This is a genomic window from Salinicoccus roseus (genome assembly GCF_003814515.1).
Classification (GTDB): Bacteria; Bacillota; Bacilli; order Staphylococcales; family Salinicoccaceae; genus Salinicoccus; species Salinicoccus roseus.
In genome coordinates, this window is the sequence record NZ_RKQJ01000001.1 from 516974 (window position 1) to 747659 (window position 230686).

The window sequence follows — 230686 nt, forward strand, 5'->3', positions numbered from 1 at the left end:
TACCTCGCCCGGCTCGTTGAAGCAGGCGACCTCGTCACCATCGCAAGGCGCCTGCTCGTCATCAGCTATGAGGATATCGGCCTCGCCAATCCTCAGCTTGCTTCACGCACACTCGATGCCATCGTTTCAGCTGAACGCCTCGGATTTCCGGAAGCACGCATTCCCCTCTCGCAGGCCGTCATCGAGCTTTCCCTTTCACCGAAATCGAACAGTGCCATCAAGAGTATCGACGGGGCCTTATCGGATATAAGGAAAAAGAAGACGGGCGCCATTCCGAAGCATCTGAAGGACAGCCACTACAAAAGTGCCGAGAAGCTTGGAAATGGCATCGGCTATAAATATCCACATAATTATCCGAACCATGTGGTCAGTCAGCAATATTTGCCAGATCCCCTCAAAAATGCCGCCTACTACCAGACATCGGATGTCTCAAAGTATGAAAAACAGCTTGCCGACATATACGATAAGCTTAAAAAATTATAAAAAAATAAGCACCGAATTGTAATAATTCGGTACTTATTCGGAATATCCAAGCTAAAGCCGTGTGTCATTGTTGATTATTTTGGCCTGCTAAGTGCAGGTGGGTGCCCTGTTCCCTACTCCAAACGTCCTGTCAAGCAGGCATGTTTTTCATAGGAAAACCTATCGGGCTCCCGTTTATAAAGGTGTTAGGTCAAAATATAATTCAACACATCACGAACTTCTCAGATATTCCTATTACCAATATAATAGCACAGGATATCCAAAAAAGATAGTAATAAGTATCTTTTTATTCTGTGAATTTGAATCATATACTGTATCTGCCTGGCTGCCATCATTGCAGCTTTTGCATCGCGCATCCCTCAGTCTGCTCTCCACTCCATATGGAGAAATCCGGCCTCCCGCCTTCCACAAAGTCTCCTGTGGAACGGCGGGAGGTTCTTCTATTCCTCGATGTCCACTTCGATATGCAGTTCCTTGAGCTGTTCACCCGATACCCTGGACGGCGCATTCATCATCAGATCGCTTGCACTGGCCGTTTTCGGGAAGGCAATGACGTCACGGATGTTGTCCGTACCGGCCAGCAGCATGACGAAGCGGTCGAAACCATAGGCGATGCCGCCGTGCGGTGGCGCGCCATACTTGAACGCCTCAAGCAGGAACCCGAACTGTTCGTCGCGCTCTGCGTCTGTGAAGCCAAGTGCACGGAACATCTTCTCCTGCGTTTCTGCGTCATGGATACGGACGGAACCGCCACCCAGCTCATAGCCATTGAGCACAATGTCATATGCATTCGCGATGACTTCCTCCGGCGCTGTTTCCAGCTTCCCGAGATCTTCCACCCTCGGGGAAGTGAACGGATGGTGGGCGGCAAAGTAGCGTCCGGCCTCCTCATCGTATTCGAACAGCGGCCAGTCCGTCACCCACAGGAAGTTGAACTGACCTTCCGGAATGAGGTCGAGATCCTTTGCCAGTTTGTTCCTCAAGTTGCCGAGTGATGCATGGACGACCTTTTCCGTATCCGCAACGAAAAGGATGAGGTCCCCATTCTCAAGCGAGAGGGTCTCAAATAGATCCCGTCGGTTGTCTTCGCTGAAGAATTTTGCAATCGGCCCATTCAGGTCATCTTCCTTCACTTTGAGCCATGCCAGCCCTTTCGCCCCATAAGTCTTCACGTAGGTCTCAAGCTTGTCGATATCTTTTCTGGAGAAACGGCCCTCTTCACCTTTAAGGACGATCGCCTTGACCATGCCTCCGTTCTCAACAGCGGAACGGAAGACTTTGAAGTCGACGGATCTGCTGAAATCGCTCAGGTCATTGAGTTTGAGTTCGAACCGTGTATCCGGCTTGTCCACACCGTACTCAGCCATCGCCTGGACATATGTCATCCGTGGCAGAGGCGTTTTTATGTCGACTCCTTTGACATCCTTCATTACCTGTTTGATCATTCGTTCATTCAGCTCGATCATCTGCTCCTGGTCTGTAAACGACATTTCGATATCCACCTGCGTGAACTCGGGCTGCCTGTCCGCGCGCAGGTCCTCATCACGGAAACATTTTACAATCTGATAATACCGTTCCATGCCTGAGAGCATCAGAAGCTGCTTGTATATCTGGGGCGACTGCGGCAGGGCATAGAACTCCCCTTCATGTACACGGGAAGGGACAAGGTAGTCCCGGGCCCCTTCCGGTGTCGACTTGGATAGGACGGGAGTCTCGATGTCGATGAACGTTTCATTGTCCAGGAAGTTCCTGATGCTGCGGTTGAGCTGATGCCTCAGCTTCAGGATGTTCTGCAGCTTCGGCTTCCTAAGGTCGAGGTATCGGTATTTGAGGCGGATGTCTTCAGCAATCGACTCATCCATGATCTGGAACGGTGGTGTATCGGCTTTTGACAGCACCTCCACTTCGTCGACCAGCACCTCGATCTTTCCCGTTTCAATATTGTCGTTGTATTGGGAAGGGTCCCTCTGCAGCACTTTGCCCGTCACCGCAATGACATACTCGGAACGGATGCGTTCTGCAGTCTCGAGTGCCGCTTCCGATACTTCTGGGTTGAAGACGACCTGCATAACACCGGAACGGTCCCTGAGGTCGATGAATATCAGGCCGCCGAGGTCACGTCTCTTCTGGACCCACCCTTTCAGGTGGACCCTTTCTCCTGTCAGTTCTTCTGTGATTTCTGTTGCATATCTTCTCATGATCCATTCTCCTCAATTAGCGTACTTAATTGTTTCAGTTCATCCATGCTGACCTTCTTCGTCTCACCGGACTCCATATCCTTCAGTTCCACTTCTCCTGTTTCAAGCTCGGATTCCCCGAGCACGATCGTGAAGGCCGCGCCTTTTCTGTCCGCATCCTTCATCTGGGCTTTCAGCTTCCTGTGCTTGTAGTCCATATCACAGCTGATGCCTTCTGCACGCAATTTGTGGAGCAGCTGGCCTGCTGTAGCTTCAGCTGCCGCATCCAGTGTGCAGATGTAGAGGTCGATGCCTTCAGGTTCGGGTATTTCGATGCCTTCGGCTTCCAGCGCGAGCAGCAGGCGCTCTATGCTCAGTGCAAAGCCGATGCCCGTCTCCTGCGGCCCATCAAGCAGTTCGAGCAGACCGTTGTATCGGCCGCCGCCGCACAGGGTGGTGATGGCTCCGAAACCTTCCGCATCGCTCATCAGTTCGAATGCAGTATGTGTATAGTAGTCGAGTCCGCGCACAAGGTTATAGTCGATTTCATAGGAAATGCCGAGTGCATCGAGGTTTTCCGTCACCTTTTCGAAGTAGATTTTGGACTCCTCATTCAAATAGTCGTATATCCTTGGTGCATTCTGGACAAGTGCATGGTCCCTGTCCTTCTTGCAGTCGAGTATGCGCATCGGATTCGTATCGATGCGGGTCTGGCAATCCGAACAGAACTCATCGATGGACGGCCTGAAATGATCCACGAGCGCCTGGTTGTAGGCTGCCCGGCTGTCCTGGTCACCGATGGAATTGATGTAGAGTTTCAGGTTCTTCAGCCCGAATGACTGGTATATGTGCATCAGCATGCTGATGACCTCCACATCGATCAATGGATCCTCCACACCGATCGCTTCGATGCCGAACTGGACAAATTGGCGGTATCTGCCCTTCTGGCGGCGTTCATATCTGAACATCGGCGCCAGATAGTATACTTTGACCGGCTGGTTGACGTCGTGCTGCATCTTGTTTTCGATATAGCTTCTGACCACCGGTGCCGTGCCTTCCGGTTTCAGCGTCATGCTGCGGTCGCCCTTGTCCATGAACGTATACATCTCCTTGTTGACGATGTCCGTCGAACCGCCTACACCCCGTACGAACAGTTCGGTCGATTCGAACACCGGCGTACGGATTTCCTTATAGTTGTAGTTCTGTGCGATTTCATGCAGCCTGTCTTCAATGAACTGCCATTTGTATGTGTCCTTCGGCAATATGTCCTGCGTACCTCTTGGAATCTGTATCATATGTTCCACTCCATTCCTAAAATATAAAAAAGCCCCTTATATCCAGACGGATATAAGGGGCGATTAGATCGCGTTGCCACCCTGCTTCAGCCCTTACCGGGCCCTCTTGCATAATAACGGCTGCCACCGCCTGTATTGAAGGATTCTACCGAAGTGTCGGTTGAAGGATACTGGCGGACAACCTGCTTTCAGCCTCGGCAGGTCTCTCTGTCGTCCACCCTATCCACCTCTTCGGATCGATGAATTCACATCATTCAATTATTTAATATGATATTGTTTAAAGCGTTACAAGTCAAGCACTCAATTCAAATAATCATTGATCCCTTCAACAATCCCCTTGACCATCATATCCTGGTAGCGGCTCTCATTCAGCACCATGTCATCCACGGCATTGCTCAGATAGCCCAACTCAACCAGTACGGCGGGATAATCGAGCTGCCACGTCACCTGATAGTTCATGGAGTGCACACCGCGGTTGTGGAAATAGGAGCGCCGCTCGAGTGCCTTGTTGATCGCCTCGGCAAATGCCTTCTGTTCCGGATATGTATAATAGGTAGTGAATCCGGAGACATCCGGATCATCCATGGCATCGCTGTGGAGGCTGATGAACAGGTCGCCCTCAACCTTCCGCTGGTCAAGGGAGGCGAATTCATCCCTGCCGCGTGTTAGGATGACCTCGGCGCCGCCCGCTTCAAGCTGCGACTTGAGGCTCTGTGCCATGCTGAAGACGATCTCATCCTCCGTCACTCCAGAAATGCTTGTGGCCCCGGGGTCCTTGCCGCCATGGCCTGGATCGATGACGATCACCTTTCCACTGAAATCATATGATTGCTGATCAATATCAATCTGTACGGCTTCTCCCGAAAGCGAAAAGAAACGGCTATAGACCAGCACAGCAACCAGAATGATGACTCCGGCCGCCGAAAGGAAGAACAGGGGTGCTGCATACATATGCTTCTTGTATTTCAGGAAATGCTTGAACTCCTGAAATATGCTGTTGAAAATTCCGGCTGGCCGCTTCATTACTGTATTTTACCACCTATGGATTCATAAAGTATGGTGATGGGACCGTCGTTGTTGATCTGGACATTCATCATTTCACCAAAGAATCCTTCCTTGACGGTCAGGTCCATCTTCTGCAGATGGGCGTTGAAGAGCCGGTACAGCCTGTCGGCATGCTCTTTCCCAGCCGCCTCCGTAAAGCTCGGCCTGTTCCCTTTTCTGACATCTGCATAGAGTGTGAACTGCGAAATGCTCAATATTTCTCCGCCCACATCCTTGATCGACAAGTTGATCTTGCCCGATTCATCCTCGAAATTCCTGCTGGCAGCTATCTTTTCCGCGAGTTTCAGCGCATCCTCCTCGGTGGAATCCTTGGATACACCCACGAGCAGACAATAGCCCTGGCGGATTTCATTAAAGAATTCGTTGCTGATGACTGTTGCACTGGATACTCTCTGTAATACGACTCTCATTTCTACACCTCATTTAAAAACGCGTTCTACGCTGTATATGTCCGGAAGCTGTTTGATCTTGTCCACGACCCGATGGAGGTCGGCGACATTCTGCACCATTACGGACAGGCTGATCTTTGCATGCTTATCGATATCCGTCCGTCCATTCACACGGGTGATCGGGAATTTTGTGCTGGCGACGACGTTGAGCACCTCATTGACGAGACCCTGGCGGTCGTAGCCCGAAACTTCCAGGTCCGCCTGGTATTTGCGGTCCTTATTCTTGTTCTTGACCCATTCCACATCGATCAGCCGCTCGTTTTCGTTCCTGATGTTCGGGCATGTGGCGACGTGTACCTTCACTCCATGACCCTTCGTGATGAAGCCGACGATGTCATCCCCGGGGATCGGATTGCAGCATTTCGACAGGTTGATCAGCAGATTGTCCATGCCCTGGACATATACGCCCGACTCCGTCGAAATCTCCTTGTAGTGATGCGTCCGGTCGATCTCCTCGACGACGTTCGTCTTCTCTTCACTGACCTTGAATTTCTCCATCAGCCGGTTCGTCACCTGCTGTGCGGTGACGCCGCCGAACCCGACCATGGCGTACAGATCATCCTCATTGCTGATGTTGTAGCGGTCCAGCACGGGATTGATGAACTGCGGCTTCAGCACCTCATCCGGTTTATGGTCGCGGTTTTTGATCTCATGCTCCACTGCAAACCGGCCTTTTTCGATGTTGCTTGCACGGTCCTGCTTTTTGAAGAAGGCACGGATCTTGTTCTTTGCACTCGATGATCGTACCATCTTCAGCCAGTCCAGGCTCGGACCATAGGACTGCTTGCTTGTCCTGATCTCCACAATCTCCCCGGTGGAGAGTTCGTAGTCGATCGGCACGATCTTGCCGTTGACTTTGGCACCGATCATCCGGTTCCCCACTTCCGTATGCACCTGATAGGCGAAATCTATCGGAATGGCACCCTTCGGCAGCTCCACCACATCGCCGTTCGGGGTGAATACATAGACCTTGTCACTGAGGAGGTCCGTCTTCAGCGCCTCCATGAATTCCTCTGCATCCGGGGAGGAGGTCTCCTGATCGATCAGGTCCTGGAACCAGTTGATCCGCTTGTCCATGGAAGGCTCGCCCTTGAGCTCCTTGCCTTCCTTGTAGGCCCAGTGCGCGGCAACCCCGTGTTCGGCAATCTCGTGCATCTCATATGTACGGATCTGTATTTCAAGGGGGTCCCCATTCGGCCCGACCACAGTGGTGTGGAGGGACTGGTACATATTCGGCTTCGGCATGGCAATATAGTCCTTGAACCGTCCGGGCATCGGCTTCCAGATGGTATGGATGACGCCGAGCACCGCGTAGCAGTCCTTGATGCTCGTCACAAGCACCCGGATGGCGAGCAGGTCGAAGATCTGGTCGAACTGCTTATGCTGCTTCTTCATTTTGCGGTACACACTGTATATGTGCTTCGGCCGGCCGGACAGCTGGCCTTTTATGCCAGTATGATCCATTTCCTCCTGGATGCGGTCGATGGCTTCATTGATGACGATCTCCCGTTCACTCCGCTTTTTCTTCATCAGGCTGACGATTTTGAAATACTGCTGGGGTTCGATATACCTGAGCGCAGTATCCTCAAGCTCCCATTTGATGCTGGAAATACCGAGGCGGTGTGCCAGGGGCGCATAGATTTCAAGCGTCTCCTGGGCTGTCCGGACCTGCTTGTGCTCCGGCATCGCCTTGAGTGCGCGCATGTTGTGGAGACGGTCCGCAAGCTTGACCAGGATCACCCGGATATCCTTGGCGATGGCGATGAAGAGCTTGCGGTGGTTCTCCGCCTGCTCCTCCTGCTTGGAGCGGTATTTGACCTTCTCAAGCTTGGTGACGCCGTCGACGATTACGGCGACCTCCTCATTGAACATCTCCTTGAGGTCATCGAATGTATACGGCGTGTCTTCAACCACATCATGAAGGAACCCGGCAATGATCGTCGGTCCGTCAAGTTTGAGTTCCGCAAGTATCCCGGCCACCTGCACAGGATGCAGTATATAAGGCTCCCCACTCTTCCGATACTGGCCCTTATGTGCTTCATTGGCCAATTCGTATGCTTTACGGATCATAAGCATATCCTCTTCACGCATGTATGAACCACACATGCGTATGACATCGTCTTTGCTATATGGATATTCCTTATTCATGACCTCACCGCTTCCCATTTACACTAGTTAGACTCATCATACTATAAAACCTCTTTCAAATAAATGAATGACAAAAAAAGCCTGTTTGCACAGACTTTAAAACAGGCTACTCATCATACGTGATCAATGAGATTGTATCATATCCTTCGAGGAGTTTCCTGCCTCCCAAATATTCAAGCTCGATCAGGAAGGCGATGCCGACCACAATGCCGCCGAGGGATTCCACAAGGTGGATCGTCGCTTCTATCGTGCCGCCTGTAGCGAGGAGGTCATCCGTAATCAGCACGCGCTGGCCCGGAGAGATCGCATCCTTGTGCATCGTCAGGACATTGGTCCCGTACTCCAGTTCATATTCATATTTGATGACTTCCCTTGGAAGCTTCCCTTCCTTCCGTACAGGAGCAAATCCGATTCCCATGCTGTATGCCACAGGACAGCCGATGATGAAGCCGCGGGCTTCAGGGCCGACGACGATGTCGACTTCCTTCTCCCGTGCATACTCCACCATCTGATCTGTCGCATACTTGTATGCAGGACCATTGTCCATGATTGTTGTAATGTCCTTGAAACTGACGCCTTCCTTCGGCCAGTCTGATACTTCTGATACATATTTTTTTAAATCCATTTCTAATCCACCACTCAATTTGAAATTAATGATCTGAGATACTCTTTCAGTTCAGATGAAGAAGACATCTTGAGAAGCCTTTCGGCTTCCAGCTGACTTTTAAGCTTCTGGTAGTGCCTGGAGTCCGCGAGCTTCCAATTCTCCTCTTCCTGACCCTTATATACTATACCATCTTTTAGTGTGATAATCTCCAAATCCGTCATAATATCGATGGCCATCTTGAGAAATTTCATCTTCATGCCCAGTCGGTCAGCCAGGGCCGGGGCATGTTTCGCAAGATCTATCGTACCTTCTTCAGCCTTCCCCATCAGCTGCAGCACATTTGATATATCCTCTGCTTTCGGTATGCCTGTGAAGAACAGTTCCTCCTTCTGATGGAAAAGCGCGATGATTTTGGATGCGTGGATGTCCCTCAGAGAATACGAGAGGTTCTCCACGCTTTCAGGCAGATCCCTCAGCACCACCGTCTTCGAAGTGAAAGGGAGTGCTTCACCGTAGTGGTAGTAGTTCTCCCCTTTCTTTTCCCTGCCTTCGGCTATGACGAAAACATCTTCCTGCGTGATCATATCGAAGCGCTGGTCGGTACGGCTCCTCATGTCGATCAGCTGTACACTGTCGACGCTCGCATCCTGCAGCATCATCTGAAGTGTCCGTTTCTGGTTGAACTCATTCACATTCACCGTCCCGACCAGGCTGATCGGATCCTGGGTGGAAACTTCATTGATCAGATGTCCGAAGCCGAAACCGATGACATCCATGCCGACCTTCGGCATGGACAGCTTGATGTGCGACCGGTCCTTGCCGACCTGCTTGATTGTGCCGATATTCTCATTGGAGAGGAGGAAGACGGGAGACTGGAAGGATTGGCCGAAAGGCTTGAGACGGCCGAACCGCTCGAATGCCTTCATGCTCATATTCCCCTGCTTGATCTGGTAGTCTATATGCTTCAGCGGCCTCAAGTTCAGTTCCAGCCCGTTCATATGCTGCTCCAGCTCATCCTTGAATGCCTCGATATCCGCTGCGCCCACTTCAACACCGAGCGCGAGTGCGTGCCCGCCGAAGCGGTGGTGGTGATTCGAATGTTCCGCAAGGATCCTGTGCAGATCCACACCCTCGATTGAACGGGCGGACCCCCGATATATATCTCCGTCCAAGGTCAGCACAATTGCCGGTTTCCCGTATTTCTCGACGATTTTTGAAGCGACGATGCCGAGTACACCCGGATGCCACCCTTCACGGTAGACGATATTGATCTGATTGCCGGCGTCTATATCCGCATCGGCTTCGCCGAAGATCGTCTCCACCAGCTGCTTCCTTTCCATATTCATATCCTCGACGACTACAGCCTGCTCGTAGGCCAGGTTCATATCCTCTTCAAGAAGCAGTTCGACTGCGATTTCCGCTTCCCCGAGCCGGCCGGTCGCATTGAGGCGCGGCGCGAGCCCGAACGCGATGGTCTCTTCATCGATGTAGCCATCGCTCCCTGCACTTCTCAGAAGCGTATGGACTCCTGCCGGGGGCGTGTCATTCAGAACTTTCAGCCCCTCGGTGACGAGCTTCTTGTTTTCATCTATCATGGGCACAAGGTCGGCTACGGTGCCGATCGCCACCCAGCCGAGGTCTTCCTTCCTATCAAGCCCGAGTGCCTGCACAAGCTTGTAGGTGATGCCGACACCGGCCAGTGATTTGAAGGGGTATTCCCCATCCGGATGATCCGGGTGCAGTATGGTGACTTCAGGCACATCCTCCCCGAATGCATGGTGATCGACCACGATCACATCCACACCCCGGGACGTGAGGAATCCGATTTCCCGGGCGCCTGAAACTCCATTGTCGACAGTGATGACGAGATCATACTGGCCGACGACGATTTCCTCGAAGATGGTCTGGTTCGGACCATACCCATCCTCGATCCGGTTTGGGATGAAGAAGTCCACATTGTCTTCATCCGTTTTCCTTCGGAGTGCGGACAGAAGGAGCACAGTGCTTGTGATGCCATCTGCATCAAAGTCGCCATAGACGAGTATGCGCTCGTCACCTTCCAGTGCAGCCTCTATGCGAGCCACTGCCTTATCCATCATGTGGACGCGTCCGGCATCATATGTCTTCGGGTGGTAGATCTTCTCGAGATCGGCCTCCGTGGTGAATCCCCTGTTCTCCAATATGGTCTGCTCCAGCGGATCAAGCTTGAACTTTTCGCGGAGCGCCTCCGGTATGTCGGAAGTTTTTCGTCTTACTTTCCACTCGTACTTCGACTGGTACATATTTTTCATCCTTTGCAAAACGCCCAAGGAATCTTGGGCGTTTCAGGTATTATACTAATATTTTATCATCATCTTTGCTTTTTTCCTCATAAACCGTCAGGGCACCGTCTGCATTGCGCAGCTGGCGCTTCTTCAGGATGCCCCACAGCTGCAGCGCGATGAAGAGTGAAGAATAGATGCCGCTGATCAGGCCGACCAGGAGGGCGATCGAGAAATTCAGTATGGCGGTGCTTCCGAAGAGTACAAGGAAGACCACCACGATGATGACGGTAAGGACCGTATTCACGGAACGCGTGAGCGTCTGCTTGAGGGACCGGTTGATGATGGTGTCAATCTCCTCTTCCTTCCGTATGACTTTGTACTTCCTCAAGTTCTCCCTCACCCTGTCGAATGTGACGATCGTATCATTGATCGAGTACCCGATGATCGTCAGCACCGCCGCAATGAAGGTGATGTCGACTTCCAGACGGAAGATCGAGAAGACCGCAATCATGATGAAGGCATCATGGATGAGAGCGAGCACACTCGGCAGTGCCATCCGCCATTCGAACCTTATGGTCGCATAGAGGATGATGCCGATGGATGCGATTGCGAGAGCGATGACCGCATTTTTGGCCAGTTCCTGTCCGATGACCGGACTTACCGTACTGATTGCCGGCTCACTGCCATAGAGGTCATCGAACGTGCTCTGCATCTCAGTGACGGAATCCTGCGGAAGATTCTCCGCATACCGCACAACCACCATGTCCTCTCCGGACGTCGTGATGCTGTCCGGGGACAGGTCCATCGCTTCGAGTTCCTCTTCAACCTGCTCCACTGTCGCTTCACCGTCAGTCTGTATGTCCGCCCTGGTACCACTTGTGAAGTCGATGCCGAGGTTCAGCCTGAATATCGACAGGATGAGCAGTCCGACCAGGATCGTGCCCAGACTGAATGCAAAGAATTTTCTGGAGTGGCCCACGAAATCGAAACGGTCCCATGGTGTCGTAAGGTCTTCTATGTCCTTGCCTTCATTGATGCTGTATCTGCTCTCCTCCTTCACGCCGAACCATCCGAGACGGTTGTTGAAGAAGCCGGATTTGATCAGCATCGACAGCAGCAGGCGTGTCAGGAATACCGCTGTGATGAAGCTCATCAGTATGGAGAGCAGCAGCATGGTCGCAAAGCCTTTTACACTGCTTGTACCGAAGGCGAAGAGCACGACGCCTGCGACCAGTGTAGTGATGTTCGCATCGATGATGGTCCACAACGAGGCAGCAGATGCCTTCTTATAGGCCTGCTTCAGGTTGCGGCCGATGCGGAGTTCATCCTTTATCCGTTCATACATGATGATATTGGCATCCACAGCCATCCCTACACCGAGGATGAGGGCTGCGATCCCCGGCAGTGTGAGCACCCCGCTGATCATGTTGAATCCGAATATCGTCAGGTAGATGTAGACGGTGAGCGTCACCGCAGCAACCACACCTGGCAGCCTGTAGAATGCGATCATGTATATGAATACGAGTGCCACGCCGATCAGACCGGCAGTGACGGTCTCATCCAGTGCCTGTTCACCGAACTGGGCGCCGACGGAGGTCGAATAGATCTCAGTCAGTTTGACAGGCAGTGCACCGGAATTGAGGAGTGCAGCGATGTTCTGTGCACGCTCAATGCCTTCCTGGCCTTCAAAGCCGCCGGAGATCATGACATCAGAAGAATTGATCGGTTGGGATACGCTCGGAGCAGAGATGAATTTCGGGTCGGCCTTCTGGGCCTCCTCTTCAAAACTGTCCTCACCCTCCTCAAAGTCCATCCAGATGACCATCAGGTTCTCGCCTGCCGGACGCTGGGAAATCTCTTCGGTGATATCCCTGAATTCCCCCGGATCCTTCAGTTCGAGTGAAACCATCGGCTGGTTCATTTCATCAAAATTCTGGCTCGCCCCGCCCTGAACCAGATCGGAACCATCCATCAGGACATTGTCATCCACATCCCGGATGGTCAGTTCAGCCTGGGTACTGAGCAGTTCCCGTGCCTCCGTCTGATCATCGACACCTGCCAGCTGTACGCGTATGCGGTTGCCTTCCTCGATCTGTATGTTCGGTTCCGAGACACCGAGCACGTTGACCCGTGAATCCAGCGTCTGGGCCGTACTCTGAACTGCAGTATCATCAATTTCGTCGCCTTCATTCAAAGGTTCCACCTGATACAGCACTTCAAAACCGCCCTGGAGGTCCAGCCCGAGATTGACATCCTTTACGAGGTCCTTGACGGTCAGGCCGATGACTGTCAGCAGCATGACGGCCACCAGGACAGCAGCTATGATTCTATTCGTTTTCACTTTCAAAAAAACACACCTCGATTATATTGTAAGTCCTCAACGTTTCAATTATAACCGTTACCACCAAAAATTAAAATGAAAAAAGCTGACTCGATGAGCCAGCCGATGGTCTTTCTATTTTACTATTTCTTTAAGCGCAACACGCTCAAATTTGAGTACTGCGCCATTCACATCATCCGTACGGATGTACATGTGCTTCTGGTCGAACGACTCCACCGTTCCGTGGATGCCGCCGATCGTGATGATCTCATCACCTTTTTGCAGGCTTGACTGCATGTTCTGAACTTCCTTCTGCTTCTTCTGCGCAGGACGGATCATCAGGAAGTACATTACCAGGATGAGTACCAGAAACGGCAGGATGGCCATGAAAAATTCCATCTATACATCTTCTCCTCTGTTAGAAATTTTTCGGATTTTCAACATTCAATCCGTATGATTCGAAAAATGCTTCTTTAAAATCCATCAATTGATCATTTAAAATTGCAGTTCGAATATCCTCCATCAATTTTAGCAGAAAATACAGGTTATGATAAGTGGTAAGCCTTAATCCCAGAATTTCATCCGTTTTGAACAGATGGCGCAAGTATGCCTTCGTGTAATTACGGCAAGTGTAGCAGTCGCAACCGGGATCGAGTGGTGTGAAATCACGCTCGAATTTCTTGTTCTTGACGACGACCCGGCCTTTTGATGTCATCGTCGTGCCATTCCGTGCAATACGGGTCGGGAGGACACAGTCGAACATGTCTATGCCTCTGATGACGCCTTCAATCAGAGCATCGGGCGAGCCGACACCCATCAGATACCTCGGTTTGTCCTCCGGAAGGAATGGTACCGTCTCCTCCAGCATGCGGTACATGATCGGCTTCGGCTCTCCGACGGAAAGGCCGCCGATCGAATAGCCGGGGAAGTCCATCGCCACAAGATCCTTCGCACTCTGGGCGCGGAGGTCGCTGTATTCCCCGCCCTGTACGATGCCGAACAGTGCCTGGTTCCTGTCATGCCCTTCCTTGACATGATGGGTAAGGCAGCGTTCTGCCCATCTGGTGGTCCGTTCGATCGAATCCTTGACATACTTCTTCTCTGCAGGGAATGGCGGACACTCGTCGAATGCCATCATGATGTCGGAACCTAGGTCGTGCTGGATATCCATCGCCTTCTCGGGGCTCAAAAAGAGTTTGGAGCCGTCGAGGTGGCTTCTGAAATGGACGCCTTCCTCTTCGATCTTTCGCCTGTCACTCAGGCTGAACACCTGGAAACCGCCGGAATCCGTCAGGATCGGCTTATCCCAGTTCATGAACTTATGGAGGCCTCCGGCTTCCCTGATGATGTCACTGCCGGGTCTCAGCCACAGGTGGTAGGTGTTGCTCAGAATGATCTGACTGCCGATATCTGCGAGCTCCTCGGGTGTCATCGTTTTCACTGTCGCCAGCGTCCCTACAGGCATGAATATCGGTGTATCGATCGTGCCGTGCGGCGTGTGCAGTTTGCCGATGCGGGCACCGGTCTGCTTGCATGTCTTAATATGTTCATATCTTATTGCCATCTATTCTTCATCCTCATATATTATCATCGCGTCTCCAAAGCTGAAGAACCGGTACTTCTCATCAATCGCGTGCTGGTATGCCTTCATTATCGCATCCTTGTCGCTGAAGGCGCTCACCAGCATCATCAGGGAGGATTTCGGAAGGTGGAAGTTCGTGATCAGCGCATCAACGGCCCTGTACTGGAAGCCCGGATAGATGAAAATGTCCGTAAAGCCGCTCGCCTCTTCGAACCTGCCATGATCCCTCATGATCGTCTCCAATGTCCGCGTACTCGTCGTACCGACACTGACCACTTTTCCTCCATTTTCCCGGACTTCATTGAGTACATCCGCCGTCTCCCGGTTCATGATATAGAATTCGGAGTGCATCTTATGGTCCTCGATGTTCTCAGCACTGACGGGCCTGAATGTGCCGAGGCCCACATGCAGGGTGATATAGGCGATATGTACACCCTGCGCCCTGATGCGCTCGAGCAGCGCTTCAGTAAAATGAAGCCCAGCCGTCGGCGCGGCAGCGGACCCCGTATTTTTTGCATAGACCGTCTGGTACCGGTCCTTATCCTCCAATGTTTCCTTGATGTATGGCGGCAGCGGCATCTCACCGAGCTCATCCAGGACATTCTCGAGCAGCCCTTCGTGGTGGAGGCTGACATGTCTGATGCCCTCATCGAATGTGCCGGTGCATACTGCCTTCAGGAGACCATCGCCGAAGTCGATCTCCGTCCCCTTCTTGACCTTTCTGGCCGGACGGATGAGCACTTCATACCCGCCTTCGATCGGTTTGAGCAGCAGCATCTCCACTTTGGCACCCGTCTCACGCTTCACACCAAAGAGCCTCGCCGGCAGTACTTTCGTATCATTGAGCACCAGTGCATCACCCGGGTTGAGATACTTCACAATATCCTCGAACTTCCCGTCCGATACAGTACCATCCGCCTTATTCAGGCCGAGCAGCCTGCTCTGTGCCCGGTCTTTCAGAGGTGTCTGGGCAATGAGTGATTCAGGCAGCTCAAAATCAAATTCCTCGAGTTTCAAAACCTATTCCTCATTTCTGAATATATCCATCTGTGATTTTCCATTAAAGTAGTCGTAGCTTTTTGCTGTGGCCTTCCGGCCTCTCGGTGTCCGTTCGAGGAACCCCTGCTGGATCAGGTACGGTTCATACACATCCAGCAGTGTGATGACTTCCTCACCAATCGACACAGCCACGGTTTCAAGGCCCACCGGCCCGCCGCCGTAGGTATCGAGAATCGTATTCATGATCTTGTGGTCGATCGGGTCCAGCCCGCTCGGGTCGACTTCCAGCACCTTCAGCGCATGGTTCGTCGTCTCGAGGGTGATGGACGGCTCCTTCTTCACGATCGAAAAGTCCCGGACACGCCTGAGCAGCCGGTTGGCGATCCGCGGCGTGCCGCGTGAACGTCTGGCAAGTTCCATTGCACTGTCATCGTCGATGGCGACTTCAAATATGTCCGCTGTACGGTTGACGATGGTGACCAGGCTGTCGACATCATAGTATTCGAGCCTCAGCTGGACGCCGAAACGGTCACGGAGCGGTGCGGAGAGGCTGCCGAAGCGTGTCGTCGCCCCCACCAGTGTGAATGGCGGCAGGTCGATCCGGATGCTCCTCGCTTCCTCCCCCTTGCCGATGACGACATCAAGGAAGAAGTCCTCCATTGCAGAATAGAGGATCTCCTCCACAGCCCGGGGAAGCCGGTGGATCTCGTCGATGAACAGGACGTCCCCCATCTCAAGGCTCGATAGAATCGCCGCAAGATCCCCGGCACGTTCGATTGCCGGCCCGGAAGTCGTCCGTATGTTCACACCGAGCTCATTGGCGATGATGTTCGACAGCGTCGTCTTGCCGAGTCCCGGAGGACCGTGCAGAATGACGTGGTCCAGCGCCTCTTCCCTGATCCGCGCAGCTTCTATGAATACGTTCAGGTTATTCTTCAATGTCTGCTGGCCGATATACTGGTGCAGATATTCCGGCCGGAGCGACATTTCCAAATGCTCTTCATTCTGCTGCTTTCCTTCATCTAAAATGCGATCATCCATAATAGCACCCCATTACTGAACTAGGTATTTAAGCCCTCTTTTTACTGCTTCGTCCACAGAACCGAAAGATTCATTGCCCAGATGCTTCTCAATGCGCTTGAGCTCACGTCTGCTGTAGCCGAGCGCCTCCAGGGCGAGCAGGGCTTCGCTGATGAAGTGGTCATTGCCATCCACATCAGGCGACTCGGGTGAAGCATCCACATGTCCGAGCTTGCCTTTCAAATCAAGGATGATCTGGCTGGCCGTCTTCTTGCCGACACCCGGGAACTTCTGCATATACTTCTCATCTTCGGTTTCGATCGCCCGGATGATTTCATCCGGGGTGGAGGCTGCCAGAATTGCCATTGCACTCTTCGGGCCGATGCCCGTGACCTGCAGCAGCGACCTGAAGAGGATCTTTTCATCCCTCGAGTTGAAGCCATAGAGCGTATGGCTATCCTCCCTTACGATCAGTTCCGTGTGGATCTTCACTTCGTTCTCCTTATTATGCTCAAAGCGAAAAGGATTCGGAACCATGATCAGGTATCCGATCCCATTCGTCTCCACAGTGATATACTGCGGCTCCACTTCCTTCAAAACACCAACAATATACTGATACATCAAATCACCATCATTCTACGAATTCAAATTCTCCGCCGAGTATCCTTACAGTATCACCGGTCTGGATGCCGCGCTCCCTGAGCGCATCATCAATGCCCATGGAACGCATCTGTCTGGCGAATCTCCTGACAGCAGCATCACGGTTGAAGTCCGTCATCTTGAACATGCGCTCTATGGCATCCCCGGAGACGACATATGCACCATCATCATCACGGCTGATCTCGAATGTATCCGGATCCTTCTCGTGACGATAGACCACACGGTGGTCCGTCTCCTCTATGACTTCCTCCACTTCAGATGTCTCTTCGAGCAGATCTGCAACCCTGTATAGTACCGTATCCAGGTTCTCTCTCGTCGCTGCAGATATTCTGAAGATCTCCTTATCTCCGCCTACCGCTTCAGTGAAACGGTCGAAGACCGCTTCATCCTCCACCAGGTCGACCTTGTTCAGCACTATGATTTCAGGACGCTTCAGGAGGTTTTCATTATATAGGCCCATCTCATTGCGGATGATCCTGTAGTCTTCGACTGCATCCCTTCCTTCAAGCCCGCCGATGTCGATGACATGGACGATGACCTTCGTCCTCTCGACGTGGCGCAGGAACTGATGTCCAAGACCCGTACCTTCGGAAGCCCCTTCGATCAGCCCAGGCAGGTCTGCCATCACAAACGAACGCCCGTCTCCGGTTTCAACCACACCGAGGTTCGGCTTGATGGTTGTGAATGGGTAGTCGCCCGTCTTCGGCTTCGCTTTCGACACTGCGCTGAGTATCGTGGACTTCCCTACACTCGGGAAGCCGACAAGCCCTACATCCGCGAGGAGTTTGAGCTCCATGACCACATCGAGCTCTTCACCCGGTTCACCATTTTCGGCAAAATCCGGCGCAGGATTCCGGGAGGAGGCAAATCTTGAATTGCCGCGTCCCCCGCGTCCGCCTTTTGCCACGACTGCGCGCGCGCCATGCTGTACAAGGTCCGCAAGCGTTTCGCCGGTATCCTTCCTTTTGACAATGGTGCCTGGCGGCACTTTCAGCACCATCGGCTCACTATTTTTACCGTGTGCATTTGAATTCATCCCATTCTCGCCGCGCTTCGCCTTGAAATGGCGCTGGTAACGGAAATCCATCAGTGTCCTGAGTCCCTCATCGACTTCGAATATGATGTCCGCACCATTGCCGCCATCACCGCCGGAAGGTCCGCCCAGCGGCACATACTTCTCACGTCTGTATGCGACAAGGCCATTCCCGCCATCGCCGGCTTTTAAGTATATATCTACCTGATCTATAAACATTGTCTCACCTCTATCCTTAAATATTATAGCATATCAATTTCAGCACATTTAAATAAAAAGGACACCAGCTTTGCTGATGTCCATTCGTTTCATTATTTTGCTTCCTTGTATACGGAAACGCGTTTCTTATCGCGACCCAGACGCTCGTATTTTACAACGCCGTCGATTTTGGCGAAGAGTGTATCATCGCCGCCGCGACCTACGTTTTCACCCGGGTGGATTTTAGTCCCACGCTGACGGAAAAGAATGGATCCGCCTGTAACGTACTGGCCATCCTGCCTTTTCGCACCGAGGCGTTTGGATATGGAATCACGACCGTTTTTCGTTGAGCCTACACCTTTTTTGGATGCAAAGAATTGAAGATTCAGTTTAAGCATTGCTTTCACCTCACTTGAATAATAATCTGATATGTTCACCGTATTCTTCTTCTATCGTTTTTAAAGAAATGATCATGCTTTCAAGCAGCAGCTGTAATTTTGCGTCGTCCGGTTCTTCGAGTTTGAATTCGAAATAGCCGGTCTCTTCCTCCATATTGATGGAAGGGTTGGCTTCCGTCATATTGAGGATTGCATTTACAGAACCGAAAACGACTGCTGAAGCACCGGCACAGACAATGTCCTTGCCGTGTTCATCGAACTGGGCATGCCCTTCCATCTTGAAGGATGTAACCTGTCCATCATCGTTTATGTTGAATTCTACATTGATCATTACGCGTCGATCTTATCAACAGTCAGCTTCGTATAAGGCTGACGGTGCCCTTGCTTACGCTTGTAGTTCTTTCTGCGCTTGAATTTCACCACGTCGATCTTCTTGCCGCGGCCGTGCTTTTCAACTTTCGCAGATACAGTTGCACCTTCAACTGTAGGCGCACCGACCTTGACGGAATCTCCACCTACGAAGAGCACTTTGTCGAATGTGAAGGTCGCACCTTCCTCTGCATCAATTTTCTCTACATAGATCGTTTGACCAGATTCGACTTTAATCTGTTTACCACCTGTTTCGATAATTGCAAACATACTTACACCTCCTGATTTAAAATAAGACACGCCATCTACAGGTGGATTTGCATCACTTGAACCTGTAATTGAGCGGTTGATGTCTACATTATCACCAACTACTGCATTATACCAACGGTGTTCCCTGCTGTCAATGCTTTGGCAGTACCTCTTTTCTAACCTTGGAAGTCTTCAGTGCGATGATGAAAACAAGGATGAAGATCAGCGCGTTCAGGAGCAGGCTCGGCGCCGCCCTGAGCGCCAGATAATCGAATGCCGGCAGATGCACCATGTCGAGCACACTGTAGACGAAGTAGATGTAGAGGTCATAGAAGAAGGTCAGGAGCAGCACGACGAATGCCAGGGCGACGAAGTCCTTATGGAAGACCCTGAATGCGGTGTGCATGAACAGGACGAAAGCCACCATGCCAAACGTATGGATGCCGTAGAGCGATCCTATGTACAGGTCCAGCATGGCACCGAAGACGACGCCGAGCAGAACACTCATCCTGGGACTGGCATATACCGAGACGAGCAGTATGAACATCAGCAGTGCCCGGGGGACGAAATAAACCTCCACACCGCCGATCTCCATCGGGCTGAAATCGGCAAACAGGAAATCCACATACATCAGCAGGAATGAAAACAGAAATATTATGATCGCCCTCATGCTATTCCTCCATGGATTCCGGATTTCTCTCGATTACGAAGACGACATCGACATCATCGACATTGCTCTTCATCTGGACGTAGGCATTCTGACTCAATCCATATTCGTCATTCTGGACCTCCACGACCGTCCCGATGAGGAGGCCTTCAGGATAGTCGCCGACGAGTCCGCTCGTAAGCACTTCATCCCCGCGGGCAAGTCCGCTGCGGTTCTTTATGTTTTCGATGACCAGAAGGTTCCGTTCCGTATCGTATTCGCGAATGTTGCCGTAGATCGGATTGCCATCATGAATGACCTCCACAGACATGTTGTTCTGGGATACGTCAGTCGTCAGCAGTTCGACATAGCTGGAGCCGCCGTTCGCACGTGCGACTGTGCCGATCAGGCCCTCCGGCGTCATGACCGCCATCCCTTCATCGATGCCGTCCGCCTCCCCCTTGTCGATGGTGAAATTGTTCAGCCACTGGTCCGGGGAGCGGGAGATCACCCTTGCATTGATGCTTTCATAGGACTGCTTGGAACTGATGTCCAAAGCTTCCCTCAGTTCTTCATTCTCGGCCTTGAGACGTTCCAGGTCCGACTGCATCTGGGGCAGCATCTCCAACTGTGCCCTGAGCTGTTCATTCTCCTCAACCGCATTGAAGCTCTGCCTGATGCTCGAGAATATGCTGCCGGCAAAGTTGAGCGGTGCCTCGATGATCATCTGCGAGCCGGCAGCCGCATCGGCGGTGAACTGTTCAGCTTTGGTCGTGGTACTGCGGTCGGTGATCGAGAAACCAATCAGGATGATGAGTATGATGATGCCGAATAGGATCATCAGCATGCGGTTACGGTTGAAAAGCCTGTTCACTGTAGAGCGCCTCCATTAATACGTTGATATATGATAAAAGAATACCATACACGGCCGGTTCTGATAAGCATATGTAAAATAAAAAAATAGAGAGGCGGCAGCCTCTCTACAACAGATAAGATAATAATATATATGATATCTAGAACAAGAATGGATCTGTTCTATCAAAAGCCACGATTCATGATGGACATCATTACTTCATGACTTGTTATGTCGTTTTCATTACATCTATTATGTTACATGTATTCGGGGATGCTTTCAAGGGGTGATTCGAAATTAAATGTTGTACTTTTCCACGTCACTGCCATAGGTGACGGATATTCCCAAAGCGGTAAATGACATCTTCCAGCATCTGATCACTGACGGCAAGGGATATTCTGATGTAGCCGCTCCCCCTCGATCCGAAGGGAATGCCCGGGGTCACGAGGATGGACTGCTCCTTCATCAGAAACTCCCTGAAGGACTCCCCATCATGGCCTTCCGGCACACGGATCCATCCGAATATTCCACCCCTTATGGGATTGATCGGGATGCCCATCTCTTTGAATGCTCCGGTCACCAGGTCACTCCGCCGCCTGAACTTCTCCTCCTGGTGCGGCAGTATCTCTCCTGCATTTTCCAATGCTGCAATGGATGCATCCTGCAGGACGCCCCACATCCCTGTCTGGGTATGATCCTGATACGTATTGATCGCTTCGATCATTTCATGGTTGCCTACCGCAAAGCCCACCCGGAAACCGGACATGTTGAAGCCCTTCGAAAGTGAGTATATCTCGATGGCACACTCCAGATCCGGGTCGCTTTCGAGCATACTCGGATGCCGACCTTCGAAGGAGAACGGCGCATAGGCGAAATCATGGACAATCCGCGTCTTCGTACCTTTGAACCACGCCACCGTGCGGTCGAAGAATTCCTTGTCTGCAACGGCGCCGAGCGGGTTGGATGGATAGTTCAAGTAGAGGAGCCTGGCATTATCAAGCTCATCGTCCGGCAACCTATCGTAATCCGGCAGGTACCCGTTTTCGGGAAGAAGCGGAAGATCATAGACCTCCCCGCGTGCAAGCCTCACGCCGGCCGCGTAGTCCGGATAGCCCGGGTTCGGCAGATAGACGCCCTCGCCCGGTTCGATGAACAGCATCGGAAACTGGACCAGGGCACTCTTCGTACCATAAAGTATCGCTATATTATGCTCTGCAAGTTCCACACCATACTGGTCAGAGTAGAACCTGATGATCGCATCCTTGAAGGACTGCTTCCCCCTGAAAAGACCGTACCGCTGGTTCTCTTCATTATATAGTGCATCTGAAGCCGCATCCAGAATCGGCTCAGGTGTCTCCCCATCCGGGATGCCGACCGCCAGGTTGATCAGCGGCAGTGGACCCTGTTCCACATTGCTCGCCATCGCTGTTTTGAAATAGCTGGGTGGTATGCTCTCAATCAGTCTGTTTGCCATTAGAATCCCTCCGGTTTATCGAAGCCCTGGAACTGATTGTCTATCGTCTGTTTAAAATGCTCAGACTCGACGGCTTCGATCAGAGCACGGGAAAGTTCCGTATCCTCATCCTCTGCATTGATGACAATCTGGTTCCGGAAATTCTCATTCATATTTTCAAGCTGCAGAGCATCCGCCAGATCCATGCCGCTTGCCAGGGCGAAGTTGCCTGGCACGAGCGACAGTCCAATCTGATCTACACTCCTCGGCAGCTGGCCCGAATCCTGGTAGACGAACTCGAGGTTCTTATTGTTCTGAAGGATGTCTTCTTCTTCGATGGCCAGCATATTGGCATCTTCAGCTATTTCTATCAATCCTGCGTCCATCAGTGTCTGGAACCCTCTGGAGGAATTGACCGGATCGAGCGGCAATGCGACTTCGCTGCCATTCTCAATCTCTGCGATGGAATCAAACTCGCTGGAATAGAGCCCCATCGGTGCAGTCGGCACCTGGATCAGGTTGATGAAGTCGGTGCCATTTTCGTTGTTGAAGTCCTGCATGAACGACTTGTTCTGATAGAGGTTGGCATCGAGGTCGCCATTATGCAGCGCATTGTTCGGCTGGATGTAATCCGTATATTCGACGATTTCCACCACATAACCCTGCTCTTCAAGTGCCGGCTTCAGTGCAAAGTTCACCATATCACTGTACGGCCCCGTTGATGCACCGATTGTAATGACCTCGCCCTCCCCTTCATAGAGCAGGGCGCTCGATCCGATGATCACTGCCAGTGTCGAAGCAAGAAATATCAATATTCCGCGCATATCAGTTCCCCTCCTGTCTTTGGCTCAAGTAGTCCCCAATGAGCTGTATCAGCTGGACGATGATGATCAGCACCACGACTGTCGCAACCATCGTCACCGTATCATAGCGATAGTAGCCATACCTGATGGCAAGGTCGCCGATGCCGCCCCCGCCAACGACACCCGCCGTTGCACTGAATGCGACGATGGAGATGATCGTCAGCGTAATCGCCTGGGTGATCCCGCGTTTCGATTCCGGGATCAGGACGTCCGTCACGATCAGCCATAGGGAGGCACCACCGGCGATGCTCGCCTCAATGACACCCGTATTGACACCGTTGAAGCTTGTCTCAACAAGCCGTGCAAACAGTGGGATGGCCGCGAGCGACAATGCCACACTTGCAAATACGGGACCATGCGAACTGTTCGTCAGCCATGTCGCAATCGGCATGATTGCGACAATCAGTATGATGAATGGGAATGAGCGGATGACGTTGGTCACTGCGCCCAGAAACTGATTCAAAGGCTTTATCCGAAACAGCAGCGGATTCGCCGTGATATAGAGCAGTATGCCGAGCGGCAGCCCGAGCAGCACCGCAAAGAAGATGGAGATGGAAACCATCAGTGTCGTCTCAAGCAGTGCACGGTAAAGGAGCGGTGCAATCTCAGTCAATCTCTGCATAGATTTCAGCCCTTTCTATTCCTTTGGATTCATCGATGAAGCTTTTCAGACGCCCTATCTCATCCGGTTCGCCCTTGATGTGGAGCATCAGGAAGCCGAGAGGCATATCATGTATGTATTCGATGCGTCCGTTCAGAATGCTGATGTCACATTCAAAATGGCGGTAGAGCTGGTTCACATAGTTCGCCTCAGCATGCTCGTTGAGGAATTTGATCGTAATCACTTCGGAACGATCGTTCACGTCGATATGGGACGGGATGACAAAATCATATATATCCTGTACGAAGCCCCTCGTCACATCATGCTTCGGATGGCTGAATATGCTGTAGACGTCATCGATCTCTACAACTTCGCCTTCCGTCATGACGCCGACACGGTCTGCAACTTCCTTTATGACTTCCATTTCATGGGTGATCAAGACGATTGTGATGCCAAGCTCCCTATTGATCCGCTTCAGAAGTTTCAGGATGGTCTTCGTCGTATCAGGGTCGAGTGCACTGGTCGCTTCATCGCACAGCAGGACATCCGGATGGTTCGCAAGGGCCCGTGCGATGCCGACACGCTGCTTCTGGCCGCCGCTCAGATTTTTCGGATAGCTGTCCGCCTTGTCGCCGAGTCCGACAAGGTCGAGAAGTTCCTCGATCCGTCCCCGCGTTTTCTTTTTGTCATACTTGCTTGCCTTAAGAACGAATTCAATATTCTGATAGACCGTCTTCGATTCGATCAGATTGAACTGCTGAAAGATCATGCCGATTTTCTGCCGGCGGATTCTGAGGTCCTCCCCCGCCAGACTTCCAAGCTCAGTCCCGTTCACGTTCACTTTGCCGGAACTCGGTGCCTCAAGCAGATTGATCAGTCTGAGCAGCGTACTCTTCCCTGCCCCGCTAAAGCCGATCAGTCCAAATATCTCCCCTTCCTCTATCGTCAGGGAAAGTTTTTTCAAAGCCTCGATCCTCTTCCCCTTGACTTCATATGTCTTCGACACATCTTCAAGCACAATTGCCATTCCACCACTTCCTTCCTGAAATTAAAAAGCCACCTGCCCAAAGGCAAATGGCTTCAATCGTTTATCTGCCAAGCCTGAGGCTTGCGGGATTTAGCACAGTACCTACCGGCCTGCTGCTGAAGCTTCACAGGGCCCAATCCCTCCACTTCTCTGGATAAAAGTATTCAATTGAATGCTCATCACTCTACATTAATGTGGGAGAAAAGTCAAATTTCAAAATATTGGCTGCCACAATTATTCCACTCCGGATACATGGGCCACCTGCATGGTGTACATCTTGGCGTATTCCCTGCCCGATTTGAGGAGTGCCTCGTGACTCCCCCGCTCGACAATACGGCCGCCATCAAGCAGCAGAATCTGGTCTGCATGCTGGATCGTCGAGAGTCTGTGTGCAATGATGAATGTCGTCCTGTTCCGGCTTACCACCTTCATGGCATGCTGGATCATCTGTTCCGTCTCCGAATCGATGTTGCTTGTCGCCTCATCCAGTACGAGCACCTTCGGATCGAACACCAGGGCACGTGCGAATGAAATCAGCTGCCGTTCCCCAAGGGACAGTGTCGAACCGCGTTCTGCAAGTTCTGTATGCACGCCATCCGGCAGTCTGGAGAGCATCTCAGTCCCACCTACATTCTTGAGTGCTGCCTCTGCCTCCACTTCCGTAATATCGGCATTGTTCAATCTGAGGTTGAACAGCAGCGTTCCGCTGTAGATGAAGGGATCCTGGAGTACAATAGAGATGTGCTGCCTCAAAGACTGCTTGCCGATGGTTTGGACATCCTTTCCATCGAAGCGTACGGTGCCCTCAGTCGGGTCATAGAACCGCATCAACAGGTTGATGATCGAACTTTTGCCGGACCCTGTATGGCCGACAAGCGCCACCGTCTCTCCTGGTGATACTTCCATATTGATGTCCTTGAGTACTTTGTGTGTGCCATCATATGAAAACCCAACCCGTTCGAAGGCAATATGTCCATCGAATTCCCCGAGCACACCGGTGTCATCATCTTCTGCCTGCGCATCAAGCAGTTCGAACACTTTGAGCGCCGCCACCCGCGCCTGCTCGTATACATCCAATTGGCGGATGATTTCGAACAGCGGGTTGAAATAGCGTGTAATGTAATCGACCAGGATGTACATCGTACCGACCGACATGGCCGCCGACCCGTCGAGGAAGGCGGATGCGAAAATGTAGACCATCACAGCGAACAGCAAGGAACGGATGGTCCCCATAAGGTTCTCTCCGGTGGCACTTTCAAGTCTGATCAGGCTGTTCGAACTTCTGACATAGCCATCGTTCAGATTTTTGAACTCCTCCGTCACCTCGGATTCCCTGTTGAAGGCCTGGATGATCGGCATGCCGCTGATCGATTCATTCAGCATGGCGTTGATGTCGCTGTTCCGCTCCCGCCGCATATGATTGTAGCCTTCCGAATACTTCCTGTAGAGTACCATCCATATGAGGACGAAAGGGATGACCACAAGCATGGCAAGTCCCGCCCAGAAGTTGATGACGAATGTCACTGCCGTAATGCCGCCGATGGTCAGAGTGCTCACCAGAAACATCGGCAGCACCTCTGAGAACATATGCAGGATGGATTCCGTATCATTCGTGATCCGGGAGACCACCTTGCCGGCCGGAAGATCGTCGAAGTAGCGGATCGGCAGCTTCTGCACATGCCGGAAGACATCGTTGCGGATGTCCTGCACTACAAGGGCGCCCGATTTCTGCAGCACGATCCCCTGAAGGTAGCTGAAGATGGCATGCATCATCTTGATGGTGAGGAATACGCCAAGGAGCTGGTAGATCGGCAATAGTTCTATCTCCCCTGTACCGTTCTGTATATGACGGTCGAGGATCTGCATGGCAATAAAGGGACCGAGCAGTTCGAACCCGACCATCAGCACCATGAGCGATATCCCCAGAATGAAATGTCCTCGGAACTTAAAGGCATAGCCCATCAGTCTTTTCATTTCCTTCATGTCGATGCACCCCCCTTCAGATAATAGTCGTTCTGCCGGCTGTACCAGCCATCTGAAGCGGACAACTCATCATGTGTCCCCATCTCTATGATCCGGCCGTCATCCAGGACGACGATCAGATCCGCATGCTGGATGGCAGACAGCCTGTGCGTCACGATGATGGTCGTCTTATCCGTACGATTCGTACGGATGCCGTCGATGATCCGCTTTTCCGTTTTTGCATCCACGGCACTGAGGGCGTCATCCAGGATCAGTATATCCGGATCCCGGATCAGGCTCCGTGCAATGGAAATCCGCTGCTTCTGGCCGCCGCTCAGGGCGATGCCCTTTTCACCGACCATCGTCTCGAGCCCCTCGGGCATCCGCTTCAAGTCCTGATCGAGCGCACTGAGATGGATTGCATCCTCAAGCTGTGCCTCCATCGCCCCGGGATTACCGAACAGGATGTTCTCCCGCACCGTCCTTGAGAAGAGGATGTTCTCCTGGGAGACATATCCCATCTTTTCCCGCAGTGTTCTCCGGTCAATCTCCGATATCGGCCGTCCATCGATGACCAGACTCCCATGCCCTGCCGGGTAGAACTTCAGAAGCTGTTTAATGAGCGTCGATTTGCCGCTGCCCGTCTTGCCCACGATGCCGAGCGTCTGGCCGCTTCTGAGTGTGAGCGATACATCATCCAGATTCGTTCTGCCACTCAATGGATATTGGAAAGATACATGGTCGAAATCCATATCTGATTCCTGTATGCCGTGCATTCCTTCATCATCCACATCATCTTCCGTATCCAGGATACTGTTGATGCGCATCAGCGAGGCATTTCCACGCTGCATGACATTGAACAGCATGCCTACTGCGAACATCGGCCATATCAGCATGTTCAGATAGACGTTGAAGGCCACAATGTCCCCGACAGATATGAGTCCGCGGTTGGCAAGCACCGCGCCATAGCCGAAGGCGACCACGAAGCTGAATGTCGTGACGATGATTGTCAGCGGCTGGAATAAAGCATCCAGGCGCTCCACTTTCATGAACTTCTCCAGATAGTCGTCCGTCATCCCCCTGAACCGCCTGTTCTCGGCCGCCTCCTGCACATAGCTCCGTGTGAGTTTCACCCCTTCCACAATTTCGAGCACCGAATCGTTCATGGATCCGAACGCCTCCTGGCTCTCCGTATGTGCCGCATTGATCCTTTTGCCGAGCCGCTGCTCGACAATCGCCAATATCGGCAGCGGCAACAGTGCAAAGAAAGTCAGCTGCCAGGAAATCGTGAATCCCATGACCAGTATGATCGTCAACATGAATGTCGTTGCATCGACCAGAGTCAAAAGGCCCATTCCTGCGGCCTGATTCACGCTCTTCAGGTCGTTCGTCGCCTTCGCCATCAAGTCCCCCGTCCGATTGCGTTCATAGAAGCTCGGCGACATGAGCAGGAACTTCCGCATCAGCTTCATCCTGATGATGCTTTCGATCTTCACCGCCCCGTCGAAGAGCAGATAGGACCATAGATATGTCGCAGTGTAGGTCAATATCGTCACTATGATGAATACACCGATCAGCTGCCACATCAGGCGCTCTGACATTTCCCCGCCGGCTATGAAGTCGATCGTCCAGCCAATCAGCTGCGGAGGTATGATTTCGAGTATGTTCGCCACAAGCAGTACAATTACGATTGTCGTATACTTCCATTTACGTTCTCCAAAATACCATTTCAATTTCTTTAGGAAATTAAACATGATATCACCACCCTGTCCGAAACCAGGGATTCAATCCACAATTACAGTCGATGGTCCCCTCTGGTTTTCCTTGTTGTGTTCTTCGTTGGTGTCATAGCGTCAAACTGTCTTATGCAAACTACAGATACCACATCATCACTCCCTTTGTTTACAGAATTTTCTCAAAAATGACATCAAAAAAAGTGTGCACTCCATTTGTGCACACTCATTACGAGCATAAAAATAGAGAGGCGGCAGCCTCCCTACAACAGATAAGAAATAATATATATGATATCTAGATTCAACCGGAATGATTAGAATCCATCAAAGGAGGCAACACTATAAAATTGGTTTACGGATGAAAGAATTACATTAATCATCGGTTTGACCTCCTTGTTATGTCATTTTTAAGTCACATTTATCGTATCTTAAACTATTTCGGTTTTCAACAGAATTTACAAATATTACAGAGTTGTAATGGATTTGTAATATTTAAAATCGCACTCTACCAGTCAGAAGTGAAGAAAAGATCGTATTTTTCATAATCTATGAACTTGGCGTGATAGAAGTCACAGGCTGCCTGATTTATATAGTTATGGTATATACGGTCATATTCATATGAACCAAAGAAAGGACCAGGGAATGCAGGCATAAGCAAATTTGCTTTTTCAGGAGAATGGCGGATTTCATTAAGTAAAAGATACAGTTCATTCACCATTTCCAATGACACCTTTATTTTTCCACAGTTTTCAAGACTGAAATGCTTCACAAAGTAACCCTGTAGAGCGTTGAACTTCCTATAGTAGCTATATTCAATGACTTCATTGGTTTCACGTTCCTGAAGATAAAGATACATATCCAATCCCATCTACCCACTCCTCATTTAATGAAATTCATTTCCTTTAAACTGATATACTTTCCCGAACCAATAATGATGTGGTCTAGAAAATCAACTCCTATCATCTCCCCACATTCATGAAGTCTTCTTGTAACTTCTATGTCCTCTCTGGAAGGCGAGGGGTCTCCACTTGGATGATTGTGGACACAAATGATTGCTGCTGCACTTCTTTTAACTGCTTCCTTATACACTTCCCTTGGGTGAACAATGGAGGTGTTCAAGGAACCTTTGAACATCGTCTCCTGATGAATCACCATATTTTTCGTTGATAAATACAGAACCACGAAATGCTCCTGTTGATAATATCTCATCTTCTCCATCAGAAGATCACTTACGTCATCCGGACTCTTTATATAAATATCTTCCTCAAGTGAATGCGTATGCATTCTGATTGCAAGCTCAATTACAGCAAGAATTGTTACGGCCTTCGCCTCCCCAATCCCCTTTACACTTATCAGTTCCTGGTAGGTCAGGCCTCTGAGCTCACGTATAGTTTTCATATCTTTTATGATCCTATTTGCTACTGTTATGCTCGATTCTTCTCTGTTGCCTGTGTTAATGATGATGCCCAACAGTTCCTGGTTGGTAAGTTTGTCGGGGCCGTAATTCATTAGTCTCTCACGGGGTTTGTCAGAATCATGCATTTCTTTGATTAATAGTGTCATAGGAACCCTCCGAAATAGATTGTATTTATCTCTTCATAAAGAATGAATGATAGGATAAGCGCATTTGTGATGAAAGGAACAAGAGGTATTTTGCGTGGCATATCACTTTTATAAAAGTGAAGAATGATTATAAACAATCCTCCTATTATATAGGTCAGAAGAATTGTATAGACGAAGAAATTGACCGGTGTAATCAGCGTGATAACTGTAAAAAGCTTGATGTCACCATAACCTACAGAATCCGAAAATAGCATGTAGAACAAATGAAGTATGAGAATAATGAATATATCTTTAAAAGGTTCGATATATTGTAGATCAGTCAAAAAAAGCCCGGTAAAAAGAAACAATAGACTCATATGATTTGGAATCGTAAAAGTTTTGAAATCATTGAGAGCAACCGGTATAAGTATAGTAATCATAAGATAATACAATGTGAGATCCTTTAGGGACAGGTCGTAAAATATGGGAAGGAGGTAAAAGAAAATCAGTAATAGTTCACAAATAAAAGAACTAATATCAATATTACTTTTACAGTGCGAGCATTTTCCTTTTAATAACATGAAGCTGGCAACCGGAATCAACTCCAGCCATTTCAGAGTATGATTACATGAATCACATCTGCTTCTTCTATAAAGAATGTTTAAATGCTTTGCTTCTGTAACTGCAACCATGAATGAAGCGCATATGCCACCGAATAATATAATCCATACCATAGTCTCCCTCCTCTGCTACAAACATATTATCTCTGATTTATTTTGTTGTAAAAATGCAGAAATGAAGAAACATGAGACCTTTATCTGGATTATTCTTTTAATGTATTTATAAATGCACAGTTTTCTTATTTCTGTATAAATTGGTTTGAAAATCATACATTTATCATCGAGCCAAGAGTGTTTAATATTTATTAATGAGATAAAGTTATATAAACCGGTAGCTCTGAAAATACAGGAGAAGACAAAAAAGACCCAGTGACTCCAAAAATTAGTCGAACTTTTTTGGGATACTGGGTCTTAGTTAAGTCCATGATATATAAAATTGATAATTAATCGTTTGAATCTTTCCGGATACGTTATGGCACCCATAGTTGGCAGGTGTTAATGCATATGATTAGAACCCTTTTATATGCCATTACTTATCCATCAACTCCTCTCAACAACACCTGCATAACTAAATCTCCCTCGACAACTCCGGCATATATACCGCTTCTCATACCCTTTCATATTCCTGCTGAACTGGTACCCACACTTTCTGCATTCGTACAAGTGGCTTTCTCCTCTATACATATGAGTACGTGTCCTGGAAATACCCAGACGATCGAGAATCCTGATGAATGTGGCATCAGAATCTCTGTAGGGCTGATTTTTAGCGAAGAGTGCATAGTGGACACATTCGTGGTACAGCACATCAAGGATGGTTTCATTGGGATTATTACTGATGAAAGTATGTGACATCACGATCTCCATTTCCTTATCCTGCGGTTTGCCCCGTATGTATTTGATGCGGAAGGCACCGAGTCTTGATTTCATGCGCTTTGAAATGCGGATCGGTATATCAAGTGGCATGCCGAATTCCCTTTTAAGGAAAGCATCTGCATGCTGCTCCAGTTGTATCTGTTCCATTTCCATCGACCTCTATCATTCTGAATTATCGTTGCCTTCATCTTCTCATACTTCGCTTGCTAACTGCTATATATTTTCAGTAATCAAAAAAAGACCAAGATATCATTACATATCTTGGTCAGTATTCATTAATGAGAACATTTTTTGAGAGCAGACGAGATAGTCTCTCTTCGATGTATGTTAACGTTTTATCTAGCAAATAATTTGCTGACTCTAACGATCTGTTCGACAGTCTTTTCAATATTAAAGGCAGCAACTTCTTTATCCAGTGCCTTCTCCATTGAAATCGGAGCAGTTTGGATGGAGAATACTCCTTGAATTCCTGAGTGGTTGAGTTGGTAGGCATCTGTGGTTAGATTGCCTGCTATTCCAATTACGGGAACCTCATGTTTAGAGGATAGGAGAGCTAGACCTGCAGGCACCTTGCCCATGGAAGTCTGTCCATCCATTTTACCTTCTCCCGTTATAACAAGATCTGCCTCTTTTATTTGTTCTTCTATACCTAAAGTATCTAAAACCAGATTAATTCCAGATTCCAATCGCCCATTCAAATAACCATAGAATGCTGCGCCCAATCCTCCAGCTGCGCCACCTCCTTCAATATTTTTCAGTTCTATACCAAGTTCTTGGAAAGTTGTCTGAGCGAAATTTTCCAGACATTTGTCCAACCTAATAACCATTTCTGGATTCGCACCTTTTTGAGGGCCAAAAATATAAGAAGCTCCGTGGTTGCCGCATAATAAGTTAGTGACATCACATGCAACACGAAAGTCACAGTCTCTATACTTGTCTGACTCATCAGTGGCTTCTATTTTATGGATTCTACTTAATTCTTCACCACCATAATTTATTTCGGCTCTTTCATAATCCAAAAACTTAAAACCCAATGCTTGGAGCATGCCAACACCGCCATCATTTGTGGCACTTCCACCTAATCCAATAACAAATTTACGACATCCCTCTTGATACGCATGTGCTATCAATTCCCCCACACCATAAGAAGTCGTAAGAGACGGGTTCAATTCTTTGGCATCGAGCAAGGGCAGACCACAGGCTTCGGCTATTTCTATAACTGCCATTGATTCTTCACGGACAATTCCATAAGATGCTTGAACTTTTTTATATAGCGGACCCGTTACACTGACTGCTACTTTTTCTCCACGCATTTTCTCTATCAATGCATCTACTGTCCCTTCTCCTCCATCTGCCATGGGGAAAATACTCAATTCTGCATTTGGAACAGCGTTTTTAATTCCAGCACAAGCACTTTGATTCGCTTCATAGGATGAGAGACTCCCTTTAAAAGAGTCTATAGCAACTACCACTCTCATTAGATTCGCTCCCCATGGAAATACAGTCTTTTCACACTCTATGCCTTATCTTTTACTACAGACAAATTATCAATAATTGCATTTGTAATATCTTCTGTGTCGTAATTACCACCCAGATCACGAGTCAAAATACCTTTTTCTGTTGTACTTCGGATTGCCTCATGTAAGGCGTTTGCCTCTTCCTTAAGCCCAAAATGATCAAGCATCAACGAAGCACTGTCAATAGTTCCGATAGGATTGGCGATTCCTTTGCCTGCGATATCTGGTGCCGATCCATGTACGGATTCAAACATGCTTGGCGTACGTTTTTCAGGATTGAGGTTGGCGCTGGCAGCTACACCAAGGCTGCCCGAGAGTGCACTTCCGAGGTCGGAGAGTATATCAGCGAACAGGTTTGATGCAACTACCACTTCCAGTTTTTCAGGGTGCATGACAAATTGAGCTGCCATTGCATCTACGAGCCACTGATCCGTTTCAACATCAGGGTATTCCTTGCTTACACGTTCAAATACTTCATCCCATAAGACCATTCCATACTGTTGAGCATTACTTTTGGTGACACTTGTCACTTTCTTTCTTTTTCGTGTCCTTGCCGTCTCAAATGCGAATCTGATAATACGTTCGCATCCCTTTTCTGTAAATAGGGAAGTCTGTACAGCAACTTCCTGCCCTTCCCCTCTTCCATCAAAATTACGGCCACCAATACCTGAGTACTCGCCCTCAGAATTTTCACGTATTAAGAGCCAGTTCAGCTTATCTGCTTCAGGATGAGTTATCCTTCGGGGTACTCCTGGTAGAAATTCAACAGGTCTGATATTTGCCCATTGATCCAGTCCTTGACAAATTGCCAAACGCAGTCCCCATAGACTTACATGGTCAGGCACACCTGGAAAACCAACTGCTCCAAAGTAAATAGCATCATAGTTCCTCATTTTTTCTACACCATCATCATCGATCATTTTTCCATTTTCAAGGTAGTATTCACATCCCCAAGGAAAGTGATCGTATTCAAATTCGAATTTACCCTCGGACTGTTTAGCCATATAATCAAGAACACGAATCCCTTCCGCCACTACTTCCTTCCCTACACCATCACCTGGAATTACTGCAATTTTAAATTTTCTAGTCATAATAAATTTCCCTCCTTTGTTTTCTTAATATTCACAATACACTAACGTATTAATTACTGTCAATTATAAAGTTAAAAAACTAATTTTATTTATTATATTGACTTTAATGTATTAATTAATTATCATTTTAAATATAGATTCAGAAATATTTTAATAATCTAAATTTTGTAAGCGTTATCAAAGGGGGAAACAAGTATGACGTTGTTGCGTACTATCTGGTCCTGGTTATGGAGATGGGATGCACAAGCACGAAATCTATTTCGTTTCGCATTCAGTGTTGTCACACCTACAAGAAAAAAAGCGGATGAAGGGGAAATTGAAAAAGCTTTTAAAGAAGCTACAAAACACAGTAGTAACAAAGAACCAAATCAAAACAAACCACCAGCATATTCGAAAGTACAAAGAATAGGCCTAATCTTGGGGCCGCTTCTATTCATGACTGTAAAGTTGTTGCCTACACCAATGGATATGACCGGTGAAGCCAATACAGTACTAGGTGTACTACTATGGGTCGCAGTATGGTGGGTCACTGAAGCGCTTCCTATTCCAGTCACTTCTTTATTGCCATTGATTCTCTTTCCTCTTGGAGGAGTCATGGAAACCGGTGAAGTTTCAGCCTCCTACGGTGATTCATTGATTTTCTTGTTTGCAGGCAGTTTTCTAATTGCTTTATCCATGGAAAAATGGAATCTTCATAGGAGAGTCGCTCTTTCTATTATTTCAATGGTAGGTACAAATCCGAACAGTATAATTTTAGGGTTTATGCTGGCGACTGCATTTCTGTCAATGTGGATTTCAAATACTGCAACAACTATGATGATGGTCCCTATCGCTCTTGCAGTTACCAAACAGTTTGCAGATTCACTTAAATCCAATACTTCCATAATTTATCCTCCTGATACAACGCCTGGCAACTTCAGATTTGGAACTGCATTGATGCTCGGAGTAGCCTACTCAGCAACGATAGGGGGATTTGGAACTCTGATCGGTGCGCCCGCTAACATAATTCTAGCCGGTACTGTGAGCAATTTATATAATATCGAGGTTACTTTTGCCAATTGGATTATTTTCGGTCTGCCATTGGTAACCGTCCTTATACCACTATTATGGTTGTACCTGACCAAATTCTCATTTCCAATGAAATCCCAAGGGTTACCAGGAGGTAAGCAGGTGATTCAGAATGAACTTAAAAGCCTTGGCAGGATTACTTATGAAGAAAAAGTCGTTTTAACGATTTTCTCACTTACAGGATTGGCATGGATATCTAGAAGCTTTTTCCTGAATAATTTCATACCTGGTCTTGATGATGCCTTGATAGCACTCCTTGGTGCCATTGCCCTATTTATTATACCTGCCAAAAATAAAGGTGAATCCATTATGGATTGGAATACTGCTTTAAAGCTCCCATGGGGAATACTGTGGCTGTTTGGTGGTGGATTAGCGCTTGCTGCTGGAATTACCAATTCCGGTCTTAATGAGTGGATCGGTGGATTATTGGGTAGTATCGAAGCAGTGCCATTAATTGTTACAATTGCTCTTATTGTGGCTTCAATGACTCTATTATCTGAATTTACTTCTAATACTGCTACAGCAACAATGGCCTATCCAATAGTGGCAGTTGTAGCTACGACTCTTGGGGTTAATCCTATAATACTCATGGTGGCAGCCAATATGGGAGCGACATTCGCCTATATGTTCCCGGTGGCTGCTCCGCCAAATGCCATTGTATTCGGAACAGGCTATGTAAAGATGAGTAGTATGGCCATGACAGGTATTTGGCTGAATCTAATTTCAATTATAATATCAATCTTGGTAGTATATTTCTATGTACCATTGGTATTCTCTAATCTAATAGATGCTATATAAATTTATGTTCAGTCCTGATTTCAGGGCTGAACTTATTATTGTATACTTTATATATATAAAAAATGAATAAGGATGAGAAGATGAAAGAGCGAAATGAAAATACCAGTCTCCATTCATTGACCAATGAACAGATACTTCACAACCTGAGTGTTTTCATCTCTAAAATGGATGATCTGGATGAAATGAGATTTCCACAGAAGGCATATACAATCATCAAAAAAGCAGTCAGAAATCTGATACTTCCGCCTGGCAAGACCTTCCTGGAGAGAGAGGTAGCTGAAACTCTTGAAATGAGCCGTACTCCAGTCAGAGAAGCACTTGTTAGACTGGAAATGGAAGATGCGCTTCAAATCATTCCACGGAGAGGATTCTTCATCGAACCTATCGAAAAGAATGACCTTAGTGATATTTATCAGATGGTAGCTGCTTTGGATGGTCTAGCAATTGAATTATCCACTGATTACATGAATGATGAAGAAGTGTCTAAATTGGATGCATTAATCAATAGCCAGGAAGAGGCATTGGAAAAAGAAGACTTTGAAGAATGGGCAATATTGGATGATGAATTTCATAATACAATCATAAAATTTTCAAAAAACGACAATCTTAATAAAGTGATTGAAAACTATACAGACAAACTATATAAAGCTAGGTTGTATACTATCAATTATCGTCCATCCCCTGCCATGTCCATTGTAGAACATAAAGCTATGGTGGCTTGCATACGTGCAAAAGATAAAAAAGCAGCGAAAATGGTTATGGAATCCCACAGAAAGCGTGCCCAACAGGAAATACTAAACGCACTGGATGAAATCAATAACTGAATTATTATATTTATAAAAATCCCTTTTAGCCATAATAGCTAAAAGGGATTTTTGCTTTCTTATAAAGAATCTCTAACTGTTTTAAGAGTCTATACTCTAATCCAACAATTCCTTCGCAAGCAGCTTGTAGACATCAAGGCGTGTCTCCTGCGCATGCGGGATGCTGACGATCATTGCTTCGTCGAAGCCGTACATCTCCTGCTCGGCCTGCAGCTTTTCGGCGACTTCCTTAGCCGATCCGACGATATGGAGCGGACGGCGCTGCTGGATCTTCATCTTGTCCATCTCGGTGAGTGGATAGTCTTTGGCTTCCTCAGGGGTCAGGGATTTCTCGATCCTGCCCTGTGAGAGCCATAGACCTGCAATGTCCTGTGGCTTTGCCTGGTATTCCGCTTCTTCCCGCGTCTCCGCTGCCGTCACCATATAGCATACGTTGATTTCCGGCTTCTCCATGAACGCTGAAGGCTGGAAGTTCCTTCTGTAGGCATCGAGTATTTCACGGCTGAGTTCACCATTGAAGAACTGGGCGAATGAATATCCGACACCCATTTTTGCAGTCTCGATGGCACTGTTGCCGCTTGACCCAAGCATCCATGCCTCCGGCAGTGTCACATTGTCCGGTACTGCAGGGGTCGAGCCGAACAGCCTGCCTTCCGGTGTCTCGTCATTGATCAGTTGAAGCGCAATCTGATACTTCTCATACATATTATCCATCTCGGGACGCTTGCCTTCAGACAGTGCATAGACCGCCCTGCCGTCTCCACCGGGGGCACGGCCCACGCCGAAATCAATCCGTCCGGGTGAGAATGCACTGAGTGTCTTGAACACTTCAGCCATCTTGAGCGGTGAATAGTGCATCATCATGACACCGCCTGTGCCGATGCGGATATTCTCAGTCTTTGCCGCAAGCCGCGCTGCCGTAATTTCCGGAGCGGAGCTGACGACGGAGCCGATGCCGTGGTGTTCGGCCATCCACATGCGGTAATAGCCGAGTTCGTCAGCAAGAACAGCGAGTTCCTCCGATTTTCTCAGCGCATCCACGCCGGTGTTGCCTTTTGTCACAGGTGCCTGGTCCAGTACACTTAATCTCATCATTAACATCCTTTTCTTTATCTGTCGTTTTATCTGATGCCGCTATTGTTCGAAGAGTCTATTGAGTTCCTGTTCACGCTTCAACTTTGCAGGGGTCACGTCATTGCCGAGCGGATCGATGACCGTCAGGCCGGCGAGGTTGTCGAGCACCTGTCCGCGGAACTGGCGCATATAGTCTTCCCTCAGCTGTCGCTGCTCCGCACGCTCTTCATCCGTCAGGCCGATACGCTTCTGCTTTCTTGCCAGTTCATTGATTCTATCCAGTCCTATAATCATATTTACCATCTACCTTTTAATATTAATACTCACTCTCTATTGCGACATTATTCTCTCTGAATTCAAATGTCCTAGACGACCATCTTTTCATCCAGCCACTTTCTGAGAACGGCCATCTGACTGCTGTATTGCTCCGCCTGAAGCTTATCCGTCAGGGAAGCGATGGTCTCCCGTTTGAGCACGGATTTCCATGAATCCTCCGCTTCATCCATCAGGCTGCCGAGGATGCAGTGTTCTTCCTCACTTCCCAATTCGAGCATGCCATCGAAGATGCCGCTAGGTGTATAGAGGGACTGCTGCCCTTCTATCGCCACATATATATCATATACACGGATATCCTCCGGCCGCTTCTTCAGCTTGAATCCGCCTTTTGTGCCGGGGACGGAAGTGATCAGATCCGCACTGCCCATCTTCCTGAGCAGCTTCTGAAAATACGTGGGAGACGCACCGATCTGCCTGCTGATCTCTTCGCTGTGCAGCACTGCCCCATCCGGGAGCATGTTGAGCAGCAGAGCCGCATAGACCGACTGTTCAACCCCTGTCTTCATTTTCATGTCCTGATCACTTCCTTTCCGTCTAAACTGGATAATTGTTGTCCAGATTGAAATAAATTATAACAGATGCATTCCTATCGTTCAAATGAGATGACTTGAACGTAAAAAAACAGTACAGAATCCATCTGTACTGTTAAATGTTCACTCTTTCATCTTCAGCAGTCTGCGTGCATTCCCCTCCATGATCTTGGCCATGATGTCAGGGGGCAGATCACCGCTTCTGTAATGCTTCATTGCGTAGTCATAGGGCACATTAGGATAGCAGCTTGCATACAGCACCTGGTCTTCAAGCCCTTTATCCGCCGCTTCCAGATACTGCTCTGCCCCCGGGAACCCCATGTAGAAATCCGGGCAGAGATACAGGTTTGGATAATGGACAGCCACCGCTATGGACTCCTGGACAAAGGGCCAGGCGGCATGTGAAATGATAAGGTCCAAATCCGGATACTTCTCCAGTACGCGGATCAGCTGGCGCGGGTGGATATAGTCATAATCCGCCCCATCAGCCAAAAGTGTAATCAGCATGCTGAGTGTCATGCAGAATGGCAGATCATGCTCCATGCACGCCTCGAATATCGGATCCAGACTTGGGTCACCAATGGGTGTGAACGGTCTGATCTTGGCAGGATTTGCTGCCACACCGTGGAACCTTCCGGTGGCAGCATACTTGTGGATCGTCTCTACCGCTTCTTCCACCGTCATATCCTCGATGCCTATGAATCCGAAGAACCGCTCCCCTTCATTGCTGGAAAGGAAATCAAGAAGTTCTGCGTTCGAACTGCCCGCCTGATTGTTTCTCCCTAGAATCACGGCGTGGGTGACCCCCTGGTTGTCCATCTCGGCAAGCACATCCGTCATAGTCTGGGCTTCAGTAGGTGTGACATCCTTCAGCACACTGAACCTCTCCACCACCGAAGTCCTCCCCTGTTCAAAAAGCGGTTCCCATTCGGGGATCGGTGCCTTCATCTTGAAATCGATTGCCATATCATGTACGCCTCCTCATCTTGCTGCCGTTCTATTCCTCAGCACTTACAGTCACATCTTCACCAAACCATTCATTGGAGATTTCAGACAAAGCGCCATCCTCCCGCATTTCCTGGAGGGCCCCATTGATCTCTTCAATGAGCTGGTCATTCTTCTCGGTTTTGGCAAACGGCAGAGCCACCAGCTTTTCTCCAAATGCCTCTTCCGTCACTCTGAGCGGAATCCCCTTGTCCTGTATTTGCGCAAGCAGTGTCTCCCTGCCTGTGACAAAGGCATCCATATTTCCACTGGCCACGTCGCTGATGATGACATCCATGGTGTCGTAGTTCACCAGTTCGATTTCATCCCCTTCGTCCTCGGCCTTCAGGACATCACCATAATTCGAGCCGGTGACATTGGCTACCCTTTTACCCTGAACATCCTCCAGAGAATTGATGTCTTCGTTATCCTGTGCAACCCCCAATCCTGCTCTTGAATAGTAATAGGGATTGGTATAGTTATACTTTTCCTGCCTTTCAGGTGTCACTGCAAAATTGGCTAGTGTATCCACCTTCCCAGTCTCGAGCGAAGCCAAAGCACCGGTCCAGTCCGTCAGCGACCATTCGATTTCATAGCCAAGACGATCGAAGACTTCCTGATAGACATCGGCACTGAAACCTTTGACTTCACCATCTTCTGAATACACCTGCGGATATCCATCCGGCGTCGAACCGATTTTTATGACATCATCCGACTCCGCTTCATTTGCACTGGATTGGCCACATCCACTTATCACTGATACAAATATCAACACTAAAAGCACATTAAATTTCTTCATAAATCGACCTCCATTTATAATGATTAATCCATACCTATAAACTATGTATTTCATTCCCAACACTATATCATTATATGAGCAGAGCCACAATCGCGCTTCTTATAGATGATTTCATATTTACTTATAACTTTTTTCGATAAGCAATGGAGAAACCGTCAATTTTGCAGACTTGATATTTTTACCGCTGCATTTTTAATTTATAATCAAAATGGTGAAAGGAGATGCATATCATGCAGATCAAGGAGATTACAAACATTGAAGAAGATAGGATGGAGTTATCCCGCCTCTTCCAGGAAGTCGTTGCCCATGGTGCCTCGATGAACTTCCTGCACCCGATGAGCGATGAAACGGCACTCCACTATTGGGATGGCGTCCTGTCGGAGCATGTGCAGCTGTACGCAGCGATACTCGACGACAAGATTGCAGGAACAGTCCAGCTCCACCTCAGTGATAAGGAAAATGGACAGCACCGGGCGGAAATCGCCAAACTGATGACACACCCGGATGCCCGTAGGAAAGGGGTCGCAAAGTCATTGCTTCAGCATGCCGAACAGGCGGCCATGCGGGCGGACCGATGGCTGCTGCTACTGGATACCGAGAAGGATGGGCCGACGAATTTCCTCTATCTGGCCGAAGGCTACAAGAGTATTGGTGAAATCCCTGCCTATTCACAAGATCCTTTTGGAGAATATAAGGATGTTACTGTCTACTACAAACATTTGAAATGATTGCGGGAAGTGACTTTGTAATCAGACAGAAGGAGCAGATATGCCGTTTCTGTCCATAAAAAGAGACGATGTGGGACTAATCAGCCCACATCGTCTCTTCAGTTATTTGTATCATTTACCCTGTACAGTTCTTCCTGTCCAGGCACTCATGCCGCCACGGACGTTTACTACATCGGCATCATTCTTCTTGAGAATCTTGGCTGCCCGCTTGCTTCTCATGCCGGACTGGCAGATGACATAGACTTTCTTATCTTTCGGGTCATAGTTCCCCACTTCACTGAGCGGTACGTTTTTGGCCCCTCTGATGTGTCCGCTGCGGAATTCGCGGGGTGTCCTTACATCCAGCAGCACCGCATTCTTATTGATTTTTTCCTCGAGCTCTGAAGTTGTGACTGACGGTACACTATTAAAAAATGAAAACATTCGATCACTCCTATTTTTTATTTTGCGAACCTGAAAACATTCATCTCATATATATTCTTACCCAATAAAATACCCTTAAGGGTATAATAGAATAATCTCTGCAAATTGTCAAATACCCCGTATGGTATTAAAGCTTGGATTGATTGTTAAAGTCCACTTAAAAATTCAAGTCTGTTTTCTTTAGTGAATAAAGATTATGGGTAGATATTCTATATGTCCAACCAAATGGCATGAATCAGCACTGCCATCGAAGGCTCATTGATGCCGAGACAGTATAAACTAATGAACAGGAGAGATGAAGAAATGAGAAATGTTGAATTCCATAATGGAAACACGATGCCACAGATAGGCCTGGGTGTATTCAGGGTCGAAGATGGCGAGGAATGTAAAAATGCAGTCAAACATGCGATTGTGAGCGGCTACCGCAGCATCGATACGGCAATGATCTACAAGAATGAAAAGAGTGTCGGCGAAGGTATAAAGGAAGGCATGAAAGAAGCAGGAATCGACCGTTCTGACCTTTTCATAACTTCCAAGCTTTGGTTTGACGACTTCGGCCATGGAAATGTCGAGAAGGCCTACGATACGTCACTCGAAAACCTGGACCTCGACTACCTCGACCTGTATCTCGTACATTGGCCGGGCACTGATGAAGAGCTCATGATCCAGACGTGGCAGGAGATGGAACACCTGTACAATAACGACCGGGTCGAGAACATCGGCGTCAGCAACTTCATGATTCCGCACCTGGACAAGCTCCTGCAGCGGACGGACGTCAAGCCTGTCATCAATCAAGTGGAGTACCACCCCTACCTTGTGCAGAATGACCTGAAGCTGTATCTGGAATCCCGGAAGATCATCATGGAATCCTGGTCTCCGTTGATGAACGCCAAAGTGCTCAATGATGAAACCATCAACGAAATTGCTTCAGAAACCGGCAAATCCCCCGCACAGGTCATCATCCGCTGGAATATCGAAAACGGACTCGTCACCATTCCGAAGTCCGTGACACCTGAGAGAATCGAGGAGAATATAGATGTATTCGACTTCTCCCTCAGTAATGAGCAGATCAACCGGATCAATCTGCTGAACAGGGATGAACGCAATGGATCGGACCCTGCCACATTCAATGGCAAAAAGTAATCAGACATGCTCTCGCAATGACCATGTGAATAAAAAGAAAAACCACTCCCATAACCGGACAGCTTCCGGCATATGGGAGTTTTTTATTGTCCTGTCCTCCTCTTCCCTCATTCGGATGGATAGATAAAGTAAAATCCTCTGCTTTCCGGTATCTGTCTACCCGTTCTGCAGAGGACTTTCTAAATCATATGGAAGAGTGCACAATCCCTCCAAGTGTGAAAATCAATCGACAGCCGGCCGCTGCCTCACAAAGCCGAGGAATATGATCAGTGCACCAATGCTGCAGAGGATGATGACGAGCCCCATGGGCCATGCCGCCTCATCTCCTGCCATGCCGACCAGCGGTGATACAAGTGCACCGCCGATGAATGGCAGCAGCCCGAGAAATGCTGAGGCGCTGCCGGCGGACTTCTTCTGGTTCTGCATGCCGAGCGAGAAGGCGGTCGTCGACACCATGCCGACACTGGATACGACGAGCAGCAGAGCGATGAGCATCGGCAGGAGAGGAAGCTCCAGCATGACCACTACTATGAGCAGGAGGCTGCCGACAACGGACATCGACACGCCCATCAGCAGTATCCTCACCTCATCCACTGTCGAGGAGAGTCTGCCGGCCGCCTGGGCGGCTACGATGATACCGAGGCCGTTCATCGCGAATATGAGCGAGAACTGCTGGGGTGAGACTTCATAGATGTTCTGCAGAACAAAGGGCGAACCGGCGATGTAGGCGAACATGGCGGACATGATCAGCGCCTGGGTAAAGGCGATGCCCATGAAGACTTTATCCTTAAAAAGGTCGTCGAACGTTTTGACGACGGCAAACATGCTGCCCTCTGAACGGTTCGATGCCTCCAGCGTCTCCTTGAACATGAAGGAAACCGACAGGAGCAGAAGCACGCCGATGGCCGCGATGACCAGGAAGACGACCGGCCATGAACCGAAATTGAGGATCATGCCGCCTGAAATCGGAGCAAGTATTGGTGCCGCCCCATTGACCAGCGCCAATAGTGCAAATGCCTTCGTCAGCTCTTTCCCTATATACATGTCCCGTGCCGCCGCCCGCGCGATGACGATGCCCGCTGCACCTGTAAAGCCTTGAATGAAGCGGAGCAGCACGAACACCCATATGTTAGCGGTGAAGGCACATAGTGCAGAAACCAACGCGTATATGGCAAGTGTATATAGAAGTGGCCGCTTCCGTCCCATGATGTCACTGAGCGGACCGAATATGAGCTGTCCGGCAGCAAGACCGATCAGACAGGCCGTCAGACTCAGCTGGGCGAGCGATGCAGTGGTATTGAGGTCCGTGGCCACAATCGGCAGTGCCGGTAGATACATATCCATCGACAATGGACCGATCGCAGTCAGCAGACCAAGCAGTACGACAATCCAGACCTTCCGGGATTTTTCTTCATGATTCACGTTCATGGGACACCTCTTCTTATATCATATTTCTGATGATTAAACGCCCGCTTATCATTGGCCAAGAAACAGGCCGCAATTGAACATTCAAAAAGGTATTGAAACATTAGATATCATTCTTCAAATTCTATGTCGTCGTATGCATGAGTCCAATGATAAGGTTGAAGTGCTTCCAAAGTTTTGAATTCAATGTTGTCATGATAGTTGCTTGTCACCGCAACCTTAACCCCTCTGCCCCAATAAAGTAGACGTTCCTGACATGTACCGCATGCTGTCAGTATTTTAAATGCGCTACTTTCATCATACCTGACCAGACATAAGGAGTGTGTGATAACTTCTTCCTCTTTATGTGCCTCCAGTATCGAACCTGTTTCAATGCAAAGTTCTGTAGAAGCATTAATGACTTCTGGTGCTACGGAAGTATAAATTTTCCCTGATTTTGTGTGCATAGCCGCGGCTCCGCCCCAACCTTTTGGATATCTATTTTCTATCAACTCTTTTGCTTCTTCAAATAAAAGCTGCTCTATACTCATTTCATTCACCCTCTCAATTATTTAATATGAGGATTGCGCTTATAGCATGGGTTGGACATCTTTTCCTCCCATACCATTCGTCTCCCCATCGGCACAAATCGTTGTTCTTTCAACTATACAAATGTTCTCCTGCTATACTAATCTTCAAACATCACACCCGGACATCTCTTTTTGATTTCGCCAAGGAAATTCTTTTTATATTGAGGTGAAATTTTGATGCTTCCAAAAAATGTATACTGATTGAAAATCTCAAGCGCATCCCTCGATGACAATATTCTATGTCCTGATAAAACTTTATCTGTAGAGGTTATTCTTGTGATACTTTTATATGGAATCCGGCTCCTGAATGGACCCCCTTTTATCAATAAGTAGTCATCCAAGAAGACATACTCGACTGAAAAAGTCATCCATAGGATGAGACTTGCCACCAAAAGGAATATAGACGCACATATGAGGATCGCCAGGAATGGTGCGTCCTCCAGTAATAGTGGTAAAAACGAGACCAGTCCAATAATCAGTATTACAATCAATATAAAGCCAATATAAAATGCATCAACTTTTGACCGAAAAACCACAACTCTTCCTCCTTTTATATGTCTTCAATCACATATACAACTTAAAGTGCTACATTTCATCCACTACCTCCATGCCCAGAACAGACATAGCATCTTTTATTATTTTTGAAATTTGCTCCAGGAGGATCAGTTTCGAATGCTCGTTCCCGCTCCCTATGATTCGCTCTTTACCATAGTACGCATTGAACAGCCTGCATAACTGCAAAGTATATCTGCAGATGACGGAAGGAGCATAGCGGTCTGCCGCCTCGACCAATACGTCTTCATATCTTGCCATATGTTTGAGCAAAGGCCACATGGCATCATCAAAAGTCATTGCAGCCTCAGAATCGAGTTCGCTTTTTCTTAAGATTGAATGGATCCGGGAATTGGTATACATGACATAGACGGCAGTTTCACCATCGAATTTGAGCATATCTTCAATATTAAAATCATAGCTGTTCATCCTGTCATTCTTAAGGTCATGAAACTTGATCGCACTGACTGCGATTTTTTCCGCCACAACTTCCTTATCCTGCAGTTCCGGATTTTTTTCATCTATGACAAACATAGCTTCTTTCTTTACATCCTCTATGATTTCTTCAAGTAATATGACTTCGCCCTTTCTTGTGGACATTTTCTTGCCATCTTTCAAAATGAGTCCAAACGGAATATGTCTGATCTCCGGTTTCAAGTCGAGCAACTCGCCCAGTTGGGACAGCTGCTCGAAATGTACAGACTGCTCCTGACCTACAACGTATAGAATCTTATCTGGATAGAATATATCAGTTCTATAGAGCATCGCTGCAATATCTCTTGTGATATAAAGGGAAGCTCCGTCCTTCTTTTTGATTAATGCCGGCGGCACATGTTCCAAGCGTACAATGTATGCCTCGTCATCATATTCCAACAGATTTTGCTTCTCCAAAAGGATGCTGGCTGCTTCAAGCTTATCATTGTAGAAAGATTCCCCCTGTATGTAGTCGAAAGAAATATCCAGTTGATCATAAAGCTTCTGGAAAGCCTCCAATGAAACTGTTCTGAACCATTCCCATAAATCGAGGTATTCCCTATCCCCTCTCTCAAGTTTGCTGAATGCATCTCTTGCTTCCTGATTCAACGATGGATTTTTATCCGCTTCTTTATGGAAACGTGTATACAGTGCGAAGAGTTCTTGTATGGGATTGGCTTCAACCTTTTGAGCATCCCCCCACTTACTGTAGGCGACAATGAGTTTTCCGAATTGAGTCCCCCAGTCGCCCATATGGTTAATCCCAATAACTGCAGCACCATTTTTCTTGAGCAGCCTTGAAAGGGAGTCACCGAGTATCGTCGCTCTCAGGTGCCCCATGGAAAAAGGTTTGGCGATGTTCGGGCTGGAAAAATCCATGACATAGGATTGACCCTCCAGATAGGATGTATCTCCAAATTTCTCTCCAAGGACGGTATCCATAATAAAGGTACTGCCCATATTCTTGTCGATGTAGAAGTTGATATAGCCATTGATGACCTCTACTGATGAAACCAGCTCACTTTGGAATTTCATGGAGATATCTTCAGCAATCAGTTTGGGCGACTTTCTGAATAACGGTGCCAATGTGAATGTCGGAAATGACAAATCCCCATATTCTTCGTTTGAAGGGATTTCTAGAATTTTAATAACCTCTTCCATACTCAAATGACCTTCCAACACTTTATGCAAATCTTCAGCAATTCTATTCTTCAGCATATGATTCCCCCTAAAAATAAAAATAACCCACCTCCATATAGAGGTGAGTTGCTCACGGTACCACTCCAAATATACTCTCATTGATAACGGTGTTGCCACCAGATGAACGTAATGCGTTTCGTCCACTTCCCCCATCCGGCTTCCACCACCCCGGATTCGCTGAAGAATTCCATGAACTACTTTTTTACTGAATTATTCAATTATGTATATTATAGCTAACATCTAAATTTTTTCAATAGTTAATTAATATAACAGTGGAGTAGAGTCTTCTCTCCTCCACAGCAAATATCTACTCGTCCCCGTCCCGCAAATTTTGCATGATGGATTCATAAACCCCTCTCCTTGAATCATTGTCGATTTCTCTGTGGTTTTTTCGACAGCAGTGCACTGATGATACCGATGACCGGGAAGACGACCATCAGCGTGAGGATGAATGTATAACTGCCGAACATATCGTATCCAAGGCCGAACGGCAATGGGCCGAGTGAAGAGCCGATGACGACCATTGTAGAACCGACACCATTGATGCTTCCCACGTAGCGTCTGCCGAAATAGTTGGACCAGACGACATTCGTCCCGATCCGTTCGAGTCCGTTCGACATTCCCCATATGACACCGAAGAGTATCGCGAGCGCATAGGTGGTCACGTTATTGAGGAAAAGCAGGAGAATGATTTCAATGAGGAATATCATGACCAGGATGTAGTTGGTCCTGATCCGGTCGGTAATGAGGCCTGAAACGAAGGACATCGGAATTCCGACCATGGCCATCAGGCTGAGCACCATAGCGGAAGCCCCCATTTCAAGCCCGTTCTCCTTGAAGATGGAGACGATGTGGAAGGTGATGCCCGTATTGACCATCGATGGTATGCCGACGCATATGAGCAGTGTCCAGAATGACAGGGTACGGCTCGCTTCCTTCAGAGTCCAGCTGTCCTCAAGGACGTGGATGTCGCCGCCCTCATTTTCTTCATCGCTGCTTATATTTAGACGCAGTCCATCCGGTGACAGCCCCATTTCCTCCGGTGTATTCCGGATGAAAATCCAGGCGATCGGCACGAAGATCAGGAGCAGCGCAAAGCCCCAGAACTGCCATGCGAACCGCCATCCCCATTCCGATATGAGCCAGACATTGATGATCGGGAACAGCATCGCACTGGAGAAGCTCCCGAGCATCATCAGACTGAACGCCAGTCCCCGCTTCCGGATGAACCATTGGGGGACGAGCGTATTCGGAATCAGTGTCATGCTGCCCTGTCCGAAAAGGCGGATGAAGAAGAAGCCGATGGCCAGCATGAACATATTCTGCACGAAGCTGTTGAAGAAGGTCGCAAGAGCAAGCACGATGGCTGCGATGATCATCATCTTCTTCTGGCCGAACCGGTCGATGAAGTTGCCCACCCCGATCATGACGAATCCGGCGACCAGTGTCGCAAAGGAATAGAGGCTCGACACTTCCGTGCGGCTCCATCCAAACTCTTTTATGTATTCATCGATGAAGGCGGCATTCGAATAGGTCTGTCCCGGTCCCGAGAAGAAGACGGCCAGTCCGCATACCGCCACGATCACCCAACCATAATAGAAATTGTTTTTATTTTTCATTTCGGCGTCACATCCATTTAGAGTCAAAGATTATGATGCAACCGGAAATAGGCAGTTATATACTGCAGCCGGTTTTCCCTAGAATAAATGATTCATCTCCATAAAAGAAGCCCCAAAGCTGATTTGGTTCAACTTTGGGGGATGCGGCGCCTTCAGGCGGCCGTTCACTACTCCATCTCTTCCCGCTTCGGCATGCCGCTCTGGGCACCGAGCTTCTGCACGGAGAGGGAGGCGGCTCTGTTGGCAAATGCAACCGCTTCTTCAAGCGGCCTACCCTCCGCCAACGCCACGGCGAGTGCGCCATTGAATGTATCTCCGGCGCCTGTAGTGTCCGTAACTTCAACCTTCTCGGTCGGCACGGTGATCATCCTGTCACCCTTGAAGAAGGAAGCGCCTTTGGCACCATTTGTGATGACCAGCCTGTCATGGAACTTCGGCAGGCCGTCGGTATCATACGCAAACAGCTTCTCCGCTTCATTGTCATTCGGTGTAATGTATGCGGCCTTCTCCCAATATGCATCATCCAGCTGCATCGCAGGTGCAGGATTGATGATGACGGGTACGCCGAGGGTACCGCAGAGATCGAGGATGTGTTCGATGGTCTTTTTCGGAATTTCGAACTGGATGAGGACATAGTCGCTTTCTTCAATCTGTCCTTTGAACCCGTCCACATAATCCGGGGTGACTTCGCCATTGGCGCCGGCGATGATGATGATCCGGTTGTCATGGTCGGAGACGATGATGTTGGCGAGTCCGGAGGAGACGCCTGACTCCGTATCTACGGCCCCCGTCTCCACACCCTGGGCTTCGAAATTATTAAGGAGTGAGTCACCGAACGGATCATCCCCGACCTTGCCGATCATATGTACTTCTGCCCCGAGTCTGGCAGCGGCGACGGCCTGGTTTGCCCCCTTGCCGCCGGGCAGAGTCTTGAAGCTGTCGCCTGAGATTGTTTCACCCTGCTCGGGCATGTTTTCGGCAACAGTCACGAGGTCCATATTGATGCTGCCGATGACTGTGATCCTAGGTGTTTTCATGTGATTCCACCCCACCATACGATTCAAGGATCTCTTCAAACAGGTTCCAGAATGCTTCCTGGTCCACTTCATGGGCAAATCGTGTATTCGGAATACGGCCAGTGACACCGAGCAGATCGACTGCAGTCGCACCGTATGTGAATTCACCTTTCGTCTCGATCGCCACATGCACATGCTTGAAGCCGAACAGCTCCGGCTTCAGCAGATACATCGTCGTGCATGCATCATGAATCGGTCCGCCGGCCATGCCGAAGTGCTCCTGATACATATCGCCGAAGAATACGAGCAGCTCGGAGACGAAGTCCGCCACTTTGTTGTCGACCTTTGCGATCTGCTTCTGGACGTCGTCCGTCGCAATGACCTCATGGGTGGCATCCAGACCGAACATCACAATCGGCACACCGCTCTCATAGACCACTTTGGCAGCTTCCGCATCCACATATATATTGAACTCCGCTGCTGGTGTCCAGTTGCCGAAGGTGCCCCCGCCCATCAGTACGATCTCTTCTATGTTGCGTTTTATCTCGGGCGCTTTTACGAGGGCCATGGCGATGTTCGTGAGCGGTCCAGTCGGCACCAGGGTCACCTTTTCTTCAGACTGCTTCACCTGGTCGATGATGAAATCCACCGCATGGCCATCGGTCTTCCTGCTCACCGGTTCCGGCAGCACAGGGCCGTCCATACCGGACTCCCCGTGAATTTCCGTCGCAATCTCGCTATCCTTCACAAGCGGGCGGGAGGCACCCTGCACCACGGGTACATCAAGGCCAAGCAGATCCTTGACCTTCAGTGCATTGACCGTATTCTTCTCCACTTCCACATTTCCGGCGACCGTGGTGATGCCGAGGATTTCGAGGCTGCTCCTTTTCGAAGCGGCGATGATGATGGATATCGCATCATCATGTCCCGGATCACAGTCCAGTATTACTTTTCTCGCTGTCATATTCTACATCTCCTGTTCTTCAATATGGATTGACGTGAACATTCACATCCATCACTTCTTCATGGTTTTTCAGCAATGTCTGCTTGACGACCCTTGCGACACGATGTCCTTCTTCCACGGTGATGTCCGCATCGACGCTGATCTTGATGTCGATGATGACGTAGGAGCCATGCGAGCGCGCAATCAGGCGGTCGATCTGCCTGACCTTATCGATGTTCACCACCGTCTCCCGCATTTCCTCGGTCTCATCCTCATTCAATACGACTTCAAGCGTCATGCTGACGGCTTCTTTCGCGAGTTGGAATCCCATATACATGATGATCAGTGCAATGATGGCACTGGCAATGGGATCAAGGTATCCGAGATACGGTATGCCATAGGCGGTGCCGATGATCGACAGCCCGATGCCGATGAGGGCGACGACGGAGGATATCGCATCCGACCGGTGATGCCAGGCATCGGCAATGAGCGCCGGGCTTTTTATCCTTGTTCCGAGCCTGTATTTATATTGGAAAAGCACTTCCTTGACCACGATGGAAAATATGATGACATACAGCGCAATCATCGTGGTGTAGTTCTCTGCAGTGCCTGTCATCAATGAGACGATTGCATTGTAGATGATTTCAAACCCCACCACCACAAGCAGGATGGCCACAATCAGGGTGGCCACGTTTTCGGATTTGCCGTGTCCGTATGGATGCTCGCTGTCAGGCGGCTTCTGTGCCGCCCGGATGCCGACGAGCACGGCGATGGAACTCACCACATCCGAAGCCGAATGGGCGGCATCGGCAACGAGTGCCCTGCTGTTCCCGAGTATGCCACCCACCGCCTTCAATACTGCAAGGAGCAGGTTCACTGCAATGCCGATCATTGTCGCAATCTGCGCTTTCCTATATCTGTTACTCATGTTTCAGCCCTCTTTTACATGCATTGTCACTTCATACTACCATATTCCCCTGTCCATGGAACAAAAAAACAGAACCTTGCGGTTCTGCATCTATTTCGGGCCTTCCTCTGCAAGCGTCTCCACATCGGAGACGACCTCCTCAAGCGGAAATTCCGTATCCCCGGTATCTACACCCGGGTAGTCCTTGATGATCTTACCCTGCTGGTCGATCAGGTAGAAGCTGATGCCATGTGTCACCTGGTTGCTGCCTTCAGGGGGCGGAGCCACGATGGTCTTGAAGTTGTTCTCTGCGAATCCCCTGATGAAATCATAATCATAGCCTGTCACCAGCTGCCAATCTACACCTTCAGGAACATTGTAGTATTCGATGTAGTCGGTCAGCACTTCAGGCGAATCCGTTTCGGGATCGACGGAGAAGCTGAGGACCCCATAATCCTCGACGCCCCGCGCTTCAAGCTCTGTGACCACTTCCGTCATATTCGCCGTCATCGGCGGGCAGACCGTGGCACAGTTGGTGAAGATGAAGTCGAGCAGCCACACTTTGCCTTCCATGTCTTCCCTCGTGAATGTCTCCCTATCCTGATTGGTCACTTCGAAGTCATCGACCGTATTGCCGTAGCGTGACATCGTCTCGACACCGGAGGCGCTGCAGGCTGACAGGATCAGCGTTAAAATAAATACAATAAAAATAGACTTCCGCATCAATAACCCTCCGATTTATGGTTAATTACAACTATATCAAATAAAGCAGTCACAACAACCTGTAAAAAAGGGCAATTTGTGAAAATAGTATGGCATATTCCCTACAGACAGTATAAAAGGCAGACTCCGTACCGGAGACTTCCTTCAACACTCCTCTACTCGCTCCGCAACTGTTCCTTGAGGAAGAATGTCATCAGAAGACCTGCGGCGGCCATGACGGCCGAGAAGATGAATGATACATTCACCCCGGCGACTTCATCCGCCAGTGATGGCGTTCCAGCTGACAGGTTCAATGCGACCCCGGTCATCACCGTGACCATCACAGCGGTAAAGAGTGAGCCGCCGATCTGCCGCATCGTATTGTTCATGGCGGTGCCATGCGGGATCTTCGAATCATGCAGGGCATTCATTGCGAAAGTCGTCAAAGGCATCATGGTGAGTCCCGTGCCGAGCAGACGGAATGTATAGACAATCGCAAGGTAGGTGAATGTCGTCTCCACGGTCAGGAAGGACAGCATTATGGATGTTGCGAGTATCAGGCCTAGCCCAATGAAGGTCAAAATCCGGATGCCGAACTTGTCGAAAAGGATTCCCGCAACGGGCATCGTCGCCCCCATGAGGAGCGCGCCGGGCAGCAGGGCCAGTCCCGATTCGAACGGGGTGTAGCCGAGCATGTCCTGCATGAGTACGGGCAGTATGTTGTTTGCACTGACCATGGATGTGAAGACGATGACGCCGATCAGTGAGCTCATCAGGAAATAGCGGTTCTTGAAGACGGTCATTTCCAATATCGGCTGCGGCAGCTTGAGCTGGCGTTTCGTGAACACCATTACAAGCGCCAGTCCGCCGATGACCGAGAGTAATACGAGCGGATCCATCCATCCCCTGACCCCTGCGACGGAGAAGCCGTACAGCAGCCCGCCGAATCCGAGCGTGGACAGTATGATGGAAGGGATGTCGACCTTGGGGTTGGTCTGGTGGGTGACATTCTTCATCGACAGGTACGCGAGCAGCAGATTGGTGAGCACGAGCGGCAGCACGATGAAGAACAGCGACCGCCATGGCCAGATGCCGACGATGTATCCGGCAAGCGGCGGACCGATTGCCGGTGCCAGCCCGATGACGAGCCCGAAGTACCCCATCGCCTTGCCCCGCTGTTCAAGCGGGAACTGCGTCAGCAGGATGACCTGCGTAAGCGGCATCATGATGCCGGCTGCTATCCCCTGCAGTATCCTGCCGGCGAGCAGCACCGAATATACGGGGGCGAACGCTGCAAGGATGGTTCCTGTAATGAATATCATCATGCCCGTCAAGTACAGGGATCTTGATGTGAACTTATTGATCAGGAATGCCGATACCGGAATCATGATCCCGTTGACGAGGAAGAAGCCGGTCGTCAGCCACTGTGCCGTACTGAACGGAATGTCGAAGGCCGCCATGATCGGCGGCACCGCCGTGACCAGCAGCATCTGGTTGAGGAGCACAAGGAATGAACCCATCATCAATGTCGCAATCAGCACCGTCTTCTGGCTTGGCCGGGTAAAGCTTTTGATCTGCATATTCTCACTACTTCCTTCTGGTGACCCACCTGTTTTTATTTAAACTTCGTAGTGCTCCGTTCATTTACTGCAGTGACTTCGAGTATATTGTCCATGCGCTCCTTCAATTCCTCGACATGAGAGATGATGCCGACCATCTTGCCGTGCGTCTGCAGCTCCATCAGTGTATTCACTGCCATATCGAGCGTTTCGGGGTCTAGTGTGCCGAACCCCTCGTCGATCAGCATCGTATCAAGGCTGATGCCGCCGGATTCCTGCTGCAGCGCTTCGTTCAGCGCAAGGGCCAGGGTGAGCGCCGCCTGGAAGGACTCTCCTCCGGAAAGCGAAGTGATGTGGCGCGGGCGGTTGTTGTAGAAGTCGAACACTTCAATATCAAGGCCCGTCTTGCGGCTGCTTTTCGAAGTGCTGCGCCTGAGCTCATACCGGTGATTCGTCATTTCGAGCAGCCGGACATTCGCAATGAGGAGGATGCGGTCGAGATAATATGTGAGGACATAGCGTTCGAGCGATACCTTCTGCTCGTTCCTCCCTGAGACCGCGTCGACGAGTGCGACAAGCGCATGGAGTGATTCCAGCTCTTCGTTGTGCTGTTCAATCAGGGCTTCCATTTTATCCGAAGTCTCCTTGTTATGCTCGATGTTCGCGAATATCCGGGCTCGAGCATTGGTCAATGATTCACCCTTTTCTTCAAGCTGATAGATTTCGTCCTCGACTGCCCCGGTGTCCTGGAATTCACGGTTTTCCACCGTCTCGAGCAGCGCTGTCCTGCGGCTTGCCAATACTTCCTTCCTGCTGTGGAATGATTTGATCGTTGCCTCCACCGAGGCGGCATCCGTCCTTTCCAGCACAGAGAGCATATACGCCCTGTCCCTTCCGGTCTTTTCCGTGAAGCTGTCGATCTGTGGCGCCACTTTTTCAATCTCGTCAGTCAGCGTCCTGACCTGCTCCTTCTGGTAGGCCAGCTTCTCCTCCAGCCGGGACTTCTGTTCCCTGCAGTTTTGCTGGTGCTTTTCATTTTCCATGACGCGGCGCTGATAGTCCTCCAGTGCCTGCCTGCATTTCTTGAAGGAAGCGGTGAAATCTTCGTACTTATCATACCCGGACTGGGCCCTGAATTCTTCTGCGCGGTTTTCTGCGCGGGAGAGGGAATGCCGGATATTGTTCTCTTCCAGCCTATTGTCGGCGAGTATCCGGTTCAGTTCATTCTGCCGCTGGTCGAGCTGCTGCTTACGTTCAAACTTCTTCCTGTCGGCCTCGATCTCTTCGGCCAGCCGGGTACGGCGCTCCCGCTTCTCCTGCAGGGAGGCTTCAAGTGCGGCAACCTCCCTGCGCGCCTTTCCTGAGAGCAGTTCCTCTATCACCGTGATGCGCCTTTCCTTGGTGTCCTTCTCCTCGAACAGCGCTTCGAGATCCGCTTCGAACTTTTTGAGTTCCGTCTCTTCCGCCTCGGACAGATATTCATTTTCAGCAGGCAGCGTCTCGACGTTCTGCTTGCAGACCGGGCATGGGCGGCCCACTTCAAGATGCCGGACCAGATGTTCGATATGTACACCGTCGGTTGCAGAGAACCTATTTTTTACACGCTTCTTCCTTTCTTCCCGTGCAGACTCGATGGCTTCACGTTTCCCGTCAATCGCCTTGATCTCGCCGGACAATCTGGCCTTCTCTTCATCATACCGCCTGTTGCCCTGCTCTTCTTCAATCTCCTGTCCGAGGGCGCTGATCTCGTTGTCCAGCTGGAACTTCTCCTCGTTCAGCTGGTCCGAACGCCTGCGGTCCCAGGATTCTGAAGCCAGCGTCTCTTCAACTGATTCCAGCTCCTTTGAAAGCCTGCCGTTTTCCCGTTCGATCTCCTGCTTCCTCTTGTTGAGGGAGGCGAGTGCTTCATCCAGATGCGCGATGTCCTCATCACCCATGAAACGCTCCGTCGAGTTGAGCCAGCGCTCCGCCTTCCTGTACAGCGCATCCTTCTCCCCGAGTGCCGTCTGGTCCGAAAGGACCTGTTCCAGTTCCCGGTCGATCTGTTCAGACTGTGCTCCGAGTTCCGAGAGGGCCGTTTCAGCCTCCGCCTTCCTTCGCAGCGCCTGGTCTTCCATCTTCAATGCATACTCCATCTCCTTGACCGCCCGGTATTCTTCAAGGGAGGCTTCGAGTGATGCGATTTCGGAATGTTCGGTTTCAAGTGCCGTGAGCTGTGTACCTATCTCCTCAAGTTCCTGAAGCTTCCTGTTGTGCTCCTGCTTCTGCTGGAGCTGTCCACGTTTCGTGTCGAGAGTCTGCCGGTTCTCTTTCAGACCCTCTTCCATCCTCTTCTGCTCTGCTTCCAGGAGGGATTGGATGTCCCGGATCGCCGCCACCCTCTTGTTGAATGTCGGATAGTCCGCCTCGAGAAGTGCCTGTGCCCGAGGGAGCCCGCCCCCGCTTACCGTATTGAAGAGTCCCTCAATCTTCGCTTCGACGGTTTCACTTTCGGCCTGTTTCTCCTTCTTCAGTACATTCAGCCGCTTCTCGAACTGGACGAACCTTTCCGTCCGAAACAGGGTCCTCAGAATCTCCTGCTTCTGCTCACTTGATGATGTCAGCAGCCTTTTGAACTCCCCCTGGGGCAGTATGAGGATCTGCCGGAACTGCTCGGCATTCAGCTGAATGATGTCGAGCACCTTCTGCTTCACCCCATTGATGCTGCCCTCCAGCACTTCACCGGATGCGTCATACAGTACGGCTTTCGGCGGCACCGGTGTCTTGCGACCCGCCTTGCTGTAGGAGAGGGTACGTTCAATCGTGTAGCGTTTCCCCCTGATTTCGAATTCCAGGCGGATGCTGCTGATGTCATCATCCGTCGCGAACTGGCTCCTGACCGAACCTTCGGCCCGATCACTCGTCGACAGTGTGCCGTAGAGGGCATAGGTGATCGCGTCGAATATCATCGTCTTCCCGGATCCCGTGCGGCCGCCGATCAGGAACATGCTGTCCCTGACACGGTCGAAATCTATCGTTTCATTCTCAAAAGGGCCGAAGTACTGCATGTTAATCCGAATCGGTTTCATCTGCATCACCTTTGAAATAAGTATTGAATATCTGTTTCTGATAGTCCGTCGGCGCCTCTCCATGGACGGTTTCGATGAATGACTCGAATATTTCCGCATCACTCGAACGATGGGCATCCACCGTCGATTGGACCGCTTCGTGTTCCTTCTTCACCGGTCTGAGCTCAAGTGTATTCGGGTACAGCATCTTCAGTTTCGCCATCGGGTCGTTGACGGTCTCCATGCCCGCAAGTTCGAACTTGAAGTAGGCCCGGCTGTCCTCGAATGTCACCGCCTCATTGATGACTTCATCGAAAGTGCCCTGGTAGTGCACAAGATCGCGCCTGCACTCGAGCGGCTCGAAACGGCATTTCGTCACTTCCCCCGTCTCGACGACACGGAATCCCTTCGGCTGCTTCACTTCCGAAAATGAATATTTGAGCAGGGAGCCGCTGTAGAATATCTTCTCATGCTTGATTGCGAACGGATGATGGAGGTGTCCGAGGAGCACGAGGTCGAATGCATCAAAAAGCTCCGCCCCCACCTCTTCCGACAGTCCGACGGACAAGGGGCGCTCGGAGTCCGATGCCTTCCCTTCCGAAATGAACATGTGCCCGACGAGGACATTGTAGGCCCCGGGGTCCATGACATCCGCTATCTCTTCCGTAATCCGCCGGTAGACGTCATGGTGCGTCCGGATCGATTCATCATCGAAGAACACCTTCGCCTCGAGCACATCCAGATGCGGCACCATATAGAAATGATGTCCATCCACAACTACCGGTGTGGTGATGTCGGACAGCGATGTGCGCATGTGATAGGCACTCTTCTCGAACCAGTAGCTGCCGTAGTCGAGCCTTGAACGGCTGTCATGGTTGCCGCTGATGGCAAGCACCGGAATGCCCTTTTCTATATTGATCCTGTATAGGTATTCATTGACGAGCTTGAGCGCCGCCTGGGAAGGGTTGCTCCGGTCGAATACATCACCGGCCACAACCACCAGGTCGATGGGATTGCCCTCTATATATTCAATCAACTGGTCCAGTATGAATTGCTGGTCCTCTATCAGGTCCACGCCGTTCAGGCGTTTTCCGATATGCCAGTCTCCAGTATGTAATATCTTCATTCTACCACCTCATGTGATTACGATTATACAAGAAAAACCGCCCCCAAGTAAATTTGGGGGCGGCATTTCAGCTCAGCTGTCTGATGGATATGATGAGATCGTCCAGTTTCCGCTCCATGCGATGGAGCAGGAAGAACGTGATCACGGCCGGAAATCCAACATCGCTGACCAGTGGGACCCATTCCATGCTAGATGATCTCGGTGACGTTCTGCTCGACGATCTTGGCGGAATGCACGGATACCGGTTTCCCCTGCATCGGCGCAAGAACGCCCGTCTCTATGAGGCGCTCCGCCTCAAGCAGGAGTGACGCTTCGGTCAGGTCCTCCTTCGGATTGCTGATGTTCAGCGTGAATCGGCGGTTCAGTTCTGTGTTGAAAACAATCACAAGTTTCTTGGTCATTGCCCTTCCTCCCCTTCATTAGTTGATGACGTAGGTCTGTTCCTTCTCGACGATTGTATATTCATCGTTCGCCAGGTTGCTGTAGATGTCTGCCAATGTGTTGATGGCCTCATCCGTGGACGTGATGTCCAAGTTCCTCACGGATCTGAAACGGAGCTTTTCATCGCCCGTCTCGTCCGCTTCAAAGAAATAGAATTTTGCACTCATGTTCTTCAGCATATCCCTCACCTCCTTCACCCTATATATCGTCACAAATGATTCAATGGACAATTCTGTTTTAATTTCCTATAATGACTGGGAGGTGAGGGAATGAACGATATATTTATGTGGGGCATCGCTCTATGGACATTCATCATGCTGGGGGCAATGACCATCGGCGGATATTTCATGTTCCGGAAGTTCCTGAAGCGGATGCCGAAGGAAGATGGATACAGTGAACTCGACTGGCAGGAGCATTATATAGATAAGGCACTTCCCCTATGGAATAACGAAGCGCGTCACCTTCTGAACGAGCTGGTCTCCCCCGTCCCCGAGCTGTTCAGGGATGTGGCGAAGGAGCGGATCGCCGGGCGGATCTCAAAGATTGCACTGGATGAGAAGGCGGACAACATCACACTCGACCATATCATGAAGGGATATATCATCGCGACACCGAAACGGGACCATAAGTTCATGAAGAAGAAACTGGATGATATGGAGATCGACTACTCCCCATATGAAGACCTCTTCCAGTATGCCGATGATGAAAAGCAGAAGTTCTCCATATTCGAACAGACGGAAAAAATAAGCAGCAGATCATAATGAGCCGCGCCTCCAAGATATTCAACTTCTTGGACGCGCTTCATTGATCTGCTGCTTTTTGAATGCCTGGAGATGGATGAACATCGACAGCCTCCAGAAGACGATCATTACAAATGCAAGGAGGAAGAACATTCCTCCAATCTCCCCGGGCGAGATGCTCATGGATAATATCGTCTTCATTATTATCCTGAGTGCCAGGAGGACGACAAGGATGACGGGGAACATCCTGGACTGCTTTACATACAGTTCCCCGCCCTTCTCCTCATATCGGGTCGTGAGGATAAGTACGATGGAGAACAGCAGTCCCATGACGGTCGCTTCCATGATTTCAAAAGGTGTCAGCCTGAAGTACGGGAATATGTACATCAGCGCACCTGTAGACATCATGACCGGCGGAATGATGATCTTTGCCATGGTGAGGGGCCGCTTCGCCGCCTTCTGCCTGACGAAGACTGCAGCGATGCCCATGAATACCGCCATGATGGATGCAGCAGCAAACAGCATGCTTTCGATGGTCATGATCAGAACCCCTGGAAGTCGCCGAAGAACGGCTGCAGCCATATGATGATCTGTGTCAGGCCATCAAAATACAGGAGTATACCCATCAGCACCATGATGACCCCGCCGGTCTTCATGATGGTACTGGAATACTTGAGCATCCAGCGCGTCCTGGACACGAAGAAGCTCAATGTGAAGAATGGTACTGCAAACCCGAGGCAGTAGACCACCATCAGCATCAGTGCGTTGTTCGGCTCGGTTGCGCTCATGGCGAAGATCGCACCGATGATCGGACCGTTGCACGGTGTCCATCCGGCACCGAAAGCCATGCCGATCAGAATCGAACCGATGAAGCCGGAAGGCCTGTTCTTGAATTGGATCTTCCTGTCCTTCATCAGGAAACTGAAGTTCAGCACCCCTGTGACGATGAGTCCGAATACGACGATGAGGATCGCGCCGAGCTGGCGGATCAGATCGGCGTACTCTATCAGCAGGCCGCTGAAGAATGCTGTGCCGAAGCCCAGCGCAATATATATAAGACTGAAACCGATAAGAAAGAACACGGTATGAAGGATCGCCCGGAAATTGAATTTCTGACTCTCGACTTCATTATAGCTCATCCCCGTTATGTAGGAGATGAATGCAGGGAATACCGGAAGTACGCACGGTGAGACGAAACTCAGTACGCCGGCTCCGAATGCGAGAAGAAAAGTCACTTCGCTACCCATAAAAATACCTCCATTCAGATGTCATTTTAACAGACATGATGGAGGCATAAGTAGCTTTCAGCTCTGCAATTTAGAATTTTCTATGACAATTGATGCTGTCCATTCTGCAGCTGGTACATCTTATGGTAGATGCCGCCATGCCGGATGAGCGCATCATGGCTGCCACGCTCCACGATTTCACCCCTGTTGAGGACGAGGATCTGGTCCGCATCCTGGATGGTGGACAGGCGGTGTGCGATGGCCAATGTTGTCCTGCCCTGCCGCATCCGTTCGAGCGACTGCTGGATCTGCTCCTCGGTCTCGGAGTCGATGTTAGCAGTCGCCTCATCAAGGATCAGTATTTTGGGATCCATGGCCATCGTGCGTGCAAATGCCAGCAGCTGACGTTCGCCGCTCGAGAAGGCGCCGCCCTTTTCAATCACCCGATGCTGGTATCCATCCGGAAGCCTGTTGATGAACTTGTCCGCATAGACGAACTCGGCAGCGGCCTTGACCTGCTGAAAAGTCATTTCCGGGTGGTACAGCCGGATGTTCGATTCCACCGTGCCATAGAAGATGAACGGATCCTGCAACACAAGCCCGACCCTCTTCTTGAGCGCCTGTCTTGAAATATCCTTGATGGAGTGGCCGTCGACGAGTATTTCCCCTTCGGAAAACTCGTAGAACCGCATGAACAGGTTGATGATGGAGCTTTTGCCGGAGCCTGTATGCCCGACGAGGGCCACCGTTTCACCCGGACGCGCCGTGAATGAAATATCCTTCAGCACATCCGTCCTGCCGTCATAGCTGAAGGTGACATTCCTGAATTCGATATGACCGTCAGTGATGCTGTAATCGGATGTCTCAGGCTGGTGGGGCTCTATCCTTTCATCATCGATCAGTATAAATACCCGGCTCGCTGCAACGAGCGCCTGCTGGAATATGTTCAGGTTCTGGCTGACCTGGTTGATCGGTTCAAAAAACCGCTCCATATATTGGATGAAGGCGAAGATGACACCTGCGGTGACCGTCGAACTGAAGCTGAGCAGTCCGAAATAGCCGAGGATGACGGCGATCGCCAATACATATATCATGCTGATGGCCGGCCGGAGCAGCAGTCCATCGAGCCGCACGTTCTTCATGTTGTACTTGTAATGCGACTCGTTTATTTCATTGAACTCCCTGCCAAGGCGTCCTTCCTGGTTGAACACCTGGATGATCTTCATGCCCTCTATCGACTCGGCGAGCTTGGCGTTCAGATCGCTGAGCAGCTGGCGTGCATGGGAAAAGAAGTTGGCGGAGTACTTCCTGTAGATTCCGAGTATCAGCACGATCACCGGCATGAAGAGCAGCGCCAGCAGGGCCAGCCTGACATCAAGGATGAACATCATGACGAAGCTCGATATAACCATGAAGAAGGCCATGAGGAAAGTTGCCAGCACCCCGATGAACATCTCGACGATCGCTTCGGTGTCATTGGTGATCCGGGACACCACACTGCCGCCCGGCACCTTGTCGAAATACCGCATGCCGAGCCTGCCTATCTTGTCGAATGCATCAATGCGCAGCTGCTGGATGACTTTGAATGCCAGATACTGGAACAGATAGATCTGCATATAGGTCGCCGCCGCGCCGACTAGCTGCACAAGCACAAATATCGTGATGAGCCAAGTCATATCCGCTTCCGGGAAAGTGCCCGGTGTAAGATAGTCATCGATGAAGACCATCACCAGGTACGGGGTCGCCACCCCGGTGATGGTTGAAATGATCAGCATGATGAAGCCGAATGTCAACGTCCCCTTGAAGGGCAGCGTATATCTCATCAGCCTGAAAAGTACGTTCTTCTGATCATTGAAGGAGAGGTTGAACTGATTGTCTTCCATCTAGTCGTCCTCCTTTTGCACCAGGTCATCGAGCGAGATCTCAAGAGCTTCCCGCAGTGCCTGGGAGTTATACGTATCGTGATACCAGCCCTTCTGTTCCATCAGTGCCTGATGCGTACCATGTTCGATGATCGTGCCGCTATCCATGACGATGATCAGGTCCGCATGACTGACTGCACTCATACGGTGGGCAGTGATGATGTTCGTCTTGCCGGCCCGGTTCGACTGGATGTTGGAAAGGATCCGCTCTTCCGTCTCAGCGTCAACCGCCGACAGTGAGTCATCCAGTATCAGCACTTCCGGATCCTTGATGAGGGCACGGGCAATGGAGATCCGCTGCTTCTGACCGCCCGAGAGCGAGACGCCCCGCTCGCCCACGACAGTTCCGTAGCCATCAGGGAAACCGCTGATGTCCTCATGGATATGGCTGAGGCTTGCTGCATGGAAGATATCTTCATCCGGCAGGTCAGGATTGCTGAAGGCGATGTTGTTGCGTATCGTCGTCGAGAACAGGAAGTGGTCCTGCGGCACATACCCGAACTGGCTTCTGAGGTTGCGGATGCTGTAGTCGCGGAGTGCATGGCTGCCATACCGGATATCATCCGGATTGACCGTGTCGAATTCCCGGAGCAGCAGGCGGATCAGGGCGCTTTTACCTGAACCGGTGCGTCCGACGATGCCGACCGTCGACCCTTTCCGTATTGTGAACCGGACATCCCTCAGACCATCCGACTCGTCACCCGGGAAGTTGAACGCACCGATGTTGAATTCGATGTCCCCATCCGGCTGATCTTGAATGCGGTAATCTGCACCGATCTGGTTCGGCGTATCCATGATGTCCTGTATGCGGTCATATGACGCGCTCCCCCGCTGGACGAGGTTGAAGAACCATCCGAGTGCGAGAAGCGGCCACACCATCATGCCAAGATAGGTGGTGAATGTCACAAGCGCACCGATGGTGATGGTATCATCCAGCACCATGCGCGCACCGAAGAAGATGGACAGGAAGTAGCTTATACCGATGACCATCATGATCGTCGGGTCGAACAGGGCGTCGACTTTCGAAACCTTCAAGTTCTTTTCGACCACATCATCACTCAACTTCCGGAAATCCGCCTGGTCGCTTTTCTCGTAGCCGAATGTCTTCGTCACCTTGATGCCCGATATGCTTTCCTGCGTCTTGTCGTTCAGCATGCTGAAGGCCGCCTGGGCCTTCTTGAACCCCCGGTTCATCAGCGTACCGTAATAGCTGGTCAGAATGACCATGAGCGGCAGCGGAATCATTGCGATGAGCGTCAGCTTTGGACTGATGGTGATTGCCATTGTAATCAGTACTGCGCCCCCGGTGATGAGAGAATCCGCAATGGTCAGTATCCCCGCCCCGGCCGTAGCCTGGACCGCCTGGATATCATTCGTCGCATGCGCCATAAGGTCACCTGTACGGCGCTTCTGATAGAATGCCGGACTCATTTCTGAATACTTACGGTAGAGGCGGGACCTCAGGATCCTGCCGAGCCGGTAGCTCGCCCCAAAAATCATGATGCGCCAGAAATACCTGACTATGTATGTCAACACGGCAACAGCGACCAGCAGCAGTATGAACTGCAGCAGCAGATTCCCCGTCAGCGTATCCTGCGCGATGCCGTCGATCACCCAGCCGATCACCTGTGGTGGAACGAGTTCCATGAGTGCCACCAGAATCAGCATGATGATTCCCACAGTATAGCTGCGCCACTCGCGGGCGAAGAACCACCCCAATTTCCTGAATACTTTCATACCGATCCCCCTTGCTGTCATATACATCTAAATTCTACCATATGTTTCGGGATATGAAATAATCAACATAAGAAGATCGTCGATTTTCTGTCCCTATAATTCATCCAATGTTTAAATGGAATGACATCGGGAAAAATTTAGTGTAATAAGATATTTAGGAGGATGGTTATGTCGAAGTCAGGTATGAATACTCTAAAGCCTGGAGAAAACTATAAAGCACATGAAATCGACAGTTTCGTCACTACGACCGATGCAGTCGTATTGTCCACAAACGACAACGAACTCTTCTCGGATCCTGAACGCGAGTTCAAAGTGACTCATGAATTCGAAGGTTTCTTCGAACATTCTTCGGAAGATGGAGAAAAACACTTCAGGGAAAAGAAAGCCTATATAGTTGAAAAAGTCTAATACCGCAAAAAAATCCCGTCTGATGAATAATCAGACGGGATTTTCATTTGGAGATATGAATCAGTTATTCAAATGTCACATTCTCAATCCTGATGTTGCCGACCGGATCGAGATCCACCCCACTCACCTGGGATGAGTTCACACCGATTGCGAAGTTGGTGTGGAAGAGGTATGCCGCCGGCGCTTCCTCGATCAGGATTTCCTGAGCCTGGCTGTATGCTTCAAATCGAGTATCTTCATCAGGTTCAGTACGCCCTTCATCAAGCAGGCTGTCGACTTCTTCATTCGTATAGAATGAACGGTTGCCCGTTGCACCGTGACTGTTTGAGTGGAACAGTGCATACAGGCCGTAGTCTGCATCTGCTGTTACCGTCGTCCAGCCAAGGATGAACATCTCATGGTCGCCCTGCGCTGTCCTGTCGAGGTAAGTACCCCACTCGAACTGCTCCACCTGGACATCGATGTTCAATTCTGAAAGCTTCTCCTGGATGTATACGGCAGTATCGATGATCTGTGGATCTTCATCCACCCAGATCGTCGTTTCGAATCCATCTGCAACATCCGTTTCTGCAAGAAGCTCCTTCGCACGATCCATATCATATTCTACACCTTCAAGATTCTCGTCATGACCCCATACATCAGGCGCCAACGGACCTTCGGCCTTGATTCCCATGTCATCATATACACCGGAGATGATTTCATCTCTGTCGATCGCATAGGAGATCGCCTGTCTGACCTTTACATCATCGAACGGTTCCTTCTCGGTATTGAAGCCAAGATAGGACATCCTTACAGATTCCTGTTCGACAAGTTCAGTCTCTTCCCCTTCCTCAACACGTACGGCGCTTGAAGAATCCACATCACCGGCAACCTGGATGCCGCCAGTTTCGAGTTCAGCCATGCGGGCGCCATTTTCAGGAATGACACGGAATGTTACCGTCTCAAAGTTGCGGTCGCCGCCCTGGAAGTCATCGAACTTCTCAAGCACGGTTTCTTCACCAGCTGAACGGGACTGGAACATCAGGTGGTTCGTGCCATCCGCTTCCGAGCCGATGACTGAGCCGATATGCTCTGAAATCTGTTCGGCCACATCGTCATACTCGGAGCCGCCTTCCGCGCGGAGCTCATAGTATTCGTCTGCAGTCATGTCTACACCCGCTTCATCAAGTGCCGCCTGATAGTCACGGTCGATGAGGTCTTTGCTCATGATCCCGGCGGTGTTATGTGCGAGGTGGCTTGGCAGCGGTGCAAAAGGATATTCAGTATGTAGGTTCACTTCATAATCCCCTACAACTTCCACTTCGGAAATCATTTCAAACAGGAAGGCAACTTGGGATGCAACCGCAGTGTCCCTTACGCGGTCCATCGTCGCCTTTACATCTTCAGCAGTGAACTCGGAGCCTTCATGGAACGTCGTCCCCTCCCTCAATGTGAAGGTCCATACATCATCTTCAGTCGCTTCCCATTCTTCGGCAAGTCCTGGGGCAAGCGCCATGTCAGTCTCCTGGAAGACAAGCGTTTCATAGATGTTCCGTCTTACCTGCGCAGAAGCGGAGTCGTTGCTCCCATGCGGGTCGAGTGTGACCGCATCATCCATCATCGCAATGGTCAGGTCACCCGAACCGGAGCCACCCGACGCTTCAGAATCTTCGGAAGTATTTTCTCCGTCCGCACTTCCATCCGCACCCTCTTCCACATTGGAATCATCCGTACATGCAGCCAGAGCCAATGTCAGTAAAAATACCATAAGTAACATAAAATACCGTTTGTTCATTCATTTTCCTCCTTTGTTTGAATAATTCAAGTATATATGAATACTTATGCCTGTTCAATGAATATTCAAAAAAGTGGAAAATTTTTAAAATGCAGGAGACAGCTGAAAACAAAAAAATAAACCCTCCCGCTCAGACGGAAGGGTTCATCTTTATTTTTTTGAAGCTTTCATACGATCTTTAGCTGATTTTGAATCCGTATTGCGATTCATCATCGTCATCATCTGATTGATTTTCTTCTGGGAAGGTTTCTGTCCCATCTGCATCATCATCATTCTGAGCATGTCTTCATTGATCGGCGGGTTCTTCTCAAGATAGTCCATCATGTACTTTCTTGCGAGGAAGAATCCAAGCGCAACGCCACCGATGAGTGCAACTATAACAATCAGTATCCATATCCAAGTAGCCAAACTGCTCACCTCTTTCTTCGTAGACCATAATAAAGTTTACATCAAAAGCAGGTGTTTTTCAACAGATTATTTATCCATTACAGTCTGCAGGATGCGTTCGACGGTGAAGCCGTACTTCTCAACGACGACATCCCCTGGAGCACTTGCCCCGTAGGTGTCGATCGTATGCAGTTTGCCGTTCATGCCGATGAAACGGTGCCAGCCGAGGCTTGCAGCCATTTCGATTGCCGTCCTGTTCTCGATGTGTGTATTGAGTACACTGTCGATATATGCACTGTCCTGCTTGAGGAACTGCTGCATGTTCGGAATGGAGGCGACCTTCACCCTGACGCCCTGCTTATCCAGCTGCTCCGCTGCCTTGACTGCCAATGGCACTTCGCTGCCGGAAGCGAACAGGATTGCATCATCGCCCTTATCGACGGCGATATAGCCGCCTTTTCTGACGCCAGCTTCCACAGTTTCGTATGGGACATCGATTGCTTCGACATTCTGGCGCGTCAGTACGAGGGCCGTTGGTGCATCTTCGGCTTCCATCGCCACTTTCCATGCGGCACGGACTTCATTGCCATCTGCCGGACGGATTGTATTCAGGTTCGGGATCGCCCTGAGGCCTGCGAGCTGTTCTACCGGTTCGTGTGTCGGACCATCTTCCCCGACGGCGATGGAGTCATGCGTCAATACATATGTCACCGGCAGCTTCATCAGTGCGCTGAGTCGGATGGCAGGCTTCATATAGTCGCTGAATACGAAGAATGTGCCGCCATAAGGATAGACGCCGCCATGGGCCGCCATGCCGTTCAGTGCAGCAGCCATGCCGAATTCCCTGACACCGAACCAGATGTTGCGGCCATCATAGTTTCCGGCGCCGAAGTCCTCTTCGCCTTTGACGTTCGTCTTATTGCTGCTTGCGAGGTCGGCAGCGCCGCCGAAGAGCGTCGGTACAGTTGCCGAGAGCGCCTGGATCATTTCACTTGAAGTCGCCCTTGTCGCCTTGGAATCACCCGCTTCATAGATCGGGAGATCCTTGTCGTAGCCTTCCTGCAGACGATGGTTGATCGCATCATCAAGTTCGCTGTAGAGTTCAGGATGTTCATTCCTGTAGTCCTCAAGCATCTTGAGCCATTCCGCTTCCCTTCCATTGCTCCGTTCCTTCATCGTTTTGCTGAAACGGTCATAGACGGATGGATCGACTTTGAATGTTTCATCCGGGTCGAAGCCATAGTATTCGAAGGCTGCCCTGCGCTCCTCTTCACCGAGCGGCGCGCCATGGGAATCACTTTTGCCCTGCTTGTTCGGGGCACCGTAGCCGATAATCGTCTTCACTTCGATCATCGTCGGCTTATCTGAAGACTTCGCCTCTTCTATCGCCTTGTCCACCGCTTCCACGTCATTGCCATCCGCCACTTTTATATAGTGCCAGTTGTATCCTTCAAAACGCTTCTTGATATCTTCCGAGAAACTCTTGTCCAGATCCCCGTCGAGTGAAATGTCATTGGAGTCGTACAGGACGATGAGCTTGTCGAGCGCGAGGTGGCCGGCGAGGGATGCCGCTTCATGGGAGATGCCTTCCATCAGGTCGCCATCGCTTGCCACGACATATGTGTAGTGGTCCACAACGTTGTAGTTGTTGCGGTTGAAGCGCGCGGCCAGATGCTTTTCAGCCATGGCCATGCCGACGCTCATCGCAAAGCCTTGTCCTAGAGGGCCGGTAGTGATCTCCACACCTTCAGTGTGCTTGAATTCAGGGTGTCCAGGCGTTTTGGATTCATACTGTCTGAAATTCTTCAGTTCCTCCAGCTCCAGCGCACCGCTCAGGTGGAGCAGGCTGTAGACGAGCATGGAACCGTGGCCGGCACTGAGTACGAAGCGGTCCCGGTTGAACCAGTCCATGGAATTCGGGTTGAAGTTCAGATGACGGCTCCACAGCGTGTACGCCATCGGCGCGGCCCCCATCGGGAGTCCCGGGTGCCCGGAATTCGCTTTTTCAACCGCATCGATTGAAAGTGTTCTGATTGTGTTGATCGCAAGCTGATCGGTTTTATCGAATGTCATAGTCATGCTCCTTTATTCTCTGGTATTTTTTTCCTGTTGAATGCGTTTAAGTTTTTCAGGTGTTACATCATTGCCTTCTGGATCGACCACCTTGGTGTTTTCCACCTGTTTTCTGAAGGAGGATCGGAAATTCTCAAGATACTCTTCCCTGAGCCCCTTCAGCTCTTCAAGTTCTTCCTTATTGATGCTGCCCGCCTTCTTTTTGGCGGCCAGTGCATTGATACGTTGCAGTTTTTCCTTTTCAAGCATTGCGAAACCTCCTGTCCACTCACATATAATTTAACACAAAAAAAAGTATGAGACCATTCCCATACTTGATAATCATTTTATGAAGCCGATCATTTCCATCAGCTGGTCCATATGTGTCCGTTCGGCGTACTGTTCGTCCGGAACAGGCGTTTCATCATCAGGCTCCATGATATCCATCTCCGTCACTACTTCATACTCATCTATATATACGATATCGGAATGTGCGTTCTCTGTATTATGGGAATCGAACATGAATATAAGACCGGCAACCAGGGCAAATGCAAAAATGGCACTCAACAGCTTGAATTCCTTCACTTTCATAGCGTCCCCCTCCAGAACATGTGTTTGTATCCACATGGTAACAGAACATCTGTTCCGGGTCAACAAGATTACGAACAAACGTTTGTAACACCACCATATATATGGTAAAATTGAATCAATAATGAGCCGGAGGTATATATATGAAGCCGCTAACAGATAGACAGAAGCAGATATATCAGTTTATAAAGACTACCGTACATGAGAAGGGCTATCCGCCAAGTGTCAGGGAAATAGGCAATGCGGTCGGCCTGCAGTCAAGCTCCACCGTCCATGGACACCTCGCCAAACTGCAGGAGAAGGGATATATAAAGCGGGATCCGACGAAGCCGCGGGCCATCGAAGTCATTACGGAGGAAAACGAACAGTATGGTCCCGTCATACATGTTCCTGTACTCGGCAAGGTCACTGCCGGTCTGCCGATCACTGCAGTCGAGAACATCGACGAATACTTCCCGCTGCCGGAACACTTCACGGCAAACCATAACAGTGAAATCTTCCTGCTGAATGTCGTCGGCGACAGCATGGTCGAAGCCGGCATACACGACGGTGACCGTGTCATCGTACGCAAGCAGAATATTGCGCATAACGGTGACATCATCGTTGCGATGACTGAAGAGGATGAAGCGACTGTCAAGCGCTTCTATAAGGAGAACGGCTACTACAGGCTCCAGCCTGAGAACTCCGCCATGGAACCGATCATACTGGACAGCGTGACCGTACTCGGCAAGGTCGTAGGACTCTTCCGGTCCTTCTGATGATTCCAGACAATAAAGGGCGCCTACCAAAATGGTAGGCGCCCTTTCTATTATCGCTTTTCCCATGCCACCCTGTCTATTCCAATCTCTTTCGATCGGCTATCTGCCAAGTATTATTCTTACCTGCTCCAAAATATCTTTCGCATCTTTCGTATCATTCTCATGTGTTTTACTGATCAACTGCATCCCCTCGTTCTACTTTTTCTATCAGGATGGGCCTTCAGGAAAAGATATAATCTTTAAAAATGCATTTTAACGCTCTTTTTCCACTTCCCCTTGGAAACGTTTTCAAACACTTTTATTTGTATAATATTATACCATAAGAAAAATATTCCATCTACTTCTGGATATAATTTTCTGTGTAATATGGAATATCTTCATCATTGTATGCTGTACCTGTCCCAAGATGCGTGAATGCCGGCTTCAGCGTGTTCACCCGGTGTTCCATCGAGTTCATCAGGCTGTGGTGGGAAAAGATCGGTGATGTATGTCCCATGGCGATGTTCTCGCCGGCCATGCGGTACTGCACTCCGGCTTCCTCAACACGGTCCTTCAATGTCTCCCCATCAGGCGAATCATGGTTGAAGTAGTTGTTTTCAGCCATGTCCTCGCTGTGCCCCTGTGCCGCCATGCCTGCTTCTTCATAGGCCTCGAGCGGCTTCACACCGTATTCGTACCGGGTCGCATTCACAAGCACATGATTCATCCTTGAATTGTCCGCCGCCTCGGGATGGTTGTACAGTTCCTTGCCTGCCTCGACCTCCTCCTTCATCACTACAAGTGTGCCATTGACCTTATCCTCTTCATGGAGGTCATAGAAGAAGTAGACATACCTGTCCTTCAGGTCATATACTGCATATTCGTTGCTGTCGACCCTGAGCCGCTTCCATCCCTTTTTGATCGATTCTTCAGGTTCACCGTAGGCCTCCCTGACACTTTCGCGGTCCATGCCCTCGATGTTTATGTTGTCGATCGACACATCATCACTGTTTGTATAGGCCCCCGTGACCAATCCATCATTGACGAGCACCATCCTGAATCTGCCGTAGTCTTCCTCGACGACGAATTCCCCTGCATACTCACTTCCGAGCACTTCCTGGCCACTGATATCATATTCACTCTCCATGGCCACTTCAATATCTTGGGTCTGTGCACTATTGATCTCGTGTATGGTGCTCATATCGTAGGTGGGATATACATACGTCTCCAGCCATTCCACCGCATATTCCCTGTTCAGGCCATCCTTGAAATTATAGGAATGGACTGCCGGGGCGAGAATCGTGGATACGCTATAGATGAAGATGATGAAGAAGAGTTTCCCTGACATGGCTGCACCTCCTTTTGTAAAGTTTAAAAAGAGTAATTAAACGGATGTCTAATTACTCATTGATGTGTATATTCGGTTTGTCTTTTTTCGATGTACTCCGGGTCGACGATATTGTTGTCCTGATCGACGATCACCACATTCGGCTCATAACCATCCAATTCACGCTCATCCAGCTGGACGTAGCTGATGATGATGACGACGTCGCCAACCTGCACCTTTCTTGCGGCGGCACCGTTCAGGCATACTTCGCCAGAGCCGCGCTCCCCTTCGATGACATAGGTCTCCAAACGTTCGCCGTTATTGTTGTTGACGATCTGCACCAATTCATTCGGCAGGATGTTCGCCGCTTCAAGCAGTACCGGGTCGATTGTGATGCTCCCCACATAGTTGAGGTTGGCCTCTGTGACGACAGCCCTGTGTATTTTACCGTTCATCATTGTCCTGATCATTTTTTATCACCATCATATTATCTATTAACCGTGTTCTTTCGAACTTAACAGCAATGAATATTATAACATCACCGTCAATGTTTTGAACAGGATTTAGATCGGGATGGGTGAATATCTGAAGGTCGTCCATCATGCCGGAAGTGTGATCTTCGACATGGGCTTCGATGCGTTCCTTGACTTCCCCGGCATCAGATACACCCTCCTGTATCATATCACGGCCCATTTCAAGCGCCCGGTTGATCTCCGGCGCCTCGGCACGTTCCGTGTCGGACAGGTTGACGTTTCTGCTGCTTTTGGCAAGCCCATCCGCTTCCCTTTCGGTCGGCACCCCAACGATTTCGATGTCGTGGTTGAAGTCCTCCACCATCCTCCTGATGATCATCAGCTGCTGGCGGTCCTTTTCACCGAACACTGCGAAATCGGGCCGGATGATGTTGAACAGCTTGTTCACGACCGTCACGACACCTTCGAAATGCCCCGGGCGCCTCACGCCGTCAAGGATGGAGGCCATCGTCCGGAGGTGCAGTTCAAGCTCCGGGGCTTTCGGATACATCTCTGTCTCTGAAGGATGGAAGACGACATCCACTCCGTGCGCCCTGCAGACTTCAAGGTCGCGTTCAAGGTTCCTCGGGTAGCTGTCCAGATCCTCATCCGGTCCGAACTGGAGCGGGTTGACGAATATGCTCACAGCCACGATGTCCCCCTTTTTCCTGGCTGCCTCCACCAGTGCCATATGCCCCTCGTGCAGGGCGCCCATCGTCGGTACCAGTGCAACGCTTTTCCCGCGATGCCCATCCAGTATATTTCGTACTTCCTCAATTGTATCCGTTGTCTTCATCATTCCTCAAAAACCTTTCTCTTGTAGGTTGTATCCTCATCCGGGAACCGGGCGGCCTTGACCGCTTCGGCGTATGCCCTGAGCCCCTCCACGCCGGCAGTATTGAAATCTGCATACGGCTTGACGAATTTCGGCAGCCGGTCGGTCCCGTACTGCAGCATATCATGGTAGACGAGCACCTGGCCGTCCACATCCACACCCGCACCGATTCCGATGGTCGGAATGGAGAGGGTGCTCGTGATTTTGCCGGCGAGGTCGGAAGGGATGGCTTCAAGCACCACCATGCATGCGCCGGCCGCCTCCACTGCCTTGGCGTCCTCGATCAGCTGCATCGCGGCATCATGTGTGCCGGCCTGCATCCTGAAGCCCGTGACACCGACAGACTGCGGGGTGAGTCCAAGATGGCCGACGATCGGTACACCGGCAGCCACGGAGCGGCGGATGATATCGAGGCAGCCTACGCCCTCCAGTTTGATGGCGTTTGCCCCTGTCTGCTGATAGAGCTTCAGTACATTGCCGACGCTGTCGTCATCATTTCCATGATAGGATCCGAATGGCATATCCACAACGACGTATGTATCCGGTGCTCCGCGTCTGACCGCCTTCGCATGATGGATCATATCATCCATCGTCACCTGCACCGTACTGTCGTAGCCGAGGACTGTCATCCCGAGCGAGTCGCCGACGAGCAGGGTGTCCAGTCCGGCCGCTTCACTCTGCTTCGCACTCGGATAGTCGTAGGCTGTGACCATCGTGATCCGCTCTCCCTCCATTTTCATCCGTTTCCAATCACTTGTAGCTTTCATGATGCTGCCCCTTTCCATTCGAAAGTAATATATTATAATTAGTTTACCATATTATTTAAAAGTGCTACATCCAACCAGGAGGAAAATAAATGAAAATTGCAGTCATCGGCATCGGCGCCGTCGGCAGTGTCATCGCACGTGAAATGAAAATGCTGCCACATGATATTACACTCTTCGGCAGGTCACGAAAGGAAGGATTCACCATACAGGAAGACGGTGAACGCCGGCATTACCCCTACACCATCGAGGATATCTCAGCATATGAAGGGGACGCCTTCGACATCATCTTCATCGCCACGAAAGCTACAGCACTCAAGTCCATAAGCCGCCTCATACCCCGAATGGCCCACGATGATACTGAGGTCATCCTTTGTGAAAATGGCATGGGATTCGACGAATACTTTGATGCACCGGTGCCCGCAGTCGTCTATATCAGCGGCCAGAAGCGTGAGGACCGGATCGAGCACTTCCAGGATGCACGCCTGCTCATCGGGGACAGACCCCTTCCATACACCGACCGCATCATAGATGATCTTGAAAACACGACCGGTGTGGAACTTGAAATCAAGAAGACTGAGGATTTCCGCCGCATCCGCTATGAGAAGCTGCTGATCAATCTCGGCATCAATTCCCTGACCGCCCTGTCGAGCAACACCGCTAAAATATTCGACCTCGAAAACGTTACCGACCTTACCCGGCGCCTGCTCAGGGAAGGCCTCGACATCATCAACCGGAAGGGGGAGATCATCGATCCATCCTTCATCGACAAGGCGCTGTCGATCTACCAAAGCTACAACCGTGAGATGGGCACAAGCATGTACTATGACGTCATGGCCGAAGCCCGCACCGAATACATGTACATCCAGAAGTACTTCCAGCAGCATAAGGGCGACCTTGATACACCGGTCCTGGACATCATTGTGACCCTGCTCGATGCCTACCAGTATGAGAGGTAGGAATTTGAACGTATTGTGACACTTCTGAATCATCCGTACATCCGGACATGCCGGGTGTTACAATAAAAGAAAAACTAGGAGGTACTCATGAAGAGACTGCTGCTGCCCTTCATCCTTATAAGCATCATCCTTGCCGGTTGCGGTTCAGACGATGCGACCGGTGACATCAAAGCACTCGTCGACGACTACAGCGCCAACAAGGAAGCGGAAGCCGCTTCGATCACAGGGACCGAACTCATCATCGGCGAAGACCAGAGCGAGAGGCATTCGCTGCCGGAAGATGAATTCTTCGTCTCCATCGCCCCCTTCATCAACTACACACACCCTTGCGAGTTCCACAGCCTGACCGGCTGTCAGGGTGAACTCTCCTCAACGGAGATGGATGTCCGCATCACTGATGAAACAGGAAAAGTCCATGTCGACGAAACAATGACGACGCTTGAAAACGGCTTCCTTGATTTCTGGCTGCCGCGGGACAGGGAATATACCATCACCATCACCCATGATGGCCTTTCAACCGAAGGGACATTCACCACCTTTGAAGACGACTCCACATGCCTGACCGATTTCCAATTGAAATAGCACACTAAAGAGAGCATACCGCCTGGTATGCTCTCTTATTCATTCCTGCGTATCCGTCAGTGCCCGATCCTCTTTTTGAGGCGTTCGTACTCCTCCTCAGAGATCTCCCCTTTGGCCAGGCGCTCATCCAGTATCTCGAGGGAGCGGCGTTCGGATCTCCGCCCCTCATCCCGGGCGCTCCCATTATTCCCTCTGAACATCCATATCAGTATAAGGATAATAATGATGAGAATCAGGAATCCAAAAAGTCCGAATCCAAAGAATCCTCCCATGTCATAACCACGCATCATGGATCATCCCTCCTTCTGCTGAATGGGAAAGCTGTCCTCCACTTCCCCTTCTCCCCTCCATTATACATGGGAAATTTGCAGATGATGTGCAGGTGAACTTCTATAGAGGGAAGCTCCAACCCCCTATTCGAACCAAAAACGAACATCAAATGATTTTAAAGTTCTTTTCGAACTAAAATATGAACTTTAATTAAAAATGGTGTTGAATAGTTCGTTTATTATGTTATTATTATATCCATCTTAAATATTGAAGCACTCATATAATCGCAGGGATATGGCCTGCAAGTTTCTACCGGGATACCGTAAATGTCCCGACTATGAGTGAGTAACTTTCGTGGATTGCCGCGAAGCTGCTCATCTCATTGATGTGTGCTTCGGGCTTTTTTGTTTCAAAATAATATTTTGGGGTGTTATTCATGAAGTTGCTCAAAGAAAAGATTCTGGAGGAAGGTGTGGCGCTTTCCGATACGGTGCTCAAGGTCGACCACTTCCTGAACCATCAGATCGATCCGGTACTGATGGTCGAAATCGGCAAGGCATTCAAAGAAAGGTTTGCATCGGAAAAGATAACGAAGATACTGACGCTGGAGTCCTCAGGCATCGCTCCATCCGTCATGGCAGGCCTGGAATTCGGTGTACCGGTCGTCTTCGCAAGAAAGAGGAAGTCCCTCACCCTGAGCGAAGGGCTGCTCACTTCAAACGTCTACTCCTATACGAAACAGGAAACGAATACCATCGCAGTCGCCGACAAGTTCCTATCCGATGAGGATTCCGTGCTCATCATCGATGATTTCCTCGCCAACGGGGAAGCTGCAAATGCACTTGTCGACATCGTGCAGCAGGCAGGGGCGGACATTGCCGGCATCGGCATCGTCATTGAGAAGTCCTTCCAGCCGGGGGGCGGGAAACTGCGCAATGCCGGGCATCGGGTGGAATCGCTGGCACGCATCGCCTCCCTCGAAGATGGAAAAATAGAATTCCTGTCCGAGGTGCATGCGTGATGCAGATGTCCAAGCCAAAACAGCTGTCACTCGGTTTCCAGCATGTACTTGCAATGTATGCGGGGGCCGTCGTCGTACCACTCATCGTCGGTGGTGCCATCGGCCTTACACCCGCGCAGCTCACCTATCTGATCGCCATCGACATCATGATGTGCGGCATCGCGACCATCCTCCAGGTCTGGAAAAACAAATTCACCGGCATCGGGCTTCCTGTAGTGCTCGGCTGCACGTTTACAGCCGTCGGCCCGATGATCGCCATCGGCAATACATATGGTATCCCGTCGATCTATGGCGCCATTCTTGTGACCGGATTGTTCGTACTCCTCATCGGCAAGTACTTCAGCAAGATGATCCGCTTCTTCCCACCTGTTGTTACAGGTACTGTGGTCACCACGATAGGCATCACACTCGTTCCCGTGGCCATGCATGACATTTCCGGCGGACAGGGCAGCGCGGATTATGGTTCCGGCCTCAATCTGGCACTCGGATTCGGTACGCTGGCTGTAATCCTGATCCTGTTCAGGTTCGGCAGGGGGTTCCTCAAATCCATCGCCATCCTGAGCGGCATCGTCATAGTCACACTGGTCAGTTCATTCTTCGGCATGGTCGACCTCACACCGGTAAGGGACGCTTCATGGTTCCACCTGCCGCGGTTCTTCTTCTTCGGCATGCCGGAATTCAACATCATTCCGATACTGACGATGATGCTCGTGGCCGTCGTCAGCCTCGTCGAAGCCACCGGCGTCTACTTCGCACTCGGTGATATATGCGAAGAGGACCTCGATGACACGGACTTGAAGCGCGGCTACCGTGCCGAAGGCCTCGCCATCATACTGGGCGGCCTGTTCAACGCCTTCCCCTACACGACCTATTCACAGAATGTCGGCCTCGTCCAGCTGTCCGGCGTTAAGAGCAGGCAGATCATCTACATCGCCGGCGTCATGTTGATCCTGCTCGGCCTCGTTCCAAAGATCGGCGCCGTCACGATGGCCATCCCGACACCTGTCCTTGGGGGCGCCATGCTTGCCATGTTCGGCATGGTCATATCGTATGGCATCAAGATGCTGTCACGCGTCGATTTCGAAAATCAGAACAACCTGATGATCGTCGCCATCTCCATCGGCATGGGGCTCGGTGTCACAGCCGTCCCGGATCTTTTCGCCATCGTACCCGGAAGCCTCGCCGTCATTGCGGAAAGCGGCATCGTCCTCGGCAGCCTGACGGCGATTGTCCTGAACTTGATATTGAACACCAGAATGGACAGGAGTAAACAGCACGTTCTAAAGGAAGGTCATGCTGCGAACTGATAGTCCAAAAATATCTTTTTATGATCATCCCCCCACCAGAACACTTTGCTGATGGGGGGCATTTCTTGCATTTTTTTATATTTTTGCATGACAACGCTCCACAGAGATCACATTGATGACCTTATCAAAATGAACGTGATTTTTTCCCTTCCAACAGGGTAATGTACTGTAAAAGTACTTAGGGGGGCTGCATGTGAGTGATGATAAAGATAACAGGATTGACAGGAATGAAATGAAGGAGCGGAAGGATGGGTATCAGCGGGACCCTGAAGAAATGCCGGATCCCGCTGAAAGGAATGCCGTTGAGAGCCAGAAGGGGCCTGAGGAACAGCATGGTGAGGAAGTCGAAAACGCGGCTCCCGGCAAGGAGCGCGCAGAAGCGCTTCGGGAGGAACGCAGAAGCGAGGGCGCAGAACAGCAGTATGAAACGAATAAGAAAATCGGTATCAGCGGGTGTCTGGTATTGACAGTCACCTTCCTTGCACTGCTGATCATACTCGGTTCATGTACCGGCCTCTTCTTTGGGGATGAGCAGGATGAGGAGATTACAGAAGATGAAGCACCCGGAAATCCGGAAGAGGATGATGTCGGTGACGATTCATCAAGTATCACGCCGGAAATGGAACTTGAAAAGGAATTCGGAATCGTATTCCATAAAGAAAGCCACCCTTCGGGTGGCTTTTATAGTATACATATGTCTATCCTTCCCGACTGACGCCCACCCCTGGGTCCATTTGAACTACAAACTTATATCCCCCGGCAGACGAGTCTGCCGGGAGAGTTTTTATATGCTGGATCGCGAGAGCGAAGCCATCCGCTTTGCAGGATGGTTCTCTGGAATCCTTGGACTTCCCTTTCCGAACAGGTTCTCCCTCAGTGTGGATGCCTCATACTCTTTTCTGAAGCTCCCTCTTTCCTGAAGCACAGGGACGACGAGTTCTATGAAATCCTCGAATGTCCCTGGGGAATGGGCCTGGATGATATTGAAGCCGTCTGCATCCCCTTCATTCGCCATCGACTCGAGTGCGTCAGCGATCTGTTCCGGGGTGCCGACCACTTTCGTCGCTCCGATACCGAGACCGTGATGCAGAACTGCTTCCCTGACCGTCCATCTCCTGCTCGTACTCTCCACCGTGTACTTCTGCAGAAATCCATGGGAAGCATCGGTTCTGATGTTTTCCACATACTGGTCGGGATCATAGCCGGAAAAATCGATGCCTGTATGGCCGCTCAGCATGGACAGTGTGCCTTCATAACTGACATGGGAAAGGAGCGTTTCGTATTTCTCCTTTGCCTCCGATTCCGTCCTGCCGACAACCGGTACGATGCCCGGGAATATTTTGATGTCTTCAGGGTTTCTTCCGGCCTCAGCCGCCCGTCTGCGGATATCCGCCGTGAATGATTTCAGCTCCTCCAGATTGCTCGCTATGGTGGTGAAAAGCGCCTCGGCGTGCTTGGCGGCGAATGCTCTGCCCTTTTCGGAAGCGCCTGCCTGGAAGAGGACCGGCGTCCGCTGGGGAGATGGCTCGACCACATGCATCCCCGGAACACTGAAGAACTCCCCTTCATGACTGACCGGGTGGACCTTCTTTGGATCGGCATAGACACCGGTTTCGACATCCGCCTTTACGGCATCCTCCTCCCAGCTGTGCTCCCACAGTTTATAGACGACATCCATGTATTCATCCGCCCGTGCATACCTCCTGTCATGCTCGATCTGATTCGCCAGACCGAGATTCACCGCTTCGCTCTTCAGATACGACGTCACGATATTCCAGGCTACACGGCCCTTCGTCAGATGATCCAGCGTAGAGAAGTCGCGTGCCAGTTTATATGGTTCAGCATAAGTAGCCGAATATGTCGCGGCAAAGCCCAGATGTTTTGTTGCTGCCGCCATCGCTGAAATCTGGAGCAGGGGATTATGCAAGGGGACCTGGACGGCATGTTCAATTGAAGTTTCGGGGCCATCCTTATAGACATCATATATGCCGAGCACATCGGCAAGAAACATTCCGTCAAACTTGCCGGCTTCAAGCAGCTTTGCAAGGTCCAGCCAATAGTCCAGGTCGCCATGACGCACTCCCTGGTCCGCTTCATGTCTCCATAATCCCGGGGAATGCGGGGCAACGGTGTTCATTGTAAAACCATTCAGTCGAATCTGCTTCTTCATAGATCATCTCTCCCTTTAAGTATTCATCGAAAAAAACCCATCAAAAGGGTAGGTAATGAAAAATACCCCATCCGATGAGGAAGAGGTATGAGACACTAGACGCTCCTCCTCATCTTCCAAGCATGACGCTTGTTGGAATTGGCACCGTTCAACTTTTTTAAAGTGGGGTTGCCGCAGGATCTCAGGACCAATTTCCTCCCCTGGCTCTTGATAAGGAATATATTCAATTTATAGTTGAATGCTATGATATCAGCTATGCAATTTTCTGTCAAATTTGAATTTTTAAATATTAACATTCCGCGTCCGTAGCTTTGGTGAAAACAAACGGCCGGAACCCCCAGTCACTTCCCTTTCGGGCTCGGCCCGCGCTTCACTTCCCTCGGCAATTCGAAGAACGGCTGGATATCCTGCACATATTCAAGAATTCCCATGAACTCCCCCGCCTCGTCGAAGACAGCCTTGTATGTGACATGGATATACTTGTCCTTCTTTCTGAACCACATCGTTTCCGATTCCTTCTTCCTTTTTTTCAGGTCATGTATGATGTGCATCACTTTCTTTGTGCTTTTTGGCGGGTGGCAGTTGGCGACATTCCTTCCGATGGACAGTGGTGTACGTATGAACATCATCTCTTCGGCTTCCCCGATTTCATTGAAGTACTTGAACAGCCCATTACGATCGACGAATGTGATTTCCCCAGGCAGGTGGTTCAGGATCAGATTCGCTTCCTTAGCGGTCAGATAGCCTCCGCCAAACTGCATATGTACTGTATCATCGAGCGGGGCGGGCTGCTTACCGGAACAGCTGTTTCCTTTACGGTACTTGCCGACGGACTCTATCGCATAGCCGAATGCCTTGCTTTCCGCTGCAATCGCCATCCAATCCTCTTCTTTGAAGAGAGACTGGGTCAACGGTATGAAGAGATAGGACTCCTCAAGCATCATTTCCTCGCACGCATCCTTCATATCATCAAACGATCTTCTTACATGCCGGAATTCAATCTCCTCAATCTTTTCCGTCCGCTTTCTCAGAGCCCGCAGCAGAAGACGGATGGTATCATGCTGCGCCCACATCTTCCGCGGAAGCGTGTAGATGCCGCGACGCTCGAGAAGCGGGAAATAGAGCTTCTCCTTCCTGCTGAAGTGGCAGTTGATTTCCTCAAAACGCACAACTTCTGCGATGAGTGTGTCCACCATCGTCCGCTCCCCTGCCTCGTAGCATTCGAGGAGATGCCCGATGATCTCGAGGGAACCGGAAAGCAGCCTGTTTTCCTTCTCCAGTATGCGAAGTGGATGACAGTCATCTTTTGATATGTGGATTTCAGTAAGCGATTTATGGAAGAGGTGCTCATGGATATCCAGAAACTCCTTGATGTCATATATGGTGACATCCTTCTCTACATATTTCACCTCTATAATCGCACCAAGCATTTCTCCCGGTTCCATTTCCTTGAGTTCCGTATTGAAACCATCCATTAAACTCTCCACCGGCTCCCCCTGATTGATTTTGAGCAGCAGCGGCCTTACTTTGCTGACGTCCGTTGTTGCGATGGACATGCAATCACCCCTTAGAAATATTCTCTTCCAATTAAACATGTATCAATAATACATCTATTATATGCCATATTACCCTTCCGGTACCGCCTGTTTCCAATCGTTAACAATTTTTTCGCTATTGTGAGATATTTTCGACACAAAAAACGCCCTCCAAAGCAGGCACATCTACTGTGTCCACCTTGGAGGGCGTTCATCTATATTGCATCATACCTTCTACTACAGGGATGAAAGTACTGTCTTCGCTTGATTCTGGGTCTCAGCATACGCTCCAAATGAGGTGTCGACGAAGACGACCACGTCCCGTTATTTCCCCTCAAAGTATATTCCTGTCCGCATCGAATTCTTCTGTTTCCTTTTTCAAGCGCGCGTACATTCCCTTAAATACATCCACCTTTTTGAGGGTTATATGGTGCAGGATACCGACGACCAGATATTGGACGGCCAACATCAACTTCATGGTGCTTCTTTCGACTATCTGCATCTTTCATCCCTCCTTTAAATGCATAGTAGAACGCCATGTCCATCCAGGTGCGCCTAAAGCATAATCATGCCCTTCTCCCGCATCTCGAGAAGTGCCATTTCGAGCGCATGGACGACATGCTCGAATACGAGGCCGCCCTGGACGAATACGGTATAGGGCGCCCTGACCGGTCCGTCTGCACTGAGTTCGAGGGATGCCCCCTGCACAAAAGTGCCGGCGGCCATGATGACCGGATCCTCGTATCCCGGTATATCGCTCGGCACGGGAAGGAACTGGGAATTGACGGGTGATGCCTTCTGTATCATCTGGGTGAAGGTGATCATCTCCGCCTCCGTATTGAACGACACACTCTGGATCAGATCTGTCCGTTCTGCATCAGGCGCCGGATCTGTTGCCAGTCCCGCCTTCGACAGCAGGTGGCTCGTCAGTACGGCTCCGTTCAGGCTCTCCACTACCGCATGGGGGGCCATGAAAAAGCCCTGGTACATGTCAGTGTTCGCATTCAGGCTTGCTCCCATCTCCTTGCCGATGCCGGGCACAGTGAGCCGGTAGCTGATCCGTGTGATCAGATCTGCATTTCCCGCAATATAGCCGCCCATTTTGGCAAGCCCGCCGCCTGGGTTCTTGATCAGGCTGCCGGCGATGACATCCGCACCGGCCTCAATCGGTTCATGGGTCTCCACAAACTCCCCGTAGCAGTTGTCTACGAAGACGATGATGTCCGGATACTCCGCTTTTATCCTGCTGATCATCTCCTCCATCTCCCTGATGGTCAGCGACTTGCGCATGCTGTAGCCACGGGAGCGCTGGATGGCGATCATCTTCGTCCGGTCTGTTATGGACTCCATGACCGCCGCTTCATCGAACCGGTCATCCACTAGGTCGATGGACCGATAGTGGACGCCCTTCTCACGTAGGCTGCCGATATCCTTGTCGGAACTTCCGATGACCTTGGCGAGCGTATCATAGGGTTCCCCGCTGATATAGATGAGTTCATCCCCCGCCTCGAGCAGTGCGAGCAGCACCAGGCTGATCGCGTGGGTACCTGAGATGATCTGGCTTCGGACGAGGGCATCTTCACTCCTGAAGACCATGCGGTAGATCTCTTCAAGCTTGTCACGCCCGACATCATCATATCCATAGCCTGTGGTGCCCGAGAAGTCGCTTTCGGCCACCCCATTTTCATGGAATGCCTGCATGACCTTCCTGAAATTTCTCCTTGCAATCTTTTTGTTCTCCCTGATGATCGGGTCGATCTCCTCGATCGCCTCCTCGACCAGCTGGTTGATATCTGTTTCTGTATACTCCACGCAGTTATGCCTCGTTTCTTTCTGAAATTCTCCGGCTCCATGAGCCGGGTGGTTCGTAGCCTTTGAGCCTGTATGTCCCCGCCTCTTCATCGATTTCCTGCTCATCGACGATGGTATACCGCTTGAGGTCATAGATCTTCTGCGGTTCTGACATCGGCAGCTCGGCCTCATACTCTTCCATGTACGTCTTCATGAAGTCTTCCAGCACTTCGAGTATATCCTGGGGCAGCATATCCTTGTTGACGTACGCATGCGCCTCACCCGGTGTGTAGTAGCGCCCGTCATCGATATCCGTCTTGTTGAAGAAGACGATTGAAGGGATATGCTCCATATTGAGCTGTGAGATGAGCTGCTTCACAGTGTCATAATGGGTTTCCAGGTTGTCTGAACTATTGTCGATGACATGGATCAGGAAGTCGCTGTCGGCCGCTTCCTCAAGGGTGGACTTGAAGCTTTCGACGAGCGTCGTCGGCAGATTCTGGATGAAGCCGACGGTGTCGGACAGGATGCATTCGAAACCGGACGGGAGTGTGATCTGCCTTGTCTTCGGATCGAGCGTGGCGAAGAGCGCATTCTCCTCATACGTATCACTTTTCGCCATCGTATTGAACAGCGAGGATTTCCCTGCATTCGTATAGCCGATCAGCGAAACCTTCACGACCTGGTTGCGGTTCCTCTTTTCCCGGTACCTCTCACGATGGGCCTCCACGACTTTAAGCTGCTTCTTTATCTCCTTTATCCGCTGGTTGATGTGCCTGCGGTCGGTTTCGAGCTTCGTCTCCCCGGGTCCACGCGTCCCGATGCCGGCACCGAGGCGGGAGAGGTTGATGCCCTGGCCCTTCAGCCGCGGAACTAGATACTGCAGCTGGGCCAGCTCGACCTGCAGCTGACCGGCCTTCGACTGTGCCCGCATGCTGAATATATCCAGTATGACCTGTGTGCGGTCGATGACCTTCGTGTCCATGACAGCCTCTATTGCACGGTTCTGGCTGGCTGTGATCTCATCATTGACGATCGTATAGTCTATCTCCTCATCTGCATCATAGCTCTCGGATGTCTCTTGGAGGAAGCCTGTACCGACGTAGGATTTCGGATCCTTGGTCGTCCTGTTCTGGATGTGGACGCCGATGATTTCTATGCCGACCGATTCGGCCAGGCTCCGGAGTTCCTCCACTTCTGTATGAATGTCTTTTCTTTTCGGCGTATTCACTGCAATGATGACGCCGCTGTATGTGTTTGACACTTGAGCACCTCCTGCGTTACTTTAATATACCATACCCTTTCTGCTGAACAGATAGAGATGTTTTTGTTTAGCATGGGTCCATTTTGTCTAAATAAGTTATATATTTGTGTTTTTCGCTTTTAGAAAGGGGTCCAGAATCATGAAGACGCATCTATATGATATAGAAGTTCATGATGACACCGGTACAAGGCTGCGTATGGAGGATTTTGCAGGCAAAGTCGTACTCATCGTCAATACGGCCAGCGAATGCAGCTTCCGCAACCAGCTTTCCGAACTTGAATTCCTCTATCAGAAATATAGGGACGAAGGGCTCGAGATACTCGTATTCCCTTCAGATGATTTCATTAATTCCGAACCGCTTGATGCCCAAGCCGCCAAGACCCACTACCGCAATGAATACGGCGTGACGTTCCGGGTCATGGAAAAGGTGCAGGTCAAAGGGGACGGCATCCATCCCCTTTTCAAATATTTGACTGAGGGCAGAAGCGGTCTGTTCACCAATACAGTAAAATGGAATTTCACGAAGTTCCTCATTTCAAGGGAAGGCCGGATCGTAAACCGGTTTCCACCGCAGAAGTCACCCATGTCATTGGAAGAGGATGTAAAGAATGTCCTCAGAGGTTAAAAAAGCATCCCACGGTGGGATGCTTTTTGCTATTTTGTGAATGTGCTGATGGCATGCTTATAGATCAGGTGGTTCTTGCCGCCGGAGTGGAGCTGGATGACGAATTTATCAAAATCGATGACGGTACCCCTCATCTGAAAACCGTTCACCAGAAATACGGTAACCTCGACTTCGGACTCCTTGAATTCGCTGAGAAACTTATCCTGTAGATCGCCATTAGTCATTTTTCTTTCTCTCCTTCGCCTGTAGGAATTGATATATATCCTCAAATATTATATCTGTGTTCACTGAATCAAGGTCATACCATTTGACGGGAAGCTGGTTTCTGAAGAAGGTCAGCTGCCGCTTTGCGTACTGCCTGGTATGCTGCTTGATGGATTCCTTCACATCATTGAGGGATGCCTCCCCTTCGAAGTAAGGGAGGAATTCCTTGTAGCCGATTGCTGCACCCGCTGTTTTCGACAATGAACGGTGTTGGAATAGATTCCTCACTTCATCCTCGAGGCCCATCTCGAACATTTTATCGACACGTGCATCGATGTTGCTGTGTATCAGCTTCCTGTCACGCGTCAATCCTACTATAAATGTATCATATTTCATTTCATCTGTGTAGCCGGGCCCGATCCTGTTGCTGATCCTGTCACTCAGTTCATGCTTGACCAAGGCACGGATGACACGCTTGCGGTTATTCGCATGGATCTCCTCGGCAAGCTTCGGATCGATGGATTTGAGGCGGCTGTGGAGGATCGGCGTGCCCATCCTTTCAAACCGCTCCGTCAAAGCCCGCTTCTCCTCGTCGTCCTCATCATCAAACTCATAGCCATAGATCAGCGCCCGGATATAGTGGCCGGTGCCGCCCACGATGAACGGCACGCGGCCGTCCTCGTGGAATTCATCTATGATTTCGTCCACATGCTTCTGGAACTGATGCACTGAAAATGTGGTATCCGGAGGCATGACGTCTATCATGTAGTGCTGCACACCATCCATTTCTTCATCCGTTATCTTTCCTGTACCGATATCCATCCCCTGGTACACCTGCATCGAATCACCACTGATGACCTCCAGGTTGAACCGCTTTGCGATTTCAACACCGAGCTGTGATTTTCCTATGGCGGTCGGACCTACGAGTATAAGCAGCTTCTTCTTTTCAGACATGTCTCATCACCCATTCCAGTAATCTGTTATAGACCTGTTCACGATTCTTTTCAAACAGCACTTCATGGCGGCTCGTATCATAGAGCTGCACGGTCACTGAATCTGCATACCGGCGGTAGCGCCGCGCGAGCTTCCCTATATCTTTCCCCCTGTTGGAGAACGGATCCTCCCTGCCGCCGATCAGGAGTATGGGGCCCCCGGGGTCCAGCCGCTTCATGTTTCCATGCTTCGTGCTGATTCTGATGTGGCGGACGATCTCGGACAGCGCCCGGTTGCTCATCAGGAATCCACAGTATGGATCCCCATTATATTGTTTGACGTTCGTGTCATCCGCGGACAGCCATCTGTTCTTCCGGCCCCCTTCGAAAGCTGCATCATAGCCCAGGAAGGCCAGCCTGTTGACGGTTTTGGACCGCATTTCTGGTGCGGCGCCCGCCACCATCCTCAGCAGTTTCGATGCGATACCGTCAAGGAGGCCATCCTTATTCCCTGTGCCGACGATGACGCCGCCATCATATACACCATATTCAAGGAGCCTCCTGGCTGCGATGGAACCCATGGAATGCCCGAGGATGAACTTCGGCAGGCCGCTGGGGATTACTGCCGACACCGCCAGGGCATCATCGATCAGCAGGTTGAAGTCGTCGAAGTGGCCTTTGTCTCCGGCACTCCTGCCATGACCGCGGTGGTCATGCATGACCACCATGCAGTCGTTCATCGCAAGCCATGTCATCATCTCGGTATAGCGCTCCTTATGCTCCGCCATGCCGTGAAGAAGCTGGATCGCACAGAGGGGTTTTTCAGGCGAGAAGACGGTCGCCTCTATCTCCCTGCCTCCATTGTATATCATCTGTTCGCTGATCTTCATCTTTTGCCTCCCTATTTCATGATGCGGTTGAACATGCGCTCGATTTCATAAGTGCTCATATGGATGATGACCGGCCGGCCGTGCGGACAGGTGTAGGGTGATCTGCAGGCTCTGAGGGATTCGAGCAGGGCTTCGATCTGCGGCCTGTCGAGATAATGATTGGCCTTGATCGACCGCTTGCAGCTCATCATGATCGCCATCTCCTCCTTGTACTGGTTGACGGAGAAGTCCTCCTTTGATGAAACGAAGTGGATCAGTTCCTCTATGTCGGCTTCCGGATTCCTTTCATCGATCCAATTCGGATAGCGTGTCACTGCGTACTGCCTGATTCCCGTCTTTTCAATTTCAAAGCCGAGGGAACGGAGCCGCTTCAACCTGTCATCTATTGCTATTATATCATTCATCGGGAATTCGAATGTGTATGGGATGAGGAGCGGGATGCCATCTGTTTCCCCCTGGACGATGTTTTCCGAATAGTATTCGTACTTGATCCGCTCCTGGGCGGCGTGCTGGTCCATCATATACATGCCGGTATCGTTCTGCAGGATGATGTAGGTGCCATGCAGCTGTCCGACGATTTCGAGATAGGGCAGCTTTTCCCGCTCTTTCTCTCCCGGATGCGTATGCGGAACGCTCGACGGCGTATCCCGCCGTTTTGGCGGCGCGGACGATTCCGGCTTGCGGGCCTGCGTCTCCTTAAGTACTGTGCGCTCGGGTGCTACCCTGTAGTCAGATTTTGTGCTCTGGTCTTCCCGGGTTCTCGGCGCCTCCTGTACTGATGGTTCCGCTTGAGGCGGTGCCGCCCGCTCTGCAGTGAAGTCCAGCGCTTCCTGGGTGGGCCTCTCCTGCCGCCGCGGCTTCTCCTTTGAGACATCCGGAATCAGCATCTCGTCCTTAATGTGACTGCTGACCGCCGACTCGAGCAGTTTGTTCAGCTCACGCTCCTTTGAGAAGCGCACTTCTATCTTCGAAGGATGGACATTCACATCGACAAGTTTCGGATCCATTTTGATGTCGATGACGACGATGGGATACTTGTCCTTCGGCAGCAGTGTATGGTAGGCATTCACGATGGACTGTGACAGCATGAAATTCTTTATGAACCTGCGGTTGACGGAAATGTTGAGATAGTTCCTGTTGCTGCGGTTGATCTCCGGCCGGATGGCATAGCCGCGGATGTCAAAGTCGGCATCATGTGCCTCGATTTCTACCGCATGGCGGGCGACATTCAGGCCGTAAATGTCACTGATGACCTCCTTGAGGTTGCCATTGCCCTTCGTCATGATCTTCTCCTGGCCGTCCAGGACGAGCCGGAAGCTGATGCCGGGGTTCGCCAGTGCCATGCGCTGGATGATGTCGATGATCTTGCCGCTTTCCGTACGCATGGAACGCATGTACTTCAGCCGGGCCGGTGTGTTGAAGAAGAGGTCCGTTATGGTGATGTCCGTCCCCTGCCGCTCCTTGCCTGGAATCTGCTCGACCAGATTTCCGCCTTCGAAGCGGATGAATACCGGATTCCCAGCAGTGTGCTTCGTCTCAACCGTGACTTTCGCCACGGCGCCGATGCTGGCGAGCGCTTCCCCGCGAAAGCCGAGGGAGCGGATCTGGAAGAGGTCATAGTCGGTATCGATCTTGCTAGTCGCATGCCGCTGGAACAGGAGCGGTCCATCCGTATGATGGATGCCGTCCCCGTTGTCGACGATGCGGATCTGCTTCATCCCCGATTCCTCTATGAACACTTCCACCTGTGTCGCATGGGCATCGATGGAGTTTTCGGCCAACTCCTTGACGACGGAGCTTGGACGCTCTACCACTTCGCCTGCGGCTATCTTGTTCTGTATCGCACTGTCCAGTACTTTGATCGGACTCATATCATCACTCGCCTTCAAGCTCGTTTTTTAGTTCCTGCAGCTTCATCATCGCATCAAGCGGCGTCATCTGGTTGATGTCGAGCGACTTCAGCTGGTCGATGACCGGATGGGCTTCAAATGCCTCTGTATCATCAAGGGGAAGTGAAAGCTGTTCGCTGCCGGTCACCCGTCCGTCCTGTTCGAATGTCTTCAGGAGGTCATTCGCCCGGGTGGTGACTTCATCCGGCAGTTCGGCAAGCTTCGCCACATGGATGCCGTAGCTCCGCTCCACAGGGCCCGGCTTCACTTTGTGCAGGAAAATCAATTTGCCGTCGTACTCCGTCGCCTTCACATGCACATTCTTCAGATGGTCGAGCTCGGTGCTGAGCCGGGTCATTTCATGGTAGTGGGTGGAGAACAGCGTCTTCGCCCCGATATGATGGTGAATGTATTCAAGCATCGCCTGGGCCAGGGACATGCCGTCATAGGTCGAGGTGCCCCGTCCAATTTCATCGAAGATGAGGAGGCTGTTCTCCGTCGCATTCTGGAGGGCATCATTCGCCTCCATCATTTCAATCATGAAGGTCGATTTCCCGCTGGCCAGGTCATCACTCGCCCCGATGCGGGTGAATATCTGGTCGAATATCGGCAGCACTGCCGCTTCCGCCGGGACATACATGCCCATCTGGGCCATGATGCTGATGATGGCAACCTGACGCATATAGGTACTCTTGCCGGACATGTTCGGTCCTGTGATCAGATAGATGAATGTATCCTGGTCCATGTCGAGGGAGTTCGGTACATATGTGTTCTCCCCGATCACCTTCTCCACCACAGGATGGCGTCCTTCAGTGATCGACAGTTCATCTTCGCTGAACTCGGGGCGTACAAGACGATATTCATTTGCCACCGTCGCAAACGATACGAGGCAGTCCAATGTGCTGATGATGTCCGCTGTCGTCTGCAGCCGCGGGATGAACTGCTCCATATGTTCACGGAGCGCGACGAACAGCTCGTACTCGAGTATGACACTCTCATCCTGCGCACTGAGCAGCTTCGACTCCATCTCCTTGAGTTCCGGTGTGATGAAGCGTTCTGCGTTCGTCAGCGTCTGCTTGCGCTGGTAGTCGAACTTTTCGGCATCGAAATTCACCGCGTTGCCTTTGGAAATTTCGATGTAGTAGCCGAACACCTTGTTGAATCCGACCTTCAGGTTCTTGATGCCGGTACGCTCCCTTTCGCGTTCGATGTAGTCATTGAGCCACACCCTGCCGTTGTTTGAGATGTACCGGTATTCATCGAGCCTGCTGCTGTAGCCCTCCCTGAAGATGCCGCCCTCGCGGATGGTCTTCGGCGGAGAATCATCGAGGCTGTCCGCAAGCAGCCCGTGGACATCATCAAGAATGTCGAAGGCCCGGAACAACGGCGTACCGAGCAGCCCGATCCGTTCGAGCATTTCCGCGATGGCCGGAAGTCCCCTTAGGGAATCCCTCAGCTGTACAAAGTCCTTTGCATCGATGTTGCCGAAACTCAGCCGGCCGACGAGCCGCTCGATGTCAAATACATTGTTGAGCAGGCTGCGCATGTCCTCACGCTCGATGAAGTGGTCGAGGAGGACAGCCACGGCCTCATGGCGCTCTTCTATCGCCGTCCGGCGGAGCAGCGGGCGCTCGATCCATTTCCTCAGCTTACGCTTGCCCATCGGGGTCTCCGTACGGTTGAGGTACCAGAACAGGGAACCCTTCGTCTTTTTCGTCTGCAGGCTCTCTAGCAGCTCCAGATTGGAGAGTGCCGCATAGTTCAGTTGCATCGTCTCCTTGATGCGGTGCTTCTCCACGGTCCTGAAATGCTTCAGGTCCTTCATGTTGTGGGCGCGGATATATCCCACGAGCAGATCGAGCGTCTTCTGCTCTCCTTCCGTGATCCCCTCCCCGTATTCGAGCGGGAAATGCGTCTCATTCGAAAAGGGGGTGGTCACCGGCGGATCGGAATAGAGCTCTGACATCAGGCCTTCGATGTCCGCTTCGACCACGACTTCCCTTGGACGGATCCGGTCGATTTCGCTCTTCAGCACATCGCGGTCACCGGTCGAAAATGCAAATATCTCCCCGGTCGAAATATCCGAATAGGCGGCGGTGAAGAGCTCTGATTCTTCATCCAGCGCAAGGATATAGTTGCTCCTGCCGTCATCCATGCCGAAGTCGTCGATCAGCGTACCCGGCGTGATGATGCGCACCACTTCCCGCTTCACCATGCCCTTCGTCTTTTTCGGATCTTCCATCTGCTCGCAGATGGCAACCTTGTATCCCTGGTCGATCAGCCGCTCGATATAGCCTTTCGCAGAATGGTACGGCACGCCGCACATCGGTATGGGATCCTTCTTCTTGTCCCGTGATGTCAAGGTGATTTCAAGCACCTTGCTCGCTGTAATCGCATCATCGTAGAACAGCTCGTAGAAATCACCCAGTCTATAGAAGAGCAGCACACCAGGGTGCTCCTCCTTGATATTCAGATATTGTTGCATCATCGGTGTTACTGTAGCCATCTAAACACTTCCATTACTAAAATATATCTGCATTATATCATGCACCCCTTCAAATGTTGAACTGCTTTAGGATCCCTTTTTCCTCCAGCTGCCTGAGCAGGAACCATGAGACCGCCGAACCGATCATCGTACTGACGAGAAATGCCGGCGCCAGCACCCAGAAGAAATCCCTGTCCAGGCCGAGCACCATGATCAGCGGAAACGTTGTGAGCGAACCGATTATGCCCGTCCCTATCACTTCCCCGACGGCGGAGAGTCCAATCTTTCTGAATCTCCTGTACAGTATGAATGCAAGGAGCGCCCCGATCATGCTGCCGGGATAGGCGAATGGGGAGCCCGTTCCCATCATGATCCGTATCGTGGATGACAGGAATGCCTGAACGATGGCCCAGGGACCTGTAAATACCACCGAAAGGACATTGATGAGATGCTGTACGGGTGCTGCCCTGATGGGCCCTATGGGGATGATGATGAACATGCTGAGCACGACGTTGAGCGCAACAAGCACACTAGTGATGGTCATTTTCCTGGTCATTCCAATACCCCTCCTTCAAAAAAAGGGCCACGCATCCCTATACGGATGCGCAGCCCTTATATTTGATATTTATTTATCTTCCTGGTTCGGCATGTTCCTCATTGCCGCGCCGGTTTCCCCCTGGAGCAGATCTCCGCCCGTGGACGTGATGATGTCGTTCGTCACCGTCTGGCTGATGGCATGGGAGACCATCTGGAGCAGTTCGTTGACCTGACCCTGGGATTCCTTGAACTGGTTGACGATCGGCATTTCGTCGAGTTCCGCCTCGACTTTCTTTATCTTCTCTTCCGTCATCTGATAGGCGCGTTCCTTGCCGTAGTTCTGGAAGTTGACCGCCTGCTTCTGCAGACTTTTCAGGCTTGCCATCTTTTCCCTGACATCCTTGTTTTCATGAATCTTGGCTTCGGCCTTCTTGAAGAAGTCCACCTGTTCCGTCTGGGCGATCATGTTGCCGAGTTCTTTCGCTTCTTTCACAATATCATCTTTCGTATACATTGTACTGCCACCTTTTCCCTATTTTAAAACCATCCACCGGATGATCCATTGCATTTTATCCATTATCCGCAATCTGATCCGATTGCTCAAATCTCCTATCAGTATATATGTTTTTCTCCCATATTTCAAAACTATTCGACCCCGGATTTCATCTCGCATCTACAGTGTCAAATGGGCTGAACCACTCCCCAAGGAAAGCGGAAAGGATGACACCGAGTACGATGAGCAGGACGAAGTGGAGATCATGGATGGAATAGGTGGTGCGGTGGTAGTAGGTCCTCGGTCCGTCGTCAAAGCCTTTCGATTCCATGGCGACCCCAAGGCGCCAGGCACGTCTGATGCTCTGACTGAGGAGTGTGACAATCGCTGATATGAAGCCTTTCAGTCCAGTAATGTACTTGCGGTGGATCAGCGCCCGCCTCACTTTGCGCGCCCGTCTGAGTGCCATGTATTCACCGGCAATGATCGGGACCATACGGACTGCAGCCATGAACGAATAGGCATATTTCGGCTTCAGCCTCCCCTGCTGCATCAGACTGTAGAAGACATCGGTAATCCGCGTCGTGAAGACGATGAGTGCACCGAAGAAGGAGAGTGTGATGCCGCGCATCATGATGTGGATGCCGCGTACAGCACTTTCTTCGGTGACATGGATGATGCCGAACCGGAAGATCGTCGTCGTCCCCTCGCCGTAGAAGATCATATACAGGCTTGAAATGAAGCCGAAAAACAGGATGGCGCCCGTCAGGAGTCCAATATAGATGTACTTCACACCACTCAGCAGGAGAAGCAGAATGAACATGATGACCGCCAGATGGAAAAGGTGATTCGGGTCATGGATGAGGATGACGGTCAAGAAAAGCGCGACGGCCACAAGGATCTTGACGAGGGGATTGACCCGGTCGGCGAATGTGATGTACCGCTTCACCGCTTCAGACATATACCTCCCCCCTTTCCACAAGTCGGCCGTCCTCAATATTGAGGCGTCTCGAGGGGTAACGCTTCATGATCTCCGCATCGTGGGTGATCATGATGACGCTCGTCCCCCGCTTCACCATTTCGTGGATCATCGTGAGCAGATTGAAGGCATGCCGCTGATCCAGACCGAAAGTCGGTTCATCGAAAATGAGGATTTCCGGCACCCCGCCTGCTGCCGTTGCTACACTCAGACGACGCTTCTGGCCGGTGGATATTTCGAGCGGATGCAGATGCGCCACATGCGAAAGTCCGAAGCGTTCGAGCAGTGCGCCGGTCTCCCGGCGTGCCGTCCTGTCATCATGGTGCATCTCCAGGTTGATGAATACTTCATCGAACACACGGTTCGTAATGAACTGGAGTTCCGGATTCTGGAAGACCGGATAGACCCTGCCGCCGAGATGGCGCGTCCGTCCGATCCGACCGCCTCCGAAAAGCACCTTCCCTCCCGAAGGGATGAGTTTCATCAGTGCAAGCAGCAGGCTCGACTTGCCCGTTCCATTATCCCCTTCAAGTGTAATCCACTCGCCTTTTCCGATCCTCAGGCTGTCTACCGTCAGAAGGTGCCTGCCCCCTCTCTTGATGGAGAGGTTTTTTGCTTCCATCAATGTGCTGGATTGCGGTGCAATTTTCGGAAGGTGCGGGGCCTCATCCCAAGAACGTGGATGCCACACGCCATATTGGTCGAGCAGTCGGCGATGCACCTCCAGCATCTCCTCAGGGGGTGCGGAACATGCGATCCCACCGGCGTCATCCATCAGTATCACCCGGTCGACCCTGTGCCATAGTGCTTCGACACGATGTTCGATGATGACGACGGTCAGCTCATCCCACATGGCCCTGACGGTATCCCAGAGATGGGCCGCCGATCTGCCGTCCAGCATGCTTGTCGGCTCATCGAGGAACAGCGTGTCCGCCTGCTGGAGCAGTGCCGAGGCGATGGCGAGCTTCTGCTTCATTCCCCCGGAGAGTGTCTGTATGGCACGCTCCGGCGCCACATCAAGTCCGACCATGTCGAGCGCCTTCATGAACAGGGGCTTCATCTCTTCCTTTGGCACCTGCCTGTTCTCAAGGACAAAGGCGAGTTCCTCAGCAACCGTCGGCATCGTGAACTGGGAATCCGGGTCCTGGAAGACGTACGCACTGGATTTGGGCAGTTCAAGTCTATCGGCCTTCATCGGTATCGTGATCGTATCCGGTATGAGGCCCCCGAGCACATTGAGCAGCGTGCTCTTGCCGGAGCCGCTCGGTCCGACGATGAGGACCTTCTCACCTTTCCCTATCTTCAGGTCGAGGCCGGTGAAGAGGGGTGATTCCGATTCCGGGAACTTCAGACGCAGCTTTTCCACTTCTATGCACATGGTCAAAGCCCTTCTTCAGCAGCATGGCCATTGCCGACGAGTTTCAGTACACCAGTCTCCTTCAGTGCACGGTACAGCAGGTGCGCGAGCCAGCCGGCAATGAGTGCACCACTCAGCACCCTGAAGCCGAACATCAGCAGCAGATTCCATGTCGCAAGCTGGCCGAGGTAGCCGTAGTACCAGTCGAGCGGGAATGTCGCAAGTGCCGCCGAAATGCCGGCGATGACCGCCACCATCAGGGATGTGCTTTCGTATTTCACGATGGCGAATACGATTTCGCATGCAAGCCCCTGGATGAGCCCATACACGATCAGCATGACATCGAACTGCAGCATGACGATCGTTTCTCCCGATGCCGCTGCAAATTCCGCAATCAGCGCCACGCCGGGTTTTCTTATGACGAGATAGGCAACCACTGCTGCGATGAACCACATGCCGTACAGCAGCTGGTTCAGATGCAGTCCAAGCGGTTCAAGCGCCGTATAGACGCCGCCCCATATTGAATAGATGAACGAGAATACGAGGGCGATGACGACCGTGATCAGCACATCGGTCAGGGTCAGCCCTTTTCTTTTTGCCATTATAAAAGCCTCCATATAATATATTCCAAACAAAAAACACACCACTAGCGGAGTGGTGTGCATATTATATGTAAAATATGCCACTTCCCTACGCTAGTATGATCTAGATCAGGTGATAAGGGTGATTCTCAGTCCTTGCGGACACCCCTAGTGGTGGTTATTTATTCGGTTGGCTCCATCATAGTACACTTTCTGAATTTTGTGAAGTCATTTATTGTCGTCTACCATCTGGTAATAGCGGCCGCGCTGTCTGACGAGTTCCTCTTCAGAACCGCTTTCGACCAATTCCCCGAGCTCCATGACGAAGATGCGGTCCACGGCCTTTATCGTATTCAGCCTGTGGGCGATGATGATGCTTGTCCGGTCCTTCATCAGCCGCTCGAGCGCCTCCTGGATCTTGAGCTCCGTCACCGTATCGATGCTGCTCGTCGCCTCGTCCAGTAGCAGTATCGCCGGATCCGTGATAAGGGCGCGGGCGATCGATATCAGCTGTTTCTGCCCCTGGGAGATGAAGCCCTCGTCGGCTTCCAGAACCGTGTCATAGCCCTCTTCTAATGCAACGATGAAGTCGTGGGCGTTGGCAAGCTTCGCCGCCTCGACCACTTCCTCATCCGTTGCATCAAGTTTGCCGTAGCGGATGTTCTCCCGGATCGTCGATTCGAACAGGTAGGGATCCTGCAGGACGAACGCCGTCTGTGAACGGACGGTCGAACGGCTGTAGTCGAGGATGTTCTCCCCGTCGATCCGGACCTCTCCGGAATCCGTTTCATAGAACCTGGCCAGCAGCTGCATGACGGTCGTCTTGCCGGCACCGGTCGCACCGATCAGGGCGACCGATTCGCCTGCATCGATCCTGAAGCTCAAGTTTCTGATCGTCGGTGTCTTCTGCGTCGGGTCATAGGAGAATGAGACATCATCGAATTCAATCTCACCCGCTATGGTCCTGCCGGTGATCTTCCCTTCATCCTTCTCCGGCTCGGAATCGATGATGCCGAATACGCGCTCCGCTCCGGCGATGGCCGAAAGCACCTGGTTGAACTGGTTGGAAAGGTCGGCAAGCGGCCGTGTGAACTGCCGTGCATATTCTGCAAACACGACGATGGTACCGATTGTGACGACACCATCCGTATAGAAGACGAGCAGACCGCCGGCACCGGCCACAATCGTAAAGCTGACGTTGTTCAGCATGTTCATCACTTTCGGGATGAAGCCAGCGTACAGGAATGCCCAGAAGGTGATGTCCCTGAGATTTCCCGCCTTTTCATTGAAGTTGCGGATCGCCGTCTCCTCCTGCGAGAAGACCTTGACGATCTCCTGCCCGGATACCATCTCTTCGATATATCCGTTCAGTTCACCGGTCGCCCGCTGCCGTTTCTTATAGAGCGGTCCGGTGCGCCTTGTGATGAAGCCTACAGCGAATATCAGCACCGGGATGATCAGCACGGTGAGGAGTGTGAGCAGTGGACTCAGATAAAGCATGACGCTGATCGTACCGATCAGCGTGACGATGCTTGTCGTGAACTGGATGAATGATGTATTGAGCGTCTGTGAAATCGTTTCGATGTCATTGGTCATGCGGCTCATCAGCTCGCCGTGCTGCCGCTTGTCATAGAATGATACCGGCAGTTTCTGCATATGTGAAAACAGCCGGCTCCGCAGCTTATAGACCGTCCTCTGGGACAGCCCCACCATGAAGAAGGCGGCGGTATACTGCGTCGATGACAGCAGGATGTAGACGACGAGCAGGAAGAGCAGTATGGTGGACAGTCCGTCCATCTCCCCCGGTATGAAGTAGTTGTCCACGATATACCCGACGAGGAAGGGCCCTGTGATGCTCAGCAGGCTGGTCAGTGTCACGAGGAAGATGATGCCGTATAGAAGCGCCCGCTCCTCCGAAATGAACTGCCACATCCGCTTCAGGGTGCCGGTGATGTCGTTCGCCCGCTGGTCCTCCTTCTTTTTCTTTCGGCCGATCTCCTCCTTTTTGAGGACCGGTTCGTGGCCGAATGGCCGTCTGATAAAATCAATCATCCAATTGCCCCCCTTCCATTTGTGATTCGACGATGGAACGGTAGAGTTCGGACTGTTCCACCAGCTCTTCATGGCTTCCGAGCGCACTGATCTCCCCATTGTCGAGGAGCAGGATGCGGTCGGCCATCCTTGCCGTAATGACCTTCTGCGTGACGATGATGCGCGTCGTATTCTCATCCTTGATGGACTCCCACAGTGCCGATTCCGTACGGATATCGAGTGCGGAGGTGCTGTCATCGAGGATGAGGATACCTGGTTTCCTGACAAGGGCCCGTGCGATCGACAGGCGCTGCTTCTGTCCGCCGGAAAGTGTGACGCCCCGCTGTCCCACCCGCGTATCATAGCGATGGTCGAACGATTCTATCGAGCGGTGGATCTGCGCCTTCTGAGTGGAGGTGAAGATTTCGGATTCGCCGGCTTCAAGGTCCCCCCACAACAGATTTTCAAAAATGCTGCCGGAGAAGAGGACTGCAGACTGCGGCACATAGCCGATGGTCTGCCGCAGATCTTCCTCGTTCCATTCCTTCACATTGATGTCGTTGACATAGACATCACCTTCCCTGACATCATACATCTTCGGAATCAGGCCGAGCAGTGTGCTCTTGCCGGAACCCGTGCCGCCCATGATGACGAATTTTTCGTTCTCTTTGATGTCGAAAGTGATATCCCGGAGCACATAGCGTGTGGACCCCGGATACTTGAAGGATACATTGTCGAATCTTACTGTGCCCGCCCGGTCCACCTTCTTTATTTCATCGTTGTCATTCACACTGACTGGTGTGTTCAGGACTTCCGCCATCCGTTCACTGGAAGCCTTGGACCGGCTGAATGCGATGATGATGAATGCGAACATCGAGAATCCGCCCTGCATCCGGAGGGCATAGTTGATGACCGCAACGACTTCCCCGACCTGGACGGTGTTGTTCTGCAGAAGATCCGAAGCCATCCACAGGACGATCAGCAGGCTGCCGTTGATGACGAGCAATAGTACCGGCATGATGGACTCCATCAGCCGGAGTGCATAGATCGTATCGTCCCTGAGCCTGCCGGCGACTTTACTGAACTTGCTGATTTCAAACTTTTCACGGTCATTCGCCTTGATCAGCCTCACGGCCTCCAGATTCTGCTGGATGAAGCGGTTGATCTTGTCCAGACGTTTCTGCACGCGCAGGAAGACCTCCCCGCCCTTGCGGGCGGTGAAGATGAGGAAGATCAGCAGCAGCGGTGTCAGGAACGACAGGTAGAATCCGAGTGTCGGATTGACGACGAACGACATGATGAGCGACCCCACTACGAGCAGCGGGGCGCGGAGGATGATGCGCAGCGACATGTAGAGGAGCATCTCCGTCTGCAGCACATCCTGCGTCATGCGGGTGATCAGGCTGGATGTCGGAAACTTGGACAGTGTAGCCAGTGTAAAGTATTGGACCTTCCTGAAGAGTGCCGTCCTCAAGTCATAGCTGAAACTGTTGGCGACATGGCTCGAGAAATAGGAGTTGATGATGCCGCTGATGAATGCGGCCATGCTGATGGCGAACATGACGGCCAAGTAGAACCATACCGTATCGATGTCCTCGGCGACGATGCCGTCATCGATCACCTTCGAGATGAGGTACGGCTGCAGCAGCTCCACACCAAGTTCGATGAACATGAAGAACAGTGCCACTGCGATGAACCATTTATATTTCAGAGCGTATTTATAGACTGTCAGCAATTCTTTCCACCCATTTCTTTCGGTTACCGAAGTATTAAATCAATTATGACATAATTCTGTCTTTTTTTACAGACAAAATAAAAAATACACCTGAAGCTTCTTTACTTCAGGTGTATTTTACTGCATCCTATCTGAATTCGGCCATCAGTTCATCGAATGTGTCGTTTTCGATCGTCATTTCCTTCTTGACCAGTGGCTGGTCGAGGTAGCCGTCGATGTTCTCCTGATAGGATTTCGCTTCCTCGTCATGGTAGATGATGCCTTTCAGCATCCCTTCATGCGCCATGATGTTCTGCATCGCCGATTGTGCATCGGTATGGTCATAGTCGGCAATGTCCTCGACTGGTATGAGGTTCTCCTTGAACCAGTCGTACGTATTCACCTTATTGTACGTGACACACGGACTGAATACATTGATGAAGCTGAAGCCCTTATGGTCCATCGCCTGCTGGATGATGGCGGTCAGCTGCTTGATGTCCGAGCTGACGCTCTGGGCGATGAATGTCGCTCCGCTCGCCATGGCCGTCTTGATCGGCTGGATCGGCGTCTCCTTGGAACCGTCAGGCGTCGTCTTCGTGACGAAGCCCTTATCGGATGACGGGGAGGTCTGCCCTTTCGTCAGGCCGTACACCTGGTTGTCCATGACGATGTAGGTGATGTCGATGTTCCGCTTCAGTGCATGTACGGTATGCCCCATGCCGATTGCGAAGCCGTCGCCGTCGCCACCGGAGGCGATGACGGTCAGGTCATCATTCGCCATCTTGACCCCCTGTGCTACGGGCAGACTGCGTCCGTGCGTGGCGTGGAAGCCGTATGATTTGATGTAGCCGCTCAGACGGCCGCTGCAGCCGATGCCGGTGATGACTGCGAGCTCATCCGGCTCAAGTCCATTTGCCGCACATGCTTTCTGTATGGCTGCCTGGACACTGAAGTCTCCACAGCCGGGACACCAGTTCGGTTTGATATTATTTCTGAAATCCTTGAATGTCGCCATTACATAACTTCCTTTATTTTAAGAATTGAATTGATATGCGTTTCAATTTCATTGGGTTTGAAAGGCGTGCCATCGTATTTGACATGGGAACGGATTCTGTCGTGTCCATGATAGTTCATCTTGAGTACACTCTGCAGCTGTGCGCTGTAGTTCTGCTCGATCACGAGTATTTCCTTTGCACCGTCCAGATATGGTCTCAGTGCATCTATCGGGAATGGGTGGATCTGCTTGAGGTTGATGGTCGTAATGTCCGCATCGATGCGTTCAGCCGCCTCATTGGCGACACCATTGACGCTCAGGAAACTCAGGATGAGCAGTTCGCTCTCCACACCGCCCCTGGCTTTAAACGGTTCGTCCATCGTAAAGTCCTTCAGCTTCCTCATGCGCTTATCCATCTGCAGCTGACGGTTCTCGGGCCCTTCATTCGGGGTGCCGACCGTGCTGTGCTCCACGCCTGTGACATGGTGGATGCCGCCCTTGGTGCCCGGGATCGGTCGTGGTGATATGCCGTCCTCTTCGTCGCTGTAGCGCTCGAAGTAGTCATCCTCCTGCCCCTCGATGTCTTCGGTGATCGTCTTGCCGCGGTCGATCTCCACGCGGGACATGTCGAATGGTGCAGAGGACTGCTTGCCGAGGGACATCTGCAGGTCAGACAGCAGAATGACCGGCACCTGGTAGTATTCCGCGAGGTTGAACGCCTCTATCGTCGTATAGAATGCATCCTCCACATCCGACGGGGCAAGGACGATTTTCGGGATGTCACCGTGTGTACCGTAGATCATCTGCATCAGGTCGGACTGCTCCTGCTTGGTCGGCAGTCCGGTCGATGGGCCACCCCGCATCGTATCGACGATGACGAGCGGTGTTTCCGTCATTCCTGAGAGCCCGATCGATTCCATCATGAGTGACAGGCCCGGTCCGGCTGAAGAAGTGAAGCTTCTGGCACCGGCGTAGTTCGAACCGATCGCCATCGTCACCGCAGCGATCTCGTCCTCCGTCTGGATGACCGTACCGCCAACCTTCGGCAGATGCGAGATCATGTATTCCATGATTTCACTCGCCGGTGTGATCGGGTATGCCGCCATGAACCGTACGCCTGCGTTCAGTGCACCGAAGCTGATGGCGTCATTGCCGATCAGGAAGAGGCGCGGGTCGCTGTCGGAAGGAAGCATTTCGAAATCTCCCCTGAGCGTGTCCATTTCATCATCCATCAGCTGATAGCCCTGGATCAGCGCCTCGTGGTTGGAATCGACGATCTCCTGCCCCTTTCTGATGAACATGGTATAGATCATATCCTTGAATGGCTGAAGTTCCAGATTCATCAGTCTGGCACTTGCACCGATCGCCACCATATTCTTCATGAGCTGGCTGCCGAGTTCCTTCGCCGTAGCGGTGAATGGGATGGATATCAGCTGTACATCCAGATCCTCATCCTTCTCGGGATTGAATTTGCTGTCGGCAAGAATGATGCCGCCCTCAACAAGCTCATGACTGTTGAGATCTATCGTCTGCTGGTCGAATGCGACGAGAATATTGATGTTGTCGCTGACCGCCCTGACTTCTTTAGTTGAAATCCTTACATTATTATTGGTATGGCCACCCTTGATGCGGCTCGAGAAATGCCGATAGCTGTATAGGTGATAACCCATGCGGTTCAGCGTCGTCGAAAAGATCTCTCCAGTCGATTCAATGCCTTCACCCTGTTGGCCGCCGACTTTCCATGACAATTGTTCATTCATACACATTGCCTCCTTATCCTTATCTAATATACCAAAATTCGGGGCAATTTTCGATGTTCATACTACGTATTCAGCGAAAATCAGCCTATTGGATGACCGCTATTCCCTGATGCGGATCGTATCTATCTTATTGGTCTTCGTGTCGATGATCACTCCGGAAAGTATGCCCGGCCCCTCCTCCGGTACATTGTGCCTTACGGGCAGCTGATGGAGGAACCGTTCGATGACCTCCTCCTTGCGGATGCCGAGTATGCCATCCCTGAAGCCGGTCATGCCCACGTCGGTTATATACTTCGTCCCTTCCGGCAGGACCTGCTCATCATTCGTCTGGACATGTGTATGGGTGCCGACGACGGCGTCGACCCGTCCGTCGAGGTAATGTCCCATCGCCAGGCTCTCGCTTGTCGTCTCACTGTGGAAATCGACGAATATCTCATCGGCTTCCACTTCTTCAAGAATGCCGTCCGCCTTTCTGAACGGACAATCGATGGCATCCATGAAGCTGCGGCCCTGCAGATTCATGATCAGCAGTTTCACCCCATTGACATTCACGACACCATGGCCACGGCCCGGAGCACCTTCCGGGAAGTTTGCAGGGCGGATCATGCGTATGTCCTCATCAAGGAATTCATACACATCACGCTTTGCGAATGCATGATTGCCGAGCGTGATGAAATCCGCCCCCGCAGTCAGCAGCTCCTTGTAGATCTTCTCGGTGATGCCCTTGCCATGGGCGGCATTCTCTCCATTGACGATCGCCACCTGTGCCCCGTGCTGGCGCTTCAATTCAAGCAGATGCTCCTTCAGCATCCGCCTGCCGATCTTTCCAACGATATCTCCGATAAATAAAATGCGCATTCATTCTCATCCTTTGATTTTCAATTTGATGTTTATTATACATGTTTTGGGGAATCTATAATTTATAAAATATCTAGGAGTGAATAATGTGACATTATCCATTGATCCCAAAGAATTTGCGAAGCTGACGCTTCTGGCCAATCCTTCAACGAGCGAATCCGCAGAAGGCAAGGCGAAGGACAGCCTCGAACTCTACCTGAGCGCGTACAAGCTCGCCGAGAAATACGAGCGGTTCTCCAACAGCGCCCAGGAGACGAGCGAAGCCTTCAAGAACATACGTGACATCGACCTCAACCTCTAGCATATAAAATGAGAAAAACCAGCAGGGTCACCTGCTGGTTTTTCTATTTGGCATATTCCACTGCCCGCATTTCTCGGACGACTGTCACTTTGATATGTCCAGGGTACTGAAGTTCCTCTTCGATCTGCTTCTTGATGTCCCGTGCCAGACGGTGCGCCTTCAGGTCATCCAGTTCATCCGGCTTGACCATCACGCGTATTTCCCGGCCTGCCTGGATGGCGAATGTCTTCTCGACGCCATCATATCCTTCGGCGATCGATTCAAGGCGCTCGAGACGTTTCACATAGTTTTCAAGCGTCTCCCTGCGTGCGCCCGGCCGTGCTGCACTCAGCGCGTCGGCTGCTGCAACGAGTATCGAAATGATACTTGTCGGTTCAACATCACCGTGATGGGAATGGATGGCGTTGACCACCGTTTCATGTTCCTTATAGCGCTTTGCGAGTTCAACCCCGATTTCGACATGGCTGCCGTCGACTTCATGGTCGATTGCTTTTCCGATGTCGTGCAGGAGGCCTGCACGCCTTGCCAGCTGGACATCCTCACCGAGCTCACTTGCAAGCATGCCTGCAAGGTAGCCCACTTCGACGGAGTGTTTCAGCACATTCTGTCCATAGCTGAGTCGATATTTCATTTTACCAAGATGTTTGATGAGTTCAGGATGCAAGTTGTGGATATCAAGTTCAAACGCGGCTGCTTCCCCTGCATCACGGATATTCGTTTCCATGTTGCGCTTCGCCTTGTCGACCATCTCTTCTATGCGTCCCGGATGGATCCTTCCATCCTGTACGAGCGCTTCAAGCGCATTTTTGGCGATGGATCGCCGGATCGGGTCGAAACCGGAAAGGATGACCGCTTCAGGTGTATCATCGATGATCAGGTCTATTCCGGTCAGGGTTTCAAGGGTGCGGATGTTCCGCCCTTCCCTGCCGATGATGCGCCCTTTCATCTCATCGTTCGGCAATGTGACGACTGATACTGTGGATTCACTTGTATATTCCGCTGCATAGCGTTGTGCAGTAACAGCAAGCAGTTCTTTCGCTTTCTTGTCCACTTCCAACTTCATCTGATTCTCTTTCTCTTTGACCATTACAGCCATATCGTGTGACAGTTCCCGCTCTACTTCAGCGAAAATTTCCTCCCGCGCCTCTTCGCGCGTAAGTCCGGAGATGCGATTGAGTTCTTCTTCTTGCCGACTGATAATTTCTTTAATCTTCTGATCCTCGGCATCAACCATTTGCTGTTTTTCTTCAATTTTGGCTTCCTTCTGATCCAGCGCTTCATCTTTCTTATCAAGGACTTCGCTCTTTCTATCAAGAACTTGTTCCCTGTTCAGCAATCTGGATTCCTGTGCCTTGAGTTCATCTCTTTTCTCATTGGATTCACGTTGGAATGTATCCTTGAGATTTTGATTTTCCTCTTTTGCCTCGAGCAGCTTTTCCTTCTTGAGGCTCTCCCCCTGCTTCTTCGCTTCATTGATGATGTGCTCTGCAGAAGTACGCGCCTCTTGCTGCCGTTTAGTCAAAGTGTTTCTGACGATAAAATATCCGATAACAACACCTAGAATAATGCCAAGCAAGATTAAGAAAATGTCTATCATGTCCACAATAAACACCTCCCTAACAGGCTCTAGCTATTGTTTTATATAATATCATTCGAATTCAATATTATATACACCCAATTCTAAAGATAATCACATAAATATGCAAGCACCAGAATCCAATAAAGGCATTCTGGTGCTTGAAAGGTATTCATGCTATTCTGTTAGATTTCATCCTCGTCGAACAGCTGATCCGACGCTGATTCATCTTTGACATCTTCTTCCTTCTGCTCTCCGCCGAAGCCGAGTGCAGTACGCAGTTTGCCCTCAATTTCTTCAAGCAGTGCCGGGTTGTTGGCAAGATGCTCTTTTACATTCTCCTTGCCCTGTCCCAGACGTTCGCCTTCATAAGAGTACCAGGCACCGCTCTTCTCGACGATGTCGTACTCTACACCAAGGTCGACCATCTCTCCGGTCTTGGAGATGCCCTTACCGTACATGATATCCACTTCCGCGACACGGAATGGTGGTGCCACCTTGTTCTTGACGACCTTGATTTTCGTACGGTTGCCGACGATCTCCTGGCCGAGCTTCAGCTGTTCGGCACGTCTGACTTCAAGACGCACGGAGCTGTAGAACTTGAGTGCACGCCCGCCGGAAGTCGTTTCCGGGTTGCCGAACATGACGCCGACCTTCTCACGAATCTGGTTGATGAACATGGCTGTCGTATTGCTTTTTGAAATCGCACCGGATAGCTTCCTCAGTGCCTGAGACATGAGTCTGGCCTGGAGGCCGACGTGCGCGTCGCCCATCTCCCCTTCGATTTCCGCCTTCGGCGTCAGGGCCGCCACCGAGTCGACCACTACAATATCCACTGCGCCGCTTCTCACGAATGCCTCGGTGATTTCCAGTGCCTGTTCACCCGTATCCGGCTGGGAAAGGTACAGGTTCTCTATATCCACGCCAAGGTTCTTCGCATAGTCGGGATCCAGGGCATGCTCTGCATCGATGAAGGCTGCAATGCCGCCGTTCCTCTGTGCTTCCGCAATCGCATGCAGTGCCACGGTCGTCTTACCTGAAGATTCCGGGCCATAGATTTCTATTATGCGGCCTTTCGGGTATCCGCCTACACCAAGCGCCTTATCCAGGGTGATGGACCCCGAGGAAACTGTCGATACCTTCCGTCCGGCATCGTCGCCAAGCTTCATGACTGCGCCTTTTCCGAATGACTTCTCCATGTTCTTTATCACTGTATCTATCGCTTTTTGTCTTTCGTCCATAATTACCCTCCATTAATTCGCTTCGTAATATATTATAGCATAATCGATACCAAAAAGCGAATATACGTTCGCTTTTAAACGCTGTTTTCAGACTGCTGTTCGCAGCTTTACGAATACTGTGTGCGCATGCATCCAATTACGGCCTAATCAACTGGATCGGCTGCAGAAATCATTTGCTGCCATCCGCCTTGAAGACGGCACGGCCCTTATAGAAGTACTCTATGCCGGACAGGATTGTAAAGAATACGGCAATGTACATCGTGATGATTCCTGGTGAAAAAGACAGATACTGTGTAAACATATCGCCGAACAGGAGAAGCACGAGTGCAATCATCTGGAAGACCGTCTTGATCTTGCCAAGCTGGCCTGCAGCACTTACATATCCCTGTTCTATCTGCAGCAGACGCAGACCGGTCACGGCGAACTCGCGGGCGATGATGACCACTGCAATCCATGATGATATCACCTGAAGCTCGACGAGGACGATCAGTCCGGAAGTCACAAGGAGCTTGTCGGCGAGCGGATCGAGGAATTTCCCCATATTCGTGATCAGATTCCATTTCCTTGCCAGGTATCCATCGAGGAAGTCGGTCAATGCCGCCACCACAAAGATGGCTGCACCGATCAACTGGCTCACGGTCATCGGTTCACTGCCGAGGAAGGAAACCGTCCCCCAGCCGAAATCGACGAGTATGAATACAAGGAAGACCGGAATCAGGATCACTCTGAAAACAGTCAGCTGATTTGGTATATTCATGTCCCTACTCCTTTATCAAATTGAATTCGTAATAGACTGTGACCGAATCGCCCTGCCTCGGATTCTCCAGTGGTTCGCCATCGATCGACACTTCAAAGTCGGTTGCATTCCCCAGTGTCAGATAGAGGACCTCTGCATCCGGTGAAATTTCATACTCGCCTTCAGTCAGGCTTTCATAGGCATAGGTGTTGTCTGCATCATCGGTCAGCGACACCCAGGAAGGTGTGTCACCGGACAATGATATCGTAAGCGGCGGCTCCACACGGAGGTCATAGTAGAACGTACTGCCATCCGCACCGCTGAATGCATAGTCCGTCACCGGTTCTTCCGTTGGTTCCTCTGTGGGCTCCTCCGTCGGTTCCTCCACCGTTTCAGCAGGCGCTTCCTCTTCTTCACTGCCCTCACTTGAAGCGACTGCATCCTCGTCCACTTCATATATCGGCTTCTCCTCGAACATATCTGTTTCGGAACCGATCTGGAGCAGTATCATCCATCCTGCAAAAAGCACGCCCACCATGATCAGGAAACCGACGAGCACCTTTTTGAAGTACTGGTAGTCACCATCTTCCGACTGCTGCCTTTTCCTTTCATTCGGACTCTCTTCGGGTATCTCATCTGAGAACCGCTCCGACAGTCCATCATAGTCCAGGCCGACCGCCTCCGTATACTGCCGCAGGAGGAACGGCGCATGGCGGGGCTCGGGGAGGGCTTTCAGATCACCGGCTTCGATTGTCCTGATGATGTCTTTTCTGAGGCCCGACTTCTCCTGCATTTCCTTAAGCGTAATTCCTGATTGTTCTCTTTTGTTTTTCAAATAAGCACCGAGTTTCATGGGACCTCCTACATTCCACCAAAGAAGTTCATATCTTCATCTTCGAACCAGTGCTGCTTCCTATGTTTTTCATAGGTGATCTCCTGGTTCTCGTCTTCCCGCAGTTCAATGATGTAATCAAAATCCGACAGGCTGTAGTCCATGCCTTCAATGAAAAGGTCAGGGTGTTCGATGACCTTGATTGCAGGGAAGCTCATGATTTCACGGATCAGCTGCCTGTGCGACTCATCCGTCGACTTGCTCGTCACCGCCCCATCGATGATGAAGACGTTGTTCTGGTCATATTCGCCCTTGAGCAGACTGGTACGCTCCGTCTGCTTGATCAGTGTGGAGGAAAGGAAGAGCCATTTCTTCTTGGCCGTGACGCTGCCGGCGACGATCGACTCCGTCTTCCCTACACGGGGCATACCCCTGATTCCTATGAGCAGATGCCCTTCTTCCTGGAAGATTTCCGCCAGGAAATCGACCAGGATACCGATTTCCTCACGTGTGAAGCGGAAGAGCTTCTTGTCTTCCTCATCCCTTTTGATGAACCGCCCGTGCCTGACCGCGAGACGGTCCCGCACCTGGGGTTTCCGGACCTTCAGTATATTGATGTCATCGATATACTTGCTCATATATTCGAAGCGCTTCAGCTTGTTCAGTTCATCGGTCCTGAGAAGCAGCCCCCGCCTTCTATTCTCTACCCCGTTAATCGTATCGATACTGATGCCGAGGTTGCCGAGCAGTGAGGAGATATCCCCCAGCAGCCCGGGGCGGTTGTTCAATATTTCATATTCCATATACTGTTCGATGTTCCGTTCCGGATACATCGGCTTTTTATTCTCTGTCGTACTCATGTATACCATCCCCCATTGACATTCATTATTTCACCTGTAACGGACTGCGCTTCGGCGGCGAGCAGGTATTTGACCGCATGGAGAACCTCCTCCGGCCGGATGAACCTTGACTGGGGCAGGTCTTCGAGCAGGTAGGCCTGCTCTTCTCGTGGAAGTTCTTCTGTCATCTCCCCTTCCACGACACCCGGTGCGATGCCATTGACTGTGACACCTGTACTTGCGAATTCCTTCGCAAGGGATTTGATGAGTGATTCCTGTGCCCCTTTCATGGAGGCATAGACACTTTCATAACTTGCTCCATTGCGTCCCCATACGGAAGTGATGACGATGATGCGGCCCGTCGTGCTCCGCTTGAGCTTCGGCAGAAGGGTGTTGATGAAAGTGATCAGTGAACGTATGGAAATATTATACTGTGCGTCGACCTGCTCCATGGGTGTTTCCTGCAGCAGTCCGAAGAGCGTCTTCCCGGGACACCATATCAGCGCATCGACACTGTCGATTCCGCTGAAGATGTCTGCCACCCCACCTTCATCGAGGGGTCTCGAGAGGTCGAGGAAATGATGGTCGCCCCCATGGACCGGCGCCCGTGACCTGGAAAATGAAATGATCTCGGCACTGTCCTTCAAACCGCCATGGATGGCACTGCCGATATCTCCAGTGCTTCCTGCGATGACATACCTATTCATGTGGTTTCAATATACACTCTACCATGTATCTGCTGTCCATCACATCGATAAAGTGCTTCTCCACCTCATTAATTGTGATTTCGTCGATGATCTCAGGAAGACGGTAGAGGTCATAGCCATCCAGATAATATTTTGTATATTGGTTGGCGATGTACTCGGGGGAATTCAGGCTGGAGAGGTAGTCCCCTATGATCTCCCTTTTCTGGACCGTCAGCTTCTCCTCTGTAAAGAAGCCGCTGTCCTTGACCGCATCACCTATACGTCTGATTTCTCCGGCGAAGGCTTCCGTCTCCTCCGTGTTGGCGGCAAAGAGCACATGTGAAAATGCAGCCTCTTCAATATGGCTGAAGCTGAAGGAATCATCGATCAGTCCTTTTTCCATGAGCTCATAATAGTATTCGGACTGCTCGCCGAAAACCATGTCGAGCGCAAACATCATGGACAGGTCGCGCCTGAGCCGTTCTGATGCATCCGTGCTGTCCTGGTGGTGCTTGAAGCCGAGCATCACCCGTGTCTCCTCAACATCCATCTCGAGCACACTGCGCTGCTTCACGATGTCCTTCGGCTCCTCGGGGAGGATCCGTTCTATCTCCGGACGCCCGTCGACATTGCGCTCCCCCTGATGCCCATCAATATATTCGATCAGCGGATCGACATCGAAGTCTCCGACAAGGATCAGCACCATATTGGAAGGATGGTAGAATGTGCGGTGGCACAAGAACAGGTGGTCGCTTGTAATCTGGCTTATCGACTCTTCCGTGCCTGCGATGTCGGTCTTTACAGGCAGGTTGTGGTACATCTGGTTGAGCGTCTCGAAATAGAGCTTGTACCCAGGATTGTCCTGGTACATCTTTATTTCCTCATTGATGATGCCGACTTCCCTGGCAACGGTCTCCTCCGTGAAATAGGGCTGTTCCACCATATTCATCAGCAGGGCCAGGTTCTTCTCGAAGGATTCCGTCGTACTGAACAGATACGATGTACGGTCATATGAAGTGAACGCATTCGCACTGGCGCCATGCTTTGAAAACAGGTTGAATACATCCCCCTCCTCCTTCTCGAACATCTTATGCTCCAGAAAGTGCGCGATGCCGTCAGGCACGTTGAAAGCTTCCCCATCCACCCTGAAATGGTCGTCCATCGAACCATACTTCGTCGTATAGGTGACGAACTTCTTGCTGTAGCCGGGCTTTTGGATGATGAAGACATCAAGGCCATTATCACATTGGTGCCGGTATACGCTCTCGTCTATCTCAGGATAATCAATTCTATTCATCTTCACCACTCCTTGTAAGGACATATACGGTGTCCAATGCTGTTTTGCGGCTGATCTCCATGATCATCTCCCTGTCCACCGCTTCGAGGCGCTCCTCCCAGGAGAGTGGATGCGCCTCCTGGAGCATACGGTTGTACTCCAGCGTCAGGAGGCCTTTCGGCTTATCCATGACTTCCTGCCTGTTCACTTTCATCATGCGCTTCACTTCTTCGACGAATGTCGTGTCGAATTCCCCTTTTCGCAGTACTTCCAGCTCTGCGAGTATGGCCTGCTCTGCAGTTTCCACATTGCCGGGATCTACACCGCCCATGACGAACATATAGCCGTTCCGCACATCGACCTGGGAATGGATCTGATATGCCAGGCTCAGCTTCTCCCTGATGTTCATGAACAGGAGGGATGAGGCGGAGCCGCCGTACATCTGGTTCATGACATTGAAGGCCATCTGTTCCTGCAGATCACTCACATCGGCCCTGAAGCCCATGTTCAGCTTGGCCTGTTCTATCTGCTGTGTATCGCTGCTTCTTGTGACATCTTCGGATGCCCTGAAAGGATAGGCTTTGTGCGGAGTTTCCACCTTGGCGCTGCGCGCCGTGATCTTTTTAAGGTCCTCCGTGATGGATTCATCCACAGCACCGACGACGAGGATGGCCACATCGTCATCCTTCATCATCCGTGCATGCTCCTCCTTTATCTCGTCGAGGGTGGTGCCTTCGACATCTTCCAACACCCCGTGCGGGAGATATTTATAGTCCTCGTCCCGGAACATGACATCGAGCATCGCCTGGAAGCTCGCCTGCGCCCTGTTGTCCTTCATGCTTTTGAGGCGGTTCCTGTAGAGGCGCTTCTCCTTGTTGAAGAAGTCCTGGTAGGAATCATCATAATGCGCGGGCGTTTCGAGGACATCGTGTAGCAGCCGGCACATTTCACCGATGACATCGAGCTCCTCCCTGATGAAGCGGTCGTTCACGAATTCCATGCTGAAGCTCACGATATGGTCCTGCCCCTTGCGGCCGACATTCGATGTCAGATGGGCACCATAGTAGTGGGCCAGATGCTTGAGGAGGTCCGCCTCCTTCTGGAAGGCGGCCGTCCTTTTGATCATCATCTTGGACAGGATGTTCCGCTTCGTCACACGTTCCCGTTCCATCCTGCTTCTGAATTGGAGCTGTACCGTCACCGTCTTGAATTTATCTGTCTCTATGATTGCTGTCGGAATATGATTGACTTCACTGCTTTTCACTTTATACATATAGGACTCCTTATTCTTCATTCTCTACAAGCACGCTTCTCGGCTTGCTTCCGCTGCTCGGCCCGATGACACCATTCGCCTCGAGGTCATCGACCAGCCGTGCAGCACGGTTGTAACCGATCCGGAACTGGCGCTGCAGCAAGGAAGCGCTGGCACGCTGCTCCTCTATGACGAACCATTTTGCATCCGGATAGAGTTCATCTTCTGATTCCTTCTGCTCCTTCTGGACCGGTTTGTTCATGATCGACTTTTCATAGTTCGCCTTCATCTGGCTTGTAATGTGGTGCACGACATCGCTGACTTCATTATCCGAGAGGAACGCCCCCTGGACACGGATCGGCTTGGATTTGCCCGATGGCAGGAACAGCATGTCCCCGCGGCCCAGCAGCTTTTCCGCCCCCTGCCCATCGAGGATGGTTCTGGAGTCTGTCTGGGAGCTGACGCTGAACGCGATCCTGGATGGAATGTTCGCCTTGATGATGCCGGTGATGACATCGACGGATGGCCTTTGTGTGGCGATGATCAGGTGTATGCCTGCAGCACGTGCCATCTGTGCAATACGTGTAATCGATGCTTCGACATCCTTCGAGGCGACCATCATCAGGTCGGCGAGCTCATCGATGATCACGACGATGTATGGCAGTTTCTGCACCTTCTCCGGCTCTTCGCTTTCACGCTCCAGGTACTGGTTGTAGGCCTCTATATTACGTGTATTCGAATGGGAGAACAGATCATATCTGCGCTCCATCTCGCTGACGATGCGGTTCAGTGCATCACTTGCCTTCTGTGGATTGGTGACGACCGGACTCAGGAGGTGCGGAATGCCGTTGTAGACATTCAGCTCCACCATCTTCGGATCGATCATCATCAGCTTGACTTCATGCGGCTTGGCCTTCATCAGCAGGCTGATGATGATGCCGTTGATGCAGACCGACTTCCCGCTGCCTGTGGAACCTGCTACAAGCAGGTGGGGCATCTTGTTGAGCTCTGCAGTGATCGGGCTGCCTGAGATGTCCTTTCCAAGCGCCACTTCAAGCGGATTGTCCGAAGTTTTGCGCTTGAGCACTTCACGCAGGGTGACCATGCTGATCACCGAATTAGGCACTTCGATGCCAACCGCTGATTTGCCCGGTATCGGCGCCTCTATACGGATGTCCTTCGCAGCCAGACTGAGCGCAATGTCATTTTGGAGATTGATGATTTTGCTCACTTTCACGCCGATGTCCGGCTGGATTTCAAACTGGGTGACGGCAGGGCCGATGCGGATCTTGGACACTTTCGCATTGACGCCGAAATTTTTGAGTGTCTCTTCCAATATCTTGCCCTGCTTCAGCACTTCCTTATTGCTGACCGACTCCGTCACTTCTGCATCCTTCAGCATCGTGATCGGCGGCAGTTCATACTGCTTCAGCTGGTTGATTTCCTCATCATCGAATGTATCCAGGTCCGCCTCTTCATCTGAAGTGCCGACCGGCACATCCGTTTCATTGCCGAATTCATCCGTTTCATATTCTATCTCTGCCGCTTCGCCGCTTCCTGTTTCAATCTTCGCTGTGCTGTCCATGTCACTTTCTTCTTTCGCAATGGGTGCTGCATCCTTCTCATTTTCGGCACGGTCATATTCATGCATCGTCTCGATGATGGATTCGTCCGCTTCGAAGTCTGCAAGCTGTTTCGGTTTTGGCTGTTCTTCTTTACGGCTCTCAGCTTCAGCCGGTGCCTTCTTGGCAGGCTTTGCCGAAGCCGCCGGTCTGCCGCGGTCGGACACTTTCGCCGATATCATCGAGAACAGCTTCGCCAGCTGGCTGCCGGCTTCCTTCAACCCCTTGATCAGCGCATTGCCGAGCTGCTTCATCAGCTCAGAAGCTTTGATGAGGTCATGTGAGATCGACTGCTCGATGTCCTTCGATGTAATCAGCAGATAGCTGAAATAAAGGAAGATCAGTCCGAGCAGCAGCGTCCCCACCATGGAAATGCCGGTGGAGGAGAAGGAAAACAGTGCCTGGCCGATGATGCCGCCCCCGAAGAATACCATGATTCCACTTGCCTCTATCGCCTCGACCGTTTCACTGAATGTATAGAAGTCCTCTATGCGTGCGCGGTTCAATAGATAAAGCAGCGTGTGGAAGAGGAACAGCATGCCGAACTGCAGCAGTATATAGCCGCCCATCCTGCGTGTGAACGGTATTTTCTGTTCACCTGCCAGGTAGATGCTCATCAGGAACAGCATGAGATATGTAAAGTATCTGCTCGTACCGAAGAGGTAGGCAAAAAATGCATCAATATATGTCCCGATGACTCCGAGCTGGAAAATGGTGATGAACAGGATGACGATGAGGACGAAGGCGGATATGGAATAATAGGACCGGTTATCCTTCTTTTTCTTCTTTGTCTTCCTCTGCTTCTTGGCCATCGTATGCTTCCCTCCTATTTACAATGAGACTGCCAGAACTGGCAGTCTCATTGCTGTTTTATATTTCGGATATGATCGGGATAATCATCGGGCGCCGCTTCGTATTATCGTACAGATATTTGCCGAGGTCGTCACGGATGCTCTGCTTGAGTGTGCTCCACTCAAGTTTCTTCTCATCCATGGACTCAAGCACGATGTTGTACACGCGCTGCTCCGCCTCTTTCAGAAGGTCTTCGCTTTCCTTCACATAGACGAAGCCCCTCGATTGGATTTCAGGCCCTGCCATGATCCTGCGTTTTTTCGGATCGATCGTCACCACTGCGATGAAGATACCGTCTTCACTGAGCAGCCTGCGGTCCCTGAGGACGATGTTTCCTACATCCCCGACACCGCTGCCGTCTATCAGAACGTTGCCGGCAGTCACCTTATCCGCGCTGATCATCTTGTTCCCATCATAGGAGACGATGTCCCCCTTCTCGAGGAGGAAGATGTTTTCAGGCGCCACACCCGTTTCAGCAGCAAGCTTCGCATGCGCGATCTGCATCTTGAACTCGCCCTGTACAGGAATGAAGTGCTTCGGCTTCATGACGTTGAGCATCGTCTTGAGCTCTTCACTCATGCCGTGGCCGGATGCGTGGATGTTCTGCTCCGGTGTAGCGACATGGGCACCCGCTTTGACGAGTTCATTCATCGTACTGTAGAGGATGACTTCCATGCTTGAGGATGGTGTCGTCAGGATATAGACGTTGTCGCCCTCCTTGATGTTGGTCACTTCATGCTGTCCACGTGACATTCTGCCGAGTGCTTCGATCGGTTCCCCCTGGGATCCTGTGGCGATGATCACCACTTCGTTATCCGGGTAGTCGCCGATTTCGTGGCTCGGCACGAGCAGGCCTTCAGGAATATCGAAATACCCCATATTGCGGGCGACCTTGAAAGAACTCTCCAGCGTGCGCCCGAGGAATGATACTTTCCTGCGCGTTTTTGCAGCATTCGTCAGCACCTGTTGGATACGGACGAAGTTCGATGCATAGCACGATACGATGATCCTGCCGCGTGTTCTGGCAAATCCGTCCAGGATATGCTCTTCAATGATGTTTTCAGGCGTATTATAGCCCCTTCTCTCCGCTTCAGTGGAATCACTGATGAGCGCCAGGACATCCTTCTTGGCAACATCATACATCTTGGCCATGTTGTAGCCATATTCGCCCGTCAGGCTCTGGTCGAACTTGAACTCTCCCGTGTAGACGATGGAGCCGTATTTCGTTTCAAGGCTCACGCCATACGAGTCGGGGATGCTGTGGCTCGTTTCGAAGAACACCATTTCCGCATTTTTGAACTTCATGCGCGACTGGCTGTTGATCGTATAGAACTTCACCTTCTTGTTGACGCCCTTCGCCTTGAGGCGGTCCTTGACAAGGGCAAGTGTCAGTTTCGAACCGTAGATCGGTACATTCAGTGATTCGATGATATAGGGAATCGCACCGATGGAGTCTTCATGGCCATGGGAGAGGAAGATGCCTTTCAGCTTCTGCTTGTTCTCCTGGACATAGGTTATATCCGGAATGACGATGTCGACACCGAGCATCTCATCCTCGGGGAACATCAATCCCGCATCAAGGATGAACATCTCATCATCGACTTCGACGACATACATGTTCTTTGCAATCTCGCCTACGCCGCCCAGCGGTATGATCTTTACTTTCGCTTCTTTTTTTGCTTCGTTCAAAATATTTCCTCCTAGAGCCTACTTGAAAGTGGCATGGTAGAACTTCCCATCAATCGTGATATGGGATACTTTCACATTTTTTGTATCGTATCTTGTCTCGTCGGTGTTCTTGAGGACAAGGTGGTCGATGTTTGACTGCTTAGTGTGCAGATCCTTAAGGTTGTTGCCGAACATGATGTCTTCAAAAATGATTTTTGCTACGTTATCTTCCTTGATCCTCAGCTGACCGTCAATGTCATACGTCGTACCATTAAGTTCAACTTTGTTAAAAATCAATTTTATTACTCTCCTTTTTCATCCTCCAGCAATACTTTGCGTGAGGCATTTACTCTGCCCTGGTTGTCGATGTTCGTCACCTTGACCAGGAACTTGTCTCCGATCTTCACGACATCCTCCACTTTTCCTACCCTGGACGTATCCAGCTGTGAAATGTGGACGAGGGCATCCTTGCCAGGGAACAGCTGGACGAATGCACCGAACTTTTCGATGCGTCTTACTTCCGCCATGTAGATTTCCCCGACTTCTGCGACACGTGTCAAGTCCTTGATGATCTCCTTGGCCCGCTCTATCATGGAAGCGTCGCTATGGCCGATGAATACTGTGCCGTCCTGTTCGATATCGAGCTTGACGCCCGTTTCATCAATGATCTCATTGATCTTCTTGCCGCCGGGTCCGATGACGTCACGGATCTTATCCGGTTTGATGTGCATGATTTCAACCTTCGGCGCATACTTGCTGAGTTCTGCACGGGGTTCGCTGATCGTCGCAAGCATGTTGTCGAGGATTTCCTGACGGCCGCCCCTTGCCTGTGCGAGGGCTTCCCTCAGGATATCTTCGCTCAGCCCCTCGATTTTGATGTCCATCTGTATGGCAGTGATGCCGTTTTCTGTACCGGCAACCTTGAAGTCCATGTCTCCGAGTGCATCCTCCATACCCTGGATATCCGAGAGGATCGTGTACTGGTCCCCCTTCATGACGAGGCCCATCGCGATTCCGGCGACCGGCGCCTTGATTGGCACACCGGCGTCCATCAGTGCCAGCGTGGAGCCGCAGATGGATGCCTGGGAGCTAGATCCATTGGATTCCAGCACTTCCGAAACGAGACGGATCGTATACGGGAATTCATTTTCGTTCGGGATGACCTGGTACAGTGCCCGCTCACCAAGTGCACCATGACCGATTTCACGGCGCCCCGGACCTCTGATCGGTCCGGTTTCACCCACCGAGAAGTTCGGGAAATTGTAGTGGTGCATGAACCTTTTGTTCTCATCTACACCGAGTCCATCGATGATCTGATGTTCACCCAGTGCACCCAGTGTACAGATGGAGAGTGCCTGCGTCTGCCCCCTTGTGAACAGGCCTGAGCCATGCGCCCTCGGCAGGATGCCTGCCTGGGAGTTCAATGGTCTGATTTCGGCAGGTTCACGCCCATCGGGACGCACCTTCTCCTCCGTGATGAGGCGGCGGACTTCCTCTTTAAGCAGCTTTTCCACGATCGCGGAAGCCTCGGCATGGATTTCTTCATAGTTCTCATCCGTTTCGTCCAGCGTCTCAAGGATGCGCTTCTTCGCTTCACTGATCGCATCTTCACGTGATTTCTTGTCCGGATCCTGGATTGCATCGTAGAGGCCCAATGACTGTGCCTTCTCCTCCATCTCCCGTTTCAGGTCTGCATCCGTCTCCGGCTGCTCGAATACACGTTTCTCAACGTGCAGTTCATCAAGGATCTCCTGCTGGAACTCCACCATCTTCCTGATGCTCTCATGCCCGAACATGATTGCTTTGAGCATCGTCTCCTCAGACACTTCCTTCGCACCGGCTTCAACCATGTTGACGGCATCCTTCGTGCCTGCCACCTGGAGCTCGATCTCGGAGTGTTCAAGTTCATCTGTAGACGGATTAATGATGAATTCCCCATCGATGAGTCCGACGGTCACACCTGCAATCGGCCCGTCGAAAGGAATATCACTCACGCCGAGTGCCAGGGATGAACCGAGCATCGCCGCCATCTGCGGAGATGCATTCGGGTCGACCGACAGCACGATGGACATGACCTGTACATCATTCCTGTAGCCATCGGGGAACAGCGGGCGGATCGGACGGTCGATCAGACGGCTTGTGAGGGTCGCTTCCTCACTCGGCCTGCCTTCCCGCTTGTTGAAGCCGCCGGGGATCTTCCCAGCTGCATAGAGCTTCTCTTCATAGGCTACTGTCAATGGGAAGAATGGCAGATCCCTCGGCTCTTTTGATGCTGTGGCTGTACTCAGTACTACAGTCTCCCCGTAGCGGACGAGTACGGCACCGTTCGCCTGTTTCGCCATTTCTCCATATTCGACAGTAAGCTTATGCCTACCCCATTCTGTTTCGTACACTTTTTTTGCTGATTCTATCATAATTTGTCTACTCTCCTTAGTAAGGCTACTTGATTCAATCATATCACTTTTGTAAAAAAATATACATAAAAAAAGGCATATCCGGAGGATATGCCTTGCCATTTCTTATCGACGGAGACCGAGTCTTTTGATCAGTTCACGGTATCTCTGAATATCTTTGTTACGCAGGTAAGTCAGCAGGTGTTTTCTGCGTCCGACCATTTTGAGAAGACCTCTTCTGGAGTGGTGGTCTTTCTTGTGGATGCGCAGGTGATCGTTGAGTGCTGTGATTTCAGCAGTCAGTACAGCGATCTGCACCTCTGGTGATCCTGTATCGGATTCATGCGTACGGTATTCCTGAATCAGTTCATTTTTGCGTTCTTGTGTAATTGCCATGTATAAACGCCTCCTTGTTTATTGTTCACCACTATCCGAGCAGATGTCGGAGATTCGCTCTGCCAAGAGTAGGGCACTTGATTCATTATACTGGATGGCTCATATGTTTTCAAGTAGTTCAACGGCTTTTTGCTTATCTTTCGCAATCTGTCCCGTCAGCTCATCGATGCCGGAGAACTTCTGCTCCCTGCGTATGAAATGGTGCCAGTAGACGGTCACATTCTCCCCATAGATGCTGCGGTCGAAGTCGAACAGGTGCACTTCAATCGACACGCGTTCCATATTGTCGTGGAAGGTCGGTTTGACCCCGACATTGCATACCCCGCTGTAGATCCTGTCTTCATTATCGAGCCGCAGGGTCACTGCATAGACGCCCTTCGCCGGAAGATGGTACCGGTATTCGGGTTCGATATTGGCGGTCGGGAATCCGATTGTACGCCCGCGCTTCTCACCCTGGACGACGACGCCCTTCACTTCATAGGGGCGCCCGAGGATCAGGTTGGCATGCTCCAGCTCGTTGTTGGCCAGAGCCTCACGGATGCGTGTCGTCGATATCTTCTCTCCGCCCTCTGTAATCTTTTCAACACCGGTCGTGTTGAATTCATCATGGGCCTTCAGTGTATCGATGGTGCCCCTGCCATACCTGCCGTATGTAAAGTCGAAGCCGGCCACCACTTCCCTGACATTCATCCGCACGATGTACTGATCGACGAAGAAGTCGGGCTCAAGCCCGGCCAGGGCACTTGAGAAGTTGATGACGAAGCAGTAGTCGATCCCCTTCTCATCAAGCATCTCAAGCTTGATGTCAAGCGGCGTCAAATATGTCGTACGCTGTTTCTTCGGACTCAGGACGACCGACGGATGCGGATCGAAGGTCATCACCGCCTTCTTCAGGCCTTCCGCTTCCGCGATATCCTCCATTCTGCCGATGACATCCTCATGGCCCCTGTGGAGACCGTCGAAGAAGCCCACCGCGACTGCAGAAGGTTCCAGATTGAGTTCTTGCTGATCATGTGGATAGTGGAGTCTGTAAATTTTCATCTCATCGCCTCTTATATATTGAACATTTTGTATGGTTTCATTATATCCGTGTGTTCAGGATGATCATAGTATATGCCGACGGGTACGCCTTCGCTTGTAAAGGCGACCATATCTGCATCATCTTTCCCTACTTTTTCAATGATATCAGATTTATCCATCTTCTGCCCATTACGAATTTTGAAAAAGAAGGATTCGTCGGTGATTTCGACCGATGGAAGGTCTTCGATGAGTTCCGATATCGGCACGATGAAGTCCCGCGGCTCCCCTTCCTGGAGTGCTTCGAGCGTCACTGCCCTATCCAGTGTAAGGCCGCATGATTCCGTCCTGACAAGGGCGGACATGTGGGCCTCGACCCCAAGGTGCCTTCCGATATCCACAGCAAGCGTACGTATGTACGTCCCCTTCGAACATGACACATCCAGACTGAACCGTACGAGTCCCGCTTCCCTTTCCACCCTGCCTGTCCGTTCTATCTCATGGATGAAGACCTCCCTGACGGGGCGTTCGACTTCAATGCCCTTCCGCGCATATTCATACAGCTTCCGTCCATCCACCCTGACGGACGCATACTTCGGCACCATCTGATGGTAGCTCCCCGGGAAGGAGCCGATCGCCTGATCGATCGCTTCATCGGAGATGCCCGTGACACCCTCGCTTCTCCCGGTGACTTCACCTGTCTGGTCTTCCGTATCCGTCGAGAATCCGAGTGTCACCTCGGCGTGATAACGCTTCTTCTTCGTCTGCAGATATTCGGTGAGCTTGGTCCCCTCCCCGATGCAGATCGGCAGGACGCCTGTAACTTCCGGATCCAGCGTGCCGGTATGTCCCACCTTCTTCATATGCAGTATCCTGCGCATGCACATGACCACATCATGGCTGGTCAGTCCTTTTGGTTTATTGACAGGTATTACCCCATGCATATCTGTACGCCTCCATATAAAAATAAAAACCTGGGGGGAGTCCCCTCAGGTTTATTTGTCTTTGATTTCATTCAGAAGATTTTCGATCTTATGGCCGTACTCAATGGAAGTATCATACTTGAACTGCAGTTCCGGCGCTTTTCTTATCCTGATTTCCTTTGCCACTTCGGAGCGGACCAGACCTTTCGCCCGGTCGAGCCCCGCTTCCACTTCCTCCCTGTTGTCGTTCAGGGAAGTGTAGTAGATCGTCGCAATCTCCATCTCCTTGGTCAGTTCGACATCCGTCACTGTAACCATCCCGATATCGGGATCTGATACTTTTGTGCGGAGTGCCTCACTCACCACTTTCTTTATCTCTTCGGCAACTCTTTCATGTCTGTTGCTCATAGTCATCACCTTTCAATTTCAACCATGATATAAGGTTCGATCTGGTCTCCCTCTTTAAGGTCATTGAAGTTCTTGATCGTCAGGCCGCATTCGTAGCCGGCCGTCACTTCCTTGGCGTCGTCTTTGAAACGCTTGAGGGTATCCAGTTCACCTTCGTAGATTACTATACCCTCTCTGATGACTCTTACACCTGAATCCCTGGTGATTTTACCGTCAGTGACATAGGCGCCGGCGATCGTGCCCACCTTGGAGACTTTGAATGTCTGGCGGACTTCCACGTTGCCGATGACCTTCTCTTCATACTCGGGATCGAGCATGCCCTTCATCGCAGATTCAATCTCTTCGATGACGTTGTAGATGATGCGGTGGAGCCTCATATCGACTTTCTCACGTTCCGCGGCCTTCTTGGCATTGACGTCCGGACGGACGTTGAAGCCGATGATGATCGCTTCGGACGCGGAGGCGAGTGTAACGTCGGATTCGTTGATCGCACCGACGCCCGTGTGGATGATGCGTACATTGACGCCTTCGACATCAATCTTCATCAGGGAGGCGCTCAATGCTTCCACAGAACCTTGCACGTCCCCTTTGATGATGAGGTTGAGGTCCTTCGTTTCGCCTTCCTTCATCTGTTCGAAGAGGTTGTCCAGTGTGACTGCAGATGTCTGCTCACGATCCTTCATGACCTGCTCTTCGCTTCTCGCTTCACCGATGCTGCGTGCTGTCTTGTCATCCTTGAAGACGACGAAACGGTCGCCTGCATGCGGCACGGCGTTCAGCCCTGTGATTTCGACAGGCGTGGATGGACCAGCCTCCTGAATGCGGCGTCCAAGATCATCGACCATTGCCCTGACCTTGCCGAATGTATTTCCGACGACGATCGAGTCGCCGACCTTCAGCGTGCCGTGCTGGACAAGCAGTGATGCGGCAGGGCCCCTTGACTTGTCGAGCTCCGCCTCGATGACTGTGCCGACTGCCGGCCTGTCACTCTTCGTCTTCAGTTCTGCAACTTCACCGACGAGTGTGATCATTTCAAGGAGGTCTTCAATGCCTTCTCCACTCAGTGCAGAAAGGGAAACGAAGATCGTGTCTCCACCCCAGTCTTCCGGGTAGAGGCCATGTTCACCGAGTTCCGTCATGACGCGCTCAGGATTCGCCGTCGGCTTGTCCATCTTGTTGACGGCGACGATGATCGGCACTTCCGCCGCTTTCGCGTGGTTGATCGCTTCAATCGTCTGAGGCATTACACCATCATCGGCAGCGACGACGAGCACTGTGATGTCCGTCACCTGCGCACCGCGTGCACGCATCGTTGTGAATGCAGCGTGTCCCGGTGTGTCGAGGAACGTGATCTTCTTGCCGCCCGACTCGATCTGGTAGGCACCGATGTGCTGCGTGATGCCGCCCGCTTCCCCTGCCGTCACTTTCGTATGGCGGATGGAATCGAGCAGTGTTGTCTTACCGTGGTCGACGTGGCCCATGATGGTAACGACGCTTGGACGCTCTTCATTCATGTCGTCACCGAGCTCGAAATAGTTTTCAAGGTCCGTATCGTCCACCACGACTTCGAGTTCGGCAGTGAAGCCATGGTCGCTGGCGATCAGTTCCACTGAATCATTGTCCAGCGCCTGGTTGATATTGGCTACGATGCCCACCATAAAGAGGTCTTTGATGATCTTCGAGGAATCCACGCCAATCTTCTCGGCCAGTTCACCGACTGTGATGCCTTCCTGATAGGTGAAGTTCTTAGGAAGTTCGACCTCTTTTTTGACCGGCTCAGGCTTCTGGTTCTGGTTCTTCTGCTTGTTTCCAGGTTTCTGGTTGCGGCTGTTCTTGTTCCTGTTGCCTGCACCAGGCTTATGGTTCCTGTTGTTCCTCTGTGGCCCCTGGCCGCCCCTCTGCTGGCCGCCCTTCTGCTGGTTGCCTTGGCCGCCTTTTTGGGTGTTCTGACCACCTTGGCTGCCTTTTTGGGTATTCTGGCTTTTCGACTGTCCGCTGTTGCTGGAGCTGCTGTCTGAAGTGCCGGATTTCTTGAATTCCTTGTTGAGGAGGTTGACCTCGCTGTCTTCGAGTGATTTCATGTGGCTCTTCACTTCGATATTCCTCGCCTGCAGGAACTCAATCACCTTTTTGCTTGGTACTCCACATTCTTTTGCATATTCGTAGATTCTGATTTTACTCATTGAATCACTTTCCTTTCTCTTTAAGCTGCAGCATCTTCCGGCTGAAACCTGGATCTGTAACTGACAATACAACCCGGTTCGGAGCGCCTGTAGCGGAGCTCAGCGCCTCGTTGGTGTAATCATCAATCAACGGTATTTCATAGTAGTTGCATTTATCTCTGACTTTCTTTGCTGTACTGCTGCCTGCATCACTGGCCAGGAATACGGCCTTGGCCCTGTTGCGCTGGATGGATTCTATCGTCTTCTCTTCCCCGGTCGTCAACATGCCTGCGCGCTTGGCCAGCCCCAAAAGATTCAATATCCTGTCGGTCATCTTTTCGGTATATCCTCGCGGTAGATCAGACGGATGATTTCATCGTATACCGGGGAGAGCGTATCACTGTCGAAACCAAGCCTGCCTTCAAGCTTCCTGCCTTTGCGTGCGGCTTCGACCTTTTCGAGGTCTTTGACCACGTAGCTGCCGCGTCCGTTCTTCTTGCCTGTCGGATCGACGAAGACCTCTCGCTCTTTCGTCACGACAATACGGAGCAGATCTTTCTTAGGATGCATTTCATTGGTAAGGATACATTTTCTGAGCGGTACTTTCTTCTTCATGCTACATCACCCACAAGTATTATTCGATGACGCCTTCTTCACGGGCGTCTGATTCGCTTTTGATATCGATCTTCCACCCTGTCAGCTTCGCAGCAAGACGGGCATTCTGCCCTCTTTTGCCGATGGCAAGCGAGAGCTGGTTGTCCGGCACGATCACCATGGTGGACTGGTTGTCCTCATCCACGATGACTTCCACCACCTGGGAAGGGCTGAGGGCATTCTTGACGAACACCCTCGGATCCTCGTTCCAGAGGACGATGTCGATCTTCTCGCCCGAGAGCTCATTGACGATCGCCTCCACACGGGCGCCCCTTGCACCAACGCAGGAACCAACCGCATCGACATCGGGATTCTGTGCATGGACGCTGATCTTGGAACGCTCACCGGCTTCCCTCGCAACACTCATGATCTCCACGGTCCCATCGAAGATTTCCGGCACTTCCTTTTCGAAAAGGCGCTTCAGCAGGTTCGGATGCGTGCGCGATACGAAGATCTGCGGCCCCTTCGTCGTCTGCTCGACTTTGTTGACGTAGACCTTGATCCTGTCATTCGGACGGTACACTTCGTTCGGCATCCTTTCGGATTCGCTCAATACGGCGTCCGTGCGGCCCAGCTGGATATGGACGAAGCGATGGTCGACACGGTCGATCAGGCCCGTCATGACCTCGTCTTCCTTGTCGATGAACTCATTGTACAGGATGCCCCTCTCTGCATCGCGGAGGCGCTGCATCACTGCCTGTTTGGCAGCCTGGGCACCGACCCGGTTGAAGTCCTTCGGTGTGACATCCTCGTCGTAGGGATCTCCGATTTCATATGCCGGATTGACCGTACGGGCGGTTTCAAGGTCGATTTCCGCAGTGGGATCCTCGACCTCCTCGACCACATCCTTCCGGGAAACGACACGGTACGAGCCGTTTTCCATATTCAGGTCCACCTTGACGTTCTTATGCTGTGAGTAGTTCTTTTTATAGGCTGTAAGAAGTGCCGCCTCTATCGTTTCGACAAGCACTTCGTTTGGAATGCTCTTTTCCTTTTCAAGGTATTCAATTGCATTCAGTAGTTCCTGGTTCACTAATAAGCGCCTCCAATCATAATATTACCGCTTTGCGTATGGTCGCAATCCTGTCCCGGCCAATCGTAACCGTCTTTGTTCGGGTTTTTTCCCTGTAGTCGATTGTCACTGTATCAGAATCGTAGTCTTTTAAGATGCCTGTCCATTCCTTGTTGCCGTCGATCTGCTGATACGTTTTGACATATATCCCCTGGTTCAATGTCATTTCCAGGTCGTCATCATCTTTGATCGGACGTTCGGCGCCGGGAGAAGAGACATCGAGGAAGTAGCCTCCCCTGATGATATCCCACTCATCGAGCTTTTCACCCAGTACTTCACTTGCCTGGGCACAGTCTTCGAGTGTGATGCCACCCTTTTTGTCAAGATACAGCCTCAAATAGTAGTCAGGACCCTCTTTCACATATTCCACTTCGATGAGCTTATACCCCAACTCCTCGATCAGCGGCTGTGCATGTGTCATGACATCCTGTTCTGTACGATTCACTGTCCATTCCCCTCCTTCAAAACTAAGAGAAGAACGGGCTAGCCCGTTCTTCTCCTTGTGACTGGGTATTTAATATCACAATTATTATATCACAGAGCAAACGTGCCTGCAACTGCGCGCTACATGTCGAAGATCGACAGCTGGGCCTTGTCCGGCAGGTGGTTCAGGCTGCCGAGTTCGGTCAGGTAGTCCACGATCTTCGGAGAGACGCCTGCACGCTTGTTCAGGTCCTCCTTGGAGATGAACGGTTCCTCATCACGCGCCTCGACGATGCGTCTTGCGACGCTTGCCCCGAGACCCGGTACAGCGAGGAACGGCGGTATGAGCGCGTCCCCTTCGATCTTGAATTCGGTGCTGTCCGACTTCTCGACATCCACCGGGCGGATCTTATAGCCGCGCTGCGCCATTTCATTCGCCAGCTCCAGCACGATGAGCGTATCCTTCTCCTTTTTGGTCAGCTCCTGGAACCGCTGGTTCATCTCCTTAACCTTATGCTTGATCGTCGTGCTGTCCTTGACCATCGTCAGCAGATCGAAGTCCGAGGCACGTACGGTGAAGTAGCTCGCATAGTAGTAGAGCGGATAATGCACTTTGAAGTATGCGATCCGCACGGCCATGAGTACATAGGCCGCCGCGTGGGCTTTCGGGAACATGTATTTGATCTTCTTGCATGAATCGATGTACCAGCCCGGTACACCCTGCTCACGCATTGCGGATTCATGCTCTTCGGAAAGTCCCTTCCCCTTCCTCACCTTCTCCATGATGTTGAAGGCAAGGGATGGTTCGAGCCCCTGATACATCAGGTAGACCATGATGTCGTCCCGGCAGCCGATGACGTTCTTGAGGTCGCATGTGCCGCTTCTGATGAGGTCCTGGGCGTTGCCGAGCCATACGTCGGTCCCGTGTGACAGGCCTGAGATCTGTACGAGCTCACTGAATGTCGAAGGCCGAGTATCCTCAAGCATCTGCCGCACGAATCCCGTACCGAACTCCGGTACGCCGAGCGTGCCTGTCCGGCATACGATGTCCTCTTCAGTGACGCCGAGCACTTCCGGTGAATTGAAGAGCGACATCGTATCCTGGTCGTCCACGGGCACCGTCTTCGGATCGATGCCCGAAAGGTCCTGCAGCATGCGGATCATCGTCGGGTCATCGTGTCCGAGTATGTCCAGCTTAAGCAGGTTGTCGTGGATGGAATGGAAGTCGAAGTGCGTCGTCTTCCATTCGGACTCCACATCATCCGCAGGGTACTGGATCGGCGTGAAATCGAAGATGTCCATATAATCCGGAACGACGATGATGCCGCCCGGGTGCTGTCCGGTCGTCCGCTTGACCCCGCTGCATCCGAGTACGAGCCGGTCGATCTCCGCGCCCCGCCGATGGAGTCCATTGTCGTTCAGGAAGCCTTTGACGTAGCCGAAGGCCGTCTTCTCTGCGACGGTGCCGATCGTCCCCGCACGGAAGACCTTGTCTTCACCGAAGAGTTCCTTCGTATAGTTGTGTGCCACCGGCTGGTAGTCACCGCTGAAGTTCAAGTCGATATCCGGCACCTTGTCCCCCTTGAATCCGAGGAAGGTTTCGAATGGGATGTCCTGCCCTTCCTTAATGAGGGCCGAACCGCATGTGCCGCATTCCTTATCGGGCAGGTCATATCCCGAGCTCACACTGCCGTCCATGAAGAATTCACTCGTCCGGCATTCGGGACATACGTAGTGCGGCGGCAGCGGATTGACTTCTGTGATTTCGGTCATCGTCGCGACGAAGCTCGAACCGACGGACCCCCGTGAACCGACGAGATAGCCGTCATTAAGGGACTTCTTGACGAGCTTCTGACTGATCAGATAGATGACTGCAAAACCGTTGCCGATGATGCTGTCGAGCTCCTTTTCAAGCCGCTCGACTACAATTTCGGGAAGGTCATCCCCATAAAGGCTGCGGGCATTGCTGTAGCTGAGCTCCCTGATTTCGTCATTCGCCCCTTCGATGTTCGGGGTATAGAGCTTGTCCTGGATCGGAACGACTTCTTCTATGCTGTCTGCAATGCGGTTCGGTGCGTCGATGACGACTTCCTTCCTGACATCCGCGTCCAGGAAGGCGAATCCTTCCAGCATTTCATCGGTCGTCCTGAAATGCGCATCCGGCAGACGTCCGCGGGAAAGCGGGTTCCCCGGATTGCTCTTCACAAGGATGTCCCGGCAGAGCTTGTCCGATTCATCCAGATAGTGCACGTTGCCTGTGGCGACGACCGGCTTGTCCAGCTCGTCACCGAGTGTGATGATGTTTGTGATGATCTCCTCAAGGGTCTTTTCATCGCGTACGATCTCACGATCGAGCAGCCGGCTGTAGAGCGCCTTGGGGAAGATTTCGAGATAGTCGTAGAAGCCCGCGACCTTCTTCGCCTGGTCATATGACTTCTGCATCATGGTCGTGAACACTTCACCGGAATCGCACGCGCTGCCGATCAGTATGCCGGACCGGTATTTTTCAAGCACCTGCTTCCTGATCCGCGGCGTCTTATAGAAGTGGTCGGTCAGTGAGGCGGAGACGATCTTGAACAGGTTCTTCAGCCCCTCCTGGTTCTGTACGAGCAGAGTGACATGCGTCGGCATGGCCCGCTTGTAGGAATCGGAGTCGGCAAGTTTTTCATTGATGTGGCTATGGTTGTCTATGCCGAGCTTCCTGATCTGCGACAGCATCTTGATGAAGATGTATGCCGTCGCCTCCGCATCATAGATGGCCCGGTGGTGCTGGGTCAGCTCCACATTGTATTTCTTCGCGAGTATGTTCAGTCCGTGTTTTTTGAAGTCCTTGTTGATTGCGCGGGACAATTCGAGCGTATCGATGACGCCGTTGGTGTAGGAGCCGAGGCCTTCCCTGCCGTAGGCGGCTTCTATGAAGCCCATGTCGAAGCTCGCGTTGTGGGCGACGAATATCGCGTCACCGACCCACTCCTTGAAATCGGTGATCACTTCGGAAATCGGTGGTGCGTCCACCAGCATGTCATCCGTGATGCCCGTAATCTCCTTGATGGTTTCCGTCAGCGGCTCATTCGGGTTGCTGAAGCGCTCGAAACGGTCGATGATTTCGCCATCCTTCACCTTTACGCCGGCGAGTTCGATGATCTTGTCGTATTTGGAGGACAGGCCGGTGGTCTCCACGTCGAAGACCACGTACTCATGTGCATCGAGTACGATATCCTGGGGCCTGTAGGCGATCGGCGCCCCATCATTGACAAGCAGCCCTTCCATGCCATAGATCATCTTGATGCCGTTCGCCTGTGCGGCATAGTAGGCATCCGGATAGGCCTGTACATTGCTGTGGTCGGTGACCGCAATGGCCTTATGGCCATAGTCCGCCGCCCGTTTGACGTATTCCCCGATATTCCTGAGGCCGTCCATCTGGCTCATTTCCGAGTGCAGGTGGAGCTCCACCCGCTTCTCCTCACTCCTGTCCGTCTTCTCCGGCTTATGGATGACGGTCAGGTTGCGGATCATGAGCACCATATCCCTTGAAAATTCATCGTATTCCACATTGCCTTCGATGACCACCCAGTCGTTCTTCGACAGGGCATCGAAGACGGCATCGTCATTCTTGCCATGCCGGGAGAACATCTTCGCGGCGATCGAATCGGTGTAGTCGGTGATCTTCAGCTGCAGTATCTTGCGGCCGGTCCGGAGTTCCCTGACTTCGGAATCGAAGATGACCCCTTCGACCTTGACGTTGAACTCCTCCTCGACGACCGTTTCAAGCGGACGGATATCGCTCATGTTCATGGATTTGCCGATCTGCTTGACGACACTCTCCTGCTGCTGCTTATCCGCTTCATTATCCTTCTGCTGTTCGATGAAGCCCTGTACAAGCTCCGTCTTCTCTTCCTTCAGACGTGCCTCGAGCTTCGTCCGGCGGTCGGTATCGAGTGCCTTGTCGGCATGGAATTCCACTGCACTGATCGGCATGCCGTACGTGGTGTAGGCATCGGTGAGGTTGCCGTTGATATGCTTGTTGAAATGTGCCACTTCAATTTCATTCTGTACTGAAAACGCCAAAACGCCGCCCTTGAACTGCTTGTCACAGTTGAGCAGCTGGAAGCGGATGTTCTCATTGACATTGATGTTGATGAGGGCATACTCCAGATAGTCGATGACATCCTTATCCGTGTAATGGTCTGCAGAAATGACCAACTTCGTATCTGCGATATTCGAAAAGGCATCCTCGATGCTTTTTTCCATCATGCTCCTTAAGGAGGCAGGTATCATCTGTTCGAAATGCAGGTGGAACTCCCACAGTCTTCTATCATCATCGGACACGACCTTCTTCAATGTCCCCGTGGCCAGATAGTCTTCATTTCCCCTGATGCCTGCCTGGTCGAGCAAGATGTTGAACTGGTCCTTTCCCTTCACTTGCAACACTCCTATAAAAGCGCGTAAATCCAGGATTTACGCGCCCAACTTCTTTTAATAGTTCACTTCCAGATACTGCTTCACGTCATCGATGGACAGTTCCATGGATTCTTCACTGTCCCTTGCCTTCACTTCCACTTTCCCCTCTTTGGCGGCACGGCCGACGACGATCCTGTACGGCAGGCCGATCAGATCGGAGTCTGCGAATTTCACACCTGCGCGCTCTTTCCTGTCATCATACAGCACACGATAGTGTTTGCCGAGATCTTCGTAGAGGGTTTCTGCGATTTCCGCCGCTTCCTTGTCCTTAGGGTTGGCGGTGATGATATGCACATCGAACGGCGTGACGGCCTTCGGCCAGATGATGCCACGGTCGTCATGATGGCTTTCGATGATGGCGGACAGCGTCCTCGAAATGCCGACGCCATAGCAGCCCATGAGTACAGGCACGCTTCTGCCATTCTCATCGAGTACATTCAGGTTCATCGCTTCGGAATACTTGGTGCCCAGTTTGAATACCTGGCCGACTTCGATGCCCCTCATGAACTTGACCGGACCGCTGCCATCCTGTGCCATTTCACCTTCGGTGATGAAACGGAAATCTCCGAACGCTTCGACCTCGAAATCCCGACCATGATTGACATTGATGAAATGATATCCGCTCTCGTTCGCCCCTGTCGGATAGTCCTGCATATTCCTGACCTGGTGGTCCAGGTATACCGGCAGGTCCGTCCCCACCGGTCCGAGGCTCCCTGGCGAGGCACTCAGCAGGTTCTCGATCTCTTCATCCGTGGCAAAGTCGATGTCATCGGTTCCGAAATGGGACTTGAGCTTCACATCGTTCAGCTCATGGTCTCCACGGAGCAGAATCATCACGTAGTCATGATCGACACGCATGATCATCGTCTTCGTCGTCTCCTCCAAGGTGATGTCGAGGAATTCTGCGAGGGAACTGCATGTGGAGACATCCGGTGTCGCCACTTTCTCGACTTCCCTGTCGCTGTTCAATTCCTCGACTTCCGGTACAGGACATCCCGCCTTCTCGATGTTTGCTGCATAGTTGCTGCCGTCGGTGTAGGCGATCGTATCTTCGCCGATGTCCGCAAGCGCCATGAATTCATGGGTATGGCTGCCGCCGATTGCTCCAGAGTCCGCTTCGACTGCACGGTAGTTCAGTCCGACGCGGCTGAAGATTTTCGAGTAGGCGCTGTACATGTCATGATATGTTTCATCCAGTGAAGCTTCATTACTGTGGAACGAATAGGCATCCTTCATGATGAATTCACGTCCGCGCAGAAGTCCATACCGTGGACGCAGTTCGTCCCGGAATTTCGTCTGGATCTGGAACAGCGTCAACGGGAGTTTCTTGTAGCTTTTCAGTTCGTCGCGCAAGAGCGCCGTCACGATTTCCTCATGTGTCGGCCCGAGGGCGAAATCGCGCTCGTGGCGGTCCTTCATGCGCATCAGTTCGCTGCCGTACGCCTCCCAGCGGCCGGACTCCTGCCACAGCTCCTTCGGATGCAGCACGGGCATGTGGATCTCCACGCCGTCGATGGCGTTCATCTCTTCCCTGACGATCTGTTCGATGTTGTTCAGAACGAGTTTCGTGATCGGCAGATAGGTGTATATCCCGCTGGCCATCTGCTTGATCATGCCCGCCTTCAGCATCAGGCGGTGGCTCAGGCTGTCGGCATCCTGGGGCGTTTCACGCATTGTTGGTATAAACATTCTGGATTGTCTCATTCATTTCACTCCTAAAGGAAAAATGTCTTTATGTCGTTCCATGTTACAAGGATCATGACCATCAGCAGGAACAGCACACCGATCAGCTGGATGTTCAGTTCCACCTTCTTGTTCAGCGGTTTCCTGAAGATGCCTTCATAGAGGACGAACAGGATGCGCCCACCGTCCAGTGCCGGGATCGGCAGCAGGTTCATGATGCCGAGGTTGACGCTCAGTATTGCGGTGAAGTTGATCAGCGTGATCAGCCCCTGGGTCGCCACCTCTTCCGTCACCTTGTATATGCCGACCGGTCCGTTCAGCATGTCGAAGGAGAATGTCCCCTCAAATATACTCAAGAACATATTGACCACCAGGTCAAAAATCATGGTGCTCATCTGGACGGTCTGCTCCGCTCCCCATAATATCGGGGAGAACATGCCGCGCTCCATCTCGGCTCCGATGCCGATGATCAGACGTTCCGACGTTTCGCCGTCCGGGAGTTCCGTGGTCTCGACGACCGGTGTCATCTCCACTGTGCGGGATTCACCATCATTGGCCACTTCGATATCAAGCGGCTGCTCACCCTGCTCCTGGATGATGGCCGACATGTCATTCCAGCCATCCACCGTTTCACCATTGATGGTCTCGAGGCGGTCCCCTTCCTGGAGTCCTGCCTCCTCAGCAGGTGTATCCTCTGCAACGAAGCCGACGACCGCTTCGTCCGTCGGTTTCCCCTGCACATAGAAGAGCACCGTGAAAAGGACGAATGCCAGGACGAAGTTCATCAGCGGTCCCGCAGCAAGCGTCATGAACCGGTGTCCGACCGACTTCGACTCGAAACGTGACTCCTTCGGCGCGATGCGCTCCAGCTGGGAGTTCTCGACGAAGTAGGATTCGTGCGCAAGATTGTAGATGACCTCCTGTCCGTCATGGAGACGGGTCGCACGGATGTACATCTCTTTCGTGATATCGGATTCGACGACTTCCACTTCCTCTATCTGAGTGAAGTTGTGCTTGTCATCGAGGATGATATGCGTGATCTCATCCTTTTCATCCACCTTGAGCTGTATACGCATGCCGGCATTCAATGGATTGACTTCCATCTCTTCGGAAGCCATCCGCACATAGCCGCCGACGGGCAGCAGCCTTACGGTATAGAGCGTATCATTATATTTATGTGAAAATATCTTCGGTCCCATGCCGATGGCAAATTCGGGACACATGATGCCGGCCCGTTTGGCGAAGATCAGGTGCCCGAGTTCGTGAACCGTCACCAGCACACCAAAGACAACAATAAAAGCTAAAATGCCGGTCATTTCATCACCTCATATCAGACTTGTAGAGCCGGTCGTAGTAGAGAATCGTATCGAGATCCGGGTTCTGGACCGCCTCATGGCCATCCATGCGCGACTCCACAATCTCCTCGATTTCCAAAAAGGATATTTCCCCCTCAAGGAAACGGTTCACTGCGTATTCATTGGCAGCATTCATGACAGCCGGCATCGTTCCCCCTGTCCGGAGGGCATCATAGGCAAATGCAAGCATCCGGAACCGTTCAAGGTCCATGGGTTTGAAGTTGAGCTGGCTGAGGGCATCGAAGTCCATGGGGTTGTCCATCGGCAGCCTTTTCGGATGGCTGAATGCAAACTGGATGGCAGTCTTCATATCCGGCGTCCCCATCTGTGCCATGATGCTGTTGTCGACGAACTCGACCATGGAATGGATCGTGCTTTCCCGGTGCAGTATCGTGGAAATCTGATCCACTTCCGCATCAAAGAGCCATTTTGCCTCGATGACTTCAAGCCCCTTGTTCATCATGGTGGCGGAATCGATCGTGATCTTGCGGCCCATCGACCAGTTGGGATGGTCGAGGGCGCGCTCGAGCGTCACGTCCCGGAGCTCTTCCCTCGAGAGGTCCCTGAATGAACCGCCGCTTGCGGTCAGGATGATGCGCTTCATCTCACGCAGGTCCTCACCCCTCAGGCACTGGAATATTGCAGAATGCTCCGAATCGACGGGAATGATGGAGACGCCCTTCTCCCTGGCCCTCTCCATTACGATTTCCCCCGCGGCGACGAGCGTTTCCTTGTTTGCAAGTGCAATGTCCTTGCCCGCATCGATTGCAGCAAGTGTCGGTTCCAGACCGACGCTGCCCATCACAGCTGTCAGCAGGGTGTCTGCATCATCGGTCGCGACCGCCATGAGCCCTTCCCGGCCACAAGTGAAATCTATGTCGGGATACCTGCTTTTCAACTCGATGCGGTCCGTGTCCTTCATCACGCTCACAAGCTTCGGCCTGAATGATTCAAGGATCTTCTCCAGAGCCTCTATATTCGTGCCGATCGAGATGCTGCCGAGTTCGAAATGTTCAGGGTTGTTTCCTATGACTGCCAGAGCCTGTGTTCCGATGGACCCTGTCGCACCGAGTATGGAAATTTTTTTCATATGATTCACCTGTATTCTGGATTAAGTTATGATCGGTAATATGTTCATCAGGGGCAGGACGAAGATGAAGCTGTCGAAACGATCCAGCACACCGCCATGACCCGGCAGCAGACGCCCCGAATCTTTGACGTCAAAATGACGCTTCAGCGCGGATTCCACAAGGTCCCCGAGTTGTCCGAACATGCTCAGTATCATTGTGAGCGTCAGGAACAGAAGGACATGTACACCTTCAATCCAGCCCATCAGATAGAACAGGAGGGCCAGCAGGACGCTGCAGAATATGCCTCCGAGGAAGCCTTCCAGGGTCTTGTTGGGGCTGATCTGGGGCCATAGCTTCCTTCTCCCCAGTGCACGGCCGAAAAGATAGGCGCCTGTGTCGGTGACCCAGACAATCAGCAGACCGTAGAGTATGTAGATGATCCCCTCTTCCCGCGTTTCGTAGAAATACATGAAGCCGATGCCGACATACGCCACTGCAAGTACGCAGAATCCCATATCCACGAATGAGAACCTGTTCTTGCTGATGACGGTGAAACTCAGCATGAGCAGTGCCATGACGATGATCAGGTCGACCTGGAACATCGATATATAGGGCATATAGGATTCCTGTGGCATCATGACGATGAAGAGCGCCACCATTGAGAGCATTCCCGGAATCGAGAAAATATGGATACGGTTCATCTTAAGTATTTCATACAGTGCTGTATAGGCCAGAAGGAAGACTGTAATCAGCAGGGGCCATGAGCCCAAAACGACAATGGGTACAAATATTGATAAGGCGATGATCGCTGTTATCGTCCGCGTCTTCATGTCATTCCTCCTCTTTGTTAAGTCCCCCGAACCTTCTCTCACGTTTCCTGTACTGTGAAATCATCTGATCGAGTTCTTCTGTTGTAAATTCGGGCCATAGCGTCTCGGTGAAAAAAAGCTCACTGTATGATGACTGCCACAGCAGGAAATTGCTCAGCCTGTATTCACCGCTTGTGCGGATCAGCATTTCGGGATCGGGGATTGTACATGTCATGAGATGGTGGTCCACCATTTCAGCCGTAATATCTTCCGGATCGAGATCGCCGTTTTCAACATCGTGCGCCATCGTCCGAAATGCCTGGATGAGCTCATCCCGTCCGCCATAGTTGAGTGCGAAGATGAGGTTGAGCCCCGTATTCCGGGAAGTCTTATCGACCGCCTGCTGTACGGCTTTTCTCGTATGTATCGGCAGGGCATCAAGGTTGCCTATGGTGCCGACCCTGACGTTCTTCTCTATAAGTTCCGGCAGAAATGTTCCGAGGAAGTCCCCCGGCAGTTTCATCAGATAGTTCACTTCGCTTTTCGGCCGCGACCAGTTCTCCGTGGAAAAAGCATATAGAGTCAGATACTTGATGCCGAGATCTGAAGCATGCCTTGTGATGCGCTTTACATTCTGCATGCCTTCATAGTGACCGTTTACCCGTGGTCTATTTTTCTGTTTGGCGTACCTGCCATTTCCATCCATGATGATGGCGATATGTTCAGGCAGCTCTTTTTCGGAATCGGTTCTCTTTTGCTTCTTCCAACCAAACATAACAATCCTCCTGAAGCATTATAATTATTAGTATACATTGATAATATCGTGTCCTCAATCAATTTATTCTACCATATAACATAGAGAACATAAAAAAACAGGCAGGAAAATCCTGCCCTGGAATGATGATTCAGACTTCCATGATGTCGGTTTCTTTGTCGTCGCACATCTTGTCGATCTGATCGATGTAGTCATTCGTCAGCTGCTGTACATCTTCTGTATAGCTTCTGAGGTCATCTTCAGTCAGTTCACCATCTTTTTCAAGACGCTTCAATTCGTCATTCGCATCACGTCTGATGTTGCGGACGGCAACTTTGGCATTCTCGCCTTCCTTGCGCGCATCCTTGACGAATTCCTTGCGGCGTTCCTCCGTCAGCTGTGGGACGGTGATGCGGATCATCGTGCCGTCGCTAGTAGGGTTTACACCAAGATCGGCCTGCTGGATGGCCTTCAGGACATCATCGACCGAACCTTTGTCGTATGGTGTCACTGTGAGCATCCGTGCTTCAGGCACAGAGATGCCTGCGAGCTGATTGACGGGGGTCGGCGCACCGTAATAGTCCACCGTCACACGGTCGAGCATGTTGGAGTTTGCACGGCCTGTACGGATTGTGGCAAGTTCCCTGCTCAAGCTTTCCAGTGACTTCTGCATTTTTGACTTGGCATCTTTTAAGACTGATTCACTCATGTTCTTTCTCTCCCATTACTTTTTGATTTCTGTACCAATCGTTTCGCCTGATACAGCACGTTTTATATTGCCGTCTTCTGTAATCGAAAATACCACAAGCGGTATGTCATTGTCCATACAAAAGGATGAAGCGGTCGCATCCATGACCTGCAGGTTCTCCTGCAGCATTTCCATATAGGTGAGTGTATCGTACTTGTGTGCATTGCCGTCGAGTTTCGGATCGGCGGAATAGACACCATCCACGTTGTTCTTGCCCATCAGGATCACATCGGCCTCCACTTCTGCTGCACGGAGTGCTGCAGTCGTATCGGTGGAGAAGTACGGATTGCCTATACCTGCTGCGAAGATGACGATGCGGCCCTTTTCAAGATGCCTGATTGCACGTCTTCTTATATAGGGTTCAGCCACCTGCTTCATTTCTATTGACGTGAGCACCCGTGTTTCACAGTCCATCTGCTCCAGGCTGTCCTGAAGTGCAAGTGAATTCATGACGGTGGCGAGCATGCCCATATAGTCGGCTGTGCCACGGTCCATGCCGAGGTCGCTGCCGACCTTCCCGCGCCAGATGTTTCCGCCGCCGACGATGACGGCAATCTCCACACCAAGATCCTTGGCTTCTTTGACCTGTTTGGCGATATTCTTGATTACGACCGGGTTGATGCCGAAGCCATCCTCACCAGCCAGGGCCTCACCACTCAATTTCAGTACAATACGTTTGTATTTGGAAGTCTCAGGCATATGTCTCCATCCTTACATAATTTAATATTCAATCCAAAAAGCGCATAGGCCACCCGAGTGGCATATGATGACAAGAAGAATAAATTTTCTTATCTGAAAAAAAGACACCGAAGTGTCTTTTTATTATTTATTCACTTGACCCATCACTTCATCAGCGAAGTTTTCCTGTCTCTTCTCAAGACCTTCGCCCACTTCGAAGCGGATGAAAGTTTTCAGGGTGCCGCCTTTGGATTTCAGGAACTGTTCAACAGTCTGATCGGAATCCTTGACGAACGGCTGGTCGACGATGCAGATCTCTTCGAGATACTTGCGCATTCTGCCTTCAACCATCTTGTCGACGATCTTCTCAGGCTTGCCTTCATTCAGCGCCTGCTGCTTGAGGACTTCCCTTTCATGCTCGAGCTCATCCTGGGATACTTCATCTTTGGAAACGTATTTAGGGTTCAGGGCTGCTGCGTGCATTGCAACATCTTTCGCTGCTGCATCGTCAGTGGAACCTTCAACAAGTGTCAGCACACCGATGCGGCCGCCCATGTGGAGGTATTCGCCGAATGAATCATTGTCAGTCTTCTCAGCGAGTGCGAATCTTCTGAGGGTGAGTTTCTCCCCGATTTTAGCCACTGCTTCATTCATGACGTCTTCGACTTTCTTGCCGTTCATTTCTGAAGCATTGAGTGCTTCGATGTCGGCTGGTTTAGTATCAAGGATATGCTCTGCGATATCTTTGACGAGTTTTTGGAATTCTTCGTTGCGTGCAACAAAGTCCGTTTCGGAGTTGATTTCGACGATGACGCCGTCATTGCCTTTGGAAGCGACGTGCACGATGCCTTCAGCAGCGATGCGGTCCGCTTTCTTGGCAGCTTTGGAGATGCCTTTTTCACGGAGATAGTCTGCCGCTTTGTCGATGTCACCATCAGTTTCCTGGAGTGCCTTCTTGCAGTCCATCATTCCAGCACCAGTTTTTTCACGTAGTTCTTTAACCAATTTTGCAGAAATAGCCATTTTCCATCCTCCTGGAATCATATTTTATACAGACCGGGAACACTCCCCGGTCTTTTAAAAAAGGTGATAAGAATAAGGAACTTATCACCGTTGTTTAATGCTTTATTTGCTTTCGCCCGCTTCGACAGTCTCCTCTTCGGAGCCTTCTTCCATGTCGATGTTCTGCTCAGCAGCGATCTCCTGGTCGGATACGCCCTGCTGGCCTTCCAGTACTGCATCAGCCATTTTGCTTGTCATCAGTCTGACCGCACGGATGGCGTCATCGTTTGCAGGAATGACATAGTCGATCTCGTCCGGATCACAGTTTGTATCGACCATCGCAACGATCGGAATGTTGAGTTTCTTCGCTTCCATGATCGCGTTGCGCTCTTTTCTAGGGTCGACGATGAAGAGTGCCTTCGGCATTTCCTTCATCTCACGGATACCGCCGAGGAATTTGTTCAGACGTGTGTACTCTTTACGGAGTTCCATGACTTCCTTCTTAGGAAGTACATCGAAGATGCCGTCTGCTTCCATTTTCTCGATTTCAGAGATGCGTTTGATACGCTTTGAAATTGTTTTGTAGTTCGTCAGGATACCACCGAGCCATCTCTGGTTGACGTAAAGTTGACCAGCGCGCTCCGCTTCTTCCTTGATTGCGTCCTGTGCCTGCTTCTTAGTACCGACAAAAAGGACTTTTCCGCCTTCTTCAGAGATGCTTTTCACGAAATCGTAAGCCTCTCCTACTTTTTTGACTGTCTTCTGCAGATCGATGATGTAGATGCCGTTTCTTTCCGTGAAGATGTATCTCTTCATTTTCGGGTTCCAACGGCGTGTCTGGTGACCGAAGTGTACACCAGCTTCAAGCAGTTGCTTCATAGTAATTACTGCCATGATATTTCCTCCTTTGGTTTTTCCTCCAGTACAGCTTTGGAAACGACCGTAAGGCACCTGTCTCCAATTCACCATACTGTGTGTGATGGGCTGTTTTCAGCCTTGAATAATATAACATATTCCAGCCATTAAATCAAACCCCTGATTCAGCCTGATCAGCTTTCTTTTCTGAGTTCAGGCAGGAAGTCCTCTTTTTTGACCTTGATGAAGGTGCCTTTCATGCCGAGGGAACGGGATTCGATGACGCCCGCACTCTCCAGCTTGCGCAGTGCGTTTACGATGACGGAGCGTGTGATGCCCACACGGTCTGCAACTTTTGAGGCGACGAGCAGGCCTTCATCCGCATCCAGCTCATCGAAGATGTGCTCGATCGCTTCACGCTCGGAATAGGAGAGGGAACGGATCGCCATGGCGATGCTCGCCTTGTCGCGTGCCTTCTGCTCTATCTCCTCCTGCTTTTCACGGAGAATCTCCATTCCTACGACAGTGCCGGCATACTCTGCCAACACCAGGTCATCTTCTTCGAACTGCTTGGATACACGGCCGAGCACGAGTGTGCCAAGACGCTCTCCGCCGCCGAAGATCGGCAGGATGCATGTTTCGGAATCCTGGAAGGAATCTTCTGTAGGGAAGACTGTCAGTTCATCTTCGAATTCGATGTTCTCCTGGGTCTCATTGATCTTCATGATCTTTTCGACATATTCCTCAGGGAACCTTCTCGCTTCGAGCATTTCAACGATGCGGTCGTTCTCGATCTTCTGGTTGATGCCGTAGCCCAGCAGTTTTCCTTTCCGTGAAACGATGAAGACGTTGCACTCGAGCACGCCGCTCACCTTTTCCGATACTTCCTTGAAATCGACTTTCACACCTTGATGACTCTGGATCAGCTTGTTGATATCTCTTGTTTTCTGTAGTAGGTTGCTCATGGTAATTCTCCTTTTAGGTTATAAGATAAATGCACTTAGATTCTTGTCGGACTTGATATTGTTCAGCTTCGATTCCACGTACTGCCGGGTGATCTCCACATGCGCCCCCTGCATGCCGCTCGCTTCGAACAGCAGCTCCTCAAGAAGGGTCTCGAGGATCGTGTGGAGGCGCCTTGCACCGATGTCATCCGTATCACTGTTCACTTCAAAGGCGATTTCCGCGATTTCCGTGATGGCTTCATCAGTGAAGGAGATGGTCACTTCCTCTGTCTTCAGGAGCGCTTCATACTGTTTTAGCAGTGAGCTCTGCGGCTCGGACAATATTTTGACGAAGTCCTCAGCCTTGAGCTTGTCGAGTTCGACACGGATCGGGAAACGCCCCTGGAGTTCCGGGATCAGATCGCTCGGTTTGGCGACATGGAAGGCACCGGCACCGATGAAGAGGATATGCTCGGTATCTATCGGACCGTACTTGGTCTGTACCGTACTGCCTTCGACGATCGGCAGGATGTCCCTCTGGACACCTTCCCGGGAAACGTCCCCGGTATTCTGCCCGCCTTTGGCGATCTTATCCATCTCGTCGATGAAGATGATGCCCATCGTCTCGGCAAGCGATATCGCTTCGTCGTTGACATTGTCCGTATCGACGATCTTCTCGGCCTCTTCACGCTTCAGGTATTCCCTTGCCTTCCTGACCGGCATGGTGCGCTTGTGCTTCTTCTTCGGCATGAACTGCTTGAGCATATCCTGCATGCCGCCCTCATCCATGCCTGGCATCATCATGCCCATCGGATTCTGCTCCTGTTCGACTTCGATGGTGACCTCTTCATCCTCCAGCATGCCGGAGGAGAGCTTTTCCCGAAGGTTCATGCGCTTCGCCCTTACTTCGGGCGTCACTTCCTCATACTCCTCCTCTGACTGCTGGTTCATGAACATCTCGAAAGGATTGGAGTTCGTCTGCCTGCGCTTCTCACCTGGTGCAAGCAGCCCTACAAGGCGTTCTTCCGCAAGCTTTTGTGCATCCTCTTCGACCATCTTCATCTTTTCTTCCTTGACCATGCGGACGCTTGCTTCCACCAGGTCCCGGACCATGCTTTCGACATCCCTGCCGACATAGCCGACTTCCGTAAACTTCGTCGCCTCCACTTTCGAAAACGGTGCGCCTGTAAGCTTTGCCATCCTTCTGGCGATTTCCGTCTTGCCGACTCCGGTCGGTCCGATCATCAGTATGTTCTTCGGCACGACTTCATCCTTCAATGAAGACTCGAGCTGCATGCGGCGGTAGCGGTTGCGCATCGCGATCGCCACTTTGCGCTTGGCTTCATGCTGGCCGATGATGTCATCATCGAGTTTTGCAGTGATCTCCCTGGGAGTAAGATTTTGTCTCAATTCAAACGCTCCTTTTACTCAATCGTTTCTACAATTATATGGTCATTGGTGAAGACGCAGATTTCACTCGCGATCAGCAGGCTGTCCCGCGCTATCGTCGGGGCATCCAGATTGTCGCCGTGAAGCTTCATCGCCCGGCCGGCGCTCAGTGCAAAATTGCCGCCGCTGCCGATGGCGAGGATGCCGTCATCCGGTTCGATGACTTCTCCGGTACCGCTGACCAGAAGCAGCGTCTCCTTATCCATAACGATCAGCATGGCCTCAAGCTGCCTGAGGATCTTGTCGCCCCGCCATTCCTTGGCGAGCTCGACGGCCGCCCGTGTAAGATTGCCGTTATAGGCATACAGGTTCGCTTCGAATTTTTCAAACAGTGTGAATGCATCTGCAACGCTGCCGGCAAACCCTGCAACGACCTTGTCGTCGAAAAGGCGTCTGACCTTGCGTGCGGAGTGCTTCATCACCACCTGGTTGCCGAGCGTCACCTGGCCGTCGCCGGCCATTGCCATCTTGTCTTTATGCCGTATGGCAAATATCGTTGTCCCTTTTATTGCCATGATTTCACCTCTTCTGATTAGCTGGATGATGCGCGAGATAGGTCTTTCTGAGCTGCTCCTTCGACACATGCGTATATTTCTGGGTCGTCGACAGCGATTCATGGCCGAGCAGTTCCTGCACCGCCCTGAGATCGGCACCATTGTTCAGCATATGTGTCGCAAAGCTGTGCCTGATCTTGTGCGGATGGAGGTGGAGGTCGCTTGCGCTCCTCTTGACCATCATATCGATGACATACCGGAGGCCCCTGTCGGTCAGGGGACCGTTCCTCTGGTTGATCCATAATGTCCCGTTCGCCTCAATTGCCTGATCGTGATTTTCGATGTAGGACTTCAGGGCTTCGGAAGCATGGGTGCCAAATGGCAGCACCCTTTCCTTGTTGCCCTTTCCGCGCACCTTGAGCAGCCCGTGGTCGAAGTCGATATGCGACAATGTGAGGCCGAGCAGTTCAGAGGCCCGCATGCCAGTCGCATAGAGCAGTTCCAGTATGGCCCTATCCCGTTCGTACATTTTAGAATCCTGATCCAGGGAATCGAAAAGCCCGCGTATTTCATTCTCGTACAGGAAGCCCGGCAAGGGCTTATCCCGTTTCGGGTTCGGCAGGTTCGTAAAGGGGTTCGAATTGCGGATCCCTTTGTCGATCAGGTAGTTGTAGAAGCTTCTGAGCGCCGATATTTTTCTGGACACTGTGGATTTCTTCAATTGTTTCTGATAAAGCATGTTGAGATAGTTCCTGGCATCCATGTACTTGAACGTTTCAATGTCCAGCCCCTCCTGGGAGAGGAACCTGAGAAACTCATTGATATCCCGCTTATAGTTGCTGACCGTGTGGGAGGAAAGGTTGCGCTGATATGTGAGCTGTTCCATGAAATTCCCCAGATGATCCATTCCACCATCTCCTTTATCAGAATCTTATCACAATTCCAAAAAATTCATCAACCAATACCTTCGTTCCGGCACTCCGACAGCCGATTCAGTATCCAATAATATATAATAACCTATTTGACTGTAATTTACACAAAATAAATCGAATGTTTTCAATATTTTGTTCTTTCTCCAACAAAAATACCCATATCAGGATATGGGTACCTGTACTACTCGGCTTTTTCTTCATAATCACAGTTTGTACATTTCACTTTGGCCGTCTTGCCCTTTTTGGTTTCCACAAGATAGTGGTCACATTTCGGACAGTTCCTGCCGATCGGACGATCCCAGGAAATGAAGTCGCATTCCGGATAGCGGTCGCATCCGTAGAATATCCGGTTCTTTTTGGATTTCCTCTCGACGACATCACCTTCACTGCACTTCGGACATTTCACGCCGATGGTTTTGACGATCGCCTTCGTATTGCGGCAGTCCGGGAAGTTCGAGCAGGCCATGAACTTTCCATAGCGCCCCATCTTGTAGACCATCGGGGAGCCGCATTTCTCGCAGTCCTCGCCTGCCGGTTCATCCTTGATTTCAATCTTTTCCATCTCTTCGTCGGCACGCTCCACCTGAGGCTCGAAATCCTTGTAGAAATCATCTATGACCGCAACCCATGATGCTTCGCCTTCGGCGATATCATCCAGGTTCTTCTCCATGGACCGTGTGAATTCCACATCTATGATATCGGGGAAGTATTGTGTCACCGACTGGTTGACGATTTCCCCGAGTTCGGTGGGGATGAAACGTTTCTGGTCGATTTTGACATAATTTCTCTTCTGGATCGTGTCCAATGTTGGTGCATAAGTGGATGGACGGCCAATCCCCTGTTCCTCCAGGGTCTTGACGAGCCTTGCTTCCGTATACCGCGGCGGCGGCTGGGTGAAGTGCTGGTTCGGATCGATCTTGTCGGACTTGACCGTCTCGCCTTCGGCGATTTCCGGCAGACGGTTGTTCAGGTCTTCTTCCCCGTCATCACTGCCTTCAATATAAATCTGCATGAAGCCTTTGAACTTGATCGTCTGGCCATTGCTCCTGAAGATGACGCCGTTATTCGACAGTTCCATACGGACAGTGTCCAGAATGGCCGGAGCCATCATGCTGGCGATGAAGCGATCCCAGATCAGCTTGTACAACCTGTACTGGTCGCGGGAGAGGTACTGCTTCATGTTGGCCGGCGTCCGGTTCGCACTTGTCGGCCGGACTGCCTCGTGGGCATCCTGGCTGCCTTCCGCCTTTTTCGCGGAAGGCTTTGCTCCAACGAAGTTATTGCCGTATTCTCCTTCTATATAGTCGACCGCTTCCTGCTGGGCAACGGGTGAAATTCTGGTGGAATCCGTCCTCATGTAGGTGATCAGACCTACTGTTCCGGCCTTCTTGATGTCTATTCCTTCATAGAGCTGCTGAGCGACCATCATCGTCTTGCGCGCCTTGAAGTTCAGCTTCCTTGCCGCTTCCTGCTGGAGGGAGGAAGTCGTGAACGGTTTCGACGGATAGCGTTTCTTTTCCTTCTTCTCCACCGAGTCCACATTGAACTGGTCGCCTTCAAGCTGCGACAGCACATGATCGACATCCTCTTTTGTCTTCAGCTTGATCTTTTCGTTGGCGAGCCGGTTGAACTTGCCTTCAAAGTTGTTTTTACCGTATTTGAAAAGACCTGTAATCGTCCAGTATTCTTCAGGCTTGAATTCCCTGATTTCATTTTCACGGTCGATGACCATCTTCAGTGCTACAGATTGGACACGTCCTGCCGACAGCCCCTTCTTGACCTTCTTCCACAGCACAGGTGAAATGTTGTAGCCGACGAGCCGGTCGAGTATACGGCGTGCCTGCTGCGCATCCACGAGCTTCTGATTGATCGAGCCCGGATGCTTGAAGCTCTCCTTCACCGCATCTTTCGTAATTTCGTTGAATACCACCCTGTAGTATTCCTTGTCATCTCCTAGTGCATGGCTCAAATGCCATGCGATAGCTTCGCCTTCGCGGTCCGGGTCACTTGCCAAGAATATCTTTTTCGCTTTTTTGGCTTCTTTCTTCAAATCCTTGAGAAGAGGCCCCTTGCCGCGAATGGTGATGTATTTGGGTTCATAATTGTTTTCAGTGTCTATCCCCGTTTGACTGCGAGGCAAATCGCGTACGTGACCCATCGATGCAACGACTTTGTATCGTTTGCCGAGGTATTTTTCTATCGTCTTAGCTTTCGCAGGCGATTCTACAATAACCAGATTATCTGCCACAGGCCGATTGCCTCCTTCGTTTGTGTTTTCAAATCCAAATAATACAGTGAAGTAAAATTGTTTGTCAACTATAATAGATTTTAAATTTTCTTTTATCCATGAAAATGGACTTTAGAAATCTTCCATTATATCCTCTCCCGAGAGCACCATCTTTGCCCCCTCCCGGAGCCTTCCGTTCGTCCCCTTCGACTGGGGCGCATGGATGTTTCCGGGCACGCAGTAGGTGTGCCTGTTCTCATTGAGGGCCATATCCAGTGTGATCAGGCTGCCGCTCTTTGCTTCCGCCTCGGTGACGAGGACACCCATGGACATTCCTGCGATGATCCTGTTGCGGGCGACGAAGCGCCATTTGGCTATCTGCACATCCGGCGGGTACTCGCTGATCACAAGGCCATCGCGCTCCATCCTGTTCCGGGTGTCACGGGTGCTGCGCGGATAATGGATGTCATGCCCGAATGCGAGCACGCCAACCGTGTCGAGGCCATGTGCCATTGCCGTATTGTGCGCAATATCATCCGCACCGTAGGCCAGCCCGGAAACGACCGCCAGCCCATGGAGCTCCGGTATGATGTTCTGAAGCACAATCCGTGTGTAGGCAGTCGCCTTCCTGCTGCCCACTATGCCGAGCCTCCGCTTTTCAAGCAGGCTGATGTCCCCGCGATAGTAGAGGACGAGCGGCGGATCATAGATCTGCTTCAACAGTGCCGGGTATTCTGCATCCTCCATGGTGATATGCCCGATCCCCTTCGATTCGAGCATTGCCGTCACCCTCCCTCTATCCATTCCCTTCGCCCGGAAAACCTTTTCCCGTAGGCCGCCCGCTGCTTCCATCTTCCCGCCGCCGGCCAGCACCTTGTATTCATGCGGTGTCACTCCTGCAAAACTTAACCGTAATAGATCCATCCGATCCCTCCTGTTCCATAATGATAATTATAGAAGAAATCGGCCGGCATACGGTTTACCATTCGATTAAATATAATGGAATAAAATGCAAAAAAACACGGAATCCCGTGTGGGATTCCATGTTTTCCAATCGGTTCCATGAACCATGTGACATTTATTTTACAGTGAGGCACTTCTCGTAGAGACCATCTTCTTTTTTGATGCGGGAAATGAGTGTCTCCCCGATTTCAGATGGTGTGTCTGCAGTTTCAATGCCGCATTCGTTCATCGTCTTGATCTTTTCGTCTGCAGTACCCTTGCCGCCGGAAATGATGGCACCTGCGTGTCCCATGCGTTTTCCTGGAGGCGCAGTTACACCGCCGATGAAGCCGACAACAGGCTTGGTCATATTGTCCCTGACCCATTCTGCCGCTTCTTCTTCAGCCGTACCACCGATTTCACCGATCATGACAACCGCTTCTGTTTCAGGATCTTCATTGAATGCTTTCAGCGCATCGATGAAGTCCGTACCGTTTACAGGGTCGCCGCCGATTCCGACAGCTGTCGTCTGGCCGATGCCTGCTTCAGTCAGCTGATGTACCGCTTCATACGTCAGTGTGCCTGAACGGCTGACTACGCCGACATGGCCTTTTTTATGAATGTAGCCCGGCATGATGCCGATCTTGCATTCATCTGCAGTAATGACACCCGGACAGTTCGGACCGACAAGGCGTGTCTTCTTGCCTTCCAGATAGCGCTTCACCTTGACCATATCAAGTACAGGAATATGCTCGGTGATGCAGATGGCAAGATCCAGTTCTGCATCTGCACATTCCACGATCGCATCTGCAGCAAATGGTGCAGGCACGTAGATGACGGAGACGGATGCTCCGGTTTCCTTCTTCGCTTCTTCGACCGTATTGAATACAGGCACGCCTTCGACTTCCTGGCCGCCTTTGCCTGGTGTCACACCAGCCACGATCTGAGTACCATATTCGAGCATCTGTTTAGTATGGAACAGTGCCGTTGATCCAGTAATACCTTGAACTAGGACTTTAGTATCCTTATCAATAAATACACCCACAGTAGATTCCTCCGTTATTATTTATTTTCGTTGACCGCTTCGATGATCTTCTGGGCACCTTCAGCCATCGTGCTTGCAGGGATGATGTCGAAATCGGATTCCGCCAGGATTTCCTTGCCCCTGTCGACATTCGTACCCTCAAGACGCACAACGAGCGGGATTTCGAGACCGACATTCTTCACGGCTTCCACGACACCTTCAGCAATGACATCACACTTCATGATACCGCCGAAAATGTTGACGAAAATGCCTTCGACACCCTCATCTCCGAGGATGATCTTGAATGCTTCGGTTACCTTTTCGGTCGTCGCGCCGCCCCCTACATCGAGGAAGTTCGCCGGTCTGCCGCCGAAGTGGTTGATCGTATCCATTGTTGCCATCGCGAGTCCTGCACCATTGACCATGCAGCCGATGTTTCCGTCGAGCGCAACATATGAAAGATCGTATTTGGATGCCTGGATTTCCTTAGGATCTTCTTCATCCAGGTCACGGAGTTCCACAATATCCTTGTTTCTGAACAGCGCGTTTGCATCGAAGTTGACCTTCGCATCGAGTGCCAGCACACCGCCCTCGCCTGTAGTGACAAGCGGGTTGATTTCTACAATGGAACAATCCTTTTCTGTGAACACATTATATAGGGAAAGCATGAGTTTGGCTGCTTTGCCTACGGATTCCTTCGGGATGTTGATGTTGAACGCCAGTCTTCTCGCCTGGTACGGCATGAGGCCGACTACAGGGTCGATGACTTCCTTGAAGATCTTCTCAGGCGTTTCTGCAGCAACTTCCTCGATTTCCGTACCGCCTTCTTCAGAACCCATCAATACCACGCGGTCCGTCGCACGGTCGATGACGAAGCCGATGTAGTATTCATTCTGGATGTCGCAGCCTTCTTCGATCAGAAGACGCTTGACTTCCTTGCCTTCCGGGCCGGTCTGATGTGTGACGAGGACTTTGCCGAGAAGCTCCTTGGCGTATTCCCTCACTTCATCAATTGACTTGGCGATCTTGACGCCGCCCGCCTTGCCGCGGCCGCCCGCGTGGATCTGTGCTTTTACGACATATACATCAGAGTCGAGTGTCTTTGCTGCTTCCACTGCTTCCTCAGGTGTATAGGCCACACTTCCGTTGGGCACAGCTACGCCCATGGAGCGAAAGATTTCTTTCCCTTGATACTCATGGATATTCATGTTCATCCTCCTAAGCTTTTTTAAACCTTACCATTCAATTATAGAAAAGGTATTCATCAAAGTAAACTGCATAAACTAAATTCATCGCGTCAGAATCATGTTTTTCACCGGTTCGAACGTCTGCCGGTGGATTTCACAAGGACCGAGGGCTTCGAGTGCTTTGAGGTGGTCCTTTGTACCATACCCCTTATGGGCGGCAAAATCATAGCCCGGGTACTTTTTATCATATGCCTCCATGCGCATGTCCCGCTCCGTCTTGGCGATGATGCTCGCCGCCGCGATCGAGACGGAGTGCGCGTCCCCCTTGATGATTGAAGTTTCGGGGATGCCGGCATCAATCGTCATCGCATCCACAAGGAGGTGTTCGGGCTCTTCGCCGAGAGCTGCCACCGCACGTACCATGGCAAGCCTGCTCGCCTGATATATATTGATCGTGTCTATCTCCTCGACACTTGCGATGCCGATGCCGTAGTCCGCCTCCTGCATGATGATTTCACGGAATGCCTGCCGCTTCTTGAGCGAAAGCTTTTTGGAGTCATCGAGCCCCGGCAACATGAATCCTTCCGGAAGGATGACTGCAGCAGCAACCACTTCACCTGCAATCGGGCCGCGTCCGGCCTCATCCACACCGGCGATGACCTGTGCGGTCTGCCGCACTTCGTTTTCGTACCGGCTCATCGCAACATACTTCTCCCTGAGTGCCGCCTCCTTCTCAAGACGGCGCCTGTGCCTCTCGAACAGTTTCACGACCCCTTTGCGGCCGTCTGCGGCATGCGGGGAGGCAGAAAGGGCATCGATGTCGGTAAAGGTGGAGAGCTCCGCTTCTATTTCCCGCACCGTCTTCATGATTCTTCAGCCGTATCGAAGGTGTACCTGCCGATCTTGCCGTTGCGGATATCATATATCAGCCGGTTGGTCACCGCTTCATAGTTGATTTCGTTGCCTCCGGCCTTGAGGCCCCGGGACCTGCCGATGGCATCGAACACCTCCACGATGCCGTCCTCCGGTGACACGTCTATATTATAGAACCGGTTGAAGCGCTCCAGGTCATGCTCCATGAGGAACTCCATGCCGTAGATGGCGACTTCATCCAGTGGAACGACAGTATCCTTGATGGCTCCGGTCAGCGCCAGCTTCCTGCCCGTCGTCTCATCCTCGAACTTCGGCCATAGTATTCCGGGCGTATCGAGCAGTTCCATGCGCTCGCCGGCCTTGATCCACTGCTGCTGCTTCGTCACACCGGGCGTGTTCCCCGTCTTGGCCCCCTTCTTCCTGGCGATGTTGTTGATCACCGTCGATTTGCCGACATTCGGTATGCCGATGATCATGGCGCGGATGGCACGCCTGCCGATGCCCTTCTTCTCCATCCGTTCAAAGATCTCCGCCGTAGCCTTCACTGCGAGCGGTTCGATCTTTTTGATGATCTGATTGTGCCTGCCGTCGAGTGCCACGGGATACTTGCCTTCACTCTTGAACTTTGACACCCATGCTTCCGTCGCTTTCGGATCGGCCATGTCGACCTTGTTCAGCACGACGACCCGCGGTTTGTGCCGGGTGATTTCATCCATCATCGGGTTGTGGCTCGAATGTGGTATGCGTGCATCGAGTATCTCTATGACCACGTCCACCTTCTTCAGATTCTCCTCGACTTCCCTTCTTGCTTTTGCCATATGTCCTGGAAACCAGTTGATGCTCATAGTACAGCGCTCCTATTCATTTATAAGTCTTGCCTGTTTGGGTTCATTATTTTATTACCTTATTATATAATACAATCAATCTTTAATAAAATGTCAGGGGGGTGGGAAAATGATTTCGATTATCATTCCTGTACTCAACGAGTCGGAGAACATCGCAGGACTGGCCACTGAAATCGATTCGGTCATGATTGTTCTTGACCGGGAGTATGAAGTGATATTCATCGATGACGGATCGACGGATGGGACACTCGATGAACTGAAGCAAATCGCCGGAAGCACCGTCAGATACCTGTCGTTCTCGCGGAATTTCGGGAAGGAGGCCGCCATCATCGCCGGCCTCGAAAATGCGCATGGCGATGCCGTGATCATCATGGACGGGGACATGCAGCACCCGCCATCCATGATTTCAGAGATGATAGAACAGTTCGAGGCCGGCTTCGACCAGGTGGTCGCAAAGAGGAACCGTGCGGGGGAACCCCTTTCACGCCGCCTCCCTTCCACCCTCTTCTACCGGCTGATGAACTTCACGAGCACGGTCCGGCTTGTTGATGGGGAGGGCGACTTCAGGCTGATTTCGAGGAAGGTGGTCGACGCCATACTGCTCCTCAGCGAGAACAACCGGTTTTCAAAAGGGATATTCGAATGGGTGGGCTTCAACAAGACGGTGATCGAATTCGATCACATCGACCGCGGTTCCGGGCGGTCGACATTCAATCCCCTGAAGCTTCTGGACTATGCCATAGACGGCATCAGTGCATTCAACCACCGCCCGCTCAGGATCTGCTTCTATCTCGGGCTGGGCGTACTCGTGCCATCGATCGCCTATATACTGTACATGTTCGTGAACATCCTCATCAATGGTGTCGAGGTTCCGGGATATTTCACCATCATCGCAAGCCTGCTGCTCCTCGGCAGCATCCAGCTGTTCTCGCTCGGGATGATCGGCGAATACGTCGGGCGCATCTATGTGGAGACCAAGAACCGGCCGAAGTACATCGTCAGGGAATCATCCGAATCCGAAACGGAGCAGGGAGGCCAGCATGAAACAAAGCAGTACAACAAGTGAATTCATGCGGTTCGTGGCCGTAGGCCTGTTGAACACGGCAAACTACTACGCAGCCTATACACTGCTGTTCCTGCTCGGGCTCCCCTACATCGCCGCACATGTGTCGGGATTCATCATCGCATTCGTCATCTCCTATTTCCTGAACTGCTATGTGGTCTACCGCGTGCGGCCGACGCTCTCCAAATTCCTGAAATTCCCCCTGACCCAGGTCGTCAATATGGGGTTGCAGACGCTGCTGCTGTATATTCTTGTGGACCGGCTGGACTGGAATGAACTGATCGCACCGCTGCCTGTACTTGTCATCACCGTACCGATCACGTACGGCATCACCAGGTGGGTGCTGAAGGATAAGGAGGGATGACATGATCGACAAACTGAAATCCGGAATATATGCGGCCCGCTACCTCATGCTCATCATCTTCCTGTCGGTCCTCTCCCACTTCTATGTATTGTGGCGCTTCATCATGCCGGATGAGCGCCGGGAAAAGGTATTCATGACCGGGGCCAACGACGGGCTGGAGCAGATGCTGCCGATGCAGCTCTACCTGTACAAACAGTTCAGGGAGGGGACATGGTTCTATGATATGGACTTTGGGCTCGGCGGCGACTTCTATACGGATCTCGCCTACTACTATTCGACGAACATCATCTACTATATCAATATCCTGTTCGTCAGGGCCGGGGAGCTTCTTGTGGGTCTGGACCCATCCACCATCGGGTTCTGGGCACAGAATGCATTCTTCATCTCGATCCTGAAATCCTTCCTCATCATCTACTTTACATACCGTTTCCTTTGCAGCATCGGAGTCAGGCCGATTCCGGCGATACTGGGTGGATTCATCTTCGCCGCTTCACCGACCTATTTCCGGTTTACGGTGTTCTGGTCGTTCTTCAGCGATGTATTCATCTGGCTTCCGCTTACACTGTGGGCAATGGAACTGCTGATGCGGAAAGGGAAGCCCGGCCTCTTCATATTCGCCGTCGCGGCGACGCTGATCAACAACTTCTATTTCGCCTACTACCAGCTGATCATCGCACTCGTCTATCTCGGAATCCGCCTCCTCTTCAACCGCAGGGGCGACCTTCCCCGAATGGAGATACTGAAACTCGCCATCCCTTCGGCGGTGCTCGGGGCCGGCATTTCAGCCGCCGCCTTCTTCCATGCTGTACGTGGATTCCTGAACAATGATGACAGGGAATACGAAGTCGAGGTGCCGCTGTTTGAGGAGTTCGGCTGGCAGGACAACATATTCTATGAAAACTATCTCGTGATCATCCTGTTCCTCGCCATCCAGGCACTCTTCACAAGAAAGTTGTATGGGCGCTATTTCTACAGGCTGTTCGCTGTGCTAACCATCGTCTTCATGCTGTTCACATTATCGCCCTACATCGATACGTTCTTCAACGGCTTCCAGCAGCCGCAGAAGCGCTGGCACTATATGCTCGTCTTCTTCCATGCCGTACTCATCGCCCAGTACCTGTCGCATTTCCGCGAAATCGGCGTCAGGCAGTACCTGTTGAGTCTGATACCGGTGTATGCCATCATGGCGGCCTCGATTCATTTCAAGGAAGAAATGGTCGTCTGGGTCCCCCTGATACCGGTCATTCACGTGGCGGGACTTGTGCTGCTGCTCGCAAAATCGAAACAGCGTCAGACCGCTTTCATATATGCAGCACTAATCGTCATATTCACGATGATGGTCAGCGCCTCCCATACGAACACGCAGATCTATCATGACGGCATCACCGACCGCAACCACCTGTTCTACATCAGCAGCAACCACTACGAGAGCGACCGCCAGGCCTACAACATCAATGAGATCCAGTCGCTCAAGGCACCTGAACAGAAGATCGACTATAAAGTCAGGGAGCAGGACAATACACCCATGTACATGGGCTTCAGCGGGACGAGCATCTATTCGAGCATCATCGACGGCAACATCATAGACTTCTACTATAATCAGCTGAAGGTGAACATCCGGTACGAGTCGATCAGCAGGTATTCGACCTTCCAGTCGAGGAGCAACTTGTTCTCCCTCTTCAACGTCGACTATATGATGCGGCGGGACGAGACATACGGCATCCCTTCGAAATTCAGCCCGATACTGTCTGACGGCACCTATACGGTATATGAAAATGAAGCGCCGCTCCCCTTCATCAGGTATGCTTCCGAAATATACCATCCGGACGACCTCGTGCATCCCCTGCATCGTGAACGGGCGATGCTCCAGGGGATAGTGACCGGGTCGGCAGCCCCGACTGCATCCCTTGACCCGCCCAAAAACCGGCTGGATGAAGTGGACGTCGAAACGCAGAATGCCGAGTACACGGACGGCATCCTCGAAGTCGGGGAGGACGGCGGCGGATTGAACTTCAATTTCGATGCCATCACCGGCAAGCCTGAAGATGCTGATGCATACATCGAAATGCACGTCGAGCTGATTGAACCCGAAAAGCGCTTCACCATCAATGTGGACGGCTATCCGAATGAACGGCTGTTCGCTTCGAGCAAATACCGGACATATGCAGATGACCTGCTGTACCGCGTCGCGCTGCAGGATGATGTACCCATCACCCTCCCCGAAGGCCGATATGCAGTCGATGTACAGGGCGTCTACATCGAGGACTACAGCGTGCTGGAGCAGGAAAGCATGCGTCAGGGGCCGGAATATACGTTTGAAGAACGGCCAAATGCGTATGTGGTCGAACTTGCCGAACCGAGGGACGGCATCGCCTCTGTGCCGATCTTATATCGTGACGGCATGAAAGTCTCGGGGGATGCCTCGGGGGAACTCGAGTCATTCCGGGCGAACTATCTGATGACCGGCTTTGAGGCCGGGGAGGAGGATCGCATCATCACATTCTCCTACACCCCGCCATACTACTGGCTGACTCTCGCCATCAGCCTGCTTTCAATCCTGGCAAGCCTATTCTATCTGGATATCTTCGGAGCAAGGAGGCGGCTTGAAAAAAGTGAAAACAGACAGAAAAACGCCTGACAGTCAGACTGTCAGGCGTTCTTGTGGTTCTATCGGATTTCTCTGATACGTGCAGCTTTACCGCGCAGGTTACGCAGGTAGTAGAGTTTCGCACGACGTACACGACCACGGCGTGTCACTTCGATCTTCTCGATTTTCGGGGAGTGTACAGGGAATGTACGCTCAACACCTACACCGTAAGAGATCTTACGTACTGTAAACGTTTCGGAAATGCCGCCTCCGCGACGCTTGATTACTACACCTTCGAAGACCTGGATACGCTCGCGTGAGCCTTCGACGATACGTACGTGTACACGTACTGTATCCCCGGCCTTGAATTCCGGCAGATCAGTTTTAAGCTGTTCTTTTGTCAGCTCGTTGATTAGTTGTTGTGACATATTATCTTCTCCTTCTTCCAATTATCTTGCCCATCATAGCAGCGGATGATTGTGTATATGTGTCCTTGACACTCGTATAATATTACCATAATACTTCCATGCTTTCAACGGTAAAATGAAAGCTTATGCATCGTCCCCCAAAAGGTCGGGCCGCCTTTCGCGGGTGCGCTTCAGGCTTTCCTCACGGCGCCACTCTTCAATCAGCTTATGGTTGCCGTTCAGCAGCACTTCAGGCACTTCCATGCCACGGTACTCGCGGGGTCTCGTATAATGCGGGTGTTCCAGCAGGCCCGTGCTGAAGGAGTCCTCCTGATGGCTTTCTTCCCGGCTGAGCACACCAGGGATGAGCCTCACGATCGCATCGGTCATCGTCATGCTTGCCAGCTCGCCGCCGGTAAGCACATAGTCCCCGATCGATACTTCATCCGTCACAAGCGTCCGGATGCGTTCATCATAACCCTCATAGTGGCCGCAGATGAATACGATGTCATCTTCCCGGCTCAGCTCCTCGGCCATCTTCTGGTCGAACCGGCGGCCCTGCGGACACATCAGGATGACGCGTGGCTTTTCGAGGTCCATCGCCTCCATGGCGTTGAAGACCGGCTCAGGTTTAAGCACCATTCCGGCCCCCCCGCCATAAGGATAGTCATCCACCTTATTGTGCTTATTTCCGGAATAGTCCCGGAAATTCACGGTATGGTAGTCGACGATGCCCTTCTCCTTCGCACGGCCGAGGATGGAGGTCGCAAGTACACCTTCATACATCTCTGGGAAAAGCGTCAAATAATGGATGTTCATTCAAGCAGCCCCTCCATCGGATGGATGATGATGTGCCCCTGCTCAAGATCGACATCCTTCACGACATCCTCTATATAGGGGATCATGTACTGCTTTTCACCTTTGACCACCCAGACATCATTGGCACCCGTCTCGAATATATCTTCGACTGTGCCGATCACCTCAAGGCTGTCCTCAAGCTTCACCTCAAGACCGATGATCTCCCGGTAATGGTACTCCCCTTCTTCCAGGGGAATCTCCACTGCGTCGACCTCCTGGATGACTTCGGCACCTTTCAGATGCTCCACTTCATTGATGCTGCCGATACCCTTGAACTTCAGCATGTGGAAATTCTTATGGGTGCGGTAGCCTTCTATCATATATTCAGTCCCGTCCACCTCCACAGTGCTTCCGGGTGAAAACCTTGATTCCGCGAAATCGGAATCGCTCAAAACTTTGACTTCCCCACGGACACCGTGGAAATTGACGAGACGGCCGATACTGATCTTCATTATATGCCTCCTTACGATAATGGAATGATACAAAAAAGGCACACCGCCCGGTGTGCCTAATCGATATCAACAAACACTTTCTTTGAACTGCCGTGGTTCGCATTCGACATGATTGTGCGCACCGCCTTGATCATGCGGCCACGCTTGCCGATCACACGGCCGACATCGTCCTCATGGACCCTGATCTTGTAGGAGACGTTGTACTTTGTCTCCTCCACTTCGATCTCAAGCGCCTCGGGATGTTCAAGCATCGGTTCAAGAATTGTTTGAAGCAGTTGTTTCATCCGGGATTATTTCCCGTGCTTTGCATTATGATAACGTTCCATAACACCTTTTTGGCTGAGGATGTTGCGCACTGTGTCACTTGGTTTTGCACCATTCTGCAACCACTCAAGTGCTTTTTCCTCATCCAGTGTTACGTTGTCATCAGTTTTGGATACCGGGTTGTATGAACCGATCTGTTCGATGATGCGGCCGTCCCTCGGGCTGCGGGAATCCGCAACGACGATACGGTAGTAAGGTTTCTTATTTGAACCCATGCGTGTCAATCTGAGTTTAACTGCCATGTTATATTTGCTCCTTCCAATTTCTCAATTTCACTTTTACTACTATAACAGAAAGGAAAAACCCTGTAAAGACCTTTTCCTTTACAGAGTTTTCATTTTAGAACGGAAGACCCATATTTCCGAATGGATTCTTCTTCTTGCCCTTCTGGCTGGTCATCTGCTTCATCATCTTCTTCATCTCGTTGAACTGCTTGAGCAGACGGTTGACTTCCTGCAGACTCCGTCCCGATCCTCTCGCAATCCTCTTCTTGCGGCTTGCATTGATGACGGATGGATTTTCGCGTTCCTGCATCGTCATGGAGCGGATGATCGCCTGGACATGATCGATTTCCTTGCCGCTCATCTGCATCTTGTCGAGCCCCTTGATCTTGTTGGCGCCCGGCATCATCTTCAGCAGCTCATCGAGCGGGCCGAGATCCTTGACCTGGTCCATCTGGGCCAGGAAGTCATCCAATGTGAAGCTCTGGTCCTTGATCTTCTTCTCAAGTTCCTTCTGGTCGGTCTCGTCCACATTCGCCTGGGCCTTCTCTATGATGGAGAGGACATCGCCCATACCGAGTATGCGCTGCGCCATGCGGTCCGGGTGGAAGGCCTCAAGACCATCCATCTTCTCCGACATGCCGACGAATTTGATCGGCTTCTCGGTGACGGAGCGGATGGACAGTGCTGCACCACCGCGCGTGTCGCCATCGAGCTTCGTCAGTGTGACCCCTGTAATGTCGAGCAGATCATTGAATGATTCTGCAACATTGACGGCGTCCTGCCCGGTCATCGCATCGACGACGAGCATGATTTCATCCGGATCTGCTATCCCCTTGATATCCTTCAGTTCATTCATGAGATTCTCATCGATGTGGAGGCGGCCGGCCGTATCGATGATGACCGTATCCAGGTGCTCCGACTTGGCATGTTCCATCGCCTCGGTGACGATCTGTTGCGGCTTGACCTGATCCCCGAGTGAGAACACCGGTACATCGATCTGTTTCCCGACTGTTTCGAGCTGGTCGATTGCTGCCGGACGATATATATCGCCGGCCACGAGCATCGGCTTCTTGTTGAAATTCTTACGCAGATGCAGGGCGAGTTTCCCTGCTGTCGTCGTTTTACCTGCACCCTGCAGGCCGACCATCATGATGACGGTCGGCGGCTTGTTCGCCAGGTTGATCTTCTGGTTCTCGCCGCCCATCAGTTCGGTCAGCTCTTCCTTGACGATCTTGATGACCTGCTGGCCCGGCGTCAGCGACTGCATGACATCCGTTCCCAGTGCCCGTTCCTTCACCTGGTTGACGAACTGCTTGACGACCTTGAAGTTGACGTCTGCCTCGAGCAGTGCGAGACGGACCTCGCGCATCATCACCTTCACATCGGATTCCGTGACCTTACCCTTGCTCTTTATGCGGTCCATTGTCGCTTGGAGGCGTTCTCCCAAACCTTCAAAAGCCATAATCTTCTCCTCCTAATCGAGCGCTTCAAGCTCATCTAAAATTATTGCGATTTCTTCATCTTCGTTTTGGCCGAGCTTCTCCCTCAGACGTTTCATCAGGGATTGCCGCGACACGAAATTCCTGTACATTCCCAAATTCTCCTCATAATGCTCGAGAAGATCCTTCGACCGCTTTAAATTATCATAAACCGCCTGTCTTGTCACTTCAAGTTCTTCGGCAATCTCGCTGAAGGCAAAATCCTCCAGATAGTAGAGTTCTATATACTTGCGCTGCTTGTCCGTCAGAAGCGTATGATAGAAGTCATAGAGATAGTTCATGCGCATCGTGCGCTCAAGACCCTCAATCACTCCTGTCATCCTCCCCATTCGTATCCGCTTCCTCCTCGGCCTCGGAGACCATATCGGCAAAGAGGCCGTATACATAGTTCTCGGCACTGAACTCCTGCAGGTCGTCCAGCTGTTCGCCGAGACCGACGAACTTCACCGGAATGCCCAGTTCATTCTTTATCGCGAGTACGATGCCGCCCTTGGCCGTACCGTCGAGCTTGGTCAGGACGATGCCTGAAACGTCCGTGACCTCCTTGAATGCCTTTGCCTGGCTGAGCGCATTCTGCCCGGTCGTCGCATCCAATACGAGCAGGGATTCATGCGGCGCACTTGGAACGACCTTCTGGATGACCTTCTTGATCTTCGACAGTTCATTCATCAGGTTGCCCTTGTTCTGGAGGCGGCCGGCAGTATCGCAGATCAGCACATCCGCGTTGCGCTTCTTCGCCGCATTGACGGCATCGAACATCACTGCTGCCGGGTCGCTTCCCTCCGCCTGGCGGATGACGTCGACACCGACGCGGTCGCCCCATATCTGCAGCTGGTTGATCGCCCCTGCACGGAATGTATCTCCGGCAGCCAGCATGACACTCTTGCCTTCCTGCCTGTACTTGTGGGCAAGCTTGCCGATGCTCGTCGTCTTGCCGACGCCGTTGACGCCGACGACGAGTATGACGGTGAGTTCATCTTCCTGCATGTTCACCGTTTCAGGCAGGTCATCATTGCGCTCATAGATTTCGACCATCTTTTCGACGATCGTCTCCCTGAGGTCGGCCGTTTCCGTAATGTTCTTGACACGGGCCTCCTGACGGAGCTCGTCGGTGAGTTCCATGACCGTATTGAAGCCGACGTCCGCTGAGATCAGCACTTCCTCCAAAGCTTCGAAGAAATCTTCATCGACTGTACGGTAGCGCGCCATCAGTTCATTGATTTCGTTCTGGAACTTCTCCCGGCTCTTTTCGAGGCCGGCCTTGAATTTATAGCCGATCTGTTCCTGTTCCCACTCCTCGAACTCCTCTATACTGATCAGGCCGTCATCGAGGGCCTCACTCTGGGACTCGAGGGATTCCTGTTCTTCAGTCTGCGGCTGGTCGGTTTTCGGCTGGAATTTATCTTTCAGTCGTTTTAAAAAGCTCACACTGTCTCTTCCTCTCTGATATTATCTTCATATTCCTTGAGATCCACGCTGATCAGCTGGCTTACGCCGCGTTCCTGCATGGTCACGCCAAACAGCCGGTCGCTCTCCTCCATCGTGCCCTTGCGGTGGGTGATGACGATGAATTGTGTGTCCGTCGCCAGCTGCCTCAAATATCGGGCATAACGGATGACATTCGCTTCATCAAGTGCGGCCTCCACTTCATCCAGTATGATGAATGGGCTCGCGCGTACCTTGAGCAGGCTGAAGAGCAGGCTGATCGCGGTCAGGGCCCGCTCGCCTCCGGAAAGGAGGGAGAGGGTGGAGAGCTTCTTGCCGGGCGGCTGTGCATAGATTTCGACGCCTGCCCCAAGATAGTCGCCGGGTTCGGTCAGCCTGAGTTCCGCCTGTCCACCGCCGAACATCGTCTTGAACACTTCACCGAATTGCGCGTTGATCTGTTCGAATGATGACTGGAAACGGATGACCACGGCCTCGTCCATCTCCTCGATGACTTCGAGCAGCGTGCCCCTAGCCTCGAGCAGATCGCTCTCCTGGGCCTTCAGGAACTGGTAGCGTTCGTTGACGCGGTCGAATTCTTCTATGGACCCGAGGTTTACCGGGCCGAGCTCTTCGATGCTCTTCCGGTTCAGGGATATCTTCATACGCTTCTGGTCGATGTTTGAAAAGTCCTGATATTCCTCTTTGGCCCTGTCATATGTCGTTTTATACGTTTCCGACAGATAGCCGATCTTCTGCTCGATCTGTACATCCAGCTTTTCCTTCCTGCCGGTGTGCTGGCGCAGTCCTTCCTGCAGTGCATCCAGCTGCTCGAGTTGGGCAGCCTTCGTCTCCTGCAGCATATTATACTCCTTTTTCATCTCATGCTGAAGTGTCGCCGCCTCCTCAGTTGCTTCATGGAGGTGTGTGACGCGGGCTGATAGTTCATCCTTTTCCAGCTCCAGTGCATCCACATCGATGCTGTCGAGATCCTGCGCAATCAGCTGCTGCTGACTCGTGATGTCCGCCACCATGTCCTCGGCCTCCTGAAGTTCGGCCGACAGGCGTTCCATCTCGTCTTCAGCATGGGAAAGGCGCTCCCTGACCGTTGCATATTCCCTTTCCATGGCACGGCTTTCATCCGTCAGCTGGTCGAGGGTCTCCTTCTTGTCCTTCTCGGAGGCGCTCATTCTGCGTATGCGTGCATCGAGGGATTCGAGTGTCTCCTCCGCCTTTCTGATGCGTGCTGCATAATCCGCTTCGCCTGTAGAAACATCCTGGCTTTCGAGCTCCGTCTCCAGCAGTGAGATGTTCTCCTGCCTCGCCTCAAGCTGATAGTCGAGGCGTCTCCGTTCATCCTCTGCCGCGTCAAGCTGCTGTGACAATTCCCTGCCGGCGGATTCGAGCTTTTCGGATTCCGCCATCTGGTCTGAGAGCTGTTCGCCGAGCACCTTGACGGAGTTTTCAATTTCAGCTGTCCGTTTCCGGTAGCTTTCAAGCTTCTGCTTCGTTTCAGCGTGTTCGCGCTGGCTTTCGATGATGGAGCTTTTGGCGTTCTTGGAGCCCCCGGACATGGCGCCGCCGGGCATGATCGTCTCACCATCCAGTGTGACGATGCGCAGCTTATGGCGGATTTCCCTGGCCAGCACCGCCGCTTCATCGATCGTCGCCGTGACAAGCGTGGTGCCGAGCAGATGGGAGACGATGTTGTCTATATCCGCTTCATATCCGACGACTTCCGACATCACTTCCGCCTCGATCGTCGAACGGCTGATGATTTCCCGGATATCGGAATGGATATTCCTCGGCCGGATGACATCAGCAGGCAGGAAGGTCGCGAATCCCGCCTTGGCATCCTTCAGGCGTCCTATGGCCCGCTTGGCGCTGTCTTCATCCTGCATGACGATGTTCTGCGACTGTGCGCCCAGCGCCGTATCCAGCGCCTTGACATACCGGTTTTCTGCAGACAGCAGTTCACCGACGGCGCCGATGATGCCATCCGCCTCCCTGCGGTTCTTCAGGATGAAGCGGGCGCCCGGGTAGTAGCCGCGGTATTCATTCTGCATCGCAGTCAGCATCTCGAGCTTCGAGGACTGCTGTTCTATATACCGCCTCGCAGTATCCAGGTTCTTCTTCTCCTTGTCGTACTGCGCTTCGAGCCCTTCCATGCGTGCCCTGGCTTCCTTGTATGCCGCCCGCGCCGAAGAGAGCTCCCCTTCGATCTTGGCGTGCTTCTCCTGGAGCTGCTTCGAGGCCTCCGCCTCCTCTGTCTGGACCTTCTTCAGCGATTGGAGGCGGTCGGATTTCTGACGGACACTCTCATCGAGCCGTTCCTTCTCGCTCTCGGCACGGCGATGTTCGTTCTCGAGCGTCGTCTTCTCGACCATCAGGTCGTAATACTCGTCCTTCAGCTGCTCGATCTCTTCACTCTGGTCCTCGACCAGTTCACTGCGTTCCTTCTCGGTCTCCTTCAGAGCCTGTCCGAGGCGTTCTGCCGTGCGTTTCAGCTCGGAGCGGTGTGCTTCCGCTTCCGCCTGTCTGGTGCGCACTCCATCGCGGCGCTGCTCTGCAGACGCCAAACGCTGTGAGAGGTCCGCGTTCGCCTGGCCCCTGTTGTTCTTGCGTTCATTATACAGGGCGATGCGGCCGTTGGTCTGCTCCAGCTTTTTGGACACTTCCACAAGCTCCCGGTTCAATTCCCGGTTCCTGCGGTCGTGGGCATCCCTCTTTTCCGCCACATCGTTCATGCGGGATTCCGTCTCCGCAAGCTTCCGGCGGTCATTTTCAATATGCGCCTCCGTTTCCAGCAGCGCCTTCTCCTCGGCTTCAAGCAGACGCATCAATGCATTCAGGTCGTAGACCGTCACTTCGATGTCGCTCTGCCGCATCTCCTCTTTCAAGGCAAGGTATTCCTTGGCGTTGGCGCTTTCCTTCTCGAGCCTGCCGACCCTGGATTCGAGTTCATGGATGATGTCGTGGACGCGGCTGAGGTTTGCCGCCGTGTCTTCGAGACGCTTCTCCGATTCCTTCTTGCGCAGCTTGTACTTCATTACTCCTGCTGCCTCTTCGATGAGCCCGCGCCGCTGCTCGGGCTTCGCCTTCAGCACTTCATCCACTTCCCCCTGGGAAATGATGTTGTAGGCGTTCCGGCCGAGGCCGGAATCGAGGAAGAGTTCATTGATCTCCTTGAGCCGGCTCTTCTCATCATTGATGTAGTATTCACTATCGCCGCTGCGGTAGAGCTTCCGTGTGATATGCACTTCATCCGCTTCAATCTGGAGTGTCTTCGCACGGTTGTCGAGCACCAGTTTGACGAACGCAAAGTTCATCGGCTTCCTGTCGGATGTGCCGTTGAATATGACATCCTCCATCTTGACCCCGCGGATGGAGCGCGCGGACTGTTCGCCGAGCACCCAGCGTATCGCATCGGTGATGTTGCTTTTCCCGCTGCCGTTCGGCCCCACCACGGCGGTGACGCCGGCGTCGAATTTAATGTTCACCTTGTCCGCAAATGATTTGAAACCATGTGCTTCTATTGCCTTCAAATATACCATCAGCGCTTCTCCCTATTCTCCATTTCACTCAATGCATCCTCTGCCGCCTTCTGTTCCGATTCCTTCTTGGAGCGGCCGGTGCCCCTGCCGATCATTTCGCCATCTGCAAAGACACCCGTGACGAATGTCTTGTCATGGCTCGGTCCCGTGGCTTCGAGCAGCTGATATTCCACGCTCTTCCGCTCGGTCTTGTGCATCTTCTCCTGAAGTCCCGTCTTGTAGTCGATGACCGCATTATAGTCACTGTCCCGCACTTCCGGGAACACATGACGTTCAAGGAACTCCCGTGCTGCGTCCGTGCCCTGATCGAGGTAGAGTGCCCCGAGGAAGGCCTCAAATGTGTCGGAGACGATCGACGGCCGTTCCCTGCCGCCCGTCTTCTCTTCGCCCCTGCCAAGCAGGATCAGCGGCTGCATTTCAAGTTTGGACGCGAATACTACAAGTGAGGGTTCACATACTATATTTGCCCTGAGCTTGGTCAAGTCGCCTTCCGGCAGGCTCTGGAAGCGGTTGTATATATAATCTGAAACCATCAATTCTAGTACAGCATCCCCGAGGAACTCCAGCCGTTCGTTGTTGTATATCTTGTCCATCTGAAGATCGTTTATATACGAACTGTGCATGAAGGCCTGGACATACAGCCCCTCGTCATTGATTGCTATCCCTGTCCTTTGGGCAAACGACTGGAACGCCCCGCGGAATTTCTCGAGCCCGCGCTGTGCATGCCTGTCTTTTCTGATCCGTTGTTCGATTTCTTTGAATGTCATCATTTCCGCCTCCCATTCCATTTATTTTATATGATTCCGGGCATGAATAAAAGTTTTGACACAAAAATAAAATCCACTCCGAAAAGTGGATTTTATCATTACTTCGCTTCCAGTTTGTCGATGTAGTCCAGAGCGTCGCCGACAGTGTTGATCTTCTCGGCTTCCTCATCCGGAATCTCCATTTCGAACTCATCTTCAAGTTCCATGACAAGCTCAGCGATATCTAAGGAGTCAGCACCAAGGTCATCCTTGAAAGATGCTTCTCTCGTCACTTTTTCTTCATCGATTCCAAGTTTGTCCACGATGATGTCTTTTACTTTGTCAAAGTTATTTGCCATTATTCTTCACCTCCCTCCAATGGTACCATAGGGTCTACCCCATGTACATACCACCATTTACATGAATCGTCTGGCCGGTGATGTAGCGTGCTGACCCCGATGCAAGGAATGCCACCGTCTCTGCAATATCATCGGTATTGCCGAAATGGTTCAGTGGAATCTGTGCAAGCATCTGGGATTTCACATCGTCGGACAGCACATCCGTCATGTCACTTTCAATGAATCCCGGAGCCACTGCATTCACTGTGATCCCTTTCGGTGCAAGTTCCCTGGCTACGGATTTCGTCATGCCGTCGATCCCCGCCTTGGAGGCGACATAGTTCGTCTGGCCCGCATTGCCGAGGGAACCGACGATGCTTGAGATGTTGATGATCCTGCCGCCCTTCTGGCGGATCATCGGACGGGCGACGTTCTGGATGACATTGAACGTCCCCTTGAGGTTGACGTCGACCACCTGATCCCATTCCGCCTCCTTCATGCGCATCAGCAGGTTGTCCTTCGTGACACCCGCATTGTTGACGACGAGGTCGATGGAACCGTGCGTGTCCGTGATCTGCTTGACCATCGCCTTCACTTCATCGAAGTTCTGGACCTGGCACTGCACTGCTTCTGCGCTGCCGCCCGCCTCCTCGATCTCAGAAACGACCGCTTCGGCCCTCTCCTTCGAGCCGGAGTAGTTCACGATGACCGTATATCCTTCTTTGCCGAGTTTCAGTGCGATACTTCTGCCGATGCCGCGTGAGGCACCTGTGACCAATGCGATGCTACCCATTTGTAAACTCCTTTACCTGCTCCATCGTATCTATATTGGAAGTCTTGATGGAGCGGTCTATTTTTCTCACCAGACCGTTCAATACTTTCTTCGGGCCGACTTCGACCGCCTCTTCGACGCCTGCTGCAGCAGCCGCTTCGATGCATTCGACGAAGCGGACCGGGCTTGTCAGCTGATCGATCAGCTGGGCTTTGATCGTTTCCGGATCCGTCTCCGCCTTCGCGGAAACATTCTGGATGACCGGAATGACCGGTGCATTGAACGGAATGTCTTCGATGAACTTCCTGAATTCGACTTTCGCAGGTTCCATCAGATGGGAATGGAAGGCACCGGAAACGTTCAGCGGCATGACCCGCCTTGCCCCCTGGGCCTTCGCCTCAGCGGCGAATTCATCAACCAGTGTACGGTCGCCGGAAACGACGATCTGATCCGGTGCATTGATGTTCGCAGGCTGTATCTTCCGCTCTGCATCTGACATGGATTCGCACAGTTCCGACAGTGCACCATATTCCATGCCGATGACGGCAGCCATGCCTCCGCCGGTGCTCTCTGACATCAGTTCCCCGCGTTTAGCAACGATGCTGACGCCGTCCTTGACGCTGATGACGCCCGCATGTACGAGTGCCGGAAGCTCGCCGAGGCTGTGCCCGAGGACGATGTCGCCCTTCAGTCCGGTGGCGGCAAGTACCGCCAGGCTGTGGGCGAACAGCGCCGGTTGTGTATATTCCGTCTGGTTCAGCCGTTCATCCTCTTCGAACATGATCGACTTGAGGTCGAAGTCCACATTCATGAATACTTCATCGAGGAGCGTGCGGCCTTCCGGTGAGTTTTCATATATATCTTTTGCCATACCGGCATATTGGGCACCCTGCCCGGGAAATAGGATCAGTTTCTTCATGCTTCCCCCACTCTTTCTTTAATCTTTGTGATTGCATCGGATTCTGCCATGCGCTTTGCCTGTTTCAGTGCGGACACGATCGCCACACTGTCGCTCGACCCATGGGCCTTGAGTACATGACCGTTGAGGCCGAGCAGTGGCGCCCCGCCGTAATGGCGGTAATCCAGAAGATCCCTGATGGACTGTACATCCTTCTTCAGGACCAGTGCCGCCAGCTTGTTCTTTGCATTCTTCAGGAAGGCGTTCTTCACTTCGCCCATCAGTGACATCGCCGTCCCCTCGATCGTCTTGAGGATGACATTGCCGGTGAATCCGTCCGTCACCGCAATGTCGATCTTGCCGGACAGTATTTCCCGCGTCTCGAAGTTGCCGGTGAAGTTCAATCCGCTGTCCTCCAGCAGCTTGTATGTCTCCTTCGTCAATTCGCTTCCCTTGTTCGCTTCACTGCCGTTGTTGACCAGGCCGATGGTCGGATTGCTCCGTCCTTCGTTCTCCCTCATGTAGAGGTCTGCCATGACTGCGAATTGGTAGAGGTGCTGCGGCTTGTTCTCGGCATTCGCCCCCATATCAAGCAGCATCATACCCTTTTTCCCGGTGGTCGGCAGCAGGGTCGCGATCGCCGGCCGTTCGACGCCTTTGATGCGCCCGACGACGAACAGGCCTGCACTCATCAGTGCACCGGTGTTCCCAGCGGATACGCAGGCGTCCGCCTCACCGTCCTTCACTGCCCGGCACGCCCGGACGAGCGAACTGTCCTTCTTCCTTCTGACGGAACGGACGGGGTCATCCTCCGATTCGATCTTTTCAGTGACTTCTATGAACTCCACCCGTGGATGGTCGCCGGAATATGCGCCCTTCAGACCAAATAATAGTACTTCAAGGTCTTCGTCCGCTTCGACTGCCTGAAGTACACCCTTTTCGATTTCTTCCGGTGCATTGTCCCCGCCCATCAGATCGACTGCAATTTTAACCATTCTCTTCACCTTCACCTGTATAATACATTTCAAAACGCCCCTTGAATACGAGGCGCTGTTCTATTTTCGATTCGACCGTAATGACGGCAATCCTGCCGTCCATCTCTTCGACGACCGCCTTCGAAATCACCTTGTCCCCGAGCCTGGCCGGCCTGATGAACTCTATCTGCGCCGACTTCGTCAGTGCAAGCGGTTCATCGATGACAGCCACACACAGGGAATTCGCCTGGGCGAACAGGTAGTGTCCGCGGGCGATCCTGTTCTTCTGGAATACGTGGCCCTCTTCAACGATGAAGAGGGAAAGTGCATGGTGGTTGAGCTCCAGGTCGATGATTTCACCAATCACTTCCTGCAGGGAGAGGCTCCTGATCTTATCCGTCTCCTCTCGCGCCACATGTTTGATGCGCTCCCTCAGTTCAGGGATGTTCAGCTCCAGGCGGTCCAGCCGGATCGTCTGTATGCTGACATCAAACATTTCGGCCAATCGTTCATCTGTCAGGAAAGGATCTGTCGACACTTTCTCGAGCAGAAGTTCCTGGCGTTCACTTTTTTTATATTTCGCCATATGTCATCCTCATTTAGTAGTTGGTACTAACATCAGTATATATAACTGCATTGGTGATTTCAAACACTTTGTCGCATATCATGGCAAAAAAATGGCGCAGCACCCGGAGGGTCATGCGCCGTCATGCTATTCGATTATCGTCGCCTTCACGATCAGACGCTTTTCAAAAAGCAGTGTCTCTGGATTGTATTCCTCGCATGTGATCAGGGTCAGCTGCTTTGGATGGTCCGCCTTCTGGTCCATCACTTCGACCTGTGAAGGGTCCACTTCGAACATGTCGGTGATTTCATAACTGCGCACTCCATCCATGGTTTCGAACTCCACGACATCTCCAACTTCAGCCCGGTCAAGATGGTTGAAGCGGATGCCCGCCCCTTCGACCCGGTGGCCCGCAATCGGGATGTTCTGCATATCCACGTGGTCGGTGCCGTCGACGAACGACAGTCCGCTCTTCAGCTTCTGTTCAGTCACCGGTCCCGAAAACACCGGCTCCTCTATGTCGGCGGAGGCGATCCTGAGGATCCCTGCCAAACCTTCCATGTCATATGATGCACTCTGGTCCACCCCTGTGATGAAGGATTCCAGCCTGTTCACCTCGACTGGCCTGCTGTCATCATGGTAGGCGCTGATCACCCGGTCATTCATCCGGTCGATGAAGGTTTCCCGGATGTCCTGCCAGAAGAACAGCAGGATTCCTGCTGCAATCAGCAGGCCTCCGGAGATCCTCAGGACATGTCTCATCCGTCACCCTCCATTTTTGCACTGTATTCTATCGCACTCATCCTGGCATGCTCAAGCACCCGGTAGTCTTCGGCCAGATCCGCCACCTTGAATTGCGGAAGCCCGCTCTGACGGACGCCGAAGTAGTCCCCGGGACCACGCATCTCAAGATCCCGTTCGCTCAGTTCGAAGCCGTCCGTCGTACTCGTCATGATGTCCATACGGAGTTTTGCATTCTCGGTCTTCGGGTCGCTGATCAGGACGCAGTAGCTCTGCTTGTCGCTCCGACCGACCCGCCCCCTCAGCTGATGGAGTGTGGAGAGGCCGAAGCGCTCGGCATTGAATATGACCATGAATGTGGCATTCGGCACATTGATGCCCACTTCTATGACCGTCGTCGATACGAGCACGGGCTTCTCATGCGATTCGAACCGGCGCATGCCGGCTTCCTTCTCATCGGGCTTCATGCGCCCATGTACCAGTTCGACATTCTCCTCCCCAAAGCGGTCGGTGAACATCTGGAAAATCTCCTGGACATTCTTCAGGTCGAGCGTCTCCGATTCCTCTATCAACGGTGCCACGATGTACGCATTGTGCCCTTTCTTCATTTCGGCCTCCAGTGCATCGAGCACTTCATCCGTCTCCTCGAAGCGGCGCCAGTATGTCTCCACCGGTTTACGCCCCTTCGGCATCTCCTTGATGATGGAAATGTCCATGTCCCCGAATGTGGTGATGGAAAGGGTCCGGGGGATCGGCGTCGCGGTCATGTAGAGTACATTCTTCCTGTACGCCCGCTCGTTCAGGCGCTTCCGCTGGTTGACGCCGAAGCGGTGCTGCTCGTCCGTGATGATGAGGGAAAGCCGGTTGAAGGCGACATCGTCCTCGATCAGCGCATGGGTTCCGATGACCAGGTCGATCTCCCCCGATCGGAGCGCTGCAAGTATGCCAGCCTTCTCCTTCTTCGATGTGTTGCCGGTCAATTTGGCGATGTTCAGAAGGCCGTCGAAGATTTCCAGGAAAGATTGGAAGTGCTGGTTGGCCAACACCTCAGTCGGCACCATGAGTGCCGTCTGCTCACCTATCGTCTTCACCGCATAGCTTGCGATTCCGGCGACGATCGTCTTCCCGCTGCCGACATCCCCCTGCAGGAGACGATGCATGGAGACATTCTGCTTGAGGTCCCGGCATATCTCATTCACACTCCGCTTCTGATCATCCGTCAGTTCAAACGGCAGCGTGTCGATGAAAGTGCGGAGTGCACCGACATCATAGTCCACGATATACCGTTCATTCCTTACACGCTCGCGCCTGCGCTTCTCCATCAGCTGGAGCTGGAAGATGAAAAGCTCATAGAACTTGATCGTCCGGCGCGCCTCATTGATGTCATGGGGATTCCCTGGAAAATGGAGTCTCCAGAGTGCCTCGCGTATCGACAGCAGGCGGTATTTCCCCTTCAGATCCTCCGGCAGGTCATAATTGAAGATGGCGTTTTCGAACACCTGGGCCACAAGCTTGCTGAACGTCTTGGAATGCATCACGCCGCCCAGGGCATATTTCACACGGTAGCCGCCCGAATCGTCATAGATGAGTCGCTGGGCGTTGATCTCGAGCTTATGCCGCTGAAACTTCCCGGAAATCTTGGCCGTCTCCCCCACCTTCAGTTTATCCTTCAAGTAGGGCTGGTTGAAGAAGACGACCTTGACGTACATGCCATTGATTTCCATGAAGACCGTCAGGCGGTTCTTCCCGCCCCTGAAGTAGGCGAGTGCCGGTTCCGTCTGGATGGTGCCGGCCACTGTGACCTTATCATTGTGGGCAGCCTCCCTGAGATCCATGACGGTCAGGTTCTCATGACCGCTGGGAAGAGTGAAGACGACATCATTCACATCCTTGATGTCCAGTTCAAGGAGCTTATTACGCAGCTTCGGCCCGACCCCCTTCAAATCTTCGATGGGGGTCGGCGGTGTGATCACCTGATACATGACGGGCATTACTGTTCACCGAACAGCTCGGCCTTGATGCGCTCCCCTGTCGGTGTGCCGGCAAGTCCGCCGCGTCCGGTCTCCCTGAGTGCAGAAGGCATCGTCAGACCGATCTTGTACATCGCCTCGACCACTTCGTCTGCTGGAATCCTGGATTCAATGCCGGCCAGTGCCATGTCTGCCGCCGTCAGCGCATTGCTCGCACCGGCCGCATTTCTTTTTACGCAAGGCACTTCCACAAGTCCCGCCACAGGGTCACAGACGAGCCCGAGCATATTCTTGAGGGCGATCGCGAAGCCGTGGGCACTCATTTCCGGCGTCCCTCCAGCCATTTCCACCAGGGCTGCAGCCGCCATCGCACTTGCGCTTCCGACTTCTGCCTGACATCCACCTGCTGCACCGGAGATGCTCGCATTATTCGCCACGACAAAGCCGAACGCGCCTGAAGTGAAGAGGAACTTCACCATCTCTTCACGGGAGATGTCATGCTTTTCGCGCATAGCGAACAGAACGCCGGGTACGACGCCTGCCGATCCCGCGGTCGGTGTTGCACATATTTTGCCCATGGCCGCGTTGACTTCGTTCGTACTGACTGCATGGGCGATTGCGTACAAGGTCAGTTCGCCGCTCAGTCCTTTGCCGCTGTCGATGTACTTCTTCATCTTGACGGCATCCATGCCGGTCAGCCCGGTGGTGCTCTCCACTCCGCCGATGCCTTCTTCGACCGCGGATTCCATAACTTCGAGGTTCCGCTCCATATCCTTGTAGATATCGAGGTAGGACCTGCCTGTAACCGCCACTTCCTGTTCGATCATCACATCTGAAATCGCCTTGTCCTCTGCCGCCGCCTTCTCTATCAGCTCCTGAATACTCTTAAACATGTTTGACCCCCTAGCTTTCCTTCATTTCGATTACTCTGTCCACACCATCTGCCGCGCGCACTTCTTCTATCACTGCCTCGTCGATTGCCTCATCGAGCTCTATCGTCATCAGGGCAATATCGCCCTTCTCCTTGCGGGCCACATTCATCTGACTGACGTTGATCTCGTTATTTCCGAGTATGGTCGTCACCCTGGCGATCGTCCCGAATGTATCCTTGTGGAATACAAGAAGCGCAGGATAGTTTCCGGACAGGGCGATTGGATAGTCGTTGATGCTGACCACTTCGATCTTGCCGCCGCCGATTGAAATCCCTTCGACCGTCAGCTGTTCGCTGCCCTTCACCAGGTGCAGGAGTGCGGTGTTCGGATGGGAGCGCTCCTCTTCCATTTCTATGAAGTGGTACTGCATGGAAGCCTCCTTCGCAAGCGCTTCTGCAGTGATGATCCTGTCGTCGTCCGTGTCGAATCCGAGCAGTCCTCCAATCAGCGCAACATCTGTACCGTGCCCTTTGTATGTATCTTTGAAGGATCCATATAAGTATATATCCACATGGTCCGGCCGTCCGCCGAACAGGCTGCGTGCAAGCAGTCCGATCCTTGCCGCCCCTGCCGTATGTGAAGAGGAAGGGCCAACCATTACCGGTCCAATGATATCGAATACACTTTTATACTTCATACAATCGCCTCCAATTTTAGAAAGACCCCACCGGCACATTCGGCCGATGAGGTCCCTATGACTATTCTACAGATAGTAGATAACTATACACCGGCTGCTGCCCGTCATGAACTTCAAATTCAACTTCGTCATATTCCGGTTCGATCGATGAGATGATGCGATCCACTTCCTCAGCGTCGCCTTCTTCACCTATCAATACCGTGACAATTTCAGATTCCTCATCCAGCATTGATTCCATCAGCTGTTTCAATGTTGCTTCGCGGGAATCGTCCGCTCCAGTTATTTTACCATCTTTGATGCCCATATGCTGGTTTTTCTTTATTTCGATGCCGTCTATCTTCGTATCCCGCACCGCATATGTGACCTGGCCGGTCCTTACATGCTCGAGGGAGGCTTCCATCGCCTCCTTGACCTGCTCGAGCGCTTCATCCGGGGAATATACGAGCAGGCTCGACAATCCTTCCGGTATGGAACGCGTCGGAATGACCACAGCCGGAATTTCAAGCATATCCCTGGCCTGCTCGGCCGCCATGATGATGTTCTTGTTGTTCGGCAGGATGATCACCTGCTTCACATCTTCCCCTTCAATGGTGCGGAGTATGTCCTCCGTCGACGGATTCATCGTCTGCCCCCCATTGATGATGTGCGTTGCACCGATGCTCCTGAAGAGTTCATTGATGCCTGCACCGGATGAGACGGTTATGATGGCGGTGTCATAGGATTGCTTTTCCTGCTTCCCGCCTGCAGACGCATCCTTCTTCTCCTTTATTTCCCTGAACTGTTCACGCATGTTCTCGATCTTCATCTTGATTAGTTCACCGTAGGTCGAACCGTATGTCATCGCTTCCCCCGGGGTCTCCGTATGCACATGCACTTTGGCGATCTCATCGTCCGAGATGACCAGGAGGGAGTCCCCGAATTCACTCATGTCCTGACGGAAGGCATCTTCGTCGAATTCACGCTTGTCCCCTTCGAGACGTACCATGAATTCTGTACAGAAGCCGTACTCGATATCTTCTGCCGACATGAATTCATCGAATTCGTGGGCATCATTGACGAAGGTGTCCATTCCGGCCGGCTTGGCTGCAGTTTCGACTGCTTCACCCTTCAGTGCGGAAAGGAATCCCTTATACACATAGACGAGGCCCTGTCCGCCTGAATCGACCACACCGACTTCCTTCAGCACAGGAAGCAGGTCCGGCGTCCGCTCAAGCGAGGCTTCCGCCTCTTCGATGACCGCTTCCATGATGGAGATGATGGAAGTTTCATTCCCTGCAGCTTCCCGAGCCCGCTCTGCAGAATCTTTGGCGACTGTGAGTATCGTCCCTTCTACGGGTTTCATCACTGCCTTGTAGGCCGTCTTCACTCCGGCATCGAATGCGGCGGAGAAATCTTCAACATCGATATCCTCCCGCTCTTCGATCGCTTTGGAGAAGCCCCTGAAAAGCTGGGAGAGTATGACGCCCGAATTGCCGCGCGCCCCCATCAGCAGGCCTTTTGAGAAATGCCTGCCCACCGTACCGATGTGTGCATCCTCCCTGCCTTCGACTTCATTTGCGCCTGAAGTCATCGAAAGGTTCATGTTCGTACCCGTATCACCATCAGGGACGGGGAAGACGTTCAATGAATCCACATATTCAGCATGCTGCCGAAGGTTTTCGGCCCCGCTTAAAATCATATTCCTAAACATTTTTCCATCTATCTTATCCATCGCTTAGTAAATCCTCCCTGATCAGTCCTCGGTATTGATGATTCTGACCCCTTGGACATGTATGTTTACAGATTTTATGTTGAGTCCAAGTGTCTTTTCCAGCTTGTATTTCACAGTTGATTGCAGATTCGTCGCCACTTCTGATATCTTTATTCCATAGCCGACGATGATATAAAGGTCGATATCGATATCGCCTTCATTGTTTTCGACGATGACGCCACGTGCGTAGTTCTCCTTGCCGAGCAGTTCGGCAAAGCCGTCCCGGACCTGGTGCTTTGAGGCCATGCCGACCACACCGTAGCTTTCCACCACAGCGCCACCAGCGATGTTTGCGATGACATCCATCGCGATATCTATGCTTCCCAATTCATTTTTAATTTCAAGAGCCATTATTTTTCCCCCTGACACATCATTTTATTATAAGCAGAAACTACATATAAATACAAGTGTATTCAGTCAGTCATAATGCAGTTCACGTCGAAAACCGCTTGTAAATTTTTTTCTTATCATGTATTATATTATAGTATGCAATTAAACCTACAATCAATGTTTATGGTAATATTTATAAAAGGGAGATGACAACATGGCTAAAGAATGCTTTTTCACTGGTCGCAAAGCGGCTTCAGGCAACAACCGTTCACACGCGATGAATGCTAACAAAAGAAAATTCGGTGCGAACCTCCAGAAAGTAAGAGTAATGGTTGACGGCAAACCGCAAAAGGTTTGGGTTTCAGCACGTGCCCTCAAATCCGGCAAAGTTGAACGCGTCTAATCAGCATCAACCAAAAAAACCATCCGACCCTGTCGGATGGTTTTTTTAGAATATATTGATCAGGTACACCATGATCATTGCTGTGAAGATGGCAGGGATCATGTTCCCTACACGCATTTTGGTCACATTCAGCATGTTCAATCCGATGGCCAGCAGGATGACCCCGCCGGTGCTCGTCACCTGATCGATCATCTCATCGAGTATGAATTCCGGAATGACACGTGCAATCTGCTGTGCAGAAAGGATGATGCCTGATTCATACAGGAATGTCGGCACACCCGAAATGATGACACCAAGACCATATGTAGTGGTCATCACGATCGCAATGAAGAAATCCATGATCGCTTTGGTGAACAGTACCTCGTTCGACCCCCTCAGTCCGGCATCGAGTCCACCGACAATCGCCATGGCGCCCACGATGAAGACGAGCGTCCCTGAAACGAAACCTTGGGAGAGGTTACCGGCATGCTTGTCACCAAGCTTGAATTCCATCCAGTGTCCGAACCGGTTGAGTGCCTCCTCAAGCCGTATCGTCTCTCCGATGACGACCCCGACGATCAGGCTGAGGAGGGTGATGATGATATCCTCCGTCTGCACCACCATCTGGATGCCGAGCGTCACGATGATGAGCCCCTGTATCTTCATGATCGAGTCCTTGATCGCATCCGGGATGAAGGTGAACACCAGACCCAGCAGGCCGCCGATGATGATCGCCATGCCGTTGACAAATGCCCCTGTTAATATCATTCGACCCCCCCTTTCCTATTCATCTCTGGATTGTATCATAATTATCGGTTCATCTGTATGCACAATTGCAGTTGCACCGAGAAATTCATTGCTGATGGTCAGCGTCGCCCCGAGTTTCAGACGCTCCTTTTCAAGATTATACTCAAACCCTTCAAGCGTCAATGAAGTGCCTTCCACAAAGGGAATGAATGATACATACCGCATCGTTTCCACCTTTTCGACCTCATGTGTACCGGCATCAAGACGCCGCATGACATTCTGCGCATCGATGAGCGTAATGTCGATGCCGTCGAAAGCACCGTGCATCAGCAGGAAGATATTGCCGAGGGTATGATCCAGCCGCCCCCCGATTGCACCATAGACATCTATCGACTGACAGCCCCGCTCGACAAGGTCCTTCAGGCACATCTCAAGATCCGTATCATCTTTCCGCGAAGGGACGGGTGCCACTTCCATATGCCGGTTTATGAATGCCCATTCCGACGCGTCCACCGAGTCGAAGTCCCCATACGTGAAATCGGGGACGATGCCTTCCTTGAGCAGCAGGTAGACGCCGCGGTCCACCCCGGCCCAGCTTTCATCCCGCCTTTCGTCCGGAAAGCCCGTGCCGTCCTCCCGGATCAGGACATTGATGTGCTTCACTGCTTCATCTTCCTGACCGCTTCCTGCCAGTCCGGTGATTTGAACAGGTGGGACCCGCTGACGAGAAGGTCCGCTCCCGCTTCCCTGCAGCGTTCTGCCGTCTCCTGGTTGATGCCGCCGTCCACTTCGATTTCATACCCGTATCCATTTTCACGCCGCACCGCATCCAGTTCCCCGACCTTGTCCAGACAAGTATCGATGAACTTCTGGCCCCCGAACCCCGGATTGACCGTCATGATCAGTATGAAGTCGATTTCAGACAGCAGATGCCGTATATGTTCGATCGGGGTGTGGGGATTCAGTGCAATCCCCGCCTTCATGCCGCTCTGCTGGATGCGCTGCATCAGCCTGTGCGGATGGTTGGTCGCTTCTATATGGAAGGATACCATGTCGATTCCGAGCCCGCTGAATTCATCGATGAACTGTTCGGGATCGAGCGTCATGAGGTGCACGTCGAGCGGGATGGAAGCGGTCCGGCTGATCGCTTCGACGACCGGCAAGCCGTAGGAAATGTTCGGCACGAACTGTCCGTCCATGATGTCCAGATGGAAGATGTCCGCTCCTGCCGCCTCCATTTCTTCAATTTCATGCCCAAGTTTAGTGAAATCACTCGCAAGCAGTGAAGGAAGTACTTTTGTCATATCAATATCTCGCCTTTCTGTTTTCGATTTCCTGATAGATGGCCAGGTAGCTGTCATAGCGGCTGGCTGCAAGTTCCCCTTCAGCCACCGCCTGCTTCACCCCGCATTTTGGTTCGTTGATGTGCTGGCACTCCCTGAATTTGCATGCTTCGCTGAAACTGTTGAAGTCCGGGAAGCAGAACTTCAGGTTGTATTTATCGAGTTCAGTGAACTCTATTGTACTGAACCCCGGTGTGTCTGCAATCAGCCCCCCGCCGATCTCCACAAGCTCGACGTGCCTAGTCGTATGCTTGCCCCGGTTCAGTGCATTCGATATTTCTGCAGTGTTCAGTTCAAGATCCGGGACGAGTGTGTTCAGCAGCGTCGATTTCCCGACACCGGACTGGCCAGCCAGGACGCTGATTTTGTCCCTGAATATTTCCTGCAGATCTTCGTTGATCTGGTCCCGGTCGGTAAAATGGATGTCGTATATGGGCTTGTAGACCGACGCGATCTCATCCAGGGAAGCGTCGTCCTCCAGCAGGTCCGTCTTCGTGATGACGATGACCGGCTCGATGTCATGCGCTTCGGCATAGGCAAGGAAACGGTCCAGAAGATAGTAGCTGAATTCCGGGGACTTCATGCTCATCGCAATCAGCACCTGGTCGATATTGGCGATCGGCGGACGCATGAGTGCATTTTTACGTTCATGTATCTCCCCGATGTATCCCTCATCCTCATTTTCAACCTGGAAGGTGACGATGTCCCCGACCAATGGTGATTCCTTCGTTTTCCTGAAGAGCCCGCGGGCCCGTGTTTCATAAATTGCACCTTCGGCCTCCACATAGTAGAAGCCGCTGAGCGCTTTTGTAATCCTACCTTTTAGCATACCTCACCCCGAAATAGTTTTTCTCCATTATAACAGTTACCCTCTTTATGATAAAATATGACTATCACTTTCACTAAGGAGGAATCATTATGGCAGAATCAATTGATGCAAATGATGTACAAAACGTTCCGCAGGATGAAAACAATGTGCTCATCGATGTAAGGGAACGTGATGAACTGGAGGAGACGGGCTTCGTACCCGGCGCCGAGCATTATCCGATGTCCAGCATCGACAGTGCCCTTCCAAGCCTTGATAAGGACAAGAAGTACTATGTGATGTGCCGCTCCGGCAAGAGGAGTGCACAGGTGCAGAACTATCTCCTCGACAACGGCTACGATGCAGTGAACGTGGAAGGCGGCATACTGGGCTATGACGGTCCGGTCAACCACCTGTAGCATTCAAAAAGGCACCCCTGGGGTGCCTTTTTTTAATGATTTTCCATATGATCCATGATGATTTCCTTCAGTACCGGATCGAAATTGACGGACGGCGTAAAGGTCATGGCCGACTCCGGTAGCACTTCAAGGAGCGCCTCCTTCATTCTTCCGGTCAGGAAACCGTCTTCCAGGGCGATCGGGACGATGATGAAGTCACCGGATCTGTCCAGCTGCTCCAGCAAGCCGTCTACGGCCAACGCACCATAGAGCGCAGCCGGATAGGCCGGCAGCCCGATATCAAGCTGTGAAACCAGCCTTTCCAGTTCATCATCCGCTTCCGGATGGTCGGCATTGCCATGCGCCATCACTATGACCGTCCCGCTGCTGTGTGGCGCCTCGGCCACACGCCGCTCTACAAGACGGGCCACATGGGGATGTGTTCCCATTGGAGGCGCAACCGTCCAGCTCATGTCTTCATATTTTTCTTCAATATGCCGAAATGCTTCCGGTATGTCCCTGGAATAGTGCGAGGCGGAGAAGAAGAGGACCGGTACGATGTTGAAGTTGCGCGCCCCTTCTTCCGCCAGCCCGTCCACCACCTGGCAGACGCTCCGTTCCGTACTTTCTATGAACGCCACGCTGTACTGACCGTGTGGTGCCATCAGAGCATCCAGGCGTTCTTCCAGCACTGAATTGCGCGCCTCCCTCTTTGATCCATGCATGACGATGATGTCGTGTGCCATTCAATCCCTCCTCAACTGAATTATAGCAGTTATCCTTTCATTTTCCATGCTGCAATTCCTTACATAGAGGGTATGTGGACAGGGAGGTGATGCCGAGTGACAATTTCGAACCCCCTGCTCATATTCTTTCTGGGCATGCTTGCGTACCTTGGTGCCAAGCTGATCGACTTCTTCATCGCAAAAGTATACGAGTACATGTGGAATGCCCACGTCAAGGACTGGTTCGTCCGTGGACTCAACAGCGGCAGCCGGGTGATCGCATGGATCGAGGCTTCCCCGCTCTTCAATTCCATCTTCCGTTCCATATTCATGAAGGATATAGAATACGGGGAATATGAAGGGGAGGAACGCTACTTCAGTGTGAGGGACAAGGTGATCACAGAACTTGCGACGATGATGGAACCTGGGCGCTACTACACCTTCAGTGAACTGTTCGCCCTTCTGAAGCCGGTGATTCCCGAGCTGTTCGACGAATCGGACAAGAAGGACCGCACTGCCGTCCTGGAAGGTGCCATCAAACAGCTGGAGCTCGATCCCAAAACACATTTCAGCCAGACCATCATCGAGAATAAACGGTATTTCCATATTCCCGGCAGCCAGGAAGACGGCAGTCTGCAGCCGATTGTCGAAAAGGTGAGGCGGCATATTCCAGAAGTGATGAAGCCGGGAGAGGAATACACCTTCTCAGCGCTGCTCGCTGCACTGGCTGAGGCCGTCCCCGAGCTGCATGACCCGGATCAGGACCGCCTCCGTGTCGGCGTCCTTCAGAGTGTCATCAACCGCCTGGACCAGACGCCCGTCCCCGGCTTTGAAGTGGCCGTGTCCTCAGACAGCACCAAACGCTTCAAATACACCGATCCCGGATCATGATCACGCCTAAAAAGCCCTTCCACAGCCTTGCTGTGGGAGGGCTTCGTCCTGATATCCTATTTGCGGTCGACCTTCTCCGCGACATTCTCGATGATGAATCCGCTCTTGATGTATCCCGGAATGCTGTTGAGGTCCACTGTAAGATCCTGTTCTGGCACATCGTATGTGATTTTGCCGGCGAAGTATTTCATCGTCTCTTCCATGATGATGATGGTCATCCACTCTCCTGCACAGCGGTGGTTCGTGTAATAGTCCCCGCCACCCTGCGGAATGAGGTCGAATGGACTGCCATCCCAGTCCAGGAAGCGTTCCGGATAGAATTCGTCTGCATTCTCGAATACATCGTCCTGGTGCATCGTGCCGTAGATGTCCAGCACCAGCATCGTGTCCTTCTCGATGTCATGACCCTCAAACTGGATATCCGTTTTGGCCTTTCCAGGGAGGAATGGAACGAACGGATAGAAACGTCTGACTTCCTGGGAGAACATGTAGGCGTAATCCGGGTCATTATTGATCTTTTCTTTTGAAATTGGATATTCGTGCATGGCAAGCAGTCCGAATGATACAAAACGGTTGATTGCAATCAGTGGACGGAATGTGTTCATGAGGTCGATTGCACAGAGTCTGGAATCCATAGGATTACCCTTGTAGTCTTCCCAATGGGCAAACTCGTATAGTGCCGTACCCTCTGGAGGGAATATCTTCCCTTTGCGCGTCTGGATGATCTGATCTTCGAGCCAGTCCTCGACACGGCGGCGGGCAGCTACGGATTCTTTATAGCCTTTGAACGCAGTACCCAGTCCTTTGAAGGAGTCGATCATGATGTCCATATCTGTAGCGATCTCTTCAATCTTCTCTTCCGGCGCCTGGACACCTGCCCATTTCGTACCGACTTTGGTCAGCAGTATGATGGATTCCCTGTAGATGTTGATCTGGTCCATCTGCTCCATCCTGTGAGTGTTCATGTACCAGTGGTTGCGCGTCAGTTCCCTGAGATGCTTCAGATTGCCTTCCGTCATCAAAGACATGAAGAGCGCCTTCCTGTCGATGTGCTTCTTCCCTGTTGTCGTGTGGATGGCGCCTTTACCGAACAGCGTGTTCACGAGACGTTTCGGAAGCGTCCCTGAACGTTCCGTCTTATCGTTGTCGTAGAAGAGCTCGGCAGCCTTCTTGCCGCTGATGACTAAGACGCGTTTACCGCCTAGTGCCCGCGTCTCGAAGATGTTTTCCGCTCCGAGGCGTCTTCTCTGGTTCGTTGTATAGAGGTAGCCCTCTTTCATGACTTTCAGAGTGTTATCGAGACCCTTGTGCTTCTTGATTGTGCTCATAAATTTTCCTCCAATTTCAGTATTCCTATCTCATTATATATAAATCATTGCATATATGCCAATAATTACTCATATGGAATCTCTTCTTCACGCACGGTTTCTCCGTCACGTTCAATGCGGTAGGCGGCCGTTTCTCCCTCCTGGATGATGAGGTTGAGTGTATATTCGGTATCCTCTGTAATCTCCAGCGTTTGGAACATCTCATCGATCGAATGTTCCTTGTCTTCTATGAAGATTTCGACGGTCTTCGCCTCAGGGGAATCCTCTTCGCCGTCTTCACCCTCCGGCGCCTCACCGCTCCCCTCCTTCGCCGGTGCCTCTTCAGCATCCGGCTCCGATTCATAGGGGATCGTGACCTCTTTGGCAAACTGCTTTTCATCCCGCGGCTCTTCGCCGAGCGAGACGATGAAGCGGATGGTGGATCCGGGGACGAAGTTGCCGTAGCTTGGATCCTGGCTGATTACATGTCCGCTCTCCACATCAGTGCTGTAGGCTTCCTGTATCATTTCGACGTTGAACCCCTGGCTGGTGAGTTCCCTTTCCGCCGTTTCATAAGGCTGCCCCATATAATCCTGTATTTCGACAGTCTCCAGCCCCTGCGAGATCACGAGCCTCAGCGCCTCCTCTTCGGGATGCACTTCATCCCCGGCAGCGATCGATTGGGATATGATCGTCCCGGCTTCGGAATCATCATATATTTCATCGATCTCCACGGAGCTGAACCCGATGGTATCGACAGCACTTCTCACACCATTGTATTGTTCACCGGTGAAGTCCTCCATGACATAGGGTTCTTCACCCATGCTGACGGTGAAATCCACTGCAGTGCCCCTTTCGGCCTCGCTGCCGGATGCCGGGGTGGTCTCGATGATCCTCCCGGATTCAATGGTGCTGCTGTAGACTTCGGTGACGTCCCCCTGTACGAGCGCATTCTCCTCGAGCAGCGGGCCGGCCTCCTCCATCGTCATCTCCTGCATATTCGGCACTTCCGCCGTCCTATTGCTTTGCCACATCATGAACCCGGCTGCCAGCAGGGCTGCCATGGCAAGAAACAGAGGAATCAGCCACAGCAGTCCGCGCCGCTTTTTCCTGCCAGGGGCCGCCTCATCATCTGCTTCGGCCGGAGCGGCGGAGACCGCTGCGGTTTCGACCGTCTTTTCCCGGTCTTCCCGTACAGGGACCTTCCCTATGGGCCGGCCCTCCTTGAAATCATTCAGGGCGCGGAGGAGATCATCCACCTGGCGATATCGGTCATATGGATCCTTCCTGGTGCACCTGTAGACGATATTGGCAAGGTCTTCCGGGATCTGACGCTCTGATGAGATGTCTGGAAACGGTTCTGATATATGTTTCAGGGCGACCGACACAGGCGTCTCCCCATCGAACGGCAGCGTGCCTGTCAATAGCTCATAGAGCACGATGCCGAATGAGTATATATCGGTCCGTTCGTCCGTCTTCTGGCCTTTGGCCTGCTCCGGGGAGATGTACTGCACGGAGCCCATCACCTGGTTGGTTTCCGTCATTTTGGTATCGCTGAGTGCCTTGGCGATGCCGAAATCGGTGATTTTGATCTGCTGCGCTTCATTCATCAGTATGTTCTGCGGTTTGATGTCCCTGTGTATGATGCCGGCATTATGTGCATGCCGCATCCCCCTGAGTGTCATTTCACTGATCCTGATGGCTTCCGCGATTTCAACCGGGTGGTTGTCCCGGATGAATTCCTTGAGTGTCGGACCATGGACGACTTCAGTCACCAGCAGATGGTATTCCTCCGATTCGTCGACATCCAGTACACTGACGATATTCGGATGGGCAAGGTGGATGGTGCTTTCCACTTCCCGCTGAAACCGCGCCTTCGACTTTTCACGGTTATGATGGTCCACTTTGATCAGCTTGACGACCACTTCCCGATCGAGGATGATGTCCCTGGCCAGATAGACGGAGCTCATTCCGCCGCCCAGATACTTCATCACTTCGTAGCGATCGGAGACGATCCGGCCGATCACTCCCCTTCACTCGCCTTCAGATCAGCAAGCACCAGACTGATGTTGTCGGTGGATCCGCTCTTCAACGCCTGATCCACAAGCTGTGATGCCTTTTCTTCAAGCGCCCGCCCGCCCCGGGTGATGATGGCGTGCAGTTCACTGTCGTCGGGATCGTCCGTCAGTCCGTCGGAGGCAAGCAGAAGGTAGTCATACTGCCTGTTCCTCAGTCTGAAGACATCCGCCTGGATCAGACGGTCGGTGCCCATCGCCTTTGTAATGATGTTGCGCTTCGGGTGCACTTTGGCCTCCGCTTCTGTGATTTCCCCTGCATCGACCAGCATGTTGACGAAGGAATGATCCTTCGTCACCTGCTCGATCGTGCGGTCATTCATGGCATAGGCCCTGGAGTCTCCGACATTGAGGATGATGATTGTCTCTTCGATCACAGCAGCCAGCACAAGCGTTGTGCCCATGCCCTGGTATTCCGGGTTTTCCTGCTGGTAGTCGAACATCCGCCTGTTGATGTCCATTACCAGACGGCGCAGGAATTCCACACCGTCTTCAACATTCAGCAAATTTTCATTTTCCCATGCGGCCCCAACTTCATCATGTACAAACCGGCTCGCCACATCCCCGTACCGGTGACCGCCCATGCCATCCGATACGAGCATCAGCATCTGCCCCGTGCCATTTTTGAATATACCTGTAACATCTTCGTTGAGATCCCTGTAATCCCCCCGAATACTCCGATCGATGACTTTCAAGACTACTCCCCCGTCTCCTGTTTGGATTCTTTTGCCCTGAGCTGTCCACACGCTGCATCGATGTCGGTGCCCTGCTCCCTTCTGAGGGTGGCGTTCACACCGCATTCGTTAAGCGTTTCAAGAAAATCGAATATATCGTCCTTGCTCGTCCTGACATAGTTCCGTTCCGGCACATGGTTGACCGGAATCAGGTTGACATGGCACTTGAGATCCTTGATCAGTTCACTCAGCGCGCGCGCATGTTCCGGCTGGTCATTGACGCCGCCGAACAGGCCGTATTCGAAAGTGACCCTGCGGTTCGTCTCCTGCTGATAATACTTGAGCGAATCCATCAGCTTGTCGATGTCATAGGCTTTATTGATCGGCATCAGCCGCGTACGCGTCTCATTGTCCGCTGCATGCAGGCTGACCGCAAAGTTGATCTGTATATCCTCTTCCGCAAAATCATAGATCCTCGGTACGATGCCGCTCGTGGATACTGTGATGTGGCGTGCACCGATGTTCAGGCCATCATCATGATTGATGATCCTGATGAACTGCATCATCTGGACGTAGTTTTCGAAAGGTTCCCCGATGCCCATGATGACGATGCTGCTGACACGCTCATCCGTTTCATCGAGTGCCTTCTGTATCTGTACGACCTGGGAGACGATTTCCCCCGCTTCGAGGTTCCGCTTCAGTCCGCCAAGTGTAGAGGCGCAGAAGCTGCAGCCGATCTGGCAGCCGACCTGGGTCGTCACACATACCGAGTTGCCGTAGTCATGGCGCATCAGTACCGTCTCGATCGTGTAGCCGTCACGCAGGCGGAACAGGAATTTCATCGTTCCGTCTTCACTCTCCTGCCTGACCACGGTTTCAAGCGGATCCATGCTGTAGTTTTCAGCGAGGGACTCCCGCATCGCCTTCGGCAGGTTCAGCATGTCATCGAAATGGTCGGCACGGTGTGTATAGAGCCACTCGAAGATCTGGCCGCCGCGGTACTTCTCCTCTCCCCATCCGATGGCGAGTTCTTCAAGATCCGAAAGGGATAGCGAGTAGATGGAGGGTTGGTCGAAATCGGGCTGCCTGTTGTTCTTTATCGGTTTTTTTGGTGGTCTTTGAATCATTGTTTTTCCTTCTTTCTGAACCTGGCTATGAAGAACCCGTCGGTTCCTGCCTCCTGCGGCAGTATCTGCCGGTATGGACCTTCAAAATCAAAGGCCTCGAGGGTGAACGGATCAAACTCGATATCTTCATTCTCTTTCATGAATGTGTAGGCGACATTTTCATTTTCCATCTGATGGATGGTACACGTCGAATACACGAGTATGCCGCCAGGCTTCAAATAATTTTTTATATTGGATAGGATGGCGAGCTGGAGGGCGACGAGGCTGTCTATATCCTCCGCTTTCCGCTCATATCTTATTTCCGGTTTCCTGCGGATGACACCAAGGCCGGAGCATGGTGCATCCACGATGATGCGGTCGTATTGCCTTGGATAGTCCTTCTGTGTGGCATCCCCCTGGAAAGCTTCATAGTTGGCAAGTCCAAGGCGTTCTGCCTGCGCTTCTATCAATGGGATCTTATGGTCATGGATGTCAGAGAGGTCGACGTGCCCGTCACGCACCTTCTCCAGCGCATGGAGGCCTTTGCCGCCGGGTGCGCTGCATGCATCGAGGATGACGTCGCCGTCTTCAGGCGCAAGTGCATCATTGACGAGCATGGAGCTGACATCCTGGATGCTGAACAGCCCCTCCTTGTAGAACTTCGACTGGAGCACCTCTCCACCCACTTCGATGGCATCCGCCTGTATTTCGGAAGGCACCGCGCCAAGTCCTTCTTCATGAAGCTTTTCGACGAGCGCCGCACGGCTGATGCGCGCCGTATTCGTACGGATGTACATCTTCGGACGGCTGCCGAGCGCCATGGCGATTTCCCGCGCCCCGTCCATGCCGTGATGGGTCTTCCAGTGTGAGATGATCCACTCCGGTATGCTCGCTTCAATCGACAGGCGGGCGGTGCTGCTCCTGATGCCATCATAGCTCTGCAGCGGCTTGCGCTCAAAGCTGCGGAGTATGGCATTGATGGCATTGGCGGCCTGCGGTCCGCCGCGCTTCTTCGCGATGTCCACCGCTTCGTTTATTGCCGCATAGTTCGGCACACGTTCAAGCCATATGATCTGGTAGACGGTGATGTCGAGCAGATTCCTCTGCCAGCGCTTCAGTTTTGTACGGATGAAGGGCCTGATGTGGAAATGTATGGTCAGCCGCCTGGAAATTGTACCATAGACGATCTTGGTAAGCAGCCCCCTGTCATTCGCCGGAAGCCCTTCCCTGCCGATCATGTCATTCAGTATGATATTGCTGTAGCCGCCTTCATCCATGACCCTCGTATAGGCATCCAGTGCGAGTTCACGTACTGTCATCTATTCCACCTGCCCAAGTACAGTGCCGGCGATGTCCTGCCTGCCTGCTGCAAATTCTGATGCCCGTGTACGCTTCTTGCCTGCCAGCTGCACTTCCGTGACTTCCAACAGGCCGCCGTCACCGCAGGCGACCTTCATACCATCCGGCGTGGCTTCGACGATCGTGCCGGGTGCATCCTGCGATGTGCCCTCCGGCGGGTTCGCCCCATAGACTTTGAGGCGCTTCCCGTCGATTTCCGTATAGGCACCCGGCCATGGCGACAGTCCCCGTATATGGTTGAATACACTGCGTGCATCCTGCGACCAGTCGAGCCGCTCATCCGACTTCGAGATGTTCGGGCTCACGGTAGCAGCGGATCCATCCTGCGGCACCCTTCCGTTTCTTCCTTCAAGTATGTCGGGCAGCGTCTCCATGAGCAGCCCGGCCCCCATCTGAGAAAGCCTGTCGTGCAGCGATCCTGTATCATCCGTGTCCCGGATTTCTGTAGAAGTGCTGCTGATGACATCCCCACTGTCCAGGCCTTCAGCCATGTACATGAGGGTCACCCCCGTCTCACCGTCCCCTTCCATGACGGCACGGTGGATCGGTGCGCCGCCCCTGTGCCGCGGCAGCAGGGAGGCGTGGACGTTGATGGCGCCGAGGCGCGGCACCTCGAGCAGCGCCTTCGGCAGTATCTGCCCATAGGCCGCCGTGATGATCAGATCCGGCCCCACATCTTCAATTTCTGCGATGGCCGCTTCGTCACGGACGCGTTCCGGCTGGAAGAGCGGAATGCCGAGTGCTTCTGCCGCCTGCGCGACAGGCGGGGGTGTCATCACCCGTTTCCTGCCCACCGGCTTGTCCGGCTGACTGACGACCATTGCGACATTGTACTCCTCATGGAGCTTCTCCAATATCGGCACTGAGAAATCCGGTGTCCCCATGAAAATGATTGTTTCTGTCATAAATTATTCCTCCTACATGATTACGAGTGGATCTACATCGATCCGGAGTGAGATGCCTTCGGACCTGTATGCCTCGTGGTAGTGTTCATCCAGTGAATTGAGCATTTCAAGCAGTTCCGGTTCCCTCTTGTACTTGAGGAGTATCTGGAAGCGGTACTGCCGGTTGATACGCTCAAGGGGACTGGGTGATGGGCCGACGATGATCGACTGGTCTGAGACTTTCTGTATCAGTGTGTCATGGATGTGGCTCGTCGCCTTCAAACATTTTCTGATGTCCTCGCTTGAGACGGTGAAGAGCACGTGGAAATAGTACGGTGAATAGCGTGCCAGCCGCCTGAATGCCATCTCCTTTTCATAGAAGCGCCGATAGTCGTTCTCCTTTGCCAGCTGTATTGCGTAGTGCGTCGGGTTGTATGTCTGGAAAATGACCTCCCCCGTCAGCTCATGCCGGCCGGCCCGACCTGAAACCTGGGTCAACAGCTGATACGTCTTTTCGTTCGCCCTGAAGTCGGGCAGATTGAGCATCGTATCGGCATTCAGCACCCCTACGAGGGTCACTTTGGGGTAGTCCAGCCCTTTGGCGATCATCTGTGTGCCGAGCAGTATGGGTATCTCCTCCTGCTCAAAATGGTCCAGCAGCTTTTCGTGCATCCCTTTCCTTCTCGTCGTATCATTATCCATCCGGACGACATCCGCATCGAACATGTCCCGGAGAATCTCCTCGACCTTCTCGGTGCCTGTACCCCTGAAGGTCACATCCTCGCTCTGGCAGTTTTCGCATGTCCGGTGGACCGGACCTTCATAGCCGCAATAATGGCAGAGCAGGCTGCGGTTCGACTTGTGGTAGGTCAGGGAAATGTCGCAGTTCGGGCACATCGGTACGTGGCCGCAGCTCTGGCAGATCTGGAAGTTCGAGTATCCCCGCCTGTTGAGCAGCAGCACCGTCTGCTCCCCCCGTTCGATCCGTGTTTCGATCGCCGCTTCAAGCGGCTTGGAGATGATTGATGTATTGCCGGTGCGGTGCTCCTCCGACATGTCGACGACGCTGATTTCCGGAAGCACTTTCGTGCCGGCCCGTTCCGTCAGCTCCAGACGTTCATAGACGCCCTTCTCGCTTCTTGCAAATGTTTCAAGGCTTGGCGTCGCCGTACCCAGTATCAATGGACAATTATGGTATCTGCTTCTGAACTTCGCCACTTCGATCGCATGATACATCGGACGGTCCCCCTGCTTGTAGGTCGTCTCATGCTCCTCATCGACGATGATGGCACCGACATTTTCAAACGGTGCGAAAATACTGCTCCGTGCTCCGACGGAGACGCGCGCCCTGCCCTCTTTGATCTTGCGCCATTCATCATACTTTTCACCATGGGAGAGACCCGAGTGCAGCACTGCGACATCATCACCGAACCGCCGCTTGAAGCGGTTGACCATCTGCGGCGTAAGGGCAATCTCCGGCACCAGCATGATGGCCGTACGCCCTTCTTCGAGTACCTTCTGGATGACCTGCAGATACACTTCCGTCTTGCCGCTGCCTGTAATGCCATGGAGCAGGAATGTTTTCGCCTGTTCAGCATCCAGCGCTTCCGTGATTCTGCCGTAGGCATGCTGCTGCTCCGCATTCAGCACTTTCGGCGGGTCGCTCGTGAATATGCGCCCGCTGTATGGATCACGCTCCACTTCCCGTTCCACTTTTCCGATATACCCTTTCTTGTGCAGCGCATTGATCAGATGGTTGGAAAAGCCGTCATTGACGAGATCCCTGACGAAGAGCGGTTCCGAACTCGCATCGATGACCGCAAGCAGCTCCTGCTGCTTCTTTGCACGCGACAGGTCTCCGCCCTGCTGCTTCAGCGAATAGACGGCGAGCGCCGTCTTCTTCTTTGTATGCTGCCTGATGACGGTCTCCTCGATGATGTCACCGGACTTCAGATGCGGCGCGAGCGCCTTCAGGGCCCCGGCTTCCAGCCGTTTCGGTTCTGCTTCTGCATCACCAGCAACCTCCTCAAGCGCTGCTGCAGCCTCTGCTGTATGGCCTTCCGCAAGCTTGAGCACCTTCCTGTAGTTCGCCTTCAGTGCAGCGGGCAGTATCGTCTCGATCACGCTGATGTACTGGTCGACATAATAGTCTGCCAGGTGTCTGGCGATAGTGATCATCTCTTCCGTCAGCACAGGCTCTATGTCGAGCGTCCGGGCGATTTCCTTGATCCTTGCCGGATCGAAATCTGTGGTGTCCTGCAGTTTCATCACATACCCCTGGATCGTCCGCCGTCCGAACGGGACGAGCACCCGGTGTCCCACACTGATGAGGCCTTCCATGCCGTCGGGAATGCGGTAGTCGAACACCTGGTTGACGCTTTTGCTGGGTATATCCACAATGACTGAAGCAAACATCATCCGAGCCACCTCTGGATGAGGGCATCGATGATCTGCTCGCCGAGTGCCCGCTTATCCATCTTTTCAAAAGGCACGGGCGCGCCTTCCCTGAACAGCATGACCACTTCATTGTCGGGGCTGTTCATGCCGATTGATGTATCCGAGACATCGTTCATCACGATGCAGTCGGCATTTTTACGCTCGAGCTTGTCCTGGGCATACTGCTCGACATTTTCGGTCTCCGCCGCAAATCCGACGATGTACATGCCCGTGCTGTGGTCCCCGGCATATTTGAGGATATCCGGCGTCTTCTTCAGGTCGATGGAGACGGTCTCCTGATCCTTCTGCTTCTTCATTTTGCCCTCCATCCGCGTGATGGGGGTGAAATCGCTGACTGCAGCGGTGAATATGCCAAGGTCCGCATCCATGTGTGATTTCACTGCCGTGAACATCTCTTCAGTGGAGACGGTGTCGATGACATGGACGCCCGCGGGCTGGGCCAGGTTGACGGGGCCGCTGACGAGCACGACTTCGGCGCCGCGCTTCTGTGCGGCTTCAGCGATTGCATAGCCCATCCTGCCGCTGGAATGGTTGGTGATGTAGCGGATCGGGTCGATCGACTCCTGTGTAGGCCCCGCCGTCACCAAAACTTTCTTCCCTTTCAGGCTGCCGCCCTTCATGAGGAGCTCTTCAATATACTGTTTGATGTCAGGGACGTTCGCCATGCGTCCTTTGGCATTGTAGCCGCAGGCAAGGAACCCGGATTCCGAATCGATGAAATGGTAGCCGTCATCCATCAGTGTCTGCATGTTGCGGCGGATTGCAGGCTGGTTGTACATGTGCACATTCATTGCGGGGGCCAGTATGACCGGCTTCGTGTTTGCAGCAAGGACATTGAGGAGCATGTTGTCATAGATGCCGCAGGCCAGCTTGCTGATCGTATTCGCGGTTATGGGTGCAACAACAATGATGTCCGCCCATTCCCCGATGTTGATGTGGGAAATGACTGACGGATCCTCTTCCTTGAATGTATTCGTATAGACGTGGTTGCGGCCGATGGCCTGGAACGCCAGCGGTGTGATGAACTCGAGGGCGTTGTCCGTCAGTACGACACGGACCTCGTGCCCCGCCTGGATCAGCTTGCTCGTCAGGTCTACAGCTTTATATGCGGCAATGCCACCGGTGACTCCGATTACAATATTTGCCATGTCTTCACCTCTTAAAAAAAGCTGACAAAAATTTGTCAGCTAGTGTTTTTCTTTAACTTTGTTTTCGGCAATCTCTTCAAGCGCCCGGCTTACCGTCTTCAACGTCTTGTATTCGTCCAGCACAAGGTCGTCCGGGTGGTCCTGCAGATGGCGTGCACGTTTGGCAGCCATTGTGACGACAAGATATTTTGAATCTACATTCTTCTTCAGTTCATGTATAGGTGGGTATAGCATTATTGATTAACCTCCAGCAGCATTTTTCTTAGTTTGGATTCTACACGTGCCCGCCTCATATGAGACGCCTCGACGATGCACTGCACACGGCCACGCGCGAGATCCACATCATCATTGATTACAACAAAATCATACAGGTTCATCAGTTTCAGTTCGCGTTTCGCCTCATCGATGCGATGTCTGATGATCTCAGGTGAATCCGTGCCACGATTGACGAGCCGCTCCTCCAGCTGCGTCAGGTTGGGCGGTGCAAGGAATATGAAAAGCGCCTCGGGAAACTTCTCCCTGACCTGCTTCGCGCCCTCCACTTCAATTTCCAGAAAGACATCATGGCCGTCGGCCATCGTCTGCTCCACATATTCCACCGGCGTACCGTAGTAGTTGCCGACGTATTGGGCATACTCGATGAATTTGTCCTGTTCTATCAGCGACTCGAACTCCTTCTTCGTCTTGAAGAAATAGTCCACGCCGTCCACTTCACCTTCACGCTTTTCCCTCGTCGTCATTGAAATCGAGTATTTGAAATCCGTCTCCGGATGTTCAAAGATCGCCTTTCTGACCGTTCCCTTGCCTACACCGGAAGGGCCGGAGAGGACGATCAGCAGTCCCTTATCTGAAGTCATAACACGTTACCTTTCTATTTGTAATTATCTCCTAATGTACCATATCCAGCAGAAAAATTCATCATTAAATCGCTGGCCGTAAACAAACCGGCCGATTTCATGTTAAAATATTGGATAGTCTGAAACAGGAGGATGAAACCATGGCATTCGACGGCAACTTTGTCCACGCGCTTCTTGGTGAACTGGAAGTGCTCAAGCGGGGCAAGATCAATAGAATACAGCAGATAGATGAAACTTCGATGGTCTTCAAGGTGCGTTCCGCCGGCAGCAACCACAACCTGCTGATCAGCGCGCATCCCATGTATGCACGCTTCCACCTGACCACACATAAGTATGAATTTCCATTCGAGCCCCCGATGTTTCTGCGCGTGGCCAGAAAACACCTCGAAGGCGGCATCATACAGGAAATCAGGCAGCTCGGTAACGACCGCAGGGTCGAAATCCACATACAGTCGAGAAATGAAATCGGCGATGAGATCAGACGCATACTGATCCTCGAGATCATGGGCCGGCATTCGAACATCGTCATCACGGATGCGGACTACAGGATCCTTGACGGGGTCAAGCACCTGACACCGAACAACAACAGCCGGACGATCATGCCGGGCTTCGACTATACCGCACCGCCGACGGAGGACAAACTGGACCCGCGGACGGATGCGATTGAAGAGCTGCCTTCCAAAATCGACTTCAATGCCGGCAGGCTCAACAAACAGATACTTTCCAATGTGGAAGGCTTCAGCCCCCTTTTCGTCAAGGAGGTCGAGCACAATGCCGGCTACTTCACCATACGGAACATCGTACCCGCAATCCGTGAGACGATGGAGAAGGCCGAAAATATAAAACCTGTAATGTATACGGACGGCGATCGTGACATCTTCTATTTCACCCCCCTTTCCCACCTCGGGGAGTCGTATGAAACATACGGGTCGCTGTCCCAGCTTATGGACGACTACTACCATGACAGGTACAGGAAATCGCTCATCAAGCAGAAGGCGCAGGACTACCTGCACCTGATCGAACGTGAATATGAAAAGACGGAGCGGAAGGTCGAAAAGCTCAAGGAAGACCTCGCAGAAGCGGCCGAAAAGGACAAGTACCAGAAGTATGGGGAACTGCTCACGGCATTCATGCATCAGGTGAAGCCCTATGACGAATCAATCGAAGTCATCGACTACTATACGGATGAGCCGCTCGAGATTCCGCTCGACAAGAACCTGTCCGCCAGCGACAATGCCCAGAAGTACTACAAGCGCTACAACAAGCTCAAGACCCGCGAGAACAGCGCCGCTGTGCAGCTGGACCGTGCACGGGAGGACCTCGAATACTTCGCAGGCCTGCTCCATCAGATGGACAGCATCACGACCGAGGAGGAAGTCGACGAAATACGAGAGGAACTGGCGGAACAGGGCATCATCAAGAACAACCGGAAGCAATCTTCGAAGAAAAAGAAGAATAAGATCCAGCTCCACGCATACCGCACCACGGGCGGCCTCGATGTCCTCGTCGGAAAGAACAACAAGCAGAATGACTACCTGACCAGCAGGAAGGCACAGAACAACCACCTGTGGTTCCACACGAAGGATATACCGGGATCCCACGTGGTCATCACCCACCCTGCATCCGAAATCGAAGATCAGGACATTCTGGAAGCGGCGATGCTCGCCGCCTACCATTCGAAGGCCCAGGAATCGGAATCGGTCCCCGTCGACTATACGGAGATCAAGCATGTGCATAAGGTCAGCGGCGCGAAGCCGGGCTTCGTCACCTACACCGACCAGAAGACGGTTCATGTCACACCGATGAAATCCAAGGTGGAGCAGATGGAAAGCGGCCGTACAAACTGAAGAAGGCACTGCCGAAACCGGATCATCGGTTTCGGCAGTGCCTTCTTCTTTCCTCTTCCATCAGCCGCCGTAAAGAGACATATATTGGCGTGCTGAATTCGCCCAGCTGTAGTCGGACGCCGTCATATTTCTGCATAAAGCATCCATATGCTCCTTCTGATGATAGATGTACAGGCTGTACTTCATCGCATTGAGCAGCTCATGGGCATTGTAGTTCTCGAAGGAGAACCCGTTGCCCGAGTATGCGAATTCATTATATGGTATGACCGTATCCTTCAGGCCGCCGGTCTCCCTGACGATCGGTGACGTCAGATAGCGTATGGCGATGAGCTGGCCGAGGCCGCAGGGCTCGAACAGGCTCGGCATGATGAAGAAGTCGCTTGCGGCGTATATCTTCCTCGCATAGCTTTCGCTGAACCCGAGCGTCACATGCACCTTGTCCGGGAAGTTGTGGACGAGCGACTTGAAGTAGTCCTCATACAGTGCCTCGCCTGAACCGAGCACCACGAGCTGGACATCTTCCGCAAGGAACTCATGCATGATGTGTTCGACGAGATCGATCCCCTTCTGGTTGACGAGGCGGGTGACGATGCCGTACATCGGGATGTTTTCGTCCACCGTCAGTCCAAGATCCTGCTGCAGTGCCGTCTTGTTCTTCGCCTTCGTCTTGCGTGAAGAGCGGTAGCGGTGGTACAGCGCCTCATCCCTGACCGGATTGTAGTCATAGGTGTCGAGGCCGTTTATGACGCCGTGCAGATCGCCCCGCCTGTATTCCAGTACCTGTTCGAGACCCTCCCCGAAGAACGGGGTCATGATCTCTTCGGCATACGTTTCGGACACGGTCGTGATCACATCCGCATGATGGATGGCTGCCTTCATCATGTTGAGCATGCCCTGCCACTCGAAGCCCGCAAAGTGCTCCCGGCCAAGGTTGAACAGCTCGCCGAATGCCGACTGTTCGATCCAGCCCTGGTACTGTATGTTGTGGATCGTGTAGACAGTCTTCATGCCGGGATGCGGACGCTTGATGCTGCCGATCGCGACAGCTGCCCCCGTCTGCCAGTCGTGGCAGTGCAGGATATCATACGACTCCTCCACCCTGTACATGAATTCGATGATGGCGTTCGAGAAATATACGAAGCGTTCACCGTCATCGATATAGCCGTACAGTCCATCGCGGTTGAAGTAATATTCGTTGTCGACGAAATAGTAGGTCACATCGCGCCCCTCATATTTCAGTATGCGCGTATACTGGTTGCGCCACCCGACCGGTGTATTGAAGATCATGACCTCCTCCATGTCCCCGCGGTATTCGGAGTTGATGATCTCCTTGTAGAGCGGCAGGATGACGGAGACCCTCGCCCCCTCCTTGACGAGTGCCTGGGGGAGGCTTCCGATCACATCTGCAAGCCCTCCGGACTTGATGAACGGCGTACATTCACTTGCAGCAAAAAGAACATGTTTCATACTGTCACTTCTTTCCGGTTTCATATTATATCCTGGAACGTTTCGCCACTACATACGGCTTCTCTTCGGACCCCATCAGCTGGCGGCCCTCCGTGATGGTCACGTCCTTGTCGAGGATGACATTTTCAAGATGGACGCCGGGTTCGATGATGCAGTTTGCGAAGATGATGGAGTTCCTGATGGTCGCGCCCTTTCCGATAGTCACATTCCTCGATATGACCGAGTTTTCCACCGTTCCTTCAACTGTCGCCCCGTTAGCCAGTATGGACCGTTTTGCATGGCTTTCCTTCTTGTAGAGCGTCGGCGGGTTCGTGCTGACCTTCGTCTTCACCTTCTTCTGGCCGTAGAAGAATTCTCGGTAGCGATCCTTGTCGAGCAGAGCCATGCTGTTGTTGAAATAGGACTGGACGGAATAGAAGTAGTGCGTCTTCGCCTTGATGTCATAGAATCCGGTATCATATTCGTCAAGCTTCTCCCGGATCCCATTGTGGAAAAAGCTCGGCTTATAGTTGTCTATGCAGAAGCGCACGATGTTCATCAGGACTTCCTTCTTGATTATATAGACGCCGGTATAGAGGTGTCCGTTATCCTGGTCATGTGTGAAGCCCGTTACCCTGCCGTCTTCGGTTGCCATCCTGAGTACAGGACTGTTCGGCGGGTTCTCGACCTCTTCACCGATGAATGTAATATCCTTGTCGTTCTCCTTGTGGTATCTGACCGCTTCCGTATAGTCCGTGTTCGAGATGAATTGCGTACCGGAAACGATCACCTGGTCCCCCTTGAACCTCCTGAACAGGTCGGAGTGGTTGTGGAAGTGCTTGAGGTCCCCCTGGGAGATGTCCGACGGGTCATTCCAGTCCGGCGGCAAGACGAATATCTTCCCCTGTCTGCCCTCAAGTCCGAAATCCTCCTTGCGGTTCAGATGGTCGAGCAGGGACCTGAATTTGTGGCCTGCAAACACACCGATCACATTGGCTCCGGAATTGGCCATGTTGGTGATTGTGAAGTCGATCAGTCGATAGCGTCCCATGAAGGGAACCGATCCACTGCTTCTGAAATAGGTCAGCTCGTCCAGGTAGTCCTGTTCCGGCTGCAGGTTGATGAGTCCAAGTAGTTCTTTATCCATTATGACTGCCTCCTTCTGCTATATAATCTTTCAGCGTATCAGGGCTGATGACCACCGGATCGCCGTTTGAAGCCACAATCTGTGTGCCATCCGGTATCTCCACTTCCGACATGACGATGACAGAGTCGAGTGTGACATCTTTGCCGATGAGGGCATCAGGCAGTATGATGGAATCCTTGACGCTTGCCCCTTCCATCGTCTCCACGCCGACGAAGAGGATCGAATTGTCGATTTCTCCTTCGATGAAGGACCCCGGGGAAATGAGTGAATTTGTAATTTCTGCAGTCTCGCCGATGTACTCTGGCGGGCGGTTTTCCTCGTTCGGATAGGTCGGCCACTCCTTCGACATGAGCAGTGTCTGGAAATCCTCCTTCAGCAGGTCCATATTCGCTTCCCAATAGCTCTTAATCGTTCCGACATCCTTCCAATAGCCGTCGAAGCGATAGGCGAACAGCTTCTTATCATCGGCCAGCATCTTCGGTATGATGTCCTTGCCGAAGTCGTGGTCGCTCTCCTCATCCTTTTCATCCGCCAAAAGGTATGGCCTGATGGTGTCCCAGTTGAAGATATAGACGCCCATGGATGCCAGATTATTTTTGGGATGTTCCGGCTTTTCATCGAATTCATAGATGCTGAAGTCATCATTCGTATTGAGGATGCCGAACCGGCTTGCCTCATCCATCGGCACTTCGATTGCTGAAATTGTTGCATCCGCTCCATTTCCCCGATGGAATTCGAGCATCTTGGTGTAGTCCATCTGATAGATATGGTCCCCGCTCAGTACAATCAGTTCATCCGGTTCGTACTGTTCAACGAAATGCATATTCTTGACGATGGCATCCGCCGTACCGCTGAACCAGGCACTGCCCTCACGGCTTGAATAGGGTGACAGTACGCTTACCCCGCCATACTGCCTGTCAAGTCCCCACGGTTTCCCAATGCCGATGTGCTTGTTGAGCATCAGCGGCGAGTACTGTACGAGGAGCCCCACAGTGGATATCCCCGAATTTGCCAGATTGCTCATTGTGAAGTCGATGATGCGGTATTTGCCCCCGAAGGGCACTGCCGGCTTGGCAAGGTTCTTCGTCAATTCGCCAAGGCGCGTACCCTGGCCCCCTGCCAATAGCATTGCTACTGTTTTTGATGTCATGCTACTTCCTCCCTTTTGTCTTATCTTCTAGTTCGAATACTTGGAATGCCAAAGGTGCAACAGTGATCAGTATGGACTGGTCTTCCCGGATATAATGGCCGTCCGAGCTGAAGTGGCGGCCATCATTCAGTACACCCGATCCCGAGTAGACGCTGCTGTCACTATTGAAGATTTCCCGATAGACGCCGGGTTCCGGCACAGGAATCCTGAAATCATGGTAGACTTCCGGCCGGTAGTTGAATACGCAGACCTTGAACGAGTCCCCGTATCTGCGCACATAGCTCAGTATGGAATGCGTGCTGTCGTCGACAAGCAGCCATCTGAAGCCTTCCGGCCGGTAGTCCCATCCATGGAATTCAGGGTGCTTCCGGTAGAAGCGGTTCAGATCGGATACATAGCGCTTCAGATCCGCATGGAGCGGATAGGCGAGCAGATGCCAATCGACCTGCTCCTTATCCTTCCACTCATGGTACATTCCGAACTCCTGCCCCATGAAGAGCAGCTGCTTGCCCGGTTCGGTGAACTGGTTGCCATACAGGAGCCGGGTCTGGGCAAACTGCTGCCACTGGTCTCCGGTCATCTTATCGACGATGGCCTTCTTGCCGTGCACGACTTCGTCATGGGAAAGCGGCAGCAGGTAGTTCTCATTGTACTTGTACGCCATGGAGAAGGTGAGCTTGTTGTGGTTGTGGGCACGGGCATGGAAATCCTGCTCCATGTAGTCCAGCCGGTCATGCATCCATCCGAGATCCCACTTGAAATTGAAGCCGAGGCCGCCTTCATGGATCGGATGGGTGATCATCGCCTTGTCTGATGAGTCTTCAGCCATCATGAGCAGCGTCTCATCATACTCGAAGGCCACAGCATTCAACTTCTTCAAAAGTTCAATACCCGCGATGTTCTCCTCCGTACCATCTTCATTGTATATTTTGGCGTCCGGTTCGTAGTTTTCAAAATTCAGATCGATCATACTGTGTACGGCATCGATCCGGAGACCGTCGATGTGGAACTCCCTGATCCAGTACATTGCGGAGGATACGAGGAAGGATTGGACTTCCGGTCGGCCGTAGTCGAATGTCAGCGTCCCCCACTCCTTCTTCTCTGCAATCCTCTCGTCCGGATGCTCATAGGTAGGCGACCCGTCGAAGAGCCTCAGGCCGTGGGCATCCTTGCAGAAATGCGCAGGTACGAAGTCCATGATGACTCCGATACCCGCCTCATGGAGCCGGTTGATCAGGTACTTGAGGTCCTCCGGTCGGCCATAGCGGCTTGTGGCTGCAAAGTACCCGGTCACCTGATAGCCCCAGGAAAGATCGAAGGGATGTTCCATCAGCGGCAGGAATTCAACATGGGTATATCCCATCTCATCAAGGTACGGAATCAGCTGATCCGCCACTTCCCTGTAGCTGTAGTAGGAGGCATCTGTAATTTCGTCGATCGTCCTCCCTTCAGTCTCTTCTACCGGATGCTTCATCCATGTACCGAGATGCATCTCGTAGATGCTGATCGGGGATTCATATACATTCGAACTGCGGCGCTCCGCCATCCATTCATCGTCTGTGAACTGGAAGGCGTCTGCATGGACGATGCTCGCAGTTGCCGGACGCCGCTCATGTTGAAAGCCGAATGGATCGGACTTGAGGTGGCTCCCCTCCCCGAAATGGATCTTGTACTTGTAGGCATCTCCGACGTCCACATGGGAGGTGTTCAGCATCCACAGTCCCTGGTCACTGAGCTTCTCGAAATCGAGCCCTTCACCAGAGTAGTCATTGTAGTCGCAGGCAAGCTGCACATGACTGGCATTCGGCGCCCATGTGATGAACCGAACCCCATCTTCTGCAGCATGTGCCCCCATGAAATCGTAGGCATTGTAATGGGTTCCCTGATGGAACAGATATTTATCCATTTCCAGGTTTTCTTCACTCAAAATATTTCCCCCTTTGCGTTATACTATAGACATACCCTCATCACTGATTATACAACTTAAAAAAGAAAATGTATAAAATTTTTATAATTGTCAGACTGTATGAGACAGTATTCAATCCAAATATCAACACTAACACATTCAACCGGACGGAGGCTTTTTATGATTGATGCATATCTCGATGCACCAGACCAGATCACGATAGTCAGAAAAGGCGAGCAGGCTGAAGACGTGAACGACCTTGCCGTCATCCAGGAAGATGAGTTCCAGTCCATAGCCAAAACTGAAGACAAAGGCAGCTATATCACTGTATGGCTCGAGCACCCCATCAGCCTCGACCATTTTACACACATCAGGTTTGATGGCGGACGCTTCCCGCTTCAGATGGGCAGATATACATTATCCATAGAATTCGACCTGAAATACTCTACAGACAAACAGATGGGCGCCACCTATTCAAAGGACCATACCATCTTCAGGGTGTTCGCCCCGACCGTCGTCCAGTGCCGGCTCATACTCGATGGCCAGGCCTATAACATGGACAAGATCGGCGGCTACTTCGAAAAGATCATCAAACAGGACTGTCATGGTAAGTATTACCACTATGAAGCCAGCCATAATCATGCGACCCATAATGTTCTGGACCCCTATGTCAAAGCGGTATCGGCGAATGGGCAGGAGGCGATGATCGTGGACTTCGAACGCATCAATCCGGGCTTCACCGACCATCACATCCCGGATATCCCGAATGATTCGGCAATAATATATGAAACGCACGTAAGGGACATCACCTCCCACCCGAACAGCGGGGTGAAGGAGGAATGGCGGGGCCGGTATCTCGGAATGACCGAGCCGACGACCACCAGGCACCGCCTGTCGAGCGGCCTCGACTATCTCAAGGAGATCGGTGTGACGCATATCCAGCTGATGCCTGTGAACGACTTCATCACCGTGGATGAACTCAATCGGGATAAGAGCTACAACTGGGGATACGACCCCCACTTCTTCATGGTCCCGGAAGGCAGCTACGCCACAGATCCGAACGACCCGGTAAACCGCATCGTAGAGCTGCAGACACTCATCCGGACACTGCATGAGAACGGCATGAAGATCATACTGGACGTCGTGCTCAACCATGTCTATCAAGTGGAGGATTCGAATTTCGAAAAGCTCGTCCCCGGCTACTATTTCAGGCACAACCAGGACTTGTCGCTGTCCAATGGGACGGGTGTCGGCAACGATTTCGCCTCCGAAAAGATGATGGGCAGACGCTTCATTGCCGATACCATCCATTTCTGGCTTGAACAGTACAGGATCGACGGCTACCGTTTCGACCTGATGGGGGCATTGGATATAGAAACGATGCAGGGCATCGAATCGATCGTACAGAAACAGGACCGTGAAATCTTCCTCCTCGGGGAAGGCTGGGATCTCCCGACGGCACTCGATTACAGCAAAAAGACACTTCCTGAACACAGCTACCGTGTACCATCAGTTCATTTCTTCAATGACCATTACCGGGATTCCATCAAAGGAAGTAATTTTGAACTCAGCGAAAAAGGGTATGTAAATGGTGATGGCCGCGGAATAGACGCCATCCGGGAGCTGTTCACCGGCTTCCATAAACCCTTCACAGCCCAGATGAGCATCAATTATGTTGAAGTGCATGACAACCATACCCTCTATGACCGGCTGAGGTACTCCTCCGGAAAGCGGCAGTATATACTGGAGAGCCAGCACCAGATTGCGACAGCGCTGGTCCTCCTGTCTTTCGGGACCCCTTTCCTGCACGCCGGCCAGGAGTTCTTCCGGACCAAATACGGCCATGGGAACACCTACAACTTGAGTGACATGCTCAACCGTATGGACTGGAACAGGCGCGCCAAATACCAGGACAACATCGAGTTCTTCAAATCGCTGGTGCAGTTCAGGAAACGGGAGGAAGTCTTCAGGCTGAAGGATCAGGGAAGCATAGACAGCGCCCTTTCATTCATGAACTTCAGCAATCTCCCGAACGGATTCGGGGTGAAGGTCTCGTACCGGAACAGTGAATTCATGATCGTAATCAATCCGACGGAAAAATCGATGGAAGTCGGGTTTGATACGATGGATCCCTACGAGATAGAAATTTCCAACCAGCGCCACTATGACAAAGCGGTGTATAACCGGAGCTTCTACATCAAGGGCTACGAGGTGGCGGTCCTGAGAAAAGTGGCGACTATGCATCAAAACCAATATACAGAGGAATAGGAGTGTGATCTTTGTGGACAGAGCACAATGGGAAGAACATATCGGCAACAGTTTCATTACAGAGGAATCATATGAGGCACTTACGGAAGAGGAGAAGGCGGATGCCTTTTCCGATACACTTTCATTCGGAACTGCAGGCATCAGGGGCAAGATCGGCCTCGGACCCAACCGCCTGAACCGCTATACAGTTGAAAAGGTTGCTCTCGGCATCGCACACAATCTGGAAGGTGTGGAGGACCCGCTCGTCGTCATCGGCTACGACACAAGGCATTTCTCTCCTGAATTTGCGGAGACGATGACAGGTGTCCTCGTACAGAATGATGTATCCGTCCGCCTTTCGGAGAAATACATCTCGACTCCCGAACTCTCCTTCCATGTCAGGGAGCACGGGGCGGACCTCGGCATCATGATCACTGCAAGCCATAATCCACCGGAATACAACGGCATCAAGGTCTATGGTCCCGACGGTGCCCAGCTGATTGATGCGCCTGCCGCAGAACTGAGTGAAAAGATCAATGCGATAGAGGATATCTTCAATATCGGCACCGTGTCCTTTGAGGAGACGCTCGAATCCGGAAAGGCACAATATATCACCGAAGATATGGAGGACCAGTACAGGGCAAGGATCACTTCATTTATCCCGGAAATTCCATCCTCCGACCTGAAGGTCATGTTCTCGAGTCTCCACGGCACGAGCGTGCCGATTGTCCCCGACATCCTCGATTCACTGGATTTTGAGAACTATCATCTCGTCAAGGACCAGTGCCGTCCCGACGGTGACTTCCCTACGGTCAAATCGCCGAACCCGGAGAGTGAGGAAGCATTCGAAGCATCCCGCAAGCTCGGCACCGATAAAGGGGCGGACCTGCTGATCGCTACAGACCCGGATGCGGACAGGATCGGTGTCGAAGTCCTTCATGATGGGCGCTATGTACATCTGAACGGAAACCAGCTCGGCATCCTCCTCCTGAAGCATCGCCTCGAGCACCATGGGGGGTCCGTGCCTGTCGTCATCAAGTCGATCGTGACAAGCGACCTCGGCCGCAAGATCGTGGAAGCCAAGGGCGGAGAGATGATCGAGGTCCTGACAGGCTTCAAATATATCGGTGAACAGATCAAGGCAATGGAAGGCAATACGGACAGGACGTTCGTTCTCGGTTATGAGGAAAGCTATGGCTACCTCCTCGAACCCTTCGTCAGGGACAAGGATGCCATACAGATCGTCCCTTACATCATCGGGATGGCCAGTGCCCTGAGAAAAAGCGGGCGCACACTCGTCGACGAACTTGAAGCCATCTATGAGGAATACGGCCGCCGGATGGAAGTCCTGTTCAGCCATACGTTTGAAGGGACGAGCGGTAAGGAGAAGATCAATGAGATCATGAGGCAGTTCCGCACCAACACTCCAACTGAACTCGACAGGCGGGAAGTCATTGTGACCGAAGATTTCAAGACGCAGAAGCGGACATACCGCAACGGCACTACAGAAGACATCGAATTGCCGGAAGCGGATGTCATCAAGATCCATTTCGACGATGGATGGATTGCCCTCAGGCCTTCCGGTACGGAACCGAAGATCAAGCTTTATGTTTCACTCGACAGCGATCATATCGAGCAGGAAGCTAAAATCATCAATGATATGATATTCGGGGTATAGAAAAACAACGGAATGGGAAGTGCTGAGCTGAATCCATAAGTAAGTCTGTTTAAAAAAGCGTTATGCTACGGATATATGACTGGACTAACCCAGTTACCTGGGAGAATATAACCATCTTCGAAATGGCACTTTCGATATCATTTTTCACTGATTCAGACGATAATTTACATTATAATTAAAGAGCCCAGTTTGTCTTTCATAGAGACAGCTGGGCTCTTGACGCTGTTTGTGCAAATAAAACTCTGAAATATAGAGAATTTATCGATTAAAATAACAAATTATCACTGACAAGCCTCAGCCATCGTACAAAAACTCAATAAATTTCTAAAATATTAAACAAAGATATTTGTACGGGTTTATATACTGATAATCTATAGTGAAACCAACTATATTTAGCCTCATTGTAGTATTCCAATAAACGGTCGTTTATTGGAATATAGGGAGACCAGTCATTTAATTCTACATTCTCATGTTTTGAATTTTAAAGATACAGAATTTCTTACTTATATTATTTTGCTTCCACTGGTCATTCTTTAATGTGATCAATGTAGATTAGACCATCAAATTGTTCCTGGGGCACCATTTTGGAGTCGTAAAACCCTTCCCAAAAAACTGTATACCGTCTTTCTTCTACAAAATCACTCGTAGCAAAATCGATAAAGATATCTTTTTGAACCCGATTACCGATATAACCTTCTAATGTCTCATCTTTCTCTTTCCTTGGTGTTGCATAATCTTCAGGAAGGAGTTCATAATTTTCGGCTTCATTATGAAACAATCCTGTATTATAAACACTGTAATCACTCTCTCGAAGCAATGCGCCAAGAGATTCGACACGCTCATTTCTCTTTTGCTCGACGAATACCTCATTAGTATATTCTATGGATGCCACATCATAATTAGAATGACCGTTCGCAACCCATACAATTGCTTTATCGTCTTTAGTCATTTGTTCTAACACCTTCTCTGCCATCCCAATCTCTCTATAGTCATAGTATTCACTAAGCCCTTCATCAAAATTTATTTTTGAATAGTACTGCTCTATATTTTCTTGTCTTGAAACGATATAATTTTGCGCTGCAGGTGTTAGCTCTTTAAAGAAAGGGCGATTTCTAATATTCTCATATACATTTTCCGAGCGTTCAAAATGACCTACTTTTTGCCCTTGTAAAAGCCCTTTAGAAAACCAGTTACGCAAAGCGAATTCAGAGCGTTTAAATGCTTCTGCAAGCTCTGAATCATATTCACTGATTTCGTCCACTATATTCTGTTCTAAGATCGAAACGGAACTCGCTCTATTACCCGAAAAACCTGGCGTCCAATCCATCGGTAAAGCTTTAATCGGTTGTTTTGTCCCATCCAGGTATTTCTTGATGCTCTCTTGTCGATATTGAGTTGCCACACCATCTTGCATGGATAGGCCGCTCTCTTGATAGTAGTTAAATTCTGAATCCCCTGTTTCTAAAAACAATAGGTTGAAATCATGTTCTTCTGCCAAGTAATCTATAATATCTGTTTTTTGTTTCGCGACCTCAGATGACCAATGCGTACTTTCACCGAGTATGACAATGTCATGTTCCCCTAATATATTTCCGATATCCTCAGTGTCATTATCCAATTCATAGTAGTCAGCAGAATTTTCACTGGATTCTTTGGCATCACTATCACATCCGACTAATATTGATGTAGTGATCAGCAAAGTACTCATTCCTTTTAAGAATCCTTTTTTCATTTGAATAAATCCTTTATATTAAAGTACTCTGATAATGGTAAGATTCTGCCCTCTTGATCCCACTGATGGTATTCATTAAAGACTGATTTTATATCATTATCAGCAACAGTCTCCACTAAATACTTTACAGCAATATAACTACGCCAATAATCAAACAGGATACTAGATATACTGCCTTGATATGAACTGCTGCCGAAGTCTTCCAATGAATGGTCCCCATATTCATCTTTAAAGGCTTCTACCAACTCGGTCTCTGTTTGTGTTATCTCATGGAATTCCTTCTCATTTAATAATATCTTCCTGGGAAGATAGAAACACATGCCCTCCTCGAACCATATCCCTTCTTCTCTTTCATCATCAAATTCATCAAGGAATAAATCAAGGTGGTGTGTCAATTCATGCGCTAATATTATGAACACTTCGTTTTCAGAATGCTTTTCATAAAACTCTTGGATGTCGGGAAGTTCTTTTCCATCCAATTGTTCCATGAAGATTTTTTTCCAAGTGTCTATATCGGGAGACATATAAATTAAATCCTTATTGGTGTACGCTGGCAATGGAATATTGGCAAAAACAGTGGTCGCCAATTCTTCAGTAGTCCATAGAACACCTTTTGGTAATTCGTTCAAAGCATATTCATTTATGAGTATTTCTTGATATCCCTCAAGTTTTTCACTGAATTCATCTATAATATCCTGGTGTTTCTCGTAGTCGGATTTCCTTTCAAAAGCAAATATGTGTTTCATGTATTCAATTCCTTTAACTGTTTTGTTAGTTACTTAAATAACTGCAGGGCATGATTTACCTGTAAGCTATTCTCCAACTGTCCACATGCACTTCAACAATGTTCAATACATCTTTGAATGCCGCTTTTCTGATTTTTCATTTCCACCCCTTATTACCTCTCCTTAATGTTTCTTGCCAATCATTCACGACTATAATTATATGGTTGATTATCTTGTTCGGATGGTTTTAATTTACCGGAGGTCCGTTGATTTGTTCAAAAGTCTGCCCATCAGCCGTTTGTACTGTCAAAGGTTCGTTTATTTCTTTTAGGCTTATTTGTATAAAAGGAACTTTGCCATCTTGCACTTCATCTTCAAAATTCAGCGTGATTTCTGTAGAATCTCGTTCACTTACACTTTCAACTTCAACTTCTGTTCCAACATATTCTTCCCCGAGCAGCAAAGTCACTGCTTTTCTACCTTCGGAAATAGTCGAGATTTTGTAGCCTTCCGTATCCGCTGGAGCAACACGTGTCTGGTAGATGATCGAATAGTCCTGTTCTGCCCAAATGGCAATACCGATGGTCGCAAAAAATATGACAGGTAAGATCAATAGACTGATTTTATCTCTTTTACCAAGCTGCCGCGGTTCTCTCCGACGGATCAAGAAGGGTAAAAACAATGCGCCTAAGATGCTGACAAATAAAAAACCGACTGCCACAAATAAATAGGCCATACCTTCAAATCCCCCAACGAAGAATAAGCTGTATGCGACAATCATCGCAGAAAATAGAATGGTGATTATTGGTGCCAAATAATACTTACCGCTCTTTTTCGAGATGATAAAAATGAACATGAAAAGAATGGAACCTAAAAATATGCCACCCAGCATGATTAAATAAGTCATATTAACGCCTCCGTCTTTTGAAATCTTCTGTAAAATAAAAGACCACGGAATCCGATTGGTCGCCACCAGCTGCTTCGTGGGAAAATAGAAGCTGTTAGCCAATCAATTCATTGGAAAATTTTTTATAAATTCCATAAAACTAAAATAACCAAGTAAACCCAGGCCAAGGCCGACAATAATAACAACGATAATAAGGATATTATATTTAGTTTTCCTATTCATTAACTCTCTCCTTAGAGGGTTGTTTTCTAGTTTATTTAAGATTCGCTAATTATCCAAAATACAGAAAATAATAACATTAAAATACCAATCAAAAGGAATAATGCGTTTATGAAAAGAGTAACCTTTCCTAAGATACCTGTTTCTTTTTTAATACTTATCAGACTAAATATTGTACCCAGTAGAGCGAATATAAAGGAAAAAATTATTGGATATAATGGTTCTGAACCAAAGTAAGGAACTATCACTAATAAAGGGCAAATAGCTGCCAAGTATTTAAACATTTTGTCCCCTCCTCTTCCAATGCAATCTAGTAAGTACAATCCTTATTGAATACTCATATTTTCTCCTGTACTAATGTTACTATCATTAAATTATTTGTGAAGCTTCCCTATCACCTCATCAACGTCATCCCACTCGTAAATCAGCTCATTGAATATTTCGCCGCCGATTTGAATTTCAACAGTATCGGTCAATTTTGCACCATAGTATTCATAAAAGCGACGGGTTTTATTGTCCTCGAGCACTTCGACATATATTTTCCCGTAGCCCACCTCTTTAAAATGCTTGAACAGCTTCTCAAACATCATCTTTCCAATCCCCCTGCCCTGGAATTCCTCCAACAGGTAGATTGCTGTCAGGTCGCATGAATCATCTTTGCCATTCCGTGAGGCAAAGCCTGCAATCCCGCCGTCTTCACCCTCCGCAACAATGACATTACCCCTTTCTTCCTTGAGAACCCTGTTCCACATGCCGGTCCTTTCTTCATAGGATAAATCGTTCAAATAACTGCCGGGTATGATTTCCTTGTAAGTCGTCCTCCAGCTGTCTACATGGACTTTTGCGATACCCGGCGCATCTTTCAATACCGCTTTTCTAATTTTCATCTCCATTCCCCTGTAAATCCGAATTTTGAACTGGCACACTCGTGCTTTTTCTAATTTTTAAATCAGCTTATACATGTAGTACTCATTCACCGGCCTGCCGTCAATCATCAAAGAATGCACCTTCTCCCCTTCGATCACAAAACCCATCTTTTTATATAGATTGAACGCAGGGATGTTGTCCTTGATGACCGTGAGCTCGAGCCTCGTGATGCCCTGATGCTCAGCCCATTCAAAAACGTGTTCAAAAAGCGATGAGGCGATTCCCCTGCCCCTGTAATCTGCATCCAAACCCAGCACAAGATAGGCGGAATGCTTCTTCCGATTGAGATTGTCTTTGAACGCAGCCATGAAGCCAGCAATATTTCCATCGATTTTAGCGACATGGAAATAAACCCCATCATCCTGTTTGAACTTTGCTATACCGCTCTGCTGGGCCTCCACGCTCGTCTGGCGCTCCCCGGGGTCATAGAGCATGTAACCTGAATCATCCAGTTTCTTACACAGCTCCAAAAACTCTTTCGCATCTTCTTCGTTTAATTCTCTTATGATCATGATGGCCTCCTGTTTAGCGAATAATACTCATTAATGATACAATTATACCAAAAATGATTGAATTTTTAGACATCAATTGAAAAAGGGGGATAAAATGTTCGAGCCAGAAGTAATTAAAACAGTACGGGTGTCACTTTAGACGCTATTTTGCACCTGTTTTCAAGTGCTATTTTGCACCGTAATATATGTGAAAAAAGGTGGAACAAAGTCCTTTCGCGATGGCATGCGCCATGAAGATTTAAAGCCAAATAAGTAGAAATTAATGAGTCAACGAATCGCTTTTTCTACTATTACCTAGTTTATGTGAGGACATATGAAGCTAGCCAGCAATTATTTTTGATATGGATGGGACATTTATTTAAATATTTTTAATTATTATTATTTTTTCTAAACATTACAAACGAATGTATATGCGGATATAGGACACATATAATAATTGTAATCACTATTAGAGGACGATTGATAACATTCAACATCCCCATCACCAAAAATACTAATCCTATTATCATATATAATTTTCCTGTATTCCTATGGATCTTTATCCAAACATCATCATTGGTAATGGTCCATGGATTTCTTATTCCAACAAACCAGTTTGTTGGAATTTTAGGCAAGTAGTTTCCGACAAACAAAAATATAAAACCTATTGAACAAACAATAATAATCTGGATATTTATATCATATCCCATTGCATTTAATGCCAATAATACACTCACAATATATATTAATACTTCTGTTAAAAATATACTTATAAAATAAAAATTTTTAAAAACTGAATAAGCTGCTCTCTCTGGATCTATTTTAGGTTTAAGAATCCCTAATAAATAAACTATTAACATCAGCGAAACGAAAAATAATCCTGCCAGATATTTATTAGTCCCCCATCTCTCTTCTCCGGAGTATGTGAATTGCATGGGGATATGGTCTGGTAAAAAAGGAAGCGCAAAACCCCAAGTGATAATAGTTACTCCAATCATTATTAAAGAATACTTTGTTTGTTTGACTATATTAGTCATAAAATATCTCCTTCTTTCATTAGTTGCTTAGTTTTATTAGCCAATGTATTAAATCTTCAACTATAGAAGCATGTAACTGATAATATATATATTTTCCGTCTTTTCGAAATCTTACTAAATTCGCGTTTGTCAATATTTTTAAGTGTTGAGATATACTCGCCATACTAACATCGAAATGATCTGCTATTTCGGAAACAGTCATCTCCCCTTCTTTTAACAACATTAATATTTCCCTTCTTGTAGGGTCTGCCATCGCTTTAAACGCATCTTTCAAATACCTCCCCCCCTAACATTTAAGCGTTTACTTAAATATAGAATACAATGATTTCCAGGTCAAATTTTTAGAATAAATCTACTCTTAATTATTTTTAAATTATTATATTTTGACGAATTGTGACGTAAAAATAGTTTGATTTAAGTAGACCCTAAATAGACATTAGAGGGATATTGATTTCACTGGTGTCACTTTCGATGTTATTTTGCACTGATTTAAGCGATAATTTGCACTCTAGTTAAGAAGCCCAGCTAATCTTTTCACGAAGACAGCTGGGCTTTTAAAGTTAGTTATGCAAAATAACACTTAAGATATATGCAATTTACCGTCAATAATGACACGCCTTTTTATCGTAAGTACTATTTTGTGTTTAAAACGGTCGTTTCTTATACTTTCATTTAGTAAAGTGTGAACATTGTAAAAATAGTAAATAATACTATTAGTTACATGAAAAGCTGTGTATAAAGTAAAACATTTAATTCTTCTAAGAATTTTCTTTTGCCCAATCGTTAATATTCAATCTGAAAAAATTCCCTACATAGACATTTCCATGATTGTCATGAGTTTTCTTATTTAAATAATCTTGAAACGTCTTACCTCTATCCTTATTTGCTATAAATTTACCAGCGTTTTCGTATGCTTCTTGGGTAACACAGATAGGTGAATTGTATTCTTTATATGCTAAGCCACACATTTTTGAGGCTCTATTAACAACATCTCCCATATAAACTAATTCTTCAATACCGCTGCCACTAAAGCCAGCTTTTATTACTAAAGCCCTTCCTAAAGCTACCCCTATTCCGGCCTTGATTTCATCTAAATTGTCCCATTTCTTTTGGTACTTAACATTCAGTACCTTCATCATGGCATTAGACATAGATGCAGCTTGCAATGCTTCAATTACAGGAGATTCGACCTCCTCATTTTCTTCAAATATTTTCAAATACTTCTATATGTTTATGTACTTATAAAAGGAAGATGGAAAACTAAAAACACAACCTTTTTTTAACTAAGGTTGTGTTTTGGATAATTTATCTCTCTTTTATATATGTAAGCCAAAACACGAAGAAAAGGAGAAGATAATCATGAGTCATTTAGAACCTACTGTATATATCCAGGACACTTGTCTGCACTGTCACCGCCAAATTGATTGGATGGAGCAAGAAGGATATGCCTTTGTCACGAAAGAAGTATCGAATCCGGAGCATCGTGAGGAATTTTTTCAACAAGGGGGGACGGGAACGCCATTGACTGTTGTTATCAATTCAGACGGAGTCGCAACAGCGGTGCAAGGTTTTCAACCCAAGAAATTAGAAAGAATGCTGAAAGAAAATATTTAATCTTTCTTTCAGCAGGTTGTGATTTATTACTTTGAACTCTCTTTTATAAGTAGAACATGTTTGAGAGAGACGGCGATGTAGCCAAGTGGCAAGGCAAAGGTCTGCAAAACCTTGAATCCCCGGTTCGAATCCGGGTGTCGCCTCCATTTGATTGCAATCAATAGTGACAGCAGGGAGATCCCAGAAAAATAATATTAAGGAGTGTTTTTTGTGGCTAAATTGAATGTATTAGAGCCAGAAATTGTAGAAGAATTGTTAGATAGTTACCAGAAACGGAATAATAGCACTACGAATAACCTAGTTAAAACATTAGCAAATTATATTGGATCCTATTCCTTGGAAAATAGGAAAGGCTATAAAGCCCAGGTAAATGGGAAAGAAGTTAAATTTGTCATTTTAACTAATGATGATAAATCCATGAAAGTAATTTACTCAAATAATGGTGGAAAAGAGAATCTATTGGGAAGTGCTATTAGTTATAATGGAGAAAAAGAGATTTTGCATGGCTACCAAATTATTGATGGAAATGTTCAAAAAGTAAACGAATTTGAAATTAACGAGGAATTTTTGAAAAGATTTAATCAAATTCAAAATAATAAAGAAATACCAGAAACAAGTGAAGGCCCAACAATTCAAGCTTCTTGTATTTATGGTAACTGGTGTGGCCCAGGATGTAGTGGCCCTGAAAGTCCAATAAGTCCTGTTGATACATGTTGCCAATCTCACGATAATTGTTATGGTGACCGTGGTTATTTTGCTTGCAGTTGTGATTCCGAATTACAAGGATGTTTAAACCCCTATGTACTTCAAGGAAGTGAATGGGCTATTACTATATCACTCTGGTTTCAAGGCCAACCCTGCAATCCTTTCGCGTAATTAGAAAATTAAGCTGCCTCTCGTATTTGGAGGGGCAGCTTAATTCTGTGTTTCAAGCATTTACATAACGAAGAAGATCCTGTTGAAAAACTGATAACATACAATGTTACTGTGCTAGCAAGATAATGATCGATCCCATCAGTGCTTTAGATTCAAACACTATACTTGTTGAAATAGGCAGATTAGAGGGAGAATTGATTTTTACATGCTATCCTTTATAGAGAAATTAATGTATAGTACACTATACATTAAGGAGTACAAGAAATGAAGAATAATACAGACAATCGCATTCGGGAATATCGAAAAAAATCTGGATATACTCAACAACAACTCGCAAAAAAAGTTGGAGTAACAAGATTAACCATAATTTCACTGGAGAAAAAACGATATGAGGCCTCCGTAGGACTGGCTATAAAAATTTCAAGGGTTTTTGCTTGTCCGGTGGAAGAACTCTTTATTGTGGAGGAATAAACTTGGATTATGTCTATAGCTTTTTGCTAAAGATTTCTGTCTCAATTTTATTATTGATTGCTACATTTAATGTTTGGAAGACGCCGAGTCCTGAAGTATTTAATTGGCTAATCCCCTTCATTGCATTATTTTGGATATTTATTACTATTTCTGAAGGAATTAGAATCAAAAGGGATAATAAATGGTTTGAGGAAAAAGAGGGACAAGACGAAAGGACTATAAATTATAGTTACAAAGCAGGATACATTACTTTCTGGATTAATATAACGATATTATCTTTATTATTTTTTGTTTATAGCATTGTTGGTTTTTCTTTAATTCCACCTATGTCCGGACTTGTTATTTTAGTGTTTTTAAATATTATTATGTTTTTTTGTATAAGGCTATTTTTTATTTTTTATCAGTAATGAATGGAGGAATTTTTAATGAAAAACGAGAAGATAAACATCTTAGGAATTGTTTCGATTTTAATCCCCACTATCGTATCAATACTCATTTTGAACTTCTTACTGGGAATTGTTCCCATAGAAAAAATCGAAGGACTCCCACTAGTTATGCCTATGTTTTTATGTCCAATAGGAGCAATTATTGGGTTTATCGCATATAGATATCGAAAAGATCAATTATCAATGATTGGCATTATTTTTAATATCATATTATTCTTGTTCCCAATTGCGTATAACATCTTTGTCACACTAATATTTGGTGTATAAAAGAATTTTGGAAAATCGCTCAAGTTGAAGATCCTTTTCGTGCACAGTTTCCAATAGACGCCCGGCTGACTGAAGAATAGGACCATTGTGACCCTGAATGTGGCGTTGGTTTAACTGAAGGCGGAAACATTCCTATCAACGCAACAGATAATCGTTGTCATAGCCATAACGCGCATTGGAGAGTTTTCGGCGACGATGTCCCTTGTGTGATGCAGAACTTATCACTTGCCTTGAAGGAGAAACAACACCCTCACACACACTTCCTTCATATATTCCTACAACCGAATTTGAGGAACAAAATTCTGCGACTCTATTTTCGATATCTTACTCGATGTTAAACCACTTCTTTTTACTAAACCATTATGCTAAGGTAAAATGTTCAGAGAAGGTTGCTAATAGAAATACAAAATCTATCCTTATTATAGGGATAGATTTTTGAGCGTTTGCCTTACAGTGAATAGATGTAGATTCAAAATAAAGTTTGACTTTTTATAGTTGCAATCTTCAACAAACATGTCCATTACTTGAATAGTTTTTATGGTGTGCCACCAATTCCGAGTGCGACAAAAAGAAAAAAAGCATATACTAGTATGGTGCCATTCAGTATAATTCCTATTATAATAAACCATAGGTTTTTAGATATTATAGCAAAAATAATGCCAAGTACAGAAAAAACTGTGAATACGATTATGATCGAAATCAGGCTTGTATTAGGTCCTCTTGTTATTAATAAAAAAAGAATGCTTATGACCGCAGTTAATATCGATAAAAATCCAAATACTTTTCCCCTCTTTTTCTTATCCAAAATCACAACCTCCTTAGTTTAAACCAACTCCTAAAACTTATATTCCACACTCTTTGCATTTAATTTTTCAACTGTAAATATTTCATCTAGTTTATCCGAATACCATATTCCAAAATGAAGCGCCCCCTCCAAACATGATGTGAACCCTTAAAGTTGAACTTTTGGTTAGGCTGATTTCCTAAAGGTATGAAAAACATCTGGATCCCCCTTTTAATTAAGTTCAAGATTTTTATTTTTTCTTTCAAAAATCTTCAATACGGAATAAAGTGTGATTTCACTAAGATGATAATTATCCTCACTTAATGCATTTACTTTAGAAATAATTAAAAACCTATAGTTATCTGCCATAAGGATGAATAATACGCCTCATGAGTCCATGTTTTCTTTCCCTTGCTCTCTATGCCAATATGTCCCTCTCTTCTTTCTACTTAGTGCAATTTTACCATGGTCAACCTTCGTATTACAAAAGTTGATATAACACTAATAGAAAAATCTTATTTATCTCTTTTGTAAGTAATATTGATTTTCCTTTCAAATTTTGAACATGTTTAATTAACGTCTGTAAACTATAAAATTTGATCTCGCTGTGACGTTCTTTACCTACGATTTTTACTTTGATTATATGCGATTGTTTCTGTGGATCAAACGGATGACTAAGCGAATAAAGAATTATATCCGTCGTGTTCTATTGGACTGATCCAGTCATCTAAATCTTTGAACGTGTTTATTTTCATCGCTAAATAGAACAGCGTACTAGAAGTGTAAGCTATCGTATTATAAATTGATGGTCGTCTGCCTGCTTTGGCATCTCTCATAGCTGTCATTTTTGACGATAAATTGCATATATTTTAAGTGTTATTTTGCATAACCAACTTTAGAGCCCAGCTATCTTTGTGAAAGGATGAGCTGGACTTCTTAACTATAGTGCAAATTATCGGCTAAATCAGTGCAAAATAACATCGAAATTGACACTGTATTAAAAGGGATAGATGATGCAACTAAGTTGGCATCTTCTACCCTTCTTATTTTCGTTGACTGCTTATAAGTGATGATATGTAAACAATTTTTCGGAAAAATAGCAATGATAGCAAAGCCTATTAATCCGACAAAATCATTTTTTCGTCGATCATATTTGCCTTGAGATATTCTTTATTCTGCAAAATAATTATTATGCATTCCTTGAGGTACATAGTGGCTAAATCAGCAGTTAATATAGAATCTGAGTTTTTCAGATCTATTTTTCGTTTCTTTTCCCATTTAGGATCACCATGTACTATTAAGGATCTGAATGAATATATAAACTTCATGTTTTTAAAAATCTCAAGTTTACTTTGGTTTAATGAAGACATCTGCAATAGAAAAGCAATCCTCATAGATAATTTATGTGTGATTTCTCCTTTATCTGAATCACTCAGTAAAGCTTCCAGACCAATAACTGCATCGATAATGATATCTCGATCGTCTTTTCTCAAATAACAGCTTTCTAATCTTTTACATGCCAATTGGATTTTTTTGTTTTCTTGCTCCTTCAAGCCACTATATATAGCAGTCATACTTCTTAATTCTTCAATAGAAATACTAGATATCTCAGGTTGTAACCAATAAAAATCATTAAATTCATGTGGATAAGCTCTAGTCGAAACCCCACTTAGCTCTATCAAGTCAGCTGTATAACCATAAGCCCAATTAATGGGTTTGGACAAGACTTGAGCATATCCCGTGGGTTGATCTATTACCATTCTTAATGCATTGAAAAAGTAATTAATTGTTTTTAGAGGGTAAGCCTCAAGATCATTTAACATTCTTGATTTTAAATATTTATTTCCATTCGGAAATGAATAATTTTCAATAAATAAAGCATGGGAAGCAGAACTTAATAAAGCCTCATTAATATTTTCAGAATAAGTATTTATGTTAATTCTCGATAATTGGAATTTTTCATCTAATTTTACTATAGAAATATTATCATCGATTTCGAAAAAGTCAAAATCAAATTTCAAAAATAAAATGGGGATATAAAAAGCAACTGGAAGTTCCTTCAAATAAATACTATTTTCAATAGGTAAATAAATTTCAAGAAAATTTTCCCTACTTAAATCAATTTCTTCTCCCCAATTATGTAAGGCTTTAGCTACAAGTTCTTTTATATGATTATTTATATTGATTTCAATTATTTCAGACGTTCTTTCTTCTTCCTCACCTGGATAACCGTATACCATTTTGTAGTTTTCATTTTCACGTAAATAAGAAAAAACTTCTTTATAACCAGTTAATTCCTCAAGGACTACTTCAGGTGATTTTTCCTTACTATATCTTTCAAAATAAGATTCATACTTAACTGGAGGACCAGTGTTATAAGTACTTTTAGAAATATTAGGCATCCCATTAGGCCAATACCTCATATTTGGATATTGAAAATAGGTTGGTTTATAGAAATTCCTCTTTTTATTGGCAGCAACTACTTTTTCTATTCCTTCTATTACTAAAGGATATATTAAATCAAATAGTTTTGGATTCTGTGGTTTATTCATTTAAAGCCACCTCTCTACCTTAAATAGGCATCAAATTCATTTCTTTTAAATATACCAAGAGAATAAAAGGATAGCTAGTTAAATTTGGAAATAAAACGTTCGTAAAAGTACACTTTTAAGAACGGTTTAAAAACATTTGAAATAGATCAAAATAAACGTTCTTAAACATATAAAAATAGTTTACGAACGTTCAATATTTTCCATATACTTTTACGAACGTTTTTCATTTATAATTAGAAAAATAATCTTCTGGTTAAACAATTTGTAGATGTGTTTTTCTCTCTTGAATTTTTGATTGATTAGAGTAGGCCCTAAACATACAATCAATGCATATTGATTTTGCTACGTTCTGTTTGTATGATTAGGGTGTTTTTTTAGATATATTTAGAAATGATTATTTATATGAATATTGCATATGCTGTAGTATTCTACAATCGATTAGAATTTAGGTAGCTAAATTGAGAACATGAAAGCGTTTGGAGCGGAGAAAATGTTTACCGAAAAAATCCGGAGCAACCAATTAATAATCGGTATCGGGCACGTTGCGCTTTACAGTGTCGATATTACGAGATCGTTTCCGGTCAGACCTAACGGCACCCCAAACCCCCAAAATTTGTTTCATTATGGACTAGTTCACTTGGTGGGCATATAAAAGCCCGGATACTGGCCGATTTTATTAACTGACCATTATCCGGGTTATAGTTCATATCCATTTTGTTCTTTTATTTTTGTGACAGCGCCTTGCGGAACTGGAGGATCGTCTCCTTCTGCGCTTCATCGATTGCCCCGCGGTCCATGCTGACATCGATCAGGACATCGAGGGTACTCAATGTATGATACGTAAGCCCCGCTTCCTTGAAGGCTTCATCGGCGCGGGGGATGCCGTATGTGAATATGGCAATCACGGCAAGCACTTCCGCTCCGTTTTCCTTCAGTGCTTCAGCAGCTTCAAGACTCGACCCGCCGGTGGAGATGAGGTCCTCGATGAGGACGACCTTCTTCCCTTCCACTTCGGCCCCTTCGATCTGATTGCCTTTGCCATGCTTCTTTTTGCTTCCCCGTACATAGCACATGGGCAGCCCGAGCCGCTCGCTGATGAAGGCTGCATGCGGGATGCCTGCCGTCGAAGTCCCTGCGATCACTTCTGCATCAGGCGCTTTTGACTTTACCACATCGACGAAAGCCTCCGCGATCTCCTGCCGTGCCGGTACATCTCCGATGATCTTCCTGTTGTCGCAGTATATCGGGGAGATGATGCCGCTCGACCAGGTGAAGGGCGCCTCCGGACTGAGTGCCACTGCGTTGATGTCCAATAGGATTTCTGCTGTTCGTGTCTCCAACTACTCTTCCCCACTTTCCCATTGTTCTTTTATTTGTGCATATCGGGCCACCGGGTCGGCCGCCTGTGTGACCGGCCGGCCCACGACGATGTAGTCGCTGCCGAGGTGATGGGCCTTCGACGGTGTGACGACGCGCGACTGGTCATCTGTAGAGTCCTCTGTGAGCCGGATGCCGGGTGTCACTGTGAGGAAGCCGGTGCCGCACGCTTCATGGATCAGTGCCGACTCGAGCGGAGAGGACACCACGCCGTCAAGTCCGGCATCTTTGGCCAGCTGTGCATAGTGGATGACGCTCTCATCCAAGGTCAGCGATGACTTCTGTTCGGACTGCATCATTTCCTCGCTGGTAGAGGTCAGCTGAGTCACCGCAATCAGTGTGCCATCCGGGTTATGGTCCTTGAACGATTCAGCCGCACGCTTCATCATCGGCGTGCCGCCCTGCGCATGGACATTCGTCATCTGCACATCAAGGCGCCCGAGCCCCTCCATCGCCCTGCCTACCGTATTCGGTATATCATGCAGCTTCAGGTCGAGGAATATGTCGTGTCCCATGGCACGGATTTCCCTGATGACATCAGGACCGTTCTGCAGGTAGAGCTCCATTCCAACCTTCACGAAAAGCGGCTCTTCAAATCTATCGAGAAACTGTTGTACTTCTGCCATCGTACCGAAGTCGAGGGCAATGATCGGTCTGTTCATAAGTTTCCTCCTCAGCTTATTTATAGGCGCGGCCTTTCAAATCATGCAGATGTCCGACGCCCATTTCGTCGAGCCTTTCATCAAGCGTTTCTATAAGTGCCGGACAGATCATCGGGTCCGTGAAGTTCATGGTCCCGACGGCCACCGCATCCGCGCCGACCGAGATGTAGTCGAGAATATCATCGGCAGTCGCGATGCCGCCCATGCCGATGATTGGGATGTGGGGCAGATGCTGGCGGACCTGATAGATCATATTCAGGCTGACCGGCTTGATCGCCGGCCCGCTGAGCCCGCCTGTGACATTGGAGAGGATCGGCTGGCCATTGCCATCAAGCCGCATTCCGACGAGCGTGTTAATCATCGTCAGGCCATCGGCGATGTCGCCGACACTTAAGGCCATGTCTACAATGCTGGTCACATTAGGTGACAGTTTTACATACACCGGAACATCCGATACTTCCTTTACACGGGCGGTCAGGCGGCGTGCCGTCTCGGGGTCCGTCCCGAATTGGATGCCGCCCTCCTTCACATTCGGGCAGGAGATGTTGAGCTCTATGGCCTTTACATTCGGTGCCTTTGATATCTTGTCCGCAACGATTGCATAGTCATCGATTTCGCTGCCTGCAACATTGGCGATGATCGGCACATCATACTGCTCGAGGAATTTCAGTTCATGCTCGAGGATGTGATCCACACCCGGGTTCTGAAGCCCGATGGCATTCAGCATGCCGCTCGAAGTTTCAGCGACACGCGGTGTCCTGTTGCCGATTCTGGGCTCGTGTGTCGCTGCCTTGACCATGATGGCCCCAAGTTCCGACAGATCATACAACTTCGAGAATTCCTCGCCGAAACTGAAGCATCCTGATGCGGGCATCACCGGGTTCTTCAGTTCAAGGCCGGGGAGGCTGATCTTCAGCGCTTCACTGTTCATAGCACGATCTCCCCCTTCCTGAAGACGGGACCTTCGGTGCAGAGCTTGATCCAGTCCCCTTCTGCCGTCTCACAGACGCATGCATAGCATACACCGAAGCCGCAGCCCATCCGCTCCTCAAGGGAGATGTAGCCATCAAGGTCCATCGTCTCACTCAGCACCTTCAGCATCACCTTGGGCCCGCAGGCATAGAAGCAGTCGAAATCGGCATCGAGTGTCCGGATCACATCCGTGACGTAGCCCTCCGTCCCGTATGAGCCGTCTGCAGTGGCGATATGCGTGCCACCGAGGGCGCCGAACTTCTCTTCATAGAATACATCCTTCTTTGAGTTGAATCCGAGGACGTGGGTGGTCTTGACACCTTCCCTGTTCAGCTGCTTGGACAGTTCGTACAATGGCGGAACCCCGATGCCGCCGCCGACGATCAATACGTGCGAGTTCTGTTCCACCGGATATCCCCTGCCAAGGGGGGAGAGGATATCAAGTGAATCCCCGGGACCGAGCTTCGACAGCTTTCTGGTGCCCTCCCCTTCAGCACGGTAGACGATGGTGAACCGCGAATTTTCCTGGTCGATATCCGCAATGGATATCGGGCGTCTCAGTACATGTTCCGTCGTATCATTGATTCGTACGTGGACGAACTGGCCCGGGGTCTTCATGTTTTTTGTGATGTCCCCCTCAAGGACCATTTCGTGGATCTTATCGGCAATGCGGCTCTGGGCGACGACCGTCATGATATTCTTCATATCCTCACCTACATCTTTTCCATATTGAACGTCATGCTTTCTATCACTTCGACAAGCGTGCGTGCAGTGTCGAGCGAAGTCAGGCACGGGATGCCGTTCTCGACCGATTCCCTCCTGATCCTGAATCCGTCCCTTTCAACCTGTTTTCCTTTCGTCATCGTGTTGATCACAATCTGCACGCTGCCGTTCTGAATCCATTTGAGGAGGCTTTCCTGCCCTTCTCTGACCTTGTTTACGGTGATATAGGGAATCTGGCGTTCTTCCAGCACTTTCCCCGTACCTTCCGTCGCCATGATGCGATAGCCGCACTGGGACAGGCGGTTGGCAAGCTCGACCGCTTCCTCCTTATCCTTGTCCGCAACGGTCATGAGCACCGTTCCATGGTCTTTGACTTCGAGGCCGCTGGCCACAAGCCCCTTATAGAGGGCCTTGTTGAGGCTCAGGTCCTTGCCCATGACCTCACCTGTGGATTTCATTTCAGGTCCGAGCGTGATGTCGACGTTCTTGAGCTTGCTGAAGCTGAATACCGGTGCCTTCACATGGTAGCCCTGCTTGAATGGTGCCAGACCGAGCGGATAGCCGGTCTCCTTGAGGTCCGTACCGAGGATCGCCTTCATCGCGAGGTTCGCCATCGGGATTTCAGTGATCTTGCTCATGAATGGTACGGTACGGCTCGCACGCGGATTGACTTCTAAGACATATACCTCCCCATCCGACAGGACGAACTGGATGTTGATCAGCCCCACCGTCTTCAGACCGAGCGCAAGCTTCTCTGTGTATTCCTTGAGCGTGTTGATTTCATTGTTGGTCAATGTCACCGGCGGGTACACGGCGATGGAGTCGCCGGAGTGCACGCCCGCACGTTCGATATGCTCCATGATGCCCGGTATGATGACATTCTTCCCGTCGCTGATGGCGTCGACCTCTATCTCTTTACCGGTCAGGTAGCGGTCGATCAGCACCGGATGTTCAGGAGAAGCCTTGACCGCATCCCTCATGTAGTTCTTGAGTTCGTCTTCGTTGTAGACGATTTCCATCGCACGGCCGCCGAGCACGTAGCTTGGACGGACGAGTACCGGATAGCCGATATGCTGGGCATTGTCCAGCGCCTCCTGTTCATTCGTCGCCGTCTTGCCGAGCGGCTGTGGCACATCTATCTTGCGCAGCAGCGCTTCAAAACGTTTCCTGTCCTCTGCACGGTCGAGATCATCCAGGGACGTACCGAGTATCTTCACGCCGTCACGTTCGAGCTTATCCGCCAGGTTGATCGCCGTCTGTCCGCCGAACTGGACGACGACGCCTTTCGGCTGCTCCAGGTCGATGATGTTCATGACATCTTCGTGCGTCAGCGGTTCAAAATAGAGCTTGTCGGAAATCGAGAAGTCGGTGGAGACGGTCTCAGGATTGTTGTTGATGATGATCGCTTCATATCCGGCTTCCTGTATGGCCCATACGGCGTGGACGGTGGCATAGTCGAATTCCACACCTTGGCCGATGCGGATCGGGCCGCTGCCGAGGACGATGATCTTTTCCCTGTCGCTGACGATCGACTCATTCTCCAATTCGTATGTGCCGTAGAAGTAAGGCGTCTCCGACTCGAATTCCGCCGCGCATGTGTCCACCATCTTGTACACCGGCATGATGCCGTTGGATTTACGCAGCTTGAACACTTCCTCCTCATCCATGCCCCAGCGGTGGCCGATGACCCTGTCGCTGAAGCCGTAGGTCTTCGCCCACTTCAGGTGGTCCATGGAGCCCTGGTTATCCTTGAGTTCATGTTCGATTTCGATGATGTGCTCGAACTTCCTCAGGAAGAACATGTCGATCTTCGTCCACTCATGGATGGTCTCCTTGGAGACGCCGCGCCTCAGCGCCTCGCCGATGTAGAAGAGCCTCTCATCACTCTGCTTCTGGATCATCTCATTGATGTAGTCGAGCTCGAAGTCGTCCCCGTTCGGCAGGCCGAGGTGATGGACGCCGTACTCGAGCGAACGGATCGCCTTCAGAAGGGACTCTTCATACGTACGGCCAATCGCCATGACTTCGCCTGTGGCCTTCATCTGCGTCCCGAGCTTCCGTTCCCCCTTTTCGAACTTGTCGAATGGGAAGCGTGGAATTTTGGAAACGACATAGTCGAGGGCCGGTTCGAATGCTGCATAGCTCGTGCCGGTGATCGGATTGATCATTTCATCGAGCGTCATGCCGATGGCGATTTTGGCTGCAAGCTTTGCGATCGGGTATCCCGTCGCCTTCGAAGCAAGTGCTGAAGATCGGGAGACCCTCGGATTGACTTCTATAATGTAGTAGTCGAAGGAATCCGGATCTAGCGCAAGCTGTACGTTACAGCCGCCTTCAATGCCGAGCTCTCGGATGACCCCGAGTGAAACGTCACGCAGCATCTGGTGTTCCTTGTCGGTCAATGTCTGTGTCGGCGCGACGACGATGGAGTCCCCTGTATGGATGCCGACTGGATCGATGTTCTCCATGTTGCAGACGACGATCGCATTATCATTTGAATCGCGCATCACTTCGTATTCGATCTCCTTGAATCCGGCAATCGACTTTTCGACGAGGCACTGGCTTACAGGCGAGTATTTGAGGCCGTTCGCCACGATTTCCTCGAGATCCGCGTCATTATAGCAGATGCCACCGCCTGTACCGCCCATCGTGAAGGCGGGGCGTACGATGAATGGGTAGCCGACACGGTCCTTGAATGTTCGGGCCTCCTCCATCGTCGTGATGATATCGGAGTCCGGAACGGGCACCTCCATCTGGTTCATCAGCTGCCTGAAGAGGTCGCGGTCCTCGGCCTGCTTGATGGAGTCGAGTTTCGTACCGAGCAGTTCCACACCATTCTCTTCCAGGATACCGAGACGGTCGAGTTCCACTGCCATATTGAGGCCGACCTGGCCGCCGAGTGTCGGCAGCAGTGCATCCGGATGTTCCTTGCGGATGATCCTTGCGATGAAGTCCGGCGTCAATGGTTCGATGTAGACGACATCCGCAATCTCCTTGTCCGTCATGATCGTCGCCGGGTTGGAGTTTACAAGGATGACGCGGTAGCCTTCCTCCTTCAATGCGAGGCAGGCCTGCGTGCCTGCATAGTCGAATTCTGCCGCCTGTCCGATGATGATCGGTCCGCTTCCTATGACCAGTATGGTTTTGATGTCTTCACGTTTAGGCATGGTTGGCCTCCTTTATGTTCATCAGTTCTATGAATTCATTGAAAAGGTATCCGGGGTCGTGGGGGCCGGCACCCGCTTCAGGGTGGTACTGCACTGAAAATGCCGGGTATTCTGTATGGCGCATCCCTTCCACAGTATCATCGTTCAATGCGCGGTGTGTCACTTCAAGACCCGTGCCCGGAAGGCTATCCGGGTCGATCGAGAAGCCGTGGTTCTGTGAGGTGATCTCTATCTTTCCAGTAGAGAGGTTCTTAACGGGATGGTTGCTGCCGCGGTGGCCGAATTTCATCTTGTATGTCTTTGCACCGCATGCGAGGCCCAGCAGCTGATGGCCCATGCAGATGCCGAACAACGGGATGCCGAGCAGTGCCTTCACCGTTTTGATCTGGTCTGGGATGTTCGCCGGGTCTCCCGGGCCATTCGACAGCATCACACCGTCGGGACGCATCTGTCTGATTTCGTCTGCCGTCGTATCATGGGGCACCACCGTCACGTCACAGCCATAGGAGTTCAGCTGGCGGACGATGTTCTCCTTCTTGCCGTAGTCGATCAGGACGACACGCGGCCCCGGACCGGTTGAAATGTATGGTGTCTTCGTGGAGGCGCGCTTGACCTGATCTGTGCGGAACGTCGAGTTCTGCAGCAGTTCGATGAGGTCCTCGTGATATGTTTCATCGGTGATCACCGCCTTCATCACCCCGCCGCTCCTGAGCTTTTTCGTGATGCTCCGGGTATCGATGCCGCTGATCCCCGGGATGTCATGGCGTTTCAGGAATGCATCGAGCGTTTCCGTCGTACGGAAGTTCGAAGGGTCCGTGCAGGCTTCCCTGACGACGACGCCGCGGGCCTGTGGGTTGAAAGATTCGCTGTCTTCTATGTTCATGCCGGTATTGCCGATAAGCGGATAGGTGAACGTGATGATCTGATCCGTATAGGAAAGGTCTGTGATGACTTCCTGGACCCCCGTCATCGATGTGTTGAATACAAGCTCCCCTTCCGATGCCCTGTTCGCTCCAAATGGATAACCCTCATACACGGTGCCATCCTCCAATACCAGATATCTTTTTTCCTTCAGCATTATACTTCCTCCTTGTAGGCGATTTTCCCATCCACGATCGTCATGTGGATATCGGATTCCAGTGCGGTTCCATGGAATGGCGTATTGCGCGCCTTCGAATGGAACTTTTCCTTGTCGAGCACATAATTCCTGTCCAGATTGATGATGGTGATGTCTGCCGGCCGGCCTTGGGCCAGCACGCCCATGTCCAGACCGAATGTTTCGGACGGCTTGACCGTCAGCCAGTCGACGAGCTGCTGCAGTGTGAATATGCCTGTTCTGACGAGTTTCGTGTAAAGCAGCTGGAAGGCATTTTCGCTGCCGGTGATGCCGAATGGCGCCGTCTCGATGCCGACCGCCTTATCCGCTTCTGCATGCGGGGCGTGGTCCGTCGCAATCATGTCGATCGTCCCGTCGAGCAGCCCCTCGATCAGTGCTTCGCGGTCCTCTTTGGACCTGAGCGGCGGGTTCATCTTGAAATTCGGGTCCTTCTCCACGATATCATCCTCATCCAGTACAAGGTGGTGCGGCGTCACTTCTGCAGTGACCCGGATGCCTGCACGCTTTGCATCCCGGATGACCCGGACGCTCTCCTTTGTACTTACATGGCACACATGGTAGTGGCAGCCTGCCGCTTCCGCGAGCAGCACATCCCGTGCAATATGTACCGACTCCGTCACCGACGGGATGCCTTGGATGCCGAGCTTTTCACTTGTCCTGCCCTCATGGATCGCCCCTCCGTGGATCAGTGTATTCTCCTCGGTGTGGGCGACGATCGGCATGTCCACGCGGGCGCCTTCCTTCATCGCCTGGAGCATCATGTCGGCATTCTGGACACCGACGCCGTCATCCGTGAATGCGAATGCACCGGCTGCCTTGAGTGCCTCGAAATCGACCAGTTCACGCCCCAGCTGGCGCGTAGTGATGGCCGCATATGGAATCACTTTGACATGGGCCGTCTCATGGATCCTTTTCTGGATGTCCGCCATAGTTTCGGCATCATCCGGTACCGGCCGTGTGTTCGGCATCGGGCAGATGGCCGTAAAGCCGCCGCGTGCTGCTGCGCGTGTGCCCGTTTCGATCGTTTCCTTGTGCTCGCCGCCCGGCTCCCTCAGGTGCACGTGCACGTCCACGAATCCCGGTGTGATGAGCATGCCGGTGCAGTCCACCGTTTCATCGGCTTCCGTGGTGATGTCGTCTGCAATCTCTTCGATCCTGCCGCCATCAATGAGGATATCCTTCCTGATCTGCCTGTTGTCTTCAAGTACCGTTCCATTTTTCAAAAGCATCTTCATTATTGTTCACTCCCAAGGATTTCTTGTAGTACACTCATGCGCATGAATACGCCGTTGTTCATCTGTTCGAAGATGACCGAGCGTGGTGCTTCGATCAACCGGCCGTCTATCTCGACATCGCGGTTGACCGGGGCCGGGTGCATGATGATGGCTGTGTCCTTCATGCGCTGATACCGTTTCAATGTCATGCCGTACCCGTTGTGGTACGCCGTCTTCGTAAAGTCCTTCTCGTCCCCATGCCGTTCGTGCTGCACCCGGAGGAGCATGATGACGTCGGCATCGCCGACTACATCGTCAAGATCGACGTATGGGACTTCGATGCTTTCGTCCTGCCAGGCCTCCGGTGCACTGAACTGGACTTCGGCACCGAGCTTCGCCAGTGCCTGCTGGTTGCTCCGCGCCACCCGGCTGTGTGAGATATCCCCGGCGATGACCACCTTCAGCCCTTCGAACCGGCCGAAGCGGTCATAGATTGTCATCAGGTCGAGCAGGGACTGTGTAGGATGTGAACCGCTCCCGTCCCCGCCGTTGATGATCGGGATGCCGAGCCCTTCCATTTCGTCATAGTATGCGGTCACACCGTGGCGTATGACGAGTGCGTCGCAGCCGACGGCCTCCATGGTTCGGCACGTATCATAGAGCGACTCGCCCTTTGTCACGGAACTGTGGTCGACATCGAACGGCAGCGAGGTGATGCCGAGGTGCTTCTCGGCCATTTCGAAGCTTGCCTTCGTCCGTGTCGATGGTTCAAAGAAGAGGTTGGCCACATATTTCCTTTCGGGAATCGGCCTGTAGTTTCCTGCCTTCATCTCGAGTGCACGGCGTATGAGCCGCATGATGTCGTCCTTCGACAGGTCGTTCATTGACAGCAGACTATTCATCACGGACAGGAGCCTCCTTAGGTAGAATTGCGTTCAAGAGAATGCCGGCGACTGCCGCAAGTGCCATCCCTTCAAGGTTGAACGGGATGTCGCCGATGGTGAAGTCGAGATGTGCCTTGCCGATGCCGATGACCAGGATGACGGAAGCGATGACCAGGTTCCTCTTGGAATCCAGGTTCACCTGCTCATCGATGAGCATCCGGAGCCCGCTTGAGGCGATGATTCCGAAAAGGAGGATCGATACCCCGCCCATGACGGGTGTCGGAATGCTCTGCACGACGGCAGTGAACTTGCCGATGAAGCCGAGGATGATCGCGAGTACCCCGGCGCCTCCGATGACCCACACGCTGAAGATGCGGGTGATGGCCAGCACGCCTATGTTTTCACCATATGTCGTGGTCGGCGGCCCGCCGATGATGCTTGAGAACATCGTCGATACACCGTCGCCGATCAGCGAGCGGTGGAGTCCGGGCTTCTTGAAGAAGTTCCGTCCGACGATCTTGTTGATGACCATCTGGTGGCCGATGTGCTCACTCACCGTGACGAATACGATCGGCAGCATGACGATCATCAGCCCGACATTCCATGTCGGATCATAGGAGACGAAGGGCAGATGGACGTCCGGTGTGACGAACCATCCGGTCTCGATGATGCCCGTGAAGTCCACGATGCCGACAAGTATGGCGGTGATGTAGCCGCCGACGATGCCGATCAGGACTGGTATGAGCGACAGGACGCCCCGGAGGAAGATGGACGCGCAGATGGTGATCGTGAGCGTCATTGCAGCGACGAATATGTAAAGCATGCTGTAGCCTTCCTGGTTGCCCGAGTCCGTGTACATCGCCATGTCCACTGCGACCGGGGCAAGCCCGAGCCCGATGACCATGATGACCGGACCGACGACCACCGGCGGCAGCAGATTCATCAGCCAGTCTGTACCGAACAGCCGTATGATGAGTCCGATGATGACATAGAGCACACCGCTGAAGAACAGCGCGGTGAGCACTTCGCCGAGGCTGTTCGACCCGAGGGCGATGGTGATGGGAAGGATGAATGCAAAGCTCGAACCGAGGTATGCCGGAATCTGCCCTTTCGTGATGAGTATATAGAGCAGTGTCCCCACCCCGCTTGCGATGAGGGCGGCGGATATCGGAAGGCCCGTCAGGAACGGGACGAGCACCGTCGCACCGAACATTGCGAACAGGTGCTGTGAACTGAGCAGCAGCCATTGGGCAGGCTTTGGCCTCTCATGGACATCCAGTACCGGCTCCACGCTTTTTGTGAAAATTTCTTCTGTCGATTCTTTATCCTGCATGTTCCAATTCCTCCTGCTATTTGGTTAGTGTCACTTCGTTCCTGCCATCGTGCTCTTCGAGGTGGACATTGATCTTTTCATTCTTTGCTGTGGGGATGTTCTTGCCGACGAAATCCGCCCGTATCGGAAGTTCCCGGTGTCCCCGGTCGACCAGTACGGCGAGCGTGATCTTCGACGGCCGGACCTGGTTCAGTATCGCATCCATTGCTGCCCGGACCGTCCGGCCCGTATACAGTACATCGTCCACGATGATTACATGGCGGTCATCGAGCGGCACATCGACCGCGATGGCCTCCTCGGCCTCCCTGCTGTCCATCGGGCGGTCATCCCTGAAGGCGGTGATGTCGATGGTGCCGGTGGGAACCTTCACCCCGTCGATCTCCTCCATCTTCTTCTGCAGCCTGCGTGCGAGATATTCCCCCCGCGTCCTGACACCAAGGAAGACGATGCCCTCCGCCCCTTTGTTGCGCTCAAGAATTTCATGTGACATCCGCGTCAATGAGCGGCTGATCTGCGCTTCATCAAGAATGACTCTCTGTTCCATTTGATCGGCTCCTCTTTAAAATAGTATAAAAAAATACTCATGTCCTTAGACATGAGTATACACGTATCCTAATGATTATGCATCCCGCCCACTACGGGTGCAATCGTTTATACCATGTCTTTGAAGCCTCACGGGACTTCCCTTAAAGACATTTCATATTCACTTTTCCTTAATATCTTAGACTTAAAGATTTCTAAAGTCAAGCATTAATCTGAAAGTGGCGTCAATGTTTCGAGTACATCCTCGAACTGATCCGGCAGTGGTGCAGTAAATTCAAGGTATTCGCCGGTCTTCGGATGGATGAAGCCGAGCGTGCCTGCATGGAGCATCTGCCCCTCTGTCTCAAGCGTCTTCCTTGGTCCGTATTTCGGGTCACCGGCAAGCGGATATCCGATATATTTCATGTGCACACGGATCTGGTGGGTGCGTCCTGTATCCAGTATGCATTCCACCAGCGTGAAATCCTTGTACCTCTCAAGCACATTGAAGTGTGTGAAGGCTTCCTTGCCGTCATCGACGACGGCCATCTCCTGACGCTCTTTCGGATTTCTTCCGATCGGCGCTTCGATCGTCCCCTTATCATGCGGGATGGTGCCATGCACCAGTGCCGTATATTTCCGTGTCACGCTCTTTTCCACCAGCTGCTCGACGAGATGCCTGTGCGTCACATCATCCTTCGCCACCATCAGGAGGCCGCTCGTATCCTTATCGATACGGTGGACGATGCCCGGGCGGAGTTCTCCGTTGATGCCTGAAAGGTTATCCAGCTGATGCATCAGCCCATTCACCAGGGTGCCTGACGGATGACCTGCAGCCGGATGCACGACCATGCCCTTCGGCTTGTTGACCACTGCTACTTCAGCATCTTCATGGATGACCTCAAGGTCGAGATCCTCGGGTATGATATCCGCTTCGACAAGTTCCCGCACTTCAACAGTGACCACATCACCCTTCTTGACTTTGTAGTTGGGCTTGATTGTTCCGCCATTCACTTTCACCAGTCCATCCCTGATGCGTCCCTGCATATCACTGCGGGATGTGTCATCGAGCTGTTCTGCAAGCAGCCTGTCGATCCTCTGGCCACTGTCCATATGACTTACTGTAATTTCATGCATCCTTGTCACCTTTTCCTGTAAAGAAGAATTCCAAAAGCATTAGTATGACACCAACCGTCAAAGCGCTGTCCGCGACATTAAAAATCGGAAAATCATAAAATACGATCAGTACATCGATGAAATCGACGACTTCCTGAAATAAAATACGATCTATAAAATTGCCGAGCGAGCCCGCCATCAGCATGACGATCGCCAGCTGAAGCAGGAAATTCCCCTTCGCTTCCTTGATATACACATAGACCAGTATGGCCACTACGACCACCGTCACCACATAGAAGAAGATCATCTGGTCCTGGAACATCCCCCAGGCTGCTCCGCTGTTGCGGTGGGAAGTCAGTTCCAGATACTTGCCGAGTATCGGAATCGACTCCCCCTCCTCCATGAAGCGGACGACCAGATATTTGGTGAACTGGTCGAGACCCAATATGAACAGCCCAATAAGCGTCATCGGAATGAGTCTGTATGATTTCATGGGAGCCCCCTACATCTGGTCGACAACTTCACGACATCTTGGACAGATGTCATCATCGCCGCCGTGGATGGATTCGGCTGTGGAGTAGTTCCAGCACCGCTCGCAGCGTGTGCCTTCGGCATGTTCGACCTTCACGCTGATGTGATCATACCGCTTTCCGTCCGGCAGTGAATCGACGACTTCCACCTGGGAGACGATGAAGAGCTGCGTCAGTGCACCATTGATTTCGTCATAGCTCATGCCTTCGGGTTCAGTCACATGGACTTTCGCTTCGAGCGACTTACCGATGACCTTCTCATTCCGTGCTTCCTCAAGTGCCTTCAGCACATCATCCCGGACATCCATGAAGTGCTTCCATTTTTCGACGAGTGCCGTATCCACTTCCGCTTCTTCCGGAAGATATTCCAGATGGACGCTCTCCTTTTCGACATACGGAGTATGCTGATGGATCTCTTCCGCCGTGTGCACGAGTACAGGTGCCAGCAGACGGTTCAATTCGGTAAGGATCCTGTAGAGCACAGTCTGCATGCTGCGTCTGATGTGTGCATCTTCATTCTCGATGTAGAGGATGTCCTTGCCGTAGTCCAGATAGAAGTTCGAAAGATCCACATTGATGAAGTTCTGGAGCGACTGGTACATGGACACATAGTCGTAGCGGTCATAGCAGTCGCGCATCAGGTTGACCATCTCATTGAAGCGCTGCATCATGAACTGGTCGACTTCCTTCATGTCCTCATATGCCACAGCATCTTCATTCGGATTGAAGTCCGCAACGTTGCCGAGCAGGAACCGGAATGTATTCCGGACCTTGCGGTAGACTTCAGATACCTGCTTCAGTATATCGTCAGAGATCCTGACATCCTCTTCAAAGTCGGAGGACATGACCCATAGGCGGATGATGTCGGCACCCATCTGCTTCATCACCTTCTCAGGCAGGATGACGTTACCAAGGGATTTCGACATCTTCTTCCCTTCCCCATCCATGACGAAGCCATGGCTGAGCAGTTCCTTGTATGGCGCAATGCCTTTGGTCGCCACGCTTGTGATGATGGAGGAGTTGAACCATCCGCGGTACTGGTCGGAACCTTCGAAATAGAGGTCCGCCGGGTATGTCAGGTAGTCGCGCGTCGCCAGCACACCGCGGTGTGTGGAGCCGGAGTCGAACCAGACGTCCATGATGTCCATCTCTTTCGTGAATTCACCGTTCGGGGAGCCTTCGTGCGTATAGCCTTCAGGCAGAAGGTCTTTGACATCCCATTCGAACCAGATGTTCGAGCCGTGCGTTTCGAAAAGCTGCGCCACGTGTTCGATGACATCCGTATCGACGATCTCCTGGCCGTTTTCTGCATAGAAGAATGGCAGCGGCACCCCCCATACACGCTGGCGGGAGATGACCCAGTCGCCGCGGTTCTTGATCATGTTGTACATCCGCTTCTGGTTCCATGGCACCTGGAACTTCGTATCCATGACCGCCTGCAAGATATCTTCCCTGACATTTTTGATCGATGCGAACCACTGTGGTGTCGCACGGAAGATGACCGGTGTCTTTGAACGCCAGTCGTGCGGGTAGGAGTGCGTATAGAAGTTCAGCTTCAGCAGCGTGCCGCTCGCTTCGAGATCTTCCGTGATGACCTTGTTCGCCTCATCATAGAAGAGTCCGGAGTATTTGCCCGCTTCATCGGTGAAGACACCTTTGTCATCCACGGGGCTCAGTACCTCGAGGTCGTACTTCTGGCCGAGGACGAAGTCATCGTCCCCGTGTCCCGGCGCCGTGTGGACACAGCCTGTACCGGCATCCGTCGTTACGTGGTCACCGAGGACGACGAGGCTTGTGCGGTCGAACAGCGGGTGGCTTGTAGTGACATACTCGAGTGACTCTCCCTTGAATTCCTTCGTCCGGGTCACTTTGTCCTTGTCGAAATCCACTTCTTCAAGGAAATGGTCGAGCAGATCTTCCGCCACGATGTATTCCTTCCCTTCGTAGCCGAACTGCACATAGTTCAGTTCAGGATGGACCGCAACCGCCTGGTTGGCCGGAATCGTCCAAGGGGTCGTCGTCCAGATGACGAGCTGGACACCTTTGTCCACTGCACCTTTACCATCTTCGACTTCGAAGCCGACATAGATGGACGGGGAACGCTTATCCTTGTATTCAAGTTCCGCCTCGGCCAGTGAGGATTCATTGACCGGAGACCAGTAGATCGGTTTCTTGCCCTTGTAGATCAGGCCCTTTTCGACCATGTCCTTCAGCACACGCACCTGCGCCGCTTCGAACTCCGGCTTGTATGTGAGGTATGGATTGTCCCACTCCCCATCGATGCCCATGCGCTTGAACCCTTCACGCTGATGGTCGATCTGGGTGTTGGCGAACTCGATGCACTTGTTCCTGAACTCTTCGGTCGTCATGCTCTTGCGGTCGACACCCTTGTTCGTCAGTGCCTGTTCGATCGGCAGGCCGTGCGTATCCCAGCCCGGGACATATGGGGCATAGTATCCACGCATCTGCTTGTTGCGGATGATGATGTCCTTGATGATCTTGTTGAGTGCATGCCCCATGTGCAGCGCACCATTGGCATATGGCGGGCCGTCGTGCAGTACATATGGTGTATTGCCTTCATTCAGTTTCAATTTCTTTTCGTAAAGCTTGTCTTCCTGCCACTTCTTCTGCATTTCAGGCTCTTTGTTGACCAGCCCTCCACGCATTTTGAACTTTGTCTTCGGCATGAGCAGTGTATCTTTATAATCCATTTTTCCTAGCTCCTTCTCCTATTTTGGTTGTTGGAATAA

220 protein-coding genes, 1 tRNA gene, 1 other RNA gene, 4 riboswitches and 1 other annotated feature (1 of these 227 only partly in view) are annotated in these 230686 nt (G+C 50.9%); of the genes, 30 read left to right on the plus strand and 192 right to left on the minus strand.

Features of this window, described 5'->3' with window-relative positions:
- Positions 1 to 483 carry the 3' portion of a replication-associated recombination protein A gene (locus tag EDC33_RS02790; RefSeq protein WP_094905699.1) on the plus strand. Its footprint begins 786 nt before the window's first position, so only the last 483 of its 1269 coding nucleotides appear in the window; the start codon falls outside the window, past its left edge; its stop codon occupies positions 481 to 483.
- A 39-nt stretch (positions 484 to 522) separates the two neighbouring features.
- Here the strand turns inward: EDC33_RS02790 and ssrS are convergent.
- The 32 genes from ssrS to EDC33_RS02950 form a co-directional block, all read right to left on the minus strand.
- Positions 523 to 714: non-coding RNA, 6S RNA (gene ssrS / locus EDC33_RS02795), on the minus strand.
- A 209-nt stretch (positions 715 to 923) separates the two neighbouring features.
- Entirely contained in the window at positions 924 to 2681 is a 1758-nt protein-coding gene (aspS, locus tag EDC33_RS02800) for an aspartate--tRNA ligase (RefSeq protein ID WP_124010101.1), read from the minus strand.
- Positions 2678 to 3955, minus strand: coding sequence for a histidine--tRNA ligase (gene hisS / locus EDC33_RS02805; RefSeq protein WP_124010102.1), 1278 nt, complete (start codon positions 3953 to 3955; stop codon positions 2678 to 2680). The genes aspS and hisS overlap by 4 nt, the downstream gene beginning before the upstream one ends.
- A gap of 300 nt (positions 3956 to 4255) precedes the next feature.
- Entirely contained in the window at positions 4256 to 4978 is a 723-nt protein-coding gene (locus tag EDC33_RS02810; RefSeq protein WP_124010103.1) for an N-acetylmuramoyl-L-alanine amidase family protein, read from the minus strand.
- On the minus strand, positions 4978 to 5430 hold the full coding sequence (gene dtd, locus EDC33_RS02815) for a D-aminoacyl-tRNA deacylase (protein ID WP_094905703.1): 453 nt from the start codon (positions 5428 to 5430) through the stop codon (positions 4978 to 4980). The genes EDC33_RS02810 and dtd overlap by 1 nt, the downstream gene beginning before the upstream one ends.
- Before the next feature lie 9 nt (positions 5431 to 5439).
- Complete coding sequence (locus EDC33_RS02820) at positions 5440 to 7617, minus strand: RelA/SpoT family protein (RefSeq protein ID WP_124010104.1); 2178 nt, start codon at positions 7615 to 7617, stop codon at positions 5440 to 5442.
- A 106-nt stretch (positions 7618 to 7723) separates the two neighbouring features.
- The gene (locus tag EDC33_RS02825) at positions 7724 to 8242 is read right to left on the minus strand and encodes an adenine phosphoribosyltransferase (RefSeq protein WP_040105526.1); all 519 of its coding nucleotides are present in this window, start codon (positions 8240 to 8242) and stop codon (positions 7724 to 7726) included.
- A 14-nt stretch (positions 8243 to 8256) separates the two neighbouring features.
- A complete protein-coding gene (gene recJ / locus EDC33_RS02830) occupies positions 8257 to 10506 on the minus strand; it encodes a single-stranded-DNA-specific exonuclease RecJ (RefSeq protein ID WP_124010105.1) in 2250 nt (749 codons plus the stop codon).
- Between the two features lie 49 nt (positions 10507 to 10555).
- Positions 10556 to 12835, minus strand: a complete 2280-nt coding sequence (gene secDF / locus EDC33_RS02835) for a protein translocase subunit SecDF (RefSeq protein WP_124010106.1) — start codon at positions 12833 to 12835, stop codon at positions 10556 to 10558.
- Positions 12836 to 12943: 108 nt separating this feature from the next.
- On the minus strand, positions 12944 to 13207 hold the full coding sequence (gene yajC, locus EDC33_RS02840; RefSeq protein ID WP_040105528.1) for a preprotein translocase subunit YajC: 264 nt from the start codon (positions 13205 to 13207) through the stop codon (positions 12944 to 12946).
- Positions 13208 to 13226: 19 nt separating this feature from the next.
- Entirely contained in the window at positions 13227 to 14372 is a 1146-nt protein-coding gene (gene tgt, locus EDC33_RS02845; protein ID WP_040105529.1) for a tRNA guanosine(34) transglycosylase Tgt, read from the minus strand.
- Positions 14373 to 15407 carry a tRNA preQ1(34) S-adenosylmethionine ribosyltransferase-isomerase QueA gene (gene queA / locus EDC33_RS02850; protein ID WP_124010107.1) on the minus strand — a complete coding sequence of 345 codons (1035 nt, stop codon included), beginning with the start codon at positions 15405 to 15407 and terminating at the stop codon, positions 14373 to 14375.
- A 3-nt stretch (positions 15408 to 15410) separates the two neighbouring features.
- Positions 15411 to 16430 carry a Holliday junction branch migration DNA helicase RuvB gene (ruvB, locus tag EDC33_RS02855; protein ID WP_040105531.1) on the minus strand — a complete coding sequence of 340 codons (1020 nt, stop codon included), beginning with the start codon at positions 16428 to 16430 and terminating at the stop codon, positions 15411 to 15413.
- Between the two features lie 12 nt (positions 16431 to 16442).
- Complete coding sequence (gene ruvA / locus EDC33_RS02860) at positions 16443 to 17030, minus strand: Holliday junction branch migration protein RuvA (RefSeq protein ID WP_124010108.1); 588 nt, start codon at positions 17028 to 17030, stop codon at positions 16443 to 16445.
- 10 nt (positions 17031 to 17040) lie between these two features.
- A complete protein-coding gene (obgE, locus tag EDC33_RS02865; protein ID WP_094905709.1) occupies positions 17041 to 18321 on the minus strand; it encodes a GTPase ObgE in 1281 nt (426 codons plus the stop codon).
- A 92-nt stretch (positions 18322 to 18413) separates the two neighbouring features.
- Positions 18414 to 18698, minus strand: a complete 285-nt coding sequence (gene rpmA / locus EDC33_RS02870; RefSeq protein WP_040105534.1) for a 50S ribosomal protein L27 — start codon at positions 18696 to 18698, stop codon at positions 18414 to 18416.
- A 10-nt stretch (positions 18699 to 18708) separates the two neighbouring features.
- Positions 18709 to 19029, minus strand: coding sequence for a ribosomal-processing cysteine protease Prp (locus tag EDC33_RS02875; protein ID WP_124010109.1), 321 nt, complete (start codon positions 19027 to 19029; stop codon positions 18709 to 18711).
- Complete coding sequence (gene rplU, locus EDC33_RS02880; protein WP_040105536.1) at positions 19029 to 19337, minus strand: 50S ribosomal protein L21; 309 nt, start codon at positions 19335 to 19337, stop codon at positions 19029 to 19031. Before rplU ends, EDC33_RS02875 begins: the two co-directional genes overlap by 1 nt.
- 14 nt (positions 19338 to 19351) lie before the next feature.
- Positions 19352 to 19425: a sequence feature (ribosomal protein L21 leader region), on the minus strand.
- Positions 19426 to 19467: 42 nt separating this feature from the next.
- On the minus strand, positions 19468 to 19986 hold the full coding sequence (gene mreD, locus EDC33_RS02885; protein WP_040105537.1) for a rod shape-determining protein MreD: 519 nt from the start codon (positions 19984 to 19986) through the stop codon (positions 19468 to 19470).
- Between the two features lies 1 nt (position 19987).
- Positions 19988 to 20836 (minus strand): rod shape-determining protein MreC, encoded by an 849-nt coding sequence (gene mreC / locus EDC33_RS02890; RefSeq protein ID WP_124010110.1) that lies wholly within the window; start codon positions 20834 to 20836, stop codon positions 19988 to 19990.
- A 298-nt stretch (positions 20837 to 21134) separates the two neighbouring features.
- Positions 21135 to 22289: an aminotransferase class I/II-fold pyridoxal phosphate-dependent enzyme gene (locus EDC33_RS02895; protein WP_188358177.1), complete on the minus strand. Its 1155-nt coding sequence runs from the start codon at positions 22287 to 22289 to the stop codon at positions 21135 to 21137.
- Positions 22289 to 23092, minus strand: a complete 804-nt coding sequence (locus tag EDC33_RS02900; RefSeq protein ID WP_040105540.1) for a MetQ/NlpA family ABC transporter substrate-binding protein — start codon at positions 23090 to 23092, stop codon at positions 22289 to 22291. Before EDC33_RS02900 ends, EDC33_RS02895 begins: the two co-directional genes overlap by 1 nt.
- A 1-nt stretch (position 23093) precedes the next feature.
- Positions 23094 to 23753 (minus strand): methionine ABC transporter permease, encoded by a 660-nt coding sequence (locus tag EDC33_RS02905; protein WP_031548829.1) that lies wholly within the window; start codon positions 23751 to 23753, stop codon positions 23094 to 23096.
- A complete protein-coding gene (locus tag EDC33_RS02910) occupies positions 23737 to 24759 on the minus strand; it encodes a methionine ABC transporter ATP-binding protein (RefSeq protein ID WP_124010112.1) in 1023 nt (340 codons plus the stop codon). The genes EDC33_RS02905 and EDC33_RS02910 overlap by 17 nt, the downstream gene beginning before the upstream one ends.
- Before the next feature lie 58 nt (positions 24760 to 24817).
- A riboswitch (SAM riboswitch) is annotated at positions 24818 to 24920 on the minus strand.
- A 73-nt stretch (positions 24921 to 24993) separates the two neighbouring features.
- Positions 24994 to 26742 carry an ABC transporter ATP-binding protein gene (locus EDC33_RS02915; protein WP_124010113.1) on the minus strand — a complete coding sequence of 583 codons (1749 nt, stop codon included), beginning with the start codon at positions 26740 to 26742 and terminating at the stop codon, positions 24994 to 24996.
- A complete protein-coding gene (locus EDC33_RS02920; protein WP_124010114.1) occupies positions 26739 to 28475 on the minus strand; it encodes an ABC transporter ATP-binding protein in 1737 nt (578 codons plus the stop codon). The genes EDC33_RS02915 and EDC33_RS02920 overlap by 4 nt, the downstream gene beginning before the upstream one ends.
- A gap of 484 nt (positions 28476 to 28959) precedes the next feature.
- Positions 28960 to 29322, minus strand: coding sequence for a hypothetical protein (locus EDC33_RS02925; RefSeq protein WP_124010115.1), 363 nt, complete (start codon positions 29320 to 29322; stop codon positions 28960 to 28962).
- 11 nt (positions 29323 to 29333) lie between these two features.
- On the minus strand, positions 29334 to 30017 hold the full coding sequence (gene radC / locus EDC33_RS02930; protein WP_124010116.1) for a RadC family protein: 684 nt from the start codon (positions 30015 to 30017) through the stop codon (positions 29334 to 29336).
- Complete coding sequence (locus EDC33_RS02935) at positions 30014 to 30730, minus strand: prepilin peptidase (protein WP_124010117.1); 717 nt, start codon at positions 30728 to 30730, stop codon at positions 30014 to 30016. The genes radC and EDC33_RS02935 overlap by 4 nt, the downstream gene beginning before the upstream one ends.
- Positions 30731 to 31156: 426 nt before the next feature.
- Complete coding sequence (locus EDC33_RS02940) at positions 31157 to 31636, minus strand: SprT-like domain-containing protein (RefSeq protein WP_124010118.1); 480 nt, start codon at positions 31634 to 31636, stop codon at positions 31157 to 31159.
- A gap of 188 nt (positions 31637 to 31824) precedes the next feature.
- Positions 31825 to 32967, minus strand: a complete 1143-nt coding sequence (locus EDC33_RS02945) for a glycerate kinase family protein (RefSeq protein WP_124010119.1) — start codon at positions 32965 to 32967, stop codon at positions 31825 to 31827.
- 38 nt (positions 32968 to 33005) lie between these two features.
- The gene (locus tag EDC33_RS02950; RefSeq protein WP_124010120.1) at positions 33006 to 34097 is read right to left on the minus strand and encodes a tartrate dehydrogenase; all 1092 of its coding nucleotides are present in this window, start codon (positions 34095 to 34097) and stop codon (positions 33006 to 33008) included.
- 195 nt (positions 34098 to 34292) lie between these two features.
- Here EDC33_RS02950 and EDC33_RS02955 point away from each other — a divergent pair, with 195 nt between their 5' ends.
- A complete protein-coding gene (locus EDC33_RS02955) occupies positions 34293 to 35963 on the plus strand; it encodes an SLC13 family permease (protein WP_124010121.1) in 1671 nt (556 codons plus the stop codon).
- A gap of 62 nt (positions 35964 to 36025) precedes the next feature.
- On the plus strand, positions 36026 to 36787 hold the full coding sequence (locus EDC33_RS02960; protein WP_229716648.1) for a GntR family transcriptional regulator: 762 nt from the start codon (positions 36026 to 36028) through the stop codon (positions 36785 to 36787).
- Positions 36788 to 36883: 96 nt separating this feature from the next.
- Here EDC33_RS02960 and EDC33_RS02965 read toward each other — a convergent pair whose 3' ends face one another.
- From EDC33_RS02965 to EDC33_RS02985, 5 genes are all read right to left on the minus strand, one after another.
- The gene (locus EDC33_RS02965; RefSeq protein ID WP_124010122.1) at positions 36884 to 37879 is read right to left on the minus strand and encodes an LLM class flavin-dependent oxidoreductase; all 996 of its coding nucleotides are present in this window, start codon (positions 37877 to 37879) and stop codon (positions 36884 to 36886) included.
- Between the two features lie 42 nt (positions 37880 to 37921).
- The gene (locus EDC33_RS02970) at positions 37922 to 38155 is read right to left on the minus strand and encodes a DUF896 domain-containing protein (RefSeq protein ID WP_124010123.1); all 234 of its coding nucleotides are present in this window, start codon (positions 38153 to 38155) and stop codon (positions 37922 to 37924) included.
- Positions 38156 to 38226: 71 nt separating this feature from the next.
- Positions 38227 to 38709, minus strand: coding sequence for an RrF2 family transcriptional regulator (locus EDC33_RS02975; RefSeq protein ID WP_124010124.1), 483 nt, complete (start codon positions 38707 to 38709; stop codon positions 38227 to 38229).
- A gap of 141 nt (positions 38710 to 38850) precedes the next feature.
- Complete coding sequence (locus EDC33_RS02980; protein ID WP_124010125.1) at positions 38851 to 39693, minus strand: amidohydrolase family protein; 843 nt, start codon at positions 39691 to 39693, stop codon at positions 38851 to 38853.
- Between the two features lie 31 nt (positions 39694 to 39724).
- Positions 39725 to 40510 (minus strand): transporter substrate-binding domain-containing protein, encoded by a 786-nt coding sequence (locus tag EDC33_RS02985; protein ID WP_124010126.1) that lies wholly within the window; start codon positions 40508 to 40510, stop codon positions 39725 to 39727.
- 230 nt (positions 40511 to 40740) lie between these two features.
- Here EDC33_RS02985 and EDC33_RS02990 point away from each other — a divergent pair, with 230 nt between their 5' ends.
- Positions 40741 to 41238, plus strand: a complete 498-nt coding sequence (locus tag EDC33_RS02990) for a GNAT family N-acetyltransferase (RefSeq protein ID WP_170156345.1) — start codon at positions 40741 to 40743, stop codon at positions 41236 to 41238.
- Between the two features lie 111 nt (positions 41239 to 41349).
- Here EDC33_RS02990 and EDC33_RS02995 read toward each other — a convergent pair whose 3' ends face one another.
- The gene (locus tag EDC33_RS02995) at positions 41350 to 41661 is read right to left on the minus strand and encodes a rhodanese-like domain-containing protein (protein WP_124010128.1); all 312 of its coding nucleotides are present in this window, start codon (positions 41659 to 41661) and stop codon (positions 41350 to 41352) included.
- Between the two features lie 303 nt (positions 41662 to 41964).
- On the opposite strand from EDC33_RS02995, the gene EDC33_RS03000 reads away from it, so the two are divergent.
- Positions 41965 to 42804, plus strand: coding sequence for an aldo/keto reductase (locus tag EDC33_RS03000; RefSeq protein ID WP_124010129.1), 840 nt, complete (start codon positions 41965 to 41967; stop codon positions 42802 to 42804).
- A 222-nt stretch (positions 42805 to 43026) separates the two neighbouring features.
- Here EDC33_RS03000 and EDC33_RS03005 read toward each other — a convergent pair whose 3' ends face one another.
- The 15 genes from EDC33_RS03005 to EDC33_RS03075 all read right to left on the minus strand — a co-directional run bounded on the left by EDC33_RS03005 (position 43027) and on the right by EDC33_RS03075 (position 58563).
- On the minus strand, positions 43027 to 44232 hold the full coding sequence (locus EDC33_RS03005; RefSeq protein WP_124010130.1) for a multidrug effflux MFS transporter: 1206 nt from the start codon (positions 44230 to 44232) through the stop codon (positions 43027 to 43029).
- Between the two features lie 107 nt (positions 44233 to 44339).
- Positions 44340 to 44759, minus strand: a complete 420-nt coding sequence (locus EDC33_RS03010) for a cytidine deaminase (RefSeq protein WP_124010131.1) — start codon at positions 44757 to 44759, stop codon at positions 44340 to 44342.
- A gap of 137 nt (positions 44760 to 44896) precedes the next feature.
- Positions 44897 to 45334 (minus strand): PH domain-containing protein, encoded by a 438-nt coding sequence (locus tag EDC33_RS03015; protein WP_094905734.1) that lies wholly within the window; start codon positions 45332 to 45334, stop codon positions 44897 to 44899.
- 49 nt (positions 45335 to 45383) lie between these two features.
- Positions 45384 to 47177, minus strand: coding sequence for an arginine--tRNA ligase (gene argS / locus EDC33_RS03020; protein ID WP_094905735.1), 1794 nt, complete (start codon positions 47175 to 47177; stop codon positions 45384 to 45386).
- Between the two features lie 212 nt (positions 47178 to 47389).
- Positions 47390 to 48643, minus strand: a complete 1254-nt coding sequence (locus EDC33_RS03025) for an MFS transporter (RefSeq protein WP_124010132.1) — start codon at positions 48641 to 48643, stop codon at positions 47390 to 47392.
- A gap of 167 nt (positions 48644 to 48810) precedes the next feature.
- Complete coding sequence (rbsK, locus tag EDC33_RS03030; RefSeq protein ID WP_124010133.1) at positions 48811 to 49680, minus strand: ribokinase; 870 nt, start codon at positions 49678 to 49680, stop codon at positions 48811 to 48813.
- The gene (locus EDC33_RS03035; protein ID WP_124010134.1) at positions 49667 to 50623 is read right to left on the minus strand and encodes a nucleoside hydrolase; all 957 of its coding nucleotides are present in this window, start codon (positions 50621 to 50623) and stop codon (positions 49667 to 49669) included. Before EDC33_RS03035 ends, rbsK begins: the two co-directional genes overlap by 14 nt.
- A gap of 19 nt (positions 50624 to 50642) precedes the next feature.
- Positions 50643 to 51530, minus strand: a complete 888-nt coding sequence (locus EDC33_RS03040) for a cation diffusion facilitator family transporter (protein ID WP_040105559.1) — start codon at positions 51528 to 51530, stop codon at positions 50643 to 50645.
- A gap of 90 nt (positions 51531 to 51620) precedes the next feature.
- Positions 51621 to 52232, minus strand: coding sequence for an SCO family protein (locus EDC33_RS03045; protein WP_124010135.1), 612 nt, complete (start codon positions 52230 to 52232; stop codon positions 51621 to 51623).
- Between the two features lie 155 nt (positions 52233 to 52387).
- On the minus strand, positions 52388 to 53791 hold the full coding sequence (locus EDC33_RS03050) for a DHA2 family efflux MFS transporter permease subunit (RefSeq protein WP_124010136.1): 1404 nt from the start codon (positions 53789 to 53791) through the stop codon (positions 52388 to 52390).
- Between the two features lie 35 nt (positions 53792 to 53826).
- Complete coding sequence (locus tag EDC33_RS03055) at positions 53827 to 56838, minus strand: AAA family ATPase (protein WP_170156346.1); 3012 nt, start codon at positions 56836 to 56838, stop codon at positions 53827 to 53829.
- A complete protein-coding gene (locus EDC33_RS03060) occupies positions 56819 to 57943 on the minus strand; it encodes an exonuclease SbcCD subunit D (RefSeq protein WP_124010138.1) in 1125 nt (374 codons plus the stop codon). The genes EDC33_RS03055 and EDC33_RS03060 overlap by 20 nt, the downstream gene beginning before the upstream one ends.
- Positions 57944 to 58010: 67 nt before the next feature.
- Complete coding sequence (locus tag EDC33_RS03065; protein WP_084185049.1) at positions 58011 to 58130, minus strand: YvrJ family protein; 120 nt, start codon at positions 58128 to 58130, stop codon at positions 58011 to 58013.
- 1 nt (position 58131) lies between these two features.
- Positions 58132 to 58344, minus strand: coding sequence for a DUF2922 domain-containing protein (locus EDC33_RS03070; protein WP_040105564.1), 213 nt, complete (start codon positions 58342 to 58344; stop codon positions 58132 to 58134).
- An 18-nt stretch (positions 58345 to 58362) separates the two neighbouring features.
- Complete coding sequence (locus EDC33_RS03075) at positions 58363 to 58563, minus strand: DUF1659 domain-containing protein (protein ID WP_040105565.1); 201 nt, start codon at positions 58561 to 58563, stop codon at positions 58363 to 58365.
- Between the two features lie 90 nt (positions 58564 to 58653).
- Between EDC33_RS03075 and EDC33_RS03080 the strand changes: the two genes are divergently transcribed.
- Entirely contained in the window at positions 58654 to 59145 is a 492-nt protein-coding gene (locus EDC33_RS03080) for a DUF2621 domain-containing protein (protein ID WP_040105566.1), read from the plus strand.
- Between the two features lie 21 nt (positions 59146 to 59166).
- Here EDC33_RS03080 and EDC33_RS03085 read toward each other — a convergent pair whose 3' ends face one another.
- The 4 genes from EDC33_RS03085 to EDC33_RS03100 form a co-directional block, all read right to left on the minus strand.
- Positions 59167 to 59664 carry a CcdC family protein gene (locus EDC33_RS03085; RefSeq protein WP_249036069.1) on the minus strand — a complete coding sequence of 166 codons (498 nt, stop codon included), beginning with the start codon at positions 59662 to 59664 and terminating at the stop codon, positions 59167 to 59169.
- A 2-nt stretch (positions 59665 to 59666) separates the two neighbouring features.
- Positions 59667 to 60371, minus strand: coding sequence for a cytochrome c biogenesis CcdA family protein (locus EDC33_RS03090; protein WP_124010139.1), 705 nt, complete (start codon positions 60369 to 60371; stop codon positions 59667 to 59669).
- 80 nt (positions 60372 to 60451) lie between these two features.
- The gene (locus tag EDC33_RS03095; protein WP_124010140.1) at positions 60452 to 62233 is read right to left on the minus strand and encodes an ABC transporter ATP-binding protein; all 1782 of its coding nucleotides are present in this window, start codon (positions 62231 to 62233) and stop codon (positions 60452 to 60454) included.
- A complete protein-coding gene (locus EDC33_RS03100; protein ID WP_124010141.1) occupies positions 62234 to 64009 on the minus strand; it encodes an ABC transporter transmembrane domain-containing protein in 1776 nt (591 codons plus the stop codon). It abuts the gene before it with no gap.
- Positions 64010 to 64177: 168 nt separating this feature from the next.
- Here EDC33_RS03100 and EDC33_RS03105 point away from each other — a divergent pair, with 168 nt between their 5' ends.
- Positions 64178 to 64417 carry a hypothetical protein gene (locus EDC33_RS03105; protein WP_040105570.1) on the plus strand — a complete coding sequence of 80 codons (240 nt, stop codon included), beginning with the start codon at positions 64178 to 64180 and terminating at the stop codon, positions 64415 to 64417.
- Between the two features lie 64 nt (positions 64418 to 64481).
- On the opposite strand, the gene EDC33_RS03110 is transcribed toward EDC33_RS03105, so the two are convergent.
- The 5 genes from EDC33_RS03110 to EDC33_RS03130 form a co-directional block, all read right to left on the minus strand.
- Positions 64482 to 66164 carry a glutathione ABC transporter substrate-binding protein gene (locus tag EDC33_RS03110; RefSeq protein WP_308809859.1) on the minus strand — a complete coding sequence of 561 codons (1683 nt, stop codon included), beginning with the start codon at positions 66162 to 66164 and terminating at the stop codon, positions 64482 to 64484.
- Between the two features lie 177 nt (positions 66165 to 66341).
- Complete coding sequence (locus EDC33_RS03115; RefSeq protein ID WP_040105573.1) at positions 66342 to 66599, minus strand: YneF family protein; 258 nt, start codon at positions 66597 to 66599, stop codon at positions 66342 to 66344.
- A 66-nt stretch (positions 66600 to 66665) separates the two neighbouring features.
- The gene (gene tkt, locus EDC33_RS03120) at positions 66666 to 68651 is read right to left on the minus strand and encodes a transketolase (protein WP_124010143.1); all 1986 of its coding nucleotides are present in this window, start codon (positions 68649 to 68651) and stop codon (positions 66666 to 66668) included.
- 12 nt (positions 68652 to 68663) lie between these two features.
- Positions 68664 to 68900, minus strand: coding sequence for a DUF896 domain-containing protein (locus tag EDC33_RS03125; RefSeq protein WP_040105575.1), 237 nt, complete (start codon positions 68898 to 68900; stop codon positions 68664 to 68666).
- A gap of 72 nt (positions 68901 to 68972) precedes the next feature.
- Entirely contained in the window at positions 68973 to 69221 is a 249-nt protein-coding gene (locus EDC33_RS03130) for a hypothetical protein (RefSeq protein WP_094905749.1), read from the minus strand.
- A gap of 140 nt (positions 69222 to 69361) precedes the next feature.
- Between EDC33_RS03130 and lexA the strand changes: the two genes are divergently transcribed.
- Positions 69362 to 69976 (plus strand): transcriptional repressor LexA, encoded by a 615-nt coding sequence (lexA, locus tag EDC33_RS03135; protein WP_040105577.1) that lies wholly within the window; start codon positions 69362 to 69364, stop codon positions 69974 to 69976.
- A gap of 337 nt (positions 69977 to 70313) precedes the next feature.
- Here lexA and EDC33_RS03140 read toward each other — a convergent pair whose 3' ends face one another.
- The 4 genes from EDC33_RS03140 to panB are packed head-to-tail and all read right to left on the minus strand — an operon-like array spanning position 70314 to position 73396.
- Positions 70314 to 71303, minus strand: coding sequence for a CAP domain-containing protein (locus EDC33_RS03140; RefSeq protein ID WP_124010144.1), 990 nt, complete (start codon positions 71301 to 71303; stop codon positions 70314 to 70316).
- 56 nt (positions 71304 to 71359) lie between these two features.
- Positions 71360 to 71752, minus strand: a complete 393-nt coding sequence (gene panD / locus EDC33_RS03145; protein WP_094905751.1) for an aspartate 1-decarboxylase — start codon at positions 71750 to 71752, stop codon at positions 71360 to 71362.
- Entirely contained in the window at positions 71727 to 72593 is an 867-nt protein-coding gene (gene panC / locus EDC33_RS03150) for a pantoate--beta-alanine ligase (RefSeq protein WP_124010145.1), read from the minus strand. Before panC ends, panD begins: the two co-directional genes overlap by 26 nt.
- Positions 72590 to 73396: a 3-methyl-2-oxobutanoate hydroxymethyltransferase gene (panB, locus tag EDC33_RS03155; protein ID WP_124010146.1), complete on the minus strand. Its 807-nt coding sequence runs from the start codon at positions 73394 to 73396 to the stop codon at positions 72590 to 72592. Before panB ends, panC begins: the two co-directional genes overlap by 4 nt.
- An 89-nt stretch (positions 73397 to 73485) precedes the next feature.
- Here panB and EDC33_RS03160 point away from each other — a divergent pair, with 89 nt between their 5' ends.
- On the plus strand, positions 73486 to 74352 hold the full coding sequence (locus EDC33_RS03160; RefSeq protein ID WP_124010147.1) for a 2-dehydropantoate 2-reductase N-terminal domain-containing protein: 867 nt from the start codon (positions 73486 to 73488) through the stop codon (positions 74350 to 74352).
- 87 nt (positions 74353 to 74439) lie between these two features.
- Positions 74440 to 74934, plus strand: coding sequence for a CueP family metal-binding protein (locus EDC33_RS03165; protein ID WP_124010148.1), 495 nt, complete (start codon positions 74440 to 74442; stop codon positions 74932 to 74934).
- 56 nt (positions 74935 to 74990) lie between these two features.
- Here the strand turns inward: EDC33_RS03165 and EDC33_RS03170 are convergent, their stop codons facing one another.
- Positions 74991 to 75224: an SHOCT domain-containing protein gene (locus EDC33_RS03170; protein ID WP_229716645.1), complete on the minus strand. Its 234-nt coding sequence runs from the start codon at positions 75222 to 75224 to the stop codon at positions 74991 to 74993.
- A gap of 236 nt (positions 75225 to 75460) precedes the next feature.
- A riboswitch (purine riboswitch) is annotated at positions 75461 to 75562 on the plus strand.
- A gap of 78 nt (positions 75563 to 75640) precedes the next feature.
- On the opposite strand from EDC33_RS03170, the gene EDC33_RS03175 reads away from it, so the two are divergent.
- The 3 genes from EDC33_RS03175 to EDC33_RS03185 all read left to right on the plus strand — a co-directional run bounded on the left by EDC33_RS03175 (position 75641) and on the right by EDC33_RS03185 (position 78247).
- Positions 75641 to 76225: a xanthine phosphoribosyltransferase gene (locus EDC33_RS03175; protein WP_124010149.1), complete on the plus strand. Its 585-nt coding sequence runs from the start codon at positions 75641 to 75643 to the stop codon at positions 76223 to 76225.
- A complete protein-coding gene (locus EDC33_RS03180; protein WP_094905757.1) occupies positions 76225 to 77532 on the plus strand; it encodes a nucleobase:cation symporter-2 family protein in 1308 nt (435 codons plus the stop codon). The genes EDC33_RS03175 and EDC33_RS03180 overlap by 1 nt, the downstream gene beginning before the upstream one ends.
- Positions 77533 to 77725: 193 nt before the next feature.
- Entirely contained in the window at positions 77726 to 78247 is a 522-nt protein-coding gene (locus EDC33_RS03185; RefSeq protein ID WP_094905758.1) for a hypothetical protein, read from the plus strand.
- 69 nt (positions 78248 to 78316) lie between these two features.
- On the opposite strand, the gene EDC33_RS03190 is transcribed toward EDC33_RS03185, so the two are convergent.
- The 5 genes from EDC33_RS03190 to hflX all read right to left on the minus strand — a co-directional run bounded on the left by EDC33_RS03190 (position 78317) and on the right by hflX (position 84292).
- Positions 78317 to 79702 (minus strand): LLM class flavin-dependent oxidoreductase, encoded by a 1386-nt coding sequence (locus EDC33_RS03190; protein WP_124010150.1) that lies wholly within the window; start codon positions 79700 to 79702, stop codon positions 78317 to 78319.
- 106 nt (positions 79703 to 79808) lie between these two features.
- Positions 79809 to 79919, minus strand: a riboswitch (SAM riboswitch).
- Between the two features lie 124 nt (positions 79920 to 80043).
- On the minus strand, positions 80044 to 81258 hold the full coding sequence (locus tag EDC33_RS03195; RefSeq protein WP_170156347.1) for a DUF438 domain-containing protein: 1215 nt from the start codon (positions 81256 to 81258) through the stop codon (positions 80044 to 80046).
- Between the two features lie 313 nt (positions 81259 to 81571).
- Positions 81572 to 81739 (minus strand): hypothetical protein, encoded by a 168-nt coding sequence (locus EDC33_RS12615; RefSeq protein WP_156956150.1) that lies wholly within the window; start codon positions 81737 to 81739, stop codon positions 81572 to 81574.
- 53 nt (positions 81740 to 81792) lie between these two features.
- Complete coding sequence (locus EDC33_RS03200; RefSeq protein ID WP_229716644.1) at positions 81793 to 83049, minus strand: methionine gamma-lyase family protein; 1257 nt, start codon at positions 83047 to 83049, stop codon at positions 81793 to 81795.
- A 4-nt stretch (positions 83050 to 83053) separates the two neighbouring features.
- Positions 83054 to 84292: a GTPase HflX gene (gene hflX / locus EDC33_RS03205; protein WP_094905764.1), complete on the minus strand. Its 1239-nt coding sequence runs from the start codon at positions 84290 to 84292 to the stop codon at positions 83054 to 83056.
- Between the two features lie 139 nt (positions 84293 to 84431).
- Between hflX and EDC33_RS03210 the strand changes: the two genes are divergently transcribed.
- Positions 84432 to 84917, plus strand: coding sequence for a glutathione peroxidase (locus tag EDC33_RS03210; protein WP_124010153.1), 486 nt, complete (start codon positions 84432 to 84434; stop codon positions 84915 to 84917).
- A gap of 29 nt (positions 84918 to 84946) precedes the next feature.
- On the opposite strand, the gene hfq is transcribed toward EDC33_RS03210, so the two are convergent.
- The 15 genes from hfq to EDC33_RS03285 form a co-directional block, all read right to left on the minus strand.
- Positions 84947 to 85141 (minus strand): RNA chaperone Hfq, encoded by a 195-nt coding sequence (hfq, locus tag EDC33_RS03215; RefSeq protein ID WP_031548660.1) that lies wholly within the window; start codon positions 85139 to 85141, stop codon positions 84947 to 84949.
- Positions 85134 to 86075 (minus strand): tRNA (adenosine(37)-N6)-dimethylallyltransferase MiaA, encoded by a 942-nt coding sequence (gene miaA / locus EDC33_RS03220; protein WP_124010154.1) that lies wholly within the window; start codon positions 86073 to 86075, stop codon positions 85134 to 85136. The genes hfq and miaA overlap by 8 nt, the downstream gene beginning before the upstream one ends.
- Positions 86068 to 86943: an alpha/beta fold hydrolase gene (locus EDC33_RS03225; RefSeq protein WP_124010155.1), complete on the minus strand. Its 876-nt coding sequence runs from the start codon at positions 86941 to 86943 to the stop codon at positions 86068 to 86070. Before EDC33_RS03225 ends, miaA begins: the two co-directional genes overlap by 8 nt.
- Before the next feature lie 11 nt (positions 86944 to 86954).
- Positions 86955 to 88814: a DNA mismatch repair endonuclease MutL gene (mutL, locus tag EDC33_RS03230; RefSeq protein ID WP_124010156.1), complete on the minus strand. Its 1860-nt coding sequence runs from the start codon at positions 88812 to 88814 to the stop codon at positions 86955 to 86957.
- A gap of 4 nt (positions 88815 to 88818) precedes the next feature.
- Entirely contained in the window at positions 88819 to 91338 is a 2520-nt protein-coding gene (gene mutS / locus EDC33_RS03235) for a DNA mismatch repair protein MutS (protein ID WP_124010157.1), read from the minus strand.
- A gap of 49 nt (positions 91339 to 91387) precedes the next feature.
- Positions 91388 to 91873 (minus strand): energy coupling factor transporter S component ThiW, encoded by a 486-nt coding sequence (gene thiW, locus EDC33_RS03240; RefSeq protein ID WP_124010158.1) that lies wholly within the window; start codon positions 91871 to 91873, stop codon positions 91388 to 91390.
- Positions 91874 to 91942: 69 nt separating this feature from the next.
- Positions 91943 to 92368 carry a YlbF/YmcA family competence regulator gene (locus EDC33_RS03245; RefSeq protein ID WP_040105599.1) on the minus strand — a complete coding sequence of 142 codons (426 nt, stop codon included), beginning with the start codon at positions 92366 to 92368 and terminating at the stop codon, positions 91943 to 91945.
- Positions 92369 to 92516: 148 nt separating this feature from the next.
- Complete coding sequence (locus EDC33_RS03250) at positions 92517 to 93308, minus strand: energy-coupling factor transporter transmembrane component T family protein (RefSeq protein WP_124010159.1); 792 nt, start codon at positions 93306 to 93308, stop codon at positions 92517 to 92519.
- Positions 93301 to 94704, minus strand: a complete 1404-nt coding sequence (locus tag EDC33_RS03255) for an ABC transporter ATP-binding protein (RefSeq protein ID WP_124010160.1) — start codon at positions 94702 to 94704, stop codon at positions 93301 to 93303. The genes EDC33_RS03250 and EDC33_RS03255 overlap by 8 nt, the downstream gene beginning before the upstream one ends.
- Before the next feature lie 2 nt (positions 94705 to 94706).
- On the minus strand, positions 94707 to 95285 hold the full coding sequence (locus EDC33_RS03260; RefSeq protein ID WP_124010161.1) for an ECF transporter S component: 579 nt from the start codon (positions 95283 to 95285) through the stop codon (positions 94707 to 94709).
- A gap of 68 nt (positions 95286 to 95353) precedes the next feature.
- Positions 95354 to 95444: riboswitch (TPP riboswitch) on the minus strand.
- Between the two features lie 48 nt (positions 95445 to 95492).
- Positions 95493 to 97316 (minus strand): ABC transporter ATP-binding protein, encoded by a 1824-nt coding sequence (locus EDC33_RS03265; protein WP_094905774.1) that lies wholly within the window; start codon positions 97314 to 97316, stop codon positions 95493 to 95495.
- Positions 97309 to 99030, minus strand: coding sequence for an ABC transporter ATP-binding protein (locus EDC33_RS03270; protein ID WP_124010162.1), 1722 nt, complete (start codon positions 99028 to 99030; stop codon positions 97309 to 97311). The genes EDC33_RS03265 and EDC33_RS03270 overlap by 8 nt, the downstream gene beginning before the upstream one ends.
- Before the next feature lie 127 nt (positions 99031 to 99157).
- Positions 99158 to 100024, minus strand: coding sequence for a 2-oxoacid:ferredoxin oxidoreductase subunit beta (locus EDC33_RS03275; protein ID WP_040105605.1), 867 nt, complete (start codon positions 100022 to 100024; stop codon positions 99158 to 99160).
- On the minus strand, positions 100024 to 101763 hold the full coding sequence (locus EDC33_RS03280) for a 2-oxoacid:acceptor oxidoreductase subunit alpha (protein WP_124010163.1): 1740 nt from the start codon (positions 101761 to 101763) through the stop codon (positions 100024 to 100026). The genes EDC33_RS03275 and EDC33_RS03280 overlap by 1 nt, the downstream gene beginning before the upstream one ends.
- A 99-nt stretch (positions 101764 to 101862) precedes the next feature.
- Positions 101863 to 102621, minus strand: a complete 759-nt coding sequence (locus EDC33_RS03285; RefSeq protein ID WP_094905777.1) for a TIGR00282 family metallophosphoesterase — start codon at positions 102619 to 102621, stop codon at positions 101863 to 101865.
- Between the two features lie 88 nt (positions 102622 to 102709).
- Here EDC33_RS03285 and EDC33_RS03290 point away from each other — a divergent pair, with 88 nt between their 5' ends.
- On the plus strand, positions 102710 to 102922 hold the full coding sequence (locus EDC33_RS03290) for a hypothetical protein (RefSeq protein ID WP_040105608.1): 213 nt from the start codon (positions 102710 to 102712) through the stop codon (positions 102920 to 102922).
- Between the two features lie 43 nt (positions 102923 to 102965).
- Here EDC33_RS03290 and rny read toward each other — a convergent pair whose 3' ends face one another.
- The 41 genes from rny to ylqF form a co-directional block, all read right to left on the minus strand.
- The gene (rny, locus tag EDC33_RS03295; protein ID WP_207187086.1) at positions 102966 to 104519 is read right to left on the minus strand and encodes a ribonuclease Y; all 1554 of its coding nucleotides are present in this window, start codon (positions 104517 to 104519) and stop codon (positions 102966 to 102968) included.
- Between the two features lie 164 nt (positions 104520 to 104683).
- Positions 104684 to 105739, minus strand: a complete 1056-nt coding sequence (gene recA, locus EDC33_RS03300; RefSeq protein ID WP_040105610.1) for a recombinase RecA — start codon at positions 105737 to 105739, stop codon at positions 104684 to 104686.
- A gap of 169 nt (positions 105740 to 105908) precedes the next feature.
- Positions 105909 to 106496, minus strand: coding sequence for a CDP-diacylglycerol--glycerol-3-phosphate 3-phosphatidyltransferase (gene pgsA, locus EDC33_RS03305; RefSeq protein WP_124010164.1), 588 nt, complete (start codon positions 106494 to 106496; stop codon positions 105909 to 105911).
- Between the two features lie 4 nt (positions 106497 to 106500).
- Positions 106501 to 107328 (minus strand): helix-turn-helix domain-containing protein, encoded by an 828-nt coding sequence (locus tag EDC33_RS03310; protein WP_124010165.1) that lies wholly within the window; start codon positions 107326 to 107328, stop codon positions 106501 to 106503.
- A gap of 8 nt (positions 107329 to 107336) precedes the next feature.
- Positions 107337 to 108140 carry a DUF3388 domain-containing protein gene (locus tag EDC33_RS03315; protein WP_040105743.1) on the minus strand — a complete coding sequence of 268 codons (804 nt, stop codon included), beginning with the start codon at positions 108138 to 108140 and terminating at the stop codon, positions 107337 to 107339.
- 23 nt (positions 108141 to 108163) lie between these two features.
- Positions 108164 to 108853 (minus strand): SDR family NAD(P)-dependent oxidoreductase, encoded by a 690-nt coding sequence (locus tag EDC33_RS03320; RefSeq protein WP_124010166.1) that lies wholly within the window; start codon positions 108851 to 108853, stop codon positions 108164 to 108166.
- The gene (yfmH, locus tag EDC33_RS03325; protein WP_124010167.1) at positions 108846 to 110129 is read right to left on the minus strand and encodes an EF-P 5-aminopentanol modification-associated protein YfmH; all 1284 of its coding nucleotides are present in this window, start codon (positions 110127 to 110129) and stop codon (positions 108846 to 108848) included. The genes EDC33_RS03320 and yfmH overlap by 8 nt, the downstream gene beginning before the upstream one ends.
- Positions 110122 to 111381, minus strand: a complete 1260-nt coding sequence (yfmF, locus tag EDC33_RS03330) for an EF-P 5-aminopentanol modification-associated protein YfmF (protein ID WP_124010168.1) — start codon at positions 111379 to 111381, stop codon at positions 110122 to 110124. The genes yfmH and yfmF overlap by 8 nt, the downstream gene beginning before the upstream one ends.
- A gap of 10 nt (positions 111382 to 111391) precedes the next feature.
- Complete coding sequence (locus EDC33_RS03335) at positions 111392 to 113794, minus strand: FtsK/SpoIIIE family DNA translocase (RefSeq protein ID WP_124010169.1); 2403 nt, start codon at positions 113792 to 113794, stop codon at positions 111392 to 111394.
- A gap of 58 nt (positions 113795 to 113852) precedes the next feature.
- Positions 113853 to 115523, minus strand: coding sequence for a ribonuclease J (locus EDC33_RS03340; protein WP_094905783.1), 1671 nt, complete (start codon positions 115521 to 115523; stop codon positions 113853 to 113855).
- Between the two features lie 18 nt (positions 115524 to 115541).
- Entirely contained in the window at positions 115542 to 115799 is a 258-nt protein-coding gene (locus EDC33_RS03345; RefSeq protein WP_040105618.1) for a hypothetical protein, read from the minus strand.
- Positions 115800 to 115804: 5 nt separating this feature from the next.
- Positions 115805 to 117913 carry a polyribonucleotide nucleotidyltransferase gene (pnp, locus tag EDC33_RS03350; protein WP_124010640.1) on the minus strand — a complete coding sequence of 703 codons (2109 nt, stop codon included), beginning with the start codon at positions 117911 to 117913 and terminating at the stop codon, positions 115805 to 115807.
- A gap of 108 nt (positions 117914 to 118021) precedes the next feature.
- Positions 118022 to 118291 (minus strand): 30S ribosomal protein S15, encoded by a 270-nt coding sequence (rpsO, locus tag EDC33_RS03355; RefSeq protein ID WP_040105620.1) that lies wholly within the window; start codon positions 118289 to 118291, stop codon positions 118022 to 118024.
- A 99-nt stretch (positions 118292 to 118390) separates the two neighbouring features.
- A complete protein-coding gene (gene ribF / locus EDC33_RS03360) occupies positions 118391 to 119332 on the minus strand; it encodes a riboflavin biosynthesis protein RibF (RefSeq protein WP_124010170.1) in 942 nt (313 codons plus the stop codon).
- A gap of 11 nt (positions 119333 to 119343) precedes the next feature.
- Entirely contained in the window at positions 119344 to 120252 is a 909-nt protein-coding gene (gene truB / locus EDC33_RS03365) for a tRNA pseudouridine(55) synthase TruB (RefSeq protein WP_124010171.1), read from the minus strand.
- Between the two features lie 51 nt (positions 120253 to 120303).
- Positions 120304 to 120639, minus strand: a complete 336-nt coding sequence (gene rbfA / locus EDC33_RS03370) for a 30S ribosome-binding factor RbfA (protein WP_040105623.1) — start codon at positions 120637 to 120639, stop codon at positions 120304 to 120306.
- 5 nt (positions 120640 to 120644) lie between these two features.
- Entirely contained in the window at positions 120645 to 122822 is a 2178-nt protein-coding gene (infB, locus tag EDC33_RS03375) for a translation initiation factor IF-2 (RefSeq protein WP_094905786.1), read from the minus strand.
- 4 nt (positions 122823 to 122826) lie between these two features.
- Positions 122827 to 123135: a L7Ae/L30e/S12e/Gadd45 family ribosomal protein gene (locus EDC33_RS03380; protein ID WP_040105625.1), complete on the minus strand. Its 309-nt coding sequence runs from the start codon at positions 123133 to 123135 to the stop codon at positions 122827 to 122829.
- Positions 123132 to 123416, minus strand: coding sequence for an RNase P modulator RnpM (gene rnpM / locus EDC33_RS03385; protein ID WP_031548621.1), 285 nt, complete (start codon positions 123414 to 123416; stop codon positions 123132 to 123134). The genes EDC33_RS03380 and rnpM overlap by 4 nt, the downstream gene beginning before the upstream one ends.
- Before the next feature lie 19 nt (positions 123417 to 123435).
- Complete coding sequence (nusA, locus tag EDC33_RS03390; RefSeq protein WP_040105626.1) at positions 123436 to 124488, minus strand: transcription termination factor NusA; 1053 nt, start codon at positions 124486 to 124488, stop codon at positions 123436 to 123438.
- Between the two features lie 16 nt (positions 124489 to 124504).
- A complete protein-coding gene (rimP, locus tag EDC33_RS03395) occupies positions 124505 to 124972 on the minus strand; it encodes a ribosome maturation factor RimP (RefSeq protein ID WP_040105627.1) in 468 nt (155 codons plus the stop codon).
- A gap of 119 nt (positions 124973 to 125091) precedes the next feature.
- A complete protein-coding gene (locus EDC33_RS03400) occupies positions 125092 to 129372 on the minus strand; it encodes a PolC-type DNA polymerase III (protein ID WP_124010172.1) in 4281 nt (1426 codons plus the stop codon).
- Positions 129373 to 129426: 54 nt separating this feature from the next.
- On the minus strand, positions 129427 to 131115 hold the full coding sequence (locus EDC33_RS03405; protein ID WP_124010173.1) for a proline--tRNA ligase: 1689 nt from the start codon (positions 131113 to 131115) through the stop codon (positions 129427 to 129429).
- 11 nt (positions 131116 to 131126) lie between these two features.
- Positions 131127 to 132410, minus strand: a complete 1284-nt coding sequence (gene rseP, locus EDC33_RS03410; protein ID WP_124010174.1) for an RIP metalloprotease RseP — start codon at positions 132408 to 132410, stop codon at positions 131127 to 131129.
- Between the two features lie 4 nt (positions 132411 to 132414).
- On the minus strand, positions 132415 to 133539 hold the full coding sequence (locus EDC33_RS03415; RefSeq protein ID WP_124010175.1) for a 1-deoxy-D-xylulose-5-phosphate reductoisomerase: 1125 nt from the start codon (positions 133537 to 133539) through the stop codon (positions 132415 to 132417).
- 21 nt (positions 133540 to 133560) lie between these two features.
- The gene (locus EDC33_RS03420; protein ID WP_124010176.1) at positions 133561 to 134349 is read right to left on the minus strand and encodes a phosphatidate cytidylyltransferase; all 789 of its coding nucleotides are present in this window, start codon (positions 134347 to 134349) and stop codon (positions 133561 to 133563) included.
- Position 134350: 1 nt separating this feature from the next.
- Complete coding sequence (uppS, locus tag EDC33_RS03425) at positions 134351 to 135103, minus strand: undecaprenyl pyrophosphate synthase (protein ID WP_124010177.1); 753 nt, start codon at positions 135101 to 135103, stop codon at positions 134351 to 134353.
- A 130-nt stretch (positions 135104 to 135233) separates the two neighbouring features.
- On the minus strand, positions 135234 to 135791 hold the full coding sequence (gene frr, locus EDC33_RS03430; protein ID WP_094905793.1) for a ribosome recycling factor: 558 nt from the start codon (positions 135789 to 135791) through the stop codon (positions 135234 to 135236).
- A gap of 15 nt (positions 135792 to 135806) precedes the next feature.
- The gene (pyrH, locus tag EDC33_RS03435) at positions 135807 to 136529 is read right to left on the minus strand and encodes a UMP kinase (RefSeq protein WP_040105635.1); all 723 of its coding nucleotides are present in this window, start codon (positions 136527 to 136529) and stop codon (positions 135807 to 135809) included.
- Between the two features lie 123 nt (positions 136530 to 136652).
- Positions 136653 to 137531 carry a translation elongation factor Ts gene (gene tsf, locus EDC33_RS03440; RefSeq protein ID WP_040105636.1) on the minus strand — a complete coding sequence of 293 codons (879 nt, stop codon included), beginning with the start codon at positions 137529 to 137531 and terminating at the stop codon, positions 136653 to 136655.
- 102 nt (positions 137532 to 137633) lie between these two features.
- Positions 137634 to 138404: a 30S ribosomal protein S2 gene (rpsB, locus tag EDC33_RS03445; protein WP_040105637.1), complete on the minus strand. Its 771-nt coding sequence runs from the start codon at positions 138402 to 138404 to the stop codon at positions 137634 to 137636.
- Positions 138405 to 138559: 155 nt separating this feature from the next.
- Positions 138560 to 139330 carry a GTP-sensing pleiotropic transcriptional regulator CodY gene (codY, locus tag EDC33_RS03450; RefSeq protein WP_040105638.1) on the minus strand — a complete coding sequence of 257 codons (771 nt, stop codon included), beginning with the start codon at positions 139328 to 139330 and terminating at the stop codon, positions 138560 to 138562.
- Positions 139331 to 139348: 18 nt separating this feature from the next.
- Positions 139349 to 140719 carry an ATP-dependent protease ATPase subunit HslU gene (gene hslU, locus EDC33_RS03455; protein ID WP_124010178.1) on the minus strand — a complete coding sequence of 457 codons (1371 nt, stop codon included), beginning with the start codon at positions 140717 to 140719 and terminating at the stop codon, positions 139349 to 139351.
- Between the two features lie 14 nt (positions 140720 to 140733).
- Positions 140734 to 141273 (minus strand): ATP-dependent protease subunit HslV, encoded by a 540-nt coding sequence (gene hslV / locus EDC33_RS03460; protein ID WP_040105640.1) that lies wholly within the window; start codon positions 141271 to 141273, stop codon positions 140734 to 140736.
- Between the two features lie 4 nt (positions 141274 to 141277).
- Complete coding sequence (gene xerC / locus EDC33_RS03465; protein ID WP_124010179.1) at positions 141278 to 142159, minus strand: tyrosine recombinase XerC; 882 nt, start codon at positions 142157 to 142159, stop codon at positions 141278 to 141280.
- Between the two features lie 206 nt (positions 142160 to 142365).
- Entirely contained in the window at positions 142366 to 144432 is a 2067-nt protein-coding gene (gene topA, locus EDC33_RS03470) for a type I DNA topoisomerase (protein ID WP_124010180.1), read from the minus strand.
- A 111-nt stretch (positions 144433 to 144543) separates the two neighbouring features.
- On the minus strand, positions 144544 to 145335 hold the full coding sequence (dprA, locus tag EDC33_RS03475; RefSeq protein WP_124010181.1) for a DNA-processing protein DprA: 792 nt from the start codon (positions 145333 to 145335) through the stop codon (positions 144544 to 144546).
- 154 nt (positions 145336 to 145489) lie between these two features.
- Positions 145490 to 146398, minus strand: a complete 909-nt coding sequence (gene sucD / locus EDC33_RS03480; RefSeq protein WP_094905798.1) for a succinate--CoA ligase subunit alpha — start codon at positions 146396 to 146398, stop codon at positions 145490 to 145492.
- Positions 146399 to 146415: 17 nt separating this feature from the next.
- Positions 146416 to 147585 (minus strand): ADP-forming succinate--CoA ligase subunit beta, encoded by a 1170-nt coding sequence (gene sucC / locus EDC33_RS03485; RefSeq protein WP_094905799.1) that lies wholly within the window; start codon positions 147583 to 147585, stop codon positions 146416 to 146418.
- Between the two features lie 81 nt (positions 147586 to 147666).
- Positions 147667 to 148431, minus strand: a complete 765-nt coding sequence (locus tag EDC33_RS03490) for a ribonuclease HII (RefSeq protein ID WP_124010182.1) — start codon at positions 148429 to 148431, stop codon at positions 147667 to 147669.
- The gene (gene ylqF, locus EDC33_RS03495) at positions 148428 to 149282 is read right to left on the minus strand and encodes a ribosome biogenesis GTPase YlqF (RefSeq protein WP_094905801.1); all 855 of its coding nucleotides are present in this window, start codon (positions 149280 to 149282) and stop codon (positions 148428 to 148430) included. The genes EDC33_RS03490 and ylqF overlap by 4 nt, the downstream gene beginning before the upstream one ends.
- 109 nt (positions 149283 to 149391) lie before the next feature.
- Here ylqF and EDC33_RS03500 point away from each other — a divergent pair, with 109 nt between their 5' ends.
- From EDC33_RS03500 to EDC33_RS03510, 3 genes are read left to right on the plus strand one after another with little or no spacing between them, the layout of a single operon-like run.
- The gene (locus EDC33_RS03500; RefSeq protein WP_124010183.1) at positions 149392 to 150348 is read left to right on the plus strand and encodes a glycosyltransferase family 2 protein; all 957 of its coding nucleotides are present in this window, start codon (positions 149392 to 149394) and stop codon (positions 150346 to 150348) included.
- A complete protein-coding gene (locus EDC33_RS03505) occupies positions 150323 to 150709 on the plus strand; it encodes a GtrA family protein (protein ID WP_094905803.1) in 387 nt (128 codons plus the stop codon). Before EDC33_RS03500 ends, EDC33_RS03505 begins: the two co-directional genes overlap by 26 nt.
- Position 150710: 1 nt before the next feature.
- Positions 150711 to 153347, plus strand: coding sequence for a YfhO family protein (locus EDC33_RS03510; protein WP_124010184.1), 2637 nt, complete (start codon positions 150711 to 150713; stop codon positions 153345 to 153347).
- A 29-nt stretch (positions 153348 to 153376) separates the two neighbouring features.
- Here EDC33_RS03510 and rplS read toward each other — a convergent pair whose 3' ends face one another.
- The 21 genes from rplS to EDC33_RS03615 all read right to left on the minus strand — a co-directional run bounded on the left by rplS (position 153377) and on the right by EDC33_RS03615 (position 172713).
- Entirely contained in the window at positions 153377 to 153724 is a 348-nt protein-coding gene (gene rplS, locus EDC33_RS03515) for a 50S ribosomal protein L19 (RefSeq protein WP_094905805.1), read from the minus strand.
- A gap of 123 nt (positions 153725 to 153847) precedes the next feature.
- Positions 153848 to 154522 carry a tRNA (guanosine(37)-N1)-methyltransferase TrmD gene (gene trmD / locus EDC33_RS03520; protein WP_124010185.1) on the minus strand — a complete coding sequence of 225 codons (675 nt, stop codon included), beginning with the start codon at positions 154520 to 154522 and terminating at the stop codon, positions 153848 to 153850.
- Positions 154519 to 155013: a ribosome maturation factor RimM gene (gene rimM / locus EDC33_RS03525; RefSeq protein ID WP_124010186.1), complete on the minus strand. Its 495-nt coding sequence runs from the start codon at positions 155011 to 155013 to the stop codon at positions 154519 to 154521. The genes trmD and rimM overlap by 4 nt, the downstream gene beginning before the upstream one ends.
- Positions 155014 to 155069: 56 nt before the next feature.
- Positions 155070 to 155297, minus strand: a complete 228-nt coding sequence (locus EDC33_RS03530) for a KH domain-containing protein (RefSeq protein ID WP_040105653.1) — start codon at positions 155295 to 155297, stop codon at positions 155070 to 155072.
- Positions 155298 to 155303: 6 nt separating this feature from the next.
- Positions 155304 to 155579 (minus strand): 30S ribosomal protein S16, encoded by a 276-nt coding sequence (gene rpsP, locus EDC33_RS03535; RefSeq protein ID WP_040105654.1) that lies wholly within the window; start codon positions 155577 to 155579, stop codon positions 155304 to 155306.
- Between the two features lie 97 nt (positions 155580 to 155676).
- Positions 155677 to 157023, minus strand: coding sequence for a signal recognition particle protein (gene ffh, locus EDC33_RS03540; protein ID WP_040105655.1), 1347 nt, complete (start codon positions 157021 to 157023; stop codon positions 155677 to 155679).
- A 12-nt stretch (positions 157024 to 157035) separates the two neighbouring features.
- Complete coding sequence (locus tag EDC33_RS03545) at positions 157036 to 157347, minus strand: putative DNA-binding protein (RefSeq protein ID WP_235364165.1); 312 nt, start codon at positions 157345 to 157347, stop codon at positions 157036 to 157038.
- Positions 157348 to 157363: 16 nt separating this feature from the next.
- On the minus strand, positions 157364 to 158488 hold the full coding sequence (ftsY, locus tag EDC33_RS03550) for a signal recognition particle-docking protein FtsY (protein ID WP_124010187.1): 1125 nt from the start codon (positions 158486 to 158488) through the stop codon (positions 157364 to 157366).
- Positions 158485 to 162039, minus strand: coding sequence for a chromosome segregation protein SMC (smc, locus tag EDC33_RS03555; protein WP_124010188.1), 3555 nt, complete (start codon positions 162037 to 162039; stop codon positions 158485 to 158487). Before smc ends, ftsY begins: the two co-directional genes overlap by 4 nt.
- Positions 162039 to 162806, minus strand: coding sequence for a ribonuclease III (gene rnc, locus EDC33_RS03560; RefSeq protein ID WP_094905810.1), 768 nt, complete (start codon positions 162804 to 162806; stop codon positions 162039 to 162041). Before rnc ends, smc begins: the two co-directional genes overlap by 1 nt.
- Before the next feature lie 98 nt (positions 162807 to 162904).
- Entirely contained in the window at positions 162905 to 163144 is a 240-nt protein-coding gene (locus EDC33_RS03565; protein ID WP_040105658.1) for an acyl carrier protein, read from the minus strand.
- A gap of 34 nt (positions 163145 to 163178) precedes the next feature.
- A complete protein-coding gene (gene fabG, locus EDC33_RS03570; protein WP_124010189.1) occupies positions 163179 to 163916 on the minus strand; it encodes a 3-oxoacyl-[acyl-carrier-protein] reductase in 738 nt (245 codons plus the stop codon).
- Positions 163909 to 164814: an ACP S-malonyltransferase gene (fabD, locus tag EDC33_RS03575; protein ID WP_124010190.1), complete on the minus strand. Its 906-nt coding sequence runs from the start codon at positions 164812 to 164814 to the stop codon at positions 163909 to 163911. Before fabD ends, fabG begins: the two co-directional genes overlap by 8 nt.
- On the minus strand, positions 164811 to 165788 hold the full coding sequence (plsX, locus tag EDC33_RS03580) for a phosphate acyltransferase PlsX (RefSeq protein WP_124010191.1): 978 nt from the start codon (positions 165786 to 165788) through the stop codon (positions 164811 to 164813). Before plsX ends, fabD begins: the two co-directional genes overlap by 4 nt.
- Positions 165781 to 166353, minus strand: a complete 573-nt coding sequence (gene fapR, locus EDC33_RS03585) for a transcription factor FapR (RefSeq protein WP_040105662.1) — start codon at positions 166351 to 166353, stop codon at positions 165781 to 165783. Before fapR ends, plsX begins: the two co-directional genes overlap by 8 nt.
- A 126-nt stretch (positions 166354 to 166479) precedes the next feature.
- A complete protein-coding gene (locus tag EDC33_RS03590) occupies positions 166480 to 167094 on the minus strand; it encodes a sortase (protein ID WP_094905815.1) in 615 nt (204 codons plus the stop codon).
- Entirely contained in the window at positions 167091 to 169055 is a 1965-nt protein-coding gene (gene recG / locus EDC33_RS03595) for an ATP-dependent DNA helicase RecG (protein WP_229716640.1), read from the minus strand. Before recG ends, EDC33_RS03590 begins: the two co-directional genes overlap by 4 nt.
- An 8-nt stretch (positions 169056 to 169063) precedes the next feature.
- Positions 169064 to 169936 (minus strand): L-serine ammonia-lyase, iron-sulfur-dependent, subunit alpha, encoded by an 873-nt coding sequence (gene sdaAA, locus EDC33_RS03600; protein WP_040105664.1) that lies wholly within the window; start codon positions 169934 to 169936, stop codon positions 169064 to 169066.
- Positions 169937 to 169946: 10 nt separating this feature from the next.
- A complete protein-coding gene (gene sdaAB, locus EDC33_RS03605) occupies positions 169947 to 170612 on the minus strand; it encodes an L-serine ammonia-lyase, iron-sulfur-dependent subunit beta (RefSeq protein WP_094905818.1) in 666 nt (221 codons plus the stop codon).
- Between the two features lie 61 nt (positions 170613 to 170673).
- Positions 170674 to 172323, minus strand: coding sequence for a DAK2 domain-containing protein (locus tag EDC33_RS03610; protein WP_094905819.1), 1650 nt, complete (start codon positions 172321 to 172323; stop codon positions 170674 to 170676).
- Between the two features lie 21 nt (positions 172324 to 172344).
- A complete protein-coding gene (locus EDC33_RS03615; RefSeq protein WP_040105667.1) occupies positions 172345 to 172713 on the minus strand; it encodes an Asp23/Gls24 family envelope stress response protein in 369 nt (122 codons plus the stop codon).
- 193 nt (positions 172714 to 172906) lie between these two features.
- Between EDC33_RS03615 and rpmB the strand changes: the two genes are divergently transcribed.
- Positions 172907 to 173095, plus strand: a complete 189-nt coding sequence (rpmB, locus tag EDC33_RS03620) for a 50S ribosomal protein L28 (protein ID WP_094905820.1) — start codon at positions 172907 to 172909, stop codon at positions 173093 to 173095.
- Positions 173096 to 173140: 45 nt separating this feature from the next.
- On the opposite strand, the gene EDC33_RS03625 is transcribed toward rpmB, so the two are convergent.
- Genes EDC33_RS03625 through rsgA form a run of 4 tightly spaced genes read right to left on the minus strand, consistent with a single transcriptional unit; the run spans position 173141 to position 175993 of the window.
- Entirely contained in the window at positions 173141 to 173842 is a 702-nt protein-coding gene (locus EDC33_RS03625; protein ID WP_040105669.1) for a DUF554 domain-containing protein, read from the minus strand.
- Between the two features lie 15 nt (positions 173843 to 173857).
- On the minus strand, positions 173858 to 174484 hold the full coding sequence (locus tag EDC33_RS03630; protein ID WP_124010192.1) for a thiamine diphosphokinase: 627 nt from the start codon (positions 174482 to 174484) through the stop codon (positions 173858 to 173860).
- Positions 174481 to 175125: a ribulose-phosphate 3-epimerase gene (rpe, locus tag EDC33_RS03635; protein WP_124010193.1), complete on the minus strand. Its 645-nt coding sequence runs from the start codon at positions 175123 to 175125 to the stop codon at positions 174481 to 174483. Before rpe ends, EDC33_RS03630 begins: the two co-directional genes overlap by 4 nt.
- Before the next feature lies 1 nt (position 175126).
- On the minus strand, positions 175127 to 175993 hold the full coding sequence (gene rsgA, locus EDC33_RS03640; RefSeq protein WP_124010194.1) for a ribosome small subunit-dependent GTPase A: 867 nt from the start codon (positions 175991 to 175993) through the stop codon (positions 175127 to 175129).
- 89 nt (positions 175994 to 176082) lie between these two features.
- Between rsgA and EDC33_RS03645 the strand changes: the two genes are divergently transcribed.
- Positions 176083 to 176388 carry a rhodanese-like domain-containing protein gene (locus EDC33_RS03645; RefSeq protein WP_124010195.1) on the plus strand — a complete coding sequence of 102 codons (306 nt, stop codon included), beginning with the start codon at positions 176083 to 176085 and terminating at the stop codon, positions 176386 to 176388.
- Positions 176389 to 176420: 32 nt separating this feature from the next.
- On the opposite strand, the gene EDC33_RS03650 is transcribed toward EDC33_RS03645, so the two are convergent.
- Positions 176421 to 177113: a sirohydrochlorin chelatase gene (locus tag EDC33_RS03650; protein ID WP_124010196.1), complete on the minus strand. Its 693-nt coding sequence runs from the start codon at positions 177111 to 177113 to the stop codon at positions 176421 to 176423.
- Between the two features lie 96 nt (positions 177114 to 177209).
- Between EDC33_RS03650 and EDC33_RS03655 the strand changes: the two genes are divergently transcribed.
- Complete coding sequence (locus EDC33_RS03655) at positions 177210 to 177983, plus strand: hypothetical protein (protein ID WP_124010197.1); 774 nt, start codon at positions 177210 to 177212, stop codon at positions 177981 to 177983.
- A gap of 56 nt (positions 177984 to 178039) precedes the next feature.
- Here EDC33_RS03655 and EDC33_RS03660 read toward each other — a convergent pair whose 3' ends face one another.
- The 10 genes from EDC33_RS03660 to gmk form a co-directional block, all read right to left on the minus strand.
- Positions 178040 to 179311 (minus strand): cytochrome P450, encoded by a 1272-nt coding sequence (locus EDC33_RS03660; protein WP_124010198.1) that lies wholly within the window; start codon positions 179309 to 179311, stop codon positions 178040 to 178042.
- Between the two features lie 65 nt (positions 179312 to 179376).
- Positions 179377 to 181317, minus strand: coding sequence for a Stk1 family PASTA domain-containing Ser/Thr kinase (pknB, locus tag EDC33_RS03665; RefSeq protein ID WP_229716639.1), 1941 nt, complete (start codon positions 181315 to 181317; stop codon positions 179377 to 179379).
- Positions 181314 to 182060 (minus strand): Stp1/IreP family PP2C-type Ser/Thr phosphatase, encoded by a 747-nt coding sequence (locus tag EDC33_RS03670; protein ID WP_229716638.1) that lies wholly within the window; start codon positions 182058 to 182060, stop codon positions 181314 to 181316. The genes pknB and EDC33_RS03670 overlap by 4 nt, the downstream gene beginning before the upstream one ends.
- Positions 182061 to 182062: 2 nt before the next feature.
- Positions 182063 to 183166: a dual-specificity RNA methyltransferase RlmN gene (gene rlmN, locus EDC33_RS03675; RefSeq protein WP_040105676.1), complete on the minus strand. Its 1104-nt coding sequence runs from the start codon at positions 183164 to 183166 to the stop codon at positions 182063 to 182065.
- Positions 183163 to 184464, minus strand: coding sequence for a 16S rRNA (cytosine(967)-C(5))-methyltransferase RsmB (rsmB, locus tag EDC33_RS03680; RefSeq protein ID WP_124010200.1), 1302 nt, complete (start codon positions 184462 to 184464; stop codon positions 183163 to 183165). The genes rlmN and rsmB overlap by 4 nt, the downstream gene beginning before the upstream one ends.
- The gene (gene fmt / locus EDC33_RS03685) at positions 184465 to 185409 is read right to left on the minus strand and encodes a methionyl-tRNA formyltransferase (protein WP_124010201.1); all 945 of its coding nucleotides are present in this window, start codon (positions 185407 to 185409) and stop codon (positions 184465 to 184467) included.
- 12 nt (positions 185410 to 185421) lie between these two features.
- On the minus strand, positions 185422 to 187803 hold the full coding sequence (gene priA, locus EDC33_RS03690) for a primosomal protein N' (RefSeq protein ID WP_124010202.1): 2382 nt from the start codon (positions 187801 to 187803) through the stop codon (positions 185422 to 185424).
- Entirely contained in the window at positions 187803 to 188993 is a 1191-nt protein-coding gene (coaBC, locus tag EDC33_RS03695; RefSeq protein ID WP_124010203.1) for a bifunctional phosphopantothenoylcysteine decarboxylase/phosphopantothenate--cysteine ligase CoaBC, read from the minus strand. Before coaBC ends, priA begins: the two co-directional genes overlap by 1 nt.
- A gap of 39 nt (positions 188994 to 189032) precedes the next feature.
- Positions 189033 to 189227, minus strand: a complete 195-nt coding sequence (gene rpoZ, locus EDC33_RS03700) for a DNA-directed RNA polymerase subunit omega (protein ID WP_031548489.1) — start codon at positions 189225 to 189227, stop codon at positions 189033 to 189035.
- Positions 189227 to 189850 carry a guanylate kinase gene (gene gmk / locus EDC33_RS03705; RefSeq protein WP_124010204.1) on the minus strand — a complete coding sequence of 208 codons (624 nt, stop codon included), beginning with the start codon at positions 189848 to 189850 and terminating at the stop codon, positions 189227 to 189229. The genes rpoZ and gmk overlap by 1 nt, the downstream gene beginning before the upstream one ends.
- 140 nt (positions 189851 to 189990) lie before the next feature.
- Between gmk and EDC33_RS03710 the strand changes: the two genes are divergently transcribed.
- Entirely contained in the window at positions 189991 to 191697 is a 1707-nt protein-coding gene (locus EDC33_RS03710; protein WP_094905834.1) for an Rqc2 family fibronectin-binding protein, read from the plus strand.
- A gap of 60 nt (positions 191698 to 191757) precedes the next feature.
- Here EDC33_RS03710 and glgA read toward each other — a convergent pair whose 3' ends face one another.
- The 4 genes from glgA to glgB are packed head-to-tail and all read right to left on the minus strand — an operon-like array spanning position 191758 to position 197367.
- Positions 191758 to 193188, minus strand: a complete 1431-nt coding sequence (gene glgA / locus EDC33_RS03715) for a glycogen synthase GlgA (RefSeq protein ID WP_346255829.1) — start codon at positions 193186 to 193188, stop codon at positions 191758 to 191760.
- 1 nt (position 193189) lies between these two features.
- The gene (gene glgD, locus EDC33_RS03720; RefSeq protein WP_124010206.1) at positions 193190 to 194290 is read right to left on the minus strand and encodes a glucose-1-phosphate adenylyltransferase subunit GlgD; all 1101 of its coding nucleotides are present in this window, start codon (positions 194288 to 194290) and stop codon (positions 193190 to 193192) included.
- Positions 194283 to 195440 (minus strand): glucose-1-phosphate adenylyltransferase, encoded by a 1158-nt coding sequence (locus EDC33_RS03725; RefSeq protein ID WP_094905836.1) that lies wholly within the window; start codon positions 195438 to 195440, stop codon positions 194283 to 194285. The genes glgD and EDC33_RS03725 overlap by 8 nt, the downstream gene beginning before the upstream one ends.
- Position 195441: 1 nt before the next feature.
- Positions 195442 to 197367: a 1,4-alpha-glucan branching protein GlgB gene (gene glgB / locus EDC33_RS03730; protein WP_124010207.1), complete on the minus strand. Its 1926-nt coding sequence runs from the start codon at positions 197365 to 197367 to the stop codon at positions 195442 to 195444.
- A gap of 159 nt (positions 197368 to 197526) precedes the next feature.
- On the opposite strand from glgB, the gene pulA reads away from it, so the two are divergent.
- Both pulA and EDC33_RS03740 read left to right on the plus strand, forming a co-directional pair.
- A complete protein-coding gene (gene pulA / locus EDC33_RS03735) occupies positions 197527 to 199614 on the plus strand; it encodes a type I pullulanase (RefSeq protein ID WP_170156348.1) in 2088 nt (695 codons plus the stop codon).
- Between the two features lie 13 nt (positions 199615 to 199627).
- Positions 199628 to 201271, plus strand: a complete 1644-nt coding sequence (locus EDC33_RS03740; RefSeq protein WP_124010209.1) for a phospho-sugar mutase — start codon at positions 199628 to 199630, stop codon at positions 201269 to 201271.
- 526 nt (positions 201272 to 201797) lie between these two features.
- On the opposite strand, the gene EDC33_RS03745 is transcribed toward EDC33_RS03740, so the two are convergent.
- From EDC33_RS03745 to EDC33_RS03785, 9 genes are all read right to left on the minus strand, one after another.
- Positions 201798 to 203003 carry an erythromycin esterase family protein gene (locus tag EDC33_RS03745; RefSeq protein WP_124010210.1) on the minus strand — a complete coding sequence of 402 codons (1206 nt, stop codon included), beginning with the start codon at positions 203001 to 203003 and terminating at the stop codon, positions 201798 to 201800.
- A complete protein-coding gene (locus EDC33_RS03750) occupies positions 203000 to 203749 on the minus strand; it encodes a hypothetical protein (RefSeq protein ID WP_124010211.1) in 750 nt (249 codons plus the stop codon). Before EDC33_RS03750 ends, EDC33_RS03745 begins: the two co-directional genes overlap by 4 nt.
- 226 nt (positions 203750 to 203975) lie before the next feature.
- Positions 203976 to 204635, minus strand: a complete 660-nt coding sequence (locus tag EDC33_RS03755; RefSeq protein WP_124010212.1) for a YesK family protein — start codon at positions 204633 to 204635, stop codon at positions 203976 to 203978.
- 257 nt (positions 204636 to 204892) lie between these two features.
- Positions 204893 to 205138: a hypothetical protein gene (locus EDC33_RS03760; RefSeq protein WP_124010213.1), complete on the minus strand. Its 246-nt coding sequence runs from the start codon at positions 205136 to 205138 to the stop codon at positions 204893 to 204895.
- 90 nt (positions 205139 to 205228) lie between these two features.
- Entirely contained in the window at positions 205229 to 205741 is a 513-nt protein-coding gene (locus EDC33_RS03765; RefSeq protein ID WP_124010214.1) for a GNAT family N-acetyltransferase, read from the minus strand.
- A gap of 57 nt (positions 205742 to 205798) precedes the next feature.
- Positions 205799 to 206293: a GNAT family N-acetyltransferase gene (locus EDC33_RS03770; RefSeq protein WP_124010215.1), complete on the minus strand. Its 495-nt coding sequence runs from the start codon at positions 206291 to 206293 to the stop codon at positions 205799 to 205801.
- Positions 206294 to 206661: 368 nt separating this feature from the next.
- The gene (locus EDC33_RS03775) at positions 206662 to 207309 is read right to left on the minus strand and encodes an SdpI family protein (RefSeq protein WP_124010216.1); all 648 of its coding nucleotides are present in this window, start codon (positions 207307 to 207309) and stop codon (positions 206662 to 206664) included.
- 19 nt (positions 207310 to 207328) lie between these two features.
- Positions 207329 to 207583 (minus strand): autorepressor SdpR family transcription factor, encoded by a 255-nt coding sequence (locus EDC33_RS03780; protein ID WP_124010217.1) that lies wholly within the window; start codon positions 207581 to 207583, stop codon positions 207329 to 207331.
- A gap of 484 nt (positions 207584 to 208067) precedes the next feature.
- Positions 208068 to 208526 (minus strand): nucleotidyl cyclase domain-containing protein, encoded by a 459-nt coding sequence (locus EDC33_RS03785; protein WP_188358176.1) that lies wholly within the window; start codon positions 208524 to 208526, stop codon positions 208068 to 208070.
- A gap of 142 nt (positions 208527 to 208668) precedes the next feature.
- Here EDC33_RS03785 and EDC33_RS03790 point away from each other — a divergent pair, with 142 nt between their 5' ends.
- From EDC33_RS03790 to EDC33_RS03815, 6 genes are all read left to right on the plus strand, one after another.
- Complete coding sequence (locus EDC33_RS03790) at positions 208669 to 208923, plus strand: glutaredoxin family protein (protein ID WP_124010218.1); 255 nt, start codon at positions 208669 to 208671, stop codon at positions 208921 to 208923.
- 71 nt (positions 208924 to 208994) lie between these two features.
- Positions 208995 to 209069: transfer RNA gene (locus tag EDC33_RS03795), tRNA-Cys, on the plus strand.
- A gap of 64 nt (positions 209070 to 209133) precedes the next feature.
- Positions 209134 to 209799, plus strand: a complete 666-nt coding sequence (locus tag EDC33_RS03800) for a phospholipase A2 family protein (protein ID WP_124010219.1) — start codon at positions 209134 to 209136, stop codon at positions 209797 to 209799.
- 264 nt (positions 209800 to 210063) lie between these two features.
- Positions 210064 to 210270, plus strand: a complete 207-nt coding sequence (locus EDC33_RS03805) for a helix-turn-helix transcriptional regulator (RefSeq protein WP_031544163.1) — start codon at positions 210064 to 210066, stop codon at positions 210268 to 210270.
- A gap of 2 nt (positions 210271 to 210272) precedes the next feature.
- Positions 210273 to 210677 (plus strand): hypothetical protein, encoded by a 405-nt coding sequence (locus tag EDC33_RS03810; RefSeq protein WP_031544162.1) that lies wholly within the window; start codon positions 210273 to 210275, stop codon positions 210675 to 210677.
- Between the two features lie 18 nt (positions 210678 to 210695).
- Positions 210696 to 210983, plus strand: coding sequence for a hypothetical protein (locus EDC33_RS03815; protein WP_031544161.1), 288 nt, complete (start codon positions 210696 to 210698; stop codon positions 210981 to 210983).
- A 535-nt stretch (positions 210984 to 211518) separates the two neighbouring features.
- Here EDC33_RS03815 and EDC33_RS03820 read toward each other — a convergent pair.
- The 15 genes from EDC33_RS03820 to ileS all read right to left on the minus strand — a co-directional run bounded on the left by EDC33_RS03820 (position 211519) and on the right by ileS (position 230647).
- Positions 211519 to 211788: a hypothetical protein gene (locus EDC33_RS03820; RefSeq protein ID WP_371868296.1), complete on the minus strand. Its 270-nt coding sequence runs from the start codon at positions 211786 to 211788 to the stop codon at positions 211519 to 211521.
- Between the two features lie 1097 nt (positions 211789 to 212885).
- On the minus strand, positions 212886 to 214319 hold the full coding sequence (locus EDC33_RS03825; protein ID WP_124010220.1) for a HEPN domain-containing protein: 1434 nt from the start codon (positions 214317 to 214319) through the stop codon (positions 212886 to 212888).
- A 722-nt stretch (positions 214320 to 215041) separates the two neighbouring features.
- On the minus strand, positions 215042 to 215659 hold the full coding sequence (gene pyrE, locus EDC33_RS03830; protein ID WP_124010221.1) for an orotate phosphoribosyltransferase: 618 nt from the start codon (positions 215657 to 215659) through the stop codon (positions 215042 to 215044).
- A complete protein-coding gene (pyrF, locus tag EDC33_RS03835; protein ID WP_124010222.1) occupies positions 215660 to 216358 on the minus strand; it encodes an orotidine-5'-phosphate decarboxylase in 699 nt (232 codons plus the stop codon).
- Between the two features lie 16 nt (positions 216359 to 216374).
- Positions 216375 to 217289: a dihydroorotate dehydrogenase gene (locus tag EDC33_RS03840; RefSeq protein ID WP_124010223.1), complete on the minus strand. Its 915-nt coding sequence runs from the start codon at positions 217287 to 217289 to the stop codon at positions 216375 to 216377.
- Positions 217286 to 218035, minus strand: a complete 750-nt coding sequence (locus EDC33_RS03845) for a dihydroorotate dehydrogenase electron transfer subunit (RefSeq protein ID WP_124010224.1) — start codon at positions 218033 to 218035, stop codon at positions 217286 to 217288. Before EDC33_RS03845 ends, EDC33_RS03840 begins: the two co-directional genes overlap by 4 nt.
- 8 nt (positions 218036 to 218043) lie before the next feature.
- Complete coding sequence (gene carB / locus EDC33_RS03850) at positions 218044 to 221220, minus strand: carbamoyl-phosphate synthase large subunit (protein ID WP_124010225.1); 3177 nt, start codon at positions 221218 to 221220, stop codon at positions 218044 to 218046.
- Entirely contained in the window at positions 221213 to 222295 is a 1083-nt protein-coding gene (gene carA, locus EDC33_RS03855) for a glutamine-hydrolyzing carbamoyl-phosphate synthase small subunit (protein WP_124010643.1), read from the minus strand. Before carA ends, carB begins: the two co-directional genes overlap by 8 nt.
- 2 nt (positions 222296 to 222297) lie before the next feature.
- Positions 222298 to 223572, minus strand: coding sequence for a dihydroorotase (locus EDC33_RS03860; RefSeq protein ID WP_124010226.1), 1275 nt, complete (start codon positions 223570 to 223572; stop codon positions 222298 to 222300).
- Positions 223572 to 224453: an aspartate carbamoyltransferase catalytic subunit gene (locus tag EDC33_RS03865; protein WP_124010644.1), complete on the minus strand. Its 882-nt coding sequence runs from the start codon at positions 224451 to 224453 to the stop codon at positions 223572 to 223574. The genes EDC33_RS03860 and EDC33_RS03865 overlap by 1 nt, the downstream gene beginning before the upstream one ends.
- A complete protein-coding gene (locus EDC33_RS03870; RefSeq protein WP_094905851.1) occupies positions 224446 to 225768 on the minus strand; it encodes a uracil-xanthine permease family protein in 1323 nt (440 codons plus the stop codon). Before EDC33_RS03870 ends, EDC33_RS03865 begins: the two co-directional genes overlap by 8 nt.
- 16 nt (positions 225769 to 225784) lie before the next feature.
- The gene (pyrR, locus tag EDC33_RS03875) at positions 225785 to 226312 is read right to left on the minus strand and encodes a bifunctional pyr operon transcriptional regulator/uracil phosphoribosyltransferase PyrR (protein ID WP_124010227.1); all 528 of its coding nucleotides are present in this window, start codon (positions 226310 to 226312) and stop codon (positions 225785 to 225787) included.
- Between the two features lie 206 nt (positions 226313 to 226518).
- The gene (locus EDC33_RS03880; protein ID WP_124010228.1) at positions 226519 to 227427 is read right to left on the minus strand and encodes an RluA family pseudouridine synthase; all 909 of its coding nucleotides are present in this window, start codon (positions 227425 to 227427) and stop codon (positions 226519 to 226521) included.
- The gene (lspA, locus tag EDC33_RS03885) at positions 227420 to 227899 is read right to left on the minus strand and encodes a signal peptidase II (RefSeq protein ID WP_084217708.1); all 480 of its coding nucleotides are present in this window, start codon (positions 227897 to 227899) and stop codon (positions 227420 to 227422) included. Before lspA ends, EDC33_RS03880 begins: the two co-directional genes overlap by 8 nt.
- A 9-nt stretch (positions 227900 to 227908) precedes the next feature.
- On the minus strand, positions 227909 to 230647 hold the full coding sequence (gene ileS, locus EDC33_RS03890) for an isoleucine--tRNA ligase (RefSeq protein WP_124010229.1): 2739 nt from the start codon (positions 230645 to 230647) through the stop codon (positions 227909 to 227911).
- Positions 230648 to 230686 lie beyond the last annotated feature (39 nt).

Bases quoted from the DNA above. Each gene is read 5' to 3' on its own strand.
- aspS (WP_124010101.1), bottom strand. From the start codon at position 2,681: ATGAGAAGATATGCAACAGAAATCACAGAAGAACTGACAGGAGAAAGG.
- hisS (WP_124010102.1), bottom strand. From the start codon at position 3,955: ATGATACAGATTCCAAGAGGTACGCAGGACATATTGCCGAAGGACACA.
- EDC33_RS02810 (WP_124010103.1), bottom strand. From the start codon at position 4,978: ATGAAGCGGCCAGCCGGAATTTTCAACAGCATATTTCAGGAGTTCAAG.
- dtd (WP_094905703.1), bottom strand. From the start codon at position 5,430: ATGAGAGTCGTATTACAGAGAGTATCCAGTGCAACAGTCATCAGCAAC.
- EDC33_RS02820 (WP_124010104.1), bottom strand. From the start codon at position 7,617: ATGAATAAGGAATATCCATATAGCAAAGACGATGTCATACGCATGTGT.
- EDC33_RS02825 (WP_040105526.1), bottom strand. From the start codon at position 8,242: ATGGATTTAAAAAAATATGTATCAGAAGTATCAGACTGGCCGAAGGAA.
- recJ (WP_124010105.1), bottom strand. From the start codon at position 10,506: ATGTACCAGTCGAAGTACGAGTGGAAAGTAAGACGAAAAACTTCCGAC.
- yajC (WP_040105528.1), bottom strand. From the start codon at position 13,207: ATGGAATTTTTCATGGCCATCCTGCCGTTTCTGGTACTCATCCTGGTA.
- tgt (WP_040105529.1), bottom strand. From the start codon at position 14,372: ATGGCAATAAGATATGAACATATTAAGACATGCAAGCAGACCGGTGCC.
- ruvB (WP_040105531.1), bottom strand. From the start codon at position 16,430: ATGGATGATCGCATTTTAGATGAAGGAAAGCAGCAGAATGAAGAGCAT.
- ruvA (WP_124010108.1), bottom strand. From the start codon at position 17,030: ATGTATCAGTATATTGTTGGTGTTTTGAAGGAAGTGGAGCCGCAGTAT.
- obgE (WP_094905709.1), bottom strand. From the start codon at position 18,321: ATGTTTATAGATCAGGTAGATATATACTTAAAAGCCGGCGATGGCGGG.
- rpmA (WP_040105534.1), bottom strand. From the start codon at position 18,698: ATGCTTAAACTGAATCTTCAATTCTTTGCATCCAAAAAAGGTGTAGGC.
- EDC33_RS02875 (WP_124010109.1), bottom strand. From the start codon at position 19,029: ATGATCAATGTAGAATTCAACATAAACGATGATGGACAGGTTACATCC.
- rplU (WP_040105536.1), bottom strand. From the start codon at position 19,337: ATGTTTGCAATTATCGAAACAGGTGGTAAACAGATTAAAGTCGAATCT.
- mreD (WP_040105537.1), bottom strand. From the start codon at position 19,986: ATGAGGGCGATCATAATATTTCTGTTTTCATTCCTGCTGATGTATGTG.
- EDC33_RS02895 (WP_188358177.1), bottom strand. From the start codon at position 22,289: ATGGCAAACAGACTGATTGAGAGCATACCACCCAGCTATTTCAAAACA.
- EDC33_RS02900 (WP_040105540.1), bottom strand. From the start codon at position 23,092: ATGCGCGGAATATTGATATTTCTTGCTTCGACACTGGCAGTGATCATC.
- EDC33_RS02905 (WP_031548829.1), bottom strand. From the start codon at position 23,753: ATGCAGAGATTGACTGAGATTGCACCGCTCCTTTACCGTGCACTGCTT.
- EDC33_RS02910 (WP_124010112.1), bottom strand. From the start codon at position 24,759: ATGGCAATTGTGCTTGAAGATGTGTCGAAGACATATGAAGTCAAGGGG.
- EDC33_RS02915 (WP_124010113.1), bottom strand. From the start codon at position 26,742: ATGAAGGAAATGAAAAGACTGATGGGCTATGCCTTTAAGTTCCGAGGA.
- EDC33_RS02920 (WP_124010114.1), bottom strand. From the start codon at position 28,475: ATGTTTAATTTCCTAAAGAAATTGAAATGGTATTTTGGAGAACGTAAA.
- EDC33_RS02925 (WP_124010115.1), bottom strand. From the start codon at position 29,322: ATGGGATTGGATATGTATCTTTATCTTCAGGAACGTGAAACCAATGAA.
- radC (WP_124010116.1), bottom strand. From the start codon at position 30,017: ATGACACTATTAATCAAAGAAATGCATGATTCTGACAAACCCCGTGAG.
- EDC33_RS02935 (WP_124010117.1), bottom strand. From the start codon at position 30,730: ATGGTATGGATTATATTATTCGGTGGCATATGCGCTTCATTCATGGTT.
- EDC33_RS02940 (WP_124010118.1), bottom strand. From the start codon at position 31,636: ATGGAACAGATACAACTGGAGCAGCATGCAGATGCTTTCCTTAAAAGG.
- EDC33_RS02945 (WP_124010119.1), bottom strand. From the start codon at position 32,967: ATGAGAGTGGTAGTTGCTATAGACTCTTTTAAAGGGAGTCTCTCATCC.
- EDC33_RS02950 (WP_124010120.1), bottom strand. From the start codon at position 34,097: ATGACTAGAAAATTTAAAATTGCAGTAATTCCAGGTGATGGTGTAGGG.
- EDC33_RS02955 (WP_124010121.1), top strand. From the start codon at position 34,293: ATGACGTTGTTGCGTACTATCTGGTCCTGGTTATGGAGATGGGATGCA.
- EDC33_RS02960 (WP_229716648.1), top strand. From the start codon at position 36,026: ATGAATAAGGATGAGAAGATGAAAGAGCGAAATGAAAATACCAGTCTC.
- EDC33_RS02965 (WP_124010122.1), bottom strand. From the start codon at position 37,879: ATGAGATTAAGTGTACTGGACCAGGCACCTGTGACAAAAGGCAACACC.
- EDC33_RS02970 (WP_124010123.1), bottom strand. From the start codon at position 38,155: ATGATTATAGGACTGGATAGAATCAATGAACTGGCAAGAAAGCAGAAG.
- EDC33_RS02975 (WP_124010124.1), bottom strand. From the start codon at position 38,709: ATGAAAATGAAGACAGGGGTTGAACAGTCGGTCTATGCGGCTCTGCTG.
- EDC33_RS02980 (WP_124010125.1), bottom strand. From the start codon at position 39,693: ATGGCAATCGATTTCAAGATGAAGGCACCGATCCCCGAATGGGAACCG.
- EDC33_RS02985 (WP_124010126.1), bottom strand. From the start codon at position 40,510: ATGAAGAAATTTAATGTGCTTTTAGTGTTGATATTTGTATCAGTGATA.
- EDC33_RS02990 (WP_170156345.1), top strand. From the start codon at position 40,741: ATGCAGATCAAGGAGATTACAAACATTGAAGAAGATAGGATGGAGTTA.
- EDC33_RS02995 (WP_124010128.1), bottom strand. From the start codon at position 41,661: ATGTTTTCATTTTTTAATAGTGTACCGTCAGTCACAACTTCAGAGCTC.
- EDC33_RS03000 (WP_124010129.1), top strand. From the start codon at position 41,965: ATGAGAAATGTTGAATTCCATAATGGAAACACGATGCCACAGATAGGC.
- EDC33_RS03005 (WP_124010130.1), bottom strand. From the start codon at position 44,232: ATGAACGTGAATCATGAAGAAAAATCCCGGAAGGTCTGGATTGTCGTA.
- EDC33_RS03010 (WP_124010131.1), bottom strand. From the start codon at position 44,759: ATGAGTATAGAGCAGCTTTTATTTGAAGAAGCAAAAGAGTTGATAGAA.
- argS (WP_094905735.1), bottom strand. From the start codon at position 47,177: ATGGGGGAAGTGGACGAAACGCATTACGTTCATCTGGTGGCAACACCG.
- EDC33_RS03025 (WP_124010132.1), bottom strand. From the start codon at position 48,643: ATGAAAAATAAAAACAATTTCTATTATGGTTGGGTGATCGTGGCGGTA.
- rbsK (WP_124010133.1), bottom strand. From the start codon at position 49,680: ATGAAAACACCTAGGATCACAGTCATCGGCAGCATCAATATGGACCTC.
- EDC33_RS03035 (WP_124010134.1), bottom strand. From the start codon at position 50,623: ATGACAGCGAGAAAAGTAATACTGGACTGTGATCCGGGACATGATGAT.
- EDC33_RS03040 (WP_040105559.1), bottom strand. From the start codon at position 51,530: ATGAGTAACAGATATAGGAAAGCGCAGATTGCGACAATGATCGGCATT.
- EDC33_RS03045 (WP_124010135.1), bottom strand. From the start codon at position 52,232: ATGCGGAAGTCTATTTTTATTGTATTTATTTTAACGCTGATCCTGTCA.
- EDC33_RS03050 (WP_124010136.1), bottom strand. From the start codon at position 53,791: ATGCAGATCAAAAGCTTTACCCGGCCAAGCCAGAAGACGGTGCTGATT.
- EDC33_RS03055 (WP_170156346.1), bottom strand. From the start codon at position 56,838: ATGAAACCGATTCGGATTAACATGCAGTACTTCGGCCCTTTTGAGAAT.
- EDC33_RS03060 (WP_124010138.1), bottom strand. From the start codon at position 57,943: ATGAAGATATTACATACTGGAGACTGGCATATCGGAAAACGCCTGAAC.
- EDC33_RS03065 (WP_084185049.1), bottom strand. From the start codon at position 58,130: ATGGAATGGGTCCCACTGGTCAGCGATGTTGGATTTCCGGCCGTGATC.
- EDC33_RS03070 (WP_040105564.1), bottom strand. From the start codon at position 58,344: ATGACCAAGAAACTTGTGATTGTTTTCAACACAGAACTGAACCGCCGA.
- EDC33_RS03075 (WP_040105565.1), bottom strand. From the start codon at position 58,563: ATGCTGAAGAACATGAGTGCAAAATTCTATTTCTTTGAAGCGGACGAG.
- EDC33_RS03080 (WP_040105566.1), top strand. From the start codon at position 58,654: ATGAACGATATATTTATGTGGGGCATCGCTCTATGGACATTCATCATG.
- EDC33_RS03085 (WP_249036069.1), bottom strand. From the start codon at position 59,664: ATGACCATCGAAAGCATGCTGTTTGCTGCTGCATCCATCATGGCGGTA.
- EDC33_RS03090 (WP_124010139.1), bottom strand. From the start codon at position 60,371: ATGGGTAGCGAAGTGACTTTTCTTCTCGCATTCGGAGCCGGCGTACTG.
- EDC33_RS03095 (WP_124010140.1), bottom strand. From the start codon at position 62,233: ATGGAAGACAATCAGTTCAACCTCTCCTTCAATGATCAGAAGAACGTA.
- EDC33_RS03100 (WP_124010141.1), bottom strand. From the start codon at position 64,009: ATGAAAGTATTCAGGAAATTGGGGTGGTTCTTCGCCCGCGAGTGGCGC.
- EDC33_RS03105 (WP_040105570.1), top strand. From the start codon at position 64,178: ATGTCGAAGTCAGGTATGAATACTCTAAAGCCTGGAGAAAACTATAAA.
- EDC33_RS03110 (WP_308809859.1), bottom strand. From the start codon at position 66,164: ATGGTATTTTTACTGACATTGGCTCTGGCTGCATGTACGGATGATTCC.
- tkt (WP_124010143.1), bottom strand. From the start codon at position 68,651: ATGACATTCGATAAAACCGATCAGCTTGCGATCAACACAATCAGAACA.
- EDC33_RS03125 (WP_040105575.1), bottom strand. From the start codon at position 68,900: ATGCTTGAAAAGGAAAAACTGCAACGTATCAATGCACTGGCCGCCAAA.
- EDC33_RS03130 (WP_094905749.1), bottom strand. From the start codon at position 69,221: ATGAAAGTGAAGGAATTCAAGCTGTTGAGTGCCATTTTTGCATTTGCC.
- lexA (WP_040105577.1), top strand. From the start codon at position 69,362: ATGAAGCCGCTAACAGATAGACAGAAGCAGATATATCAGTTTATAAAG.
- EDC33_RS03140 (WP_124010144.1), bottom strand. From the start codon at position 71,303: ATGTCAGGGAAACTCTTCTTCATCATCTTCATCTATAGCGTATCCACG.
- panD (WP_094905751.1), bottom strand. From the start codon at position 71,752: ATGATCAGGACAATGATGAACGGTAAAATACACAGGGCTGTCGTCACA.
- panC (WP_124010145.1), bottom strand. From the start codon at position 72,593: ATGATGAAGACAACGGATACAATTGAGGAAGTACGAAATATACTGGAT.
- panB (WP_124010146.1), bottom strand. From the start codon at position 73,396: ATGAAAGCTACAAGTGATTGGAAACGGATGAAAATGGAGGGAGAGCGG.
- EDC33_RS03160 (WP_124010147.1), top strand. From the start codon at position 73,486: ATGAAAATTGCAGTCATCGGCATCGGCGCCGTCGGCAGTGTCATCGCA.
- EDC33_RS03165 (WP_124010148.1), top strand. From the start codon at position 74,440: ATGAAGAGACTGCTGCTGCCCTTCATCCTTATAAGCATCATCCTTGCC.
- EDC33_RS03170 (WP_229716645.1), bottom strand. From the start codon at position 75,224: ATGATGCGTGGTTATGACATGGGAGGATTCTTTGGATTCGGACTTTTT.
- EDC33_RS03175 (WP_124010149.1), top strand. From the start codon at position 75,641: ATGAAGTTGCTCAAAGAAAAGATTCTGGAGGAAGGTGTGGCGCTTTCC.
- EDC33_RS03180 (WP_094905757.1), top strand. From the start codon at position 76,225: ATGCAGATGTCCAAGCCAAAACAGCTGTCACTCGGTTTCCAGCATGTA.
- EDC33_RS03190 (WP_124010150.1), bottom strand. From the start codon at position 79,702: ATGAAGAAGCAGATTCGACTGAATGGTTTTACAATGAACACCGTTGCC.
- EDC33_RS03195 (WP_170156347.1), bottom strand. From the start codon at position 81,258: ATGTCCATCGCAACAACGGACGTCAGCAAAGTAAGGCCGCTGCTGCTC.
- EDC33_RS12615 (WP_156956150.1), bottom strand. From the start codon at position 81,739: ATGCAGATAGTCGAAAGAAGCACCATGAAGTTGATGTTGGCCGTCCAA.
- EDC33_RS03210 (WP_124010153.1), top strand. From the start codon at position 84,432: ATGAAGACGCATCTATATGATATAGAAGTTCATGATGACACCGGTACA.
- hfq (WP_031548660.1), bottom strand. From the start codon at position 85,141: ATGACTAATGGCGATCTACAGGATAAGTTTCTCAGCGAATTCAAGGAG.
- miaA (WP_124010154.1), bottom strand. From the start codon at position 86,075: ATGTCTGAAAAGAAGAAGCTGCTTATACTCGTAGGTCCGACCGCCATA.
- EDC33_RS03225 (WP_124010155.1), bottom strand. From the start codon at position 86,943: ATGAAGATCAGCGAACAGATGATATACAATGGAGGCAGGGAGATAGAG.
- mutL (WP_124010156.1), bottom strand. From the start codon at position 88,814: ATGAGTCCGATCAAAGTACTGGACAGTGCGATACAGAACAAGATAGCC.
- mutS (WP_124010157.1), bottom strand. From the start codon at position 91,338: ATGGCTACAGTAACACCGATGATGCAACAATATCTGAATATCAAGGAG.
- thiW (WP_124010158.1), bottom strand. From the start codon at position 91,873: ATGACCAGGAAAATGACCATCACTAGTGTGCTTGTTGCGCTCAACGTC.
- EDC33_RS03245 (WP_040105599.1), bottom strand. From the start codon at position 92,368: ATGTATACGAAAGATGATATTGTGAAAGAAGCGAAAGAACTCGGCAAC.
- EDC33_RS03250 (WP_124010159.1), bottom strand. From the start codon at position 93,308: ATGTCTGAAGCGGTGAAGCGGTACATCACATTCGCCGACCGGGTCAAT.
- EDC33_RS03255 (WP_124010160.1), bottom strand. From the start codon at position 94,704: ATGTGCATAGAAGTGGAAAAGCTGCGTCTGAAGTTCCCGGAATCGGAA.
- EDC33_RS03260 (WP_124010161.1), bottom strand. From the start codon at position 95,285: ATGGCAAAAAGAAAAGGGCTGACCCTGACCGATGTGCTGATCACGGTC.
- EDC33_RS03265 (WP_094905774.1), bottom strand. From the start codon at position 97,316: ATGATTGATTTTATCAGACGGCCATTCGGCCACGAACCGGTCCTCAAA.
- EDC33_RS03275 (WP_040105605.1), bottom strand. From the start codon at position 100,024: ATGGCGACATTCAAGGATTTCAGAAATAATATCAAACCGAACTGGTGT.
- EDC33_RS03280 (WP_124010163.1), bottom strand. From the start codon at position 101,763: ATGAATGAACAATTGTCATGGAAAGTCGGCGGCCAACAGGGTGAAGGC.
- EDC33_RS03285 (WP_094905777.1), bottom strand. From the start codon at position 102,621: ATGCGCATTTTATTTATCGGAGATATCGTTGGAAAGATCGGCAGGCGG.
- rny (WP_207187086.1), bottom strand. From the start codon at position 104,519: ATGATAGACATTTTCTTAATCTTGCTTGGCATTATTCTAGGTGTTGTT.
- recA (WP_040105610.1), bottom strand. From the start codon at position 105,739: ATGGACGAAAGACAAAAAGCGATAGATACAGTGATAAAGAACATGGAG.
- pgsA (WP_124010164.1), bottom strand. From the start codon at position 106,496: ATGAATATACCAAATCAGCTGACTGTTTTCAGAGTGATCCTGATTCCG.
- EDC33_RS03310 (WP_124010165.1), bottom strand. From the start codon at position 107,328: ATGAAACTCGGTGCTTATTTGAAAAACAAAAGAGAACAATCAGGAATT.
- EDC33_RS03315 (WP_040105743.1), bottom strand. From the start codon at position 108,140: ATGTATCCGGAACGGAACATCGAACAGTATATGGAATATGAAATATTG.
- EDC33_RS03320 (WP_124010166.1), bottom strand. From the start codon at position 108,853: ATGAATAGGTATGTCATCGCAGGAAGCACTGGAGATATCGGCAGTGCC.
- yfmH (WP_124010167.1), bottom strand. From the start codon at position 110,129: ATGAATAGAATTGATTATCCTGAGATAGACGAGAGCGTATACCGGCAC.
- yfmF (WP_124010168.1), bottom strand. From the start codon at position 111,381: ATGTATAAAGTGAAAAGCAGTGAAGTCAATCATATTCCGACAGCAATC.
- EDC33_RS03335 (WP_124010169.1), bottom strand. From the start codon at position 113,794: ATGGCCAAGAAGCAGAGGAAGACAAAGAAGAAAAAGAAGGATAACCGG.
- rpsO (WP_040105620.1), bottom strand. From the start codon at position 118,291: ATGGCAATTACACAAGAACGCAAAAATGAACTGATTCAGGAATACCGT.
- ribF (WP_124010170.1), bottom strand. From the start codon at position 119,332: ATGAAAATTTACAGACTCCACTATCCACATGATCAGCAAGAACTCAAT.
- truB (WP_124010171.1), bottom strand. From the start codon at position 120,252: ATGCATGGGGTAATACCTGTCAATAAACCAAAAGGACTGACCAGCCAT.
- rbfA (WP_040105623.1), bottom strand. From the start codon at position 120,639: ATGAGCAACAGACATGAAAGAGTTGCCGAAGAGATAAAGAAAGTGGTG.
- infB (WP_094905786.1), bottom strand. From the start codon at position 122,822: ATGAGTAAAATCAGAATCTACGAATATGCAAAAGAATGTGGAGTACCA.
- EDC33_RS03380 (WP_040105625.1), bottom strand. From the start codon at position 123,135: ATGACCGACAGGATATTGAATCTTTTGGGGCTGGCCAAGCGCGCAGGC.
- rnpM (WP_031548621.1), bottom strand. From the start codon at position 123,416: ATGAAGAAGAAAGTACCGCTCAGAAAATGTATCCTTACCAATGAAATG.
- EDC33_RS03405 (WP_124010173.1), bottom strand. From the start codon at position 131,115: ATGAGACAATCCAGAATGTTTATACCAACAATGCGTGAAACGCCCCAG.
- rseP (WP_124010174.1), bottom strand. From the start codon at position 132,410: ATGACCGGCATTTTAGCTTTTATTGTTGTCTTTGGTGTGCTGGTGACG.
- EDC33_RS03415 (WP_124010175.1), bottom strand. From the start codon at position 133,539: ATGAAAAAAATTTCCATACTCGGTGCGACAGGGTCCATCGGAACACAG.
- EDC33_RS03420 (WP_124010176.1), bottom strand. From the start codon at position 134,349: ATGAAGACGCGGACGATAACAGCGATCATCGCCTTATCAATATTTGTA.
- uppS (WP_124010177.1), bottom strand. From the start codon at position 135,103: ATGTTTGGTTGGAAGAAGCAAAAGAGAACCGATTCCGAAAAAGAGCTG.
- frr (WP_094905793.1), bottom strand. From the start codon at position 135,791: ATGAGTGAATCAGTCTTAAAAGATGCCAAGTCAAAAATGCAGAAGTCA.
- pyrH (WP_040105635.1), bottom strand. From the start codon at position 136,529: ATGCCTGAGACTTCCAAATACAAACGTATTGTACTGAAATTGAGTGGT.
- tsf (WP_040105636.1), bottom strand. From the start codon at position 137,531: ATGGCTATTTCTGCAAAATTGGTTAAAGAACTACGTGAAAAAACTGGT.
- rpsB (WP_040105637.1), bottom strand. From the start codon at position 138,404: ATGGCAGTAATTACTATGAAGCAACTGCTTGAAGCTGGTGTACACTTC.
- codY (WP_040105638.1), bottom strand. From the start codon at position 139,330: ATGAGCAACCTACTACAGAAAACAAGAGATATCAACAAGCTGATCCAG.
- hslV (WP_040105640.1), bottom strand. From the start codon at position 141,273: ATGGCAATAAAAGGGACAACGATATTTGCCATACGGCATAAAGACAAG.
- xerC (WP_124010179.1), bottom strand. From the start codon at position 142,159: ATGGATCATCTGGGGAATTTCATGGAACAGCTCACATATCAGCGCAAC.
- dprA (WP_124010181.1), bottom strand. From the start codon at position 145,335: ATGGATCTATTACGGTTAAGTTTTGCAGGAGTGACACCGCATGAATAC.
- sucC (WP_094905799.1), bottom strand. From the start codon at position 147,585: ATGAATATCCATGAGTATCAAGGGAAAGAAATCTTTCGCTCCATGGGC.
- EDC33_RS03490 (WP_124010182.1), bottom strand. From the start codon at position 148,431: ATGAAGACGGTGCGGGAAATAGAAGCGGAGCTCTCCACCTTTACCGAC.
- ylqF (WP_094905801.1), bottom strand. From the start codon at position 149,282: ATGAGCATCAACTGGTTTCCAGGACATATGGCAAAAGCAAGAAGGGAA.
- EDC33_RS03500 (WP_124010183.1), top strand. From the start codon at position 149,392: ATGATTTCGATTATCATTCCTGTACTCAACGAGTCGGAGAACATCGCA.
- EDC33_RS03505 (WP_094905803.1), top strand. From the start codon at position 150,323: ATGAAACAAAGCAGTACAACAAGTGAATTCATGCGGTTCGTGGCCGTA.
- EDC33_RS03510 (WP_124010184.1), top strand. From the start codon at position 150,711: ATGATCGACAAACTGAAATCCGGAATATATGCGGCCCGCTACCTCATG.
- rplS (WP_094905805.1), bottom strand. From the start codon at position 153,724: ATGTCACAACAACTAATCAACGAGCTGACAAAAGAACAGCTTAAAACT.
- trmD (WP_124010185.1), bottom strand. From the start codon at position 154,522: ATGAACATCCATTATTTGACGCTTTTCCCAGAGATGTATGAAGGTGTA.
- rimM (WP_124010186.1), bottom strand. From the start codon at position 155,013: ATGAAGATCAGTATCGGCCGTCTCGTCAATTTCCACGGTGTCCGTGGG.
- EDC33_RS03530 (WP_040105653.1), bottom strand. From the start codon at position 155,297: ATGAAACAACTGCTTCAAACAATTCTTGAACCGATGCTTGAACATCCC.
- rpsP (WP_040105654.1), bottom strand. From the start codon at position 155,579: ATGGCAGTTAAACTCAGATTGACACGCATGGGTTCAAATAAGAAACCT.
- ffh (WP_040105655.1), bottom strand. From the start codon at position 157,023: ATGGCTTTTGAAGGTTTGGGAGAACGCCTCCAAGCGACAATGGACCGC.
- EDC33_RS03545 (WP_235364165.1), bottom strand. From the start codon at position 157,347: ATGCGCATGAACTATCTCTATGACTTCTATCATACGCTTCTGACGGAC.
- smc (WP_124010188.1), bottom strand. From the start codon at position 162,039: ATGGTATATTTGAAGGCAATAGAAGCACATGGTTTCAAATCATTTGCG.
- rnc (WP_094905810.1), bottom strand. From the start codon at position 162,806: ATGACATTCAAAGAAATCGAACAACGGATCAGAAAAGACAGGCATGCA.
- EDC33_RS03565 (WP_040105658.1), bottom strand. From the start codon at position 163,144: ATGGCAAATAACTTTGACAAAGTAAAAGACATCATCGTGGACAAACTT.
- fabG (WP_124010189.1), bottom strand. From the start codon at position 163,916: ATGGGTAGCATCGCATTGGTCACAGGTGCCTCACGCGGCATCGGCAGA.
- fabD (WP_124010190.1), bottom strand. From the start codon at position 164,814: ATGAAGAAACTGATCCTATTTCCCGGGCAGGGTGCCCAATATGCCGGT.
- plsX (WP_124010191.1), bottom strand. From the start codon at position 165,788: ATGGTTAAAATTGCAGTCGATCTGATGGGCGGGGACAATGCACCGGAA.
- fapR (WP_040105662.1), bottom strand. From the start codon at position 166,353: ATGGCGAAATATAAAAAAAGTGAACGCCAGGAACTTCTGCTCGAGAAA.
- EDC33_RS03590 (WP_094905815.1), bottom strand. From the start codon at position 167,094: ATGAGACATGTCCTGAGGATCTCCGGAGGCCTGCTGATTGCAGCAGGA.
- recG (WP_229716640.1), bottom strand. From the start codon at position 169,055: ATGTATCAGGTGATCACACCGCCGACCCCCATCGAAGATTTGAAGGGG.
- sdaAA (WP_040105664.1), bottom strand. From the start codon at position 169,936: ATGTTTAAGAGTATTCAGGAGCTGATAGAGAAGGCGGCGGCAGAGGAC.
- sdaAB (WP_094905818.1), bottom strand. From the start codon at position 170,612: ATGAAGTATAAAAGTGTATTCGATATCATTGGACCGGTAATGGTTGGC.
- EDC33_RS03610 (WP_094905819.1), bottom strand. From the start codon at position 172,323: ATGGATAAGATAGATGGAAAAATGTTTAGGAATATGATTTTAAGCGGG.
- EDC33_RS03615 (WP_040105667.1), bottom strand. From the start codon at position 172,713: ATGGCTCTTGAAATTAAAAATGAATTGGGAAGCATAGATATCGCGATG.
- rpmB (WP_094905820.1), top strand. From the start codon at position 172,907: ATGGCTAAAGAATGCTTTTTCACTGGTCGCAAAGCGGCTTCAGGCAAC.
- EDC33_RS03625 (WP_040105669.1), bottom strand. From the start codon at position 173,842: ATGATATTAACAGGGGCATTTGTCAACGGCATGGCGATCATCATCGGC.
- rpe (WP_124010193.1), bottom strand. From the start codon at position 175,125: ATGACAAAAGTACTTCCTTCACTGCTTGCGAGTGATTTCACTAAACTT.
- rsgA (WP_124010194.1), bottom strand. From the start codon at position 175,993: ATGCTAAAAGGTAGGATTACAAAAGCGCTCAGCGGCTTCTACTATGTG.
- EDC33_RS03645 (WP_124010195.1), top strand. From the start codon at position 176,083: ATGGCAGAATCAATTGATGCAAATGATGTACAAAACGTTCCGCAGGAT.
- EDC33_RS03650 (WP_124010196.1), bottom strand. From the start codon at position 177,113: ATGGCACACGACATCATCGTCATGCATGGATCAAAGAGGGAGGCGCGC.
- EDC33_RS03660 (WP_124010198.1), bottom strand. From the start codon at position 179,311: ATGAGCACAATCAAGAAGCACAAGGGTCTCGATAACACTCTGAAAGTC.
- rlmN (WP_040105676.1), bottom strand. From the start codon at position 183,166: ATGATTCAAAGACCACCAAAAAAACCGATAAAGAACAACAGGCAGCCC.
- rsmB (WP_124010200.1), bottom strand. From the start codon at position 184,464: ATGACAGTACGTGAACTCGCACTGGATGCCTATACGAGGGTCATGGAT.
- fmt (WP_124010201.1), bottom strand. From the start codon at position 185,409: ATGACAGAAACAATCATTTTCATGGGGACACCGGATTTCTCAGTGCCG.
- priA (WP_124010202.1), bottom strand. From the start codon at position 187,803: ATGTTTGCTTCAGTCATTGTGGATATACCCAGCAAAAGCGTCAACCAG.
- coaBC (WP_124010203.1), bottom strand. From the start codon at position 188,993: ATGGCAAATATTGTAATCGGAGTCACCGGTGGCATTGCCGCATATAAA.
- rpoZ (WP_031548489.1), bottom strand. From the start codon at position 189,227: ATGCTATACCCACCTATACATGAACTGAAGAAGAATGTAGATTCAAAA.
- gmk (WP_124010204.1), bottom strand. From the start codon at position 189,850: ATGACTTCAGATAAGGGACTGCTGATCGTCCTCTCCGGCCCTTCCGGT.
- EDC33_RS03710 (WP_094905834.1), top strand. From the start codon at position 189,991: ATGGCATTCGACGGCAACTTTGTCCACGCGCTTCTTGGTGAACTGGAA.
- glgA (WP_346255829.1), bottom strand. From the start codon at position 193,188: ATGAAACCGGAAAGAAGTGACAGTATGAAACATGTTCTTTTTGCTGCA.
- glgD (WP_124010206.1), bottom strand. From the start codon at position 194,290: ATGGATAAAGAACTACTTGGACTCATCAACCTGCAGCCGGAACAGGAC.
- EDC33_RS03725 (WP_094905836.1), bottom strand. From the start codon at position 195,440: ATGACATCAAAAACAGTAGCAATGCTATTGGCAGGGGGCCAGGGTACG.
- pulA (WP_170156348.1), top strand. From the start codon at position 197,527: ATGATTGATGCATATCTCGATGCACCAGACCAGATCACGATAGTCAGA.
- EDC33_RS03745 (WP_124010210.1), bottom strand. From the start codon at position 203,003: ATGAAAAAAGGATTCTTAAAAGGAATGAGTACTTTGCTGATCACTACA.
- EDC33_RS03750 (WP_124010211.1), bottom strand. From the start codon at position 203,749: ATGAAACACATATTTGCTTTTGAAAGGAAATCCGACTACGAGAAACAC.
- EDC33_RS03755 (WP_124010212.1), bottom strand. From the start codon at position 204,635: ATGACTTATTTAATCATGCTGGGTGGCATATTTTTAGGTTCCATTCTT.
- EDC33_RS03760 (WP_124010213.1), bottom strand. From the start codon at position 205,138: ATGTTTAAATACTTGGCAGCTATTTGCCCTTTATTAGTGATAGTTCCT.
- EDC33_RS03765 (WP_124010214.1), bottom strand. From the start codon at position 205,741: ATGAAAATTAGAAAAGCGGTATTGAAAGATGCGCCGGGTATCGCAAAA.
- EDC33_RS03770 (WP_124010215.1), bottom strand. From the start codon at position 206,293: ATGATCATAAGAGAATTAAACGAAGAAGATGCGAAAGAGTTTTTGGAG.
- EDC33_RS03775 (WP_124010216.1), bottom strand. From the start codon at position 207,309: ATGACTAATATAGTCAAACAAACAAAGTATTCTTTAATAATGATTGGA.
- EDC33_RS03790 (WP_124010218.1), top strand. From the start codon at position 208,669: ATGAGTCATTTAGAACCTACTGTATATATCCAGGACACTTGTCTGCAC.
- EDC33_RS03805 (WP_031544163.1), top strand. From the start codon at position 210,064: ATGAAGAATAATACAGACAATCGCATTCGGGAATATCGAAAAAAATCT.
- EDC33_RS03815 (WP_031544161.1), top strand. From the start codon at position 210,696: ATGAAAAACGAGAAGATAAACATCTTAGGAATTGTTTCGATTTTAATC.
- EDC33_RS03825 (WP_124010220.1), bottom strand. From the start codon at position 214,319: ATGAATAAACCACAGAATCCAAAACTATTTGATTTAATATATCCTTTA.
- pyrF (WP_124010222.1), bottom strand. From the start codon at position 216,358: ATGAACAGACCGATCATTGCCCTCGACTTCGGTACGATGGCAGAAGTA.
- EDC33_RS03840 (WP_124010223.1), bottom strand. From the start codon at position 217,289: ATGAACAGTGAAGCGCTGAAGATCAGCCTCCCCGGCCTTGAACTGAAG.
- EDC33_RS03845 (WP_124010224.1), bottom strand. From the start codon at position 218,035: ATGAAGAATATCATGACGGTCGTCGCCCAGAGCCGCATTGCCGATAAG.
- carB (WP_124010225.1), bottom strand. From the start codon at position 221,220: ATGCCTAAACGTGAAGACATCAAAACCATACTGGTCATAGGAAGCGGA.
- EDC33_RS03860 (WP_124010226.1), bottom strand. From the start codon at position 223,572: ATGAAGATGCTTTTGAAAAATGGAACGGTACTTGAAGACAACAGGCAG.
- EDC33_RS03865 (WP_124010644.1), bottom strand. From the start codon at position 224,453: ATGAATAGTCTGCTGTCAATGAACGACCTGTCGAAGGACGACATCATG.
- EDC33_RS03870 (WP_094905851.1), bottom strand. From the start codon at position 225,768: ATGCAGGATAAAGAATCGACAGAAGAAATTTTCACAAAAAGCGTGGAG.
- pyrR (WP_124010227.1), bottom strand. From the start codon at position 226,312: ATGGAACAGAGAGTCATTCTTGATGAAGCGCAGATCAGCCGCTCATTG.
- EDC33_RS03880 (WP_124010228.1), bottom strand. From the start codon at position 227,427: ATGCATGAAATTACAGTAAGTCATATGGACAGTGGCCAGAGGATCGAC.
- lspA (WP_084217708.1), bottom strand. From the start codon at position 227,899: ATGAAATCATACAGACTCATTCCGATGACGCTTATTGGGCTGTTCATA.
- ileS (WP_124010229.1), bottom strand. From the start codon at position 230,647: ATGGATTATAAAGATACACTGCTCATGCCGAAGACAAAGTTCAAAATG.